We start from the raw sequence: 230,686 nt of genomic DNA, 5'->3' as shown, positions 1-230,686 counted from the left end.
AGCGTTCCAGCCAGTACCGCGCCCGCTCACCGGCCGCCCGCGCGGTCAGTCCGCGCACGGTGCCGAGGTGGGTCAGATAGCGCAGTACGGGAAAGGGCAGCCCGGGCGGGAAGCGCTCGGGCACGTAGGCCGTCGAGTCCTCGGGGCGCCCGTCGATCCGTCCGGCGGTGGGCAGGTCCACGCCCGCCACGATCCGCAGCAGCGTCGACTTCCCGCTGCCGTTGGCGCCCTCGACCCGTACCAGCGAGCCGTCCGGCACGTCGAGACCGACGTCCCGCAGCACCCACGCACCCCGGACGCCGTAGCGTCGTCCCACCCCGTCGAGCCGCAGCCCGCCGCCTGTGCCGACCTTCACCGTGTCCCCCACGGGCCCCATCCTCACCCACCCCGTCCGTGCCGCCAAGGGCGGGTGGCAGACTGGGCGGGTGAGCAGTCCTTTCCCGCGCGAGGCCGTCGACCGTGACGCGGCGCCGCAGTTCGTCCTGCCGCTGGTCGTACGGATCGAGCGCGACGCGCCCCCGGCCCGTACCGACGCCCTGGAGACGGCGGCCAGGGCCGTACTGACCCTGCTGTCCGACGAGCGGGCGACCGCCGAGGACGGCGAGTGGGCGCGGGCCGTGCGCGACTGGCAGGACGCCCGGATCAGGAAGGTCGTCCGCCGGGCGCGCGGCGCCGAGTGGCGGCGGACCGGGACGCTGCCGGGCATCACCGTGGCCGGGACGAGCGCCGAGGTGCGGGTCTTCCCGCCGGTCCCGCTCGACGGCTGGCCCAAGGACCTGGCCAAGCTCCAGGTGTCCGGCACCGAGCTGGACGACCCGGAGCCGCCGCCGCCCGCCGACCCCGCGGGCCCGGTGCTGTGGCTGAACCCGGAGATCGCCATGTCGGCCGGCAAGGCGATGGCCCAGGCGGGCCACGGCGCCCAGCTGGCCTGGTGGGAGCTGGACGAGGACCGGCGCGCGGCCTGGCGGAAGGACGGCTTCCGGCTGGCCGTCCGCACCCCGTCCCCGGCCGACTGGTCGCGGCTGACGGCGAGCGCCCTGCCGGTCGTGCGCGACGCGGGCTTCACCGAGATCGCCCCGGGTTCCTGCACGGTCGTGGCCGACCACCCGGCGCTGCGCTGAGCGTGCCGCCGCGGGTCCTTACGGCTGCGGCAGCAGGACCAGCCGTCCCCTGACCCCGCCGGCGGCCGGCCGTTCGTGCGCGGCGGCGGCCTGCTCCAGCGGGTAGGTGGCGGCGACCCGCAGGGTGAGCCGGCCCGCGTCGGCGAGCGCGGACAGTCCGGTCAGCCGGAGGCCGTCGGCCCGGACCCAGACGTTGGAGACCCGGGTGCCCCGGCGCCGCACCGGGTCGGCGCCGAGGCCGACGGCGACGAAGGAGCCGCCGCCGCGCAGGGCTTCGAGGGCCCCGGCCCTGAGCCCGGCCGCGTCCAGCACCCCGTCCACTCCGCCCGGTACCAGGGCGCGGACCGCCTCGGCGAGGTGCGGGGCGGTGCGCGGGACGAACGAGTCGGCGCCGAGGCCGCGGACCAGCGCCTCGTCGCCGGGGCCCGCGACCGCGACCACCCGCAGGCCGCGCAGGGCGGCGAGTTCCACGGCGAAGCCGCCCAGCTGGTGGTGCTCGGCGCGGTCAAGCAGTGGTCCGAGCGGTACATCGAGCGGGTCATGGACGCCCGGGAGGCGTACGACACGCGGGCCGGGGCCGAGGAGGGCGCCCGGGTGTGACGGCGGGTCCGGACGCGTGGGCGCGCGGCCGGACCCCGACGGGCGGCGGGCTCAGGCGAGCCCGGCGACCAGTTCGCTCATCGCGCGGCGGCGGCCGGTGAAGAACGGGATCTCGGTACGGACGTGCAGCCGCGCCTCGGACGCCCGCAGAAGGCGCATGAGGTCCACGATGCGGTGCAGCTCGTCCGCCTCGAAGGCGAGAATCCACTCGTAGTCGCCGAGCGAGAAGGACGCCACCGTGTTGGCCCGCACATCGGGGTAGCCGCGGGCCAGCTTGCCGTGGTCGGCGAGCATCCGGCGGCGGTCCTCGTCCGGCAGCAGGTACCAGTCGTACGAGCGGACGAACGGATAGACGCTGACGTAGTCGCGCGCGTGCTCGTCGGCGAGGAAGGCCGGAATGTGCGACTTGTTGAACTCGGCCGGGCGGTGCAGCGCCATGTTGGACCACACCGGCTCCAGCGCGCGGCCCAGCCGGGTGCGGCGGAAGAGGTTGTACGCCTCCTGGAGCGCGTCGGCGGTCTCCGCGTGCCACCAGATCATCAGATCGGCGTCGGCGCGCAGTCCGGACACGTCGTACGTACCGCGGACCGTGACGTCCTTCGCGGCCAGCTGCGCGAAGAGCTCGTCCACCTCGTCGGCGAAGCCCACGCGGTCGTCCGGCAGCACGTCCCGCAGCCGGAACACCGACCAGAGCGTGTAGCGGATGACCTCGTTGAGGTCCTTGGCCTTCTTGCCCGCGTTGGGGGCCTTGGCGGAGGTGGGCTCGGGTGCGGCGTTCGAGTCGGTCATGCGGCTATTCTCCCGCGCGGTCCGCGCCGCCCGGCACCAGGGTGGCCAGCACCTCGCGGGCGGCCCCGCGCCCGCTGCCGACGCAGGCCGGAATGCCGACCCCGTCGTACACCGCGCCGCACACCGCCAGGCCCGGCAGCTTGCCGACCTGCTCACGGATCCGCCGCACCCGGTCCACATGCCCGACCGCGTACTGCGGCAGCCCGCTCTCCCAGCGGGTGACCCGGGCGGCGACGGGCGCGGCCCGCAGGCCCACGGCCTCGCCCAGGTCCTCCCGGGACAGCCGGACCAGATCGGTGTCGTCCCAGGCGAGGTCCGCGGTGTCGCCGTGCCGGCCGACCGAGGTGCGCAGCACGAAGGTGTCGCGGTCGGCGTCGGCGAGCCAGCCCCACTTGTGACTGGAGAAGGTGGCGGCCTTGATCGTGCGGCCGTCGACCGGGGGCACCAGGAAGCCGCTGCTCAGCGGGAGCTGGAGCAGGTCGCGGCGGCGGAAGGCCATGGTGACCAGGGCCATGCCCGCGTAACTGACGCCGCTCAGCTCGGCCGCGGCGGCGGGCGACTCGGCGCCGAGCAGCGCCGAGGCGGCCGGCGCGGGCGCGGCCAGCACCACCGCGTCGGCCGTGAGCGCCCTGCCGGTCAGGCCGATCTCCCAGCCGTGCGGTCCGGTGCGGCGCAGCTCGCGTACGCGGGCGCCGGTCTCGATGGTGACGCCCGCGGCCCGGCACGCCTCGGCGACCGCGAGCGGCAGGCGTCCGACGCCGCCGCGGATGCCGTTGAAGACCGGGCCGCCGCCGCTGTCCTTCGCGGCGGCCCGCCGCTGGACGGCGCGGGCGGCCTCGATCAGCGAGCGCCCCTCGCGCGCGGCGGCGTAGAGCTGCGGGACGGCGGCGCGCAGCGAGATCTCGTAGGAGTTGCCCGCGTACACCCCGCCGAGCAGCGGTTCGACCAGCCGGTCGACGACCTCGCGGCCGAGCCGGGCCGCGACGAAGGCGCCGACGGCCGTGTCGTCGCCGATCTCGGTGCGCGGCAGCACATGGTCGAGCGGGAGGCGGGCCAGCCCGGCGGCGGAGAGCACACCGGAGGCGGCGAGCGGGCCGAGGTCGCCGGGGACGCCCATGACATGGCCCTTGGGCATCGGGCGCAGCCGGCCGCGGGTCCACAGCGTGGCGCCCATGACGGCGGGCGGCTCCAGCTCGGCGCCGAGGCCGACCTCGCGGGCCAGGGCGACGGCCTCGGGGCGGCGGGCGAGCAGCGACTCGGCGCCGAGGTCGACCGGGACCCCGGCGATCTCGTCCGCGTACAGCTTGCCGCCGAGCCGCCGGGAGGCTTCGAGCACGGTCACCCGGACACCGGCGCTCACCAGGTCGTACGCGGCGGCGAGGCCGGATATCCCGCCGCCGATGACCACCACATGCCTCGCGGCACCCGTCCCGCCGTGCGTCTGGCTCATGCCTCCACTGTCTCAGACTCCGAACCGAGTTCCGAACGTGACCCCATCGCTACCGCCCGCCCGCAACCCGCTCGGGGGCCAGTACGTCCAAAGGGCATCAGCGCTTCAACGACCCTAACTGTGGGGGGATTTGATGACGTACGCAGCTCTGTCCCGAAGAGCGGGAACCCGGAGGGACCAGGCCCGCCCGAGGTGGCGGCGGCGCGGGGTCGCGGGGGCCTTCGCGCTGCTGCTGGCCGCCTCGCTCGCCGTGGCGGGGTGCAGCGCGTCGGGCGGTGGCTCCGCGTCCTCCGACAAGGCGGCCGCCCCCGCGCCGGCCCAGCAGCGCGGCGACGGGCCGGCCACCGCCCCGACCGGCGGCGCCGCGGCCAGCGGCTCCGGCGGCGACAGCCGGAACAAACCCTCGCCGGTCAGCTATCTCGTGCGGACCGCGAATCTCACCGTCCGCACCCCGCACGTCGAGGAGCAGCTCGACCGGGCACGGGAGCTGGCGGCGCAAGCCGGCGGGTACGCGGGCGACGAGAACACCGAGGTGGACGCGCGCGGCCACGCCGAGTCCACCGTCCAGCTGCGCGTGCCCGCCGCCGGGTACGACCGGCTGCTGACCGATCTGGCCGAGCTGGGCACACTGCTCGAACGCAAGGTGAACGTCGAGGACGTCACCGGCCAGGTGGTCGACGTCCAGAGCCGTATCAAGTCGCAGCAGGCCAGCGTCGCCCGGGTGCGGGCGCTGATGGACCGGGCCACCAGCCTCACCGAAGTGGTGTCGCTGGAAAGCGAGTTGAGCACCCGCGAGGCCGACCTCGAAGCCCTGGAGGCGCAGCAGGCGTCGCTGAGGTCGCGGACCGATCTGGCCACGGTGACGCTGCGGCTCACCGAGCCGCCGGCCAAGCCCGTGCCGCCGAAGCCGGTCAAGCCGGAAAAGCACGACGGCTTCTGGACGACGATCGGCCACGCGCTGGGCGACGGCTGGCACGCGTTCTACATGACCGTGCGCGTGGTGCTGGTCGTGCTGTCGGTGACGCTGCCCTTCGTCGTGGTGGTGCTGCTCGGCTGGGCGCTCTACCGGCTGGTGCGCAAGCGGCTGCCCGCCAGGCCGCGGCGGGTCCTGAGCGGACCCGAGGCGCCGTGGCTGCGCCATCCCGCGCCGGCCCCGCCGACCCGGGCGCCGGTGCCCGCCCCCGCACCGGCCGGAACACCCGACAAGGGGCCGGGGGCGGCGCCCGGCACGGAGTCCGGAGCGGGATTCGTCGCGCGAGCACTCAGGCCGGAACCGCCGGACGACGCGGACGACACGGACGACGCGTAGCCGGGCGGCGCGGACCCCGGCGGGGTCAGACCTCGGTCGACCGGTGCACGAAGTCGACGAGGCGGGTGAGGGCGTCCGGGTCGGTGCTGGGCAGCACGCCGTGGCCGAGGTTGAAGACATGGCCGGTGCCGGCGGCGCGGGCGGCGTCCAGCACCTCCCGGGTCTTCGCCTCGACGGCCTCCGTCGGGGCGAAGAGCACCGACGGGTCGAGGTTGCCCTGGAGCGCCTTGCCGGGGCCGACCCGGCGGGCGGCCTCGTCCAGCGGTACCCGCCAGTCGACGCCGACCACGTCCGCGCCCGCCTCGCCCATCAGGCCGAGGAGTTCCCCGGTGCCGACGCCGAAGTGGATGCGCGGGACGCCGTACCCGGCGACGGCGTCGAAGACCTTGGCCGAGGACGGCATCACATACCGCCGGTAGTCGGCGGGGGCGAGCGCGCCCACCCAGGAGTCGAAGAGCTGTACGGCGCTCGCGCCCGCCTCGATCTGCACCTTGAGGAAGGCGGCGGTGATGTCGGCGAGCCGGTCGAGCAGGTCGGCCCACAGCTCGGGGTCGCCGTACATCAGGGCCTTGGTGCGCTCGTGGTTGCGCGAGGGCCCGCCCTCGACCAGATAGCTGGCCAGGGTGAAGGGCGCCCCGGCGAAGCCGATCAGCGGGGTCGTGCCGAGTTCGGCGGTGAGCAGGCCGACGGCCTCGGTGACGTAGGAGACGTCGTCGGGCTCCAGGTCGCGCAGCCGGGCCAGGTCCGCGCGGGTGCGGATCGGGTCGGCGACCACCGGGCCGACGCCGGGCTTGATGTCCAGGTCGAGGCCGATCGCCTTGAGCGGCACCACGATGTCGCTGTAGTAGATCGCCGCGTCGACGCCGTGCCTGCGCACCGGCTGGAGGGTGATTTCGGTGACGAGGTCGGGCCGCGTGCAGGAGTCCAGCATCGCGATGCCCTCGCGGACCTTCAGGTACTCGGGCAGCGACCGCCCGGCCTGCCGCATGAACCACACCGGGGTGTGCGGTACGGACTCGCGCCGACAGGCGCGGATGAACGGGGAAGCAGCGGTCTGCTGGTGCGCACTCACGCCCTGAATCTTCGCACGCCCGCGGACGCCCCCACGGCCGCGCGGCCCCCGCCGCCCGGCACCGCCCGCCGGCCGCCCGCCCCTCGGCACCCCCGGATCGGGGGGCCGGGGCGGATCGTGGGCAAGGCGGCGGCGACAAGCCGGTGTTGTTCCGGGCGCGGGGCGCCGCAGGCGCATACCCTTCCGGGCATGGCAGCGGTTCACGGGCACCTGGGCGACGATGCCCCCTTCTCCTTCCGGCAGGCGGTCGACGCGCTGCGCGCCGCCCGGGTGCGCCCCGAGGTCCGGATCGAGGAGACGGCGGCGCCGCGGCGACTCGCGACGTACGCGTACGCGCTGGAGGCGACCGTGCTCGCGGACGACGAGGAGCTGGCCGACGGCCGCCTCGTGCTGCTGCACGAACCGAACGGCCACGACGCCTGGCACGGCGACTTCCGGGTCGTCACGCTGGCCCGGGCCGAGCTGGAGCCGGAGATGGCGGGCGATCCGCTGCTGCCCGAGGTGAGCTGGTCGTGGCTGACGGGCGCCCTGGCGGCGCACGGAGCCGCGTACCACGACCCGAGCGGTACGGTCTCGCGCGCGTCGTCGCACTACTTCGGGGGCCTCACGGACCGTTCCGACGACACGCAGATCGAGATCCGCGCGTCGTGGACCCCTCGGGACCGGCCGCCCGGCGGGCCCGACGCGGCCGCGCACCTGGCGGCCTGGTGCGACCTGCTGTGCGCGTGCGGGGGGCTGCCGCCCTCCGACCCGGCCGAGCAGCCGGTGCGCGGGGTCAGCGGTGTGCTGCCGCTGCCCAAGCGACGCACCTGAGCCCGCCCGTGGCCCGCTGAGGCCGCATTCGAACGCCGGGTGGCCGACCGGACGGTCAACCGCCCGGTGCGGCGGCATGCCCCCGGCGAGTCGCCCGTTCGATCGGCCGTCCGATTTGCCGGAATTGATACTCAATAAATCGTGATCTTTCCCTAAAGCCCAGCGCTGTTGTTGCCGAAGGAGACTGTGACCGTTTCAGTCCCCTTTGCCACAGGAGGCCCGGTGTCCGTTCTTCTTGAGCAGCCCACGAGCCTGGTCGCCTACCGTCCCAGCAAGCCGACGGCCATGGTCGTCGTCGCCGACCCCCGGGTCCGCTCCACTGTCACCCGACACCTGTGGGCGCTCGGAGTTCGTGATGTGATCGAGGCCTCGTCCATCGCCGAGGCCCGACCCCGGGTCGGTAATCCCCGCGACATCTGCGTCGCCGACGTCCATCTGCCCGACGGTTCCGGGCTCACCCTGCTTGCCGAGACCCGCGCGGCCGGGTGGCCCAACGGCCTGGCCCTGTCCGCCGCCGACGACATCGGCGCGGTACGCAACGCGCTGGCCGGCGGCGTCAAGGGCTATGTCGTGACCGGCACCCGCAACACCGCGGGCGCGCTGGCCGGCCGGCCGGGGCTCGCCCCGCTGGGCGCCACCGCCGCCCGTATGCAACGCCGTCCACCGGGTGCGCCCGGACACCCGGGCGGTTACCGCGAACTGTCAGGACGTGAGGTCGAGGTGCTTCGGCTGGTCGCGGAGGGCCAGTCGAACAAGGCGATCGGCGTGTCCATGGGTCTGTCCGCGCTGACCGTCAAGAGCCACCTGGCCCGGATCGCCCGCAAACTGGGCACCGGTGACCGGGCCGGAATGGTGGCGGTGGCCCTGCGCACCGGCATCATCCACTGACCGTGCGACCGGTCGCGCCCGTCGGCGGAACGTTCCGCCGACGGGCGTCCGCCGTCCACCCGGGCCGGTGGATCTCCACAGCCTCACGACGGAGATCCACCGGACAGGCCCTACCCGGCTACCCTTGACAGGTGACCGACGCCAGAGAGACCGCAGACCCGGCAACCTCGGCGGCGGTCCCGCTGCTGGACCCGCGCGAGGGAATCCCGCCGGTGACCGCCAGCCCGGAGGCTCTCGCAGAAGTGGTCGCGGCTTTCGCCGCGGGCTCCGGTCCGGTCGCCGTCGATGCCGAGCGCGCCTCCGGCTACCGCTACGGACAGCGGGCCTATCTGGTCCAGCTGCGCCGCTCCGGTGCGGGGACCGCGCTGATCGACCCCGTCGGATGCCCCGACCTGTCCGCGCTCGACGCCGCGCTCGCCGACACCGAGTGGGTGCTGCACGCGGCCACCCAGGATCTGCCCTGCCTGCGTGAGCTGGGCATGCGCCCGGCCACGCTCTTCGACACCGAACTCGCCGGCCGACTGGCCGGCTTCGCCCGCGTCGGCCTCGGCGCGATGGTGGAGAACGTGCTCGGCTTCACGCTGGAGAAGGGCCACTCCGCGGTCGACTGGTCGACCCGCCCGCTGCCCGACCCCTGGCTGCGGTACGCGGCGCTCGACGTGGAGCTGCTGGTCGACCTGCGCGACGCGCTGGAGGAGGAGCTGCGGCAGCAGGGCAAGCTGGAGTGGGCGCTGCAGGAGTTCGCGGCCATCGCCGCCGCGCCGCCCGCCCCGCCACGGGTCGACCCGTGGCGGCGCACCTCGGGCATGCACAAGGTACGGCGGCGGCGGCAGATCGGCGTGGTGCGCGAACTGTGGCTGGCCCGGGACCTCACCGCCCGGGAGCGGGACGTCTCACCCGGCCGGGTGCTGACCGACGCCGCGATCGTGGCCGCCGCGCTGGAGAACCCGCCGAATGCGCACGCGCTCGCCGCGCTGCCCGGCTTCGGGCACCGGATGGGCCGCCGTCAGCTCGAACAGTGGCAGGCCGCGATCGACCGGGCCAGGGCGCTGCCCGAGCGCGAGCTGCCGCAGCCGGCCGCCGCGTACACCGGTCCCCCGCCGCCGCGTTCATGGGCGGACAAGGACCCGGCGGCCGCCGCCCGGCTGTCGGCGGCCCGGGCCGCGGTCTCGGCGCTCGCGGAGGAGCTGAATCTGCCGCAGGAGAATCTGATCACGCCGGACACGGTCCGCCGGCTGTGCTGGGCGCCGCCCTCCGAGATCACCCCGGAGATCGTCGCCTCCACGCTGGAGTCGCTGGGCGCCCGGCCGTGGCAGATCGCGCTGAACACCCCCTTGCTCACCAAGGCCCTCACGGTCGGCCCCGCCGAGGTATAACCGTCGGTAACTCCCGCCCGGATGTGAGCTGCGCCGCTTCCGGGGGTAGGAGTATGCACACGAGTTACCCGCGAGTAGCATCATTGGGGAGCCGCGATCCGCCCTCGACGGCGTACCGCCGCTCGGTCACCCCCGCCTCCCGGAGGCGAGAACACAAAAAAGGGAGAGCCAGCGTGCCTCGTACCGCGAGGGACGTCGTCTTCGTCGACGGCGTCCGAACCCCGTTCGGCAAGGCGGGCCCGAAGGGCATCTACCACGAGACCCGCGCCGACGATCTGGTGATCAAGTGCATCCGGGAGCTGCTGCGGCGCAACCCGGACCTCGCGCCCGGCCGTATCGACGAGGTGGCCGTCGCCGCCACCACCCAGATCGGGGACCAGGGCCTGACCCTGGGCCGCACCGCGGCGATCCTCGCCGGCCTGCCGACGACCGTCCCCGGCTTCTCCATTGACCGGATGTGCGCGGGCGCGATGACCGCCGTGACGACGACCGCCGGCGGCATCGCCTTCGGCGCGTACGACGTGGTGGTCGCGGGCGGTGTCGAGCACATGGGCCGGCACCCGATGGGCGAGGGCGTGGACCCCAACCCGCGGTTCGTCTCCGAGAAGCTGGTGGACGAGTCCGCCATGTTCATGGGCATGACCGCGGAGAATCTGCACGACCGCTTCCCCGCGCTGACCAAGCGGCGGGCCGACGAGTTCGCCGTCCGCAGCCAGGAGAAGGCCGCGAAGGCGTACGCGAACGGCAAGATCCAGCAGGACCTGGTGCCGATCGCGGTCCGCCGCACGAATGCCGAGGCCGGGGAGACCGGCTGGGGTCTGGCCACCGCCGACGAGCCGATGCGGCCGGGCACCACGCTGGAGCAGCTCGCGGGTCTCAAGACCCCGTTCCGCCCGCACGGCCGGGTCACCGCGGGCAACGCGGCGGGCCTCAACGACGGCGCCACCGCCTCGCTGCTCGCCGCCGAGGACGTCGCGGCCGAGCTGGGCCTGCCGGTGCGGATGCGCCTGGTCTCGTACGCCTTCGCGGGCGTCGAGCCCGAGGTGATGGGCATCGGCCCGATCCCGGCGACCGAGAAGGCACTGGCCAAGGCCGGGCTGACGATCGACGACATCGGCCTGCTGGAGGTCAACGAGGCGTTCGCCGTCCAGGTGCTCTCGCTGCTCGACCACTACGGCATCGCCGACGACGACCCGCGGGTCAACCAGTACGGCGGCGCCATCGCCTTCGGCCACCCGCTGGCCTCCTCCGGGGTGCGGCTGATGACCCAGCTGGCCCGGCAGTTCGAGGACCAGCCGCACGTCAGGTACGGCATCACCACCATGTGCGTCGGCTTCGGCATGGGCGGCACCGTCGTGTGGGAGAACCCGCACTGGAGCGGCTCGACCGTCACGCGCGGCGAGGGGGACACCAAGTGAGCACCACCGAACTCCTGAAGCACGCCGCCGAGTTGTTCCCCGGCGAGGTCGTCACCAGCGCCCAGGTACGTCATCTGGAGCTGCCGGGCGCGGGCCGCTTCGCGCTGATCACGCTGGACAACGGCTTCGACCACACCAAGCCCACCACCTTCGGCCCGCAGTCGCTGGCGAACCTGGACGCGGCGATCGACCAGGTCGAGCGGGAGGCCGCGGACGGCGAGATCACCGGCGTCGGCGTCACCGGCAAGCCGTTCGTCTTCGCGGTCGGCGCCGACCTCAAGGGCGTCGAACTCCTCGGGCGCCACGAGGACGCGCTGGCCATCGGCAGGGGCGGCCACGACGTCTTCAAGCGGCTGTCCTCGCTGGCCGTGCCGACCTTCACGTACTACAACGGCGCCGCGATGGGCGGCGGCGTCGAGATCGGCCTGCACTGCGCGTACCGTACGGTCTCGGCGTCCGTGCCCGCCTTCTCGCTGCCCGAGGTCTTCCTCGGCCTGGTCCCCGGCTGGGGCGGCTGCACGCTGCTGCCGAACCTGATCGGCGCCGACCGCGCGGTCACCGTGATCATCGAGAACTCGCTCAACCAGAACCGTCAGCTCAAGGGCCGGCAGGTATATGAACTCGGCATCGCCGACGCGCTGTTCGAGGCTGCGGACTTCCTGGAGCAGTCGCTGGCGTGGACCGCGGCCGTGCTGCGCGGCGAGATCGAGGTCGTACGGGCCGAGGTCGACCGCGGCGAGGCGTGGGACCGGGCGGTGGCCCGCGGCCGCGCCCTCGCGGACGGCAAGGTGCACGGCGCGGCCCCGGCCGCCTACCGCGCGCTCGACATCATCGCGGCCGCGAGGAACGGCGACCCGGGCCAGGGCTTCGAGGCCGAGGACGTGGCGCTCGCCGATCTCATCATGGGCGGCGAACTGCGCAGCGGCATCTACGCGTTCAACCTCGTGCAGAAGCGCGGCAAGCGCCCGGTCGGCGCGCCCGACAAGTCGCTGGCCCGTCCGGTGACCAAGGTCGGCGTGGTCGGCGCGGGCCTGATGGCCTCTCAGCTCGCGCTGCTGTTCGCCCGCCGCCTTGAGGTGCCGGTCGTGCTGACCGACATCGACCAGGAGCGGATCGACAAGGGCGTCGGCTATGTGCACGGCGAGATCGACAAGCTGCTCGCCAAGGGCCGGATCGCCCAGGACAAGGCGAACCGGCTCAAGGCGCTGGTGACCGGCCACTTCGACAAGGCCGCCGCGTTCGGCGACGCGGACTTCGTGATCGAGGCCGTCTTCGAGGAACTGGGCGTCAAGCAGCAGGTGTTCGCGGAGCTGGAGGCGGTGGTACGGCCGGACGCGATCCTGGCCACCAACACCTCCTCGCTCTCGGTCTCCGAGATGGCCGCGAAGCTGGAGCACCCCGAGCGGGTCGTCGGCTTCCACTTCTTCAACCCGGTCGCGATCCTGCCGCTGCTGGAGATCGTCCGCGGCGACGGCACGGACGACGCGTCGCTGGCCACGGCGTTCGCGGTCGCCAAACAGCTGAAGAAGACCGCGGTGCTGGTCAAGGACGCCCCGGCGTTCGTCGTCAACCGCATCCTGACCCGCTTCATGGGTGAGATCCAGAACGTCATCGACGAGGGCACACCGGTCGCGGTCGCCGAGCAGGCGATCGAACCGCTCGGGCTGCCGATGTCGCCGCTCGTCCTGCTCGAACTGGTCGGCCCGGCGATCGGGCTGCACGTCTCCGAGACACTGCACGGCGCCTTCCCCGACCGCTTCACCGTCTCGCCGAATCTGGCCGCGGTGGTCAAGGCGGGCAAGCGGGGCTTCTACGTCTACGACTCCGGGAAGCCGGAGCTGGACCCGGAGGTGGCCGCGCTTCTGACGCAAGGGGACTCCGTACTGACCGAGGAGCAGGTCAGGGCGCGGGTGCTGGACGCGGTGGCCGAGGAGATCGGCCTGATGCTGGCCGAGGGCGTCGTCGCCGAGGCCCAGGACATCGACCTGTGCCTGATCACGGGCGCCGGCTGGCCCTTCCACCTGGGCGGCATCACCCCGTACCTCGACCGTGAGGGCATCTCCACCCGCGTCAACGGCCACCCCTTCCTCCCCCCGGCCCTGGCCTCCGTCCCCTCCTGACCCCGAAAAGACGCCGGGCGGGCCAATCCAGCCCGCCCGGCGTCTGAGGGCAGCGCAGACCGCCCGGCAGTTTCTTTCCAGCCCGCCCGGCAGGTTTTCCCAGCCCGCCCGGCAGGTTTTCCCAGCCCGCCCGGCAGTTTCTTTCCCAGCCCGCCCGGCAGGTTTTCCCAGCCCGCCCGGCAGTTTCTTTCCCAGCCCGCCCGGCGGGTTTTTCCAGCCCGCCCGGCGTTTGAGGGCAAAGCAAGCCCGCGCGGCGTTTGAGCGCAGAAGCCCGCCCGGCGCCTGAGGGCAGCGGCCCCTTACTCAGCCCGGCCGGCATCTGAGGCCACAGGGCCGGGCGGGCGGGAAAGAAACGCCACGGTCAGATCGCGCACAAGCGCCTTCCGCTCGTACTCGTCGAGCCGCACGATCCCCCGATCGGAGATCCCCCGCACGACCTCCCCCACGGCGCAGAGCACATCGTCCAGCACGGCCCTCCTCCGCTTCGCCTCCAGCGCGGCCACCCGCGCCTTCCGCATCACCGCCGCCACTTCCGGCGCGTAGTCCACCCGTACCGGCGTGGCCGAGAAGACCTCGATCCCGACCGCCCGCAGCTCGGCCGCGAGCCATCGCCCGAGCCGGTCCGCGAGCGCCCCGCAGTCCCGCAGTGTCGGTGTCTCCGCCGAGAAGTCGTCCGCCGGGTGCCGGGCCGCGGCCAGGGCGACCGCCGCCTCGACCTGCTCCCGCAGAAAGCGGGCGTGGTCGTCCACGGCGAAGACCGCCCGCGCGGTGTCCCGCACCCGCCAGACCAGCAGCACGGTGACCCGCAGCGGCGTCCCGTACCCGTCGACCGCCTCGATCGGCCCGCTGCGCCAGTGCCGCAGGGCCACGTCGACCCGGCGGCGGCGCAGCAGCGGGCTGATCCACAGCAGTCCGGTCCGCCGTACGGTGCCGTGGTACGCCCCTCGGCGGGTCAGTACGAGCACCCGGCCGGGTCTCCCCCGGGCCAGCCCGCCGGACGCGAAGACGGCGACCGCCGCGAGCAGCAGTACCCCGCTCCACAGGCCGCCGCCGCTGCCCCGGCGCGGTGAGCGCGGCAGCCAGGCGTGCCCGGCGACGCGGCCGGGCAGGACCCCGGCCCGCCAGAGCAGCCAGCCGGCCGCGCCGGCGGCGGTCAGGGCGGTGATCCCGGCGACCCACCCGGGCAGGCAGGGTCCGGGCCGTTCGACGGGCAGGGTGTCGGACAGCGCGTCGGGCCGGTGGCTCTGCCCGGGCAGCACCGCCAGGACCGTGGTGTCGGCGAGGGTGTCCTCGACGGAAGCCCTCGGCGGCACGGCGGCAGCGGGTGCGGCCGACGGTGGTGTCACGGGCTGTGGCGTCGCCGAAGGTGGTGTCACGGGAGGTGGTGTCACGAGAACAGTCGCCTCCAGGTCTCGGGCCCGGGATAGCCGTCCGCGTCGCGGCCCGACCAGCCCTGGGCGCGCTGGAACGCCTCCACATTGCGCCGGTCCGCCTCGGACCAGCTACGGCCGGGCCCGAGGCGGTAGTTCTTGCCGAAGCCCTTGGCGACCAGCTGCCGGCCGAGGGCGAGCACGGCGTCGTCGGTCCGGCCGGGCCGGAAGACCGCGAGCCCCGGGTAGGGCGGTACGGCCGGGCCCGGGACGCGGGCGCCGCCGCCGATGTCCTTCCCGAGATGGCTGACCAGATAGCGCCAGGTGGCGGGCCCCGGCCGCCCGTCGGCGTCGCCGCCCGTCCAGCCCTGGGCGCGCTGGAAGGCGGCGGTGGCGTTGCCGTCGGCCTGGCTCCACCGGGGCCCGGCGCCGGTCTTGTAGTAGGTGGCGGCGCCTCGGCCGATCAGCATGGTGCCGAGCCGGGTGACGTTCGCGTTGTCCGCGCCGGGTCCGAAGGCGGCGGCGCCCGGGTAGCCGTCGGAGTTCCCCGTGGGGGCCGAACTGCCGCTGCCCGCCAGGTACTTGTAGCGGTAGGGGATGTACTTCGCGGAGTTCGACCAGTACGCGTACGGGGTGGCCCGTACCCGGGTGGCGGGCACGGTCTGTTCGTAGCCGGTGTACGCGGTGTGCGCGGTGTTGGTCCAGCCGCCGAAGACGACGACATGCGAACCGCTGGTCGGGGCGGCCGCGTTGTGGAAGAGCAGGATGTCCCCGGGTCGCAGTTCGTCGCGGGTGATCCGTACCCCGTAGTCGGCCAGATTGCCGGTCCAGGCGCTGACGCCCAGGCCCCAGGCCATCGAGACGAAGCCCGAGCAGTCCTGCCGGTAGCCGTCCTTCCAGTACGCGGTCATGCTGTACGGCACCTTGGCGGCCACCCATGTCCCGGCGCGGTCCAGGATCTGCGCGCGGGTGAGCCGGAGCGGAGCGGCGGTGGACGGTACGGCCCGGGAGCCGCCGGTGGTGAAGGCGGTGACCCCGGCGGGCGTGGGAGCGGCGGCGACCGCGACGGCGGCCCCGCCGCTCAGCGCGGTGCCGGTGACGGCGGCCAGCACGGCCGCGCGGGCCGCTCCGGTGACGGTGACACCACCGGATCGGCGGTCCAGCGAGTCGGTGAGACGGCGGCGCGCGCAGCCTTCACAACCGCAGGCGGGCAGCGGTTCGACGTCTTCGAACACCGGTATGGACATGCGCACCACTCCTCCGTGATCGGGGGTCACATGCCTTCATTACCCAATTTCATCAGAAAGTTGACGAAATCCGGCATACCTGTTGTTGAAGGTATGGACTCACCCGACCGCGGGGGGGCGGCGGGGCCGGGGCGGACCCGGCCGTGTACCGACGGAGTGTCAGTCGCCAAGCAGCGTGGGCGTGGGCGACGCGGTGGCCTGTGCGGCGACCACGCGCTTGGCTTCCTTGAGCACCATCGCGCGCAGCTTCTTGGGGGTCAGCGAGGTGTGCACGTTCTTCACCGCGACGTTGTTGATCTCCAGCGCGGGCACCTGGCCGAGACCGAGGGCGGCGTAGTCGGCCTGGGACTTCTTCACCCAGCCGTTGTGGTCGCCCTGCTCCATGCACGGCTCGAACTTGCCCATCATGATGCCGCCGGTCTCACGGGCCAGCTTCTTGAGCAGCGTCCTGCCGGCCAGCCCGTCGCCGTGCGGGTCCGGCTGGTGGTCCCAGATCTGCTGCACGTATTGGGTGAAGCGGCTCTGGTCCTGCGCGCAGGCGGCGGCGTTGGCGGCCATCAGGGAGCCCTTGCCGCCGTAGCCGCGGTCCGAGGCGGTGACCAGCTGGTAGTGCAGCTGTACCTGGCCGGTCGAGAGCAGCTGGTCGAAGGTCGCCTGGTACTCCTCGGCGAACGCCTTGGAGTCGGGGCTGCGCAGGTCCTCGTAGACCGTGAGCGTGACCGGCACGGTGGGGTGCACGGGGATCTGGAGCTTCTCGTCCTGGTCGGGCCGGGGGCTTTGGCCCGGGTCCGGGGTGACGCCCGGCTTGAGGGTGGCCGCGCCGACCACGTCCGACGGGTTCTTCACCTTGTCGTCCTTGGTGGCCCGGACATGCTCACCGATCAGCGCGGAGCCGCCGAAGACCACGACCATGGCCACGATGCCGACCGCGTAGGGCCGCAGGCGGTGCAGGGGGCTTTTGCGCTTCTTCTTCCCCGGTACCGCACGGTCCTGGTTGTCGGGTCCCTTGGACTCCGTCATGACTACGCCACCTCGATCGTCCCGCTCTGCTCTCGCGCATTTCTACCATCGCTCACGCCCGCTCCGTGACCGAGGGCCCCGGGGCCGGTTCCCGGGGGCGGTTCAGCCCGCTGTGCGAGCGGCCGTACCCGAAATAGATGGCCAAACCGACCACCATCCAGCCGCCGAACCTGATCCAGGTCTCGACGCTGAGGTTGATCATCAGCCACAGCGAGGCACACACCGACAGTACGGGAAGCAGCGGCACCCACGGCGCCCGGAAGGCCCGGTGCAGCTCCGGGCGGGTGTGCCGCAGCACGATCACCCCGGCGGCGACCACGACGAACGCGAAGAGGGTGCCGATGTTCACCATCTCCTCCAGCTGCCCGACGGTGAAGAACCCGGCGATCATCGCGACGACCACCCCGAGCAGGATCGTGGTGCGGTAGGGGGTGCCGTACTTGGGGTGGACCCGGGAGAAGGCGCGCGGCAGCAGACCGTCACGGCTCATCGCGAAGAACACCCGGGTCTGGCCGAGCAGCAGGATCATCACCACGGAGGTCAGGCCGACGGCGGCGCCGAAGCTGATCAGTCCGGACCAGAAGGGCGCGCCGACCGACTTGAAGGCGGTGGCCAGCGGCGCGGTGGTGTCCAGTTGGCTGTACTTCTGCATACCGGTGACGACCAGCGACACCGCGACGTAGAGGACCGTGCACACCACGAGCGAGCCGAGGATGCCGCGCGGCATGTCCCGCTGGGGGTTGCGGGTCTCCTCGGCGGCGGTGGCCACGATGTCGAAGCCGATGAAGGCGAAGAAGACCACGGCGGCGCCGGAGAAGATGCCCATGACGCCGAAGGAGGACGGGGTGAAGCCGAAGATGACCTGCACCAGCGGCGCGTGCAGAACGGAACTGCCCGCCGGGTTGGGCTTGGAGGGCGGCAGGAAGGGCTCGTAGTTGCCGCCGGTGACATAGAACAGCCCGGCGAAGATGACGATCAGCACGACGGTGACCTTCACCGCGACGATCACACCGGTGACCCGCGCGGAGAGCTTCATGCCCATCATCACGACGGCGGTGAGCACCAGCACCAGCGCCGCGGCGAGGATGTCGAAGCCGAAGTGGCCGCCTTTGTGGCTGAGCGCGTCCGGCACGTTGATCCCGACGTGCGACAGCAGATCGGCCACGTAGCCGGACCAGCCGCCGGCGACCACACCCGCGCCGAGGGCGAGTTCCAGGATCAGGTCCCAGCCGATGATCCAGGCGGGCAGTTCCCCGATCGAGGCGTAGCTGAAGGTGTACGCGGAACCGGCCACCGGCACGGTGGAGGCGAACTCGGCGTAGCACAGGCCGGCCAGCGCGCAGGCGATCGCGGAGGCGATGAAGGAGAGCGCGATGGCCGGGCCGGCGTACAGCTTGGCCACCGAGCCGGTGACCACGAAGATGCCGGTGCCGACGATGACACCGACGCCGTAGACGATCAGGTCCAGGGCCGAGAGTTCCTTGCGCAGGCCGTGCCCCGGCTCCTCGGTGTCCTGGATCGACTCCTCGATGTTCTTGGACCGGAACACCCCCTGCCGGGGCGCCTTCGTGATCTCACTCGTGCCGCTGCCCACGGGCGCACCTCCACAGTCGCTACCGCCGCCCCAGGGATCGGGACGGCAGTCGTCACTCCACTGTGGTGAATCGCCTCACCCGTAAAGGCGCGCCTATACGTACGCCTGTGGATGAGGGGGATCACCCGTTCGGGTGACCCCCCTCATGGCGCCGTCGTCGTGGCGGTGTTCAGTCCTGGGCGACCTCGCGGGCCCGGCCGAGGCCGTCCTCCGCGCTCCCGCCGGAGACGGCCACGTCGGTGGCCTCGTCCGCGAACCGGCCGTCGATGGTGGCGACCAGACCGGTCACCTGACGGGCGATGTCCGGGGCGGTCAGCCCGACGGCGGCCATCACGTCCTTGCGGGAGCCGTGCGCGAGGAATTCCTGCGGGATGCCGAAGTCCCGCAGCGGCACGTCGACCTCGGCGTCGCGCAGCGCCTGCGCGACGGCGGAACCGACGCCGCCCGCCCGGCCGTTGTCCTCGACGGTGATCACGACGCGGTGCTTGGCGGCGAGCCCGGGCAGGGCCTCGTCGACCGGCTTGACCCAGCGCGGGTCGACCACGGTGGTGGTGATCCCCTGCGCGTCGAGCAGGGTGGCGATCTCCAGGCACATCGGGGCGAGCGCGCCGACCGACACCAGCAGCACATCGGGCCGCCCGCCGTCGGCGGGGGCGCGCAGCACGTCCATGCCGCCGATCCGGCCGACCGCGGCGACCGCGGGGCCGACCGCGCCCTTGGAGTAACGGACCACGGTGGGCGCGTCCTCCACGGCGACGGCCTCGCGCAGCTGGGCGCGCACCTGGTCGGCGTCGCGGGGGGCGGCGATCCGCAGGCCGGGCACGACCTGGAGGATCGACATGTCCCACATGCCGTTGTGGGAGGGGCCGTCGCTGCCGGTGATCCCGGCCCGGTCCAGGACGAAGGTGACGCCGCACTTGTGCAGGGCCACGTCCATCAGCACCTGGTCGAAGGCCCGGTTGAGGAAGGTCGCGTAGACCGCGACCACCGGGTGCAGCCCGCCCGTGGCGAGACCGGCGGCGGAGACGGCCGCGTGCTGTTCGGCGATGCCGACGTCGTAGACCCGCTCGGGGAAGGCCTGGGCGAACTTGGTCAGGCCGACCGGGTGCAGCATGGCCGCGGTGATGGCGACGATGTCCTCGCGCTCCCGGCCGAGTTCGAGCATCTCGTCGCCGAAGACCGAGGTCCAGTCGGCGCCGGCGGCCGCGATGGGCAGGCCGGTGTCGGGGTGGATCGGGCCGATGCCGTGGAAGCGGTCGGTCTCGTCCTGCTCGGCGGGGGTGTAGCCGCGGCCCTTCTCGGTGATGCAGTGCACGATGACCGGGCCGCCGAAGCGCTTGGCGCGCTGGAGCGCGGACTCCACGGCCTCGATGTCGTGGCCGTCGATCGGGCCGACGTACTTCAGCCCCAGGTCCTCGAACATGCCCTGCGGGGTGATGAAGTCCTTGAGGCCCTTCTTCGCGCCGTGCAGCGTCTCGTAGAGCGGCCGGCCGATCAGCGGGGTGCGCTCCAGCAGTTCTCTGGTGCGGGCCAGGAACTGCTCGTAGCCGTCGGTGGTGCGCAGGGTGGCGAGGTGGTTGGCCAGGCCGCCGATGGTCGGCGAGTACGACCACTCGTTGTCGTTGACCACGATGACCAGCGGGCGGTCCTTGGCGGCGGCGATGTTGTTCAGCGCCTCCCAGGCCATGCCGCCGGTCAGGGCGCCGTCACCGATGACCGCGGCCACATGGTCGTCGCGGCCGAGCAGTTCATTGGCCTTGGCCAGGCCGTCGGCCCAGCCGAGCACCGTGGAGGCGTGGCTGTTCTCGATCACGTCGTGCTCGGACTCGGCCCGTGAGGGGTAGCCGGACAGCCCGCCCTTGCTCTTGAGCCGTCCGAAGTCCTGACGCCCGGTGAGCAGCTTGTGGACGTACGCCTGGTGGCCGGTGTCGAAGAGGACGCGGTCCTTCGGGGAGTGGAAGACCCGGTGCAGCGCGATGGTCAGCTCGACCACACCGAGGTTGGGGCCGAGGTGCCCGCCGGTCTTGGACACCGCGTCGACGAGGAAGGTGCGGATCTCCTCCGCCAGCTGAACGAGCTCCTGTCGGCCGAGCCGGTCGAGGTCGCGGGGTCCGTTGATACGGGTCAGCACTGCCACCCGTTCCTCCTCTGCCTGTCGCGCCGGCCGATCTGGCCTTCGCCTGAGTCTAATGTTCCGGTTGCGGGGGTGTCGGGCGCCCCGTGCGATGTGTGTCACGGCATGCCTGCCACGTCCCGCGCGCGCGAAACCGCCGGGCGGCCCTGAAGATCCAGGACCGCCCGGCGGCGGGGGTGCTGACGGGGTGCTGACCGGAGGTGCTACGCGCGACCGGAGGTGCGCTGGGTGCGGCGCGAGACCGAGTCGATGACCACGGCGGCGAGCAGCACCGCGCCGGTGATCATGTACTGGATCGCGCTGCTCATGTTGAGCAGGTCGAGGCCGGTCTGGATCGACTGGATGACCAGCATGCCCAGCAGCGCCGACCAGACGCTGCCGCGCCCGCCGAACAGGCTCGTGCCGCCGATGACGGCGGCCGCGATGGCCAGCATCAGCAGGTTGCCCTGGCCGGCCTGGAGCGTGGCGGTCTCGGTCTGGGCGGCCAGGAAGAGGCCGCCGAGGGCCGCGAAGCCGCCGGCGATGGAGAACACCGCGATCCGTACGGCCGCCACGTTGATACCGGCGCGGCGGGCGGCCTCGATGCCGCCGCCGACCGCGAAGACCTTGCGGCCGAAGGTGGTGCGGCGCAGCACGAAGTCGCAGACGACCAGCGTGACCAGGAAGATGACCAGCGCGTTGGGGACACCGGCGCTCTTGTTCAGGACGTACGCGGTCACGTAGGCGATCACCGCGAGGACGACGACCCGCATGACGATCTCGCTCGTCGGGCGGAACGGCACCCCGGCCTTGCGGCGGCGGGCCTGCTCGACCAGCGAGGCCAGCAGCACCGCGACGACGCCGACGGTGGCCAGGATGTAGGCCCCGGCGATGTCCTGGTCGAGGAAGAAGGAGCGCTGGCCCAGTGTGTGCAGCAGGCCCTTGTCGGAGATGTGGAGGCTGCCGGTGTCGCCCAGCACCCAGAGCATCAGACCGTTCCAGCCGAGGAAGCCGGCCAGGGTGACGACGAAGGCGGGGACGCCGATCTTGGCGAAGAAGAAGCCGTGGACCGCGCCGATGCCCAGCCCGATCAGGATGGTGAGGACGACGCCCAGCCACAGATTCATGCCGTGGGTGACGGTGAAGACCGCGAACAGCGCGGAGGCCAGACCGCTGACCGAGGCGACCGACAGGTCGATCTCACCGAGCAGCAGCACGAAGACCAGACCGACGGCGAGCATGCCCGTGCCGGACAGGAAGTAGCTGATGTTGACCATGTTGGTCGAACTCAGGAACAGGCTGTCCTTGAGCTGGAAGATCGTCCAGATGATGATCAGGGCGACCACGACGGGCAGCGAGCCCAGCTCGCCGCCCTTGAGCTTGCGCTGGAACTCGGTGAGGTAGCCCTTGAAGCCCTCTTCCCGGACGAGCAGCCGGGGGTCGACCGTCGGCACCGCCGACGGCGGCGTCTCGTCGCCGCGCTTGGAGGTGTCCAGGGTGCTCTTGTCGCTGCTCACTTGGCCGCCTCCGCGTTGCGCGCCTGCCGACGGGTCACGGCGTTGTCCGTGGCACCGGTGATCGCGGCGATGATCTGTTCGTTCGTGGTGCCCTTCACCGGGAAGGACCCGTTGTTCCGGCCCAGCCGCAGAACGTGGACGGTGTCCGCCACGGCGGTGACGTCGGCCATGTTGTGGCTGATCAGGATCACTCCGAGACCGCGCTCGCGCAGCCGCTCGACCAGGTCGAGCACCTGGGCGGTCTGCTCGACGCCGAGGGCGGCGGTGGGCTCGTCGAGTATGACGACCTTCGGCTCGCCGATCAGGGCGCGGGCGATGGCCACCACCTGGCGCTGACCGCCGGAGAGGCTGGCGATCGGGATACGGACGCTGGGGATTCTGATGGACAGCGTGTTGAGCAGTTCGCGGGCGCGCTGTTCCATCGTCACCTCGTCGAGGCTGCCGAAGCGGAGCAGCTCCCGTCCGAGGTAGAGGTTGCCGACCACGTCGAGGTTGTCGCACAGGGCGAGGTCCTGGTAGACGGTGGCCACGCCGAGGTGCTGGGCGTCCTGCGGCCGGTTGATGCTGACCGGCCTGCCCTCCCACTCGATGACGCCCTCGTCGATGGGATGGACCCCGGCGATGGTCTTCACCAGGGTCGACTTGCCTGCACCGTTGTCGCCCACCAGGGCGACCACTTCTCCGGAATGGACCTCCAACTCGACATCGGTGAGGGCCTGAACAGCACCGAATCGCTTGGAGACCCCGCGCAACGCCAGCACGGGCGTAGCGGACACGTGAACCATCTCCTTCGCCGCCTGACCGGCGGGGATGCCGCGTGCTGGGTTCAGCCGCGGAGGGAGTGCGCGAAAGCACAGAATGACAAAGAGAACGGGGTAGGGGTAAGACCCCTGCCCCGAAAGATCGTTCCCGTAAGCGTTTCCGTCCGGCGCCCCGCCCCGGCAGCGGGGTGATGAGGTGGGGCCGGGCGCCGGACAGGCTTCTACGGGAGGGCTGGGACCTCAGGGGGACCGTACAGTCCCGACGCGGTCGTCGGCCCGGACATTACGAGATACCGGCGTCCTTGCAGGCCTGGGCGAACTCACCGGTGCACAGCTGGGCGGTCGTGTACAGACCGTCCTGGATCACGGTGTCCTTGATGTTCGCCTTGGTCACCGAGGTGGCGGCCAGCAGCTTGGACGGGACGGTCTGGCCGGAGCCGCTGGTGGCGGTGCCGTCGGCGACCGACTTGACGTCCTTGCCGTTGAGCAGGGCGACCGCGAGCTCGGCGGCGGCGTCTGCCTCGGGCTTGTACGCCTTGTAGATCGTGCTGGTCTGGGTGCCCTGCAGGATGCGCTGCAGACCGGGCAGCTCCGCGTCCTGACCGGTCAGCGGCGGGTTGATGCCCGCGCCCTTCAGCGCGGTGGCGATACCACCGGCCATGCCGTCGTTGGCGGAGTAGACACCGGCGATGTTCTTCGCGCCGAGCTGGGTGATCGCCGCGGTCACCTTCTGGTTGGCGACGGTGTCCTTCCACAGACCCGACTGCTCGTAGGCGATGTCGACCTTGCCGTCGAGGATCTTGTGCGCGCCGGCCTTGAACATGGCGGCGTTCGGGTCGGCCGGGTCGCCGTCGATCATGACGATCTTGGACTGCGGGGTGGCCTTGTCGCCCATCGCGTCGAGCAGCGCCTGACCCTGGAGCTCGCCGACCTTCTCGTTGTCGTACGAGACGTAGGCGGAGACCGGACCCTCGGCGAGGCGGTCGTAGGCGATGACCTTGATGCCCTTGTCGACCGCGGCCTGGACGGAGGACTTGATGCCCACCGAGTCCTGCGCGTCGAGGATGAGCACCTTGACACCCTTGGTGATCATGGTGTTGACCTGCTGGGCCTGCTTGGCGGGGTCGGCGCCGGCGTTGTCGTACTCGATCTTGCAGTCCGAGCAGAGCTCGTTGATCTTCGCCTCGATCAGCGGCTTGTCGAACTTCTCGTATCGCGTGGTCGCGTTCTCGGGCAGGAGCAGGCCGATCGACTTGTCGTTCTTGCTCGAACTCTTGTCGTTGTCACCCGCCTTGCCACACGCGGCCATCGTGAGCGCGATCGAAACAGCTGCCGTCCCGACGACGATTCGACGCGTCATTGCGTTCATGTGAGGTGCCTCCCTGACAGGGCCGCAACACCGCGGCCGAGGTTGTCGTGAGTCAACTCCGGCTGACGCAGTGCCGTCAAGAAGTAAACACTTAACGAGATGGCAACGGCGCGGTTCGTTAGCTGTGTGAACACTCCGTTATGCCGAAAAGGCGGGTGTATCAACCGATGTATTTCCATCCAAAAGCGTTGAATCTCCCATTTCACTCAACACCAGGGCAAGAGCGCCCAGAACCTCCGCACGGGCACCGAGCGCGCCCGGCACCACCGACAGCCGCTGGGCGGCACTGGGGATCGCGTACCGCGACACCGACTCCCTTATGGGTCCGAGCACCAGCTCCCCCGCCTCGGCCAGATCGCCGCCGAGCACCACCCGGCTGGGGTTCAAGAGGTTGCACAGGCTCGCCACGCCCATGCCGATGTGCCGGCCCACGTCGCCGATCACCCGGCGGCAGCCGGGGTCGCCCTCGCGGCCCAGCTGGACCATCTTCGGCACGGTGAGACCGTCCCCGTGGCTGCCCCGCAGGAGTTCGAGTACATAACGCGCGGCGGTGAAGGTCTCCAGGCAGCCGCGGTTGCCGCAGCGGCAGACCGGACCCGACTCGTCGAGCGTGATGTGGCCGATTTCGCCCGCCGTGCCGCCGGGCCCGCGGTAGATCCGGCCGTCTATCACCAGGCCGGCGCCGACACCGCTGGAGACCTTGATGTAGGCCAGGTCCTTCACTCCCCGGCCGCCGCCCCACACCAGCTCGCCGAGCGCGCCGAGGTTGGCGTCGTTGTCCACCTGGACCGGCACGCCGAGCCGGTCGGTCAGCTCCTGGCGGGGGTTGATGCCGCTCCAGCCCGGCAGGATCGCGGTCGAGCCCAGCGTGCCCGTCTCCACGTCGATCGGCCCGGGCACACCGAGCCCGACGCCGAGCACCTTCTCGGGGCTGATCCCGGTGGACTCCACCAGCCGGGCCACCAGCTGCTCGGCGCGGTCGAAGCCCTGCGAGGCCGAGGCGTCCACGTCGATCGGCTCGGACTGCTCGGCCAGCACCTGGTGGGCCAGGTTGCCGACCGCGACCCGCAGATGGGAGTGGCCGAAGTCCACCCCGACGACGATCCCCGCGTCCCCGGACAGCGCCACGCTGCGGGCCCGCCGACCACCCGAGGAGGTCGGCGTGACCTGCACCGTTCCGTTGTCCCGCAGCTCACGCACGATATTGGACACCGTGGCGGCCGACAGACCGGTACTCCGCGCGATCTCCGCCTGGGTGAGCGAACCGGCGAGCCGTACGGCCCGTACGACACGCTCCAGATTGGCCCGGTGCAGCGACGACTGCGATCCCGGAGTCTCCACGACATCCACTCCTGCCCGGCAGCCGGACGCCTCCGGCGGCCCGCACGGGACGGGACCCGCGAGCCGCGCCGGATCAGGCACAGCGGTGAGACCCCGTCGTCTACAACATGTGAACTCTAAGTTGAGTGTTTGGGGTGATGTCCCGTCAAGGGGGAGAGCCACACCGTTATGCCCGGCACCGCTCGACGCCCGATGGCGGCTCCGCTCGTTCGCGAAGCCGCCCGGGACCGCACCTTGCCTGCTCAGGGGCTACTTCAGGGTGCCCGCCGTGAGTCCGGCCTGCACCTGACGCTGGAAGGAGAGATACACCACGAGTACCGGGAGCATCGCGACCACCATGCCGGCGAAGAGCGCCGGGTAGTCGCCGGAGTAACCCTGCGACAGCGCGAGGTTCACCAGCCCCTGGGCCAGCATCGAGTGGTCCGCGTCGCTGCTGGTCTGCGGCTGCATCAGGGTGACCGGCAGGATGTACTGGTTCCACTGGCCGAGCACATTGAAGATGCCGACGCTCAGCAGGCCCGGTTTGGCCATCGGCACCATCACCTGGAAGAAGGTCCTGGTGTGCGAGGCCCCGTCCAGCACCGCCGCCTCGTGCACGGCCGTCGGCAGTGTCTTGAAGAACGAGTGCATGAAGAACGTCGTGAACGGCAGCGAGTAGGCGATGTAGACCAGGATCAGCCCCTGGTACGTGTTCAGCATGTGCAGGTTCCGCACCATGAAGAACAGCGGGACCAGGGCGAGGAAGTACGGGAACATCGCGCCGGTGACGAACAGGTAGTAGAAGAACCTGTTGCCCGGGAACTCGTACCGCGCCAGCACATAGGCGACCATCGCGCCCAGCAGCATGGTCAGCGGCACCGAGAAGATCATCACGATCACGGTGTTCAGGAAGAAGTGGCCGATGCCCTTGTCCCAGGCCCGGCCGAAGGCGCCGAAGCTCCAGTGCGAGGGCCACGACCAGGCGCTGCCGCCGATCTCCGCGTTGTTCTTGAACGACGAGAGGATGATCCACAGCAGCGGAAAGACGATCATGACGGCCCACAGGGCGAGGAACCCGTGGGAGAAGACGTTCAGCACCCGGCCGCCGTTGCCGTTGTCGCGCGATCCGCCGCTGCGGTCCTTCGTGGCCCTGCCGGGACCACCGGGAGCGGGGACCTGGTTCGGCAGCCCGGTCTGCGACTCGGTGATGGGTGAGGTCATGATGCTTCCCCGCTCAGAACTCGATACGGTCACGGCGGGAGGCCCGCAGCGTGACGATGGAAACGATGAGGGTGACGAGCATGATGATCACACCCTGCGCGCAGGCGTAGCCGCTCTTGCCGAACGACAGGAAGTTGCGCATCAGGTAGGTCGCCATGACCTCGCTGTGGTGGTCGGGACCGCCGCCGAAGGTGCCCGCGGTCAGGCCGGAGACCAGCGCGAAGAAGTCCATGGCGAAGATCGAGATGTAGACCCAGGAGGTCTGCACGCTGTCCCACAGCAGCGGGAGGGTGACCTTGAAGAAGGTCTGCGACCGGCCGGCGCCGTCCAGCAGCGCGGCCTCGTAGATGTCCTTCGGGATGGACTGCATGGCCGCGGAGAACAGCACGAGGTAGAAGCCGACGCCCGCCCACACCTGGATGGCCAGCAGACACCACAGCACCAGGTTCGGGTCGTTCAGCCACTCGACCGGGTTGTTGGCGTCCTCCAGATGGAGCTTGACCAGCACACCGTTGAGCAGACCCGCCGAGTCGCTGCGGTAGACCGCGCCGAAGAGCACGATCAGGATCGCGACGGACAGCACCTGCGGGAAGAAGTAGACGACCTTGTAGAAGGCCGCTCCGCGCACACCCTGGACACCGCCGGCCGCTTCGCGGCCGCCCACGTTCACCATGAAGGCGAAGAACAGCGCCAGCAGGATCGTGATGACCGGCAGGAAGATCAGGAGCAGGATGTTGTGCCACAACGCGGTTCTGAAGACGCTGTCGTGGAACAGCGCCGTGTAGTTGTCGAAGCCCACGAAGTTGAACTTCTGGGACTCACCCGACCAGTCCGTCATCGAGTAGCCGAACGTCTGCAAGTACGGCCAGATCACGAAGGTGATGTAGAGGACGAGCGGGACGATGAGAAAACCCACGATGAAGGGGTATTTGCGATGCTGCATGGATCTGCTCCTGATCGAGGGGCTGTGCCGCCGCGGGGGCCGGACAGGCCCGGCCCCCACGACACGCACGAACGTCGCTGGGTCAGCCCTTCTTGGCCTTCTGCGCGGCCTGCTTGGCCTTCGCGATCCACTGGGCGGGGGTGAGCCGCTTGGCCATCAGCTCGGCGCTGAGGTTCTGCAGGTCGGTGTCGAACTGGCTGTTCGTGTTCGGGTAGTTGTAGTTGAACGTGTTGTTGCCGGCGGCGGTCAGCGCGGTCACGGTGGACGCGGTGCCGGGGCGCAGCTGCACGTCCGAGCCGACGCCGTCCTTGAGGACGGTCAGGGAGTTGGCGGCGGCGGCGAACTTGCCGGAGCCCTCCTTGGTCAGCATCATGCGCAGGAACTCCAGGCCGCCGGCCTGGTTCTTGGCCTTGGCCGGGACGATGAACGGCTCGCCCGCGCCGGCCCGGATGGCCTCGAAGGGCAGCTTGTCGCCGTCCAGCGAGGGCATCGGCATGAACTTCATGTCGAAGTCGCTCGGGGTGGCCTTCATCTGCTCGTTCTCCAGCCAGGAGCCGCACGGGATGAAGGCGGCCTTGTACTGGTTCCAGGCGGTCTGCGACTCGATGTGGGTCAGACCGTTGGTGCCGGGGAGCAGGTAACCCTTGTCGACGATCTCGTAGATCGCGTCGATGCTGTTCTTGACGGCGGGCTCGTCCCAGACGGTGTCGTCGAGGGCGTCGATGCGCTTCTGGAGGTCGGCGCCGCCGTTCTTGGCGATCAGGTCCATGATCGCGACGTTGATGTAGTACGGGTACTTGCCCTGGTGACAGAAGGGCGCGATGCCCTCCTTCTTGATCTCCGCGGAGAGGGACATGAAGTCCTTCCACGTCTTGGGCTCGGTCCAGCCCTTGTCCTTGAAGAGCTTGCCGGAGTACCACAGGCCGAAGACGGTGTAGATGTAGCTCAGCGAGTACATCTTGCCGTCCAGCAGGCCCTGCTCGACGGTGCCGGGCTGCAGCACGTCGCGGATCTTCTTGGTCGGGTCGTCGATGTACGGCGCGTCGAGCAGCTGGGTGAGGTCGGTCAGCTGACCGGACTTCTGCAGCACGTCGAGCTTGATGTTCTTGGCGCCCGAGTCGTCGACGACGTCCGGCGGGGTACCGCCGTTGAAGCGCGGCTGGAGCTTGCCGGTGATGTCCTGGGTGGGCAGCACACTGGCCTTCGAGCCCGCGTGCTTGCCCTCGTAGAGCTTGCCGAGCGCGGTGGCGTAGTCGTGACCGTAACCGCCGTCGAAGATGACGATGTCGAGGCCGGCTTTGTCGGTCACGCCGAACGGGTTGTTCTTGTCGGTCGTCGCACCCTTGGTGGGCTTGGTGGTGGAACTGTCGTCCCCACCGCTCGACGCGCAGGCACTCAGCAGACCGGCCGACGGAATGGCCACCAGGCCAAGCGCCGCGGAGCGCTTGACCAGATTCCGGCGGTTCATTTCGGATCCCATGCTCAAGTCCTCGCCTTCTCCAGGACTCATGCGGTGCAGCGGAATCCGCCGACGACCGCGAACAGTTGAAGCGTGAGTGGTACATCCATCGAGGTGGGGTACGTCACCGTAGCGCCGGGTTCTTCGGCCCGCCGTTCCCCCCGCCCCGGCCCCGCTGCTGGGCGGGTTCCTTGGACCTCGACAGGTATAGTCCACTTGGCTCCGGCAGGGCAAGATCCATTGCCGGTTTGGACGGCAAGCTTTCCCGAGTTGAGACCTGTCCGAAACGTGGGACGCCGCTCTGTCCGGCGATTGGCCGAAAGTTGTATTCACTTGTCAACGGCACTTCGGCAGCGGTGTGTTCAAGTAGTGAAGTGTTTGCGGAAGATGTGTGCGGGCGCACGCACGGACAAGGGCCGCACCCCCGCGGAAGGCGGGGATGCGGCCCTGTCGGAGCGGCGGTGACGGGCTCGGCGAACGCCCTTCACCGGTCGGTCACTTGCGCAGCAGCGACCTGAGCACGTACTGCATGATGCCGCCGTTGCGGTAGTAGTCCGCCTCGCCGGGGGTGTCGATGCGCACGACCGCGTCGAACTCCACACCGGTGTCGGTGGTGACCTTGACGGTCCGCGGGACGCCACCGTCGTTGAGCGCGGTGACCCCGGTGAAGGAGAAGGTCTCCTCGCCCGTCAGGCCCAGCGTCAGCGCGGAGTCGCCCTCGGGGAACTGCAGCGGCAGCACACCCATGCCGATCAGGTTGGAGCGGTGGATGCGCTCGTACGACTCGGCGATCACGGCCTTCACACCCAGCAGCGCGGTGCCCTTGGCGGCCCAGTCGCGGGACGATCCGGAGCCGTACTCCTTGCCCGCGAGGACGACCAGCGGGATGCCCTGCTCGATGTAGTTGCGCGAGGCGTCATAGATCGAGGTCACGGGAGCCGCGGCGGCGTCCGCGACCTGGGTGAAGTCGCGGGTGAAGCCGCCCTCGGTGCCCGGCGCGATCTGGTTGCGCAGCCGGATGTTGGCGAAGGTGCCGCGGATCATGACCTCGTGGTTGCCGCGGCGCGAACCGTAACTGTTGAAGTCACGGCGCTCGACCCCGTGCTCGGTGAGGTACTTTCCGGCCGGGGAGTCGGCCTTGATGGCGCCGGCCGGGGAGATGTGGTCCGTGGTCACCGAGTCGCCGAGCTTGGCCAGCACACGGGCACCGGAGATGTCGGTGACGGCCTCCGGCTCGGTGCCCATGCCGTCGAAGTACGGGGGCTTGCGGACGTAGGTGGACTGCGGGTCCCACTCGAAGGTGTTGCCGGTCGGGATCGACAGCGCCTGCCACTGGGCGTCGCCCGCGAAGACGTCGCTGTAGGACTCGGTGAACATGTCCTGGCCGATCGCGGAGGCCACCACGTCGTTCACCTCGGCCTCGGTCGGCCAGATGTCCTGGAGGTACACCGGCTTGCCCTCGGCGTCCGTGCCCAGCGCGTCCTTGGTGATGTCCACCTTCATCGAGCCGGCGATGGCGTAGGCGACGACCAGCGGCGGGGACGCCAGGTAGTTCATCTTGACGTCCGGGTTGATCCGGCCCTCGAAGTTGCGGTTGCCGGAGAGCACCGCGGCCACCGCGAGGTCGGCCTCGTTGACCGCCTTGGAGACCTCGTCGGGCAGCGGGCCCGAGTTGCCGATGCAGGTGGTGCAGCCGTAACCGACCAGGTTGAAGCCGAGCTTGTCCAGATACGGGGTCAGCTGCGCCTTGTCGAAGTAGTCGGTGACGACCTTCGAGCCCGGGGCGAGCGTGGTCTTCACCCACGGCTTGCTGGTCAGACCCTTCTCGACGGCCTTCTTGGCCACGAGCGCGGCCGCGATCATGACGTAGGGGTTCGAGGTGTTGGTGCAGGAGGTGATCGCGGCGACCGTGACGGCGCCGTGGTCGATCTCGTACGTCGAGCCGTCGGGGGCCAGCACCTGGGTCGGCTTGGTCGGCACGCCGTCGGCCGCGGCCGGGGAGTCGGAGGCCGGGAAGGACTCCTTGCCCGCCTCCTCGTCGTCGGTGACGTAGTTGCGCACGTCGCGGGCGAACTGCCGGGAGGAGTTGGCCAGGACGATACGGTCCTGCGGGCGCTTGGGGCCGGCGATGGAGGGCACGACCGTCGAGAGGTCGAGTTCCAGCTTCTCGGAGAAGTCCGGCTCGGCGGCCGGGTCCAGCCACAGGCCCTGCGTCTTGGCGTACGCCTCGACCAGCGCGACCTGCTGCGCGTCGCGGCCGGTCAGCCGCAGGTACTTCAGCGTCTCGGCGTCGATCGGGAAGATCGCGGCGGTGGAGCCGAACTCCGGCGACATGTTGCCGATGGTCGCGCGGTTGGCGAGCGAGGTGGCGCCGACGCCCTCGCCGTAGAACTCGACGAACTTGCCGACCACACCGTGCTTGCGCAGCATCTCGGTGATGGTCAGCACCAGGTCGGTGGCGGTGGTGCCGGTGGGCAGCTCGCCGGTCAGCTTGAAGCCGACGACCCGCGGGATCAGCATGGACACCGGCTGGCCGAGCATCGCGGCCTCGGCCTCGATGCCGCCGACGCCCCAGCCGAGCACACCGAGGCCGTTGACCATGGTGGTGTGCGAGTCGGTGCCGACCAGCGTGTCGGGGTACGCCTGGCCGCCGCGGACCATGACCGTACGGGCCAGGTGCTCGATGTTCACCTGGTGCACGATGCCGGTGCCGGGGGGTACGACCTTGAACTCGTCGAACGCGGTCTGGCCCCAGCGCAGGAACTGGTAGCGCTCCTTGTTGCGGCCGTACTCCAGCTCCACGTTCTGGGCGAAGGACTCGGACGTGCCGAAGCGGTCCGCGATCACGGAGTGGTCGATCACCAGCTCGGCCGGGGCCAGCGGGTTGATCTTCGCCGGGTCGCCGCCCAGCTCCTTGACGGCCTCGCGCATGGTCGCCAGGTCCACCACACAGGGCACGCCGGTGAAGTCCTGCATGATCACGCGGGCCGGGGTGAACTGGATTTCCTGGCTGGGCTGGGCCTGGGAGTCCCAGCCGCCCACCGCCCGGATGTGGTCGGCGGTGATGTTCGCGCCGTCCTCGGTGCGCAGCAGATTCTCCAGCAGCACCTTCAGGCTGTACGGCAGCCGGGCGGAGCCCTCCACCTTGTCCAGCCGGAAGATCTCGTACGACTCGTCGCCCACCTCGAGGGTGCTGCGGGCGTCGAAGCTGTTCGCCGACACGACAGTCTCCTTCATGCGTCTTCTTGCGTCATTGAGCGCGTACCACCGCGTTGCTGCCGACCTGGCGGCACGCCTCGGCAGATATCTCGATGTCGAGATAACTCTAGTACACGACCCCGCCCCGGTCATGCTCCGCCCCCACGGGTACCCGGTTCCCCGGCCGCGTAACGGCCGCCGGGCGGCCGACTGCGGGCGGAGAGGCCTGCGGGTACGGTGAGGGGGCCGGGACATGCCGTGCGCGATCCGGGGCGGCCGAGTGCCGTCGGCTGCGGGAGCGCCCTCGGGTGTGGGACGCGCCACGAATGGCCGTACTCCGCTGGCCGCATCTCATATGTGAGATAACCTCATCCGTATGACCGACGACTACCTCGCACGTATCGGCCGACTGATCAGGGACGCCCGCCAGCACCGGGGCTGGACGCAGGCGCAGCTCGCGGAGGCGCTCGGCACCAGCCAGAGCGCGGTGAACCGTATCGAGCGCGGCAATCAGAACATCAGCCTTGAGATGATCGCCCGGATCGGTGAGGCCCTGGACAGCGAGATCGTCTCCCTCGGATACGCGGGCCCGATGCATCTGCGGGTGGTCGGCGGGCGCCGGCTGTCCGGCGCCATAGACGTCAAGACCAGCAAGAACGCCTGTGTGGCCCTGCTCTGCGCCACCCTGCTGAACGCCGGGCGCACGACCCTGCGCCGGGTGGCCAGGATCGAGGAGGTCTACCGCATCCTGGAGGTGCTCGGCAGCATCGGCGTACGCACCCGGTGGATCAACGACGGCAACGACCTGGAGATCGTGCCGCCGGCCGAGCTGGAGCTCGACCGGATGGACACCGACGCGGCCCGCCGTACTCGCAGTGTGATCATGTTCCTGGGCCCGCTGCTGCACCGCACCGACCGCTTCCGCATCCCGTACGCCGGCGGCTGCGACCTGGGCACCCGTACGGTGCAGCCGCACATGAACGCGCTGCGGCACTTCGGCCTCGACGTGACGGCCACCGACGGCATGTACCACGCCGAGGTGGACCGCTCGGTCACCCCGAAGCGGCCGATCGTGCTGACCGAGCGCGGCGACACCGTGACCGAGAACGCGCTGCTGGCCGCCGCCCGTCACGAGGGCGTCACCGTCATCCGCAACGCCAGCTCCAACTACATGGTCCAGGACCTCTGCTTCTTCCTCGAAGAGCTGGGCGTCCGGGTCGAGGGCGTGGGGACGACCACGCTGACCGTGCACGGTGTCGCGCAGATCGACCGGGACGTGGACTACGCGCCCTCCGAGGACCCGGTCGAGGCGATGAGCCTGCTGGCGGCGGCCGTGGTCACCGAGTCCGAGCTGACGATCCGCCGGGTGCCGATCGAGTTCATGGAGATCGAGCTCGCGGTGCTGGAGGAGATGGGCCTCGACCACGAGCTGACCCCCGAGTACCGGGCGGACAACGGCCGTACCCGACTGGTGGACCTCACCGTGCGCCCCTCCAAGCTGCGCTCCCCCATCGACAAGATCCACCCGATGCCGTTCCCCGGCCTCAACATCGACAACGTGCCCTTCTTCGCGGCCATCGCGGCCACCGCGCAGGGCTCGACGCTCATCCACGACTGGGTCTACGACAACCGGGCGATCTACCTCACCGAGCTGACCCGGCTCGGCGCGGCCGTCAAGCTCCTCGACCCGCACCGCGTCCTGGTCGAGGGCCCCACGCGGTGGCGGGCCGCCGAGATGATGTGCCCGCCCGCGCTGCGGCCGGCCGTGGTCGTGCTGCTGGCGATGATGGCCGCGGAGGGCACGTCCGTGCTGCGCAACGTCTACGTCATCAACCGCGGCTACGAGGACCTGGCCGAACGTCTCAACACGATCGGCGCGCAGATCGAGACCTTCCGCGACATCTGATACGCGAGTGCCGCCGCACCCCGTCCGACCCGCGACGCAGCGGGCCGGGCGGGGTGCGGCGTCATTTCCGGGGTCATCGCCCGGATGCCCGGATGCCCGGGCACGGTGCCGGGCATCCGACCGCCGCGGCCGGCGCCGGCGGTGGTGCAGTTACCCGCTGGTGGCCATGAGGCGAAAGGGTCGTATACAGCGGACGAAGCCGCAGGTCACCACGGCAAGCAGGGCAGGGCACCCACCCCGGACCAAGGGTGAGGACCCTCGCGCTTCGCTTGTCCGCGGTCGAGGTCCTGGATCTCGCTCGGCGCCCCTTCGGCGGGTGTCCGGGCGGGATCGCTCTCCGGCCGGAGGCCGGCTCGACGCGTCGTCACAAGCCCCTGGCCGCAGGCTGACCCGATACCGGAGAGGGTGCACCGGTTATCGGACGGGCGATATGTCTTGACGTGTCGTCAGATCACCCGGGCCGCTGGGGCTTTATTGCGCCAAGATCAACAGGCTGAAACATCAAAGATTCCTCATTCAACTTTACTTGTTTATCTGTAAACCTTTCGCCGGGCTATTGATCAATAGCCGTCGTTGCGCCGACCGGCGCGCGCCGCAGGGCGGGCGCTGCCTGTGCGCTCGAGAGTGAGGTCGGCACTGGTGGAAATATCCAATCCCCTGCGGGCGCGGTTGTTGCGTCCGCTGGCCGGGGGTGTCGCGGGACTCATGGCGCTCGGTGCGCTGTCGGTCGCCGCGTCCCCGGCATCCGCTTCAGAAGGTTCCAGTAGGTCCGTGGTCGGTTCGGGCGACGGTTGGTCCGTCACCCAGGCCGCGGGCGGCTATGTCGTGTCGCTGACGCTGGACGCGGCACTGCCCGTCAAGAACGACGCCCCCGAACTGCTGGCCGACGGTGTCGACCTCGGTCCGGCCACGGAGTCCGCCGACGGGCGCACCCTCACGGTCACCACACCCGACACTTCGGTGGCCACTGCCAAGTCGATCACCTGGCAGTGGTCCAGCGGAGGTGACAGCACCGCCACCGGCCCGACCACGTTGCTGTCGGGGGCCGCACAGTCCCAGGCCCAGCGGCGACTCCAGTCCTCGGCCGCGAATGACATCGGCGGTTCAGGACCCACCTCCGGGGACCCGACGACCGACGGCACATCCCCCTACACGATCGCCGACTACAACTTCGGCGCGCAGTCGATCCCGTTGGAGGACATCGGCGGCATCCGCGGCGAGCTGGAAGGCCGTATCTACCTGCCCAGCGGCGCCGGCGCCCACCCGCTGGTGATCTTCGTGCACGGCCGCCACAGCTCCTGCTACAACCTCACCACCCTCAAGGGCGCCAGCGGCTGGCCCTGCCCTGCCGGCACCGCCCCGATCATCAGCTACGCCGGGTACGACGGCGCGGGCGAGGCACTCGCCGCGGATGGCTACACCGTCGTATCCATCTCGGCGAACGCCATCAACGCCAACGACAACCAGCTCTCCCCGGACGACGGCGCGATCACCCGCGGCCAACTCGCCCTGGACACGCTGACCATGCTCAAGAAGGCCAACCAGGGTGAGCCCGTCAGCTACCACGACGCGGCGACCGACCAGGACGTGACGCTGGACCAGGCACTCACCGCCGGCCGGACGACCTACTCGGCCGGCACACTGACCGCCTCGCGGCTCGTCGGCACCATGGACTTCGGCAGGATCGGTCTCATGGGCCACTCGCGCGGCGGCGAGGGCGTGGTGACCGCGGGCACCCTCAACGAGGGACTGGCGAACCCGTGGAACATCAAGTCGGTCTTCGCCCTGGCTCCCATCGACTTCACCCGCGCCACACTGCCGGACGTCGTCACCACGACGCTGCTGCCGTACTGCGACGGTGACGTGTCCGACCAGCAGGGTCAGCACTTCTACGCCGACTCGCGGGGCAACACGTTCTCCGACGATGTCCAGCGTTCCGACATCTGGGTCATGGGCGCCGACCACAACTTCTTCAACACGTCGTGGACTCCGCCGTTCCCGGGAGGCTCGGACGACTGGTCGAGCGCCAACGACGCCGTCTGCGGCACGAGCAGCACGGCGTTGGCCTCGGGCAAGAACATCCGGCTCACGGCCGAGCAGCAGAACCAGGTCGGCGCGGCGTACATCTCCGGCTTCTTCGAGCTGACCCTCGGCGGACAGACCCAGTACCAGGGGATGTTCGACGGTTCGCAGCAGGTGCCGCCGTCCGTGGCGGGCTTCGCCGACGTGCGCACCGTGGCCGAGCAGCCCTCATCCCTGCGCGAGGACATCGCCTCGTTCAAGACCACCAGCCCGCTGATCGGCACCACGACCGGGGCCACGGCCACGGTCTGCGCCAACAAGTACGGCCGCACCGTTCCCGAACCCCTGCCGTACTGCACCAACCCCGGGAGCACCCTCACCAACCAGCAGGTGCCCTACTGGACTCCCGCGTCGTTCGCACCGAACGTCCCGCTGAATCCAATGACGCACCTGACCTGGACGGCGGCCACCGGAGCACTCGGCGTGACCCTCCCGGCCGCCCAGCAGAACGTGTCCGGTTATGAGGAAATGACCGTGAACATGTCCCCGGACGAGAGCGTCACCGCCGGGACGGACATGACGCTGAGTGTGACCGACGCCTCCGGCCGCACCTGGAGCGACCTGGTGTCCGGCCTCAACAAGTGGGGCGTCACCAGGATGCCGTCCAGCACGTCGACGAACCTCAACAAGATCGTGCTCCAGCAGGTGCGCGTGCCCACCGCGACCCTGGCCGCTGCGGGTCTGGACCTCAAGCACGTCACGAAGGTCGCGTTCACCGCGGCCGTCGGCGTCGACACCGTGACCACCGGCGGTGTGTACCTGTCGGACCTGGGCTTCGACAGCAAGGGCGTGGGCACCCCGAACTCCCACACGCGGTCGACGGTCAACGTCGCGTCGACCGTCGCGGAAGAGGGCGACGGCCCCGGCACGGGCGACATCGCGGTCTACCTCTCGCAGCCGAGCACGGCGCCGGTCACCGCTTATCTGACCGTGGTCGGTTCGGCCACCGGCAAGGTGGGCCTGGCCATGCAGCCCGTCACCTTCCGGCCCGGCACGACCTGCCGGGCGGTGACGGTCCCGCTGACGGGTGACTCCGTGGCCGGGGCCGCCCCGACCACCGCGTACAAGATCGGGGTGTCGAACTCCAGCAACGCGGTCCTGGGCAGCCAGGACTTCGGCACTCTCACGGTGCGCGAGGACGACGGCGTCACGGGCACCGCGCCCGCCGCGCCCCCGGTCGGTGTCCAGGGCGACGTCTGCGCCGAACACCAGGCGCTCGCGCAGTCGGGGACGCTGACGGTCAGTGACAGCAAGCCCGCTCCGGGTGCCACGGTCACGGTCGGCGGCTCGGGCTACCGCAGTGGCGAGAGCGTGGCCTTCACGTTCGGTTCCGTGTCGCTCGGCAGCGCCATCGCCTCCGGCGACGGCACCGTCTCGTTCCAGGCCGTGCTGCCCGCCGACGCGGCGTACGGTGACCACACCATCACCGCTGTGGGTGCCGGCTCGGGCCGCACCGGGACGGCGGACGTCGACGTGCTCGCCACGACGACGACGGCCCTGACCCTGAACCCGGCCGCTCCCGGTATCAGCGAGGCGGTCGTGCTGAACGCGGCCGTCACTGGTGACGGGACCGACGGCGCAGTGGTGACCTTCCGCGACGGAACCACCGTCCTCGGACAGGGAACGGTCACCGGCGGGACGGCGGCGCTGTCCGTGCCGGCCGGATTCAAGGCAGGGACGTACAGCTTCACCGCGTCCTTCGAGGGGACCGCCACCGCGGACACCTCGGCCTCCGACGCCGTGCGGCTCGTCCTGGCCAAGGGCCAGAGCGCCATCGCCGCGTCGCTGCGGCAGACCTCCACCACCTACGGGCACGCGGTCTCCGGGATCTTCGCGGTGGCGGGGGCCAACAGCGGCACGGTGAAGGTCGGCTACGGAACCGGCTCACTGTCCGTCAAGGTCAGCGCCTCGGGCTCCGGCACGTTCACGCTGCCCGCGTCGCTGTCCGTCGGCACCCACCCGGTTTCGGTCCAGTACACCGGTACCGACTTCGTGGCCCCCAGCGGCGTCCTGACGCAGCAGCTGAAGGTCGCCAAGGCGAAGTCGAGCACGGCGCTCACCTTGTCCAAGACCAAGGTGACGTACGGCACGTCCGAAAGCGTCCGGCTGGTGGTCAACGGCCACAGCGGCGCGGACTACCCGACCGGCGCGGTCACCGTCACCGCCAAGGTCGGCAGCGCGACCGCGACCACCAAGTACACCCTGACAGCAGCCGCGAAGGGAGTCCACACGCTCACGATCAAGCTGCCGAACAAGACGGGAACGGCGGCGGTCACGGCCGTCTACGCCGGGAACGGGAACTATCTCGGCAGCACTTCCGCGCACAAGCAGGTGAAGCTGACCTGATCCGGGTCCGCTGACGCGGTGGGGGGGGAGGGGCCGACCGGCTCCTCCCCCCAACTGGTGCTTCCAGTCCCGCTACTTGAGGTAGACCAGGCCGTCGGTGGTGATGTCCGGGCGGCCGGACGTACCGACCACGACGACCTTGACCTTGTGCTTGGCGCTGCCGGTCCAGGACTTCGTCCAGATCGCCTGGCGGTACGACGTGGTGGCGGACTTCAGATCGACGGTGGCGGTCTTGACGCCGTCGACGTAGATGACCGCCTGGCCCGAGTTGCTCGCGCGGGAGACCAGCCAGGAGACCGACCTGCCCGTGAAGGTCCAGGTCAGGGCCGCGTTCTTGGTCTTGCTCGTGTACGACTTGCCGCCCAGGTACTGGGTCGAGGACTTGACCGCCCAGGTACCGGACTTCGCGGCCGCGGTCTCCTGGAGGACCACCGGGGTGGCCGCCACCGACGCGGCGGCGGTGTTGCCCGCGACATCCGCGGCCGTCAGGGCGAAGGTGGTCGCCGCGCCCGGCTTGGCCGTCAGGGAAGCGGAGGTGACGGTCGGCCCGTAGACCGCCTTGGCGGGGGCGGTCAGCGAGACGGACTTGAGCACCGCCGAGTCGGCCGCCTTCCAGCTCAGCGTCACCGGGACCGATGCCGTGCTCACCGTGCCCTTCCGCAGAGCGACCGAGGGCTTGGTGGTGAAGGTCGGCTTGGTGGTCTCGGCGACGACGGTCACGGCCGCGCTGGTCGCGGTCTTCCCCGACTGATGGGTGGCGCGGACCTGGACCGAGTGGGTGCCCACGGCCAGGTTCGCCTGGGCGGAGGTGCCGGTGCCGGGCGTCGTGGCCACGGCCTTGCCGTCCACCAGCAGCTCGTACTTCGAGATCAGCGCGGCCGGGGTGGTGGCCGCCCAGGTCACCGTGGCGGCGGCCTTGGTGTAGTACGCCGATCCGGACAACGTGGCGCCGCCGGCGACCGACTTGACGGCGAGGCCGGTCACCGGACCCGCCGCCCACGTACGGATGGTGGGCAGTTGCGCGTACAGACTGCTGCCGGGGCACTGGGTGTTGAAGCCGTCACGGTGACCGGAGACCTGCTGGAAGGTGTACTTCGTGCCGGCCACGTACTTGGTGCCGAAGTAGTTGGTCTGGGTGGCGCCCGAGACCAGCGGGACCGTGGCGGCCGGATTGCCGCCGTACTGCCCGAGTTTCCACGCGGCGATCCGCGCCACCGACGCCAGCACGGCGTTCGGGGCCGGGGTGGAGGTGTAGTCGCCCAGCACGGAGATCCCGGTGGACTCGGCGTTCCAGCCGTAGGTGTGGGCGCCCATCACCGGCCGGTCCACCCCGCCCTTGCGGCCTTCGAAGATCGTGCCGCACTTGTCGACCAGGAAGTTGTAGCCGATGTCCTTCCAGCCGTTGCTCTTCACGTGATACGCGTAGATGCCGCGCACGAGAGAGGCGGAGTCGGCGCAGGAGTAGGTGTTGGTCCCCGCCGAGTGGTGCACGAAGACCGCCTTGACGACCCCGCCCGCCAGATAGCCCGGCTCCTCAGGGCTGATCGACTCGTCCGCGCCCCACGCGGCACGGGAGACGATCGTCGGCTTGGGCATCGTGGACGGCGGAGCGGGCGGGACCGTCGTCGTCGCGGACGGTGTGGGCGTGGACGCGCTCGGGGTCGGCTTGGTCGTCGGGGTCGTGGGAGTCGGCTTGGTCGTCGGAGCGGTCGGGGTGGTGGCCGTGGGAGTCGGCGGCGTGGTCGTCACCGGCGGCTCGGCCGGCGGTGAGGTCGTCACCGGCGGGTCGGCGGGCGGGTCGGACGGGGTGGGGCTGTCGGTGGGATCACCGGCGTCACCGGGACCGTCGTCCACCGTGAAGGCCGCCGGAGCGGCGTCCGATCCGGCCGGCCCACCGGGGTCCACCATGTCCAGCCGCAGCCCCGCGGGCAGCTTCCCGGTCGTCCCGGTCGCCGCGACGACCCGCACCTCGACCCCGTTGGAGGGTCCGACCCACACCGGGTCCGTCGAACCGCGCACCCCGGTCCGGCCGGCCTCCGAACGGCTGTCGCCGTCGGCCGCCAGGCTCTGCCACCCGGTCCACCGACCGGACGTCACGGACCGGGTACGCGCCTCGATCCGGCCGTCCACCCGGACCGCGGGATCGGTCCAGGTCACGCCCAGCAGGCTGAACGGCGAGGTGTCCCGCCGGCTGACCGACGCGCCTCCGTCCGTCCGCGCCGTCAGTGCGACGTTCCGCACCTTGCTCTCGACCGGTCGTGCCGACGCCTTGTCCTCGTCGTGGCTCCCCGGTCCCCCGGCCAGGCCCTGGAAGACCATGACCCCTGACACTCCGACAGCCGCGACAGCTGCCGTGCCCCATATTCGACGCGATTTCACGTGTCCCTCATAGCCTCGGCGGGCAAGGCGGGCAGCCCGTGCGGGACTCCGCCTGCAAGGTGATCAAAACGGTGATTGCGTGTCGCGCGCGCGGGCCGGCCGGCCCCTTCGCGCAGCGCGGACCATGACCGGATCATACGGGGCGGCGGGCCGGGTTCCGCCCTTTCCCCGGAGGGCGGAGGCTTCCACCGGACGCGCCGCGACCCCCGGCCCTCCGTGGAAGGGGCGGCCGGGGGTGGGGCGGGGGTACGGCGGGGCTCAGGCGAGGGTGGCGAGGAGGACGGCCTTGATCGTGTGCATCCGGTTCTCCGCCTGGTCGAAGACGACGGACCGCTCCGACTCGAAGACCTCGTCGGAGACTTCGAGACAGTCCAGGCCGTGCCGGGCGTGCACCTCGCGGCCGACGGCGGTGCCGAGGTCGTGGAAGGCCGGCAGGCAGTGCAGGAAGGTGGCCTGCGGATTGCCGGTCGCGCGCATCACCGCGGCGGTGACGGCGTACGGCTGGAGCAGCTTGATCCGCTGGTCCCAGACCTCCTTGGGCTCGCCCATGGAGACCCACACATCGGTGTGGACATGGTCGGCGCCGCGCACGGCCTCGCCCACGTCCTCGGTGAGGGTGACCCGCGCGCCGGTACCGGCGGCCAGTCGGCGCGCCTCGGCGACCACGGCCGGGTCGGGCCACAGCTGCTCGGGCGCGGCGATCCGTACGTCCATGCCGAGCAGCGCGCCCGTGACAAGCAGCGAATTGCCCATGTTGTAGCGGGCGTCGCCGAGGTACGCGTAGGAGATCTCGGTCAGCGGCTTGGGGTTGTGCTCGGTCATGGTGAGCACATCGGCGAGCATCTGGGTGGGGTGCCACTCGTCGCTGAGGCCGTTCCACACCGGCACTCCGGCGTGCGCGGCCAGCTCCTCCACGACGGCCTGGCCGTGCCCCCGGTACTGAATGCCGTCGAACATCCGGCCGAGCACCCGGGCGGTGTCCTTGATCGACTCCTTGTGCCCGATCTGCGAGGCCGAGGGGTCGAGAAACGTCGTCGAGGCCCCCTGGTCGGCCGCCGCGACCTCGAAGGCGCAGCGGGTACGGGTCGAGGTCTTCTCGAAGATCAGCGCGATGTTCCGGCCGCGCAGCCGCTGCTGCTCGGTGCCCGCCTTCTTGGCCGCCTTCAGCTCCGCGGCCAGCTCCAGCAGGTGGCGGAACTCCTCCGGGGTGAAGTCCAGCTCCTTGAGGAAGTGCCGGCCTTTGAGGTCGACGGCCATGCGAAAACTCCTAGGTCGGGGGCGGTCCGAGAACAATGGAAGTGTATACGACGACCGGCATTCTTATACAGACTCTTGCAAAGGGCTCGCTCATACCGGGTCCCGCTCGATCGGACAGGTCATACAGCGCGGGCCGCCGCGACCCCGGCCCAGTTCGCTGCCGGGGATCTCGATCACCTCGACCCCGCGCTTGCGCAGAAACGTGTTCGTGGTCGCGTTCCGCTCGTACGCCACCACCACGCCCGGCTCCACGGCCAGTACGTTGCAGCCGTCGTCCCACTGCTCGCGCTCGGCGGCGTGCACATCCTGCGTCGCGGTGAGCACCGTGACCGTGTCCAGGCCGAGGGCCGCCGCGATGGCCCGGTGCATGTGCTCCGGCGGATGGTCGGTGACCTTGAGATCGCGCTCCCCCGCGCCCGGTTCGATGGTGTAGGAGCGCAGCATCCCCAGGCCCGCGTACTGCGTGAACGTGTCGCCGTCGACCATCGTCATCACCGTGTCCAGATGCATGAACGCCCGCCGCTTCGGCATGTCGAGGGCCACGATGGTCCGCGCGGAACCGGCCGCGAACAGCCCGCGGGCCAGCATCTCCACGGCCTGCGGGGTGGTCCGCTCGCTCATCCCGATCAGCACCGCGCCCTTGCCGATGACCAGCACGTCGCCGCCCTCGATGGTCGAGGGATAGGCGCTCTGGCCCTCGGACCAGACATGGAAGTCGCTGTGCGCGAAGAGCGGGTGGTGGCGGTAGATCGCCTCGAAGTGCACGGTCTCGCGCTGGCGGGCGGGCCAGCGCATCGCGTTGATGCTGACGCCGTCGTAGACCCAGGCTGAAGTGTCGCGGGTGAACAGATGGTTGGGCAGCGGGCTGAGCAGGAAGTCGTCGAGGTCCATGGCGTGGAAGAGGACGGAGACCGGCTCGGCGAAACGTTCCAGGAACTCACGCTTGGTCATACCGCCGACCAGTGCCTCGGCCAGTTCGTCGGCCGCCAACTCGTCGAAGGCCGCGCGCAGATGACCGGTGGCCAGCGGACCGTACTCCTTCTCGTCGAAGACCCGGTCCAGCACCAGCCCTCGCGCCTCGGGCAGTTCGAGGGATTCGCGCAGCAGGTCGCCGAAGAGGTGGACCCGCACGCCGCGGTCGCGGAGCACGTCGGCGAAACCGTCGTGCTCCGCGCGGGCCCTGCGGACCCACAGCAGGTCGTCGAAGAGCAGCGACTCCTTGTTGGTGGGGGTCAGGCGCTTCAGTTCGAGGTCGGGCCGGTGCAGGATGACGCTGCGCAGGCGGCCGGCCTCGGAGTCGACGTGAAATCCCATGGAAGAAGACCTTCCCATGCCGGGGGCCAGGCAGCACCGCGAACCGCTGTGTGTTTTCCGCCGGGGCCCTGGGCGGGGGCGGCAGGGGCCCGGCCGGGGGCGGCTTGGCGGCAGGCCCCGGTGCCGGGGGGACGGGCGGCGGGCCCTACGCCCGGCGGGTCGGCGGGGGCCGCCGGGGCCGGCCTGGCGGCGGGCGGGTCGGCGCGAGGGGGGCGGGCGGCGGGCCCGGCCGTCCCCGCCGCGAGATCACAGCCGGGGGTCGACCGGTTCCGACTCCAGGGCCAGGACCGCGAAGACCGCCTCGTGGACCCGCCACAGCGGCTCGCCCGAGGTGAGCCGGTCCAGCGCCTCCAGGCCGAGTGCGTACTCGCGCAGCGCGAGAGAACGCTTGTGGCCCAGTGAACGGCTGCGCAGCCGGGCCAAGTGTTCGGGCCGGGTGTACTCGGGACCGTAGATGATCCGCAGATACTCCCGGCCGCGGCACTTGATACCGGGCTGCACCAGCCGGCCGGCCTCGGTCCGTATCAGCGCGGCCAGCGGCTTGACGACCATGCCCTCGCCGCCCGCCTCGGTCAGCTCCAGCCACCAGCGCACCCCGGCCGCGACCGACTCCTCGTCGCCGGTGTCGACCGTCAGACGGCGGGTGGCCCGGAGCAGGCCGGTGGTGTCCGCCTCGACCAGCCGGTCGATCAGGGCGAGTTGAGCGTCGTGCGGCAGCCCGGCCAGGCCGCGGTCCCGGACGGCGAGCAGTTGGAAGGGCGCCAGCCGCACCCCGTCGAGACCGTCCGTGGTCCAGCAGTAGCGGCGGTAGGCGTCGGTGAACGCGCCCGCGTCCGCCGCCCGTTCGCGCTGCCCGGCGAGCAGCGCGGACACATCGGTGCCCCGGGCGGCCGCCGCTTCCAGGGCGGCCAGGGCGGACGGGAAGACCGCGCCCGCGGCCGCGCCCACCGCCGCGTACTGCTTGCGCAGCAGGCCGGACGCCTTGAGCGACCAGGGCAGCAGTTCGGCGTCGAGCAGCAGCCAGTCGGTGCCGAACTCGTCCCACAGCCCGGCCGCCGTGACCGCCGCCCGCAGCCGGGCCAGCACCTCTTCGGTGACGGCGGGGTCGTCGAAGAACGGCCGTCCGGTACGGGTGTGCAGCGTGCCCGTCACGCCCTCGACGCCGAAGCGCTCCCTCGCCGCCGCCTCGTCCCGGCAGACCAGGGCGACCGCGCGCGAGCCCATGTGCTTCTCCTCGCACACGACCTGCCGGACACCGTCCTCGCGGTAGGCGGCGAACGCCTCGGCGGGGTGTTCGAGGAAGCCCTCCTGCTGGGAGGTCGCGCAGGGCGACATGGTCGGCGGGAGGTACGCGAGCAGCCGCGGGTCGACGGCGAAGCGGCTCATCACCTCCAGCGCGGCCGCCGCGTTCTCCTCGCGGACCGCGAGCCGTCCCATCCGGCCGGTCTCGACGACGCGCCGGCCGGTCACGTCGGCGAGGTCGAGCGGCCGGCCCTCGCGCCCGCCGGGGGCCTCGGTGACCAGTGGCCTGGCCGGCTCGTACCAGACGCGCTCGGCCGGTACGTCCACGATCTCGCGCTCCGGCCAGCGCAGCGCGGTCATCCTCCCGCCGAACACCGCGCCGGTGTCGAGGCAGATCGTGTTGTTGATCCAGGAGGTGTTCGGTACCGGGGTGTGCCCGTAGACCACGGCGGCGCGGCCCCGGTAGTCCTCGGCCCACGGGTAGCGGACGGGCAGGCCGAACTCGTCGGTCTCGCCGGTGGTGTCGCCGTAGAGGGCGTGCGAACGGACCCGGCCGGAGGTACGGCCGTGGTACTTCTCGGGCAGGCCCGCGTGACAGACCACCAGCCGGCCGCCGTCCAGGACGTAGTGGCTGACGAGTCCTTCGATGAACTCCTTGACCCGGGCCCGGAACTCCGGGTCCCTGCTGTCCTCCCGCTCCAACTGCTCGATGGTCTCGGCGAGGCCGTGGGTGTGCTGGACCTGACGGCCCCTGAGATAGCGGCCGAGCTTGTTCTCGTGGTTGCCGGGCACGCACAGGGCGGTGCCTGCGGCGACCATGCCCATGACGCGGCGCAGCACTCCGGGGCTGTCCGGACCCCGGTCGACCAGGTCGCCGACGAAGACGGCGGTACGGCCCTCGGGGTGCGTGCCGTCCCGATAGCCGAGCGCGGTCAGCAGGGTCTCCAGCTCGGAGCTGCACCCATGGACGTCGCCGATGATGTCGAACGGGCCGGTGAGGTGGGTCAGGTCGTTGTAACGGCGCCCGGTGACGACCTCGGCGGCCTCGATCTCCTCGGTGCCGCGCAGGATGTGCACCTTGCGGAAGCCCTCGCGTTCCAGTCCGCGCAGCGAGCGGCGCAGTTCGCGCTGGTGGCGCTGGATGACGTGGCGGGGCAGCGTGGCCCGGTCGGGGCGGGAGGCGTTGCGGTCGGCGCACACCCGCTCGGGCACGTCGAGCACGATGGCGATGGGCAGTACGTCGTGCTCGCGGGCCAGCTTGATCAGGTGGCGCCGGGACTCGGGCTGCACGTTGGTGGCGTCGACGACCGTACGGCGGCCGGCCGCGAGCCGCTTGCCCGCGATGTAGTGCAGGACGTCGAAGGCGTCGGAGCTGGCGCTCTGGTCGTTCTCGTCGTCGCTGACCAGGCCGCGGCAGAAGTCGGAGGAGATGACCTCGGTGGGCTTGAAGTGGCTCGCGGCGAAGGTGGACTTGCCGGAGCCGGTGGCGCCGATCAGCACGACGAGGGAGAGGTCGGTGACGGCGAGGGGGCGGGGGGTGCGCGTCGTCGCGGCGGGGGCGGGGGTGGCCGTCGGCGCCTGGGCCGGCGGGGCCGGTGTCGTGACGGCCGGGACGTCGGGGGCCGGGGCCGGGATCGGTGGGGTGGCAGCCGGGGTCGGGGAGTGCTCGCTCATGCCGCCGCCTCCTTCTGGTCGTCGTCGGTGATGGTGCGGTGGGCCGGGTCGGGGGTGCCGCCGGGGGCGCTGTCGGGGTCGGTCTCCTGGCCGGTGCGGGTGAAGACCGCCATCTGGGTGGGCGGGCCCACCTCGGGGTCGTCGGGTCCCACGGGCACGAACCGCCATACGTAGCCGTGCCGTTGGGCGACCGCGCCGGCCCACTCGGCGAACTCCTCCCGGGTCCACTCGAAACGGTGGTCCGCGTGCCGTACGTGCCCGGCGGGCAGCGACTCCCAGCGCACGTTGTACTCGACGTTGGGCGTCGTCACGACCACCGTGCGCGGCCGGGCGGAGCCGAACACCGCGTACTCCAGCGCGGGCAGCCTCGGCAGGTCGAGGTGCTCGATCACCTCGCTGAGCACGGCCGCGTCGTACCCCTTGAGCCGCGCGTCGGTGTACGCGAGCGAGCCCTGGAGGAGGGTGACCCGGTCCGCCTGCCGCTCGCTCATCCGGTCCAGCCGCAGTCTGCGGGCCGCCATGTCGAGGGCGCGGACCGACACGTCCACGCCGACGATCTCGGTGAACCGCGCCTCCTTGAGCAGCGCGGCCGTCAACTGCCCCTGGCCGCAGCCCAGGTCCAGCACCCGGGCCGCGCCCGCGGCGCGCAGCTCGGCGAGGATCGCCTCGCGCCGCCGTACGGCCAGCGGCGCCGGCCGCTCCTCCGCCTCCTCGGGTGTCTCGGCCTCGACCGCGTTGTCGATCGCCTCGACCTCGATGTCGTCGGCGTCGGCCAGCCGGATCAGCTCCAGCCGCTCGGTGGCCTCTCGGGTGAGCGACCATCTGCGGGACAGATAACGGCTGGTGATCAGCTTCTGCTCCGGGTGCCCGGCCAGCCATCCCTCGCCGAAGCGCAGCAGCTTGTCCACCTCGTCGGCCGACACCCAGTAGTGCTTGGCGTCGTCCAGCACCGGCAGCAGCACATACAGATGCCGCAGCGCGTCGGCCAGCCGCAGGTCGCCTTCCAGCACCAGCCGTACGTACCGCGACTCACCCCACTCGGGGAAGTGCGGGTCGAGCACGATCGGCTCGGCCGTCACCCGCCAGCCCAGCGGCTCGAAGAGCCGTACCACCAGTGCGGCGCCGCCGCGGGCGGGCAGCACCGGCACCTCGATCCGCAGCGGCAGCGGGGCCGCGGCCCGCTCGGGCATGCCGCGGCACTCGCCGCGCAGCGCGCTGGAGAACACGGTGCGCAGCGCGACCGCCAGCAGCGAGGACGCGGCGTACGGCCGGTCGTTCACATACTGCGCGAGCGCGGCGTCGGGCGCGCCGCCGCGGCCCTTGGTCCGACCGCGCCGGACCAGCGCCGGCGGATCGACCTCGAGCAGCAGCGCCGCGGTCGTCCGCTCGGCGGACGCCTCGGGGTAGAAGACGTGCGCGTCGCCGTAGGAGGTCGAGAAGGACTGCGCCTTCTCCGGGTGCTTGTGCAGCAGGAAACCGAGGTCCGTGGCCGGACCGGCCGTGCCGCCTGTGGTGGATACGGTCAGGAACACCCGGCCGAGTATTCCCTGTCGGATTCACCGCGGACCACGCATTTGTTCCGCCCCCGGCCCCGCCCACGGCGGCCCGTTGGCCGGGCGCGGGCGGGCGTGGCGGCCGGTAGGGGCGCGAGCCGGGCAGTGCCGTCGCACGGAGCCCGACAGCCGGCTGACGGCGACCGGTGGGTGGCGGCCCGGGCGCCCGAGCCGGGCCGGGCCGACCGTGCGGAAGGGCTCGGGCCGGGCGCGGGGGCTCAGATCCACCGCCCGACGAGCCGGGCCCGGGGGCTCAGATCCACCGCCGGACGAGCCGGGTGCGGGGGTGCATGGGTTCAGGGCGCGGGGCTCAGAGTTGAGGTGATCGAGGCGATCGCGGATGGGCCGACGCGGCAGCAGCCGCCGACGAGGCGGGCGCCGGAACGCTGCCAGCGGGTGGTCCGGGCCGGGTCGAAGGCCGGACCGCCGTGCCAGCGGCGTCCCTCGGCGTCCCACTGCTCACCGCTGTTGGGGTAGACGACGACCGGCTTGCCGGTGGCCTCGGCCGCCACCTCCACCGCCCGGTCCGCGTCCGCGGGCTCGCAGCAGTTGACGCCCACCGCGATCACCTCGTCCCGGCCCGCGGCCAGGGCGAAGGCGTCGGCCAGCGGCTGCCCGGCCCGGGTGCGCTCCCCCGCGATCGTGTACGAGAGCCACACCGGCACCCCGACACCCTCGACGGCCCTCAGCATCGCCTCGGCCTCGTCGGTGTCCGGCACCGTCTCCAGCGCGAGGACGTCGGGCCCCGCCTCGGCCAACGTCTCGATCCTCGGCCGGTGAAATCGCTCCAGCTCCCGCACGCTCCTCCCGTATCGCCCCCGGTACTCACTGCCGTCCGCGAGCATCGCCCCGTACGGCCCGACGGACGCCGCCACCCACACGTCCGACCGGTACGACGCTGCGCTTCGGGCCAGCTCGACACTGCGCCGCAGCAGCGCCGACGCCTCCGCCCGGCCGACCCCGCGCCGGGCGAACCCCTCGTACGTCGCCTGGTAGCTCGCCGTGATGAGCACCTGCGCGCCCGCCCGCAGATAGGCGGTGTGGGCGGCCTCGATCTGCTCCGGGGCGTCGGCGAGCAGCCGGGCCGACCAGAGCGGGTCGGACAGGTCGCAGCCCTGGTCGGCGAGCTGGTTGGACAGCCCGCCGTCCAGCACCAGCGTCCGGCCGGCCGCGAGCAACTGCCCGAGGCCGGGCCTGCCGTCGGCGTCGGAGCCACGGCCCGCTCCAGGCCCGCGATCGGAGCCGGGCCCGGGCGGCACTCCGCCGACCGACCCCGCCGGGGGCACGGGTGGTGTCATCGGCGCTTCACCCCACCTGGGACTGGACCTGGGACGAGATCAGCTCCAGGTGGTCCAGATCCGAGAGGTCGAGGATCTGGAGGTAGAAGCGGGTGGCGCCCAGCTCGGCGTACCGCCCGATCTTGTCGACCACCTCGGCGGGCGACCCGGCCAGCCCGCTGGCCTTGAGCTCGTCGACCTCCCGGCCGATCGCCGCCGCCCGGCGGGCCACCTCGGCGTCGTCCTTGCCGACCGCCACTACCAGCGCGTTGGAGTACACCAGGTCGTCCGGGGCGCGCCCGGCCTCCTTCGCCGCCGCGCGCACCCGTTCGAACTGCCGGCCGCTGTCCTCCACCGACGCGAAGGGCACATTGAACTCGGCCGCGTACCGGGCCGCCAGCTCGGGAGTGCGCTTGGCGCCCATCCCGCCGATCAGCACGGGCACCTTGTCCTGAGCGGGCTTCGGCAGCGCGGGCGAGTCCTTGAGCTGGTAGAACTTCCCGTCGAAGTCGAAGGTCCCGCCGACCGGCGTCCCCCACAGACCGGTGACGACGGCCAGTTGCTCCTCCAGCCGGCCGATCTTCTCCTTGGGGAACGGAATCCCGTACGCGGTGTGCTCCGCCTCGTACCATCCGGCGCCGAGTCCGAACTCGATCCGGCCGCCCGACATCTGGTCGACCTGGGCCACCTGGATGGCCAGGACGCCGGGCAGGCGGAAGGTGCCCGCGGTCATCAGGGTGCCCAGCCTGATCCGGCTGGTCTCCCGGGCCAGGCCGGCCAGAGTGATCCACGCGTCCGTGGGTCCCGGCAGCCCGTCCCCGTCCCCCATCACGAGATAGTGGTCCGACCGGAAAAAGGCATCGAACCCGAGGTCCTCGGTCGCCTTGGCAACGGTCAGCAGCGTGTCGTAGGAGGCCCCCTGCTGGGGCTCGGTGAAGATTCGGAGATCCATTCCTCCATCCTGCATCAGCTTCCGGTCGCCCGGAGGTCGGGGTCGGGGCCCGGATCGGGGCCCGGATCGGGGTCGGCCAGCACGCGTACCCGGTCCTTGGCCTCGTCCAGGGCGTCAAGGGCCTCGATGCACTGCCAGTACGCCTCCTCGCCCGCGGCTGTGCAGACGTACTCGACCAAGGCGGCCCCGATCTCGCCCAGCAGGTCCCGCAGCGCGCGCACAGTGGCATCCGGGTCACGGACCCCGGTCAGCCGCAGCGCCCGCGGCGGCCCCGCCCCCGTGGCCGTGACCACGGACGCGGGCTCCACCCGCACCGTCGGCCCCACCCCCTCGGCACCGTCCACAGGCCCGCACGGCACCCCCGGCCCGCTGCCGGCCCCGGCCTCGGTCCCGTACCCCACCCCCTGATCACCCGAGCCGCCCCGCACCTCGGACCCGCCCGGCCCGCCCGTCTCCCCGGCCGGACCGCCGCTCCCCCGTCTCCCGCCCAGCAGCCGCCCGACCGCCTCCGTCAGCTCGTACGCCTGCCATGCCTCCGCGATGACGTCCTCCGGCCGCGAGCTCCCCCGCATCGCCCGCTCCGCCTCCGCCACCAGCCGTGCCGCGTCCATCTCCCGCTCCCGTCCGTCCACGGGCCGCGACTCCGTACCGCCGCCCTGTGTCACTCAGCGTGACAGAACTCGGGCATCACGGAAGGGGCGGACGGAACATCTGTGGACAGTCAGCGCATTGTGGATAACTCGCTCACCCGGAAGAGGGATTGAGACCGGAGGCGCGACAAGAAGCCAGGCGAGGAGCCAGGTGAGAAGCCCGACGGGAAGTCACCCGGAAAGCCACAGACAAGGAATCAGGCAGGAGCGTCCGGCTTCGGGAAGCGCACTTCGTTGCGGTCGATCTTCGCCGCGAGCGCCGCCAGCACATCGATGCCCAGCACCTCGCAGAACTGCAGCAGATACGCCATCACGTCCGCCACCTCGTCGCGCACCCGGTGGGCACTCTCCGCGTCGTCCATCACCGCCGCGGCCTGCTCGGGCGTCAACCACTGGAAGATCTCCAGGAGTTCGGACGCCTCGACGCTGAGCGCCACGGCGAGGTTCTTGGGAGTGTGGAAGGGCTCCCAGTGGCGGGAGGCCGCGAAGTCGGCGAGACGGCTCTGCAGGGCGGCGAGGTCGTGGTGTTGTTCGGTCACCCCGCCTGGTCTACCTCATCCTCGCCGTCCGCCGCCGGGCCTTCCACCGACGTGCTCTCGGCCGACGCGGCACCCGCGGCGGCGCCGCCCGCGATCGCGCTGCCCACCGTCGCCTCGACGCCCCCGGCCTGCTCCGCGCCGAGCACCGTCAGCGACACACCGTCCAGACCCTCGGCGCACGCCGCGTCCTGCACGGTCCCGAGCAGCCGGATGTGCCCGCGCGCGGCGGCCACCCCGGCCAGCCGCAGCAGTTCACGCGCCTGCCGCCGGTCGAGGCCGAGGTCGAGCCCGTCGCCCACCACTGTCAGCACCTGGCCGGCCGGCAGCAGTTCCGTACTGGTGTCGACGTCCAGCACGCCCGGCCCGGTGAGCAGCACCAACGCCAGGGCCAGGAAGCGCAGTTCGCCGTCGCCGAGCCGGTCGATCGGCACCATGCCGAGCCTTCCCCGGTCCACCGCCGCGATCACGCCGTCCAACTCGGGGCCGCGCCCGTCGCCCGGCACCCTCGCCGCCACCGCCCGCAGCCCCTCGACCGGGCCGCTACAGGCCGTCCGCACCGCGTTGACCAGGGCCGCGTGCCGGGTGACGCACTCGCCCTCGGTCCTGGCGAGCACCGCCGACAGGTTGTCGCAGACGGCCCGCAGCCGTCCGTCCCCGCGCGGCACGGGCGCGCGCATCAATTCCGGGCGCGGACCGACCGGGAACACCCCGCGCAGGGCCACCACGACCTGTTCGGCCGCGGCGAGCACCAGCCGCTGGCCTTCGGTGCGTCCCGCGACGCGCAGCGGCAGCAGCGCGGTGGCCAGCCGGTCGTCGGGCAGCGGGGCCCGGGTCACGGCGACGGCGCCCGCGGTGTGCCAGGCCGCCTGGACGGTGGGCCGGGCGGGGTCGCGCAGCGCGGTGGTCAGCAGGGTCTCGCCCGCGCCGGTCAGCCGCTCGCCCACGATCCGCAGCGAGGGCTCGGCCTGCACCGCGACGTCCAGCCGCACCGGGCCGAGCGGCCCGGTCACCGTGCAGCCGATCCGGAAGCCCCGGCGCCCCTGCGCGTCCGGCCGCGCGCCCTGGGGTACGCAGGCCGCGGCGCCCCCGCGTACGGCCGAGTCGGGGCCGAAGACCTCGTGCAGGTCCGCGCCGCCGGCCAGCCGGCCGAGCGCCGAAATGCCTTCGAGCACGCTCGACTTGCCGGTGCCGCTGCCTCCGGACAGCAGGGTCAGCGGCCCGAGTCCGAAGGTGGCGCCCCGGTGCGATTTGAAGGCGGAGAGCCGGAGTTCGGTGACGTGGGGTCGCTGGTGGCTGGTGCTCATGGCCGCGAAGGTAATCATGGTCCGCAGTGCCGAACCGTTCCAGCAGGCTCTTTTTCGCTCGAACGGGTGATATTCCGCATGATTCATTCGACTTCTGGAAACGAACCCTTCGGTCCTCTGCCCCGGTGTCCCGCCGCACGGCCAAGACCGCCACGGACCGTACAGTCCCGGCCACCGCGCACCGCGTTCCCCACCACCGCGCACCCGTCGCCCGGGCTGCCCCGCACCTGCCGCTCACCTGCCGCTCACCTGCCGCTCACCTGCCGCTCACCGCTCACTGTCAGTGCCCGCCGCTACCGTGGCGAGCGTGAAGACAAACACGGACGCACCCCACTACATCGCGCTCCTGCGCGGAATCAACGTCGGCGGCAAGAACCGGCTGCCGATGCAGACCCTGCGCGACCTGCTGGCCGCGATAGGCGGTTCCGACGTGCGCACGCATCTGCAAAGTGGCAACGCCGTGTTCGCGCACGAGCAGCGGGACCCGAAGGTCCTGGCCGCGGACCTGGAGCGGGCCATCGCCGCCGAGCTGGGTCTGACCGTCTCCTGTCTGGTACGGACGGCGGCGGATCTGCGGCGGGTGGTGGAGGCCAACCCCTTCCCGATGGAGGGCGTCGACGGGTCGCGTTTCGTCGTGGTCTTCCTGTCCGGGCCCGTGCCGAAGGACCGGCTGGCCGCGATCGACCGGGAGGCGTACGCGCCGGACGATTTCCGGCCCGGTGAGCGGGAGATCTACGCCCGCTTCCCCAACGGCATCCACAACTCGAAGCTGGCCGCCCTGCTCGGCGACCGCCGGCTCGGCCTGACCACCTCGTCCCGCAACTGGAACACGGTCACCAAGCTCCTCGAACTCGGCGGGGGCTGACCGATGCGCGCGGAGACGGTCAGGACGCGGGAAAGGCAGGGGTCCGCACTCGTGCGTGCCCCTGCCCGCCCCGCCGTACGGTTACTTCCTCGCGACCAGCAGCACGATCAGCACGACGGCCAGTGCCGCCACCACGGCGGCGACGATCTTGCCGACGCTGTACGGACGCTGGCCGGTCACCTCGCCCGTGCGCGCGTTCACCATCACCTGCCAGCTCTTGCCCGCGTGCAGGTAGCTGAGGAACCACACCGGCAGCAGGAGCAGCTTGAAGGTGAGGTCGAAGTAGCGGGTGGAGACCGACTCGACCCGCTGGTCGTCCCCGCCGATGTCCGTGCGGCAGTCGTCCTCGATGACGGGCGCCATCTTTGCCTTGGCGGTCTCCAGACCCTTCTCGGGCTCGATGTCGTAGCGCACGGTCTGGAAGCCGGCGAGGTATTCGGCCTGGTAGGGCTTGGCCTCCTCCTTCAGCGGCCAGGGCTCCAGCTTGTCGAGCTGCTCGGCGGCGACATGGGTGGTCCCGGCCACCAGCACGTCGTCGAAGGCCCGCTGGACCGTGCCCGCGACCGGGTGCCAGCGGGTGTGCCGCACCTGCCGGGTCTTGGTGACGGTCTCACCGTTCTCCACGGTGGTGTACGCCTCGGTCGTGTAGTAGTACTCGCCGCGTTCGCCCCGGTAGTCCGAGACGGTCGAGGCGTCGTACGTCCAGTGCGGCAGGTAGCTGCCCTTGAACGTCTCGGCCTCGGTCACCTTCTTGAGGCTCTTGGGCGCGAACCAGCGCGACGAGGTCCACTTGCGCAGCGCCTCGCGCGCGGAGCCGCGGTCGAGGCCGAACGGGACGACGGCCTCCGGCACGACCCGCTCGGTCAGTTCGGGGTCCGCGACGAGCGCGGTCGCGCAGAACTGGCAGCGGGCGGAGAGGTCGTCGCTCTCGGTGTGGGCGCCGCAGCTGGGGCAGACGAAGGCGTGCGCCTGGCCCGGGGCGGTCTCCCTGCGCACGGGCGGCAGGCTCGCCAGTTCCTCGATCGAGTGCTCGGTGACCTGTCGCGGCACGGCCGCGACCGCCTGCTCGGCCCCGCAGTACGGGCAGCGCAGCGCATCCGAACCCGGCGCGAACTCCACGGTGGCGCCGCACGACTGGCACGGGTACGTGTGCGGGGCGGCGGTGCCTGGCGCCGCGGCTTCGGCGGCGTTCTGCTCATCGGTGCTCATGGTGGTGGCTCTCCCCCGTACGGATCAGGACTGCGGCGGCAGCGGCGGCGGGACCGCGGCGAAGAGCGGTCCCACCTCGGGGACCTGTTCGGCCGGAAGCCAGCCGGGCATCCCTTCCTTCCAGACCAGCGAGGCGCGGGTCATGGTTCCCGCGCCGATGAGCCCGGACAGCGCGGCGGCGTCGTACGGGCCCTGCTGGGCTCCGCCGACACCGACGAACCACTGCGCCTGCTGCGGCAGCGGCGGGGGAACAGCGGCGGCCGGGGCGGCAGCGGGCGCCGGAGCCGGTACGGGGGCGGCGGGTGCCGGAGCGCCCGGTGTCTGCTGCGGGTTGAGCGCGGCGGCCATGCGCTGGCCCATCGCCACGCCGAAGCCGAGCCCGACGCCCTCGCCGGCACCGCCCTGGTTGCGCGCGGCGTCGCCGATCGCGTTGGCCGCCTGGAACTGGGTGTACTGGTCCAGATTGCCCGCGATGCCCATCCGGGAGCGGGTGTCGATGGCGGCCTCGACCTCGGGCGGCAGCGAGATGTTCTCGATGACGAACTTGGGGACGGCGATGCCGACCGAGGCCAGTTCCGCGGTGAGGACCCCGGCCAGCCGGTTGCCGATCGCGTCCTGCTGCGTGGCCAGGTCGAGCATGGGCACGCCCGCGGTGGCCAGCGCGTTGGAGAGCCGTCCGACGATCAGCTGCCGCAGGTATTCCTGCACTTCCTCGGTGCGGAACTGCGGGTCGGTGCCGGCCAGTTCGCGCAGCAGCGCGGCCGCGTCCACCACCTTCGCGGCAAAGGAGCCGAAGGCCCGCAGCCGGACCATGCCGAACTCGGCGTCCCGGACGATGACGGGGTTCTGGGTGCCCCACTTCATGTCGGTGAACTGACGGGTCGTGACGAAGTAGACCTCGGCCTTGAACGGCGAGTTGAAGCCGTACTTCCAGCCCTTGAGGGTCGACAGCAGCGGCAGGTTCTGCGTCTCCAGGGTGTACGTCCCCGGTGTGAAGACGTCGGCTATCTGCCCCTCGTTGACGAAGACGGCGACCTGCGACTCGCGCACGATGAGCTTGGCGCCCATCTTGATCTCGTTCTCGTAGCGTGGAAAGCGCCACACGATCGTGTCGCGGCTGTCGTCGGTCCACTCGACGATGTCGATGAACTCTCCACGAATCCTGTCCATCAGGCCCATGGCTTCACCCCCCGGCTTCCTGTGTTGTGCGTGTACGACAGGTGTGCGCCGGCCGGCGCGGTACGTGGCCCGTCCCCGCCCCGTCCGTGCGCGACGGCACGGGAAAACATAGCAACCGCGGGCCCGGTTCCGCCCGGAACGCCCCCGCCGGCCCGGACCGCGCCCGCCCCCGGGGGGAGGATGCGGTCCGGGCCGGCCGCCGGACCCGGCTCAGAACCAGCGCGGAACGACCGGGATCTCGCCGGTGCTGCTGCCCAGCCGGCGGGCGCCCCGGCCGGTGAGCCAGCGGACCAGGTCGCCTGCGGTGCCCGTGATCGTCGGGCCGCCGGCGCCCAGGACGATCGGTTCCCGGTCCTGGGCGGCGAGGGTGAGGTCCACCTGTTCCCCTCGCCGCTGCCAGGCCCTCGGCACGTCGGCGAGGAGTTCGTCGAGCAGGTCTGCCGGGAAGTCGCCCGCCCGCGCTCCGTCGTCCAGGTCGACGGCGTGCACCCAGACCTCGCGGGCACGCATCCAGGCCGTCTCCCGCGCGGGCACCAGACGTCCCTGCGCGGTACGGACCGTCATGTCCCAGCCGGGGCCGGGCAGATCGCGCCACTCGACGTCGAGGTGCGCGGCGCTGTGGGAGAACAGGCTCCGCAGGGCGCGGGCCGGGAGGGTGGCGCCGTGGCGGATCTCGGTGTCGCGCTGCTCCGTGGAGGCGTACATGGGCGTCTCGACCCCCGTGGCCGCCCACTCGACGAGCCGGCTCAGCGCCCGGGCGTTGTAGCCGACGTGGGCGACGAGGTGACGGCGGGTCCAGCCGGGCAGCAGGCTCGGGCCGTCGAGCCCGGCGTCGGTGAGCCCGTCGAGACAGCGGGCGAAGTACGCCGTGCCGAGCCGGGCCCAGGCCAGTTCCCGGGCGGGGGCGTCCGGGGAGTCGTACCGGGCGCCGGGGCCCTGGCGTTCCCGCAGCGCCGCACGGGCCTCGTACGGTGTGCCGCCGCTCATGTCCGTGCCGCTTCGGCCGGTTCGGCCGCTTCGATCGGTTGCGCCGATTCGGCCGGTTCGGCGACGGCGGGGTTCACCAGTTCGCCGATGCCGTCGATCGAGGTGGTCAGCGTCTGGCCGGCCCGGAGGTAGCGCGGCGGCTTGCGGGCGTGTCCGACCCCGCCGGGCGTGCCGGTGGCGATGACGTCGCCGGGTTGAAGGGTGACGATCGTGGAGATGTACCGCACCAGCTCGGCGGGGCCGAACACGAGGTCGTCGATCGTGGTGTTCTGGAGTTCCTCGCCGTCCAGCCGGGTCGTCAGCCGCGCTCCCGGGGTCATTTCGTCCGGGGTGACGAGGACCGGGCCGAAGGGGGTGGTGTGTTCCCAGGTCTTGCCCTGGAACCACTGCGTGGTGCGGTACTGGTAGTCGCGCATGGTGACGTCGTTGAGGACCGAGTATCCGGCGATCGCGGCCACCGCCTCCTCGGCGGACGCGCGGCGCACCCGCCGCCCGATGACGACGGCGAGTTCGCCCTCCCAGTCGACGCGGTCGGACTCGGCCGGGAGCAGGATCTCGTCGCCGGCCCCGATCAGGGCCTCGGGGTACTTGGCGAACAGCGTGGGGTACTCGGGCAGTTCACGGCCCATCTCCAGGATGTGGCCGCGGTAGTTGAGCCCGACGCAGACGATCTTGTCCGGCCGGGGTACCACCGGGGCCAGGTCCGCGGTGGTGAAGTCGTGCCGGGGGCCGTCGGCCCGGGCCGCCCGGTCGAGGCCGTCGGCCCGCAGCAGCGCGCCGACGTCCTCGAACCCGGTCTCGACGGCGGTCCCGCCCTCGACGCGGACGGCGGCGGTCGTCCCGCCCACCCGTATGGTCGCCAGCCTCATCGCTGCTCTCCCTCGATATGCGTACGGTCGTAGTGCAGACGCTCCATGACCGGGGCGTCCGAGAAACGGAACAGGTCGAACTGCTCTTCCGCCCGCAGGGACCAGGGCACCCACGACGGCACCACGAACAGGTCGCCCTTGGTGAGCCGGTGCTCCCGGCCGTTCAGGACCGCCAGGCCCCGGCCCTCGAACACCTGGAAGACGCTGGAGCCGACCTCCCGCCGGCTGGGCAGATCGGTGCCGGCCCGCAGCCGGTGGAACTCGGCCCGGATCGTGGGCATCACATCGCCGCCGGTTGTGGGATTGGTGTAGCGGACGGCCGCGTGGCCCTGCTCGACGGTGGCGGGGTGCCCTTCCTCCTCCAGCAGGAGCTGCTGGGTCAGCGCCGCGTCGGTGTGTTCCCACCGGTAGGCGCCGATCGGGGACGAGACGGTGTCGCGCAGACCGGAGAGCGGTCGCAGTCCCGGGTGGCACCACAGGCGCTCGGAGCGGGAGAAGTTCGGGGTGGCGAGGTCGGTGATCCGCTCGCTGCCGAACTCGAAGAACCCGGCGTCGGCGTAGTGGGCGAGCGGGATGTCCAGACCGTCGATCCACGCCATCGGCCGGTCGGTCTCGTTGTGGTGCCCGTGGAAGTGCCAGCCCGGGGTCAGCAGGAAGTCGCCCCGGGACATCCGGACCGGGTCACCGTCGACGACTGTCCACACGCCCTCCCCCTCGATGACGAAGCGGAAGGCGTTCTGCGCGTGGCGGTGCTCGGGCGCGGTCTCCTTGGGCCCCAGGTACTGGATCGCGGCCCACAGGGTCGGGCTGACGTACGGGCGGCCGGGAATACCGGGGTTGGCCAGCGCGATCGCCCGGCGCTCACCGCCGCGTCCGACCGGCACCAGGTCGCCGGCCCGTTGCGCCAGCGGGTACAGCGTGGACCAGCGCCACACATGGGGGACGGCCTTGGGCCGCGGGTGCGGCGGCATGAGGTCGTCGATCTGGGTCCACAGCGGGATCAGGTTCTCGGTCCCGAAGTCCTCGTAGAGGCGGGTGAGTTCGGGGCTGTCGCCCTGTGTCATCCGGTTGACGGCCGGGCCGGGGCCCGCGGCTCCGGGGCCGGCCGGTAGCGGATCGGCCGGCCCCGGCTCGGCCGGTACGCGGCCGACCGGAGCGTGGTCCTGGGTTGTCATCGTGGCCCTCTTCTCTCGGTGCGCCCGGTTGCCGCCGGTGCCGCCGGCGCTGCCGGCGCCGGCGGATCGCCCGGCGCGCTCGTACCGCGCCCCGCCCGGTCACGGCGGCAGACCGGCGGCGGGGGGCGGCCCTCACAGGGGAGACGATAGGCATACGTTTGCGCAGGACGCAAAGTATTCCTACACTTATTCTGTGGAGCAGAATACGAACGCATATCGCGTCGAAGCGGTGGACCGCGCGCTGGTCCTGCTGACGCTGCTCGCCGAGCGCGGGCGGCTGAGCGTGACCGAGGCGGCGGGGGAGCTCGGCGTGGTGCCGTCGACGGCGCACCGACTGCTGTCCACGCTCTGCCACCGGGACTTCGCCGTGCGGGGCGACGACAGGCTGTACCGACCGGGCGCGCACTCCCTTTCGACGGGGGCGCGTACCGTGCCCGCCCTGCCCGACCGGATGCGTCCGCATCTGGAGAGCCTCTACGGAGCCGTGAACGAGACGGTCCACCTCATGGTCCGCACCGGCACCGAGGTGCTGTTCCTCGACGGCATCGAGGGCGTACGGTCCCTGCGGGTGGGCCTGCGTATCGGCGTACGCATGCCCGCCTACCGCACTTCCGGCGGCAAGGCCATGCTCGCCGATCTGGAGCCGGGCGCCGTCGAGGCGCTGCACGCCGGCGGACTGCCCCCGTCGGCCAACGAGAAGATCGGCGATCTGCCCGCGCTGCGCCGCGAACTCGACACGGTCCGCCGCCAGGGCTTCGGATACAACCAGGACGAGAGCGAACCCGGGGTGACCGCCATCGGCGCCTCACTCGGGCTCGTCGACGGCCACCACGCCGCTCTCGCCGTCGCGCTTCCCTCGGTCCGCGCCGGGTCGGGCGGGGTGGAGGCGCTGGCCGCGCGGCTGCTGCGGACCTGCCGGGACGCCCGCCGCGACGTCGGCGGCACCGACCGACCGCAGCGGAACGACCCGTAACGGACGGGAAGGAACTCAATCATGCGATGAGCGCGTTATCCACCGTAATGGCCGGCCGCGAAACGGGCCGGCCTCGCCCACCGGAGTCACCGCCGCACCACGCGGCGGGCGACCGCGCGTACAGGAGCGGCCACACGAGTCGGCCCGCCGGATGATGACCGTCTGCCCGGGGAGTTTTTGATGGCCCTGTCCTTCTCACGATCCTCCGAACCACTCCGGCAGCACGGCCGGCTCCGCACGGACGACGTGCAGCTCGCCCAGCAGGTCGTGGCCGAGGTCTACGAGCCGCACACCCTGCGTACGGTGGACAGGAACGGCCTCGACGCGCGCCTCAACGCCGTCCAGCTCGGGGGTGTGACCCTCGGGTACCTCACGTACGGCACCGAGGCGCACATCACGCTTCCGGCCAGCGAGCACTGGTACCACGTCAACATCACGCTCGCGGGCAGCAGCCTCGTCACCCGGGAGAACGGTGACCGGGGCATGACGCGGGGCATGGCCCACGCGGCGATCCTGCTCCCCCACCGCGCCCAGACGATCGCCTGGGCCGAGGACGCCGCGCAGTTCGCCCTCAAGATCCCGCGGGCCGATCTGGAGGGGCACCTCGCGGCCCTGACCCGCTCGCAGGTCACCGGTCCCATCGACTTCGACCTGGTGGTGGATCTGGACTCCCGGGCCGGGAAGGGGCTGTTGCGCTGTATCGAATTCGTCCGGACCGAATGGGACGAGGACGGAATCCTCGCGCGGAACGGGGACTCCCGCCGCCAGCTCGAATCCATGCTCCTGACGAATCTCCTGGTGGCCTCCACGGGACCGCACCAGGCACTCCTCCAGCAGCCGGAGGAGACGCCCAGATCGAGCACGCTGAAGAGCGCCCTCGACTACATCCACGATCACGCCGGTGATCTCCCGACGCCGACCGACGTGGCCGAGGCGACCGGGGTGGGCGTCCGGACCCTGCAACTGCACTTCCTCAACAGCCTGGGCTGTACGCCGTCGCAGTATCTGCGCGACATCCGGCTGCGCCGGGTCCGTGACGAGCTGCTGTATCCGCGCTCGGGCGGGACGACGGTCACCGACATCGCCTCCGCGTACGGCTTCTACCACCTGGGGCGGTTCTCCTCGCTGTACCGGTCGGTGTACGCGGAGTCGCCGTCGGAGACGCTGCGCAGGACGAAGGGCTGCTGAGCGTCCGGGGCCCGGCCGCGGGGCCGGGCCACGTGCCTGGTGTGCCGCGCGGTCACACCACCTGGACGATGTGCTTGTACTCCTGGAACTCCGCCAGCGCCCGGTTGCCGTTGAGCCGGCCGAGACCGCTCTGCTTGCAGCCGCCCTCCTCGAACTGGTCGAGCACCACGGCCCAGCCGTTCGTCCACACGGTCCCCGCGTCCAGCGCGTCGGCGAGCCGCAGCCCGCGGGCCCCGTCGGCGGTCCACACCGACGCCGCCAGGCCGTACTGCGTGGCGTTGGCCTTGCGTACCGCCTCCTCCTCCGAGGCGAACGTCTCGAACGTGGCGACCGGACCGAAGAGTTCCCGCTGTACGAGGGGCGAATCGGTGTCCCGCACACCGAGCAGCGCCGGACGGTAGTAGGCGCCCCGGGACAGGCTCTCGTCGTCGGGCCGGCCACCGGGCACGATGACCTCGGCGTCCCCGAGCGACTCCGCGATCAGCGCCTCCAGCCGGTCCCGGGCGGCGATGTCGATCAGCGGGCCCATCTGCGAGTCCGCGGCGTCGCCCGGCCCGACCCTGACCCGGCCCAGCGCCTCGGCGAGCCTCGACCTGACCTCGTCGGCCACCGAGGACTGGACGAGCACCCGGCTTCCGGTCATGCAGAACTGGCCGCTGAAGGTGGTGATGCCGGCGACGATCGTCCCCACGGCCGCGTCGAGGTTCGCGTCCTCGAAGACGATCATGGGGGTCTTGCCGCCCAGTTCGAGGGAGAGCCGCTTCAGGGTCGGTCCGGCGTCCGCCATGATCCGCCGGCCCACATCGGTGCTGCCCGTATAGCTCAGCGCGGCCACGTCGGGTGAGGCGACCAGCAGCTTCGCGCCCGCGCTGCCGGACTCGTTGAACACATTGAGCACACCGGCGGGAAGCGAGGGGCAGTCGGCGAGGAGTTCGGCGAGCCGGGTGTTGACCAGCGCGGTCTGCGCGGCCATCTTCATCACGACCGTGCAGCCCGCGGCGAGTGCCGGGGCGAAGGACCGGACGGACAGCACCACGGGGGAGTTCCACGGAACGATGACGCCCGCCACCCCCACCGGCTCGGCCAGCAGGATGGAGTAGACGCCCGGCCGCACCCGGCCGCCGCTCCCGGCGTCGGTGAGCGCCTGCGCGGCGTAGTAGCGCAGCTTCGACGGCGTCAGGCTCAGTTCGAAGTGGGCCTCGGGGAGGATCTTGCCGTTCTCGCGGGCGAGCAGGTCGGCGAGTTCGCCGGTCGCGGCCTCGATACGGTCGGCCATCTCGTTGAGCACCCGGGCGCGCAACTGCCGGTCGGTCCGCCACTCGTGGGCCGCGAAGACGTCCTTCGCGATCCTGATGGCGTCCCGCACCTGGGACTCGTCCACCTCGTAGTAGGTACCGAGCGGCTGCCCGTCCGCGGGGGATACGGAGACGCCCGTCGTGTTCGAGGTGACCCACTCCCCGCCGATGTAGTGCCGGGCCGGTCCCGGATTCCGGCCGAGGGGCTTGCTTTCCGCGACGTCACTGGTCACGACGTTCCTTCCTGTTCATGTCTTCGTCTTCGTCTTCGTTGACCGAAAGGCGACTCCCGGGCGCCGCGGGGAACCGGTGCTTCTCCCCCGCCCGCCTCATGGGGCGGCCCTCTTGCGGCGGTCCGCCTCAGCCGGCGGCCTTCTTGGCGTGTCGGAGCGCCAGGGGGTCCGGGCCGAACCGCCGGCCGTTCAGGGTCTCCGCGAGCGTCACCACCTGGTCGGCGAACTCCCCGAGGTCGGCGAGGACTCCGGCGTCCACCTCGTCGTCACGGAAGGCGGCGTCCACGAAGAAGGCGCTGTTGGGCGCGGTGAGTGCGCCGAACCAGCCGAGGATGTCCCGGAGATGGCGCTCGGCCGACAGAAAGTGCTGCGGTGCCGCGGCGACGGTGAGTATCCCCACCGGCTTCGACCGCAGCGCCTCGGCGGGCAGCAGGTCGATCAGCAGTTTGAGGGTGCCGGTGATCGAGCCGCGATAGACCGGTGAGGCCAGGACGACGGCGTCCGCGCCGGCGATCGCCTCCACCGCGTTGTCGCCCCACGCGGCCGCCATGGGGCCGATCGGCTCCCGGGGTCCGATCCGCTCCGCACTCCAGGCGGGATGGCGGTCGCGGACACCGGTTTCGATCAGCCCGAGGGCACGGGCCATTTTCCCGGGCGGTGTGGGACTTCCGTAGACGGTCGCGAGTTTCATCCGATCACTGCTTCTCTCCTGTCGAATTCGAGATAACGGCCCCGGAAGAACAGCAGCGGATCGCGGGCCGTACCGGTTTCCAGTCCGGTGACCGCGGCCACCACGACGGTGTGGTCACCCGCGTCGACCTCGTCGACGACGGAACATTCGACCCATGCCAGAGCGCCGTTGATGAGCGGCATTCCGGCCGGTGACGGCCGCCACTCGACGCCGGCGAACCGGTCGACGCCCGACCGCGCGAAACGATCCCCGACCGACTGCTGATCGGCGGCCAGCACACTGACGGCGAACAGACCCGATTTCCTGATTCCGGGCCAGGTGGCCGACTCCTTCCGCACGCACACCAGCACTAGCGGCGGTTCCAGGGAGAGCGCGGAGAACGACTGGCAGGTGAATCCGGTGGGCTCTCCGTCGTCGATCGAGGCCACCACGGTGACACCGGTGCAGAAATGGCCGAGTACGGTCTTGTAGTCCCGCACGTTCACGCCGAGAGAATTCGTCATTCCCAACCTCCCTGGTCCCGTGCCGCTCTCAGTTCCGCAGACCCGCTTCCCGCATCAGCGGAAGGACCCGCTCGCCGAAGTACTGGAGTTCCTCCACGTAGTCGAGGAATCCGATCATCATGCCGTCGACGCCCGCCCGGGAAAGCTCGGCCAGCTGCTCGACGATCTGTTCCGGCGTGCCGATCAGCGGATAGCCGCCGTAACCGAGGATGAACCGCTCCTGGAGCGCCTTGATCTTGTCGAACGAGCCGCTTTCGGCCCCGAGGCCGCCCGAGACCATTTTGGCGACCTCCCAGTCGCCCTTTTCGAGGATGTGGTCGAGGAGGGCCTTCGTCTCCTTCTCGGTGTCCCGGCAGATGATGTTGCCGTAGCCGAGGATGCCCAGATCACGCTGGTGGGTACGGGCGATGGAGCGCACGCGGGCCGCGGTCTCGCCTGCCTCGGCCGGGTCGGAGAAGGCGATGAAGTTGAAGTCGCATTCGCGTGCGCAGAATTCCAGGCCCTCCGGCGAGTTGCCGGCGTTGACCAGTACCGGGTACGGCTGCTGGATCGGCTTGGGGTCGGAGAAGGCGTCCTTGATGTCGAAGAACTCGCCGTTGAAGGTGACTCCCTCACCCTCGGTCCACATGCGCTTGGCGATGGTGATCCACTCGGAACCGTAGCGGTAGCGGGCGTCGTGGTCGCGCTGTGTTCCGCCGAACATCTCCATTTCGGCCTTGTACCAGCCCATGGTCATATTGAGACCGAACCGACCTTGGGAGATGTGGTCGACGGTGACGGATTCCTTCGCCGCCACGATCGGGTTCTTGGTCGGTACGTGCGTGGTGGAGAACACCATGATGTTCTCGGTCGCCTGGGCGAGACCGGCCGCCCAGGTGTGGGTCTCGAAGTTCGAGCCGTTGAAATTGGTCTCGCCGCCCATACCGCGGTAACGGGCGACCGGAAGCATCGCCTCGAAACCGAGCCGGTCCGCGATCTGCGCGATCTTCTGGGTGTGCTGCCAGCTGAGTTCGTAGGACGACTCGGCGTGGGTGGCCATCAGCCCGTGACTGCAATTGGAACCGAAGATCCCCAGCTTCATCTTGTTGTCGTTGAACATGGGGACACCACTGGCCCGACGGGCCGCGACGAGTTCGTCATAGGTCAGCCCGGGGGCGGCTTTGGCGCTCATATCGTCTCCTGTTTGCGTAGCTACGACGCCGTATGGCGGTAGGGCTCGAAACACGTGACGACAAAGTAGGCAGGCACCCGCGGAAGCGGCTATCCCCGATGCGAACGGCCGACGGCCGACAAACGAAACCCCGCGAATCGACCCATGACGCCGGCGCGGTTCCGGCGCCGTTCCGCCCTGGGACGCAGCGTCAACTGGGCGTCAGGAGCGTCCTCTTGGACACGCACGACACCCAGGACGCCCAGAAGACCCGCCGGGAGACAGCGGGTCAGCGGGTCAGCGGGTCAGCGGGTCAGCGGGCCTATGCCACCGGGGCCAGGATCGCCACGCACTCCACATGGTGGGTGAACGGGAAGAGGTCGAACGCGCGCAGGGTCACCGGCCGGTAGCCCTCCTCCGCGAAGTAGGCGAGGTCGCGGGCGAGCGCGGCCGGGTCGCAGGCGACGTAGGCGATCCGGCGCGGACCCATGGCGGCCAGCCGCCGTACGGTCGCGCCGCCGGCGCCCGCGCGGGGCGGGTCCAGGACGATCAGGTCGGCCTCGGTGATGCCGGTGCGCGGCAGGATCTGCTCGACCTTGCCGTGCTCGATACGGACCCGGTCCAGGTCCTGGAGGTTGTGCCGGGCGTCCTCGGCCGCGCGCTTGCCGGACTCGATGCCCAGCACGGCGCCGCGCTCCCCGACGCGTTCGGCGAGCGCGCCGGCGAAGAGCCCGACCCCGCAGTAGAGGTCGAGGGCCATCTCGCCCTTGCGGGGCATCAGGCCCTGCATGACGGCCTCGACGAGGACATCGGCCGCCTTGGGGTGGACCTGCCAGAAGCCTCCGTCGCCGACCCGCCAGGTGCGCCCGGCGGCGCGCTCGCGGACGAAGGGGCGGCCGTGGACGCGGTGCACGGCGTGGTCGCGCTCGCCGATCCGCTGCACGGACACCGGCCGGTCGAGTTCGACGATGGGCAGCCGACCGCCGGGACGCGGGGTCAGGATCACCTGGCGGTCGTGCGACCCGGTGGCCGCGATGGCCTCGACGGAGGCGATCTGCGGCCAGCTGCGGGCCTCGACGCCCAGCTCGCTGACCTCGGGGGCCGCGATCAGGCAGTGGTCGATCACCTCGACCTCGTGCGAGCGGTGCTTGCGCAGGCCCGCGCGGCCCTCGGTGTCCACCGCGTACTGCACCCGGGTCCGCCACGCCGGGACCTCGCCCTTGGCGACCTTGTCGCCGGGGGCGGGCGCGACGGTGCCGTCCCAGCCGGCCTCCTGCGGGGTGAGCCCGGCCAGCCGGGCGAGCTGCTCGGTGATCACGGCGGCCTTCAGCCGCCGCTGGGCGCCGGGCGCCGCGTGCTGCCAGTCGCAGCCGCCGCACCGCCCGGGCCCGGAGAACGGGCAGGGGGCCTCGACCCGGTCCTTGGAGGCGACCAGCACCTGTACGGCGTCGGCCCGCAGGAAGCGCGCGCCCTCCTCGCCCTCGGTGACCTTGGCGATCACCCGCTCGCCGGGCAGCGCGTGCCGTACGAAGAGCACCTGCCCCGCTTCCGTACGCGCGACGCAGTGGCCGCCGTGCGCGACCTGGCCCACCTCGACCTCGTACTCCTGGCCGATGAGCGAGGGCGCGGATTCGGTCTGCATGGCGGGGCTGCTCCTGGGCTGAGAGGGGGGATGCGCGAGGACGTCTTGGGCCCGGCGGCAACAGCCCACCAGTCTACGTGCCCGCGCCCGCCCTCATTTCCGCCCGGAACCGGGCGCCGGGCCGCAGCCCCGCGCGCCCGGCCTCACTGGCCCCCGGAGCCCGTACCGGAGCCGGAACCCGACCCCGACCCCGTCTCCGTACCCGACCCGCGGCCGCTGGGCTCCTGCTCGCCGCGCGGCGGGCCGACCGGGCCGCGGCGGATCGAGCCGGGCGCGTTCCAGTTCGCCCGCCGCCGTGCGCGTGCCTTGGCCGCCTCAGAGGACTCCAGCTGCCACGGCACGGAGGTGACCATCACCCCGGGCGTGAACAGCAGCCGCCCCTTGAGGCGCAGGGCGCTCTGGTTGTGGAGCAGGTGCTCGTACCAGTGGCCGACGACGTACTCGGGGATGTAGACGCTCACCACGTCGCGCGGGCGGTCGCGGCGCAGCCCCTTGACGTAGTCGATGATCGGCCGGGTGATTTCGCGGTAGGGCGAGTCGAGGACCTTGAGCGGTACGTCCATGCCGTGCAGCTGCCACTCCGCCTGGAGGGCCTTGGTGTCGGCGGGGTCGACGTTGATGGTGAGCGCTTCCAGGGTGTCCGAGCGCATCAGCTTGGCGTACGTCAGGGCCCGCAGGGTGGGCTTGTGCACCTTGGAGACCAGCACGATGGAGTGCACACGCGAGGGGCGTACGGACTCCTCGCCCGGCTCCTCGTCGGCGGCGATCTCGTCGGCGACCCGGGTGTAGTGGCCGCGGATCGCGGTCATGGTGCCGAAGAAGATCACCATGCCGAGCACCGCGACCCAGGCGCCGTGGGTGAACTTCGTCAGCAGCACGATCACCAGCACCAGGCCGGTGAGGAAGGCGCCGAAGGTGTTGATCGCCCGGGAGCGGTGCATGTGGCGGCGCTTGGCCGGGTCGCGCTCGGTGCGCAGATGGCGGTTCCAGTGCCGGACCATGCCGATCTGGCTGAGTGTGAAGGAGACGAACACGCCGACGATGTAGAGCTGGATCAGCCGGGTGGAGTCGGCGCCGTAGATGTAGACCAGCACGCAGGCGAATCCGGCCAGCAGCACGATGCCGTTGGAGAAGGCCAGCCGGTCGCCGCGGGTGTGCAGCTGACGGGGCAGGAAGCGGTCCTGGGCGAGGATCGAGGCGAGCACGGGGAAGCCGTTGTAGGCGGTGTTCGCGGCCAGGAAGAGCACGAGCGCGGTGACGGCGGCCAGGAAGACGAACGGGATCGAGTTGTGTCCGAAGACCGCCTCGGCGACCTGGGCGATCACCGGGTCCTGGGTGAAGCCGGTGCCGACCGGCCTGCCGTGGTCGAGCAGGTCGGTCGCCGGGTTCGAGGCCATCCGCACATGGGTGTTTATGGCCAGCGCGATGATGCCGCAGAACATGGTGACGGCCAGCAGGCCCATCGCGGCCAGCGTGGTGGCGGCGTTCTTGGACTTGGGCTTGCGGAAGGCCGGGACGCCGTTGCTGATCGCCTCGACACCGGTCAGGGCGGCGCAGCCGGAGGAGAAGGCCCGCAGCAGCAGGAAGATCAGGGCGAAGCCGCCGATGCCTGAGGACTCGGCGCGGATGGTGTACCCGGCGGTAGGCGCGTGCATGTCATGCCCAGTGGCGATCCTGAGGATGCCCCAGCCGATCATGCAGAACACGCCGAAGACGAAGGCGTAGGTGGGGATCGCGAAGATCGTGCCGGACTCGCGCACCCCGCGCAGGTTCATCAGCATCAGTACGACGATCATGCCGACCGCGCCGAGCACCTTGTGGGTGACGAAGAAGGGGACGGCCGAGCCCAGGTTCTCGATGCCGGAGGCGACCGACACCGCGACGGTGAGCACGTAGTCGACCATCAGCGCGCTGGCGACGGTCAGTCCGGCCCTGGGCCCCAGATTGGTGGTGGCGACCTCGTAGTCACCGCCACCGGAGGGGTAGGCGTGCACGTTCTGCCGGTAGGAGGCGACGACGGTGAACATCAGCACCACGACGGCGACCGCGATCCACGGGCTGAAGCGGTAGGCCGACACGCCCGCGATCGACAGGACCAGCAGCACCTCGCCCGGTGCGTACGCCACTGACGACAGCGGGTCGGACGCGAAGACGGGTAGCGCGAGACGTTTGGGGAGCAGCGTCTCCCCGAGTTTGTCGCTGCGCAGCGCCCGGCCGATCAGAATCCGTTTCGGCAGGTCGGTCAGTTTGGACACCCCGCGATGTTAAGGGATCGGCCATACGTGCGTGTGCGCCACCGCTCCACGAAGTGCGGCGAAGTTGGACGCCCGGGCCGGTGCAACCTTCTGACCCGCGACGCGCGTGTGTAGCTTTGGCTGCGGTCTGAGACGCTAGGACCGATCCACAGGTCTCCATTGGACCGATCCGTACGACGACTCGCAGTCTCCGTCGGAAAAGTTGGCAGCCGGAAGGACGGTCGTGCACGTCGTGATTATGGGATGCGGGCGAGTGGGCTCCACTCTCGCGCACTCCCTCGAACAGCATGGTCATACGGTCGCGGTGATCGACCAGGACCCCAAGGCGTTCCGCCGGCTGGGTTCGGGGTTCGGCGGGCGCCGGGTGACCGGAGTCGGGTTCGACCAGGACACGCTGCGCGAGGCCGGCATCGAGGAGGCGGGTGCCTTCGCGGCCGTCAGCAGCGGCGACAACTCCAACATCATCGCGGCCCGGGTGGCCAGGGAGATGTTCGGCGTCGAGAACGTGGCGGCGCGGATCTACGACCCGCGCCGGGCCGAGGTCTACCAGCGGCTCGGCATTCCCACGGTGGCCACCGTGCGGTGGACCGCCGACCAGATGCTGCGCAGGCTGCTGCCGTCGGGCGCGGAGCCGCTGTGGCGCGATCCCAGCGGCGGGGTGCAGCTCGCCGAGGTGCACCCCTCGCCCGCCTGGATCGGCCACAAGATCAGCAGCCTCCAGGAGGAGACCGGGGTGCGTGTCGCGTTCGTCACCCGGCTCGGTGAGGCGACGCTGCCGACCGCGCAGACGGTGCTCCAGGAGGGCGATCTGGTGCATGTGATCATGCGCTCCGAGGCGGTCGCCGATGTCGAGAGGGCGTTCGCCAAGGGGCCAGAGGAGGCGCACTCATGAGGGTCGCCATCGCCGGGGCCGGCGCGGTCGGCAGATCGATCGCGGCGGAGCTGCTGGAGAACGGGCACGAGGTGCTGCTCGTCGACAAGAACCCCACCTCCATCTCGGTGGAGCGGGTGCCGCAGGCCGAGTGGCTGCTCGCGGACGCCTGCGAGATCACCTCGCTGGACGAGGCCGCGCTCCAGCGCTGCAACGTGGTGATCGCGGCGACGGGTGACGACAAGGTCAACCTGGTCGTGTCGCTGCTGGCCAAGACGGAGTACGGCGTCCCGCGGGTCGTCGCCCGGGTCAACAACCCGAAGAACGAGTGGCTGTTCAACGAGTCCTGGGGCGTGGACGTGGCCGTGTCCACCCCGCGGCTGATGTCGGCGCTGGTCGAGGAGGCCGTGAGCGTCGGCGACCTGGTACGGCTGCTGCGCTTCAGCCAGGGTGACGCCAACCTCGTGGAGTTGACACTGCCCGAGGAGGCCGCGCTGGTCGGCACCCGGGTCGGTGACGTGGAGTGGCCGCAGGACACCTCGCTGGTGACGATCATCCGGGGCAACCGGGTGCTCACGCCCTCCAAGGACGACGCCCTGGAGGCCGGTGACGAGCTGCTGTTCGTGGCGGCGCCGCACCGGGAGGAGCAGCTGGAGGACCTGCTGTCCGTCAAGGACGCCTCCGCCGGCCCCGCCGAGGGGTAGCGACGACATGAGCAGGGCCCCGGCAACCACGGGTTGCCGGGGCCCTGCTTCATGTCCGGGGGCGCTGTGGTCCGGTGGCCGCCACGGGTGGCTCGGCCGGCTCGGCTCAGGAGGAGGGGGACGCCTCGCGCTCCTTGGCGGCCTTCTCGGCCGCCTCCATCTCCGCGATCACGTCGATCGGCGGCGGCGCCTTCACCAGGAAGATCCAGGTGAGGTAGACCGACAGCAGGAAGGGCGGGATGCCGAGGGCGACCTTGACCCAGCCGAGCTGGGTGGCGTTCCCCCACCAGTACAGCGGGAAGAGGATCGCGGACTTGGCGAGCAGGATCAGGCCCCAGGCCCAGCTGGCCTTGGTGTACGCGCGCAGCCGCCCCGGGTTGCGTTTGCGCCAGGACAGGTTCTCCTTGAAGATCGGCCCGAGGATCAGGCCGAGCAGCGGCAGGCCCGCGGCGGCGGAGACGATGTACGCGATCGCCAGGCCCAGCGTGTAGAGCATGCCGGGCAGATAGAAGTTCTTGGCGTTGCCGGACATCATCGCGAAGACCGCGCCGAAGGCGACGCCGAACACTCCGCTGAAGGCGTGCTTGAGGGTGTCGCGCTGTGCCAGCCGCGCCACGCCGAGCAGCACCGAAAGGGTGAGCGCGGCGATCGCCGAGGTCTTGATGTCCCGGTCGACCGTGTAGATCGCGACGAAGACCAGTCCGGGAACGGTGGTCTCGATCATGCCGCGGACGCCGCCGAAGGCTTCGAAGAGCGCGGCCTCGGTGACCGCCCTGGCCTCCTCGGTGACCCGGCCGGTCTCCCCCGCCTTGTCCGCTGCCCTCGATTCCGCTGATCCCCCCGCTTCGCGGATCTCCGGCCCCGGCGGTGCCGGCTGACCGGTGTGAACCGTCTGATCCGTGTTGTCGATCGACGCCACCTGTTACTCCTGTCCGACCGGACGCAGCTCGTACTTGGGGTTGAACAGCACCGGACGGCCCCGGTTGAGGGAGATCCGGCCCGACGCGATGATCATGCGGCCGGGTTCTATGCCGCTGATGCTGCGGCGGCCCAGCCACACCAGGTCCAGTGCGGCCGATCCGTCGAACAACTCGGCTTCCAGCGCGGGCACACCCGCCCGGGGACGGAGCGTGACCGTACGCAGCGTACCGGTGACGGACACTATCTGGCGGTCGGAGCAGTCGCAGATCCGCGTGCAGCCCACCGCGAGCGCGTCCTGCTGCAGTTCCTCGGAGTGCAGTTCCTCCTGCGAGGAGGACAGGCGGTCGAGCATGCGGCGGAAGCGACCCGCGGGTCGGTCGGAACGGATGGCACCACTCATATGGTCAAGGGTACCGGCCGCCTCCGGCAGAACCAGAGGGCGAACGAGACCGGCCCGCGACCCCGTACGGAACGGCACGGAGACCCCCTGGTACGCCTCGGCCGGCGCCCGCCCTTCCGGGTCATATTCCCGCCGAATACCCCCGCCGAGGCTGAGCGCCCGCCGCCGTTCACGGAGCGCCGCTCGTATACCGCATCGAGTGATATCTGTGAGCAGTATTGGCTATTTCCGTTGCACAACAAGGTGGCAGTGGTATGGCACCGTGACACACCGTCGTGTCATGCTCACGAATAGGACAGGGTGGGCACCGGTCGGAGGGGCGGCATGGAGATTCATCTCCTGGGGGCGGTCGAACTGTTCGCGCGTGAATCCTCGGTACGGCTCCGTTCCGACCGGGAACGGTGTCTGCTGGCCTCGCTCGCCCTCGACCTCGGCCGGTCAATCGGCCAGGACGAACTGGTCGACCGATTATGGGGCGACGATCCGCCCGACGACCCCCTGGCGAATCTGTACACGCATGTCTCACGGCTGCGGCGCGTGCTGCGGGAGGCCGCGGAACGGGACGGCACACGGCCGGTCCCGGCCGTCCGGGTGCGGGCGCACGCCTACCGGCTGGAAGCCGACCCGGAGATCGTCGACTGGCACCGTTATATACGGCTCTCGGCCGAGGCCCGGGCGGCGGCCGGCACCGACCCCCGGACCCTCGCGCTCTTCGAGGAGGCGGACGGCCTGTGGACCGGAGAGGCCCTTGCGGGGCTGCCGGGGAACTGGGCGCAGTCCGCGCGTGTCGCGATGGCCGAGCGGCGGATGTCCACCCTGCACGCGGGGCTGGCGCTGCGCATGCGGCTCGGACAGTTCGAGGAGGTGGCCGCCGAGGCGGCGGAGCTGGCCGGGCGCCATCCCCTGAACGAAACGCTCGTCCGGCACCACGTGGTGGCGCTCTACGCCTCAGGACGGCACGCCGACGCCCTGGACGTCTTCCAGCAGGCACGGCGGCTGTTCAGGGAACGGCTCGGCAGCGAGCCGGGCGAGTCGCTGTCCCGGGCCCACACCCTGATCCTGCGCAGGGCTCCGCTCACCGACCTCGTCCCGGGCCTGCCGGCCCCGTCGCCCCCGCCGGCAGTGGCGGCGCCGGTCCCGCGCAATCTGCCGCGCCGTCACCAACTCGTGGGCCGCGAGGGCGAACTCGGCCGCCTGCTCTCCGCCGAACGCGCGACGGGATACTCGGGATCGGTCATCACGATCGAGGCGATCTCCGGAATGGCGGGCGTCGGCAAGAGCGAACTCGCACTGCACGCCGCCTATCGGCTCGGCGAACGCTTCCCCGACGGCCAGGTGCTCGTCGATCTGCGCGCCCACTCGGTCACCCTGCCGCCGCTGACGGCCGAGGCCGGACTCGGCGCGCTGCTGCGCGCATTCGGAATTCCGCCGTCCGCGATCCCGCAGGGCCTCCAGGAACGTACCGCGCTGTGGCGGGCGGTGCTGACGGGAAAGAGAGCGGTCATTGTTCTCGACGACGCGCAGAATTCTGAACAGGTGGCCCCGCTTCTTCCCGACGACAGCGCCTCGCTCGTACTGATCACCAGCAGAAACCGGCTCACCGAACTCCCCTCGGCCCGGCCGATGTTCGTCGACGTCCTCCCTCTGGACGACGCCATCGGTCTCTTCCGGCGCATCGTCGGCCCGGAACGCGCGACCGACACGGACAAGATCGCCGAAATCGTCAATCGCTGCGCGCTGCTGCCACTCGCGGTCGAGATCGTCGCGAGCCGCTTCAAAGCCCGGCCGTCGTGGGACCTCGGCCATCTCCTCGAACGGCTCTCGCGCCGCCCCGGCCGGCTGCTGGAGATACGCGACGGCCTCCGGGAGGTGGCTGCGGCCTTCGAGATGTCCTACAACGCGCTGACGGCCCCGCAGCGGGCCGCCTTCCGTCGGCTGAGTCTCCTGCCGGGTACGGACTTCGGCCCGTACGCGGCCGCCGCGATCGTCGGCGAACCGCTGGACCGCACCGAGCGGTTGATCGAGGACCTGCTCAACTGCCATCTGCTCCAGGAGCCCCGGCCGAACCGCTATCGCTTCCACGACCTGCTGGCCGAATACGCCGCGCACCTCGCCGTCCTGGAGGAATCGGCGGCCGAGCGCGGCGCGGCCGTGCTGCGGTTGACCGAGTACGCGCTGCGGGCCTCCGACCGCGCCGACCGACTGCTGCGTCCGCACCGCTCGCGGCCGGCCCTGCCCGTCCCCGCGCCCGCCTCGCACGTCGCCGTGCCCGGCTGGGCGGACGCCGCGGCGGCCCGTGACTGGCTCGCCGACGAGTTGGAGTGCCTGCTCGCGGTCGAGTGGCGCACCCGGCAGGAGGGCAACGCCCGCAAGGCCGCGTGGCTCGCCCATGTGCTGGCGGAGTTCGCCGACTCCGAGGGCTACTGGCCGGAAGGCGTCGAGATGCACCGGGCCGCGGCGGACCACTGGCACAGGGTGGGTGATCCGCGCGCGGAGTCACGCGCGCTGCTCGACCTGGCGGCCATCCACTCGCGGGCGTCCCGCTACACCGACGCCACCCAGGCCGCGGAACCCGCCCTGACCCTCGCCCGCGCCTCCGGCGACGACACGGTCGCCGCCGAGGCGCTGAACCAACTCGGTGTCCTCCGCTGGTATGTGGGCGAGTACGACGCCGCGCTGAAGATTCTGGGCGATTCCCTGCGACTACGCGGCGAGGACATGTGGGGCCGGTCGAGGACTCTGAACAATGTGGCGATCACCTGTCTCCATATGGGGGATCACCGCAACGCGCTGAAAACGTTCACAGAATCGCTCAGCGGTCTGCGGGAATTGGGCGACCGACGTCTGGAGGCCCGGCTTCTGAGCAATATCGGCGACCTCCGCAGAAGGGCCGGGAAAATAGCGTCCGCGCATTCCGCCTTTGTCGAAGCGCTCGCGCTGAGCGCGGGCGAGGGAAGCGATATCGACCGGGCGGTGATCCGGATGAATATCGGCACCACTCTGAGAATTCCCGAGGAATTCGATTCCGCCGTGGAACTCCACACCTCTTCGCTGGCCGTCTTCCGTCGGTACGGAGACCGCAAGTACGAGACCAGTGCCCTCAACGCCCTGGGCGCGGTCTACTCGGCGGCCGGTCACCATGCGGAAGCGACCATCCACCACGAGGGAGCGCTGCGCCAGGCCCGGGAACTGGGCATCGGCGACGACGAGGCGGCGGCACTGCGCGGACTCGGAATCGCCTCGGGTGCTCTCGGGCAGTACGCCCGGGCCCGGAGATGCCTGGAGGAGGCGGCCACGCTCGCGTTGAACATCCGCTCTCCCGAGGAGGAGGCACTCGCCTGCGACGCGCTCGCCCAACTTCTGCTCGGGCAGGGCAATCCCGATGAGGCGCGGGAGATATGGCAGCGGGCGCTGGCCTTGTTCGAGCCCTTCAACGACACGGCGGCTGAGCGTATTCGAAAGTCGATGATCGAAATTGACCGAACCGGTCCGAGCTGTCGAAAAAAGGAGGCATGAACACGACGGATCGACCCTCGATCAACCCCCCGGAAAATGGCATATGCCAAAACCACGGAAAAGCTTGAGTTGCGCACATCGCCAGATGATCATCTCTTTGTCTCGACCAAGATCGAACTATCTGAGGATCATCGAATATGTGCACTATCAAGGCCCTCACCGTTGCGGGCCTGCTCACCGTGACCTCCTTCGCCGCGTCTGCGGCGGAGCGCGGCGCGGAGCCCGCCCCGGCCCGGGCCGTACCCGCCGTGGCGGCTGCCCCGTCCACCGGAGCGGCCCCGGACCGAACCCCGGCCCGGACCCGGATCGAGGCCACTGCCCAGGTCCAGGTCGTCGTTCAGGCCGAGTTCACGGTCGGCCGCTCCCACAGCAACGTCTGCATGCCGATGGGCGGTGGAACGGTCACGCTGGCGGCGTGACCGCGGAGCGCGGCACAGCGGGCTCCGACTCCCGGCAGGGGGCGGAGCCCGCACGGCTACTCGTCGGCGACGACACGGCCGTCACGGGGTTCGAGTACGCCACTGCCAGGCGCGGGCCGACGGGTGGGGGTTCGGCCAGGGAGGAGGAAGGGCGTGGTCAGGAGGAAGACGCCCGCCGCCGCGATCGCCGTGCGGGGGCCCGTCAGGCCCGCCAGCAGGCCCCACAGCGCCGTCGCCGCCGCGATCGTCGCCTTACCGGTGACCGACCACGCGGACAGCGTGCGCGCGACCCGGTCCGCCGGCGTCCGGTCGAGCCGGTAGGTGGCGAACACCGGGTTGAACACCCCCATACAGGTGATCAGTCCGAGTTCGACGCCCATGACGAGCACGAGCCCGGCGACCCCCGGCCGGATGAACGCCAGCCCGAGCGGCCAGCAGGCACGCAGCGTCCCCGTGGTGAGCAGGACCTTGTGCTGCCCGTACCGGGCCACGAGCGGGCGGGCCAGCCGTGAGCCGATCAGGCCCCCGACGCAGGGCACCGCGAAGGCGAGGCCGTACTGCCAGGGCGCGAAACCGAGACGGCCGAGCATGAGCGTGACCAGCAGGGGCCCGGCCGCCATGATCAGCCCGTTGACCAGGACCGTGTTGAGGAACAGCGGGCGCAGCGCCGGGTCGGCCAGGATGTGCCGCCACCCGTCGGACAGATCGCGGGCCCGCAGCCGCGGCGGCGCGTCCTCGCGTACAGGGCGCGATTCGCCGCCGATCGCGCGGATTCCCGCGGCCGAGAGCAGATAGCTGACCGCGTCGGCCACCACGGTCGTCACCGGGCCGAACAGCCCTATCGCGGCCCCGCCGAGCGGGGGTCCGAGCACGGTGGCGGTCCAGGTCGTGGCCTCGAACCGCCCGTTGGCGACGAGCAGATCCTCCGGCGGCACAAGGGACTTGAGGCACGCGCCGGCCGCGGCGCCGAAGGTGATGTCGGCCGCCGCCACGACGACCGACACGACCAGGAGTTGGGAGAAGCCGAGCAGGCCGAGCGCGAAGGCGGCCGGGACGGTCAGCAGCGCCGCGCATCTGATCAGGTCCATCGCGACCATCACCGGCCGCTTGCGGCGGAATTCCACCCAGGGGCCGAGCGGCACCGCCACCGCCGCGCCCACGGCCGCCCCCGCGGCCGCCAGCACCGCCACCCGTGTCGGCCCGGCGTGCAGCACCAGGACGGCGATCAGCGGGAAGGCGTCGAACGCGAGCCGCGTGCCGAAGGCGCTGACCCCGTACGCCGCCCAGAGCCACCCGAACTCCCGCCCCAGCGAACGCCCTTCCCCCATGCCCGGCACACTCCTCGACATCGCACCCGGACAACCCCGCGTTGCCCGGCGACATCACATCCGGCTGGAGCCCGGCCGATCAAACAACTACCGGGACCGCCCGGCGACAACCGCACGTTGTACGCCTAGGGTGGCCGGCGTGAATCTCGACGCCGTACGCACCTTCGTCACCGTCGCGGACGCGGGCCGGTTCCGGGAGGCCGCCGCCGATCTGCCGATCACCCAGCAGGCCGTCTCCAAACGCATCGCTACCCTGGAGAACGACCTCGGCGTACGGCTGTTCACCCGCCCCGCGCGCGGGGCGCGGCTCACCCTCGACGGACAGGCGTTCCTGCCGCACGCCCGCGCTCTCCTCCAGGCCGAGGAACGGGCGGCCGCGTCGGTGCGGCCCGGTACCCGCGCCCTGCGCGTCGACGTGATCGGCCGCAGGCTCGCGCCCGCCGACCTGCTGCGCGGCTTCCACCGCGCCCGTCCCGGCACCGAACTCGACGTCGTGACCCTCTTCGACGCCGAAGCGGCCGTCACCGCCGTCCGTTCCGGCACCATTGACGCGACCTTCCGCGCCGTCACCGTGCCGCCGCGGCGCCTCCCCGACGGCGTCCGGGCCGCCCGGGTACTGGACGAGCCCCTTCAACTCCTGACGGGGCCGGCCCATCCGCTCGCCACCGCACGTACGGTCACGCCCGCCCAGCTCGCCGGGCACAGGATCTGGATGCCGGGCATCGTCTCCGGTACCGAATGGGCGGCCTACTACGACGACTTGGCCGCGGCTTTCGGGCTCACCATCGAGGCGACCGGCCCCGACTTCGGTACCGAACCGCTCCTCGACACCATCGCCGACTCCCCCGCGCTGGCCACCTTCGTGGGCGAGCAGACCCGCCTCGCCTGGCCCGCGGAGCACGACCTGCGACGTGTCGCCGTACGCGACCCGACGCCGGTCTACCCGCACTCACTGATCTGGCGCGCCGACAACCCGCACCCCACGCTCGCCGCACTACGCGTCCACCTGGACGCCGCACGGGCCGCCCACGACACCACCGGCACCTGGACACCGGCCTGGGCGCACTGACCCGCCGGCGGTACGACCGCCCGCCGCAATGGCTACTCGTCGGAGACGATGCGGCCGTCGCGCAGTTCGAGGACCCGGTCGGCCAGCGCCAGCAGTTGCGCGTCGTGCGTGGCGACCAGCGCCGTGACGCCCTCGCTGCGGACGACGGCCCGCAGCAGTTCCATCACCGCGAGCCCCGTGTCCGCGTCGAGCTGGCCGGTCGGCTCGTCGGCGATGATCAGTCCTGGGCGGTTCGCGAGCGCGCGGGCGATGGCGACACGCTGCTGCTGCCCGCCGGACAGCTCACCGGGCCGCTGGGCGGCGTGATCGGCCAGGCCGACCAGCGAGAGCAGCAGTTGGACCCGCTCCTCACGCTCGCGCGACGCGACCTTGCGCAGCCGCATCGGCACCCCCACGTTCTCCGCCGCGGTGAGGATGGGCAGCAGGCCGAAGGACTGGAAGACAAAGCCGATCCGGTCGCGCCGCAGCGCCAGCAGTTCGTCGTCGCCGAGCCCGGCGAGATCCGTGCCGTCGAGGGTGACGCGGCCGCCGTCGGGTGTGTCCAGGCCGCCGACGAGATTGAGCACCGTGGTCTTGCCGGAGCCGGACCGGCCCTTGAGCGCGACCAGTTCGCCGCGCGGCGCGGAGAAGGAGACCCCGCGCAGCGCGTGCACGGCGGTCCCACCGCTGCCGTAGGTGCGGCGCAGATCCTCCACGACGACCATGTCGCCGCCGCGCGCGCCCTCCGCGACGGCGGTGGCCGCGCTGCCCGTGGCCGCGGACTGCTCGCTCATGACTCTTCCTCCCCGTCCCGGCCCGTGTCCCAGTCGGGCCGGACCCCGATGCGACGGCCGCAGCACTTCGGCCGCAGCACTTCGGCCGCAGCACGGCCGTCGCGTATCCGTACCGTACGCCGCGCCCGGCCGGGGGCCATGGGGGCGTCCGTAACGATCAGGACGGTCACGCCGAGTTCTCATGTCCCGGGCAAAAGGATCACCCGGCCGCCGAACGTATCGGCGGCCGGGTGGCCTGTGCGGAAGTTTCAGCCGACAGCGGCGGCGGTCAGTGCAGCTCGGTGATCTCCGGACCGCGGCGCAGCGGGTCGATGCCGTCGCCGAACTTCGACGGCTCCTCGCCCTGCTCGGGCGCGGCACCGTCCGGCACCATCTGCGCGTCGTTCGGCAGCTTGAGCACGATCGGGTCACGAGGCGCCATGGGGGCGTCGCCGCGCACCACGACGGTGTCACGGAAGACGGACTCCAGGACCCCGGCCGCGGCCGGCTGCACCGCGCCCTGACCGGAGATCACCCCGCGCAGGAACCAGCGCGGGCCGTCGGCGCCGATGAAGCGCACGAGCTGGACACCATTGGTGCCGTCGGGCAGCTGCACGGGCACCTGGGCCCGCAGCTCCCAGCCGAGGGGGCCCTCGACCTCGTCGACGATGCCGCCCTGCTGGGTGATGCCGGAGGCGATCTCCTCGCGCACCTCGCCCCAGATGCCCTCGGACTTCGGGGCGGCGAACGCCTGGAGCTGCACGGCGCTGTCGCGCAGCACCACGGTCGCGGCGACGATCGACTCCCCCGCCACCTCCACCCGCAGCTCCATGCCTTCGACGCCGGGCACGAACAGACCGCCGAGGTCCACCCGGCCCTCGCCGGGCTCCTGGATCTCGCTCAGATCCCACGGGCCGTCGGGCCGGGGGGCGGGCGGAAGGTTGTACCGGGACGGCTCGCCGGAGTCGTCCGACTCCGGAGCGTCCTGTGCCGACTCGTCCGGGCTCTCGGCCTCGTCGAACTCCTCGACGGCGTCTTCGCGCTCCTTGCGACGACGGAACACGGTCACTTTCCTTCCCGGTCGCTGAGGACCGATGCGTATCCGTAGCTGGACGTGTCCGCCGGCGGTGTGTCCACCGCGGCGTGACCCCCCGTGGAGCCGAAGCCCCCCGCGGCCCTGGCAGAGCCTGGCAGCTCCGCCACTTCGTGAAAGCGGACCCGCTCGACCTGCTGGACGACCAGTTGGGCGATCCGGTCACCCCGTTCGAACCGGACGGTCTCGCGCGGGTCGAGATTGACCACGATCACCTTGATCTCTCCACGGTACCCGGCATCCACCGTTCCCGGGGCATTCACCATGGCCACACCGCAGCGGGCGGCGAGCCCGGAGCGCGGGTGCACGAAGGCGGCGTAGCCGTCGGGCAGGGCGAGGGAGATGCCGGTGGGCAGCACGGTCCGCTCGCCGGGCGCGAGGTCCGCGGCCTGGGTGGTGATCAGGTCGACGCCCGCGTCCCCGGGGTGCGCGTACGACGGCACGGGCACGGACGCGTCCAGCCGCCGCAGCAGCACGTCAACGGGCGGTCGTACGGCACTCATCGCGTCCTCCTGTGCGGCTGTCCGCCCACGCGGCGAACCCCGGGATCCTGCCGGCCGGCGGCCTCGCGTGCGGCGGCGCGCCCGGCGGCCTCGCGTGCGGCGCTCACGGGTTCACCTCGAAGGCGCGGGCGACCTTGACCTGGTCGGGGTCGGACATCGCGGCCTCGATCTCGTCGGAGCGGCCGTTGCTGGTGAAGTGGTCGAGCTTGACCTGGACGAACAGCGCGTCCGCGCGGACCGCGACCGGCCCGTCCGGGCCGCCGATCCGGCCCTCGGCGCTGCTGTAGATCTTGCGGCCGTCCACCGCCGTGCAGCGGGCGGACAGATGCAGGGTGGTGCCGACCGGCACCGGGCGGACGAAGTCCGACTCCAGCCGTCCGGTCACCGCGATCACCCGCAGCAGCCAGCCCAGCGCGCCCAGTGTCTCGTCCAGCGCGGAGACCAGCACCCCGCCGTGGGCCAGGCCCGGCGCGCCCTGGTGGGCGGGCCGTACGGTGAACTCCGCGGTGACGCTGACGCCCTCGCCCGCCCTGGCCGCCAGGTGCAGCCCGTGCGGCTGGGACTCCCCGCAGCCGAAGCACTGGTCGTAGTGCGCGCCGAGCAGTTCGCCCGGCGCGGGCGCGTCGGGATGTCGTACGGGCGCGGCGGCGCCGGGCGGCGGAACGAGGCCCGACCGCCGGGCGCTCGGGGGCGTCTTGGCTGCACTCACGCCCGAGACCCTACCCTCCTGCGCGAATCTTTCCCTTCCCGCGTGCGCCCCTCTTCCGCGCCCGGCGGACACGGCCTCCCGCGCACCCGGCCGTGGGGCGCGCGGCCGGGTCCGCCGCGGGGCCGATCGCGCTCGCGCCGACCGCGGCCGGGCGGCACGGCGGGGCATGGCAGGCTGGTGCCATGTCTGGTGTCACGCAGCCTTACGACGAGCGCCTCACGGTGCCGCGCTCCTGGTGGTTCCTGTCCTTCGGCGTGGGGGTCGCGATGGCGCTGATCCTCTTCCCGTTCGGACCGCTGCCGATCCTCGCGGGCCTGGTCGGCGGCACCGCGCTGTCGATGATGGCGGTCAGTTCCTACGGGTCCGCGCGGATCCGGGTGGTGGCCGGTTCGCTGGTGGCGGGCAAGGCGCGCATCCCGGTGGAGGCGCTGGGCGACGCCGAGGTGCTGGACCGGGCGGAGACGGTGGCCTGGCGGTCGTACAAGGCGGACCCGAGGGCGTTCATGCTGCTGCGGGCGTATGTGCCGACCGCGCTGAAGGTGGAAGTGACCGATCCGGCGGATCCGACGCCTTACGTCTATCTGTCGACGCGCTCGCCGCAGCGGCTCGCGGACGCGCTGGCGGCGGTCAGGACAGTGCGCTGAGCCGACGTCCGGGGGCGCTCAGGGCGCGCGGCGGCCTCAGGGCATGGCGGGGGGCAGCTCGGGCTTCCCGGGCGGCTCAGGGAGCGTGAGGGGGCTCGGTACGGCCGGCGGCGCGAACGGCTCCGGCAGTTCGGCCGCCGCTTCCGGCCAGGGGAACTGCTGGGCCCGCAGATCCACGCGTACGCGGGCGGCGAGCCTGCGGGTGTCGCGCCGGTTCATCACGGCGCCGACGGCGGCCCCGACCATGAACGGGGTCAGCGCGGGGGCGTGTCTGAGAGTGCGGCGCACCAGCCGCTGCCGCATCTCCTTCTTCATACCGCTGCCGAGCGCCACGCCGACGGTGGACAGCCTCAGCACATTGATCCCGCGCTGCTCGGTCCACGCCCACAGATAGGCGGTGGCGCGCTCCCTGGGGGTGCCGGGGACTCTCAGTCCGTAGACCTCGTGCAGCTCGGCGATCAGCTTGTACTCGACGGCGGCGACGCCGAGGGTCTCGGCGGCCAGCTCCATGGGCATGGCCGGTGGGGTGGGCAGCATGGCGGCCGCGCCCACACCTGCGCCGACCGTCATCGTGCCCTTCACCGCGGCGGCGGTCAGCCGGTCCGCGATCTCCTCGGGCCCGAGCCCGGGGAAGTGGGCGCGCAGGGTCGAGAGGTCGCGCACGGGGATGCGCGGCGCGATCTCGATCAGCCGCTCGGCGACCGAACCGACGCCGACCCGGGCCATCCGGCCGCCGCGCGCCCCGAAAGTGACGCCCCGGGTGACCCCGCGGGCGGTCGCGGCCGCGAGCGAGGCCGCACGGCCTCGCTCGACTTCCTCGTGGCCTTCCGACGAGTCGGTCACGGCGCCCCGGATCAGGCCGCGCAGTCGCGGCAGATCGGGTTCCCGTTCTTCTCCGAGGCCAGCTGGCTCCGGTGGTGAACGAGGAAGCAGCTCATGCACGTGAACTCATCGGCCTGCCTGGGCAGCACGCGGACCGACAGTTCCTCGTTGGAGAGGTCGGCGCCGGGCAGCTCGAGCGACTCGGCCTGGTCGAACTCGTCGACGTCGACCGCGGAGGTCGACTTCTCGTTCCTCCTGGCCTTCAGCTCCTCGATGCTGTCCTCATTGACGTCATCGTCGGTCTTGCGTGGGGTGTCGTAATCCGTAGCCATTTTCGCTCTCCCCCTATGGGTGTCTGTGGTGTCTCCAGCGCACGTAACGCGCGGGAGGCCGGACTTGTGCCCGACCCGAAGCGGAGATTTTGCCTCACATCAAGGCCCGTTACTCAATCGACACCCAGCGTCGCCCCCGAAGAGGTGATCGGATGGGTGGCCGATCATGGTCTGTGGTGGTCCGAAAGTCATACGTCACGAGTGCCTCCACGAGTACTTCCCGTGATCATGACCAGCGGAAACATGGATTTTCCGGTGTTTTTCCCTGACCTGTCGATCACCGAGCGTACACAGAGTGAAGAATCCGTGTGCGATGGATCACAACCGAACAGGGGTGCGGGCAGACTCGGAAATTACTCGCAAAGCGAACACGGCCCGGGTCCCGTCACATCGGTGGACGCGGCCCGGCGTGACGGGGTTCACATCGGTTCACAGGAAATTCACATGCCGGGGACCCTCTCACGTCGGCCGTTCACAGCGGGATCGCGACCCGCATGATCAGGCCGCCGCCTTCACGTGGTTCGGCGTTGATCACACCGCCGTGGGCACGGGCGACCGACCGCGCGATGGACAGACCCAGGCCCACCCCCTTGTCGCTCCCGGTCCGCTCGGTCCGCAGCCGCCGGAAGGGCTCGAAGAGGTTGTCGATCTCGTACGCCGGGACGACCGGCCCCGTGTTCGACACCACAAGCACCGCGTGCCCCTGTTCCAGGCCCGTACGCACCTCCACCCAGCCGTCCCTCGGGACGTTGTAGCGCACGGCGTTCTGCACCAGGTTGAGGGCGATCCGCTCCAGCAGCACCCCATTGCCCTGCGCCACGGCCGGGTCCAGGGTGTCGCGCAGCTCCACGCCCTTGGCCTGGGCCTCGGCACGGGTCTGCTCCAGCGCCTGGGAGGCCACCTCCGCCAGGTCCACCGGCTTGCGGTCGACGATGGCCTCCTCGCTGCGGGCGAGCAGCAGCAGGCCCTCCACCAACTGCTCGCTGCGCTCGTTGGTGGCCAGGAGGGTTCTGCCGAGCTGCTGGAGGTCCGGCGAGACCTCCGGATCGGAGAGCTGGACCTCCAGCAGGGTGCGATTGATCGCCAACGGGGTGCGCAGCTCGTGCGAGGCGTTGGCGACGAAGCGGCGCTGGGCGTCGAAGGACCGCTCCAGCCGGTCCAGCATGCCGTCGAAGGTGTCGGCCAGTTCCTTGAGTTCGTCGTCCGGGCCGTCCAGCTCGATCCGGCGCTGGAGATCGGAGCCGACCACGCCGCGCGCGGTCCTGGTGATCCGGCCCAGCGGGGCGAGCACCCGGCCGGCCATCAGGTAGCCGAAGGCGAAGGCGACCAGGGCCAGGCCGACCAGGGCCAGCAGCGAACGTTTGAGCAGGGTGTTGAGCGCCATGTCGCGCTGGTGCTGCATACAGTTGTTGATCGCCCGCTGGACCTCGTCCAGGGTGGTGTTCGGGCCCACCACGACGCAGTCGGTCGGCCGGACGTTGATCTGGATGATCTGGAAGGGCAGTTCGCTGCCTTTGTGCAGCGCCTGCGCGGCCAGCAGATAGATGATCCACAGCAGCAGCACACCGGCGATCAGGAACATGCCGCCGTACAGCACGGTCAGTCGTATCCGGATCGTCGGCCGCAGCCAGGGCGGCTGCGGGTTCCCGGCGGCCGGCGGGTCCCAGGAGGGGCGCGGCGGGGCCGGCGGTTTGGCCGGAGGCGGCCCCTGCGGCGGGCGGGGGCCTTGCGGGGTCTGGGGGAAGGGTGAGGCCATCGCGGATCAGATCCGGTAACCGGAGCCGGGCACGGTGACGATCACCGGGGGCTCGCCGAGCTTGCGCCGCAGGGTCATCACGGTGACCCGCACCACATTGGTGAACGGGTCGGTGTTCTCGTCCCACGCCTTCTCCAGCAGCTGCTCGGCGGAGACCACCGAGCCCTCGCTGCGCATCAGGACCTCGAGGACGGCGAACTCCTTGGGCGCCAGGTGCACCTCGGCGCCCTCCCGGAACACCTCGCGGCGGTTGGGGTCGAGCCGGATGCCGGAGCGCTGGAGTACCGGCGGCAGGGCGGCGGTCGTACGGCGGCCGAGCGCGCGCACCCGGGCGGTCAGTTCGGTGAACGCGAAGGGCTTGGGCAGGTAGTCGTCGGCGCCCAGCTCCAGGCCCTCCACGCGGTCGCTGACGTCGCCGGCCGCGGTCAGCATCAGCACCCGGGTGGGCAGGCCGAGCTCGACGACCCGGCGGCAGACCTCGTCGCCGTGCACGACCGGCAGGTCGCGGTCGAGGACGACCACGTCGTAGTCGTTGACCCCGATCCGCTCCAGGGCGGCACCGCCGTCGTAGACCACATCGACGGCCATGGCCTCGCGGCGCAGGCCGGTGGCAACCGCATCGGCGAGCAGTTGCTCGTCCTCGACGACCAGTACGCGCAAGGCGCTTTCCTTCCGTGAGCTGTGGAAATCCCCCTCCATCCTGCACCGGGGGGTGGTAAATCGGCGGTAAGTGAGTGGTACGTGAGCAGGCCGGGAGAAGCTCGCGGAATTTCCCTGGGGTCGGTGAGGTTTCCGCCGCGGGCACGGTGGGGAGGACGGCTTTACACCCACCCACCTGCCTTGCCACGCGTTTCCCATCGCGTGGCACCTGGCTTGACACATCCTGTGTCAACGATGACGACGAGGGGGCGCAACATGGACGCGTTCACGACCGGAATCCTGCAGCGCATACACACCACGGAGTCCGACCTGCGCCGGGCCCGCGAGACGGGCGACGATTTCCTCGCCGAGGTCGAACAGGGCGAACTCGAAGACCTCCGCCGCCTCGCGGCCGAACACGGCGTGGACGTACGGTCCAAGGTCGCCTGACCTTCACGGCGGACCCCAAAGCCGCACGCCCCGGTCACCAGGAAGGTGCCGGGGCGTTCGCATGTGCCGATCCTGGCGGGCGGCCGGTCGTGGGCGCCGCCGGGGCTCGCGGGCGTGCTCAGTCGTGCCAGGCGCCGGCCTTGTCCAGAAGCGTCTGAAGCGGCTCGAAGAGGCCGGGGGGCGCGGCCACCGTCAGCTCGCCGGAGGCGGGTTCGCCCGGCCGCCCTCCGGTGAGCGCGCCCGCCTCCCGGGCGAAGAGAGCGCCGGCGGCCAGGTCCCACGGGTTCAGCCCGCGCTCGTAGTAGGCGTCCAGCCGTCCGCAGCCCACGTCGGCCAGGTCGATGGCGGCCGAACCTCCCCTGCGGATGTCCCTGACCTGCGGCAGCAGGACCTTGATCACCTCGGCCATCGCCACCCGCCGCTCGCGCAGATAGCTGAAGCCGGTGGCGACCAGGGCATGCGAGAAGTCCGGGGCCGGCCGGCAGCGCGCCGCCACGCCGTTGACGTACGCGCCGCCGCCGAGCACCGCCTGATACGTCTCGCCGCGCATCGGCGCCTCGACCACGCCGACCACCGCCTCGCCGTCCCGCTCGGCGGCGATGCTGACCGCCCAGGACGGCAGCCCGTAGAGGTAGTTCACGGTCCCGTCCAGCGGGTCGATCACCCAGCGGATGCCGCTGGTGCCCGGACTGCTCGCGCCCTCCTCGCCGAGGAAGCCGTCGTCCGGACGGAGCCGTCCGATGTAGGAGGTGATCAGCTTCTCGGCGGCGATGTCCATCTCGGTGACGACGTCGATCGGGCTGGTCTTGGTCGCGGCCACGCCGAGGTCGGCGGGGCGCCCGTCGCGCAGCAGGGCGCCGGCCCGGCGGGCTGCCTCCAGGGCGATCTCCAGCAGTTCGGCGTCCTCGCCGGTCGCCTCGGGCTGTCCGGTCGCTGGTGTGCTCATGTCGTGGAGCTCCTCAGTCGGTTCCCGCGGCGGCCGGCAGGGGGTTCCTGGCCGGGCAGCACCCCGCGGGGCAGATGTCGTGGCTGGGGCCGAGGGCACCCAGGGCGCAGCGGGCCGGGTGCAGACCGCGTTCGGTCGCGGCCCGTTCCAGCACCAGGTCGCGCACGGCGGCGGCGAACCGGGGGTCGGCGCCGACGGTCGCGGCGCGGGAAACCGGCAGGCCGAGTTCCGCGGCCTTCGCGGTGGCCTCGGTGTCGAGGTCGTACTTGACCTCCATGTGGTCCGAGACGAAGCCGATCGGCACCATCACCACGGCCGTCGCGCCCGCCGCGTACACCTCTTCGAGGTGGTCGCAGATGTCCGGTTCCAGCCAGGGGATGTGCGGGGCGCCACTGCGCGACTGGTAGACGAGCTGCCAGGGGCGGTCGACGCCGGTGGCCTCGCGCACCGCGTCGACGATCACCTCCGCGGTGTCCAGGTGCTCGGCGACGTACTCGCCGCCGTGGCCGCGCCCGTGGCCCTGCACCGGTCCCGAGGTCTCGGCGGCGGCCGTCGGGATGGAGTGGGTGGTGAAGGCGAGCCGGGCGCCGTCCCGTACGTCCTCGGGCAGAGCGGCGAGCGCGGTCAGCACGGCCTCGGCCATCGGCTCGACGAAGCCGGGGTGGTTGAAGTAGTGCCGCAGCTTGTCCACCCGGGGCACCTCACGGCCCTCGGCGGCCAGTTCCGCGAGGGAGGCGGCCAGATTCTCCCGGTACTGGCGGCAGCCGGAGTACGAGGCGTAGGCGCTGGTGGCCAGCACCAGGATCCGGCGGTGCCCGGCGTCGGTCATCTCCCGCAGGGTGTCGGTCAGATACGGCGCCCAGTTGCGGTTGCCCCAGTACACCGGCAGGTCGAGTCCGTGGTCGGCGAAGTCCTTACGGATCGCGTCGAGCAGCGCGCGGTTCTGCGCGTTGATCGGGCTGACGCCGCCGAAGAGGAAGTAGTGCTTGCCGACCTCCTTGAGCCGTTCACGGGGGATGCCCCGGCCGCGGGTGACGTTCTCCAGGAACGGCACCACGTCGTCGGGTCCCTCGGGGCCGCCGAAGGAGAGCAGCAGCAGGGCGTCGTACGGACCGGCGTCGGGGGCGTTGCCGGGGCCGGCGGGGTCGGGCGGCAGTGGCGCGTGGGGCTGATCGGACATGACTCCGATCCTGCCACCCACCGGACGGCGGCCCGCCCTCCGGCCCTCCCCCCGCTCCTTGCGATCCGCGCCTCGGCCCGCGGACGGCCCGACCCCTGCGCGGTGAAAACCGCTTGCCCGGCTTCGTAAGCTGTATGAACCAGCAATGTTCCTTACCGGGGCCGTGACGGCCCCACCGATCGACGGCGACGCCGCCGGGGAGCGCCACTTGACCAGCCCGTACCGTGCGATATTCACCACCCCGGGCGCCAAGGCGTTCTCCGCCGCCGGACTGGTCGGGCGAATGCCGCTGTCGATGCTGGGAATCGGCGTCGTCACCATGATCTCGCAGGTGACCGGGCGTTACGGGCTCGCGGGCGCGCTCGCCGCGGCCCTCGCGCTGTCCGGCGCCGCCTGCGGTCCGCAGGTCTCCCGGCTGGTCGACCGGTACGGGCAGCGGCGGGTGCTGCGGCCGGTGTCCGTGGTGACGGTCGTCTCGGTCGGGGCGCTGCTGGTGGCGGTGAAAGCCGGGGCGCCGGACTGGGTGTACTTCGTCTGCGTGCCGGGCGCCGGGCTGACCCCGAGCATGGGCGCGATGGTCCGGGCCCGCTGGTCGGCGATCCACCGCGGCTCCCCCGAACTCCTGCACACCGCGTACTCGCTGGAGTCGGTGGTCGACGAGATCGTCTTCATCCTCGGCCCGATCCTGTCCATCGGCCTGTGCACGGTCTGGTTCGCCGAGGCCGGGCCGCTGCTGGCCGTGGTCTTCCTCGGCGTCGGAGTGCTGCTGCTGACCGCCCAGCGCGCCACCGAGCCGCCGCCGCACCCGCGCGACGACCTCAGCCGCGGCTCCGCGCTGCGCTCGCCGGGCATGCCCGTGCTGGTGGGGGTCTTCGTGGGCACCGGCGCGCTGTTCGGCGCGGTCGACGTGTCCACGGTCGCGTTCGCCGACGAGCAGGGCCACAAGGCGCTGGCCAGCCTGGTGCTGGCCTCGTACGCGCTCGGGTCGTGCCTGGCCGGGCTGGTGTTCGGGCTGCTCACCCCGCGCGGCACCCCGACCGGCCGGTTCCTGGTGGGCATAGCGGCGATGGCTGTGAGTATGATCCCGCCACTACTGGTCGGGAACTTGTGGTTTCTGGCCGGGGCGCTGTTCCTCTCGGGCCTGACCATCGCTCCGACGATGGTGACCGCGATGGGTCTGGTCGAACAGCTGGTACCGCGGGCGCGGCTGACCGAGGGCATCACGTGGACCTCCACGGGGCTCGCGGTGGGGGTCGCCGTCGGAGCGGCGGTCGCCGGCCGGGTGATCGACGCCCATGGGGCCACGGCGGCCTTCGCGGTGCCCGCCTGCGCGGCGCTCGTCGCCGTGGCGGTGGCGTTCCTCGGACATGGCCGGCTGCGGCCGGCCCCGGAGCGGGAGGAGAAACGCGCGAATGGGCGGAACAGCGATGAGGCCGACGACCGGTTCGACGGGCAGGGCAGCCGGGAGGGTGTGGCGTAACTGGGCGGGCAATGTCACGGCCCGGCCCCGCCGCAGTGTCGCGCCCGCGTCCGTGGACGAGCTGGCGGCGGTGCTCGGCGCGGCCGCCGCGGACGGGCTGACGGCTAAGGCAGTCGGCTCCGGGCACTCCTTCACCGCGGCCGCGGCCACCGACGGGGTGCTGATCCGCCCCGACGGGCTGACCGCGATCCGGGCCATCGACCACGCGGCGGGCACCGTCACGGTCGAGGCGGGCGTCCAGCTCGGTCAGCTCAACGCGGCGCTGGCCGCGGCGGGACTGTCGCTGACGAACATGGGCGACATCATGGTGCAGACCGTCGCGGGCGCCATCAGCACCGGCACGCACGGCACCGGCCGCGACTCGGCGTCCATAGCCGCGCAGATCACGGCACTTGAGCTGGTGACCGCGGACGGCTCGGTGCTCAACTGCTCGGCGGACGAGAACCCCGAGGTGTTCGCCGCGGCCCGGATCGGCCTGGGCGCGCTCGGCGTGGTCAGCGCGGTGACCTTCGCGGTGGAGCCGGTCTTCCTGCTGACCGCCCGCGAGGAACCGATGCCGTTCCGCCGGGTGATGGCCGAGTTCGACCGGCTGACCGCGGAGAACGAGCACTTCGAGTTCTACTGGTTCCCGCACACCGACAGCTGCAACACCAAGCGCAACAACCGCAGTCAGGGCCCGGCCGCCCCGGTTCCGGCGGTCCGCGGCTGGATCGACGACGAGTTGCTGTCCAACGGTGTCTTCCAGGCCGCCTGCGCGCTCGGCCGGGCGGCGCCCGCGACCATCCCGGGCCTGGCCAGGATCTCCAGCCGCGCGCTGTCCGCCCGTACGTACACCGACATTCCGTACAAGGTGTTCACCAGCCCGCGCCGGGTGCGCTTCGTGGAGATGGAGTACGCGGTGCCGCGCGAGGCCGCCGTGGAGGCGATCCGCGAGCTCAAGGCCATGCTGGAGCACTCGGACCTGCGGGTGAGCTTCCCGGTGGAGGTACGGGTCGCGCCGGCCGACGACATCACGCTGTCGACGGCTTCCGGGCGGGAGAGCGCCTATGTGGCGGTGCACATGTACCGGGGCAGCCGTTACCAGGAGTACTTCACCGCCGTCGAGCGGATCATGACGGCGGTGGGCGGACGGCCGCACTGGGGCAAGGTGCACACCCGGGACGCGGAGTATTTCCGTACGGTCTACCCGCGGTTCGAGGAGTTCACCGCGCTGCGGGACCGGTTGGACCCGGGGCGGCTGTTCGGCAACGACTACTTGCGCCGGGTGCTCGGTTCATAGGGGTTCATCCGTATTTGCCCGGGGCGCGCGGCGCACTCGAGTGAGCCGGGTCACCCAACTCCCGCCCTCCGCGCGACATTCGACAGCGCGGCAGCCGCCCCCTGCTGGCCCAAATGGAGTACCGTGGCGAATCGTGGCTCCCGGTGTCCGTACGGTCGTCCGGACACGCAGGAGGGGGGCCGGTGGCGCTCATCCCGGGGCGCCACGGTCGGTCACACTGAGTGGCCGATCGTCCACCGTCCCATGACGGCGTGTCACCATGTGATCCCGACACGCCGGGCAACTCTGCAAGGTTGTGGCACGCTGCACCCGGGCAGGCCACACTCGTCCATCGGGAGCAGCGACGCACGTGACGTCGGCAGGCACCATCCGGGAGGTAACCGTGCCCGAACTGCGCGTCGTGGCCGTCAGCAACGACGGCACACGACTGGTGCTCAAGGCTGCCGACAGTACGGAATACACGCTTCCCATCGACGAGCGGCTGCGGGCCGCGGTCCGCAACGACCGGGCCCGGCTCGGCCAGATCGAGATCGAAGTCGAGAGCCATCTTCGCCCCCGGGACATCCAGGCGCGGATACGTGCCGGTGCGTCGGCCGAGGAAGTCGCCCAGATGGGCGGTATTCCGGTCGAACGGGTACGGCGCTTCGAGGGTCCCGTGCTCGCCGAGCGCGCGTTCATGGCCGAGCGGGCCAGAAAGACCTCGGTACGGCGTCAGGGCGAGACCACCGGGCCCCAGTTGGGCGAGGCGGTCGCCGAACGCCTGCTGCTGCGCGGCGCGGAGAAGGACACCGTGCTGTGGGACTCCTGGCGCCGTGACGACGGCACGTGGGAGGTGCTGCTCGTCTACCGGGTGGCCGGTGAGCCGCACTCCGCGAGTTGGACGTACGACCCGCCGCGCCGGCTCGTCCAGGCGGTGGACGACGAGGCCAGGTCGCTGATCGGCGAGACGGCGCAGACGCAGGCGCAGGAGCCGAGCTTCCCGTTCGTGCCGCGGATCGCGCGGCTGCCCAGGGACCGTCCGCTGGACCGGTCCCTGGACCGCCAGATCGATCGGTCCGACCGCGAGGCGCGAGCCGAGGAGCGGGCGGAGCCGGAGGAGCGGGACTCGCTCACGAGCCTGCTCGAAGCGGTGCCGAGTTTCCGGGGCGACATGGTGGTGCCCGCGCCGCCGATGAACCCGCCGGACGCCGCGCCCGCGGCGGAGATTCCGGAGGAGAGCGTCGAGGAGGCGGCTCCGGCCGCCAGCGCGGGGGCGGGGTCGGCGTACGCGGACGTCCTGATGCCGAGGGCTGTCGCCGGGCACCGGGACCGGCTGGTCGGCACGACGGACCGGCAGGCCGAGGCGGACGGCGTCCGTCCGGGGCGCCGGGCGACGGTGCCCAGCTGGGACGAGATCGTCTTCGGCAGCCGCCGCAAAAAGGAGTAACCGCCTCGGGCGCCGTGGGAACCGACCTCACCCCCACGGCCCCGGCCCGCCCGGCGGCGCGGACCCCACGAACACCGCCGGACACCCCGGCAGAGGCTTGGCGCCGTCGCGGCGGCAAGAGGGCTGGCCCCCGGTTCACCATCCGCATGACGCCATGCGAAACTCCCCGCCGCAACGGCGGGACGGCCGACAGCGCGGGCCGGCGGTGCCGAACCCACCGGGCCGTACGAAACACCGCCGAACACCCCGGCAAGGGCCTGGCACCGCCGCGGCGGCAAGAGGGCGGCCCCCGGCCCCGGGTTCACCATCCGCATGACGTCGGCGAAACTCCCCGCCGCGACGGCGGGACGGCCGACGGCGCGGGCCGGCGGTGCCGAACCCACCGGGCCGTACGAAACACCGCCGAACACCCCGGCAGGGGCTTCCCGCCGCCGCGGCGGAAAAGAAGGTGGGCCCCCGGCCCCTGGGTCACCATCCGCATGACGCCATGCGAAACTCCCCGCCGCAACGGCGGGACGGCCCACAGCGCGGGCCGGCGGTGCCGAACCCACCGGACCGCACGAACACCGCCGAACACCCCGGCAGGGGCTTCCCGCCGCCGCGGCGGAAAAGAGGGCGGCCCCCGGCCCCAGGGGTCGTGTGGGCGTTAGGGCGTGGGGCCCGTGGCGAGGGGGCGGGCGGGGTCGCGGGACCATTCGCTCCAGGAGCCGACGTACAGCGCCGCGGGAACGCCCGCCGCCTCCAGGGCGAGAACCTCGTGCGCGGCGGACACCCCCGACCCGCAGTAGACCCCGACCTCGGCCCCCGGCTTCGCGCCCAAGGACGCGAACCGTTCCGCCAACGCGTCCGCCTCCAGGAAGCGCCCGTCCGCCCCGACGTTCTCCGTCGTCGGCGCGTTGACCGCGCCGGGAATGTGCCCGCCGACCCGGTCGATCGGCTCCGTGTCACCCCGGTACCGCTCGGCCGCCCGCGCGTCGAGCAGCACCCCGCGCCGCGCCAGCGCCGCCGCCCCGTCCGCGTCGAGCAGCGGCATCCCCCCGGGCCGCGGCACGAAGTCCCCCCGCCCCGCCGGAGGCTCCTCCGTACTGAGCGGCCGCCCCGCCGCCGTCCACGCGGCGAGCCCCCCGTCCAGCACCCGCACCCGCGTGTGCCCGGCCCACCGCAGCAGCCACCAGGCGCGCGCCGGACCCCACCCGTTCTCGTTGTCGTACACGACGACGTCCCGGTCCTCGCTCACCCCGGCGGCCCGCATCTCCGCGCCGAAGACATCGGCTTCGGGCAGCGGGTGCCGACCGCCCGGCCCCGCGGGCGCGGCCAGCGCGGTCTCCAGCGAGACATAGCGGGCCCCGGGGATATGGCCCTTGGCGTACTCGCCGTGTCCGGGCGGCCCGCCCAGCCGCCAGCGGACGTCGAGAACGGTGGTCGTGTCGAGCGCGTCGGCCAGTTCGGCCGCGGTGATGAGGGGTCGCATACTCATACGCCCATTGTGGTCGCCCGCGGGCGCCGCCCGGCCGCTTCGCCGCGAACCTCACCCCGCCGCGCCGGAGGCCGCGTACCGTTTCGGCCGCGCCTCGGCACCAGGGTGGTCAACACGGCCGGGTCGGCGCCCGCCCGCGGGCACCTCGGTGCAACGATCGGAGTGTCACCTTCCCCGAGACGCGCGGCCCGCCGCAGGGGCCGCCCACGAGGAGAGCCTTCGCCATGACCGACGCACCGAGCCGCCGCCCGCCCGGGACCCCCTGCTGGGCGAGCCTGATGGCGCACCGGGCGGACCGGGCGCGGGAGTTCTACGGCGCCCTGTTCGGCTGGAAGTTCAGGCCCGGCCCGCGCGAGCTGGGCCCGTACGTGCTCGCCGAGCTGAACGGGCAGCGGATCGCGGGCATCGGCGAGGGCGCGGCCTCGCCGTACCGGCCGGTGGCGTGGACCACGATGCTCGCGGCGGACGACGTGGACCAGGCCGCGGAGACGGTCAGGGAGTGCGGCGGCACGGTCGGCATCGGGCCGCTCAACGCGGGCGAGGAGGGCCGGATGGCGCTGGCCGTGGACCCCGTCGGCGCGGTCTTCGGCATCTGGCAGGGCGAGCGGATGGCGGGCGCGGACCTGACCGGTGTGCCGGGGACCGTCCTCTGGAGCAAGCTGGTCACGCAGGAGTGCGTACGGGTCGCCACGTTCTACCAGGACGTCTTCGGCTTCGGGATCGAGCCGTCGCCCGGCGGCGAACCGTACCGCAGGGTGCTCACGGTCCACGGCCGGCCGATGGCGGGTGTGCAGCACGTCGGCCACCAGGTGGTGCGCGACCGCGGCGCGCACTGGGTGACGTACTTCGCGGTCTCCGACACGGACGCGGCCGCCCGCCGGGTCACCGCGCTCGGCGGAAAGGTGCTGGAGGAGCCGCACGACTCGCGCCACGGCCGGCTGGCCAGGGTCGCGGACCCGGAGGGCGGCACGTTCTCCCTGCTGGCGCGCCCGGCCTGACGGCCGACCACCCTCTCGCGGCCCTCACTGCTTCCCCCGGCTACTCTCCCGGGAGCAATCGCGCCCGCGCACCCCCCGCGGAAGCACCCGCGATCTCACCCCCGCGCGCGACGATCCGCCCACCGGCCGCCGTGACGATGGAGACGATCCGTCCGCCGTGCCAGAGGGGAGCCCTTGATGAGGGCCGCAACGAACGAGACACCCGCCGACGCGGCAGGAACGGCCCCGCCGCCCGTACCGCCGCCCGCCCGCGGCCGCGGCGCCCGCGCGCTGCCGTGGCTGCTGCTGGCGCTGTGGATCGGTGTGCTCGCCGTGGCGGTGCCGATGGCCGGCCGGCTCGGTGACGTGCAGCGCGACGGCGTCGTCGACTACCTGCCCGCGAACGCCGACTCGACCCAGGTCGCCAAGGTCCAGCAGCGGCTGCCCGGCGGCGAGTCGACCGACCTGGTGATCGTCTACCACCGCGACGGCGGTCTGAGCCCGGCCGACCGCGGCACCGCGGGGAAGCAGATCGCCGAGATCGCGGACACCTTCCCGATCTCCGGCGACAAGGCGCCGCAAGGCACCGAGTCGGCGGACGGCGCCACGCTGATGTTCCCGGTCTCCAGCACCCGGCCGGGTCAGGACTCCGACGCCAGGACGCGCTTCGTGGACGGCGTGCGCGAGGTCGCGGCCGGCGGGCACGGGTTGAGCGTACGGGTGGGCGGCCCGGGGGCGCTCGACACGGACAGCGCCGAGGTCTACGGCACGCTCGGCGGCCCGCTGCTCTACACCACCGTGCTGGTCGTCGCCCTCCTGCTGATCCTCATCTACCGCAGCCCCACCCTCTGGCTCGTGCCGCTGCTCGCCGCGGGCGCGGCCGACGTGCTGTCGATGGCCGTCACCTACGGTCTGAACCGGACCTTCGGCGTCACGGTCAGCGGCCAGAGCTCCGGGGTGATGACGATCCTCGTCTTCGGCGTGGGCACGGACTACGCGCTGCTGCTGGTCGCGCGCTACCGGGAGGAGCTGCGCCGGACCGAGCACCCGTACGACGCGATGCGGACGGCCCTGCGCAGGTGCGGGCCCGCCGTGCTCGCCTCGGCGGGCACGGTGGCGGCCGGCATGATCTGCCTGCTGGCGGCCGACCTCAACAGCAGCCGCGGCATGGGCCCGGCCGCCGCGGTGGGGGTGCTGTGCGCGCTCGTCGCCATGACGACGCTGCTGCCCGCGGTGCTGGTGCTGCTGGGCCGGCGGGTGTTCTGGCCGCTGGTGCCCGTCCACGGCGGCGAACAGCGGCCGCGGCGCAGTGTTTTCGCGGCCATGGGCGCGACCGCGAGCCGCAAGCCGGTCGCGGTGCTCGTCTGCGGCCTGGTGGCGCTGGGCGCGCTGTCGCTGGGGGTCCTGCACCTGCCCGGCGGGCTGAAGCAGCAGGACGGTTTCACCAGCAGGCCGGAGTCGATCGCGGCGATGGAGACCCTGGCGAAGGCGTTCCCGGAGCGGAGCAGCCGGCCGATCACGGTGGTCGCCCCGACCGGCCGTGCGGCGGCGGCCGAGGCCGCGGCCCGCGCCATCGACGGTGTGGTCCGGGTCGACACCGGCCGCGGCGGGCACGGCTGGACCGAGTTCTCGGTCACGACCAGCAGCGTGCCGGAGACGGCCGCGGAGACCGCCACCATCAAGGCGCTGCGGGCCGAGCTGCGCGGCTCGTACGTGGGCGGCCCCAGCGCCCAGCAGATCGATCTGCGGAACGCCGACCGGCGGGACCGCGAGATCGTGATCCCGGTGGTCCTGGCGGCGGTCCTGCTGATCCTCGTCCTGCTGCTGCGCTCGCTGCTCGCCCCGCTGCTCCTGGCCGCCGCCGTGGCGGCGGTGTGGGGCGCGGCGCTCGGCATCGGCGGCCTGGTCTTCGGACCGCTCTTCGGCTTCGCGGGCACCGATCCGGGGCTGCCGCTGCTCTCCTTCGTGTTCCTGGTGGCGCTCGGCGTCGACTACGGCATCTTCCTGATGCACCGGATACGCGAGGAGGCGCTGGCGGGGGCGGACCCGACGGCCGCGACGCTGAGCGCCCTGCGCTCCACGGGCGGGGTGATCACCTCGGCCGGGGTCGTGCTGGCGGCGACCTTCTCGGTACTGATGAACATGCCGCTGGTGTCGCTGTCGGAGCTGGGCTTCGTGATCGCGGTCGGGGTGCTGCTCGACACCTTCCTGGTCCGTACGTATCTGGTCACGTCCGCGTCGGTGCTGCTCGGCCGCCGGGTGTGGTGGCCCGGCGGGCTGAGCCGTACGGCCGCGCCCTCCTGATCAGGTGCCGGCCGGCCCGTCGGCTCGCGGCCGAGCCGGTGCCGCGGCCTCGCCGCTACGCCGGTTCCGCCACCTCTCCCGGCGTCGCGGAGAGCAGTTGGGGCGCGTCGGCCAGCACCAGGCCGGCGGCTCCCCTGACTTCGGCGCCGTCGCCCAGACCCCCGGTGACGATCTTGAGGCCGTGGGACGCCGAGGGCAGGGTGTGCCGCCGTACGCCGGCCCGCATCGGCTCCAGGATGTCCTCGCCCGCCCCCGCGAGGTCCCCGCCGACCACGATCAGGCTCGGGTTGAGCAGCGTGACCAGGGTGGACAGCGCGCGGCCGACCGCGTCGCCCGCGTCCCTTATGGCCCGCAGGGCGCCGGTGTTGCGCTGCTCGATCAGCGCGGGCAGGTCGCGGGCCGCCACATGGTGGCCCCAACTGTCGGACAGCAGGCGGGCGATGGCGACCGGGCTGGCCACGGTCTCCAGGCAGCCGCGGTTGCCGCAGCGGCAGATGAGCCCGTCGGTGATCAGCGGGAGGTGGCCGATCTCGCCCGCGAGGCCGCGTGCCCCGAGCAGCAGCCGCCCGTTGCTGACGATGCCGGCGCCTATCCCGGCGGACAGCCGGACGTAGACCATGTCGCCGGACTGCCGTCCGGCGCCGTACATCCGCTCGGCGAGCGCCCCGGCGTTGGCGTCGTTGGTGACGCGGACCGGCAGTGAGGTGCGGCGGCGCAGTTCGTCGGGCAGCCGCATCCCCACCCAGCCGGGCATGATGCCCTCGGCGCCGAGCGCGCCGCTGCCCTTCTCGACGGGGGAGGCGATGCCCGCGCCGATGCCGAGCACCCGGGAGCGGGCCACGCCGGTCTCCTGGAGGGCGCGGGCGACCAGGACGGCGACCAGGTCGAGGGTCTCCTCGGGGGCCCGGTCCACCTCCTTGGCCACCCAGTGCTCCCACAGCACCGCGCCGAACAGGTCGCAGAGGATCACCCGGATGTGCTGGTGGCCGATGTCCGCGCCGATCGCGTACCCGGCGCTCGGCACCAGGGACAGCGACTGCGCGGGACGGCCGGTGCGCCGCGGCTCCGGTTCCTCGGGGCCCTCGTCCTCGGTGACCAGGCCGACCGCGATCAGATCGGCGATCAGCGAGGAGACGGTGGCCCTGGACAGGCCGGTGACCCGTACCAGTTCGGGACGGCTGCTGCGCGCGGTGCTGTGCAGGGCCTCGAGGACCCGCAGCCGTCCCACCTCGCGCAGGTTCACTGGCGTGTCGATCATGACCCCCGGGGTTATGTGAGTACGGTCCACCGCACCGTGCCTTCCTGCCGTTCCGCCCGTCAAGAGCCTTGGCTTATGACAAAGTTCAGGCAGAATCTCCCGAGCTGTTCGCTCCGGCGCGGCGATTTCCGGACGATGCCGGATGAACAGCGGTCCTCCGACCGCCCGGCACTCCCGTTCACCGCGATCCTCCTGCCCTGTCAGGAGGATCGCACGTGCCGCCGACAGTCCCGCCGCCCGCGCGGATCGGTACGGTCGGCCATGCTTTCACGCGCGCCGGGCGCTTCCGCGCGTGACGCACCGCGGAGGGCCGGCCGCGGATGCGCGGCCGGCCCCCGCTCACGCGGACCGGAGGGGATCAGCCGCCGATCGCGATGGAGAACAGGTGCATGGCCACCTGGTGGTCGACCTGGGTCTTGCTGACGTTCGGCAGGGTGATGGCCCGTACGGTCTTGCCCGGCAGCAGATCCACGGTGGAGGCGTAGATGTGCACGGTCTGGTTCTGCTGCCCGCCGCCGTTGTTGAGATACGGCGTGCTGCCCGCGATGTCGCTGCCCTGCGCGGCCGATCCGGACCACCAGTCGGCGAGCGCGAGCGCGTACGTCTGGGTGGTGCCGTCGGTGTAGACGACGGTGCCGGTGCCGGAGGTCGCGCCGAAGGCGCTGGTGCCGACGAAGCCCAGTTTGCCGCCGCTGCCGGTGATCTCGACGGCCTGGCCGCCGGCCACGACGTTGTCCGGCTTTCCGGTGCCCGCGGTGGCGGGCCAGGGGAAGGACACGCCGTCGTGGTCGGTGTTGTGGCCCGCCGTCCAGCCGGCCGCCGCGAGCGCCTGGAGCGAGAAGCTCGCGCCCTCTCCGTCGAGGCTGCCGGTGGTGGTGTGGTCGTCGTCGCTGATGCCGGAGTTGTTGTAGGCGGCGGTCAGCGAGTCGTACGGCACGGTCACCGGGGCCTGGGCGCCGATCTCGCCGCCGGGTGCGGTGACGGTGGCGTTCAGGGTGAAGGAGTCCGGATCGGTGCCGTCGGGCACGGCCACCTTCCAACTGGTGGTGACCTTCTGGCCCGCCGGGACCTGGGGGAAGCTCGCCGGGGTGGTGGCGGTGGCGGTCCAGCCCGCCGGGGTGTCCAGCGCGACCGTGACATTCGTCGCCGCGGAGGTGCCGCCGTTGGTGTAGGTGGTGGTCGCGGTCAGCGTGGAACCTGCCTCGGCGATCGGCAGGGCCTTGAGCGTCAGCGAGTTGCGGACCACGATCGCGGTGGAGCCGGTGACACCGCCGACGGTCGCCGAGATGGTGGCGACGCCGTCGGCCACCGCGTGCACGGTGCCGTCCTTGTCGACAGTGGCGACCGCCGGGGCGCTGCTGCGGTAGGTGACCTTCGTGTGTCCCAGGTCGACGAAGGTCTGGTCGGTGTTGACGGCCTCGACCACGTGGTCAGCGGTCAGGGACAGATCGCGCTGCTCGCGCGCCGGGTCGGTGTCGTCCTTGATCCACTTGTTCCTGGCGGTCAGGCTGAAGGTGTCACCGGCGTCGTGGACGACGCTCTCCGGCTGCACGGTGACGTACCGTACCTTCGGGGTGAGGGTGCCGCTGATCCGCACGGTCGCGGTGCCGGAGACATGCGCGGAGTCGGGGCCCGCCTGGAAGCGGTAGCTCCCGTTGAGGACCGTCTGCCGGGAGTGGGCGGCGTCCCAGGAGGAGAGGTCGGCGGCCTTGACCGTGAGGGTCACGTGCTGGCTCCGGCCCGGCGCCAGCACCTCGGTCTTGGCGAAGCCCGCAAGCCGCTTCTTGGGCAGTTCGACGCCCGGCACGGTGAACGGCGTGGCCGCGTAGAGCTGTACGACGGTGGCGCCGGCCGTCCTGCCGGTGTTCTTCACGTCCACGCCGATCCTGACCGAGCCGTCCGGTGTGATCTGTGTCCGGTCCGCCGTGACGTTCGAGTACGCGAACGTGCTGTAGCTCAGGCCGTAGCCGAAGGGGTAGGTCGGGGTGCCGGTGAAGTACTGGTACGTACGGCCGAGGCCGCCGGTCGCGCCGGGGGTCAGACCGTAGTTCTGCTTGTCGGGCAGCTGCGAGTCGTCCTTGTACCAGGTGAAGTTGAGGTGCCCCGAGGGGTTCTGCCGGCCGAAGAGCACGTCGGCGAGCGCGGTGCCCTGGGCCTGGCCGTTGTAGCCGCTGAAGACGATCGAGGCTGCCTTCCCCTGCTCGTCGTCGATCTTCACCGGGCCGTCGGACTGGATGACCAGGGCCAGCTTGTCGTTGCCGACGGCGGCGGCCTGGTCGATCAGCGAGTGGTAGTTGCCTGGCAGGTCGAGGTTGTCCCGGTCATTGCCCTCGTCGCCGTTGGCCTTGGTGGTGCCGACGACGACCACGACGAGGTCGGCGGCCTTGATCGCGGCCTGGGTCTTGTCGGAGAGCACCGCGGCGCCGGTGGCCGTGGAGGAGGTGCCGGCGGCGTCGTAGACCACGGAGGCGGTGGAGTCCGCGGCGTAGACGGCGTCCCTGATGCCCTGCGCGGGGCTGGTCTGGTGGGTGGGCTCGCCCGAGTACAGGCCCAGCGAGGTGGTGTTGGCGAGGTCGCCGAGGACCACGACCTTCTTGGTCCTGGCCGGGTCGGCGGGCAGCAGCGCGGTGCGCGCGGACCCGGGCCGGTCGTTCTTCAGCAGCACCAGCGAGTTGTCGGCGACCTTGGCGGCCAGCGCCTGGTGGGCCGGGCTCTCGATCTGGTCCTTGGTGATGTTGGTGTACGCCACCTGGTCCGGCGGGTCGAACTCGCCGGTCCGCATGCGGATGGTGAAGACATGGACCAGCGCGGTGTCGACGACTCCCTCGCTGAGCGCCCCGGACCTGATGGCCTCCTGGATGTTGGCGGTGGTGGCCTCGTCCCCGGTGCAGTTGAGGTCGGTGCCCGCCCGCAGCGCGTACGCCTGACCGCCGGCCTGGCCGGAGATCTTGGCGCCGGTCGCGGTCTCGGTCCAGGTGGGGTCGGCCTTGTGGTCGGTGGTCCAGCCGGGCGGCGCCCAGTCGTGACCGCCGGGGAACTGCCGCCAGTTGGTGCCCACCGCGCCGCAGTCGGAGGTGATGTACCCGTTGAATCCGTAGGTGCGCTGGGCGAGTTCGTTGGTGGTGTAGGTGTCGGAGACCGACGGGGTGCCGTTGATCGCGTTGTACGACGTCATCAGGCCCGCCACGTGCGCGTCCTCGATGAGGTCGCGGAACTGGGCGGTGTAGTAGTCGCGCAGATCGGTGTCGTCGACGTCCGAGCTGATGCCGGTGCGGTTGTCCTCGACGTTGTTCAGCGCGTAGTGCTTGGCGGTGGCGGCGACCTTCAGATAGCCCGTCTTCGAGGTGCCGTCCGGGTTGTTGCCCTGGTATCCGTCGATGAACTGCCCGGCCATCTGCCCGACGAAGTACGGGTCCTCGCCGAAGGCCTCGTCGGTGCGGCCCCAGCGCGGGTCGCGGTCGAGGTTGACGGTGGGCGCCCAGTAGGTGAGGGAACCGTAGTCGTCGGCGGAGGGGCCGAGGTTGTTCTGCCCGGTGCCGAAGAGCGACTTGTCGAGGAAGCCGCGGACCTCGTCGGAGATCGCGGTGCTCTCCTGGTACATCAGGTTCTTGTCCCAGGTCATGGACGAGGCGAAGTTGGTCGGGAAGCTGGTGGCGTGGACCCCGCCCTGCACCCCGCCGTTGTTCTGGTCGGCGCCGAGCTGGTTGACCCCGTGCTGGCCCTCGCTCCAGTACGTGTACTGCTGGACGCCCAGCCGGGGGATGGCCGGGCCGCTGTTCGTGCTGAGCTGCTGCACCTTCTCCTGGAGGGTCATCCGGGACACCAGGTCCGCGGCGCGCTCCTCGAAGGAGTAGTGGGTGTCCAGGTAGACCGGGGTGGCCGCCGCCTTGGCGCCGGGGACCTGGTTGCCCGACGTATGGCCGCCGGACGCTTGAGGGCGCGGTGTCTGGGCCGCCGCTGTACCGCCGTAAGTCGCGCTGAGTCCTGCCGCGCACGCCATCGCGCAGACCGCGGCGAGTCCCGCGCGCCGGCGCTGTCGCTTGTCCATCCTGCCTCCGTTGTCATGGAGCGTCATCGATCGTGATCGAGCAGGGGAGCTGTGAGCTGACTTCGAGATTTGGCGCAAGTCCGCAATAATTCCGGGGCTTGTGGTGTCAATGGGGCAGTTTGTTGCCAGCTTTGCGGCAACGTCAAGACCGGTGACGGGAGTTGGGCGCCCTGGTTTTGCCGCACGGAGACAAAACTCCCCGAAAGTCCCGGTGTCGGCGCCGGGCACGCCGAATCGCGGCCCGGCGGTCGGTGCGCACCGGCCCGGTCCATAGGGGCGGCGGTCGTCCGGCCCGCCCCGGCGCTACGGGTGCGTGACCGGCAGCACGTCCGGGGAGAGGGTGCCCGCGCCCGCCGTCGCGCTGGTCATCCGGCGCCGGTGATGGCGGCGGCACAGCACCTCGTAGCCGACCTCGCCCGACTCGCGGTCGACATCGCCGATCACCACTTGGGCGCCCTCGACCACCATCACCCCGTCGACCGTGCGGGCGTTGTGCGTGGCCCGCGCGCCGCACCAGCACAGCGCCTCGACCTGAAGCGCCTCGACCCGGTCGGCCAGCTCGACGAGCCGCCGCGAGCCGGGGAAGAGCCGGGTGCGGAAGTCGGTGGTGATACCGAAGGCGTAGACGTCCAGATCGAGGTCGTCCACCACCCGGGCCAGCTGGTCTATCTGCTCGGGCGTGAGGAACTGCGCCTCGTCCACCACGACGTAGTCCACCCGGCCGCCGCGGCTGAGCAGGCCCACCACATGGGCGTAGAGGTCCATCGCGTCCTCGACCTCGACCGCGTCGGTGACCAGGCCGAGACGCGAGGAGAGCTTGCCCTCGCCCGCCCGGTCGTCCCGGGTGAAGATCACCGACTGGAGGCCGCGGGCGGTGCGGTTGTGGACGATCTGCAGGGCGAGCGTGCTCTTGCCGCAGTCCATCGTTCCGGAGAAGAAGACCAGCTCGGGCATGGGAAGGGCGACGGCCTTTCGGTGGACGGCGGGGACGGGAGCCCCAAGGGGCTCAGGGGGCTCGACGAGGTTCAAGGGGGCTCGTAAGGACGAGTGTTCAGGGACCCGCCGGAGCCTCAGGTGCGCACTTCGAACAGCGGCACGAGCTGCTCGACCGCCGTCATCGAGCCGTGCAGACCGGTCATCTTCGACTCCCCCGGCTCGGTGCGGCAGGCCACGATCGCGATGTCGTCGCGTGCGGCGGCCACCACGTCACCGATCCGGCCCAGCACCCGCCGCTCGGGGTCGGGCCCGAACCAGCCCGCCGCGACGGCCTGTTCGCGGCCGGCCACCCACATCCGCTCCCCCAGCACCTCGCTCCACACCGCGAGCACGTCGGCGGCCGCGCCCGGCACCGCGTAGACATGCCGGGCCCGGCCCTCGCCGCCGAGCACCGCGACCCCGGCGCGCAGCTCCCAGTCGTCGTCGAAGTCGATCCGCGACTCCTCGTCGAAGGGGATGTCGATCATGCCGTGGTCGGCGGTGACGTAGAGGGCGCTGCGCGGCGGCAGTTGCTCGGCGAGCCGCTGGACCAGCCGGTCGACCATCATCAACTGTCCCCGCCAGGCGTCCGAGTCGACCCCGTGCCGGTGTCCCATCGCGTCCAGCTCGCTGTAGTACGTGTAGACCAGCGAGCGGTCGGCGGCGGCCAGCCGGTCCGCGGCCAGGTCCATCCGCTCCTCGCCGGTGAGCCGCCCGTGGAAGGTGCCGCCGGAGAGCGCGACCTTGGTCAGCGGGGTGTGCTGGAAGGTCGGCGAGGAGACCTGGCAGGTGGCGATCCCGGCGGCGTCGGCCAGCTGGAAGACGGTGGGGTGCGGCTGCCAGACGTGCGGCGAGGTCCAGGGCTGCCAGCGCAGCTGGTTCATCAGCTCGCCGGTGGCCGGGTTGAGCGCGGTGTAACCGGTCAGCCCGTGCTCGCCGGGCGGCCGTCCGGTGCCGATGGAGGCGAGCGAGGTCGCGGTCGTGGCGGGGAACCCGGCGGTCAGCGGCCGTCCGGTCCGCCCGAGCGAGGTGGGCAGCAGCGAGGTGAGGTACGGCGCCTCCTGCGGGTGGCGCAGGATCAGCTCCCAGCCCAGGCCGTCCACCAGGAAGACGCACACCCGGTCCGCGGGGTCGAGCGCCAGCCCGGTGGCGGGCATCCCGGGCACCGCGAACCCGGCGACGGCAGCCGGGATCACATCGCACAGCGCCCCGCTGCCGTAGGCCGGCGCGGGGGCGGTGTGCGGGTCGAGGGGCGCGGTGTCGTACGCGTCGTGCGGCGGGTGGACCATCAGTCCGTGGCCGCTGTCGCCTCGGAGAGCGCCTGGGCGAAGACCAGGGTCTGGCGTACGGTGTCGGGGCCGTCGCCCGCCTCGCTCACCCGCAGCGACAGGTCGTCGGCGGTGGAGGAGCCGGTGTAGCCGTGGTCGGCCTCGCAGTTGGGGTCGCCGCACGCGGCGGGCTCCAGGTCCAGCCGGGAGACGGCGCCCCAGCCGATGGTGAGCACCACCTCGCGGGGCAGCGTGCCCGGGGTGTACGACTCGGGGTTCGCGACGACCCGGCTGACCACGACCGACGAGATCCGGCCGATCTTCACCGATTCGGTGGAGGTGGTCGCGTAGGGCGTCGGCGAGGTGTCGTCCGCGGCCTGTTCGTCGGTGTGGCTGACGATGAAACGGCTGTCGGTGAGCACCAGGACGGTGACGTGGCGGCGGACCTCGTTGGCGTCGAAGGACGTCTCCTGGTGGACCAGGTACGAGGAGACCGGCTCACGGCCGACCGCTGCCTCCACGGCCTCGGCCACCAGGGCCGGGTAGTAGCCGCTGCGCTCGATGGCCGTGCGCAGGTTTTGCGTCGTCGTACCGGTCTTCGCCATGAGGTCCATCCTAATGGCGCGCGCGGACATGGTTCCTGATCCGGCGCGGGGGCCCCGGCGGGTCGGCGGCGCCCCCGGCCTCAGAAGGAGGACAGCGCGCGGGGCCCCAGATCGGTGCGGGCGGGTGGCCTGGCCAGGCGTACGGACGCCCCGAGCACCGTGAGGCCGCGGGCCGCCACCACGACCGGTTCCAGCGTGACGGCGACCACTTCGGGCAGGTCGTCGGCGAGCAGCGACACCCGCAGCAGCAGCTCTTCCAGGGCGGCGGTGTCCACCGGCTCCGCGCCGCGCCAGCCGAAGAGCAGGGGCGCGGCCCGCAGTGAGCGGACCAGCTCCGCCACGTCCCGGTCGGTGGCCGGAATCAGCCGGTGGGCGATGTCCCCGAGCAGTTCGGAGGGCGCGCCCGCGAGGCCGAAGGACAGCACGGCCCCGGCGGCCGGGTCCACGCCCGCCCGCACCACGGTGTCCACCCCGCGCGGCGCCATCGCCTGGACGACGGGCAGGAGTTCTGCGGGGTCGCCGAGCCGCGCGGTCAGCTCGTCGTAGGCCCGCCGCAGATCGGCCTCGTCGGCGAGGTCGAGGCGTACGCCGCCGAGGTCGGCGCGGTGCCGCAGACGGGGGGCGGTGGTCTTGAGGGCGACGGGGTAGCCGAGCCGGGCCGCCGCGGCGACCGCCGCCCCGGCGTCGGGCGCGGCCAGGGCGGACCGCACCCGGATCCCGTACCGGCCGAGCAGCGTGGCGGCGTCGGCGTCGCTGAGCGCGGTCTCGCGCCGCGTCGGGGCGTCGGCGGGCAGCAGCCGCAGTACGTCGTCGGCCGCTGCGGACTGCTGGATGTCGTCGAAGTCGGGGAACCCGCCGGGTGCGGCGGCGGCCGCCCGCCAGGCGGCGTAGGCGCTGGCCTCGGCGAGGGTGCGCACCGCCCGCTCGGGGGCGCGGTAGGCGGGGACACGGGTGCCGCCGCCGTCGCGGGCGCCGAGCCGGTCGGCCATGGTGTCGAGCGCGAGGTGGACCACCACGACCGGCTTGGCGCCGGTCGCGGCCCGCCGCAGGGCGTCGGCGAGCGCGGGGTCGTCGCCGGACTCGGGGTCGGGGGCGTCCTCGGAGCCGACGCGGGGGATCGCGGTGACGACGACGGCGTCGCTGTCGGGGTCGGCCTGCGCCCGGGTGAGCGCGGCGGCGAAGTCCTCGGGGCCGGCCGCGGTGGTGAGGTCGAGCGGCGTGGCCGGGCGCAGGCCCGCGGTGAGGGCGGCGTCGTAGGTGAGCAGCCCGATGGACTCGGAGTTGCCGAGGATGGCGACGCGGTCGCCCGCGGGCAGCGGCTGGAGGGCGAGGAAGAGCCCGGCGTCGAGGAGTTCGGTGACGGTGTCCACCCGCATGACGCCCGCCTGCCGGAAGAGGGCGGAGACCGTGGAGTCGGGGATGCGGGTGACGGGCACGGCGTGTCCGGCCGGGACCGCGCCGGAGTGCAGCGCGCCCTTGACGACCACGACGGGTTTGACGGCCGCGGTACGGCGGGCGAGGCGGGTGAACTTCCGCGCGTTGCCGAAGGATTCGAGGTACATCAGCACGGCGGCGGTCTCCGGGTCGTCCTGCCAGTACTGGAGCAGGTCGTTGCCGGAGACATCGGCGCGGTTGCCCGCGGAGACGAAGGAGGACGGGCCGATGCCGCGGCGGTGCAGCCCGGAGAGCAGGGCGATGCCGATGGCCCCGGACTGGGTGAAGAGCCCGAGCCGGCCCCGGTGCGGCAGCTCCGGGGACAGCGAGGCGTTGAGGCTGATGTCGGCGGCCGTGTCGATGACGCCGAAGGCGTTGGGGCCGATGACGCGCATGCCGTGGCCGCGGGCCAGCCGGACCAGTTCGCGCTGCCGCTCCCGGCCTTCGGCGCCGGTCTCGGAGTAGCCCGCCGCGATCACGACCAGGCCGCGCACGCCGGCCTCGCCGCAGTCGGCGACGGCTTCGGGGACGCGCTCGGCGGGCACGGCGACCACGGCCAGGTCGACCGGTTCACCGATCTCGCTCACCCGGCGGTGCCCCGGCACGCCGTCGAGGTCGGTGCCGCCCGCCGGGAAGGAGTGGTTGACGGCGTAGAGCCGGCCGGTGAAGCCGCCCGCCACGATGTTGCGCAGCAGCGTACGGCCGACGCCGCCGGGTCTGCGGCCGGTGCCGACGACGGCGACGGACGCCGGGCGCAGCAGCCGCTGGATGGAGCGGGCCTCGGCGCGGTGCTCGCGGGCCCGCATGACCTGGACGGACTCGTCGGTCGGCGACAGATCGAGGTCGAGGTGGACCACGCCGTCGGCGAAGCTGCGCTGCTGGGTGTAGCCGGCGTCGGTGAAGACCTTGACCATCTTGCGGTTGTCGGGCAGGACTTCGGCGGTGAAGTGCAGGATGCCGCGCTCGCGGGCGACGGCCGCGATGTGTTCGAGGAGCGCGGAGGCGACCCCGCGGCCCTGGTGGTCGTCCTGGACGAGGAAGGCGACCTCGGCGCGGGTGCCCGCGCTGCCGGACGCCGGGCGCCCTTCGGCGTCGGTGCGGTCGTAACGGACAGTGGCGATGAACTCGTCGCCCACGGTGGCGGCCAGGCCGACCCGGTCGTCGTAGTCGTGGTGGGTGAAGCGGTGCACGTCCCGGTCGGACAGCCGCGGGTAGGGGGCGAAGAAGCGGTAGTACTTCGACTCGTCGGAGACCTTCTCGTAGAAGTCGACGAGCCGCCCGGCGTCCTGCGGGCCGATCGGCCGGATGCGGGCGATCCCGCCGTCGCGCAGCACGACGTCCGCCTCCCAGTGCACGGGATACGGGTGGGCTTGCTCCGGGCTCATGCCCCCAGCGTATGCGGGTGCGGCGTACTCGCGTCGGCGCCGCGGAAAGGGCACGCTGGGGGCAGCGTACGGGGACGCGCGAGCGGTGTCCCGGGCGCGCGGCGACGGTCCGGACCACCGGAACGACCTGTTACGACCCGAAGGGGCAACGCCATGGTGGAGCGTCACGTCAACGTCGGCTGGAGCGAGGGGCTGCATGCCCGCCCCGCGTCCATCTTCGTCCGCGCGGCGACGGCCGCGGGGGTGCCGGTCATGGTCTCCCGGGCCGGCCGCGGACCGGTCAACGCGGCGTCCGTGCTGGCCGTGCTCGGCCTGGGCGCGCGCGGCGGCGAGGAGATCGTGCTCTCCTCCGACGCGGAGGGCGCGGAGATCGCGCTCGACCGCCTCGCGAAACTCGTCGCCGAGGGCCTGGAGGAACTTCCCGAGACCGTCTGAGCCGTAATTCGGCGAGCGGAACCGTAATTCGACGGACGGCATCGGAATTCGGCGGGCCCGGACCATTCCCCCATGGAAGGTCCGGGCCCGCCTTTCCGTTTACGCGCCTTCCGGAATTCTATGACCTTTTATACGGCGCCTTTGTTAAGCGCGGCGGCGCATCATGTGTACGGAAGGTTTCGGGGTCCTCACCGCCGTGGCGCGCTCCGCGTGGATCACCGCGAGCCGGCGGGCCCGCTCGGCGTCGCCGCGGGCCACCGCGTCCACGATCGCCGCGTGCTCCGCCCAGGACTCCGCGGCCCGGGCCGAACCGTCGTCGCCGTAGACCCACGCGATCTTGTGCCGCAGCTGGGTGAGCAGCGCGGCCAGGGTGGGACTGCCCGACGCCTGGGCCAGCGTCTCGTGGAACCAGCCGTTCAGCGAGGGCAGATCCGACAGCTGCCCCTGTCCGGCCCGCTCCTGGCCGAGCCGCACCAGGCCGCGCAGCACGCGCAGGTGCGCGTCGGTACGGCGCTGGGCCGCCCGGCCCGCGCCCAGCGGCTCCAGCAGCGCGCGGATCTCCAGCAGGTCGGCCGCCTCCTGCTCGGTCGGCTCGGCGACCGAGGCGCCGGCGTGTCTGCGGGTGCGGACGAAGCCCTCGGACTCCAGGGTGCGCAGCGCCTCGCGCACGGGCACCCGGGACACCCCGTACCGCCGGGCGAGCAGTTCCTCGGTCAGCCGGCCGCCCGGTGGGAAGAAACCGCCGACAATGTCGTCGCGGATCGCCGCGCACACCACTTGGGCGGAGATACGGCGGCCGGTGCCGTCCGTCCCGTTCACGTACGATTCCGCATCGCAGGACTCCGTTCTTTCCCCGTATTGTGCCGCGACTCTATTTCAGCACAAGAGGGAATGGAAAAGCAGCCCCCGAATTCGGTACTCTTTCCGGCCGGGGCTGACGGGGAGGGGAGGCGGGCGGAAGGTGTCCGGGCGGCCCGGTGGCCGCCGGCGCTTGCGATCACCACTGCCCGGCTCCGGACGCTCCCCTCGTGCTTCCGCGCGCTTCGGATGCCTCCGGACGCGCGCGAAGGCCCCGGCGGGAGGAACCGGGGCCTTCGGTCGGGGGTGCGCCGCCACCGGCGGCGCGACGCGGGAACGCGTCAGATGGTGACGCCGTGCGAGGCCAGGTAGGCCACGGGGTCGAGGTCGGAGCCGTAGTCCGGGGTGGTGCGGACCTCGAAGTGCAGATGCGGTCCGGTCACGTTGCCGGTCGCGCCCGAGACGCCGATCTCCTGACCCTCCGTGACCGTCTGGCCGGCCGAGACCAGCGGCTGGGTCAGATGCCCGTACAGCGTGTACATGCCGTCCGCGTGCTTGATGATCACGTCGTTGCCGTAGGCGCCGTCCGCGCCCGCCGACACCACCGTGCCCGCGGCGACCGCGTGTACCGGGGTGCCCGAGCCCACCAGGAAGTCGACACCGGTGTGCGAACCGCTCGACCACAGCGAACCCGACGCCTTGTAACCCGTACCGATCGCGGCGTCCCCGACCGGCTTCATGTAGCCGGAGTCCACGGGGAGCGCGGTACGCGCGGTGGAGCGGCTGGCGCCTGTCAGCGTGTCACGTGTGGCGGCCGTCGCCGCCTTGGCCGCGGCCGCGGCGCGGGCCTTGGTCTCGGCGGCGGCCTTCGCGGCGGCAGCGGCCTTCGCCTTGGCCGCCGCCTTCGCCCGCGCCCTGGCCTCGGCCCTGGCCTGCGCCTTGGCCTCCGCCTGAGCCTTCTGCGCGGCCTTGCGCGCCTGATCGGCCCTGGCCTGCGCGGCGTCGGCGGCCTCGCGCTGGGCGTCGGCCTGCGCGGCGAGGGTGTGCGCCAGCGAGTCGCTGACGTCCGGGGCCCGGGTGAAGGCGGTGTCGCGGACCGGAGCGGGGGCGGGGTCGGCCTGCCCGGGCGAGGCCATCGCGTTGGCGCCGAAGGCCCCGGCCCCGCTGAGTACGGCCACTCCGGCCAGGGCGGCGGCGCCGGCCCGGACCCGGCGCGGACGGCGGTGCTTCCCGCTGGGCGCGGGCAGTCGAGGGGTGAACGCCATGAGGAGGCGAGCTCCTTTCCTTCCTTCTCGCCTACCGGGTCAGCTGACGGGTTCGGAGCAGGAAGGTCTCCTACGGGACCGCCGCTGGGCGGAGGGTCCCGATTCACCCCAAGGACACGTGGGTCCCCGGCTCCCCTGGGTGCGGGGACTCGGCGATGCGCACCCGGGGCCGCAGGACACGGCTGGTGCTGACGGGTGACGGGCGTTGACGCTAACCGGGCACTCGTGCGTATGACAAACAGATCGGCTGATATGTAGTGGACGCCACACCAAGGCGCACCAATCACCCTTCGGCGCCCACACCACCCCGCACCGCCCGCACGGCACCAAAACGCCCGGAACCCCGGCGCCACGAGGGCGACCGGGGTTCCGGGCTGCGAACGTACGACGGTCGGATCAGCTGACGACGGTCACCTGTCCGATGCCCAGCTCACGTACCGGGTCCGCGATGGCCGAGGCGTCTCCGACGAGGATCACCACCAGGCGGTCCAGCGGGAAGGCGTTGACCACCGCGGCGGTGGCCTCCACCGTGCCGGTCGCCGCGAGCCGCGCGTAGAGCTCGGCCTGGTAGTCGTCCGGGAGCTGCTGCTCGACCTGGTCGGTGAGCGTGCCCGCCACCGCGGCGGCCGTCTCGTACCGCAGGGGCGCGACCCCGACGAGGTTCTGCACGGCGACATCGCGCTCGTCGTCGGTCAGCCCGTCCTCGGCGAGGGTGCGGATCACCTGGCGGAGGTCGGCGAGAGCGGGACCGGTGACCTCGGTGGCCACCGAACCGCTGATCGCCAGCAGCGCGGCGCCGGTACCGTCCGCGGACGACAGCAGCACCTGGGCGAAGGCCCGGACTCCGTAGGTGTAGCCCTTCTCCTCGCGCAGCACCCGGTCGAGACGCGAGGTGAGGGTGCCGCCGAGGCAGTAGGTGCCCAGGACCTGCGCGGCCCACGCCGGGTCGTGCCGGTCGGCGCCGGTCCGGCCGATCAGCAGCTGCGTCTGGACCGAGCCCGGGCGGTCGACGATCACCACGCGCGCGGAGTCGTCCGCGGTGATCGCCGGACGCGGACGGGCCTCGCCGGGGGTGCCCCGCCACCGGCCGAGGGTGCTGTCGAGCAGGGCCGGCAGGTCGATGCCGGTGAAGTCGCCGACCGCGACGGCGGTGGCGGTCGCGGGCCGGACATGGGCCTCGTAGAAGGCGCGGACCGCGGCCGAGTCGATCCTGCGGACGGTCTCCTCGGTGCCCTGGCGGGGCCGCGAACAGCGCAGCTCGGCCGGGAAGAGCTCCTTGGACAGCGCCATGGCGGCCCGGCGGGCGGGGTTGGCCAGCTCGTGCGGGATCTCGTCGAGCCGGTTGGCGACCAGGCGCTTGATCTCGTCGTCGGGGAAGGCGGGGGCCCGCAGCGCCTCGGCGAGCAGCCCGAGGGCCTTGTCCAGGCGGGAGGCGGGCACTTCGAGGGTGACCCGGACCCCGGGGTGGTCGGCGTGCGCGTCCAGGGTGGCGCCGCAGCGCTCCAGCTCGGCCGCGAACTCCTCGGCGGTGTGCTCGTCGGTGCCCTCGGACAGCGCCCTGGCCATGATGGTGCCGACCCCGTCGAGGCCCTCCGGCTCGGCGTCCAGCGGCGCGGCGAGCAGCACCTCGACGGCCACGACCCGCCGGCCGGGACGGTGACTGGTCAGCAGCGTCAGGCCGTTGGCCAGGGTGCCGCGCTCGGGCGCGGGAAACGCCCACGGCTTGGGCTCGCCGGCCTGCGGCTGCGGGTGGAACGTCATGACGGCGGCGGTGTCGCTCACGCTTCGCCCTCTTCCTGGTCCTGGTCGATCGCGGCCTGGTCTTCCTGCGGCTCGGTGGCGTCGTCGCCGGACTGCGCGCCGCCGGTGGGTTCGTAGACGAGCACGGCGCGGTTGTCGGGCCGCAGCCGCGCCGCGGCCACCGCCTGGACCTCCTCCGCGGTGACGGCCAGCACCCGCTGCACGGCGGTCAGGGCGAGCTGCGGGTCGCCGAAGAGCACGGCGAACCGGCACAGTTCGTCCGCCCGGCCGCCGACGGTCGACAGCCGGTCCAGCCACTCCCGCTCCAGCTGGGCCTGGGCCCGCTCCATCTCGGCGGGCGTCGGGCCGTGTTCGGCGAACCGGGCCAGCTCCTCGTCCACCGCCTCCTCGATGGCGGACAGTTCGACCCCGCTGGACGCCTTGACGTCGAGCCAGCCGAGCGAGGGCGCCCCGGCCAGCCGCAGCAGCCCGAACCCGGCGGCCACCGCCGTACGGTCCCGCCGTACCAGCCGGTTGTGCAGCCGGGACGACTCGCCGCCGCCCAGCACCGTCAGCGCCAGATCGGCGGCGTCGCCCGCGCGGGTGCCGTCCTCGGGCAGCCGGTAGGCGGCCATCAGGGCGCGCGAGGGCACGTCCTCCTCGATCACCTCGCGCAGCTGGCCGCCCATGATCTCGGGCAGCGAGCCGTCGCGCGGCGCCGGCTTGCCGTCGTGCGCGGGGATCGTGCCGAAGTACTTCTCGACCCAGGCCAGGGTCTGCTCCGGGTCGATGTCGCCGACCACGGCGAGCACCGCGTTGCCCGGCGCGTAGTACGTGCGGAAGAACGCCTGGGCGTCCTCCAGCGAGGCCGCGTCCAGATCGGCCATCGAGCCGATCGGCGTGTGGTGGTACGGGTGGCCCTCCGGGTAGGCGAGGGCGGTCAGCCGCTCGAAGGCCGTACCGTAGGGCACATTGTCGTACCGCTGGCGGCGCTCGTTCTTCACCACGTCGCGCTGGTTGTCCAGGCTCTCCAGGTCCAGGGCGGTCAGCAGGCTGCCCATCCGGTCCGCCTCGAGCCACAGGGCCAGCTCGACCTGGTGGGCGGGCATCGTCTCGAAGTAGTTGGTGCGCTCGAAGCTCGTGGTGCCGTTGAGCGAACCGCCCGCGCCCTGGACCAGTTCGAAGTGGCCGTTGCCCTTCACACTGGACGAGCCCTGGAACATCAGGTGCTCGAAGAGGTGGGCGAGACCGGTGCGGCCCGCCACCTCGTGGCGTGAACCGACGTCGTACCAGAGGCAGACGGCGGCCACCGGGGTGAGATGGTCCTCCGAGAGCACCACCCGCAGGCCGTTCGCCAGGCGGTGCTCGGTGGCTGTCAGGCCGCTGGAGTGTGCCTCCGGCGTGGCCGTGTGACCCATGGGCAAGCTGTCCTTCCGGTCGCGTGCTCGTGACTGCGTAGAGTGCTGCCACTCTAGGCAAGCGAGTCGGCGGTCGGCGAAGTTCCCGGTGAAGGCGCGCTCGTACGGGGGTGTGGTCGGCGTTGTCGGTGTCGCGGGCCACAATGGAGCGCGTCAAGTTCACCGGTCCAGACGAAGGCTCCGGACGGAGATCCGGACGAGGCAACCAGCAGAAGGAGCGCCGCCGAGATGGCCCGCCGCACGACGAAGACCCCGCCGCCGGACGACGCCTTCGAGGAGCGCATCCTCGACATCGACGTCGTGGACGAGATGCAGGGCTCCTATCTGGAGTACGCCTACTCGGTGATCTACTCGCGCGCGCTGCCCGACGCCCGCGACGGCATGAAGCCGGTGCACCGCCGGATCGTCTATCAGATGAACGAGATGGGCCTGCGCCCCGACCGCAGCTTCGTCAAGTGCGCCCGTGTCGTCGGCGAGGTGATGGGCAAGCTCCACCCGCACGGCGACGCCTCCATCTACGACGCCATGGTCCGCATGGCGCAGCCGTTCTCCCAGCGGCTGCCGCTGGTCGACGGGCACGGCAACTTCGGTTCGCTGGACGACCTCCCGGCCGCCATGCGTTACACCGAGGCCCGGATGTCCGGCCCGGCCCAGCTGATGGTCGAGTCGATCGACGAGGACACCGTCGACTTCGCGCCCAACTACGACGGCCAGGAGGAGGAGCCGGGCGTCCTGCCCGCCGCCTACCCCAACCTGCTGGTCAACGGCTCGTCCGGGATCGCGGTGGGCATGGCCACCAACATGCCGCCGCACAACCTCGGCGAGGTCATCGCCGCCGCCCGCCACCTCATCAAGCACCCGAACTCCGACCTCGACACCCTGATGCGGTTCGTGCCGGGCCCCGACCTGCCGACCGGCGGCCGGATCATCGGCCTGGGCGGCATCCGCGACGCGTACGAGTCCGGCCGCGGCGCCTTCAGGATCCGGGCCACGGTGAAGGTCACGGACGTGACACCGCGCCGCAAGGGCCTGATCGTCACCGAACTGCCGTTCAACGTCGGGCCCGAGAAGGTCATCGCCAAGATCAAGGACATGGTCGGCGCGAAGAAGCTCCAGGGCATCGCCGACGTCAAGGACCTCACCGACCGCCAGCACGGCCTGCAACTGGTCATCGAGATCAAGAACGGCTTCAACCCGGAGGCCGTACTCGAACAGCTCTACAAGCTCACGCCGATGGAGGACTCCTTCGGCATCAACAACGTGGCCCTGGTGGACGGCCAGCCGCTCACCCTCGGGCTGCGCGAGCTGCTCCAGGTCTATGTCGACCACCGCTTCGAAGTGGTCCGCAGGCGCAGCGAGTTCCGCCGCACCAAGCGCCGCGACCGGCTCCACCTGGTGGACGGTCTGTTGGTGGCCCTGGTCGACATCGACGAGGTCATCGCGATCATCCGGTCCAGCGAGAACTCGGCGCAGGCCAAGGAACGGCTGATGGAGCGCTTCAGCCTGTCCGACATCCAGACCCAGTACATCCTCGACACCCCGCTGCGCCGGCTGACCCGCTTCGACCGCATCGAGCTGGAGTCCGAGCGCGACCGGCTGAACGCGGAGATCGCCGAGCTGACCCGCATCCTGGAGTCGGACACGGAGCTGCGCAAGCTGGTGTCGTCCGAACTGGCCGCGGTCGCCAAGAAGTACGGCACCGAGCGCCGTACGGTGCTGCTGGAGTCGGCGGGCTCGCCGGTCACCGCGGTGCCGCTGGAAGTCGCGGACGACCCCTGCCGGGTGCTGCTGTCCTCGACCGGCCTGGTGGCGCGGACCGCCAACGGCGAGGGGATCGGCGACGGAGAGGGCAAGCGGGCCAGGCACGACGTGATCGTCTCGGCCGTGCCGACCACCGCCCGCGCGGACGTGGGCGTGGTGACCTCCGCCGGGCGGCTGCTGCGGCTGACCGTCATCGACCTGCCGATGCTGCCGGAGACCGCGGCGGCGCCGTCGCTGGCCGGGGGCGCGGCGCTGACGGAGTTCCTGTCCCTGGAGGACGGCGAACGGGCGCTGTGCCTGACCACGTTGGACGAGTCCTCCCCCGGACTCGCGCTCGGCACCGAGCAGGGCGTGGTCAAGCGTGTCGTGCCGGACTACCCGGCGAACAAGGACAATCTGGAGGTCATCGGCCTCAGGGACGGCGACTCGGTGGTGGGCGCGGTCGAGCTGCGCACCGGCGAGGAGGACCTGGTCTTCATCACCGACGACGCGCAACTGCTGCGCTACCCGGCCTCCCAGGTGCGCCCGCAGGGCCGCCCGGCCGGCGGCATGACGGGCGTCAAGCTCGCCGACGGCGCGAAGGTGATCTCGTTCACCGCGGTCGACCCGGCCGTGGACGCGGTGGTCTTCACCGTGGCCCGCGCCGAGGAGGCACTGGACGGCTCAGGCGAGGGCACAGCGAAGCTGACCCCGTTCGAGCAGTACCCGCGCAAGGGCCGGGCCACGGGCGGTGTGCGCTGCCAGCGCTTCCTGCGGGGCGAGGTCGGGCTGCTGCTGGCCTGGGCGGGCGCGGCCCCGGCCCGGGCCGCCACGGCCACCGGCACCCCCGCGGAACTGCCCCCGAAGGACCCGCGCCGCGACGGCTCGGGCGTCCCGCTGGCCAAGCCGGTCGCGGTGGTCGCGGGCCCGGTGTAAGGGGCCGAGCGGGCGCGGGGCCTGCCCCGGACCCGAGCAGGTTCAGGAGCCGCGGTCGGCCGCGAGCCCGGCCGGACCGGCGCAGGCCGGTGGCCCGGGGCAGGCCCCAGGATCCGGACACCCCACCGGCGGGGCCGCCGGGCCCGGTCAAGGAGCCGCGGTCGGCCGCGAGCCCGGCCGGACCGGCGCAGGCCGGTGGCCCCGGGCAGGCCCCAGGATCCGGACACCCCACCGGCGGGGCCGCCGGGCCTCTTCGGCTCGGTCCCGCCGCCGGGGGTCGGCGGCTGTGACCGTTGCCGTCCGGGCGCGGGGCCGGACGGCTAGGCTCGCCCGCGTGATGACCTGTACGCGAGCCTCGGCCGAGCTGGCCGAACCCGTGGCGGCCACCGCGGCCACCGCGCGGACCTGGCTGCTGATCGAGCAGCCGGGGCCGTGGGGCGCCAAGGCCCTCACGTCGAGCCGGCTGGACCCGGCGACCGGCCGCGCGCTCGACCGGCTCGCCGACGGCACGGGCGTGCGGGTCGCCCTGATCCGCCGCCCCGGCCGGCACGCCGACACGCACCGCCCGACCCGGCACCGCGTCCTGGTCGCGCACACCGCGCCGCACGACCCATGGGTGCGTACCGCCGAGGTCGCCGACCCCGCCGAGCTGACGGCGCTGGACTTCGCGGCCATGGGCGCGGGCGCGCACGGCGGCTTCGGGACGCCGTACGAGGGGCCGCCGCTCGCCCTGGTGTGCACCAACGGCAGACGCGACCGCTGCTGCGCGGTGTACGGCCGCCCGCTGGCCGCCGAACTAGCCGCCTCGGACAGCGGCGAGGTCTGGGAGGTCACCCACCTCGGCGGCCACCGTTTCGCGCCCACCGTCCTCGTACTGCCCCACGGCTACGCCTACGGGCGGACGGACGGCCGCCATGCCAAGGAGGTGCTGGAGGCGGCGCGGGCCGGGCGGGTCGTACTGGACGGCTGCCGCGGCCGGTCGGCGTGGGAACGGCCGGGCCAGGCCGCGGAGTTGGCGGTACGCGCGCTGACCGGCGAGGACCTGGCGGGCGCGCTCGCGGTGGAGCGTACGGAGGCGGCGCCGGACGGCTGGACCGTACGGGTCGCGCACACCGACGGGCGGGCCTGGCAGGTCGCGGTCGCCCGGCGGGCCGCGCGGCCGCCGCGCCCGGAGAGCTGCGACGCGGCCCTCGGCACCCCGGCCTGGATGGACGTCACCGGGGTCGAGGAAGTGGCCGAGAGCCGCGCGGGCGGCCGGCCGGACCGGGGAGGTGGTCGGGCCGGCCGCCAAGGACCCGCGGAAGGTCCGGCGTAGGGTCACGGACGGTCGGGGCCCGTGGGCGGGTCGAGGTCCGTGGGCGGGTCAGGCCGCCTTGTTGACGAACTCCGTGGTGTACGTCTTCTCCAGGTCCACCGCCGAGTGCTGGAGGTTCGGGTTGAACGCCTTGAGCACGGCCTCCACGGTCGCGGGTCCGTCGGGCGGCATCACCCCGTCGGCGGTGAACATCGGCAGCGTCGCCTTGATCGCCTCCACGTAGAGCTCCTTGCCGCCCTGCGCGTAGTCGGCCGGCATCTTGGCGGCGATGTCCTCGGGCGTGTGTCTCGCCATCCAGCCGAGGGTCTTCACGAACGCGTTGGCCAGCTTCTGGACGGTCTCCTTGTGGTCCTCCACCCAGTCCGTGTTCATGTAGAGGCTGGAGGACGGGTAGAGCCCGCCCAGCGCCTCGCGGGAGCCCTCGGGCGTCCGCATGTCGTAGAGCACCTTGCCCAGGCCCTTGTCCAGGATCTGCGCGACGGTCGGGTCGGTGGTCATCCCGCCCTGGATGGCACCCTGCTGGAGCGCGGCGATGAAGGTCTGGCCCGCGCCGGCCGCGACCGGGGTGAAGTCGCTGACCTGGAGGCCGTGGTGGACCGCCAGGTACTTGGTGAGGAAGTCCGTGGAGGAGCCGAGGCCGGTGACACCGAGCTTCTTGCCCTTGAAGTCCCTGGCGGACCTGATCTCGTCGGCGGCCTTGGTGGACACCACCTCGACCTCGCCGGGCGCCTGCGCCAGTTGGACCACGGACTCCACCCGCTTGCCCTTGACCTGGAGATCGAGCGTGTGGTCGTAGAAGCCGACGACGCCCTGCACATCCCTGGCGACGAGCGCGGTGGTGGCCTCCACCCCGGCCGGTTCCGTCATCAGCGTCACGTCCAGGCCCTCCTCCTTGAAGAAGCCGAGCCGCTGGGTGAGCATCGCGGGCATGTAGATGACCTTGTCGAGCCCGCCGACCATGATCTTGACCTTGGTGGTGTGCCCCTGGCCCGAGCCGGAGTCGGAGTCGCTGCCGCAGGCGGTGAGGGTGGTGAGGGTGAGCGCTCCGGCGAGCGCGAGGGCGAGCGCCGGAAGCTGGGCGTACTTGCGCATGGTCACGTCCTTGTGAACGGGTGTGAGGGTGAGGTGAGGTGCCGGCCGGTCAGTTCCCGGCGCCGGACTCCGCGGGCTTCCAGCGGAAGAGCCGCTTCTCCAGGAAGGTGAGCAGGCCCTCCGCGAGCAGGGCGACCACGGCGAGGATCACCATGGCCGCGTAGACGCCCGCGGCGTTGAAGGTGCCCTGCGAGGAGGCGACCAGCAGGCCGAGGCCCTTGGTGGCGCCGATGTACTCGCCGACGATCGCGCCGATCAGGGCGAAGCCGAAGCTGACGTGCAGGCTGGTGAAGATCCAGGAGGTGGCCGAGGGAATGACCACCTGGAGGGTGACGCGGCGGTTGCTCGCGCCCAGGATGCGAGCGTTGGCGACGAGGTCGCGGTCCACCTCGCGGGCGCCCTGGAAGGCGTTGAAGAACACCGGGAAGAAGACCAGCACGACCGCCGAGGCGACCTTGGAGGCCGGTCCGAGGCCGAACCAGATCAGGAAGATCGGGGCCAGCACGATCCGCGGCAGCGCGTTGAGGACCTTGACGTACGGTCCGAAGACGTCGGCGAGGAAACGTATCCTGCCGAGCGCGATGCCCAGCACCACGCCGGCCACGACCCCGATGCCCCAGCCGAGCAGGGCCTCGTAGAGCGTGTACCAGATCTGCTCCCACAGCGAGCCCTGAGCGGTGCCGTGCAGCGACCACTGCCTGATCTGGTCCCAGATCTTCGTGGGCATGGAGAAGTTGAACGGATCGATCACCCCGGAGCGGGCGAACCACTCCCACAGGCCGAGCACCGCGGCCAGTACGAGGATCCGGCCGGCCTGGACGAGCAGGGAGCGGTTGCGTACGGCGCGGGCCCTGGCCCGGCCGCGTTCGGTGGACTCGGCCGCGACGCGCGGCAGGACGACGGGCTCAGGAGGCAACATCGCCGGCGCCCCTTTCCCGGGTGATGCGGACCTCTTCGCCGAGCGAGGACCAGATCTCGCGGTAGATCTCCACGAACCGCGGTTCCAGCCGTACCTCCTCGACCTTGCGGGGCCGCGGCAGGCTGATCGTGAAGACCTCCTTCACGGTGGCCGGGCCGGCGGTCATCACGACGACCTTGTCGGCGAGGGCGATGGACTCCTCCAGGTCGTGCGTGACGAAGACGACCGAGGAGCCGGTGCCGGCCCACAGGTCGAGCAGCTGGTCGGACATCAGGGCGCGGGTCTGCACGTCGAGCGCGGAGAACGGCTCGTCCATGAGCAGGATCGCGGGGTCGTTGACGAGGGTGGCGGCGAGCGAGACGCGCTTGCGCATACCGCCGGAGAGCTGGTGGGGATAGCGGTCCTCGAAGGCGCTCAGGCCCACCCGGGCCAGCCAGTCGCGGGCCCGTTCCCGGGCCTCGGCCTTGGCCGCGCCGCGGAACCGGGGCCCGGCCATGACATTGGACAGCACGGTCCGCCAGGGGAAGACGGCGTCCTGCTGGAAGACGAAGCCGACGTCCCGGCCGATGCCGCGCACCGGCTCTCCGCCGACCAGAACCTCTCCCTCGGTGGCCTCCTCCAGTCCGCTGACCAGGGTCAGCGTGGTCGATTTGCCGCAGCCGGTGGGGCCGACGACGGCGACGAACTCACCGCGTTCCACGGTCAGGTCCAGGTCCCGTACGGCGGTGTGCAGCCCTCCGGACGGGGTACGGAAGGCCTTGCTCGCCCCCCGCAGCTCGATGGCGGGGCTTGTGTCGCTGGTGGTCATGGCCGTGGACGCTAGGGGCGCCGGGAGGGCCCGGACAGCCTTGTGAGCGCTGGGCGCCTTGTGCCCACAAGCGACCCTTCTGCTCGTTCTGCTCGCGCCCGCGCAACGAAAGCGAAACGGCCCCTGCCCATCGCGCGCGGCAGCGTTTACCTTGCGTGCACGGCACGGCCGCCGGAGCGGTCGTCCGGGCCTTCGGAGAGCCGCCGGAGGACCACGCGCCGGAACATGCCGGAGGAGCCCACCATGCGGATCGGATGGCCGCGCCGCGTCTCGGCGCAGGTACTGCTGAGGGAGCTGTCGATCACCGTCGGCGTCACCGCGCTGGCCACCGGGCTCTTCCTGGCGCCGCTCAGCCACCAGCTCGACGACGAGGAGATGAGCCGGGCCCTGGCCATCGCGCAGACCGTCGCCGCGCAGCCGCGGATCGCGGCCGAACTGGTCGCGTCCCGGCCCTCGCCCCACGGTCCGGTGCAGGCCGAGGCGGAACGGATCAGGAAGGCCACCAAGGCCAGCTACATCGTGGTGATGGACACCCACGGCACCCGCTGGTCGCACACCGAGCCCAAGCGGATCGGCGAGCATGTCTCGACCGATCCGAGCGTGGCGCTGGCCGGCCGCGAGATCATGCAGATCGACAGCGGCACGCTCGGACGCAGCGCGCGCGGCAAGGTGCCGCTGCGGGACCGCTCAGGGCGGATCGTCGGCGCGGTGTCCGTGGGCATCGCCTACACCGGCGTCCGGAACCGGCTGCTGGGCGCGGTGCCGGGGCTGCTCAAGTACGCGGGGGGCGCGCTCGCGGTGGGTGTGGCGGCGGCGCTGTGGGGGTCGCGGCGGTTGCAGCGGGCCACCCGCGGGCTGGGCTTCGCCGACATCGCGGCGCTGCTGGACGAGCGGGAGGCGATGCTGCACGGCATCCGCGAGGGCGTGGTGGCGCTCGACCGGCTGGGCCGGGTGCGGCTGGTCAACGACGAGGCGCAGCGGCTGCTCGGCCTGCACGGCGACACGGCGGGCGTACCACTCGACGAGCTGCTGCCGCCGGGCCGCACCACGGACGTCCTGGCCGGGCGGGCGGAGGGCGCGGACCTGCTCACCGTCAGCGGCGGCCGGGTGCTGATCGCCAACCGGATGCCGACCCAGGACGGCGGCGCGGTGGTGACGCTGCGGGACCGTACCGAACTGGAGCTGCTGGGCCGCGAACTGGACTCCACCCATGGGCTGCTGGACGCGCTGCGGGCCCAGGACCACGAGCACGCCAACCGGCTGCACACGCTGCTCGGGCTGCTGGAGCTGGGGCTGAACGAGGAGGCCGTGAACTACGTGGCCGAGGTCGCGGACACCCACCGGGCGTCGGCCGAGGAGGTCGCCGAGCGGGTGCACGACCCGCTGCTGTCGGCGCTGCTGGTGGGGAAGGCGGCCATCGCGGCCGAACGCGGGGTGGCGCTGCGGATCTCGGCCGCGACCTGGCTGCCCGACCGGGTGGTGGACGCGCGCGACCTGGTGACCGTCCTTGGCAATCTCATCGACAACGCGCTGGACGCGGCGACGAGCGGCGTCGAGGTGGAGCTGCGGGCGGAGCGGAGCACGGTGGTGGTGCGGGTCGGCGACGACGGGCCGGGTGTGGCCCCGGAGTTGCGGGACCTGATCTTCACCGAGGGGTGGACCACGAAGCAGTCGCCCGCGCACCGCGGGCGCGGCCTGGGCCTGGCGCTGGTACGGCGGCTGGCCGAGCGGTACGGGGGAACGGCCCGGGTCGGGGCGCGGGCGGGCGGCGGCGCGGTGTTCAGCGTTGTGCTCCCGGAAGCGGTCGCGGGTGGCGGCGAGGGCGGGGCCGGCGTGGCCGGGGCCGGCGTGGCGGGTGACGCGGCGATGGGTGAACTGGCGGTGAGCGGCCCGGCGATGGGTGGTCCTGCGGGGAGTGGTCCGGGCGGCGGGGCCAGGGGCCGTGGGCCCGGCCGCGGTGATCCCGTCCTCGGTGGCCCGCTCCTCTGCGACCCCGTGCTCGGCGAACTGGCCGGCGCCGCACGGCCGGGAGGTGCGCGATGATCGATGTCCTGGTGGTGGACGACGACTTCCGGGTCGCGGAGATCAACTCCGCCTACGTCGGCAAGTGTCCCGGCTTCCGGGTGGCCGCCCGCGCCCACACCGCCGCCCAGGCACTGGCCACCCTGGAACGCACCCGGATCGACCTGGTGCTCCTCGACCACTATCTGCCGGACGAGACCGGGCTGACGCTGGTGCGGCGGATGCGGCAACTCGGCCACCACGCCGATGTGATCATGGTGACGGCGGCCCGCGACGTGGCGACCGTACAGGCGGCGATGCGGCTCGGGGCCCTGCAATACCTGGTCAAGCCCTTCGGCTTCGCGGGGCTGCGGGCCAAGCTGGACGGTTACGCGGCGCTGCGGCGGACCCTGGACGGGGTGAGCGGGGGCGGCGAGGCCGGGCAGGAGCAGGTCGACCGGATCTTCGGCGCGCTGCGTACGGCGTCCGCCTCCCCGGCCTCGCTGCCCAAGGGCCACTCGGCGCCGACCGCCGACCTCATCCGCCGAGTGCTGCGGGAGGCCGGCGCGCCGCTGTCCGCGCAGGAGGTGGCCGAACGGGCCGGGTTGAGCCGCTCCACCGCGCAGCGCTACCTCAAACACCTGGAACAGGCCGGTCGGCTGCGGCTCACCCTCAAGTACGGCGACACCGGCCGTCCCGAGCATCTGTACGCGTGGGCGCCCTCGGGGTGACGCCCACGCACGGCACAGGACTGCGTCGACCGGACCGCACGGCTCGGAGCTGCACGGTATGAGGCTGTGCGATATGTCGCTGTGCGATATGAGACCGCACGAGACCTGGCTCACGCGGCACCGGCCCCGGTGAGCGAACGCACCTCCGTCTCCGCGAACATGCCCTCGTCCGCACCCTCCGGCGACAGCACCGTCCCGAGCCAACCGGCGAGGAAGCCCAGCGGAATGGAGACCAGACCGGGGTTCTCCAGCGGGAAGAGGTGGAAGTCGACGCCGGGGAAGAGCGCGTCCGGCCGCCCGGAGACGACCGGGGAGAGCACCACCAGCAGCATGGCCGGTACGAGACCGCCGTAGATCGACCAGACCGCGCCACGGGTGGTGAAGCGGTGCCAGAAGAGCGAGTAGAGCAACGCGGGCAGATTCGCCGACGCGGCCACGGCGAACGCGAGACCGACCAGGAACGCGATGTTCTGGTCCTGGGCGAAGAGGCTGAGCGCGATGGCCACCGCGCCGATACCGACCGCGGCGAACCTGGCGACCTTCACCTCGTCCTCCTCCATGTGGCCTTCCGCCGCCGAGCTTTCGACGGTCGCCGGCTCCTCGTGCCGCGGGATGCCGTACGTCGAGTCCCCGAAGCCGAGGCTCCCGTGGTGCGTGAACTCACCGCGCGGAGCGTCGTCGTACGCCGTCTCCCGGGTCATCTGCCGCCCGACGCGTCGGCGCTCGGCCTTGGCGCTCGGCTCGGCGGGCTTGCGGCGCCAACTGGCGTAGAGGTCATGGGCGACCGACGCGGAGGACGCGAGGGTGATGCCCGCGACGACGGCGAGGATCGTGGCGAAGGCCACCGCCCCGACCACCGCGAAGAGCACGGTCCCCCCGGTCGTGCCTGCCCCGCCGCCGAGGATCTCGGCGAGCAGCGGCACGGCGGTGTTGCCCGCCGCGTTGGAGGTCCGCACGGTGTCCGAGCCGACGACGGCGGCCGCGCCGAAGCCCAGCACGATCGTCATCAGATAGAACAGCCCGATCAGCGCGATCGCCCACACCACCGAGCGCCGCGCCGAGCGGGCGGTCGGCACCGTGTAGAAGCGCGACAGAATGTGCGGCAGGCCCGCGGTGCCCAGCACCAGGGCGAGGCCGAGGCTGATGAAGTCCAGCCGCGAGGTCCAGCCGCCGCCGTACTTCAGACCGGGCGCCAGGAAGGCGTTGCCCTGACCGCTGCCGCTCACGGCCGAGCTGAGCAGGTTGTCGAGGTTGCCGTGGAAGCGGATCAGCACCATCACGGTGAGCGTGATCGCGCCGCCGGTCAGCAGCACGGTCTTGACGATCTGAATCCACGTGGTGGCCCGCATCCCGCCGAAGGACACGTAGAACACCATCAGCGCGCCGACCCCGATCACCGTCCAGGTCCGTGCCGCGGTCCCCTCACCGCCGAGCAGCAGCCCCACCAGGCTTCCGGCGCCGACCATCTGGGCGACCAGGTAGAGGATGGAGACCGTGACGGACGCGGTCCCGGCGGCGATGCGCACCGGCCGCTGGCGCATCCGCGCGGAGAGCACGTCGGCCAGCGTGTACCGGCCGCAGTTGCGCACCAGCTCCGCGACCAGCATGAGCACGACCAGCCACGCGACGAAGAACCCCACCGAGTACAGCAGACCGTCGTAGCCGAAAAGTGCGATCAGCCCGGAGATGCCGAGGAAGGAGGCCGCCGACATGTAGTCGCCGGCGAGCGCGAACCCGTTCTGCATCGGGGTGAACAGCCGTCCGCCCGCGAAGAACTCCACCGAGGAGCTGCGCCGTCGCCCCGCCCACGCGGTGATCGCCAGCGTCACCGACACGAAGGCGGTGAACAGGACGATCGCCAGCCCTTGGTGCTCCCCCGCCGGGTCCGCGAGGTATCCGACCATCGACTGATGAACCGTCGTCATGCCCATAGTCATCGCACCCGCTCCTGACCGGTCCTGGTGGCCAGCGTCCACCGCAGGTCGAGCGCCGCCCGGTCCCGGCGCAGCCGGGCGTGCCGGGCATAGGCCCAGGTCAGTAGGAAGGTCGTGGCGAACTGCGCCAGCCCCGCGACCATCGCCACATTGAGCTCACCGGCCACCCGGTGGGCCATCAGCCGCGGCGCGGTGGTCGCCGCCACCACGTACAGCAGGTACCAGCACACAAAGACCGCCACCGTCGGAAACGCGAATCTCCGGTACCGCTCCCGCACTTCGCGGAAGTCCGCGCTGCGCTGCACCTCCAGATAGAGCGCCGCCCTGTGGGCCGCCGCCGTGGGCCGCGGCACCTCCGGCGCTGGTGTGGGGGCGGGCTGGTCCTGGAACCATAAGCCGGCCGCCGCCGAGTTCTGCCACGGATCGTCGACCCGCATCGCCACCGGGTCACCCCCGTCGTGCTTGTCCACCCAACTCTCCTCGTTCCACCGGCCGAACGGCCGTATGCCCAATCATGGACAGAGCGGGAAGATCCAGGTCCAACAAGCCGAAAACCTCACCCCATCAGGTGATCCGTGTCGGTACGCGTATCCGATATCACTACCGCCAAGAGCCCCAATCCCCGCCCCAGGGGCTCACTCTGTGCCAAATTCCTCGTCCTCGCCCTCTTTTGTCATCGTCATCCTTCGTCATCCTTCGTCATCCGTCATCGTGGTCCGCACATCGCCGTACGCGCGGACGCGATCCCCGACCGTGCCCGTCGAATCGCGCGACGCCGTACCGCTGGTGCCGGTGGTGGCCCCGGTGGGCGGTGGCGACGGCCGCCGGGACTGTGGTGCTGTGGTGCTGCGGTGAGTGGGTACACATGGTGTTTTCCCCCGAAAAGTTCGGTCAAACACACGCATTCGGTGCCGAATTCGGCTTCCTCCGACGCGCTGCCCTCCCTCCGGGAGCCACCCGACAGGGGGCCTACGCTTCCGCCATGAACGACACCACCCATGGCATACGGATCAGATCAGGCAGCCTCGACGACGCACCGGCCATTCTGGCGATGCTCGACGCCGCGGTGATCTGGATGAACGCTCGCGGCAACACCGAGCAGTGGGGCACGAAGCCGTACTCGCAGAGGCCCGGCGGCGCGGCGCGGATCGAGCGCTACACGGCCGAGGGCGCCCCCTACATGGCCGAGTTGGACGGAACCCCCGTCGGAGCCCTGGTGCTGGACTCCTGTCCCAGCCCGGAGATGCCGATCGCGCCGGCCGGGGAACCCGAGCGGTACGTCCGGCTGTTGGTCTCCGACCGACAGCACGCGGGCAAGGGCATCGGGGCGGCGCTGCTGGCCCATGCCGTGGAAGAGACACGGCGGGCGGGCGTGGAACTGCTGCGGGTCGACTGCTGGGCGGGCGGTGGGGGCGAGCTGATCGCCTTCTACGAGCGCAACGGCTTCACCCGCACCGACCCCTTCCACTACGGAACCTGGCCGGGACAACTCCTGACGCAACGCGTCCACTGACACCCCGGCCCCGGCACAACGCGGCCGCCGCCCGCCGGCGCACCCGGCAGGGGCCCGCACCGGTCCATCGGCCGGAACAGGGGTCTGACGTGGGCGTCGAAGCTGATGGGCGGCCGTCGGCAGGCATCCGGATCGCAGGCCGACGGCGGCCCGGTCAGTTCAGTTCATCGAGCAGTTCATCGAGCAGTTCGGCGAGCGCGTCCAGATCGCGGGCGACCCAGGACGACACCGACATCACGGCGAGGTTGTCGACCAGCGAGGTCACCGCCACGATCGGCACGCCGGCCGAGAACGCCGCCTGCATCTCCATGGCGGTGCCCATGCTGAGCGTGCGGCCGGGAAGGAAGGCGATACAGAGGTCACACTTCGCCGCCTCCCGGGTCATCTCGTTGAACGTCTCGCGCAATGCGGCCAGTTCAGCAGGCAGCGATCCGAGGCCGAGCACGCGGGGAGCGTCGCCGATCAGCTTGCCGATCACCGACAGGGTCGTCGGGTCGGCAAGCTGACGCGTGACCTCAACGCTCGGGTCGAAGCACTCCGCCTCGGGGAAACGCGACCGCACCAGAGCCGTGATCTGCTCGCGATATCCCTGGTCGTCGATCCGCAGGTCCGCATTGGCCCCCTGAATAGTGCCGGCGATGAAAACGCGCCGAAGGTCCATACGCACTCGATTCGTCATACGTCCTGCAGGGAGTAGTCCAAGAGGCTCGTTCGGTGATCTGCGATCTTCTGATAAATCTGGGCAGCTGACACAAGGTGCTCCTCGATATCCGCGCACTCCAGGCCCGTGGCCCGCTCGAGGTCTGCCCAGACCGCGGCCGCGTCGGCGTCGTTGCGGGACGCGACGCCCTGGCCCGACCGGAGCCAGATGTCTGCGGCCGAGAACTCACGTTCGGCGAAGTTCTTTAAGGGAATGATCGCCTCGGCGGTCACCGCTGTGTCGGCCACCAGGGCTCGGATCGAAACGCTGTTCTGCTCCGGATGGGTGAGCAGCGCCGACATGTCGGCCGAGAAGTCGGCGTACTCGAACTGGTTCTCGGAGCGAAGCGTGAAGTGACGGCTCAGGAAGTATGAACCCTTCTTCACGCTGTACTTCGAGTATCTCAGCCGAATCCGATAGCCGTGATCGGAAGACCGGTACACCGCCGCGAGGCGGGCGGGGTGTTCCCCGCCCTGCCCGTCCAGCCGGACCGGCGCCGCGTCGACCTCGACCGACGAGTGCCCGCGCCGGACCTCGTCCGCCGGGAATCTGATCGGCGTCAGGTGCAGGAGATACGGATCCAGAACCACGACGTCGCCGTCGGTCTCGAAGACCGCCGCGATATGCCGGAGGTCTTGCAGGATCCTGGCTTCCGGGGCACCCAGCGCCGTCGCGCGCTCTGCCACGTAGAGCGTCTGATAGATGCACGCCACTCCGTGCCGTGGATCGGGCTCGCTCTTGTTGTACCAGTTCAGATATTGCGTCGCACTGTTGTAGGGGACACTCCACAGCACCGACTCCAGTGCGGCGCCGTACGGATCGCGGGCCTGTGTCACGTGAATCGCTCCTCCAGTTCGGTGGTGTCGGGGCTTTCGGCGAACACCATCGTCCGCAGCTCCTTCCGGCGTACCTTCCATGTGGATGTCCGAGGGAGGCGGTCCCAGGGGATGAACACCGGCGCCTCCAGCGGCGGCAACCCGCGCGTCGCCTCGGCCCACTCCTCGGCGCTGAGATCCGGCCCGTCGAGGCTGATGACGGGGACAGGGCTGCGGTCGCCTCGGGTCAGGACGATCGCCTCGACCGCATTCTCGATCCGGTCGAGCAGCTCGCTCTCCAGCTCCGTGGCGCTCCCACCCGGAATGGCGTCCACCGCGCGGTCGACGAAGTGGATCCGGCCGAGGGCGTCCTTGTAGCCGACGTCGCCGGTGTTCCACCAGGAATCCTTCAACTTCTCCGCGTGGCGGTCCGATTCGCCGACATAGTCGACGCAGATCGACTTGGACTTCGCGAACAGGACGCCGACCTGGCCGTGCTTGACCGGCGCCCCCGTCTCCGGATCGGCGGCCTTGACACTCACCAGCCCAGGCCAGGAGTTGCCCATCATGTTCATGTTTCCGCCTGAGGCCGCACGGCGGTTGATCTGACCGCGGGTGTAGCCGAAGCCGGCCATCGGCCCGACCTCGCTCTGCCCCCAGCTGTGCCCCCACAGCACGAGTCGGCGCTTGGACGCGTTCACGAAGGGCCGGGCGATCGAGGGGTGCATCAGGTCGAAGGTGTTCATGTAGTAGCGGACCCGGGCGAACAGCTCCGGCCGGCGCCGCACCAGCGGCACCCAGCGCTGGAAGACGTTCGGTGTGGCTTCGATCGTGGTCGGCCGGACCCGATCCAGCACCCGCTCCAGGTCCTCGACCTCGTGGCTGCTGGCGATGACGAGGGCCTTCGGGGCCCACCGCAGCTGTGCCATGGCCCAGGCGTAGGCCCGGGAGTGCGCGAACGATATCGAGCTGAGGCTGACGTCCTTCGGCCCGTTGACAGCGAGGGGCATCGGCAGGAGCTCCAGCCGGGTGCCCGCCCGGCACGAGTCCGCGGTGTGCGCGACGAGCTTCGGCGTGTTCGTGGTTCCCGAGGTGTGCGTGATCATCATCAACTCGCCGTCCGCCCGCAGGTCGAGAGTCGGCGTGGCACTGCCCCGCAGCCCGTCGATCGTCAGCAGGCCGGCTCCCGGGTCCGCGGCCGCACCGTCGATCAGCACGGTCCTGCCGAACGACGTCAGGTCCACCCCGACGCGATCGGCCTCCTCCAGCACCTGCGACGTGATCAGGGTGACCGAGGGGTCGAGCCGCTTGAGCATCACCGCCAGGTGCTCCGGATAGTTCGCTCCCGAAATCGTCGCCGCGGTGGCACCGATCCGCGCGGCGGCGGCGGCCAGCAGGATCATGTCGAAGTGGTTGCGCTTGACGACGGCGATCCGGTCGCCCTTGCGCGCGCCGGCCGCGTACAGCCAGCCCGACGCCTCCCGCACCAGACCGGCCAGCGCGGCGGCGTCGTAGTCGGCGCCGGCCTCTGGGGCGATGTCGAACGGTCGGTCCAGAATCAGCTTCGTGGTTCGTGACTGCTCAGCGTGCCAGTCGAACAACAGGCCGAGATTCTTGGGTGGTTTCTTCACAGGACACTTCCTCAGGCCACGAAGGAGATGATGAACGCCGCGATGGCAAGGGCCAGAAACCCGAGACAGTTGATCCAGAACTCCTGCTTCAGGAAGCGGGCCCGGATGTGCGCGTACGACGCGCACAGGAAGTAGACGATCACCCCGACGTTCGCGCTGAACCCGATGCCGGCGTGCTTGATCCCCACCAGAAGACCCACGATGGCGAGGGTCTTCACGACGAGGAGCACCCACCACCAGTCCCGCGGCAGTTTGACGCCGTCGAGACAGCCCTGAATGAACGTGAGCGGGCGGATGGACATCAGGACATCCGAGGCCAGCAGCACTGCGATCACAATCTGCGGCCACGACGTACTGGGGAGGAGGTGCATTCTCGTATCCTTTGTAGTCGGTTGACATCTGCTGCCGCGGGGGACCCTCCCCGACGGAGTCCGGCGGCCGGAAGGCGGCGGCTCAGGCCGACGGCGGCGGGTTTCCCATCACGCTGCCTGCGACTGCGACCCGAGCTCGTCGAGCAGGTACGCGACCAGTGCCTCGACGGTCGGGTGGTCCCAGGCGACCGTGGGCTCGACGACCAGGTCGAATTCGTCCTCGATGTCACCGCAGAGGCTGAGCGCCGCCACGGAGTCGAGGCCGTAGTCGGTCAGCGGCGCCGTCCGGTCGATCTCCTCGGTGGAGAGCCGGGTGTAGGCGGCGACGTGGCCGACCAGCCATCCGGCCAGCGACTCGGCCGTGCGCGGCTGCGATGTGCTGTCAGGGCGGGGCTGCACCGAACTGCCCGCGGGTATGTCGATCACAGGTTCCTCCAGATCCGAGTGGGTGTTCTTGGCGTGGGACGGCGGGCGCCGTCAACCGGCCAGGGCGGTGTCGTAGAGATCGAAGCTGCGGCGCTCCGCATGGCGGCGCAGCAACTCCTCCTGAACCCGCCCGGCGCAATCGGCGGGCAGGGCGGCCGGCCGACGGCCGAGCCGCCGGACGAGCCGGTCCAAAGCCGCGGCGGTCCAGGCCGGGTCGGCGAGGAAGGGATCCCCGCCCCGGGCATGGGCCCGGTGCCAGACCCCGAGCACCGCGGCACCCGCCAGTACCACGGCATAGCGGTCCGACAGCGCGAAACTCGCCGGGGAGGCCAGCGCGGTACGGTCCAGCGGCGGAAGCGCGAGGCTCTCCTCCTGGATCCGGCGCAGCTCGTCGATGAGCTGCAGCACCAGCGCGCGCACGGCCGCCTCGTGCGGGGAGCCGTCCGGCACCGCATCCGCGGCGGCGACCAGCGAGGCGCTCAGGGCGTCCCGGTCGCCGGTCAGGGCGAGCCGACGGAACGGAATCTCCGGCAGGTCGGCGCGCGGCTCGAACAGCGCGTCGGGTGCCGGCTCGGCCTGGAACCAGGAGCGCCGGGCCAGCCGCGGCAGCTGCGGGATGATCGTTGCCTGGCAGGCCGCGGCGCCGGCGTGGCCCAGGCTGAGCACCGGAAGGTCCCTCAGGTGCTTCTGGAAGATGCCGAACTCCCCCTCGCGCACGTAGAAACGGGCGCCCAGCACGATGGAGAGGTCGTGCATGGCCTCCTGCAGCAGCATGGGCACCAGGTATTTCACCGCTGAGGCATAGACGCTCGCCTCCTCCGGCAACAGGTGCACGCTGCGGGTGCCGACCAGGCAGAGGCAGTCGCTGATGAGCAGATCCAGGAAGACGCCACCGAGCGTGGCCCGAGCTTGCGGGATCTCAGCCACGGTCCGCTTGTAGAGATGCCGTCCTCTCGCGAAGGACACCACCGTGCGCAGTGCCGTGTCCGCGGCGCCCAGCGCCATTCCCGGAAGCGCGCTGCGGGTGAGTTGGAAGGAGCGCAGGGCCAGGTCGGCGCCGTGGCCCAACTGCCCGACGAGCGCCTGCTCCGGGACCCGGGCCCGGTCGAAGTCCAGGCCGGACAGGAAGCAGCCACCCACGCCTACGGTGCCGTACCGGGGCAGCACGGTCAGTCGCTCCGGCGCGACCTGGTCGCGCTCGACCATCAGCACCGAGTGGCTGCGCGGCCCCGGCGCGGGGTCGGTGCGGCTGAACAGCAGCCAGGCTTGCGCCCGCGCGGCGTTGTTGATGACTTGTTTGGCGCCGTGCAGCAGGAACGAGCCGTCCGGCTGCACCCGGGCCTCGAACTCGTTGCGCAGGAAGTCATTGCCGTGCGCGAGTTCGTGGTACGCCACGGAGGCCCGACCGCCGCCCAGCAGGATCTCGGCCAGCCGGGTCCGCTGCCGTTCATCGCCCTCGGTCCACACGTTGACCGCGGCCATGAACGAGGTGACGCCGTAGCCGAGCCCGAGCGCCACGTCCCGCCGGAACACTTCTCGCAGTACCCGCGCCAGAGAGTCGATCCGCTCCAACCGGCCGCCGAGTGCCGTCGGCACGAACTCGGCGTTGAGGCCGAACCCGTCCAGCAGCTTCTCGCCGGCCTCGGACAGCTCGCCGGCCTCGTCGGCCTCCAGTATCCGGGCATGGCCGACCGGGTTGGCCGGGTCGGCGGGATCGCCGAACGCGGCGTTCAGTTCGGCGACCCGGGCCGCCACGCACGTTTCCTGACCGGTCGTCATGATGTGCTCCCCCGTGCCGGCGCGTGAGCGTGAACGGCGGCGGCCGGCCGGTCCGTTCCGTCCCCCGCCGAACCGGCGGGACGCAGCGACAACGGCAGCAGCGAGACCAGCCGGCCTTCGGCGTGCAAGGCGCCGGCGGCGTCGAGCACTTCGTCCAACGCCTCCGGGTCCGCCGCGTCGGGCAGGCCCAACGCGGTCAGCAGCCGGGCAAGCGCGGCCCGCAGCCACAGGGCATCCCGCCACAGGCGCGCCGTCGCGCCCGCCTCCGCGTCGACGCGGCTGTGCGTCCACAGGCCGACGCAGGCCGCTGCGGCGAAGCACAGCGTGAATCGGCGGGCGGTCTCGAAGGCGGCCGGCGGCACCTCGGTCTGCGACTCCTGAAGCTCGGCCATCTCCGCATGCACCTGGTCCACCACGGCCAACAGCCGTTCGGCGGCGCGCAGGGCGGGCTCGACCGCCGGATTCCGCGCGGCGACGCGGCGCAACTGCTCGACGCAGCCGGGCAGTGCGGCCAGGACACCACTGCCGTGGCGGGAGATCAGTGAGAGCCGGTCGAGGGCGACGGGCGGCAACGGCGCGGTGAGGCGGAACGCGGCGACTGCTCCCCGCACATCCCCGGTGCCGCGCTCATGGGCCCGCACCAGCACGCGGAACTGGCTGATCAGTGAATTGAGGTTGACCAGGGTGTTGCCGTCGAAGAGGCCGACGATCCGGTGGTCTCGGTCCACCTTCTGGAAACGTCCGCCGGCGTAGACGACCTTGAGGAAGGCACGGGCGCCGAGCAGCCGGGTCATCGCAGTGACGACCGCCTCGGTACGGGTCGGCACCAGGTACTTGGTGACCGCGGCGATGACCGAGAGCTCCGCCGGTACGGTCTGCACCGCGCGGGCCACGACCAGCGCCAGCGCCTCGTCGGCCAGCACGTCTGCGGTGCTCTCGGCCAGGGTCCGGCGCGCCTGCGGCAGATCGATCAGCGACCGGCCGTACAGGCCGCGCTCGGCGGCGAAGTCGTAGCCGAGCGCGAGCGCGTGGTCGGCGGCGCCCAGGGAGAGCGCGACGCACATGGTGCGAGTCAGCTGAAGCGCCTTGAGCACGGTCTCCAGGCCACCCCCCACCTCGCCGACCACGGCGTCGGTGGGAACCGGGGCCCGGTCGAAGGCGATCCCGGAGATGTCCGCGCCGCGGATGCCATGCGTGCGCACTTTGTCCAGGTGTCGATACGTGTCGGCCGGCAGTGTGCGCTTGTCCACCAGCAGCACGGAGTAGCCCCGCGGGCCGCCCGCCGGATCGGTGCGGGAGAGCACGGACAGCAGGCTGCCACGCGTGGCGTTGTTGATCAGCCACTTCTCCCCGCTGACCAGATAGCCCGCGGCCGCGTCCGGCTCCGCGACGACGTCGCCGGCCAACAGGTCGCTGCCGTGGGCACGCTCGGTCAGCGCGAGACAGACCGGCAGTCGGGAGGCGATGGCCTCACCGAGCCGCCGGCACTGCTCCGCCGAGCCGTCCACCCAGACGCAGACCGCGCCCAGATAAGTCTTGCCATGGGCGATCGCCACCGTCAGATCGCGGCGGGCCACCGTGCGCATCAGCTGCACCAGCTGCTCGTAGTCCGTCAGCCGGCCACCGTGGGCGACAGGGACGTAGAACTCGTGCAGGCCGAGTTCGTCCAGCAGGGCGCAGAGCGCGGCCGGGAACTCCTCCTGCTCGTCCAGCGCCAGGCTGTGGGCGTGGCTGAACAGCGTCCCCGGCTCCTTCGGGTCGCCGAGATCCCACTCCAACTGCTCGGCGAGGCGGTAAGGCGTGTGGTCCACGGCTCAACCCACCGAGGTGACTGTCGGGCTGGACGCGAGGTTGGCCACTCGCTTGTCCAGATCCTGATGCACCGCGGCCAGTCGGTCCTCCAGCAGCAACGAGCGCATCAGGGAGCGCTGGATCTTGCCGCTGGTGGTCTTGCGCACCGTGGCCGGGCGTACCAGTAGCACGCTGCAGCTGGCCTGGAACTCCCGGCGGACGTGGGCGCGCACTTCGGCGCACAGCACCTCCGGGTCCTGCACCGCGGCGCGGCGGATCTCCTGCACCAGGACCAGATGCTCCTCGCCGTCGTCCACCGAGAAGGCCGCGCCGGCGCCCCCGCGGAAGGCCGGGTGCAGGGACTGCACCTCGCGCTCGACGTCGTGCGGGTAGATGTTCCGCCCGTTGATCAGGATCATCTCCTTGAGGCGGCCGGTCACGTAGAGCTGCCCGGCGTCCAGTACGCCGAGGTCGCCGGTGCGCAGCCAGCCCGGATCCGTGCCCGCCGCTGACACGATCCGGGCGTTGAAGACCTCCGCGTTGGTCTCGGGGCGCTTCCAGTAGCCCGAGGCGACGCTGGCGCCCTTGATCCAGATCTCGCCGACCCGCCCCTCGGGCTGCTCGGCGAAGCCGTCCGGATCGACGATCTTCACGCTGAAGTCGGCCGGGTCGACCACACCGCTGCTGACCAGCGTCCGGGTGCCGCCACCCGGCAGGGCGTCGCACAGCTGTCCTTGCTCCAGCTCCACCGCGTCCACGGTGCGATAGACGGGGCCCTGGCCCGTCGGCACACCGGAGATCAGCAGAGTGGTCTCGGCCATGCCGTAGCAGGGGGAGAATGCCTCTGCGCGAAAGCCGGCGGGGGCGAACCGCTCGGTGAACGCGCGCACCGTCTCCGCCCGGATCGGCTCCGCCCCGTTGCAGGCATGCTCCCAGCCGCTCAGGTCCAGGGTGGCCAACTGCTCGTCGGTGACCCGGCGCAGGCACAGGTCGTAGCCGAAGTTGGGGCCGCCGCCCACGGTGACCCGGTACTCGGTGATCATCTGCAGCCAGCGCACCGGCCGCATGAGGAAGGAGACCGGGGACATCAGCGCGACCGAGCCGCCGACGAACAGCGGGTGGAGTATGTGCCCGATCAGGCCCATGTCGTGGTAAGCGGGCAGCCAGCAGCCCATGCGGGTACCCTCGTGCGTGCCGAGTGCGTGCGAGATGGCGAGCTCATTGGCCATCAGGTTCCGGTGCGAGACCATGACGCCCTTGGGCTCGCTGGTGGAACCGGAGGTGTACTGAAGAAATGCCAGCGAATCGACGGTGAGCCGCGGCTGCGCCCACGCCCCCACCTCGCCCTTCGCGAGGTCGTCGCTGGCCATGACACTGACGCCGGTGACGCCCGATTCGCGCAGCCAGGCGCTGACGCCCGGCTCGTTGGCCGAGTCGGTGAGCACCGCGCGCACCTCGGCGTCGCGCAGAATTCCTGTGAGCCGTGCGGACTGGTTGTTCTGGTCACCCGGCAGCGGCGCCGGGACCGCGACCGAACCCGCGTAGAGGCAGCCGATGAACGCCTTGACGAAGTCCAGGCCCGAGGGATAAAGCAGCAGCACCTGCCCGCCGACCGCGCCGTGCTGCTGTAGCCACGAGGCGATCCGCTTGGCCTCGGCGTCCAAATCCGCATAGGTCAGCCGCTGCGCGACAACACCCGGTGTGTTGCCGGGCAGGAATAGATACGCGTCCTTGTCCGACAGCTCGGCGGCGCGGCGCAGTACAAGCTCAGTGAAATTCTCTTGCCTTTGCAAGACCATCCCCCGATCTACGTCTCGCCTACGGCCGAACGTCCAGCCGGCAGCGACCAATAGACGTTGCCCTGACCAGACGAATCACCCCCGATTTCGGGGCGCGACCGATCACGACAGCGTCACTCCAATTGATTATGAATTCACGTCGTCCGACCCATGGATTCCCCGGGGAGCACTGCGTCGAGCGCTGATTCCTACCCCGTTGCCATCAGTCGGATCCACCGTTTCCAGACCGCCCCCGCCGACTGGCAATGGTTACGTTACTAGGCATCCCGAGAGGAGCACACCAGAATTGCTAAAATCCGACTTAATTCGACCATCAATGGGGTTTGATTTGTTCTCTATGACCCGTTATTGGGGGTTTGATTTGTTCTTTATGACCCCAGTAAGCGTCTCACCACATCAAGGTGACTTCGTCCGCTATACGCCCGCCGACGTCGTCTCGCATCGCAGGACGCATCACGGCTTTGGGCCGAACGGGAGGGTTTCGTAGTCTCTGGTATGCCTGTGACGGAACATCAGCTACTGAGCTGTATGCGTGATTTCGTCTCGGATCAGGACGGGCGGACGATCAGGCCGGTCTCGGTCGGACAGCCGTCGACGAACTCGGGCCTGTGGGTGCCGAAAGGTACTGCGAGCTGCAAGTTCAGGTCGTCGAAGGTTGCGAGGCTCAGTCGCGATCTGCGAAGACGTCGGGCTCGTCGGGCTCGTCGGGCTCTCGTGCCTGACGACCGGCAACGGCGCCGACTCGGCGCACACACAGGGCCCCGTCTCACTACTGATCCCGGGCACGGCACCTGGACCTTCGCTTGGACCTTCGCTGTCGGCCTCCCCTCCTCCGCTTCCGGACGGCCCCGACGAGGGCGACGCCGAGGCCCAGGGGTGGCGTCCAGGGGTGGCGTGATCACTCCCCCGCGCCGGCCTGGCGTCAGTGGGGCTGCGGCCTGATCGCGGACCGGCGCAGCACGCGGGGCGGCCGGCTCCTCGCCTTCGGGAGCCCCTCCGCCCAGTGGCCGGGGCTCCAGGTGATAGGACTCCTCCGTGCACACCGCACGAGCGGAAGACACCAGGGGGATCTTGTGACGGGGCAAGGCAGCGGTACGCAGAGGCACTTCGGACGTCGGTCGAGGACTGCCGTCCTGGCCACCCTGGCCGTGGTGAGCGCCTCGGTGATCACCGGCTGCGCAGCACAGGGAAAGTCGCAGAGTGCGCCAACCGTCAAGGCTCGCACTGCGACCCCTACGGTCACCGCCTCGCCGACTGCGCCCCCAACGACCACGCCTCCGCCGGTGACCGGCCATGTGACGAACGGCGTGCACACCGGCGACCTGCGCTACTTCTTCCTTCCGATACCCGAGTCCGCCGTGCCTCTCGGCGATCCGGACGGCGAGCTCCTCACCCCGGTGAACATCGTGGACAACCCGGACGCCACCGCGGCGGCGACGGTGCTCCGGAAGTACGGCTTCAAGACCGGCTACTCCCGTGCTTACAGTGCGCCCGGCAGCCATGTCCAAGTCGACATCAAACTCGCACGATTCGGCAGTCCCTCCCTGGCTGCGGCGTACTACCGGCAACATCATTACAGCGGGCCCGAGATCCGTCCGCTGAAGCTGAACGAGCCGTTCCCCGTCGGCGCCGAGCAGACCATCCCTGGCTCGAAGTACCACCAGCTCCTCGCGTTCACCTATCAAGGCGATGTCCAGATCACCATCAGACTCGACGCCACGGACGGCTCATCCCCTTCCCGCGCCCAGCTGACATCCCTGCTCGAAGCCCAGTACCAGCGCCTCAAGACCGGCCACTGACCCCGCTGCCCGATCACAGCGACAGTCAGCCCGGCGCATGGACTGCCGCCACACGTTGAGGCGGAACAGGACATCGTGGAGCCGGAGCAGCAGCCGAGCAGATCAGCGATACGTTCCCGGGTGTGCCCTGGGTCCAGCACGGCGAAGCGGGCTGCCTGCTCAAGGCGGTGCGAGGCCGTCCACGTCTCGGGCCGAGTGGAACGGACCCGGGCCACCGTCGACAGCGCCTGTGCGGACAGCCCCGACGAGGGCGGCACCGGGCCCCAGGAGGCGCCGTAACCACTCCCCCGCGCTGACGTGACGTCAACGCGGTTCGCGGAACGTGTGCGGACCGGAGGAGGAGCACCGAGCCACCCGCCCGCTCCCCCGCAGGTCAGACGTCGATCCGCGCGCGATCCAGCGTGGAGGCGGAGTTGGTGATGAACCAATCCGGCAACGTCCTGACCTGCGGCGGAGCCGCCGTTTACGCGCTGACCTGGCGTGCTGCGGCCTTCAGCGGGCGGGCGGCCAGTTCCGTAAAAGCCGGCAGGCCCGGGCCAGGTGCCGGGCGGCTGGTGTCGCGTACCAGCGGGTGCAGCCGCGCGACCGGCACCACGTCCAGCCCGGCCTCGGAGTGTCAAGTCAACTTGACACTTCCTCCCGTCGCCGGTCATCGCCGGCTGTGGCGGGGATGGCGTTGTCGATGAGGACGGCGGCGATGGCGGCGGCGGCGGGGAAGGCGTCGGCGTTGAGGACCCGGGTGCGGGCCGCGGCGCCGTCGATGAGCAGCGCGAGCTGCTCGCCGAGCTGTTCAGGGTCGGCGGCGCCGGCTTCGCGGGCGGTGTCGGCGAGCCGCGCGGCGACGGCTTTCTTGTAGTCGCGTGCGTACTGGGATGCGGGGTGCTGGGGGTCGTGGAGTTCGACGGCGGCGGCGATGTAGGGGCACAGGGGGGTGGTGGGGGGGATGTCGAAGGCGGCGAGGAGCCGTTCGCGGGGCGTGAGGTCGGTGCGGTCGAACACGCCGGACAGAACGGAGGGGTCGAACCGGCGCAGGTACTCGGCGACGAGTTCGTCCTTGCCGGTGAAGTGCTGGTAGGCCGTGCGCTTGGACACCTGGGCCGCCGCGCAAAGTTGGTCCATTCCGGTTCGGTTGATGCCCTGCTCACGGAACAGTTGCTGGGACGCGCTGAGGATGCGCTCGCGGGCGCCCCGGCCGCGGCGGCTGCCCTTGGGGCCCTTCTCCAACTCCGTCATGGATCCATGGTACCCCAGCTGGGTAACGACCGGTGTACATAGTTTGCGTCCCGGCCGCCCGCCCGATACCGTAAGCACACAGAGCGGTGTACATAACACCGTCACCCCCAGGTGTACACGGCACCACCGACCCAAGGGAGCGACTATGGGAAAGCTCGACGGCAAGGTAGCGGTCATCACCGGCGGCACCACCGGCATGGCGCTGGCCGGCGCGAAGCTGTTCGTCGACGAGGGAGCGCACGTCTTCATCACCGGCCGCCGCCAGGACGCCCTGGACGAGGCCGTGAAGCAGATCGGCCGCAACGTCACCGGCGTCCAGGGCGACGCCGCCGACCTGAACGACCTGGACCGCCTGTACGACACCGTCAAGCGGGAGAAGGGAAGCCTCGACGTGCTGTGGGCCAGCGCCGGGGTGGGCGAGCCCGCCCCTCTCGGCGAGATCACCGAGGCCCACTTCCACGCCGCGTTCTGGCTCAACGCCCGCGGCACCCTGTTCACCGTCCAGAAGGCCCTCCCGCTCTTCAACGACGGCGGCTCCATCCTCATGACCGGCTCCAACGCCTCCCTCGGCGCCTTCCCCGGCTGGAGCGTCTACGCCGGCAGCAAGGCCGTCCAGCAGGCATGGGCCCGCGTCTGGCTCAACGAGCTCAAGGACCGCCGCATCCGCGTCAACGTCCTGACCCCCGGTCAGGTCGCCACCGCCAAGCAGGAAGAACTCTTCGACGAGGCCACCAAGCGCCAGTTCGAGTCCCTCATCCCCCGCGGCCAGATGGGCCGCCCCGACGAAATCGCCACCGCCGCCCTCTTCCTCGCCTCTGACGACTCCAGCTACGTCAACGGCATGGAACTCGTCGCCGACGGCGGCACCACCGCCATCTGAACCGAACAACACACAACCAGGGCAGGACACCTCATGAGCAACATCAGCATCATCGACACCGGGAACATGGCCCGCACCATCGGCGCGCGGGCGGTAGCGGGCGGCAACACCGTCGAGGTCATGGGCCGCGATCAGTCCAAGGCCGCTGACCTGGCCAAGGCTCTCGGTGGCGGCGCCACGACAGGAGAATGGGGCACCGCCCCGGCCGGGGACATCGTCATCGTGGCCCTCTTGTACGACGGTGTCGTGCCGGTCGTCGCCCAGTACGGAGACGCTCTCGCGGGCAAGGTCATCGTCGACATCAGCAATCCCTTCAATTCCGCGTTCGACGGGCTGGCCCACCGCCAGGAGACCTCGATAGCGCAGGAAGTCGCCAAGGCGGCCCCGGCCGGCGCCAGCGTGGTGAAGGCGTTCAACACCATCTTCCGTCACGTCCTGGAGAAGGGCCGGCCCGACGTCTTCATCGCTGGCGATAATGCGCAGGCCAAGGCAAGTGTGGAGGCGTTCATCGAGAGCCTCGGGCTGCGCCCGTTGGACGTCGGCGGCCTGAGAATGGCGCACTGGCTGGAAGGAGCGGGCGTGGTCACGGTGGGCCTCGCCAACCACGGGGTGGGGAACTTGGACTTCGCCCTCGGCATCACCGAACTTCCCGTCTGAGCAAACGGTTGACGGATCACCGGCACGGTCACGAGATGTGCGACAGGCCGTCCGGTAGGTCGCCCGGCCCGCTATCGGCGCAGTCACCCGTGCCCAGGGAGTTGGCGACGTTGTAGGCCGTCTTGAGGTCCGCGTTCAGGTGATCGATGGCCTTGTTGGTCGTGGCGATCGCAGTGGCGTTGTTCGTCTGTGCGGTCGATATGGCCGCGTCTGCTCCGGCCGGTGCGGGAAGACTGACCGCCGTCAGAGCTGTCAGTGCCTGTTGCAGCGTGGTGATCTGTGCTCGTATCCCGGTAACCCCCTGCTGCTCCTGATCGACGTCGTAGCCGGCACTGGAGGTTACGTCATAGCCCACGACGTTCTCCGCGTCGTAGCCGACCACGTTCTCCACGTTGTAGCAGCCGTCGCCGTTGCCGCCCTTGGCGTCCTGACGCTCCTTGGCCAAGTCCGCGTCGGCCGTCGTGACATCGCCTCGCACCGATTTGGCGTTCGTGAAACGGCGGTTGATGTCTTGCAGTGCGGCGAGCGCGTTCTCGGCTGCGCTCTGGGCCGATGCCTGTGCACTGGCTTGGGCGCTGGCCTGCGCGGTGGCCTGGTCCTGCTGCCGCGCTGCCTCCTCGGCCGCCGCGTCCTCAGTCCAGCTCCCTTGCAGCAGGGCGCTGCACACGCTCTGCCCGAATATCTGGCTGTTGTTGTCGCGGACCACGATCACGACACCGTCCTTTTGGACACCGCACACCACGGGGACAACGCCCTGTACGTCGCTGACCTGCGTGGTCCAGAAGTCTCCGCCGCTGGAGAGCGACTTGGCGAGACTGCTGCACAGGCTGCTCGGATTGGACACCCCTCTGCTGCTCACCTCGGCACGCGCGGCATGGCCGTACAAGGAGACTGTGCAAACGCCCCCGGCGCGGCCGATGAGGGCGCGCTACTTGAGCCCGAGGTCGGCGAGGAGACGATGTGGGCGGCTGGCTCAGCTGTCGGTGTCCCGGCCGGCGTCGGTGAGGACGAACAGGCGGTGAGCAGCACGCCGGAACCAAGCAGGACCACAGCGGCAACGCCGGTTCTCATCGTGTGTTCTCCTCGTGGATTCCCTGTGAAGCAGGTGCGTTGGGAGCTGTACTGTCCCAGACCCTCGCCGGCGCCGTGACCAAGTGCCGAATTCGTTGCCGCGCACCCTGGTCGGCGCGGGCGCGGAGGCTGACCTGCTCCTGGGCGCCGGACGACGACATGCGACGCCTGGCCGCCTACAACTGCTCGCGTCCTACGACTCCAACCAGGCCGGGCAGCTCGCCGCGGTCACAGGCGACGCCAAAGGCGTGGAGCGCCGCCAACTGGGCGACGCCTCGAAGCTGATCGACACGGCTCTGGGAGACCTGCACGGGCCGGAGCAGTCCATCGTGGTGCCCGGCTCGGAGCACGCGGACGACGATGACCCGCCGCCGGGGGCCGCCGAAGCCGCGGACCTACAGGAACGCCGGCGTGGGTGGGCGGAGAAGGAGCGGGTGCTGCTGCGCACCTACGAACCTGGTTGGTACTTCCCGGAGTGGGACGAAGGGAAGCAGGACGCGCAGGAGTACCCCGACCGTATCCACTTCGCGTGGGAGCTGCCCGCCGACCCGCGCAACGGCGTGAAGGCCCGCGTCCGGCGCGTCACCTACGAACTCGGACCGGTCGGCCCGGCCACCGCGCCCGGCCGGACCTCCCGTCACTTCGACCGCAAGGTCGACGCCCAGCGGTGGCTGGACGAAGTCACCGCAAGCGTCCTCACCGGCCAGTACGTCGATTCCCAGTTGGCGAAGAAGCCCTTCAAGGAGTACGCGGAGGGGTGGCGCCGCAGCCGGCCGCATCGCTCCTCGACGGCCAGGGCGGTCGAACAGGCCGAAGAACGGACCCGGGCCGCCGTCGACAAGGCCTACACGGACGGCCCCGACGAGGGCGACACCGGGCCCCAGGAGGCGCCGTAACCACTCCCCCGCACTGACGTGACGTCAACGCGGTCGCGGAACATGTGCGGACCGGAGGGCGATCACCGCGCCCACCCGCCCGCTCCGCCACAGGTCAGACGTCGATCCGCGCGCGATCCAGCGTGGACGCGGAGTTGGTGATGAACTCCTTGCGCGGCGCGACCTCATTGCCCATCAGCAGGTCGAACGCGCGCTCCGCCGCCTCCAGATCGCTGATGTTGATCCGGCGCAGGGTGCGGTGGCGCGGGTCCATCGTCGTCTCGGCCAGCTGGTTCGCGTCCATCTCGCCGAGGCCCTTGTAGCGCTGGATGCCGTCCTTGAAGCGGACATTGCGCCGCCGCAGGTCGAGCAGGGTCTGCCGCAGCTCGTTGTCCGAGTACGTGTAGAGGTACTTGTCCTGGCCCTTCTTGGGCTGGACCAGCTCGATCCGGTGCAGCGGCGGCACCGCGGAGAACACCCGGCCCTCCTCGACCATGGCCCGCATGTACCGCTGGAAGAGCGTCAGCAGCAGGCAGCGGATGTGCGCGCCGTCGACATCGGCGTCGGCGAGGAAGATCACCTTGCCGTAGCGCGCCTGGTCGATGTCGAAGGTGCGGCCGGAACCGGCTCCTATGACCTGGATGATCGCGCCGCACTCGGCGTTCTTGAGCATGTCCGAGACCGAGGACTTCTGGACGTTGAGGATCTTGCCGCGGATCGGCAGCAGCGCCTGGAACTCGGAGTTGCGGGCCAGCTTCGCCGTACCCAGCGCCGAGTCGCCCTCGACGATGAACAGTTCGCTGCGGTCCACGTCGTCACTGCGGCAGTCCGCGAGCTTGGCGGGCAGCGAGGAGGTCTCCAGGGCGGTCTTCCTGCGCTGGGCCTCCTTGTGCTGCCGGGCGGCGATCCGCGTCCTGGCGGCGGCCACGGCCTTCTCCAGCACGGCCCGCGCCTGGGCCTTGCTGTCGCGCTTGGTGGAGGTCAGGAAGTCCTTGAGCTCCTTGGCGACGACCGTGGCCACGATCCGGTTCGCGGCAGAGGTGCCCAGCACCTCCTTGGTCTGGCCCTCGAACTGCGGCTCGGCCAGCCGTACGGTGACGACCGAGGTGAGGCCCTCCATGGCGTCGTCCTTGACGATGTCGTCCTCGGCGACGCGCAGCAGCTTGGCGGCGCGCAGTGCCTCGTTGACCGTCTTGGCGATCGACCGCTCGAAGCCCGTCACATGGGTGCCGCCCTTGGGGGTGGCGATGATGTTGACGAAGGACCGGGTGGTGGTCTCGTAGCCGGTGCCCCAGCGCAGCGCGATGTCCACGCCCAGTTCGCGGGTGACCTCGGTGGGGGTCATGTGGCCGCGTTCGTCCAGTACGGGCACGGTCTCCTTGAAGACGCCGCTGCCGGTCAGCCGCAGCACGTCGCAGATGGGCCGGTCGGGTGCCAGGAACTCGCAGAACTCGCTGATGCCGCCGTCGAAGTGGAAGACCTCCTCGACGGGCCTGTCCGACTCGATGCCGCGCTCGTCGCGCACCACGATGGTGAGCCCGGGGACCAGGAAGGCGGTCTGCCGGGCGCGCTGGTGCAGATGGTCCAGGGAGAGCTTCGCGTCCTTGAGGAAGATCTGACGGTCGGCCCAGTAGCGCACGCGGGTGCCCGTACGGGTCCGCGGGACCTTCTTGGTGCGGGTCAGGCCGCTCGCGGGGTCGAAGGGCGCCTCGGGGCCGGACTCGGTGAAGATGCCGGGGACGCCGCGCCGGAAGCTGATGGCGTGGGTGTGTCCGCCGCGGTCCACTTCGACGTCCAGCCGGGCGGACAGGGCGTTGACCACCGAGGCGCCGACGCCGTGCAGACCGCCGGAGGCCGCGTACGAGCCCCCGCCGAACTTGCCGCCGGCGTGCAGCTTGGTCATGACGACCTCGACGCCGGACAGGCCGGTCTTGGGCTCCACGTCGACCGGGATGCCGCGGCCGTTGTCGCGGACCTCCACCGAGGCGTCCTCGTGGAGGATCACCTCGATCCGACTGCCGTGGCCGGCCAGCGCCTCGTCGACGGAGTTGTCGATGATCTCCCAGACACAGTGCATCAGACCGCGGCTGTCGGTCGATCCGATGTACATACCGGGGCGCTTGCGTACCGCTTCAAGGCCCTCGAGCACGAGGAGGTGCCGCGCTGTGTAGTTGGAGCCGTCGCGATCTGCGCCCGCCAGCAGCGCGGAGGACGGCACGGATGTTTCGGCGGTCACGCGGGCAGCTCCTCGATCCAGATGTTCTGAACGTTCTTGGCCGTGATTTTTTCGTCGTGCTCAGGTGCTTCGGCCATGTCTACAGCAAGGTCGACATCGGCCGTGTCGGTGAGAGGGTACCGAGGCCGAACAGGTGGACGGCGCCGACCCGGCCTCCGGAACGCCCATAATAGCTGTTATCGAGCAGTCGTTCGATAACTCTTACGAGTGATACACATGTCACGTTCCCAAAGACGCATGAACCATTTAGGCTCCGGGCACGTCCTCAGCAACGACCCGACAGCCAGCCGGGAGCAAGTCAGGACAACAGCTCCATACGCGACATCCGACTCATCTGACTCCTATTCGCCGCCAATCGGTAACACCCAGTCATTCCGAAGGTCGTCTTCGAGAAAAAGCCGACAGCGGGAACGTTTTCGGGCTGGTTGGATGTTGACCCTGGTACGACAGCTCGTCGAGCTAGAGAAGAGGCGACGTGACTACTGTTCTGACCCCCGCGAGTCCGCTGACAGCGGCAGACCGCTGCGACCGTTGCGGCGCTCAGGCCTACCTGCGCGTTGTCCTCATCAGTGGCGGTGAGCTGCTCTTCTGCGCGCACCACGGCCGCAAGTTCGAGCCGGAACTCAAGAAGATCGCAGCGGAAATACAGGACGAGACCGGCAGGCTCACCGAGACACAGGCGTCGACGGGAGACGACGAGCGCTGACCGTTTCGTATCAGCGACGAGTTCGGGCCGACGGGCGGACAGACCCCTCCAGGGGGTGTCCGCCCGCGGCTTTCTCGGGCTCTTCCTGCCACCCAGGGCGCCGGTGGGCTCACATGTGCTGAGCCACCAGCGCCGCCAGCGCGGAGACCCGCGTGTAGACCCCTGGATAGGCCGCGAGGGCGCAGCCCTTGCCCCAGGACACCAGACCCACCACCCGGTCCCCCACGACCAGCGGACCGCCGCTGTCGCCCTGACAGGCGTCACGGCCGCCGCTCTGCGCTCCCGCGCACACCATGGAGGCCGGCAGGTATGTGCCGTCGGCACTGCCCGGATACGCCTTCTCGCACACCGTGTCGGCGAAGACGGTGACCGACGCCGTACGCAGCGAGGTCGCGTAGTCGGCCCTGCCGCTTGTGTCACCCCATCCGTAGACCCGCGCCTCGGTGCCCGCCTGATAGGACGCGCTGTCCGACGGCTCCGCCATCGGAAGGGTGGCGCCGTTCGGCACGGGCTGCTCCAGGGTGATCACCGCGATGTCCCCGGCATTGGTCGCCGGGTCGAAGTCCGGGTTGACCCACACCTGTGAGAGCCGCAGCTCCTCCCCGCCGTCACCGGTCAGATTGGTGCGGCCCTGGATCACCCGCAGATCGGGCAGCTGCCGCCAGTCGGCGACGCCCAGCGCCTCCGTACCGAGGCAGTGCGCGGCGGTGAGCACCGTACGCGGCGCGACGGCCACGCCACCGCAGAACTGCCCCGAGCGGGCCGTACCGAAGCGCGAGCGGCTGGCCAGGGCGACCACCCACGGCTGCTGGTCCGTACTGGTCGGGCTGCCGCCGATGACGACCTCGTTCGCGGCGGCGGGGGTGGCGGGGACGGCCAGTGGGACGGCCACTGCGGGAAGCAGTGCCACGGCCACCGCCGCGACCACGGCACGGAAAGAGAAACGCATACGGCCTCCTGACCCTGTGGATCGCTCTGGATACCCAGAGTCATCGACAGGGCCGGAGGCCGCATCCGCAAAGACGTCGGTCCCGGCGGCCGGGAGCGTCAGTCGAGGTAGTCCCGCAGCACCTGCGAGCGCGACGGGTGGCGCAGCTTGGACATGGTCTTGGACTCGATCTGCCGGATGCGCTCGCGCGTCACCCCGTAGACCTTGCCGATCTCGTCCAGCGTCTTGGGCTGTCCGTCGGTGAGGCCGAAGCGCATGGAGACCACGCCCGCTTCCCGCTCGGAGAGGGTGTCAAGAACCGAGTGCAGCTGCTCCTGCAGAAGTGTGAAGCTGACCGCGTCGGCCGGCACGACCGCCTCGGAGTCCTCGATGAGGTCACCGAACTCGCTGTCGCCGTCCTCGCCGAGCGGCGTGTGCAGCGAGATCGGCTCGCGGCCGTACTTCTGGACCTCGATGACCTTCTCGGGGGTCATGTCGAGTTCCTTGGCCAGCTCCTCCGGGGTGGGCTCGCGGCCCAGGTCCTGGAGCATCTGGCGCTGGACGCGGGCCAGCTTGTTGATGACCTCGACCATGTGCACCGGGATACGGATGGTGCGGGCCTGGTCGGCCATCGCGCGGGTGATCGCCTGCCGGATCCACCAGGTGGCGTACGTGGAGAACTTGAAGCCCTTGGTGTAGTCGAACTTCTCGACCGCGCGGATCAGGCCCAGGTTGCCCTCCTGGATCAGGTCCAGGAAGAGCATGCCGCGGCCGGTGTAGCGCTTGGCCAGCGAGACCACCAGGCGGAGGTTGGCCTCCAGCAGGTGGTTCTTGGCCCAGCGGCCGTCCTCGGCGATGATCTCCAGCTCGCGCTTGAGCTTGGGCGCGAGCTTGTCGGCCGCAGCCAGCTTGTCCTCGGCGAACAGGCCGGCCTCGATGCGCTTGGCGAGCTCGACCTCCTGCTCCGCGTTGAGCAGCGGGACCTTGCCGATCTGCTTCAGGTAGTCCTTGACCGGGTCGGCGGTGGCACCGGCGACGGCGACCTGCTGGGCCGGCGCGTCGTCCTCGTCGTCGTCGGAGAGCACAAAGCTCTCGGACTCCGCCTTCTCCGTGTCCTCGTCTCCGCCCTTGCCGGGCGCGGCGTCCTCGGGCAGGTCCTCCGCCTCGACTGCCTCGTCCTCGCCCGAGGTGGCGGTCTTCTTCGCCGCCACCTTCTTCGCGGGGGCCTTCTTGGCAGCCGTCTTCTTCGCGGCGGTCTTCTTCGCGGGCGCCTTCTTGGCTGGGGTTTCCGCCTCCACCGATGGCTCCACCGTGGTCTCGGCCTCGGCCTCCACCTCCGTGGCGGGTGCCTTGGGCGCAACGGTCTTCTTGACAGGGGTCGCCCTGGTGGCGACCGTCTTGGTGGCAGTACGCTTCGCCGGGCTCTTGGCTGCGACGCTCTTGCGGGTGCGCTTGGGCGCCTCAGCGGCAGTCACCATCAGCGTCACACCCTCCTCGTCGAGGACCTGGTTGAGGCTGCGCAGAACGTTCTTCCACTGGGTTGCCGGAATCTGGTCCGCTTCGAACGCCCGACGCACGTCGTCGCCGGCGATCTGGCCCTGGGCCTTACCCTGCTCGATGAGCGCCATCAGAGACTCGGATTCGGCGATCTCGGACGGGAGCGTACGGGATGTGCTGGCCGACACGAACAACCTCTCGGAACGATGGGAACGACTCGGTGGAACCGCACAGCGACCCAGCGTCGAACTGACGCTGAAATATTCCTTGTGCGACGGCCACCTCTTAAGTCATCGCGCTGCCTCGTCAAGCGTTACGCCCCAGCCTACGTGGCCCGAGTCACACCTCACATCATGACGAACACTGGCAAAGCGGGGCATCCGGCCCACGCACGGGGCCGCCGCAGGTCCCGGCGGTCCGGGGCCTGCGGCGGCCGGAGGCGCGCTCAGTGCTCGCGGGGGGCGGGGACGACGTGGTTGTCGGGGGCGGCCTGCTGCTCGGGCGCCACGGTCAGCAGCTGGCGCATCGCGGCCTCGGCGGTGGCGCCGTCGCTCGCGGCGAGGGCGTCGACGATGCGGCGGTGGAGTCCGACGGAGGTGTCGCCGGGGCGCTCGCAGCCGGTGGCCGTGCTGCCGGAGACGTGCAGGGCGGAGGAGACGATGCCGGACAGGTGCTCCAGCATCCGGTTGCCCGCGATCTGCAGGACCAGGGTGTGGAACTCGATGTCGGCGCGGGAGAAGGTGAGCGCGTCGCCCTGGGCGGCGGCGTGGGCCATAATCTCGGCCATGTCGGCGAGGCGCTGCTGCACTTCCTCGCGGCCGTGGCCGGCGGCGAGCCGGGCCGCGAGCGGCTCGATCGTCCAGCGCAGTTCCGTCAGTTCGCGGCGCTGCTCGTCACGCTGCGGTCCGAACGCGCGCCACTCGATGATGTCGGGGTCCAGCAGGTTCCAGTCGCTGACCGGGCGGACCCGGGTGCCGACGTTGGGCCGGGCACTGACCAGGCCCTTGGCCTCCAGCACGCGCAGGGACTCGCGCACCACGGTGCGGGAGACCTCGAAGCGCTGGCCGATCTCCTCGGGGACCAGCGGACGGTCGGCGCCGAGGTCTCCGGCGACGATCATCTGGCCGAGCTGCTGAACGAGTTGGCCGTGCAGTCCTCGGCCGCGGCTGCCGCCCGCGCGGCGGCCGACCCGGCTCATGTCCGGCTCCACGCCCTCCCAGGACGTCAGTCCGGGTCGGTCGGAGCCGGGGGCTTCGGCGTACGGATAGCGGTCCAGCTCGCCCGGACCGGCGGTGCCGGAGTCGGCGGAACGAGCCGCGGTCATCATGGAATGCGCAAGGGTACTCACGCATCCTTTGTCGGCGATGCCGCAGCGGGCCTTGAGGGCTTTGCTGAAAAGCACACGAAAGGGTGAGCGCTCATCACCTGATAATTGACGTTTTTGCGGATGAATCACCCTTTCTTCCCGCTCAGCTGGGCAGTTGGGCCGGTTTGTACGGCAGTTGACCGGCGTCCGCGCCACCGCCCGAGCAACGCGCCTGCCGCACAGGCCCCGGCCAGGGCGGCCAGGGACAACGCGAGTGCGACGAAGAACGGTTGGCCCGCGAGCCGCAGCATCCGCGCGACCGTCCCGCCGCCACCCTGCGAGGCGCCGCTCACCACTGACCACAACGCGCCGCCCGCGTCGCCGAGTTCCCGGGTCGCGTGGCCACCGATCAGCGTCCGTACGGCCGGTGCGACCAGCAGCGGTACGGCGAGGACCGCCGACAGGCCGAGCGCGGTGGTCCGGAAGGTGGCCGCCGCCAGCACTCCGGCCCAGGCGCAGCCGACGGCGAGCGCGGCCCCGGCGGCGAGGGCGGCTGGATGGGCCAGCGGGTCGGGGGTACGGGCGGGACCGGCGGTCAGGCGCAGCACCTCGACGTCGACCGCGGCCGCCAGACCCGCCAGCAGGAGCGCGGCGACCGCGCCGACCACGAGTTTGGCGGCGAGCAGGCGCGGGCTGCGCGGTTCGGGGCCGTAGCCGGGGGCCAGCGCGGGATAGCGGAACTCCTGGCCGTAGCTGAGCGCCCCCAGTCCGCCGGCCCCGATCGCGGCTGCGGGCAAAGGCAGTTCGGCGGCCCAGCCGGAGATCAGCCGCATCGGGGAGGCGGCCGTGGCGCCGGTACGGGCCAGCAGCAGGGCGCCGAGCACCGAGCCGACGAGCGCGACGGCGACGGTGGGCCAGGGGGTGCGGACCCCGAAGGCGCGGCGCACCTCGTAACCGACCGGCCGCACGGGGCCGGGCCGGTGTCCGGCGCGGCGGGGCGCCCTGCCGATGAACACCCGCCGCGGCTCGGCACCCGCCGGGTCGTCACCGGATGCCTCGGCTCCGCCACCGGCCGGAGCGGTGTCGGCCAGCTCGTGCAGCAGGATGCCGTGCCGGTACGCGGTCTCCCCCACGGCCGCCGAACTCGATCCGTAGACCGCGATCCGGCTGCCGCTCTCGGCGACCACTTCCGCGCCCCCGTCGCTCAGCAACTCCGCCAGCCGCTGGGCGTACGGGGACCGCACCGCCACATACGGGCGCAGCCGGCCGCGGGCGAAGTCCGAGGCGGCCTGGTCGGCGACGAGCCGTCCCTTGTCCAGGGCGATCACATGATCGGCGGTACGTGCCAGCGCGCGGGCGTCCCGGCCGGCGAGCAGGACGGCGCCGCCTTCTGCCGCATGTCGGCGCACCAGGTCGTGCACCCACGCCGCCTCGCGCGGCGGCAGCCCGCGGGCCGGGTCGTCGAGGATCAGCGCCCGGGGGCGGGCCAGCAGTGCGACGGCGAACCCGAGCCGGCGGTCCATGCCCAGCGAGTACGACCCGAGCCGCTGGTCGGCGACCTCGTCGAGCCCCACGAGGGCGAGCACCTCGTCCGCGCGGGACACCGGGACGCCGAAGGCGGCGCAGAGCATTCGGAGATGGCCGCGGGCACTGCGGCGGGGGTGTCCGGGCACGTCGCCGACGAGGGCGCCGATCTCCCTGACGGGATCGGGCAATTCATGCAGGGGGCGGCCGTCGACAAGGGTCGCGCCGCGGCCGGACTCGACGCCGAGCAGCAGGCGCAGGGCGGTGGTCTTGCCCGACCCGGCCGGTCCGAGCAGCCCGGTCACTTCGCCCTCGCGGATGTCGAAGCTGAGGTCGCGGACGGTGGGCCGGGCGTTGCGCCGGGGTGTGCTGGTCAGTCCGATGGCCTGGATCACCCTTGCACCATAACGCCCAAAGTGGACAATTATGACGAAATTCAGACCTCCGGTCGCAGCATCGGCGGATTGAGCAGGGTGGCACCTCCGGCCCTGAACAGCTGTGCGGGGCGCCCGCCCTGACGGGTCGTCGTACCCCCGGTGGGCACGAGGAAGCCGACCGTGCCCGTCACCTTCCGGTGGAAGTTGCGCGGGTCGAGCGCCACTCCCCACACCGCCTCGTAGACCCGGCGCAGCTCGCCGACGGTGAACTCGGGCGGGCAGAACGCGGTGGCCAGCGAGGAGTACTCGATCTTGGACCGGGCCCGCTCCACACCGTCCGCCAGGATCCGGCCGTGGTCGAAGGCGAGCGCGGCCGTCTCGCCCGCGTGCTCCTGCCCTCCCTCGGCCAGCAGCGTGCCGACCGGGGCCCACCGGGCGCTGCTGGCGTCACCGCCGGCCCGGGGAGCCGGCAGGTCGGGCGCGAGCACCAGGTGCGCCACGCTGACGACCCTCATTCGCGGATCGCGCTGCGGGTCCCCGTAGGTGGCGAGCTGCTCCAGATGGGCACCGTTCTGCGCCCGCAGTCCGGTCTCCTCGGCCAGCTCGCGGGCGGCGGCCTGGGTGAGGTCCTCGTCATCGCGGACGAACCCGCCCGGCAGCGCCCACCTCCCCTGGAAGGGCGGCTCACCTCGGCGCACGGACAGCGCGCACAGCGCGTGGTGCCGCACTGTGAGCACGACCAGGTCGACGGTGACGGCGAAGGGCGGGAAAGCCGACGGGTCGTAGGGCGACATGCCGCGATCTTAGTCGTCTGCCTGACGATAATCAGCCGGATCGACAGCTCCCCGCGATCAAGTCGCGGCGAATTTCCCCCGGCCCGCCCGCCGAACACCCGGCCGAGCGCCCCACCCTCGGCCCGGCTACCGTTCCTGGACGGGAGCCACCGCTCCCGGCGCCATCTCGTACTTCCGGAGACAGACCCATGGCCGTCCACCGCCAGCCAGGAACCGTCATCACCGACCACACCTTCGCCGTGCCCCTCGATCATTCGGCCCCCGACGGGGAGCGGATCGAGATCTACGCGCGGGAAGTCGTGGCCGCGGGCCGGGAGAACGACGAGCTGCCCTGGCTGCTCTATCTGCAGGGCGGTCCCGGCGGCCGCTCCCCCCGCCCGCTGGGCCGCGACAGCTGGCTGACCCGGGCGCTGGACGACTACCGGGTGCTGCTCCTCGACCAGCGCGGCACCGGGCGCTCCACCCCGGCCAACCGCCAGACGCTTCCGACCCGCGGCGACGCGGCGGCGCAGGCGCGGTATCTGACCCACTTCCGGGCCGACTCGATCGTCCGGGACTGCGAAGCCGTCCGGCGCCAACTCCTCGGCGAGGACACCGCCTGGAGCGTCCTCGGCCAGAGCTTCGGCGGCTTCTGCGCGGTCACCTACCTTTCCTTCGCTCCCCAGGGCCTGCGGGAGGTACTGATCACCGGTGGACTGCCCGGACTGACCGCCACCGCCGACGATGTCTACCGCGCCGCCTTTCCGCGCATCGAGCGCAAGAACCTCGCCCACTACGCGCGCTACCCCGAGGATGTGGAGGCGGTCCGCGGCATCGTCCGCCACCTGCGCGACAACGAGGTGCCGCTGCCCGGCGGCGACCGGCTCACCCCCGAGGCCTTCCAGTCGCTCGGCCTGATGCTGGGCACGGGCAACGGCTCGCACACGCTGCACTACCTGATCGAGGACGCCTTCGTGACGGGGCCGTCCGGGCCGGTGCTGTCCGACTCCTTCCTCTCCGAGGTGCGCGGGCACCTGTCCTTCACGGCCAATCCGCTCTACGCGGTGCTGCACGAGGCGATCTACGGACAGCGTTCGGTCGCACCGGGCGGGACCGGCTGGGCCGCCGAGCGGGTGCGCCGTGACTTCCCGCGGTTCGACGCCGACGCCGCGCCGGCCGCCGGCCTGCCGGTGCTCTTCACAGGCGAGACCATCCACCCGTGGATGTTCACCACCGACCCGGCGCTGGCACCACTGCGCGAGACGGCCGAACTGCTGGCGCACCACGAGCAGTGGCCGGACCTCTACGACGCGGACCAACTGGCGCGCAACGAAGTGCCGGTGGCGGCGGCGATTTACCATGACGACATGTACGTCGACACGGCCGACTCGCTCGCCACGGCCGCCGCCATCCGCGGTCTGCGCACCTGGGTCACCGACGAGTACGAGCACGACGGTCTCCGGGCGAGCGGTGGCCGGGTCCTCGACCGGCTGCTCCGACTGGTCCACGGCGAGCTGTAGTCCTGGCGATCACCCGTTTGCGCCTCTCCTGCCGCAGGCAGTGCCGCAGCAGCTCGGGGTCCAGGCCCTCGTTGACGGAGTGGTGGAGCAACCGGGCGAACGTGTAGTGGGGTTCGAGGTCGAGCGCCAGGCCGAGGGCCACCCGCGCCTCGGCCTCGTCCCCCGAGGACCACGCCACCCATCCGGCCAGGGCCAGCGGGGCCGCGGCGTGGTCCCCGTACGGCCCGGCGCAGCGTCGGGCCAGGGCGCGCCACAGCCGCAGCGCCGCGTCGGCGTGGACCGGCTCCATCCATTCGGCCGCCCGGTCGCGGGTCTCCTTGTCCTGGAGTCCGAGGATGATGGTCGCCGCCTCGTCGTTGCGCAGCAGCTTGTCGTCCCTGCGGTCGGCGCGCCGGGGGTCGTCGATCCGCGGCGCGGCGCGGAACTTCTCCAGCGCGGCGCGGGCCAGGCCCAAGGTGCGCTGCCGTACGGCCTCGGCGTCGCCGCCGGCCAGCATCTGCGGCACCAGCTCCGCGCAGACCATGTCCAGGGCGATCTGGTGTTCCCGGTCACGCGGCTCCGTCGGCTTGAGCCGGACCTCCAGGTCACGCAGTAAGCCGGGCAGGGGCATCCCCACGTAGGCGGCGGTGGCGGCGATGGCCGAGCTGCCCGGCAGGGGCAGCGCGGCGCCCTCCGGCGGCATCGGCGCCGCCTGCGGCCGGCAGTACGACCACCAGCGGCCCGCCGACACGCAGAGGGCCTCCACGACCGGCACCTCCAACTCGCCGCAGGCCACCCGCAGGAGCTGGGCCAGTGGCCGCAGCCGCGTCATGACGGCCGAGGCCCGTTCACCCTCACGTGGGTCCTGGCAGAGGAAGAGCACGATGGCGTCCGGCTTGCCCTTGCGCCGGATGCTGTTCCTCACGAGGCAGCCGGCGAGCTGCTCGGCCATGTCCGGCCATTCGGCCGGATCCTCGGGCAGGCCGAGCCGCACCCGGCCGCCGAACTGCCCGTGCTCTCCGTGCAGCGCGACGAGAACGGCACTGTCGGTCGGATGGAAGCCCAGCAAATAGGGGAGCGCGTCCGCGAGTTCGGCGGACCCGCGCAAGGTCACCTTGACCTCTCCCGACGACGACGATGACTTTCCGTGATGATTCTGCTTGCTCTGTGTCATGACTCGACGATGCCGCACATCGGGCATTTCGCGCCAGTCCCACCAAATGGCTGTGGATAACTCGGGCCGGAGTTATCCACAGATCGCGGAGCGCGGTTGGCGGAATGTCGGTGCAGTCGGGTTGCATAGGGCCATGACCGAAACGACCTCCGCACTGCGCGGCGCCGCCGACACCGTACTGAGCCGACTCGTCGGCGCCGCGCCCGGCGCCGCGCGGCTGCGCGAGGACCAGTGGCGTGCCGTCGAGGCGCTGGTCGCCCACGGCCGCAGAACGCTGGTGGTGCAGCGCACCGGCTGGGGGAAGTCGGCGGTCTACTTCGTGGCGACCGCGCTGCTGCGCGAGCGCGGCAGCGGGCCGACCGTGATCGTCTCGCCGCTGCTCGCGCTGATGCGCAATCAGGTGGAGGCCGCGGCGCGCGCGGGCATCCGGGCCCGCACGATCAACTCGTCCAACCCCGAGGAGTGGGACGGGATCGACGCGGAGGTGGCGGCGGGCGACGTGGATGTCCTGCTGGTCAGCCCGGAGCGGCTCAACAACCCGGACTTCCGCGATCAGGTGCTGCCCAAGCTCGCCGCGACGACCGGCCTGCTCGTCGTGGACGAGGCGCACTGCATCTCGGACTGGGGCCACGACTTCCGTCCCGACTACCGGCGGCTGCGCACGATGCTCGCCGATCTGCCGCCCGGCGTGCCCGTGCTGGCGACCACAGCGACCGCGAACGCCCGGGTCACGGCGGATGTCGCCGAGCAGCTGGGCACAGGGGCGACAGGGACCGACAAGGACGGCGCGCTCGTGCTGCGCGGGCCGCTGGAGCGCGAGAGCCTTTCGCTGGGCGTGCTCCGGCTGCCGGACGCCGCCCACCGGCTGGCCTGGCTCGCCGACCACCTCGACACCCTCCCGGGCTCCGGCATCATCTACACCCTCACGGTCGCCGCCGCGGAAGAGATCACCGCGTTCCTGCGCGGGCGCGGGTATGCCGTGGCCTCCTACTCAGGGAGGACGGAGAACTCCGACCGCCAGGCCGCCGAGGCGGACCTGCTCGCCAACCGGGTCAAGGCACTCGTGGCCACCTCCGCCCTGGGCATGGGATTCGACAAACCGGATCTCGGATTCGTGGTCCACGTCGGTTCCCCGTCCTCGCCGATCGCCTACTACCAGCAGGTCGGGCGCGCGGGCCGAGGCGTCGACCACGCCGAGGTGCTGCTGCTCCCCGGCCCCGAGGACGCCTCGATCTGGCGGTATTTCGCCTCTCTCGCCTTCCCGCCGGAGGAGCAGGTCCGCCGCACACTGGAGGTCCTGGCGGCAGCCGACCGGCCGCTGTCCGTGCCCGCCCTGGAGGCACGGGTCGATCTGCGCCGCTCCCGGCTGGAGATCATGCTCAAGGTGCTGGACGTGGACGGCGCCGTGCACCGGGTCCGCGGCGGCTGGACGGCCACCGGACAGCCGTGGGTGTACGACACGGAGCGGTACGCGTGGGTCGCGCGCCAGCGCGAGGCCGAGCAGCAGGCGATGCGTGAGTACGCGAGCACCACCGACTGCCGGATGGAGTTCCTGCGCCGGCAGCTGGACGACGAGCTGGCCGCGCCCTGCGGCCGGTGCGACAACTGCGCGGGCGCGCGCTTCCCCGTCGAGGTGTCGGCCGCCTCGCTGGAGGCCGCGCGCGCCGCGCTGGGGCGCCCGGGCGTCGAGTTGGAGCCGCGCAAGATGTGGCCCACGGGGCTGGAGGCGGCCGGGGTCGCGCTCAAGGGACGCATTCCGGCGGGCGAACAGGCCGCGACGGGAAGGGCGCTGGGCCGGCTCTCCGACATCGGCTGGGGCAACCGGCTGCGCCCGCTCTTCGCGGAAGGCGCCGCCGACCAGCCCGTACCGCCCGACGCGGTGGACGCCGTGGTCCAGGTGCTGGGCGACTGGGCCCGGGGGGCGGGCGGCTGGGGAAGCGGTGCTCCGGACGCGGCAGCGCGCCCGGTCGGCGTGGTCAGCGTCGCCTCCCGCCACCACGGACAGCTTGTGGAGTCGCTCAGCGCCCGTATCGCCGGGATCGGCCGGATTCCGCTGCTCGGCAGGGTGGACTACGCAGGGGGCGGCGACCCGGGCGGGGTGCCGCGCAGCAACAGCGCACAACGCGTGCGCGCCCTCCACGGCGCCTTCGAGGTGTCCGAGGAACTGGCCGCGGCCCTGAAGGCGACGCCCGGACCGGTGTTCCTGGTGGACGACTTCGCGGACACGGGCTGGACTCTGGCGGTCACCGCCCGGCTGCTGCTGCGCGCGGGCGCGACAGCGGTGTTCCCACTGGTCCTGGCAGTTCAGGGATGAGCGGGCGGCACGGGCCCACGGACAGCGGGGAATCTATGCGAACGGACGTGTCCATACCGGTCGGCGACCCCGATTGACCGTTGCCGCCGGGCAGTGCGGGGGGAAGAATTGGAGGTGCATCCCCGATCGGCTCTCCGAGCCCTCCAACCGGCGTGCGCCCGCGCCCGGTCCATGGGTGCGTCCGAAGGGAGGAGCGTGACCATCGGCTTCGTTCCGGAAGCGTCATCCGCCACTTCCTCCCGTCTCTCCCGCAATCTGGAACCGGCCGAATGGGCAAGCATCGGTGTGCCGTTGCTCGCCAACCCACGCGACGTGATCAAGGATCTGCACGCCCGGCACCTGCCGTCCCCCTCCACCGCCGTGGTCGCGGTGTACGACCCCGACGGAAGGATCAGGGCGAGCGCGTCCTTCGTCGGCCGCGAAGGCGCGGTGGACGGCTGGGAGCGCCGCAACGTCCTGCTCTCCCATCTGCGCCGGGTCATCCCGCACGACCTGCGGCTGCGTGCCCCGGTAAGGGTCGCGGTGCTCCTCGTCTGCCGGGAGGGCGGTCCCGGGTGGACGGAGGTGGACGGCGCCTGGATGTGGGGCCTGCGGGACGCCTGCACCCTGCACGGCCTGCGCTGCGGGTCGTATGTGACCCTCACCGCCGACGGTTGGAACGTCATCGGTGAGAACCGCACGGGCCGCACGCCGAACGCCGCTTCGTGGTCCCGGGCACCGCGCGCCCCGGCGCCCGTCCTTTCCGACGGGACGCCGGCGCCACAGGCCGCCCGTCGGGCCGCCGCGCGGTGACGGTCAGGCGCTGGCGCCCAGCAGTCCGTCGATCCGCGCCGGGTCGCCGCACACGATCAGCAGCAAGGTCGCACGCGCCAGCGCACCGGCCAGTGCGCGGGGCATGCCGTCGTCGCCGACGCCGTTGAGGGCCACGACGACAACCGGGCGGGCTGCGGCGCGCTCGGCGGAGATGTCGGCGTAGAAGACATCGTCAGCCGCGTCGTGCTGAGCCCAGTAGGAGGCTTCGCCGAAGGACAGCTCGTGTGCGGCCCAGGGGTGCTGGTCACCGGTGGTGAGGACCAGGATCTCGCCGGGCGAACGGCCGCTGTCGAGCAGCAGGTCGACCGCCTCGTCGGCGGCGTCGACCGCGCCGTCGGCGGGCGCGGGGATGAGCTGGATCTGGGCGGCCCCGCCGCCGGCGGGACGCTGCTTCGGCACGCCGGGCGACGTCGCCGTGTCGGCCGGGGTCGCCGGTCCGGAAGAGGCGGCACCACTGGGCGCGACGGGTCGGGCGGGACCGGGACGGCCGGGAACGGCACCGGCGGCGGCTACCGCCCTCGGCGGTGCGGGTCGCGGTGCGGCGGGCCTCGGTGGACCGGGGACAGGACGGGGGGTCGACGCACTCCGGCCGGTGGCGGGAGCAGTGCGGGGACCCGGGACGCTCTCGTGAATCTGAGGCTCCTCGGGGGTGAGAGGCATGGGTTGATGTTTATCAAACGCGCTGCGAATGCGCAGCGGTGGGTGGGTGCTGGATCAGAAATCGAAACCGAGTTGTTCCCCTGTGTCGATGCTCTCCCGCACCTTCTTGAGGTGTTGCCACCGCGGCATCGTGTCCAGGTACGACCAGGACACGCGGTGCTGCGCGGTCGGCCCCAGTTCCTCAAGGGCCGCACGGTGAACAGGGGACGGATATCCGGCGTTGTCCGCGAAGGCGAACGGGGCGTATTCCGCGCCGAGTTCGGCCATCGTGGTGTCCCGGCGCACCTTGGCGATCACTGAGGCCGCGGCGACCGAGACACACGACTGGTCGCCCTTGATCACGGTCCGCACCTTCCAGGACCCACCCAGGTAGTTGTGCTTGCCGTCCAGGATGACCGCGTCCGGCCGTTCCGGCAGGGCCTCCAGCGCGCGTACCGCCGCCAGCCGCAGCGCGGCCGTCATCCCCAGCTTGTCGATCTCCTCGGGCGAGGCATGGCCGAGCGCGTACGAGGACACCCAGCCGGTGAGGATCGCGGCGAGCCGAGCGCGGGGTTTGGGAGCGATGAGTTTGGAATCGGTCAGACCCTCCGGCGGCCTGCGCAGACCGGTGACGGCGGCGCACACCGTAACGGGCCCGGCCCAGGCGCCTCGTCCCACTTCGTCCACCCCTGCGACGGTTCGTACGCCGAGGGTGGCGCGCATCGAGCGTTCGACGCTGTGGGTAGGTGGTTCGTACGGCATGGCATGTCCAGCCTACCCCCCGGCAATCCGCCTTCTCCGCAGGGGTGATCAGGCCGGTACGGCCCAATCGGGCAGCGCTTCGGTCCGCCGCGTCCAAGCGCTCGGCGGCTCACCGTCCGGGCGGGACGCGACGATCCCGCCGACGATGGCGCACGTGGTGTCCACATCGCCGCCGGCCCGCGCGGTGGTCCAGAACGCCCGCTCGTAGTCACCGAGGTGACGCGCGGCGGCCCACAGCGTGAAGGGGACGGTGTCCTGGGCGCTGGTGCGGCGTCCGCAGCCCAGTACCGCCGCCACCGTCGACACGTCCGCGTAGTCGAGCAGGTCGCGGGCGCGTCCGATCCCGGTGCGCACGGCGCCGCGGGGCACATGGCCGAGCACCGCCCCGAGCAGTGCTTCGGGGTCACGGGGCCCGGCCGGGTCGGCGGCCAGCGAAGCGGCGGCGGCGACCGCCATCGCCCCGGCCACCGCCTCCGCGTGCTGATGGGTGGTGTACGCCGAGAGCTCCGCCTGGTGGGCGGCCTGCTCCGGGTCGCCGGCGTACCAGGCGCCCAGCGGAGCCACCCGCATCGCGGCGCCGTTGCCCCAGGACCCCTGGCCGTTGAAGAGACCGGCCGCCAGCTCACGCCAGTCGCCGCCCTCCTGCCGGATCAGCCGCAGCATCCGGTTGACGGCCGGTCCGTAACCGCGGTCGAAGTCGTGGTGCTCGGCGAAGGAGTGCGCGAGGGCGTCCTGGTCGATCCGGCCGTGCCGGAACAGCACGGCCAGCATCGAGCACGCCATCTCCGTGTCATCGGTCCAGCTCCAAGGGCCGGGCGGAAGTTCGCCGCTCTGCAGCGCGGGGTAATTGGCGGGAACGAAGAACTGCGATCCCAGGGCGTCGCCGACGGCCAGCCCCCGCAGGCCGGCCATAGCTCTGGACATGCGTTCGGCTTGGGTGAGGTCAGCGGTCATGGCGTCGAAACTCTGGCATCGCGCCTCATCCGGGTCAATCTCTATGTGCCGAAGCTCACCGCGCCGGGCTCACTGGAAACCGCCGCCGGGCGGGCCCGGAGTGCCCCAGCGCTCGAACGGCCGGTCAAGGGCATAACGCCCCGTGCTGTCGAGCAGCAGCATCCGGGTCTCCCCGTTGGACGGGTTGGACAGCGTCTCGAACTCCTCGACCGTCCAGTGGAACCAGCGCATGCAGAACAGCCGCATGGTGAGCCCATGGGTGACCAGCAGGACGTTCGGCGGGAAGTCCGGCTTGTCGAAGGCCCGGTAGAGCGTCTCCAGGAACGAGCCGACCCGGTCGTAGACATCCGCCCCGCTCTCCCCCATCGCGAAACGGTAGAAGAAGTGCCCGTACGCGTCGCGGGCCTTGCGCTGCCGCTGGATGTCCTCCTGGTCCTGCCAGTTGCCCCAGTCCTGCTCCCGCAGCCTCGGTTCCTCGCGCGCGTGGACCAGCGCGGGATTCAGGCCCAGCGACCGGTAGGTGCTCCAGGTTCTGCGGTAGGGGGAGACATACGCCTGCACCGGCTCCTCGGCGAACACCTCGCGCAGCCCGGCGCCGGCGCTCGCGGCCTGCCGGCGTCCGTCGGCGGTGAGCTCCAGGGCGTGGTCCGGCACCCGTTCGTAAATGGCGCCGTCCTCGTTGCCCTGGGACTCTCCGTGCCGGATGAGCACGATACGGCGAGGGCGTCCCATATCGGCCAGCCTATTGCTCATACGGGCTTCCGGTGCTCAGGTCGGCCGGCCGATTCCCGCCGGCCACCGCCTTGGCGGGCATCCGCGCGGGCCGGAGCGGCCCGACCGCACTCACCCGCCGGACCGGGCGCGCCGGAGGCCCGTACCGCACATGCGGGGCCGGGCACGCCCGGCGCCCTCAGACCGTCCACGCCTGCACCACGTCCACCACATCGCCCGCCACAGACAGCACATCGGTGTCCAGGTCGGCCCGCTCGGAGAGCCGCGAGACGGATCCCTCACGGTATTTGCCGTGTTCGGTCGCCGTGTCCCACATCGACAGCACCACGAAGTCGTCCCCCGAGCCCTGGGCGAAGACCCCGCGCAGCATGCCGGGCGACCCGGCCATGGCCGGGTTCCACACCCGTTCCTGCATCAGCGTGAAGTGCTCGACCCGCTCAGGATGGACCTTGCACAGTGCCACCCGCAGCAGGTCCGCGTCGGCGAAGCGCGGCTCGAAGCCGACCTTCACCTCAAGCCGCTGCTCGAACAGGCGCACGGCGAGCATCTCGAAGGTGCCCTGCTGACCGGCCGCGATACCGTCGTGCGGCCCGGCCATGAAGGCGTCGTAGGACCGCCGGCTCTCCCAGAAGGCAAAGAGATGCGCCACTCCGGGCTGCGACCGGCTCCAGCCGCCGCCCTGCCCCAGAAACCCGGGTTGTTCCCTGAGCGCCGCCCATCTGCGCTGCCCCCGGTCGAACCCTGGCCGATCGACGACGCCGCAGCGTATCCACTTCACCAACACCGCGCCATCGTAGTGGCGTCGGGCCCCCGGAATCGTCCCCCTCCGGCAGATCAGAGCCTGATGGACTCCCCGGGCTTCAGTCGGAACAGCCGCTTCGAGAGCCCCGCGGCGGCGAAAGCGGCCTCCAGCCTGTCGCCGTCCTCGGTGAAATGTCCCCAGTGCTCGAAGTGCAGGGGTACGACCGCGCGGGCGCCCAGTATCACCGCCGCCCGCGCCGCCTGCTCACTCGTCAGGGTGAGGGGCGCCTCGGGCACCAGGTCGGTCCGCGCCGCACCGGCGAAGAGCAGCGCGATGTCGAACGGTCCGAAACGGTCGGCGACGGACCGGACGACATCGAGCGAGGCGTTGTCCCCGCTGATGTACACGGTGGGCAGGTCCGTGCCGGACAGTACGAACCCGGTGACCTCGCCGACCACCGCCTCGCTCCCGTCGGGCCCGTGCTGCGCGGGCACCCCGGTGACCCTGAGCACGCCGCCGCCCGGGCGCGGTAGCTCGGTGTGCTCCCAGTTCGGCAGGACACGCACCTGCCCCGCCAGCCGCTCACGGGCGGACCGCGTGGACAGCACGAGGGCGGCTTCCTCCACCAGCAGCCGGCCGGCGGCGTCCAGGTTGTCGGGGTGCTGGTCGTGCGAGAGCAGTACGGCGTCCACCGGCCCGATCGCGTCCTGCCGGATCGCGGGACCCACGGTCTTGGTGAGCGCCCGCGTCCCGATCGGATACGCCCCCGGTTCGTCGAACGTCGGATCGGTGAGCAGCCGCACCCCGCCGATCTCGATGACCGACGTCGGCCCGCCCACGTAGCTGATGCCCAGGTCCGTCATGACTTCCCCCTGTTGTTGATCTTCGAGCCGTACAGTCGGCCTTCTCCGAGAGGTCTTCCCCACCGCCCCCAGGAGACGTAAACACCGATGGGGAGCCGTTCACTCGAACGACTCCCCATCGGCTCATACGACCGTCGGCTCACCTACCCGCGAGCAACGGACACGCGGCGGATCAGCTGCATCCGCTGGTCGACCCGCATCCCTCGCAGAGGTAGCAGCTGCCGGCCCTGCGCATCTTCGTGCCGCAGGAGAAGCACAGGGGGGCGTCGGCGTTCAGCCCCAGCTGGATCTCCAGCAGCTCCGTGGAGTTGTGGGCCTCCTTGGGCGCCGGGGCGACCGCCGCCGCTTCCACGGGCTTGGCCACGGAGAGCGGCTTGCGCGCCTCCACCTCGCGCGGCGCGGACTGGGCCAGGCTCTCGACGTCCATCTCGTCGTCACCGGCCTCGTAGGAGCCCGTGTCCAGGTGACGCTGGCGTTCGTCGGCGGAGTGAATGCCCAGCGCGGAACGCGTCTCGAAGGGCAGGAAGTCCAGTGCCAGCCGCCGGAAGATGTAGTCGACGATGGACTGCGCCATGCGCACGTCCGGGTCGTCGGTCAGACCGGCCGGCTCGAAGCGCATGTTGGTGAACTTCGAGACGTAGGTCTCCAGCGGCACGCCGTACTGCATGCCGACCGACACGGCGATGGAGAAGGCGTCCATCATGCCCGCGAGGGTGGAACCCTGCTTGGACATCTTGAGGAAGACCTCGCCCAGGCCGTCGTCCGGGTAGGAGTTGGCCGTCATGTAGCCCTCGGCGCCGCCGACGGTGAAGGACGTGGTGATCCCGGGACGGCCCTTGGGGAGACGCTTGCGGACCGGGCGGTACTCGACGACCTTCTCGACCGACGCGGGAACCTCCGTGACGGCCTCGGTCTTCGCCTCTTCCTTCTTCTTGGCGGAGAGGGGCTGGCCGACCTTGCAGTTGTCGCGGTAGATCGCGAGTGCCTTGAGGCCGAGCCTCCAGCCCTCGAAGTAGACCTCCTCGACCTCTTCGACGGTGGCCGACTCGGGCAGGTTCACCGTCTTGGAGATCGCGCCGGACAGGAAGGGCTGCGCGGCGGCCATCATCCGGACGTGACCCATGGCGGAGATCGCCCGCTCGCCCATGGCGCAGTCGAAGACCGAGTAGTGCTCCTGCTTGAGGTCGGGGGCGTCGATCACATTGCCGTGCTCGGCGATGTGGGCGACGATCGCCTCGATCTGCTCCTCCGCGTACCCGAGCCGCCTGAGCGCCTTGGGGACCGTGTTGTTCACGATCTGCATGGAGCCGCCGCCGACCAGCTTCTTGAACTTGACCAGGGCCAGGTCGGGTTCGACGCCTGTGGTGTCGCAGTCCATCATCAGGCCGATGGTGCCGGTCGGCGCGAGGACCGACGCCTGCGCGTTGCGGAATCCGTTCTTCTCACCGAGCCGGATGACGTCCTGCCATGACTCGGTGGCCGCGGCCCAGACCGGTGAGTCCAGGTCGTCCACACGGGTGGCCGCCGCGTTGGCGTCCGAGTGCTGCCGCATGACGCGCTTGTGGGCGTCCGCGTTGCGGGCGTAGCCGTCGTACGGGCCGACGACCGCGGCCAGTTCCGCGGACCGCTTGTAGGACGTGCCGGTCATCAGGGAGGTGATGGCACCGGCGAGTCCGCGGCCGCCGTCGGAGTCGTAGGCGTGGCCGGTGGCCATGAGCAGCGCGCCCAGGTTGGCGTAGCCGATGCCGAGCTGGCGGAAGGCGCGGGTGGTCTCACCGATCTTCTGGGTCGGGAAGTCCGCGAAGCAGATGGAGATGTCCATCGCGGTGATGACCAGCTCGACGACCTTGGCGAAGCGCACGGCGTCGAAGGACTGGTTGCCCTCGTTGTCGTCGCGCAGGAACTTCAGCAGGTTCAGCGAGGCCAGGTTGCAGCTGGAGTTGTCCAGGTGCATGTACTCGCTGCACGGGTTGGAGGCGGTGATCCGGCCGGACTCCGGCGAGGTGTGCCAGTGGTTGATCGTGTCGTCGTACTGGATCCCCGGGTCGGCGCAGGCCCACGCGGCCTCGGCCAGCTTGCGGAAGAGCGCCTTGGCGTCGACCTCCTCGATGACCTCGCCGGTCATCCTGGCGCGCAGGCCGAACTTGGAGCCCGTCTCGTACGCCTTCATGAACTCGTCGTTGACGCGCACCGAGTTGTTGGCGTTCTGGTACTGGACGGAGGTGATGTCGTCACCGCCGAGGTCCATGTCGAAGCCCGCGTCACGAAGGGCGCGGATCTTCTCCTCTTCCTTGACCTTGGTCTCGATGAACGCCTCGACGTCCGGGTGGTCCACGTCCAGGACGACCATCTTGGCGGCGCGGCGGGTGGCACCGCCCGACTTGATGGTGCCCGCGGAGGCGTCGGCGCCGCGCATGAAGGAGACCGGCCCGGACGCGTTGCCGCCTGAGGAGAGCAGTTCCTTGGACGAGCGGATCCTGGAGAGGTTCAGGCCGGCGCCCGAGCCGCCCTTGAAGATCATGCCCTCTTCCTTGTACCAGTCGAGGATCGACTCCATGGAGTCGTCGACGGACAGGATGAAGCAGGCCGACACCTGCTGGGGCTGCGCGGTGCCCACGTTGAACCACACCGGCGAGTTGAAGCTGAACACCTGGTGCAGCAGCGCGTACGCAAGCTCGTGCTCGAAGATCTCGGCGTCCGCGGGGGACACGAAGTAGCCGTGCTCCTCACCGGCCCTGCGGTAGGTGTGCACCACGCGGTCGATGAGCTGCTTGAGGCTCTTCTCCCGCTGGGGGCTGCCGACCGCGCCGCGGAAGTACTTGCTGGTGACGATGTTGACCGCGTTCACCGACCAGAAGTCGGGGAACTCGACGCCACGCTGCTCGAAGTTGATCGAGCCGTCGCGCCAGTTGGTCATGACGACGTCCCGGTGCTCCCAGACCACCTCGTCGTACGGATGCACGCCGGGGGTGGTGTGGATGCGCTCGATGCGCAGACCCTTGCTCGCCTTGGAACCCTTGGTACGAGAACCGCGTGCCGGGCCGCTCGTCGTCTCTGTCATGCCGCCTCCCTATACGGGCGAAAACGCCCAGATGTGCCCGGTTCTTCCCCGCGGCACAGTGATGTCTGCCGCCGGAGCGCCCGTGGCGCACCGGCAAATCCTGGTCCTGGCGCCGCTCAGCCGTCGGCGGAAGCGGGCGCGGCCACGGGGACTCCGAGGTCCTCGTCGAGCCCGCCAGGAGTGGTGGGCGGAAGCTGCTCGCGCAGTTCCGTGATGGCCCTCTCGAAGTCCTCAAGCGAGTCGAAGGCCCGATACACACTGGCGAAGCGCAGATAGGCGACGAGATCGAGGTCCTGGAGCGGGCCGAGTATGGCCAGTCCGACGTCGTGGGTGGACAGCTCGGCACTGCCGGTGGCCCTGACCGCCTCCTCGACGCGCTGCCCCAGCTGGGCGAGGGCGTCCTCGGTGACGGGCCGTCCCTGGCAAGCCTTGCGCACGCCCGCGATCACCTTGTTACGGCTGAACGGTTCGGTGACGCCGCTGCGTTTGATCACCATGAGCGACGCGGTCTCGACGGTGGTGAACCGCCGACCGCAGTCCGGGCACTGACGCCGCCGGCGGATCGAGGCTCCGTCGTCGGTGGTGCGGCTGTCGACGACACGGCTGTCGGGGTGTCGGCAGAAGGGACAGTGCACGGTTCCACTCCCTCCCTCACCCGTGGTGAGCGCACGACAAAGACGTTTTCGACAGGCCCGTACGGGCCTTCGAAGCCGCCACAAGCATAGGCGATCCGGCTGGCGATGGAGCCACCGAATCCACTTCGCAACCACAACTTGTGGTGGCTGGGCTCTATCCAACCACTAGATCTGGTGGCGGTGGCGCAGCACCCCTGTCCCGCGTGTCGTAGTCGGGACGCCCCAGAGCGTAGGGGAAGAAGCGGCGCGGCACGTCATCGGGGCGGGGGTGACACACTGGCTCGCAGGGCTCGGCGGAGAGTCATCGAATGTGCCGCAATCGAACTTCCATTCGATCGATACACCCGGTACCTTGATCACGTCAGCGGATTTATGCAAATTCACTCGAACGTGTGTTTGGCGCAACCTTTCGAAACCCACTACCGTTGTACTAACTGCCCGCGCACGAAGGCGGGCCGACCGCAGTCCATGCGGTGGAGAACATCTCGAAAGGGGCCGCCGTGACCACCACCGCAGAGAGCGCCGCAGCCGCATTGGCCGCACATGACCGCTCCCCGGATCGAATCGGCCCGTTGGACGTGATGAACGAAGACAGCGCCCCGAAGCCCGCCCGCTCGCTTCCCGGCCGCCCGCCGGGCATTCGTGCCGACAGCTCGGGACTCACGGAAAGGCAGCGGCGCGTTATCGAGGTCATCAGGGACTCGGTGCAGCGTCGCGGATATCCGCCCTCCATGCGCGAGATCGGCCAGGCCGTGGGGCTGTCCAGCACCTCCTCGGTGGCCCATCAGTTGATGGCCCTGGAGCGCAAGGGCTTCCTGCGCCGCGACCCGCACCGGCCGCGCGCGTACGAGGTCCGCGCCTCGGACGCCGGCCACTCGCAGCCCACCGACACCACCGGCAAGCCCTCCGCGTCGTACGTCCCGCTGGTCGGCCGGATCGCCGCGGGCGGCCCGATCCTCGCCGAGGAGTCAGTCGAGGACATCTTCCCGCTCCCCCGTCAGCTGGTCGGCGACGGCGAGCTGTTCGTGCTCAAGGTGGTCGGTGACTCGATGATCGAGGCCGCCATCTGCGACGGCGACTGGGTGACCGTACGCCGTCAGCCCGTGGCGGAGAACGGCGACATCGTCGCGGCCATGCTGGACGGCGAGGCGACCGTCAAACGCTTCAAGCGGGACAACGGCCATGTGTGGCTGCTGCCGCACAACGCGGCCTACCAGCCCATCCCCGGTGACGAGGCGACCATCCTCGGCAAGGTGGTGGCCGTACTGCGCCGGGTGTGAGCCGGCCACTCCCCTCGGGCCCCGGAATCCCAGCACGGGTTCCGGGGCCTCGCCGTGCCCATCACTGACCGCCTCAAACGGTTTCGCCCACCGGGACCTTCGCCGTCGCGTCGATCGCCGCCAGCGACCTCCGCACCTGGTTGCGGTCCGTGGTGTACCAGAACTCGGGCATCGAGGCGCGCAGAAAGCTCCCGTAGCGGGCGTTCGCCAGCCTGGGGTCAAGGACGGCCACCACTCCCCGGTCGCCCGTCGCCCGGATCAGCCGGCCGGCCCCCTGCGCCATCAGCAGCGCCGCGTGGGTGGCCGCGACCGCCATGAAGCCATTGCCGCCGTTCTCCTCGACGGACTTCTGCCGGGCGCTCATCAGCGGATCGTCGGGCCGCGGGAACGGAATCCGGTCCATCACGACCAACTGGCAGTTCGTCCCCGGCACGTCCACGCCCTGCCACAGTGACAGCGTCCCGAACAGACACGTCCTGGCGTCCTCCGCGAAGGCGCGGATCAGCTCCCCCAGCGTCTCCTCGCCCTGCAGGAGCACCGGATGGTCCAGCCGCCCCCGCATCGCTTCCGCGGCCGCCTGGGCACCGCGCATGGACGAGAAGAGCCCGAGCGTACGGCCACCGGCGGCCTCGATCAGCTCGGCGAGTTCGTCGAGCATGTCCTCCCGGTTGCTGTCCCGCCCCGGCTGCGCGAGATGCCTGGCCACGTAGAGGATGCCCTGCCTGGGGTAGTCGAAGGGCGAACCGACGTCGAGGCCCTTCCACTGCGGTACGTCCTCGCCCACGGTGCCCTCGGGTGCCAGGCCGAGCGAGGCACCCACCCCGTTGAAGTCACCGCCCAGTTTCAGGGTGGCCGAGGTGAGCACCACCGAACGCTCAGTGAACAGCTTCTCGCGCAGCAGCCCGGACACGCTCAGCGGCGCGACCCGCAGCGACGCCCCGTACCGGTCGTGCCGCTCGCACCACACCACGTCGTACTCCGAGCCCTGTACAAGGCGTTCGCTGACGTCGTGGACGTGCTCGACCGCGGCGAGGGCCTGTTTGCGCACCGCGTCCTCGTCCTGCACGGACTTGTCGCGGGTGTCGCCCAGCGCGACGATCACCTGCCGGCAGGCGTCCCGCAGCGCGGCCAGGGCGTAACCGAGATCCTCCGGGATCTCCTCCAGCCGCCCGGGCAGGGCGAGTTCCATCAGGCGCTCGAACCCCTCGCCCGCGCTCAGCAGCGCGTCGGCCGCCTTCTCGTTGACCAGCCTGGCGGCGCGCTTGACCGCCCGGCTGACACCGAGGGGGGTGAGCTCGCCGGTGGCGACCCCGGTGACGCGCGAGACCAGTTCGTGCGCCTCGTCGATGATCAGCACCTCATGGCTGGGCAGCACGGGCGCGCCCTCGATGGCGTCGATCGCCAGCAGCGCGTGATTGGTGACCACCACATCGGCGAGCTTGGCCCGCTCCCTGGCGGCCTCGGCGAAGCATTCGGCGCCATAGGCGCACTTGGTGGCGCCCAGGCACTCCCTGGAGGTGACGGTGACCTGGCTCCAGGCCCGGTCCGAGACGCCCGGGGTGAGCCCGTCCCGGTCGCCGGTCTCGGTCTCGTCGGCCCAGTCACGCAGCCGCAGCAGGTCCTGTCCGAGCTTGCTGGTCGGCGCGGCGGCCTCGAAGGGGTCGAAGAGGCCGTCCCCCTCGTCCTGCGGTACGCCCTCGTGCAGGCGGTGCAGACACAGATAGTTGGAACGGCCCTTGAGCATCGCGTACTGCGGCTCGCGGCGCAGCAGGGGCTTGAGCGCCTCGACCGTGCGCGGCAGGTCGCGCTCGACGAGCTGCCGCTGGAGGGCGAGGGTGGCGGTGGCCACCACGACGCGCTCGCCGTGGGCGAGCGCGGGCACCAGATAGCCGAGGGACTTTCCGGTGCCGGTGCCCGCCTGGACGAGCAGGTGGGACTGGTCGTCCACGGCGGCCGCGACGGCCTGGGCCATGGTGACCTGACCGGCCCGCTCCAGGCCGCCGACGGCGGTGACGGCGGCGTGCAGCAGGTCGGTGAGCGCGGGTGGGGTCTTGGCAGTCATAGGGAGGCCAGCCTACGGCGAGCCACTGACAGCGCGGTCCCGGTCCGACGATGCCGATCATTCCCCGGACCCGTCCGCTCGGGCGGTGCTAGCTTCTGGTCGCATGCAGTGCGAGAGCCGATTGACGCTGGACGCCTCCGCCGCCGAGTACGTCATCGATGTCGCGAACGTCGTGCGCGAACCGGCGCTGGGCGGGGAGAGAGCGGCGGATCTGGCCCGGCTCGAAGGCCTGCTCGACGCCTTGGCGGAGTTCGCCCGCGACCCTTCCGTACAGGTGTACGCGATCACCGACCGTTCCCTGCTCACCGACGGCCGGCTCACGGCGCGGGAGCGGAAGCGTCTGGAGCAGTGGTACCGGGACGGGCTGCTCGAGGTGCTTCCCCGGGCGGACGACCGCATCCTGGAGCTGGCCGACGCCCTGGAGCTGCGGGTGGTCAGCGCCGACAACTTCCTGGACTTCCACCGCGCCTATCCATGGATACCGGGCGACCGCGAGAGATTTCTGCGCCCATGGCTGCGACCGGACGGTGCCATCGGGGTGCGGCCGAGGATCATGCCGGTGCCGCCGGAGTGGCAGGTCTCCCGCAAGGAGGAGGAGGGTCTGCTGCTGGAGGCCGGGGTGCTGCGTCGCTGGGCGCCGTCCGCGCACCGGGCCGTGCTCAGCCGGGACTGGCGCTGCCCGGAGGCGGACTGCCCGCTCTTCGGCGCGGCCGGCCGCCCCAGCACCTCGCTCCCCCGCCGCCGCGGGGACCGGGTGCTGTGCCCGACGCACGGCCTGCCGCTCACCGATGTCGGTCCCAGGCCGAGCCGCGCCCAGGTGAAGATCCTCATGGACGGCACGGTCAGGGGCCGCTTCATGGTGACGGTGGGCGAGCCGCTGGCGGTCGGGCGCGCCCCGGCCGACGGCGGAGTGGCCCTCGGCGCCTGGATCGACGACACGGCGGTCGACTCGGTGAGCCGCACCCATGTGGTGCTGCGGTACGACGGCAGCGGTCTGACCGTCGTGGATGAGCGCAGCGCGAACGGCACCCGGGTGCGCCGCAGCCGCCCCACAGGCGACGAACTCCTGCCGCTGCACCACGGCACACAGTGGAAACTGCGCCGCGGCGACTCCGTCGTCCTGCACGACCGGCTGGAACTGCTGCCCAGCGGCCGCCGGTTCGTCTTCGAGGAGGACGCCACGGACGGTACCGTCGGACCACAGCAGGGCGGCGCGGCCGCGGACCCGACAATGGTGAGTCTGCCGCGTGACCTGTTGCGGGAGTACGAGCGCAGGTACGGCCCCGCGTCCGGCCAGGAGCACGAGCAGGGGCACGAGCAGGGGCACGGGCAGGACCGGCAGCGGGGCCAGGGGCAGGATCGTCAGTGAGCGGGGACGGTGTGTCGGGGAGATCAGCGAGGGTACGGTCCTCAGCGACCGCTACCGCCTGGACGAGTTGCTGGGCGGCGGCGGGTTCGGGCGGGTGTACGCGGCCCACGACCAGCAGCTCGGCCGCGGGGTCGCGGTCAAGGTGCTGACGCTGCGCGCCGAGTGGGCGGACCGGGTGCGCCATGAGCGGCTGGGCCGGTTCCGCCGCGAGGCGGTCGCGGCCGCGGCCCTGAGCCACCCCAATGTGGCCACGGTCCACGACACCGGCGAGCACGAGGGCCGGCCGTTCATCGTCATGGAGCTGCTGGGAGGCACGGACTTCGGCCGGGTGCTGCTGGACCGCGGCGGGCTGCCGGTCGGGGACGTGCTCACTTACGGTATGCAGATCTCCGCCGGGCTCCAGCACGCCCACGAACGGGGGCTCGTCCACCGGGACGTCAAGCCGGAGAATCTGATGCTGCTGCCGGACGGCACCGTCAAGATCTGCGACTTCGGCCTCGTGGCGCACCAGGACCCGACCTTCACCCGCTACACGAGTCCCCAGGCGGTGATGGGCTCGCCGCCGTACTTCTCCCCCGAGCAGGCGCTGGGCGGGGAGGTCACCGCGCGCTCCGACCTGTACTCGCTGGGGTGCGTGCTGTACGCGCTGCTGGCCGAGGGGCCGCCGTTCTCGGCGGGCAGCCCCGTGGGCTACGCGTATCTGCATGTGCACGAGGACCCCGAGCCGATCGGGGAGCGGCGCCCCGAGGTGCCGGCCGAACTCGCCCGGCTGGTGCACCGGATGCTGGCCAAGGACCCCATGGACCGGCCGGCGACCGCGGGCGAGGTCGCGGACCTGCTGCGCGCGATGCTGCGGCCCGTTCCGGTGCCGCGCACCCCGACGGCCCTGGACCAGAGTGCGCGGCATTTGGTGTGGACGCTGTTGGAGGAGGGCGAGGGGCTGCTGGCGGGCGGCAGGTTCGTGGACGCGGACCGGCGCTACTGGCAGGCGCTTCAGCAGATTTCGCGTCTGGGCGCCGAGGAGGAATCCGCGTCCTTTGCGGCGCGCTTCGGCCGGGCCCGCGCTCTGGAGGGCCTGCACGGCTCCGAGGCCGTGGTCCGCCGGTTGGAGGAGCTGGCGCGGGAAACTTCCGCCGCACTGGGCAGCGAGCACCCGCTGACGCGCTGTGTGGCCTCCTACACGGCGGTCAGGTCAATACCTGGACAGTGACGTCGGCTGCGAGCCGGATCGTGTCTCCGGGGCGCAGAGGGGCCTCCGTCCCGGCGGTCAGCCGGTAGCCGTGCGCGAACGTGCCGTTGGTGGAGCCCTCGTCGACGATCCAGGCGGAGCCGTCGCTCTCCACACGGACAGTGGCGTGGATACGCGACAGGTTGTCGTGCACGGCGAGGAAGTTCACCGCGGGGCACATCTGCGGGTCACGGCCGAGCCGCAGCCGATATCCCGGCTCCACGGGGACGATCTCGCCGCCGGGGAAACGCAGCCGCAGCGCGCGGGCAGGTGTGTCCCTGCGGGTCTTGGCGGTGCCGGAGAGGACAGCGATGACGCGGGTGTGCTCAACCTCCGGGCCGACCTGTGGCAAGGCTTCGGTGGGGTCGGGGTCCGAGATGTCGTCACGGGCCGGCTTCATCAGGGAGAACGGCACGAAACAGCCCTGACAGATCAGCTGCCCGGGCTGCGCGCCGGGCGTACCGCACTCCGGGCAGTTGCCGGCGCCCGTTTCCTCGCGCATCCCCGCCCCCATCCGTCACACCGCATCCACTACGGAAATCGTATCGACTCAGGGGCTGTTCGGTCGGAGCACGGTCGGGTCAGGGCCCGTACAGCGGGTTGGGCACGGTGCCGTGGACGGCGGCGTGCGGGCGGTCGGCGCGGTCGCGGTAGCCGTCGAGGTGGAGCCGGTTGCGATTGAGGCACAGTCGCTCGATGCGCGGGGTGAGCAGATCGAACATGGCGAAACGTTCCTTGTGGTTGGGGAAACGTTCCTGGTGACGCAGGATCTCTTCCCGCACCAGCGCCCAGAATTCCGCTTCCGGCACGTCGAGTTGTGTCTCGCACAGCGGCGCGAGATAGCGCAGCACTCCGACGAACAGACCCGAATGGATGAACTGGGTGAGGAATTCGGGTTCCTCCGTGAGGAGTACGTCGCGGACGTCGGCCGGCATCGTGGCGTGCTCCGGCAGCGGCTGAGCGGAAACGTTCACGTCGTCCACGAAATCCTTGACGGCCAGCCGTACCGGGACGTCGTGTTCGTCGAAGACCACGATGGCGTTCTCGCCGTGGGGGGAGAAGACCGTGCCGTAGCGGTAGAGGAAGTGCAGCAACGGGGGCAGAACGGCCGCGAAGAGGTGCCGGAGCCAGACGCGGGGTGCGAGCCCTGAGCGCTCGACGAGTTCGGTGGTGAACGCCCTGCCCCGCGGGTCGGTGTGCAGCAGCGCCGCCAGCGTACGGGCGCGCTCCCCGGGTTCGAGATACGCCCCCAGGGGTTCGCGCCAGATACAGCCGAGCAGTTCCCGGTACTGATACGGCACGGTGGGCAGCTTGTCGTACTGCGGGTGCTTGACGGTGACGGAGGCGACCTCGCCGAGGAGGATCACTCTGGTCTCGTCGCGCAGGAAGGGGTCGTGGTCGCGCAGTTCGTGCACCCAGGCGGTGACGGCGGGGGCGGCGAGGGTGCGTTCGGTGGGCAGGCCGCGGTAGACGAGGGTGTTGAGGACGGACAGCGGCAGCTTGACGGTACGGCGGTGCGGACGGCTGGTGTTGAGGAAGGTGCGGATCGACTGCTGGGGCAGCCGGAGGTCGTTGTCAGTGGTGAGGTGGATGATGGATTCGTCGGCGATCGCGGGCGCGAAGAGCGGCGCGACGATCTGCTCCCACTGCCAGGGGTGGACGGGCAGCAGCAGGTAGTCGTCGGGGTCGCGGTCCCGGTCGGCGAGGATGCGCCGGAAGGTGTCGAGGGTGTCGGGGGTGAGTTCCTCGGCGTAGAGGAGATCGGGGGTGGCCAGGGTGGAGGTGCCGCGGTATTCGGCGAGGTCGCGGTGGACGGCGATCCAGGGCAGCCGGTGCTGCTTGCGTGACTCGGGGGCCCAGCGGGCCGCGTCCTCGTCCGAGAATCCGATACGTCCCTTGTTGGCGACGAGCCAGGGGTGGCCGGTCTGGTGCCCTTCGAGGTCGGCGTAGTCCAGCTCGGCGAGTTCCGCGGCCGGAAGGGCGGTCGTGTCGGTCCGTACGTCGGCGCGCAGTGTGGCGAGGAGTTCCCGGATGAGGTGCCCTGTGGTGTCGCCGCTCATGCCGAGCACGCCGTCGTGGCCGCTCGCCAGGAAGTGCAGCGGGTCACCGTCCGGAGTGATGCTGTCCGCGTCCACGTACCAACTGCCGTACGCGCCCCTGCGCGCGCGGAAGCGGTAGGTGACCTCGTGGCTGAGCGTGATCCGGTACGCGGTGGGGCCTGCGGCGGGGTCGGGCTCGGGGACGATCACCTCTTCGTAGGAGAACTCGGCGAGCATCTTGGCCAGCAGGCGCCGGCTCGCGTTCTGCCAGGCGGCGGAGTCGGACGGGGTTGCGGTGGTCACAAGTGGGCTCCTGCGGGAGACGGAAGGAGACAGCGTCGGACGGTGCCGTGCGAGGGCGTGTCAGAGCAGGTCGCGCAGGGCGCGGTCGCGGATCATCAGGGCCGCGCGCTTGCCGGGCAGTTCGACCTCGGCGGAGAAGCGGAAGCCGGCGGTGAGGAAGGCGGCGACGGAGGGGGTGTTGCGCAGGTCGGGCTCCGCGACGACCCGGCCGCAGGCCGGCCGGTGGTCGAGGACCAGTTCAGAGACGGTACGCAGCAAGGTGCTGCCCAGGCCGTGGGCGCGGTCGGCGACGCCGCCGATGAGCAGGTGCAGGCCGGTGTCGTGCGGCCGGGCCGGGTAGAAGCGGGCGACCGGGTCGAGGTCGGCGCGGTAGATCTCCCAGTAGCTCATGGGTGCGCCGTCGAGGACGCCGAGGCAGGGCAGGCTGCGGCCGTCGCCGTTCAGTTGCGCGCGCAGATGGGCCTCCGTGACATCGGGGCCACCGGCGAGCTCCCAGAATTCGGCGACTGCCGGATCGTTCATCCACCGCGCGATCAGGGCGAGGTCCCGGGCCACGTCGACCGGTACCAGCCGGAAGGACCCGGCGGGCGTGGCCGTGGCGGCCCAGCCCGCGACACTGTCGAGCAGGTCGGCCCGGGCCGCCGGACCGACCCGCTCGACAGTGTCCGTCGGCCCCGGAGGGGTGGCGGCGAAGAGGGCGAGGACCTCGGGGGGCAGTTTCAGATCGAGAGTGTCCTCGGTGCTGGAGTCGGCTGATGGCAACGGAACTCCTTCCTCTCCTGGTCCCGGGCCGCCGCTCAGCGGGCCAGCGGGTTGGGCAGGGTGACGTAGACGGACTGCGTGTCGACGGGGCCGACAAGCTCGTCCATGCCGTGCAAGCGCGTCAGCAGATTGGCCTTGCAGCGCAGTTGACGGCCGTTCAGCAGCCGCTCGGGCAGCCCGCTGCGGCCGCCGACACCCTCCAGGAAGCGGCGGAAGGCGGCGAGCAGCACCTGCTCGTCGGCGAGTCGCTGGGAGCCGAAGGCCCCGATGAGACCGAGGACGTTGTTGATGCCGAGGTAGTAGGCGAAGCGCTCGTCAGCGACCTCGTCGGCGACAAAGGTGTCGCTGGCCGAGCCGATGCCGGGCAGCGCCTTCTCCAGGTCGGCGCGGTGCGACTCACGGAAGTAGTAGCCCTGGTTGTCGCGGTAGCGACCGCCGCACGGCCAGCCCTCGGCGTCCAGGAGGACAAGGGTGTTCTGCTGATGGGCCTCCAGGGCGATCCCCGCCTCGCCGTCCAGCCACAGCACGGGCCGGATCACCGCGTCCAGATAGCGCAGGAACCACTCGGTGGCGACCGCCGTGGCGGGGCGTCCCGTACGGGCCGAAAGGTGCTCGACCAGTACGGCGAGCCGGGATTGCAGCGCGGGCGCCTCCAGACCCGGCCAGGGGCGCGGCGAGGTGAGCCCGGCCACGCAGTGCGCCTGGTCGCCGGGGCCGAACGGGCTGTGCCGCAGCACCACGTCGAGGCCCGGGACCGGTTCGTCGTCCAGGGTGTTGACACCGAGCCAGGCGGGGTCGCGCACGATGTCGAAGCCGGGGTGGACAGCGTGCCACCTGGCGGCGAGGCCACTGCGCAGCAACCGGTGGACCTCGGTGCCGCGCAGGAGTTCCTTGCGGAGGTTCTCCCGGCGGGAGTTGGTGATGCGCAGCCCGAGCGACAGCTTGAGCATGGCGGGCGAGTCCGGCCGGTAGACCGTGCGCACCGAGGACGTGGGATGCCAGGGGTCCCCGAGCGGGCCCAGGTCGCGCAGCAGCCCCGAGTCGAACAGGGGCTGCACATTCGGCCGGTGACGGACGTCGCGGGCCTGCCACGGGTGCAGCGGCAGCGCGGCGGCACCGTCCGGCAGTCGCAGACCGGGCCCGGCGAACGCCGCCAGCAGATCCGGAGCGGCCACCGTACGGCCGCGCTCGGTCCAGGCGGAGTCGGTGGCGAGCAGGCGGGCGTCCACGGAAAGCCAGTGCAGCGGGAAGGAGCCGCGCGACTCGGGCGAGTACGCGGCGCTCTCCTCGTCGCCGAGCCCTTCGCGTCCTTTGGGTGTCGGGTGCAGCGGATGGCCGAAGATCAGGGCCTGTTCGGAGTCGAGGAAGGGCAGGCCGGGGTCGGCGTCACCGGGCTGTTCGCGGCGGTCGGTGACGAAGACGGCGGTGCGGCGTACGGAGTCGGCCACCCGCGCCACCAGGTCAGCGCCCTCCGCCGGGTCCCCGCCGCCCTCACGGGCCAGCAGGGCGGCCAGCGCCACGGCGGTCAGCGGCCGGTGGTCGGCGGTGGCGAGGTGGATGGTGCCGAAGCGGTGGTGCCCGGTCGCCGACCAGTGGTGGACCGCCGTCCTGATCTCGGTGCCGCTGGCCGGGAGCGGGACGACCAGCACCCCGTCGGCGGGCTGCGTGAGCCCTGTCTCGCGTGCCCAGCAGCGCATCAGGTTCTCCGTGCCGGCCGCGTCGGCGACGGCGTACGGATCGGGGTGGGTCAGCGGGTCGGCACCGGTGGCGCCGAGGGTGACGCGCGCGCGCTGGGGCGGCACGGTCGTGGTGCTGTCGGAGGAGGCGGGTTCCACGCGTGCGGTCATGCCAGGGGCCTCACTTGTCGGTACCGCGTGGCGGCGGGTGGTGTCGGCGGCCGGATTCATACCGTGCCTCCGCGGGTCAGGGCCGGAGCCGGGTTGACGGCGGCGGTCGCCGCCTCGACGGCTGCCGCGAGCCGGTCGAGCACGGCTTCCGCCTGTTCGTCGGTGATGGTCAGCGGCGGCAGCAGGCGGACGACGCTGCCGTGTCTGCCGCCGAGTTCCACGATCAGGCCGCGCCGCAGCGCCTCCTGCTGGACGCGGACGGCGAGCCCCGGTGCGGCGGGCTGTGCTCCGTAGTCGTCCGGTTCGGCTTCGGTGTCGACGAGCTCCACGCCGATCATCAGACCACGCCCGCGTACATCACCGATACAGGCGTGGTGCGCGGCAAGTCCGCGCAGCCGGGACAGCATCCGGGTGCCGATCACCCCGGCGCGTTCGTGCAGTGCGTTCAGCCGTACGAAGTTGAGCGTGGCGGTGCCCGCGGCCATGGCGAGCTGATTGCCGCGGAAGGTGCCCGCGTGGGCACCCGGGTGCCAGCCGTCCAGTTCCTCGCGGTAGACGATCACCGCGAGCGGGAGGCTGCCCCCGATCGCCTTGGACAGCACCATGATGTCGGGCACGACGCCACTGCGCTCGACGGCCCAGAAAGTGCCGGTGCGTCCGACGCCGGTCTGCACCTCGTCCACGATCAGCGGAATGCCGCGGTCCTCCGTGATCTGCCGCATCCGGCGCATCCACGCGTCGGGGGCCGGGATCACACCGCCCTCGCCCTGCACCGCTTCGAGCAGCATCGCGGCCGGCGGCTGCACCCCGCCCTTGGGATCGTCGAGGAGATGCGCCGTCCAGCGCGCGGACAGCTCCGCGCCCCGGTCACCGCCGATCCCGAACGGGCAGCGATAGTCATACGGATACGGTAGCCGGGTGACCCGGGCGTCCGCCTCGCCAACGGCGGCACGCGCCACGGTGTCCCCCGTGGCGGCGAGGGCCCCGGTGGTCATCCCGTGGTAGGCCCCCGAGAACGCCAGAAGTCCGGTGCGCCCCATGGCGATCCGGGTCAGCTTGATCGCCGCCTCGACCGCGTCCGTACCCGCCGGCCCGCAGAACTGGATCCGGCCGTGCGCGGCCAGCGCCGGCGGCAGCGTCTCGAACAGGGCGGTGGTGAAGGCGTCCTTGACCGGGGTGGCGAGATCGAGCACCTGGAGCGGGGCGCCGGAGTCCAGGACGCCTCTGACGGCCTCCAGGACGACCGGGTGGTTGTGGCCGAGGGCCAGCGTGCCCGCGCCCGAGAGACAGTCGAGGTAACGGCGGCCGTCGGCGCCCTCCACCGTCATCCCGCGGGCCCGGACCGGCACCACGGGCAGCGACCGCGCGTAGGTGCGGGCCGCCGACTCACGCAGCGCCTGACGGCGCAGGATCCCCTCCGCCGAGGTCAAGTCGTCGGCCGACGCCGCCCGTTGTCCCGGCGCGCTCCGCATGGCCGCCATGTGCTCACTCCTCCCGGTCGGCCTCCGCACAAGTCTTTCCCCCCTTCCGTACTAACGACGCGGTGACAAAGCGATCACGGGCGACCGTCAGAACTTTCCGTGCGGAACCGGCCACCGTCGCACCGCCGTCCCTGAATCCGGCAGCACAGAAGCACGGATCCCAGGGGGCGCACGTCCATGCCATCCATACGCAGGCCGTTCGTGGCCGCCGCGGCCGCCGCCGTACTGCTCGCGGGCACCGCCACCGCGTGCGGACCGTCGGGAAGCGCGGCGGACGCCAAACACACCGCGGTCGCCAAGGCGCACATTCCGAGGGTGCCCGCGCTTCCCACCTCCTTCCCCACCAGCCTCAACGACCTCAAGAAGTGGGAGCAGGCATACCGGAAGGGCGGCTGGCGGAACTGGGACAAGGCGACCTGGCTGCGCAAGGCGGCGGACTTCGTCAACCCGGTGATCGACGGCCTGTGGAGCGACGCCCGTATGAAGGGGGCCGACCAGAACGACAAGCAGGTGCCCTCGGACGTGCCCGCCGACCGGGGCAAAACCGATCCGGCGCCCGCGTCTGTGGCGGCGCGTCAGGTCTCGACGCCTTACCACGACAACGCCCCGGGGGCCGGCAAGCTGTTCTTCGACAGCCCCAAGGGCTCGATGGTGTGCTCCGGCACCGTGGTGCAGGACCCGGCGCACCCGGGCAAGTCCAACCTCGTGTGGACGGCGGGCCACTGCGTGCACGCGGGCACGGACGGCGGCTGGTACCGCAACCTCGTCTTCGTGCCCTCCTACAACGACGGCGGCAAGGACGCGGCCGCGCTCAAGAACGCCGGGCGGGACGTGCTGGCACCGTACGGCGTCTACTGGGCGGACTGGGCGAGCACATCGGACCAGTGGATCAGCGGCGGTTCGGACACGGGCGGCAAGGGGTCGCCGTACGACTTCGCGGTGCTGCATGTGAAGCCGGAGAGCGGGGCCGGCGGCAAGTCGCTGCAGGAGACGGTCGGAGCGGCGGCGCCGGTGTGGTTCGACGCGCCCCCGGCGACGCGGATCGGCACCGTGGACGCGTGGGGGTACCCGGCCGCGCCGCCGTACGACGGCCAGCGCATGTACACCTGTGCGGGCAGGCCCGGGCGGCTGTCGCTGGACGCGCAGGCGCCGACGGAGTACCGGATCGGCTGCACGATGACGGGCGGCGCGTCGGGCGGTGGCTGGTTCGCGACCCGGCCGGACGGAAAGCGTGCGCTGGTCAGCAATACGTCCATCGGGCCGGTGACGACGACCTGGCTGGCGGGGCCGCGGCTGGGCGCGGAGGCGAAGAAGGTGTTCGACGATGTGAGCGCGAAGTTCCGCTGAGGGCCGGCTGACATGAGTAAGGACCCGCCTCCTGGAGACGGGTCCTTACCTGTGTGCCGCTGCGCTTACGCACCTGTGCACCGAGCGGGCCGGGCGCCGAAGGCGCTCAGATGCCGCTCATGTACCGGTCACACGCCGCTCAGTGCCGGGCGGCGAGGGTGAACGGCGCCAGTTCCGCCGCCAGTTCCGCGTGCACCCGCACCTTGAGCAGGGTGCCGTCACCGGTGTGCTCCTCGGACAGCACCTCGCCGCCCGCGTGCACACGGGAGACCAGACCGCCGTGGGTGTACGGCACCAGGGCCTCCAGCTCCACGTCGGGCCGCGGGAGTTCCTCGTCGAGAAGCTCCAGCAGCTCGTCGATGCCCTGCCCGCTGCGCGCGGAGACGGCGATCGCGTGCTTCTCGTTGCGGAGCAGCCGCTGAAGCACCAGCGGGTCCGCCGCGTCCGCCTTGTTGATCACGACGATCTCGGGCACGTCGAGCGCGCCGACCTCGCGGAACACCTCACGGACCGCCGCCAGCTGCTCCTCGGGCACCGGGTGCGAGCCGTCCACCACGTGCAGGATCAGGTCGGCGTCGGCGACCTCCTCCATGGTGGAGCGGAACGCCTCGACCAGGTGGTGCGGCAGGTGCCGGACGAACCCCACGGTGTCGACCAGCGTGCAGAGCCGCCCCGAAGGGGTCTCCGCCCGGCGCACGGTCGGGTCCAGGGTGGCGAACAGCGCGTTCTCCACCAGGACGCCGGCCCCGGTGAGCCGGTTGAGCAGCGAGGACTTGCCCGCGTTGGTGTAGCCCGCGATGGCCACCGACGGCACCTTGTGCCGCTTGCGCTCCTGGCGCTTGAGATCGCGGCTGGTCTTCATCTGCGCGATCTCACGGCGCATCTTGGCCATCTTCTCGCGGATGCGGCGCCGGTCGGTCTCGATCTTGGTCTCACCGGGGCCACGCGTGGCCATGCCGCCGCCGGAGGAACCAGCACCACCGCCACCCATCTGCCGGGACAGCGACTGACCCCAGCCGCGCAGCCTCGGCAGCATGTACTGCATCTGCGCGAGCGCCACCTGCGCCTTGCCCTCACGGGACTTGGCGTGCTGGGCGAAGATGTCGAGGATCAGCGCGGTGCGGTCGACCACCTTGACCTTGACGACGTCCTCCAGGTGGATGAGCTGGCCGGGGCTCAGCTCACCGTCGCAGACCACGGTGTCGGCGCCGGTCTCCACGACGATGTCGCGCAGCTCCTGCGCCTTGCCCGAGCCGATGTACGTGGCCGGGTCCGGCTTGTCGCGGCGCTGGATGACACCGTCCAGGACGAGAGCGCCCGCCGTCTCGGCGAGGGCGGCCAGCTCGGCCAGCGAGTTCTCGGCGTCGTCCACGGTGCCGGAGGTCCAGACACCGACGAGCACCACGCGCTCCAGGCGCAGCTGCCGGTACTCGACCTCGGTGACGTCCTCCAGCTCGGTGGAGAGTCCGGCGACCCGGCGCAGTGAGGCGCGGTCGGAGCGTTCCAGCTGGTCGCCGTCCCGCTCCCCGTCGATCTCATGACTCCAGGCGACGTCCTCTTCCATCATCAGGGCGTCGGCCCGAAGGCTCTCGGGGAGGCGCTGGCGGTTGTTCGAAGAGGAAGAAGAGGAGGAGGTCATTGCGTCCTTTGGTCGTACGGTCAACGGTGGCGGCCGTGCGTGCGCCGTCACTGTCGATGGTCGCACGCCGGGGCGGCGCGGTCACGTGGGTTTCACCGCGGGCCGCGAAAGGGGACGTCACGGCCCGCCCGAACAGAATCACTCGTGTGGGTGACAGTCGCGCGGAACAGCGGAGTGTCCGCGACCGTTCACTCAGTGTGATCAGTTCCTGGCGCCGGTGACGGCGAGCTGGGCGCGGTAGACGTCATAGACGCCGGGCACTGACCGCATCGCCCGCATCAGGGGACCGAGAGCCTGGGGGTCGGGCAGCTCGACCGTGTACGTGTGGCGGACCCGGTGCTCCTGCGGGGGTTCCACCGCGGCGGACACGATGCCGACGCCCTGGCCGGCGATCACCTCGGTGAGGTCGGCCAGCAGCCGGGGGCGGCTGAGGGCTTCGGCGAGCACGGTGGCGCGGTAGCCGCCAGCGGCGGTGCCGTCGCGCCACCGGACGGGTACGGCGATACGGCCGGCGGCGGCCATGCGCAGGGAGGTCGGACACTCGGCGCGGTGGACGGCCACCGTGCCGCCGCGGATCACGAAGCCGGTCACGTGGTCGGGCGGTACGGGCGTACAGCAGCGCGCCAGGCGTACGGTCGCGCCCGGCAGGTCGGTCACGGCCACCGCGTCGTCGTCGGGGACGGCGCCGGCGGCGCGGGCCGGGCGTACGGCGGGCGTGTCGTCGGGCTGGTCCTCGCCGGACACGGCGGGGTGCTGGGCCAGCCAGCGGGTGATGGCGATGCGGGCCGCCGGGGTGGTGGCGTGCTCGAGCCAGTCCGGGTCGGGTCCGGAGGTGGCCGAGTCGTCCATCAGCAGCTGGAGGGTGTCGCCGTCGCGCAGCCGGGTGCCGAGCGGGGCCAGCCGGCCGTTGACCCGTACGCCGACGCACGCGTGGCCGGCCTCGCCGTGCACCGCGTAGGCGGCGTCCACGCAGCTGGCGCCCGCGGGGAGGCGGCAGGTGCTGGACGCGTCGCCGCCCTGGGTGGTGAAGACGGTGATCTCGCGGTCCTGGGCGAGGTCGTCGCGCAATGCGGTCCAGAAGGTGTCGGGATCGGGAGCGGCGCGCTGCCACTCCAGCAGCCGGGCGAGCCAGCCCGGTTGGGTGGGGTCGACCCTCCCCCAGCCCTCGGCCGGGGCGGCACCCGCGTCGCCTCCGGCGGGTGCGGATCCTGCGCCGTCGGCGGCCTGCGGGAGTTCGGCGACGGCGTGCGGGTCGCCGAGGGCGATCACTCCGGCCTCCGCGACGCGGTGCATCCGGCGGGTGCGGACCAGGACTTCGGCGATCCGGCCCTGCCGGTCGGCGATCGCGGTGTGGAGCGATTGGTACAGGTTGAACTTGGGAGAGGCGATGAAGTCCTTGAACTCGGCGATGACGGGAGTGAAACAGGTATGGAGTTCACCGAGTACGGCGTAGCAGTCGGCGTCGTCGGCGACCAGCACCAGGAGACGGCCGAAGTCGCAGCCGCCGAGTTCGGCGCCGCCGCGTTTGAGCAGCAGGCGGTGGACGGACACCGCGTGCCGGGGCCGGATGGCCACCTCTGCGGCGATGCCCGCCTCGCGCAGCACCGACCGCAGCTCCTCGGCGATGGCGCCGAGCAGGTCCGGGCCGGAGGCGTTGGCCTCGATCATGGCCCGGGTCCTGGCGTGCTCCTCGGGGTGGAGGATCGCGAAGACCAGGTCCTCCAGTTCGCTCTTGAGCGCCTGGACGCCGAGGCGTTCGGCGAGCGGGATGAGAACGTCGCGGGTGACCTTGGCGATCCGGGCCTGCTTGTCGGGCCTCATCACGCCCAGGGTGCGCATGTTGTGCAGCCGGTCGGCGAGTTTGATCGACATCACCCGGACATCGCTGCCGGTGGCGACGAGCATCTTGCGGAAGGTCTCGGGTTCCGCAGCGGCGCCGTAGTCGACCTTCTCCAGCTTGGTGACACCGTCGACCAGATAGCTGACCTCCTCGCCGAAGCCGAGACGTACCTGATCGAGCGTCACCTCGGTGTCCTCGACGGTGTCGTGGAGGAGAGAGGCGGTCAACGTGGTGGTCTCGGCGCCCAGTTCGGCGAGGATGAGGGTCACGGCCAGCGGATGGGTGATGTACGGTTCGCCGCTCTTGCGGGTCTGGCCGCGGTGCGAGGACTCGGCGAGCACATACGCCCGGCGCAGGGTCTCGATCGCCGCGGGACCGGATTCGGGATGTCGCGCGCGGTGCACTTTGATCAGATGCTCGATCGCGCCGGGCAGTCGGTCCCGGCCGCCCGGGCCGAGCAACGCCGCCCGGCCCAGCCTGCGCAGATCGATCCGGCGAAGGTCGATACGGCGCAGACCGCGCCGGCCCACCTCCGCGGTGCGTTCCGCGTCCACCGCGTTGTCTGCGCTCATCGGGCCCTCCGGCAGCGTGGACCGGCTGCGGAAGCCTCCACGACCCGTGGGGCCGCGCCGGTGATTGATGCTACCGAGCCCACCACGTGCGGCTGTGACGCTCTCGCCGAGAGTGATCCCCATCACCCGTTCGAGGGAACCCGTACGGGAATAGTGACCGCATACGTCCGGTTCGGCCCTGCGCTTCGGCGGTCAGGACGCCGGGGCGTTGAGCCAGTCGCGGTCGAGAACGCCCTCCGCGAGGACGACCGCGGGACCGGTCATCTCGATCTGCCCGTCGGTGTCTTCGGTGATGACCAGGCGTCCGCCGGGCACATCGACGGTGTAGGTGACGGGGTTTCCGGTGACGGCGGGGTCCAGACCGTCCCTGCGGGCGGCCGCGACCATCACCGCGCAGGCGCCGGTGCCGCAGGACCGGGTCTCGCCCGAACCCCGCTCGTGCACGCGCAGCGCCACATGGCGGGGCCCGCGGTCGACCACGAACTCGACGTTGACACCGGTGGGATACGCCTCGGCGGGGGTGACGGCCGGGGGCCGGAGCAGGTCCCCCGCGTCGTCGAGGTCGTCTACGAAGGCGACCGCGTGGGGATTGCCCATCCCGACGTGCGTCGCGGGCCAGTCGCGCTCCCCCACCGTGACGGTGACATCGCCTCCGGGCAGCACGGCCCGGCCCATCCCCACGGTGATGTCGCCGGGCGTCCCGTCGGCGGCGTCCTTGGCGATGTGCACCCGGCGCACTCCGGCGCGGGTGGCGATCGCCAGGTCACCGGCGTCCGCGAGCCCGGCCCGCTGGAGGTGGCGGGCGAAGACGCGTACGCCGTTGCCGCACATCTCGGCGATGCTGCCGTCGCTGTTGCGGTAGTCCATGAACCACTCGGCCTCGGCCGCGAGCGCGGCGGCCTCGGGGTGGGCGGCCGAACGGACGACGCGCAGCAGCCCGTCACCGCCGATACCGGCCCGCCGGTCGCACAGCCGGGCGACATCGGCGGCGGACAGGTCGATACGGGCGTCCGGGTCGGGGACGATCACGAAGTCGTTCTCGGTGCCGTGCCCCTTGAGGAAGGCCAGAGGGGTGGTGTCGTGGCGCGCGTCAGTCACATGTCGATCGTACGCGGAGCGCTCGATAGGGGTGACATGGGCGGTACGCGGCAGCGCGGCGGAGAACCGCCGTGCGCGGGCCGGTGGGCGGCGGCTCAGCGCAGCCGGGCCACGCGCCAGACGGCGAGCACGGCCAGGATCACGATCAGCAGGCTGTAGCCCGCCACGAACCGCCAGTCAGGGCGGGCGCCGGAGCCGCGGGCGGGCAGCCCGGGCCAGGTCTGGCCGATCCGCCGGGCGGCCATCAGACCCCAGCCCGCCGCGCAGCAGCACAGCAGCAGTCCGAGCATGGCCACGACGGGCCCGGCGTCCCCGGACTCGAAGGCGAGCGGGAAGGCGAACATCAGGGACCCGCCGACCGCCAGGGCGATGATGGGCGCCAGCTGCCAGACGCGCAGCCGCCGCTGGGGCCGCAGTTCGCGGAAGGACTGGCCCTCCTCCATGGAGGGCAGCACGTCGACGGACTCCAGGGTGACGAGACCGTCCAGGGACTCCAGCGGTTCCAGTCGCTCAAGCGGCTCTCCGGCCGACGGGGCTCCCAGCGGTTCCTGCGAGTGCCGGGACTCCGGGATCGCGGTGGGCTCCCGCAGCCTGCGGGACAGGTCCGGGTCGGCCGTCGTGTCGCGCCCCGGTGGGGTGTCGCGTGGGCCGGCTGCCATCGCCACGCGCCCTCCCAAGTCTCCGACACCGTAGCTCGATGCTCGATGATGGCACGGGCGGGGGGCTTGTCCGGGACGCCGGAGCGTCCCGATGCCATCACGTGATCAGGCTGTGACCGCTTCTTCGAGCAACGCCAGCGCCTGGTCCGTGAGTTCCCTCCCACGGGCGGTCAGCCAGTGCACCCGCGCGTCGCGCCGGAACCACGAGTCCTGGCGGCGGGCGAAGCGCTTCGTGGCCCGTACCGTCTCGGCACGCGCCGCGTCCTCGGTGCACTCCCCGGCCAGCGCGGCGAGCACCTGCTGATAGCCGAGCGCCCGGGACGCCGTACGGCCCTTGCGCAGCCCTTCCGCTTCCAGGGCGCGAACCTCGGCGACCAGCCCCGCCTCCCACATCCGGTCGACCCGCAGGGTGATGCGCTCGTCGAGCTCGGGGCGGGGGACGTCGACGCCGAGCTGCACGGTGTCGTAGTGGGGCTCATGGCTGGGGAGGTTCGCGGTGAACGGCTGCCCGGTGATCTCCACGACCTCCAGGGCGCGAACGATACGGCGGCCGTTGCTCGGCAGGATGGCACGCGCGGCCTCGGGGTCGACGGCGGCCAGCCGGGCGTGCAGGGCGCCGGAGCCGCGCATGTCGAGTTCGGCTTCGAGCCGGGCGCGCACTGTCGCGTCCGTGCCCGGGAACTCCAGCACGTCGATGACGGCCCGCACGTACAGCCCCGAGCCGCCGACCAGCACGGGGACGCGGCCGGCCGCATGCAGGCGGTCGATCTCGGCGCGCGCCAGCCGCTGGTAGTCGGCGACATTGGCGGCCTCGGTCACGTCCCAGATGTCCAGGAGGTGGTGCGGGATCCCCTGCCGCTCCTCCAGGGGGAGCTTGGCGGTGCCGATGTCCATGCCGCGGTAGAGCTGCATCGAGTCGGCGTTGATCACCTCGCCGCCCAGGGCACGGGCCAAAGCGACGCCCAGGTCGGACTTCCCTGCCGCGGTGGGGCCGACGACGGTGATCACACGGTTCTTCACCCTGCCAGTCTCCCGCACTTCGACGACCGGTCGCGATCGAATGATCATCGGCATTTCCGGATCCACTCGGTGCTGGCGCGAAATGTCCCCGGCGCGAGTATGGTCGAGAGCAGAGAAGGGCGTTTTTGTGATGATTTGGCCAAATCTTGGCCGGGTACATCACCGGATGCGAGAGGGCGTCGCGCCCGCCCCTTGGCCGTCATCTCCGAGGGAAATCGAGGGAAGGTGCCAGATGAGCTTTATGGACACGCTCAAGGAGAAGTTCGGCCTGTCGAAGGACAAGGCCGGCGACCTCGCGCGTCAGCACCGGGACAAGGTCGACCAGGGCATGGACAAGGCCGCCAGGACCGCCGACTCCAAGACCGGCGGAAAATACAGCGGCAAGATCGACTCCGGCGTGGAAAAGGCGAAGGGCGCCCTGGGTGACTCCCGGGACAAGGGCGGCGGCTCCTCCTGACGACGTCCCGCCCGACACAGACACGACCCAAGGCGGGCTGACACGGTTTATCCGTGATCCGTACCGGACAGCCGCGGATTTCCACCGTCCGCGGCTTGTCCACGCCCGGGACCGCTCTCGGCCGCCTCCACGCCCGGACCGGTGGCCCGTACGCCTTACGTCCAGGTCGCGACGTAGTACGCGACGCCATAGGGCGACGACTCGTGCAGAAGCTGGCCGCCGAGACCGGCGTCCTGTGCGGCCCCCGCGAGCACCTGCCAGGGCGCGCGGCCCGCGACCTTGAGTGTCCGGGCGAGTTCCGGGTCGAGCCCGGCAAGCGCCTCGGTGTCGGCGTCCGCGAGGGCGGCCGCGACCTTGGCGTCGAAGGGCTCCGCGCGCTCGTCCAGGTAGCCGGGGGCCTTGACCGTACGGCAGGCGCTGCCGTCCCCCATGACCAGCAGGGCGACCCGCCCGGCCGACCCGGCGACGGCCCGTCCGGCCACCGCGCACCGCTCCTGTTCCAGTTGCTCGCCGACCCCCAGCCCCTCCACGGGCGCGGCGCTCCACCCGCGCAGCAGCCACGCGGCGACGGCCAGCGACGGCGGCAGCGGCGGTACGTCGTCGGCCTCCGCCCCCGGCGAGGGCGCGCCCAGGGTCACGTCGAGCGCGACACCGAAGGGACGGAAGGAGCCGGCGGCTCCCGGCGGGAAGACCCCTCGGCCCGGCCGCTCCGCGGGACCGACGACGACCAGTCGCTCCGGCCGCGAGGCGGCCAGTACGCCCACGGCGTCCGCGCACGCCGCCCGCAGTGGGTCGAGTTCGGGCGCGGCGCCTGCCGCCACCTCGGGGACCAGCAGGGGCGGACACGGGCACACGGCAGCGGCGACCAGCATGATCGGAACCTTACCGGCGGAGCTCCGCGCTCCCGGCGCTCATTCGAAACTCACTCGAAGGAGCAGCCGCCCACCGCGGACGGGCTCGGCGCCGAAGGAGCCGGTGCGCCGATTGTCGGCAGCCCCAGCATCACTCCGGCCGGCTGCGGCGCGGGCGCCGCGGTGCGCCGCTCCCAGGCGTCACCGGCCCGGGTACGGCGTACGGCCAGGGGTGCCTTCTCGGCGAGCAGGTGGTGCGGTGCGGCGTAGGTGATCCCGACGGTCACCATGTCGCCCGGCCGGACCGGCTCGGCGGGACGCTCGAAGTGCACCAGCCGGTTGTCGGGCGCGCGCCCGGACAGCCGCCGCGTGGCGTCGTCCTTGCGCCCCTCGCCCTCGGCGACCAGCACCTCCAGGGTGCGGCCGACCTGCTTCTTGTTCTCCTCCCAGGAGATCTCCTCCTGGAGGGCGACCAGCCGCTCGTACCGCTCCTGCACGACCGCCTTGGGGATCTGGCCGTCCATGTCGGCCGCGGGGGTGCCGGGGCGCTTGCTGTACTGGAAGGTGAACGCCTGCGCGAAGCGTGCCTCGCGCACCACGTGCAGCGTCTGCTCGAAGTCCTCCTCGGTCTCGCCGGGGAATCCCACGATGATGTCGGTGGTGATGGCGGCGTCCGGCATCGCGGCGCGCACCTTGTCGATGATGCCGAGGTAACGATCCTGCCGGTACGAGCGGCGCATCTCCTTGAGCACCCGGTCGGATCCGGACTGGAGCGGCATGTGCAGCTGGTGCATCACGTTCGGCGTCTCGGCCATCGCGGCGATCACGTCGTCGGTGAAGTCGCGCGGGTGCGGCGAGGTGAAGCGGATCCGCTCCAGGCCCTCGACACCGCCGGTCGCCCGCAGCAGCTTGCCGAACGCCTCCCGGTCCCCGATGTCGGAGCCGTAGGCGTTGACATTCTGGCCGAGCAGGGTGACCTCGATGACGCCCTCGGCGACCAGTGCCTCGACCTCGGCGAGCACATCGCCGGGCCTGCGGTCCTTCTCCTTGCCGCGCAGTGCGGGCACGATGCAGAAGGTGCAGGTGTTGTTGCAGCCCACGGAGATCGCCACCCAGGCGGCGTACGCGGACTCGCGGCGCGACGGCAGCGTCGAGGGGAAGGTCTCCAGCGACTCGACGATCTCGACCTGGGCCTCCTCGGCGATCCTGGCCCGCTCCAGCAGCACCGGCAGCTGACCGATGTTGTGGGTGCCGAAGACCACGTCGACCCAGGGGGCGCGCTTGACGATGGTGTCGCGGTCCTTCTGCGCCAGGCAGCCGCCGACCGCGATCTGCATCCCGGGCCTGGCGGCCTTCTTGGGCACGAGCTGGCCGAGGTTGCCGTAGAGGCGGTTGTCGGCGTTCTCGCGCACCGCGCAGGTGTTGAAGACCACGACGTCCGCGCCCTCGGCGCCCTCCGGAGCCCGGACGTATCCCGCCGCCTCCAGCAGGCCGGACAGCCGCTCGGAGTCGTGGACATTCATCTGGCACCCATAGGTGCGGATCTCGTAGCTGCGAGTGGGAGCGTCCTGCGCGGTCATGCGACAAGGGTAGGCGCTGCCCGGGGAAGCTCGGGACCCCCCGCGCTCCTCCGCCCCGCCGCCCGGGTGGCGCAGTCGGCGAGCCGCCGGGCCCGGACGTTCCTACGCTGGTCGTACAAGCCGACGGTCGGCGTACTTTCCCGCGGAGGACCGATGGCGGTACGGCACCAACTCATCGACCGGCCCCCCGAGCAGGTGTGGGCGGTCCTCGCCGACCCCACCCGATACAACGACTGGGTCGTCGGGGTCCACGACTCCAAGCCCGGACCTCCCGGCTGGCCGGGCCTGGACGCCTATCTGGAGTACAGCATCCGGCTGGGTCCGTGGACCGGTCACGGCCGGACCGTGGTCCGCCGGGTGGAGCCGCCGCGGCTGCTGGAGCTGGAGGCGGACAGCGGGCCGCTGGGGACGGCCAGGATCGCCATCGAGGTCCGTCCCTGGGGTGAGGAGAGCCTGGTCGTCGTCGACGAACACCCCCTGCGGGGAGCGGCGGGGCTGCTGCACAACGCGGCCGTCGACGCGCTCGTCCAGCTGCGGCACCGCAGCATGCTGACCCGGCTGGCGAAGGTGGTCAGGCAGGACGCCGACGAGCACGTACCGCGGCCGGTCCCGTCCTGACCCCTGGGCGCACTCATGGCCTGTACGGCCCGGCCCGGCACTGGGCGGCCCTCATTGGCGCCTCGCGCCCCTGGAGCCGCCCGAAGCCCCCCCGAGCCGCCCGAAGCCCCTTGGCGCACCCGCACCGCAGTGAACAGGAGCACCGCATGCCGGACGCAGTGGTCATCGGGGCCGGTCCCAACGGGCTGGTCGCCGCGAACATCCTGGCCGACGCCGGCTGGAGCGTGGAGGTGCTGGAGGAACAGCACGAACCGGGCGGCGCGGTGCGCAGCGACCGGGGCGTCGACCCGGACTTCGTCAGCGACGTGTTCAGCGCCTTCTACCCCCTGGCCGCTGCCTCTCCGGTGCTCGACGCCCTCCGGCTGGACCGCGAGGGGCTGCGCTGGACGCACGCGCCGAGCGTCCTGGCCCATCCGCTGTCCGACGGCCGCTGCGCCGTACTCGGCCGGGACGTCGCGGACACCGCGGCGAGTCTGGAGGAGTTCGCGCCGGGCGACGGGACGGCCTGGCGTGAGCTGTGCGCGATCTGGGACCGGCTCGGCGACGACCTGATCGGCTGCCTGTTCACACCCTTTCCGCCGGTGCTCCCCACGCTCCGGCTCGCCGCCCGGGTGCGCGGAGCCGGCGGGCTGCGGCTGGCCCGCACCATGCTGCTGCCGGCCCGCCGCATGGGCGAGGAGCACTTCCGGGGCGAGGGCGGCAGGCTGCTGCTGGCGGGGAACGCCCTGCACGCGGACCTGTCCCCGGAGTCGGCGATCGGCGCGGGCTACGGCTGGGCGATGTCCATGCTCGGCCAGACCCACGGCTTCCCGGTCCCGGTCGGCGGCTCGTCCGCGCTCACCGCGGCACTGGTCAAGCGCCTGGAGCGCCGAGGGGGCTCCGTGCGCTGCGGCGAGCGCGTCTCCGAGGTCGTGGTGCGCGGGGGCAGGGCGGTGGGGGTACGCACCTCCGCCGGGGAGGCGGTGCCGGCCCGCCGGGCGGTGCTCGCCGACGTCTCCGCGCCCGCCCTCTACACCGAACTGGTGGGCGCCGCCCATCTGCCCACCCGGATCCTCGACGACCTGCGCCGCTTCCAATGGGACTTCTCCACCTTCAAGGTCGACTGGGCGCTGGACGGCCCGGTCCCGTGGACCGCCGAGCAGGCCGCCACGGCCGGCACGGTGCACCTGGCCGACAGCGTCGACGACCTCACGCGCTTCGCGGCGCAGATCGCCGTCAAGCACGTCCCCGACCTGCCCTTCGCGCTGTTCGGGCAGATGACCACGGCCGACGCGACACGCTCCCCGGCCGGCACCGAGTCCGCCTGGGCCTATACGCATGTGCCGCAGGAGATCCGGGGGGACGCCGGCGACGATGGCATCACCGGCACCTGGGACCGGCGCGAGCAGGACGCGATGGCCGACCGGCTGGAGGCCAGGGTGGAGCACTTCGCCCCCGGCTTCCGCGCGCGCATCCGGGCCCGCCGCGTACTGGCCCCGCCCACTTTGCAATCCATGGACGCGAATCTGCGCGGCGGGGCGATCAACGGGGGCACCACCGCCCTCCACCAGCAGCTCGTCTTCCGTCCCGTCCCCGGGGTCGGCCGACCGGAGACCCCGGTCAGGGGCCTGTTCCTGGCCTCGTCAGGGGCGCATCCGGGCGGCGGGGTGCACGGCGCCCCGGGCGCGAACGCGGCGCGGGCGGCGCTGCGGGGGCCGGTCAGCCGTCGGGTCCTCAGCTCGGCACACCGGGCGGTGATCCGTAAAACCGTCTAGCGGGCCCGCGGAAGACCCGTGGCTCCGCGCCCGCCCGCTGCACGGGCGGCCCGCCGCAGCGCCCGTCCGTGCCTTCCCCGGATCGCCCCCGGCTGGCAGGATCGCGGGGCATGGACCTCCCCCACCTCGGCGGACGCCTCCGCGGAGCGCTCGGCAGGCCCCTGGAACGGCTCCGCGGCGGCTCCGGCGGGCTCGGGCCCGCCCGTCGTGACCGGCGGCGGCGCGTCCTCCAGAGCGCGCTCGCCGTCGCCTCGGCGCTCGCGCTGCTGCTGTGGTGGCTGCTGCCGTCGGACGGCCCCTCGTATCCGCGCCAACCGATCTCGTTCGCGACGGGCGTGGCCGACGGCGTCTACGAAAAGTACGGAAATCTGCTCAAGGCCGATCTGCGGACCGCGCTGCCCGGGGTGCGGGTCGATCTCGTGCACACCGAGGGGTCGGTCGACAACATCAAGCGGGTGGTCTCCGGCCGCGCCGACTTCACGATCGCCGCCGCCGACGCGGTGGCGAACTACGAGGGCCCCGGCGAGAAGGATCTACGGGCCTGCGCGCGGCTCTACGACGACTACATGCAGCTTGTCGTACCGCGGGACTCCTCGGTGCGGTCCGCGCGTGATCTGCGCGGGCTGCGGGTGGGCGTCGGGCAGGCGGACTCCGGCGTCAATCTGATCACTCGGCGGCTGCTCACCGCGGCCGGGCTGGACATCAACAAGGACATACAGGCGAAGCCGGTGGGCATCGACGCGGCGCCCGCGATGCTGCTCAGCGGAAAGCTCGACGCCTTCTTCTGGTCGGGCGGGCTGCCGACGGCGGCCGTGACCGCGATGGCCACCCCGGTGGCGAGGATACGGCTGGTGCAACTGGGCGACCTGGTGGCGACGCTGCACGCCATGGGGCCGCAGATGCGCTACTACCGGCAGGCGATGATGCCCGCGGACGCGTATCCCAAGGCGCAGGACGGGCAGCCCGTCGCGACCATCGCCGTGGCGAATCTGCTGGTCACCACGGATCACGCCGACCCCGGACTGGTGGAACGGCTGACCCGCGCGGTGATCGACAGCCGGGACTCGATCGGCAAGAAGGTGCACGCGGCGCAACTGGTGGATCTGCGGACGGCCGTCTTCACCGATCCGCTGCCCCTGCACATCGGCGCGGAGCGCTACTACCGGTCGGTCAAACCCTAGGCTGCGAAAAGCGCCGAACAATCACCGGGCGGTCCCAGGCGCCGAGCGCGGCACGGTGAGCCTGACCTCCAGGCCGTGCGGCTCGCGGCGGCCGTAGCCGATGGTGCCGCCGCCCCGGCTGAGCAGGGCGCGCGCGATGGACAGGCCGAGTCCCGAGCCCTGGACGTTCTGGTGCCGGGTGCTGCGCCAGAAACGGTCCCCGATCCGGGTGAGTTCGTCGTCGGTCAGGCCGGGTCCGCTGTCGGCGACGGCGATCGTGACGTGTTCGCCGTCCGCCGCGACCCGTATCGACACCGTCTCGCCGTCGGGGGTGAACTTGATCGCGTTGTCGATCACCGCGTCGAGAGCGCTGGACAGCGCGACCGTGTCGGCCCATCCGGTCACCGCCGTGTCCTCGACCCCGGCCTCGGCCTCGCCGAACTCGACGGCGACTCCGTCGCGGTCGGCGACCGGCTGCCAGGCGTCGGCGCGAATACGGGTCAGTTCGGTGATGTCGGTGACGGCCAGATGGCTGCCGGACCGCTCGGCGACCGCGAGGCCGAGCAGGTCGTCGAGCACCTTGGCGAGCCGATGACCTTCCTCCTTCACCGATTCGGCCTCGGTGTGGCCGTCGGGCAGCGCCAGCCCCAGCAGCTCGATTCGCAGCAATAGGGCGGCGAGCGGGTTGCGCAATTGGTGCGAGGCGTCGGCGATGAAGGCACGCTGCTGTTCGAGTACGGCTTCGACGTTGTCGGCCATCTCGTTGAACGAGCGGACCAGATGCCGCAGTTCCGGCGGTCCGCCCGCCGCCTCGACCCTGGAGGTCATACGGCCGGTGGCGATGTCGTGCGTCGCGCGGTCCAGAGTCGCGACGGGCAGCAGCACCCAGGCGGTCAGCCGTACCGCGAACAGTACGGCGAGGGCCATCGCCGCCAGTTCCCCGGCGATCAGCAGCAGCCAGCCGTGCAGGATGCGTGAACGCAGCGCCCCGGTCGGGGAGTCGGTGACCACCACGGCCACCACGTCACCGTCCCGCACGATGGGCGAGGCGATGGCGAGCATCCGGTCCTGCCACGGCCACACCTGCTGCGGATTGTGGGCGCGCCGGCCGAGCAGCGCGGACTCGTACGCGTCGTAGAGCTCGCCCTCCGGCGGGACCCGCCAGTGGACGGGGGCGGCGGCCATCGCGGTGCGGTCCCGGTAGAAGACACCGGCCCTGATGCCGTAGAGCTGCTCGTAGCGGGCGAGTTCGGTGCGCAGGGTGTGCAGGCGCTCGTCGTCCACCGGGTCGGCGACGGTCTGCTCGTCGCGGGCAGTGACGAACTGCGCGAGCGCGGCGAAGCGGGTGGTGTCGTCGATCCTGTCCACCACCACGCGCTGCTGCTGTGCCGCGGCCTGGCTGGCTGCCAGGGGAAAGCCCAGGGCCAGCAGGACACCGGCCATCAGCGCGATGAGGAGGGGGAGCAGACGTGAGCGCACGGCGGTCTTCCTCGGCGCGCGTCCGTCAGCCGGCCGGGACGACGAGGCGGTAGCCGACTCCGCGCACTGTCTCGATCATGGCCGGGGTGCCCAGTTTGGAACGCAGGGAGGCCACATGCACCTCCAGGGTGCGGCCCGTGCCCTCCCAGGCGGTGCGCCACACCTCGCTGATGATCTGCTCTCGGCGGAAGACGACACCGGGGCGCTGGGCGAGCAGCGCCAGCAGGTCGAACTCCTTGCGGGTGAGCGCGATCGCATCGCCGTCCACGGTGACGCGGCGGGTGGGCAGTTCGACCGCGACCCGGCCGAGCAGCAGTTGGGCGCTCTCGGCCGGGCCGCCGGCCTCGGGACCGGAGGGGGCGGCGGCCGGCACTGCCGCGTCGCCTCCCTGGGCGGCGAGTGGGCGCAGCGGAGGGCGGCGGCCGACCGCGTGGATACGGGCGAGCAGTTCGCCGGTGTCGTACGGCTTCACGACGTAGTCGTCCGCGCCGAGGTTGAGGCCGTGGATACGGGACCGGACGTCGGCGCGCGCGGTCACCATGATCACGGGGGTGGTGGTGAGGCGCCGGATGCGGCTGCACACCTCGAAACCGTCCTGGTCGGGCAGGCCCAGGTCGAGCAGCACGCAGTCGAAGCCCGGCCCCTCGTCGGGCAGCACGGCCTGGATGGCCTCTTCCCCATTGCGGGCGTGCCGGACGTCGAAACCGTGCTTGCCGAGGACCGCGGAGAGGGCGGCGGCGACCCGGTCGTCGTCCTCCACGAGCAGCAGTCGCATGCGTCACCTCCTCCTGTTCGGAACCTTCTCCGGCGGCGTCCTGTCGCGTGTTCGTCAGAACATCCGCCGGATCGTCCGGCAGAATGCCCGTCGGAACTTCTATCGGATCTTCCGCCGGACCGGTTATCGGTCTCTCTGTCGACCGAATCCACGCCGATCGGGACGGGGTGCGTCAAGGGGGTACTGGCTCACGCGCCCGACCGTTACCGACCCGGTACGCATCGCGGGCGCCGTCGAGTGCGCTCGCAGTGCGCCGGGTGTGCTCACTCCGCACCGCGCCGACGGGCGACCGTCGCTTGACGTGGGAAGGCGCAGTGGGTTGCATACGCTTTGTGATCGCACTTCTTCCGGGGGCTGCTGCGTGGACCCGGTGATCGTCGCGGGGGCGGGCCCTGTGGGCCTGGCTCTCGCTCTCGCGCTGGCCCGCCGTGATGTCCCCGTCATCGTCCTCGACGAGGCGGAGGTGCTGGTCGACGCCGACGGACTGCGGCGACCACGCACCGCCGTGCTCGCCCCGGCCACGGCCGAGTTCGTCGGGCGCCTCGGCTACGGCGGTGTCCGGCGCGACGGTGCGACCTGGGCGGGCTGGCGTACGCTGCGCCGCCGCGCGGAGGTGCTGCGCGTCGATTTCGGGCCGGACCCCGCGCAGGCCCCGGTCCACATCGCCCAGCACCTGCTGGAACGCGGGCTGCGGGACGCGCTGCTGGCCTGCGGTTCGGTCCGGATCGTGGCCGGCTGCCGGGTGGACGCCCTCGAACAGGACGGCAACGGGGTCAGCGTGCACACCCATGGCGCCCAGGAGACCTGGTGGCGGGGCAGCTACCTGGTCGGGTGCGACGGTCCGCGCTCGACAGTGCGCAAGCTGCTGGGCGTACGGTTCCCCGGGCGCACCGGGGTCGACCGGCACGCGGTGGCGGTACTGCGCACGGAACTGCCCGAACCCGGGGTGGCGCTGCTGCACCGCGACCCACCGGGCGCCCCCTCCGGGCAGGAGGTCACTGCCCGGCCACTGCCGGACGGGCTGTGGCGGCTGGACTGGCTGCTGCCCCTGCAGGGCAGGCAGCTCACCTCCGATGCCCTGGTGGAACGGCTCCGCTCCACGCTGACCGCCTGGTGCGGCCAGGTGGTGCCCTACGACCTGGTCGGCTCCGCGGACCACCCGGTGCACCAGCGGCTGGCCAGGCGGTGGCGCGTGGGACGGGCCTTCCTCGCCGGGGACGCGGCACATCTGATGGGCGCGCTGGGGGCACAGAGCGTCGAGGAGGGGCTGCGCGACGCGGAGAACCTCTCCTGGAAGCTGGCCCTGGCCTGGCACGACGGTGCATCCGCGCTCCTGCTGGACAGCTACGAGGCGGAGCGGCGGGGGGCGGTCGGCACCCGGCTGCGCGCCGCCGATCAGGCGCTGCCACTGCTGCGGGCCGGCGGTGCCTGGCAGACCGTACGGCAGACGCTGCTGTCCGGTTCGGTGCGCGGGCAGGTGGAGTTGCTGACGGACAGTCATCTGGGGCGGGGGGCCGCTGCCGCTTCCTCGGTGTACCGGCGTTCGCCGCTGTCCCTGCCCGCGCCGCGCTCCGGCGGGGGCAAGTCCGGTCCGTCGCCGCTGGTGGCGGGCTGCGACACGCCGCCGGGCGGGGTGGTCGGCGATGTGCCGGTGACCGCGCTGGACGGCACGGTCGGGCGACTGCGGGACCGGCTCGGGCGTGGGCTGGTCGTGGTGCTGATCGCGCCCGGGACCGGTGTCTGGGAGTCACGGCACTGGCTGACGGCCGGGCTGATGCCCCGGCTGGCCTCGGCCGTGGCCGCGCTGCCGACCCGCGCCGAACTGCTGGTCGCCGAGACCTATCCGGGGGCGACCGCGCACACCGTGCTGCTCATCCGGCCCGACGGGCACCTGGTGACGGCCATGGTGGGCTGCCGGCCCGCCGAGCTGTACTCCTATGCCGATCTGGCGCGGGGTGGCCCCCCGGCGCCGGGCGGGGACGACGATCCGGACGAGCGGGCGGGCGGGGGCGAGGACGGGCACGGCACCCGGGACGGTGATCCCGGCGGCGCGGCCGGACGGCCGGTCAGCGGGCGTACGCGCTAGCCGGCCGCCGGACCCGGCGGGCTATTCGCTCGGTCAGGGCCACGGGTCCTCCTCCCCTTCGTCGGCGGCGCTTTCCTCGGCGAGGGCGTCGCGTACCACTTTGAGGGCGAGGCCCTCGGAATACCCCTTGCGGGCGAGCATGCCCGCGACACGCCGGATGCGCTTGTCGCGGTCCAGCCCGCGGGTGCCCGGAAGCCGGCGGCGTACCAGCTCACGGGCGGTTGCTTCCTCCTGCTCGGAGTCGAGCAGACCGACGGCCTCGGTCACCAGCTCCGCGTCCACGCCCCGGTGGCGCAGCTCCTGGGCGAGGGCCCGGCGGGCCAGGCCGCGGCCGCGGTGCCGGGACTCCACCCAGGCGTTGGCGAAGGCCTGGTCGTCGATGAGGCCCACGTCCTGGAAGCGCTCCAGGACGTGCTCGGCCACGTCGTCGGGGATCTCCCGCTTGCGCAGGGCCTCGGCGAGCTGGCTGCGGGTGCGGGGGGTTCCGGTGAGCAGGCGCAGGCACAGCTCCCGCGCCCGCTCCTCGGGGTCAAGCGGCGGCTCTCGCGAGGCCCTCGACTCGGAAGAGCCGCCGCGCTTGGGGAATCCGCGTGCCACGGCGTCAGGCCTTGGCGACGGTGGCCTTGGTCGCCTTCTTCGGGGCGGGGACCTCGGCCTTGGCTGTGGCCTCCTTGGCGGCCTCGGCCGTCACGGCCGCGTCGGCGCCCGGCTGCGCTCCCGGTGCCTCGACCTTGGGGACGCCGACGCCGAGCTTCTCCTTGATCCGCTTCTCGATCTCGTCGGCCAGATCCGGGTTGTCCTTGAGGAAGTTGCGGACGTTCTCCTTGCCCTGACCGAGCTGGTCGCCCTCGTACGTGTACCAGGCGCCGGACTTGCGGACGAAGCCGTGCTCGACGCCCATGTCGATCAGACCGCCCTCGCGGCTGATGCCGTGGCCGTAGAGGATGTCGAACTCGGCCTGCTTGAAGGGCGGTGCGACCTTGTTCTTGACAACCTTGACGCGGGTGCGGTTGCCGACCGCGTCCGTGCCGTCCTTGAGCGTCTCGATCCGGCGGATGTCGAGCCGGACGGAGGCGTAGAACTTCAGCGCGCGGCCACCGGTGGTGGTCTCCGGCGAGCCGAACATCACACCGATCTTCTCGCGGAGCTGGTTGATGAAGATGGCGGTGGTCTTGGACTGGTTGAGCGCGCTGGTGATCTTGCGGAGGGCCTGGCTCATCAGCCGGGCCTGCAGGCCCACGTGCGAGTCGCCCATCTCGCCCTCGATCTCGGCCCGCGGCACGAGGGCTGCCACGGAGTCGATCACGATGAGGTCGATCGCGCCGGAGCGGACCAGCATGTCCACGATCTCCAGCGCCTGCTCACCGGTGTCCGGCTGGGAGAGCAGGAGGTTGTCGGTGTCGACGCCGAGGGCCTTGGCGTACTCCGGGTCCAGGGCGTGCTCGGCGTCCACGAAGGCCACCGTGCCGCCCGCCTTCTGGGCGTTGGCCACCGCGTGCAGGGTCAGGGTGGTCTTGCCGGAGGACTCCGGGCCGTACACCTCCACGACCCGGCCGCGCGGCAGCCCGCCGACGCCGAGTGCCACGTCCAGGGCGGTCGATCCGGTGGGGATGACCTCGATGGGCTCATTCGGGCGGTCGCCGAGACGCATGACAGCGCCCTTGCCGAACTGCCGTTCAATCTGCGCGAGCGCGGCGTCGAGCGCCTTCTCGCGGTCGTTTCCTGCCATGGGTTCCACCCGGGATGTCTGATTCGATCGCTTCACGTCCACGACGCTAGCGTGTGCCACTGACAATGCGCCCGGACGTCGCCCCGGCCTGTGGATAACTCCGACAACCGCGGTGAAATCCCCCGCCGTCACCGCGGAGAATCCGCCGGGCACCTCTCCATAAGAACGTCTGTTCGAATTCCATGTCAAGCGACCCGCCGGGCGTCACACGGCTCTCGGGTCGGTGACCTCGTAGCGCCGCACATAGGCCGTGAAGAACCCCTGAAGTGTGGCGGTCACCGGGATCGCGATGAGCGCGCCGACCGCGCCGAGCAGAGCTGTTCCCGCCACGACCGAGCCGAAGGCGACCGCCGGGTGGATGTCCACGGTCCGCGCGGTGATCCGCGGCTGCAGCAGGTAGTTCTCGAACTGCTGGTAGACCACGACGAAGCAGAACACCCACAGCGCGTCCCACGGGTCCTTGGTGAAGGCGATGAGGATCGGCAGCGCGCCGGCCAGATAGGTCCCGACGGTCGGCACGAACTGCGAGACCACGCCCACCCAGACCGCGAGGGCGGGCGCGTAGGGCACGCCGAGCACTTGGAGCAGGATGTAGTGCGCGATGCCGGAGATCAGGGCCATCAGGGCGCGCGAGTAGAGATAGCCGCCGGTCTTGGCGACCGCGATCTCCCAGGCGCGCAGCACCTCGGCCTGGCGGGCGGGCGGCAGCATCGAGCACAGGGTGCGCCGCAGCCGCGGTCCGTCGGCGGCGAGGTAGTAGGTGAAGAGCATCACGGTGAAGAACTGGAACACCGTGCCGATGACGGTGGTGGAGATGCCCCACACACTGCTCGCGCCGTGCGTCAGGTAGGAGCGCACCCAGTCCGAGTGCAGGACCTTGTCGCGGAGGTTTCCGGTGTCGAGGTGGGTGTGGAAGGTCCGGTTGATCCAGCGGACCACGTCGTCCAGGTAGTGCGGCAGATTGCTCACGATGGTGCTGATCTGGTTCACCAGGAGGGAGCCGAGGGCCAGGACGAATCCCGCCGCGGCGACCAGCACCCCCAGCATGACCACGGCCGTCGCGAGTCCGCGCCGGAATCGGTGCCTGGCCATCCAGTCCACGGCGGGCTCGATGGCGACGGCGCAGAAGAACGAGATGAGGATGTTGACGAGCAGACCGACGAGCCGGTCGAAGACCCAGTGCGCGAACTGGAAGCAGGCGACGAGGGCGAGGGTGAGGACGAGCGCGCGGGGCAGCCAGCGGGGCATCCGGGCACGCGGCGGGGGCGGCTCGCGGTCCGGCCCGCCGGAGGCCGGGTCGGAGGGCTCCTCGGTTCCTGCCACGGCCCAAGTCTGGACCGCGATGGCCTCTTATGCCCCGATATCAACTCATTCGTACTACTTGGAGTGCGGACCGGGCGCCGTCTCAGCGCCGCGAGGCGGGTACGTCCATCGCGACACACACCGCGCGCCAGACGGTCTTGGCCTCCCAGCCGTCCTCCAGGGCCTGGACGACGGTCCGTCCGCCCAGTTCGGACATCACATGGTCACGCGCGAAGGAATCGGCGTACGTCTCACCGAAGTGCGCACGCATCCGCTCCCAGAAAATCGTCAACCGCATGGGTGCCAGTATCGCGCGCCCGGCGGGGTACGAAGGACGTGTCCTCCCCGGTAGGGACCGCTCTTCCCGGTGTGCGGTCCTTACCCGTCCTCATGCGCCGGAGATCGCCCGTACGGCCGCCGTCACCAGCACCGCTGCCGCGACGACCACGAGGAAGGGCGCTCGCAGCAGCAGTGCCACCGCCGCCGCGGCCAGTCCTGCGGGCCGCGCGTCGACGGTGAGCCGCAGCCCGGTGGTGCCGAAGGTCTGAAGCGCGGTCAGCGCGGCGAGCAGGGCGATCGGTACCAGGGCTGCGAGGCGTTTCACGACCGGTCGTTCCAGCAGCCCGGCCGGTACGGACAGGCCGAGCAGCTTGACGCCGTAGCAGCCCAGTGCCGTCACACCGACGGCGATCCAGGTGTCCGCGGAGGTGCTCATGTCGCTTCCTTTCCGTGTGCGTCGTCGTTCTGGCTCACGCCGCTCACGCTCGCCACATGTACGTTCCCGTCGGCTCCCACGGCGGCCGGGCCGTCCGGTCCGGCACTACCGGCCCGGCCGCCGTACCGGGCGGCGGCCAGGACGAGGGGCGCGGCCAGGGCGGCGACCAGCACCGGGACCCCGGCGGGCAGCAGTGGCAGGCACCCCAGGGCGAGCAGGACGGCGAGACCGGCCGCCGCGCGCTCGGTGCGGCCCTTGACCATGGGGGCCAGCAGGGCGAGGAAGACGGCGGGCCCCGCCGCGTCGAGCCCCCAGGCGGCGGGGTCCCCGAGCGCGGAGGCGCCGGCGGCGCCGATCAGCGTGGTGAGGTTCCACAGCACGTAGAGGCTCGCGCCGGTGACGGTGAAGCCGAGCCTGGCCGCGGTCCTGCCGCGCTGGGCCAGGGCGACGGCGGAGGTCTCGTCGATGACCCACTGCGCGGCCAGCGGACGTACCGCCCGGGGCAGCCGGAGGAGTTGGGAGAGGCGGAGGCCGTAGAAGGCGTTGCGCGCGCCGAGGAAGAGCGCGCCGGCCGCGGCGGCGAAGGGGCTGCCGCCCGCGCCGAGCGCGCCGACCAGGGCGAACTGCGAGGCGCCGGTGAAGACCAGCAGGGACAGGGCGCAGGTCTGCACGAGGGAGAGCCCGGCACCCGCCGAGGTCACGCCGAAGGCGAACCCGGAGAGCCCGACGGCGACCCCCACCCCGAGGGCGTCGCGGACTACGGCACCGCGGGTCGCGGGCGGCTCCGGCTCGGCGTCCCGGCCAGGTATCGGTGGTGGAGTCACACGGTCAGGCTAGGCAGCGCCCGGCGGCCGGTCTTGTACGTTCTTGCGCTCGCGCTGGTACGCGCCCGGCGGGACGCCGACGATACGGGTGAAGTGCCGGTTGAGATGCGGCTGGTCGGTGAAGCCGACGGCGGCCGCGGTCTCGGCCGGGCCGGCCCCCGCTTCGAGGAAGCGACGGGCGGCTCTGACCCGCTCTCCGGTCAGCCAGGCGTGGGGCGGCAGTCCGTAGGCGTTCTTGAAGGCCCGCAGCAGGGCGAAGGGGCTGATGCCGGCCTCGGCGGCGAGCTGTCCGAGGCTGGGCGGCTCGGTGAGCCGGGCCGCCAGCAGGTCACGGGCGCGGGCTGCGACGCCGGGGCCGCCGTCGGACACCGGGCCCCGCGCCGGGGGCGAGGCGCCGTGCCGGGCCAGGAGCCGTGCCACGACCAGGCGCAGAAACGTATCGGCGGCGAGGGCGTTGTCGCTTTCCGCGGCGCGGTGGACGTCGGCGATCATGCGGGCGGTCCCGGGGTCGTCCAGCACGGACACCGTGAAGGCGGGGGTGCCGCGCAGTGTGGAGGTCTCCGCCGCGACGGCCGCCACGACCGACGGCGCCGGGTACAGCACCCGGTAGCTCCAGCCCTCCGCCACGCCCGCGTAGGCCGAGTGCGGGGTCTCGGGGTTGATCAGTACGACACCGCCCGCTCCGGCGCGCTCGCCGCCCCCGGGCAGCCCGATGCCCTCGACCCCGCCGGTGACCGCAGCGATCACATAGCCGTCGTGGGAGTGCCGGGGGAAGGTGTGGCGAATGTAGCGGGCGCGCAGCAGGTCGACGCCGGGCAGACCGGGGTGCTCCCAGTGCCGTGCCTGCTCACGCGCGCTCGTCGCGGACGTCGCGGTCATCGGGCCATTGTGGCGTGACCGTGCCAGGAGTTATCCACAGGCCGCCGGGCCGCGCTCAGCGCGGTGTCGGTGGCGCGAGGCAGGATGGAGCCATGTCCAGTCGTCACAGCCTCGATGCCTTCTCCCCCGCTACCCGCGCGTGGTTCACGGGGGCGTTCAGCGAGCCCACCGCAGCCCAGGCCGGGGCGTGGTCGGCCATCGCGGAGGGCTCCGACGTGCTGGTCGTCGCGCCGACCGGCTCGGGCAAGACGCTGGCGGCGTTCCTGGCCGCGCTGGACCGACTGGCGGCCTCCCCGCCCCCGGCCGAGGCCCGCCGCCGCTGCCGGGTGCTGTATGTCTCACCGCTCAAAGCGCTGGCGGTGGACGTGGAGCGCAATCTGCGCAGCCCGCTCGCGGGCCTGCGGCAGGAGTCCGTACGGCTGGGCCTGCCCGAGCCGGAAGTGCGGGTGGGCATCCGGTCAGGGGACACCCCTCCCGCGGAGCGGCGTGCCCTGGTCACCAGGCCGCCCGACATTCTCATCACCACGCCCGAGTCGCTGTTCCTCATGCTCACCTCGGCCGCCAGGGAGGCGCTGAGCGGGGTGGAGACGGTGATTCTGGACGAGGTGCACGCCGTGGCGGGCACCAAGCGCGGCGCGCACCTGGCCGTGTCGCTGGAGCGGCTCGACCGGTTGCTCGACCGGCCGGCCCGCCGGATCGGGCTGTCCGCCACCGTCCGCCCGGTGGACGAGATCGCCCGGTATCTGTCACCGCAGCGCCGGGTGACGATCGTGCAGCCGCCGTCCCAGAAGCGGTTCGACCTGTCGGTGGTCGTGCCCGTGGAGGACCTGGCCGAGCTGGGCGGGTCGCCGGTGGCCGAGCACAGCGGCCCGGCGGCCGGGCCGGCCGAGCGGCCGTCGATCTGGCCGCATGTCGAGGAGCGGATCGCCGATCTCGTGCAGGCGCACCGGTCCACCATCGTCTTCGCCAACTCCCGTCGGCTCGCCGAGCGGCTCTGCAACCGGCTCAACGAGATCGCCTACGAGCGGGCCGAGGGCGAACCGCTGCCCGAGGCGCACTCCCCCGCCGAGATCATGGCCGAGTCGGGCGCGGCCCGGGGCGCCCCACCGGTGCTGGCCAGGGCGCACCACGGCTCGGTCTCCAAGGAGCAGCGGGCACTGGTCGAGGAGGACCTCAAGGCGGGACGGCTGCCCGCGGTCGTCGCCACCTCCAGCCTGGAGCTCGGCATCGACATGGGTGCGGTCGACCTCGTCGTCCAGGTCGAGTCGCCGCCCTCGGTGGCCTCCGGGCTGCAGCGGGTCGGCCGGGCGGGGCACCAGGTGGGCGCGGTGTCCACCGGAGTGGTCTTCCCCAAGTACCGCGGCGATCTGGTCCAGTCCGCGGTGGTCACCGAGCGGATGCGCGAGGGCGCCATCGAGGCACTGCGGGTCCCGGCGAATCCGCTGGACGTGCTGGCGCAGCAGATCGTGGCCATGACCGCGCTCGACGCCTGGGACGTGGACGAGTTGCTGACCGTGGTGCGGCAGGCGGCGCCCTTCGCCTCGCTGCCGCACTCCGCCTACACCGCGGTGCTCGACATGCTGGCCGGGCGCTATCCCTCGGATGCCTTCGCCGAGTTGCGCCCGCGCCTGGTGTGGGACCGGGTGGCCAACACCGTGACCGCCCGACCGGGCGCGCAGCGTCTCGCGGTGACCTCCGGCGGCACGATCCCGGACCGCGGGCTGTTCGGGGTCTTCCTCGCCGGGGCGGACCCGAAGAAGGGCGGCGGCCGGGTCGGCGAGCTGGACGAGGAGATGGTCTACGAGTCCCGGGTCGGCGATGTCTTCACCCTGGGCACCACCTCGTGGCGGATCGAGGACATCACCCGGGACCGGGTGCTGGTCTCCCCGGCGCCGGGGGTGCCGGGACGGCTGCCGTTCTGGAAGGGCGACCAGCTCGGCCGCCCGCTGGAGCTGGGGCGGGCGGTGGGCGCCTGGCTGCGCGAGGTGGGCGCGCTGGCACCGGAGGCGGCCAGAAAGCGGCTGACCTCGGCGGGCCTCGACACCTGGGCGGTGGACAATGTGCTGGCCTATCTGGCCGAGCAGCGCCAGGCGTGCGGCCATGTGCCGGACGACCGCACGATCGTCGTCGAGCGTTTCCGCGACGAGCTGGGCGACTGGCGGGTGATCATCCACTCCCCCTTCGGCGCGCAGGTGCACGCCCCCTGGGCACTCGCGCTCGGCGCCCGGCTCCAGGAGCGGTACGGCCTGGACGCGCAGGCCATGCACGCCGACGACGGGATCGTGCTGCGGCTGCCCGACGCCGACCTGATGGGCCTCGACCTGCTGGACTCCGATCCGGCCCTGCGGGGAGCCGAGTTCGACAGTGATCAGTCGCCGGTGGGTGCGGCCGATGTCGCCTTCGACAAGGGCGAGATCGAGCAGTTGGTGACGGATCAGGTGGGCGGCTCGGCGCTGTTCGCCTCGCGGTTCCGCGAATGCGCCGCCCGGGCGCTGCTGTTGCCGCGCCGCAGCCCGGGCAAGCGCACCCCGCTGTGGCAGCAGCGCCGTCGGGCCTCCCAACTGCTCCAGGTGGCCTCGGAGTTCGGGTCCTTCCCGATTGTGCTCGAAGCGGTGCGCGAGTGCCTTCAGGACGTGTTCGACGTGCCGGGCCTGGTGGAGCTGATGGGTGACATCGAGTCACGCCGGGTCCGGCTCGTTGAGGTCACCACCCCGGAGCCGTCGCCCTTCGCGCGGTCGCTGCTCTTCGGCTATGTGGCGCAGTTCCTCTACGAGGGGGACTCGCCGCTGGCCGAGCGCAGGGCGGCCGCGCTCTCGCTTGACTCGCGGCTGCTCGCGGAGCTGCTCGGCCAGGCGGAGTTGCGGGAGCTGCTGGACGAGGACGTGCTGGTCGAGCTGGACCGCGAGTTGCAGTGGCTCACCGAGGACCGCAGGGCCAAGGACGCCGAGGCGGTCGCGGACCTGCTGCGGCTGCTCGGCCCGCTCACCACGGCGGAGTTGGTCGAGCGCGGCGCGGATCCGGCGTGGGCGGTCGGTCTGGAGTCCGCGCGCCGGGCGATCAGGGTGCGGATCGCCGGAGCGGAGCACTGGGCCGGGGTGGAGGACGCGGGACGGCTGCGGGACGCGCTGGGCACGGCGCTGCCGGTAGGGGTGCCGGTGGCGTTCACCGAGCCGGTCAAGGACCCGCTGGGCGACCTGCTGGCCCGGTACGCGCGCACGCACGGGCCGTTCACGACCGGGGAGGCGGCCGGGAGGTTCGGCCTGGGGGCCGCCGTGGCCGACGGCACCCTGCACCGGCTGGCGGCGGCGGGCCGGGTGGTGCAGGGCGAGTTCCGGCCGGGCGGGGCCGGTCAGGAGTGGTGCGACGCGGAGGTGCTGCGGAGGCTGCGGCGCCGTTCGCTGGCGGCTCTGCGCCAGGAGCTGGAGCCGGTGCCGCCCGCGACACTCGGGGTCTTCCTCCCCCAGTGGCAGCACGTGGGCACGCACAGCCTGCGCGGGACGGACGGGCTGGCGCGGGCCGTGGAGCAGTTGCAGGGCGCGGCGGTGCCCGCGTCGGCCCTGGAGAAGCTGGTGCTGCCGTCCCGGGTGACCGGCTACACCCCGGCGATGCTGGACGAGCTGACTGCCTCGGGCGAGATCCTGTGGGCGGGCGCCGGGGCGCTGCCCGGCAAGGACGGCTGGGTCGCGCTCTATCCGGCGGACAGCGCCCCCCTGTTGCTGCCCGCGCCGCAGCCGCTGGAGCTGTCGCCGCTCCACGAGGCGGTGCTGACGGCGCTCTCCGGTGGCTACGGGCTGTTCTTCCGCCAGATCGCCGACCAGGCGCGGGCGGCCGGCGTGGATGCCTCCGACCCCCAACTTGCCGACGCGGTCTGGGACTTGGCCTGGTCGGGACGGCTCACCAACGACACGCTGGCACCACTGCGGGCGCTGCTCGGTTCGGGCCGCACGGCGGGGGCCACCGCGCACCGGGCCCCGAGGTCCGTCCCCCGCGGCCGGTACAGCTCCCTGGCCACCGCCCGGCCGCCGCGCGCCACCGCCTCGCGCACGGGACCGCCCACCACCGCGGGGCGCTGGTCGCTGGTGCCCCCGGCCGAGCCCGATCCGACGCTGCGGGCGCACGCGCTGACGCACACTCTTCTTGACCGGCACGGTGTGGTCACCCGCGGCGCGGTGGCGGCCGAAGGTGTGGCGGGCGGCTTCTCCGCGGCCTATCGGGTGCTGGCCGCCTTCGAGGAGACCGGCCAGGCCAGACGCGGCTACGTGGTGGAAGGGCTCGGAGCCGCGCAGTTCGCGATGGACGGCGCCGTGGACCGGCTGCGGGCCCTGAGCACGGCCCGGGAGCGGGAGGAGGACCACCGGGGAAAGGTCCGCACGGTGGTGCTCGCCGCGGCCGATCCCGCCAACCCGTACGGAGCCGCGCTGCCCTGGCCCCAGCAGCCCGCGGGCGTCACCCACAAGCCGGGACGCAAGGCCGGCGCCCTGGTGGTCCTGACCGACGGGGAGCTGACGCTCTATGTCGAGCGGGGCGGAAAGACACTGCTGGCGTGGTCCGCGGAGGAGATACGGGTGCAGGCCGCCGCTGATGCCTTGGCGCTGGCGGTCCGCGAGGGCGCACTGGGCCGACTCACCGTGGAGCGGACCAACGGCGAGTCCGCGCTGACCTCCCCGGTGGGCCGGGCACTGGAGGCGGCCGGTTTCCACGCCACACCACGCGGGCTGCGGCTGCGCGACGGCGGATAGCCGGGACACGACCGGGGGCGGCACGGCACGCAGCCCGCCCGGACGCGCGCGGCCCGAAGCAACGTCAGGGGTCTGCCCACCGACATCGGACGCGGCCAGGAGCCCGACAAAGCCGGACGCCCCGGACAACCGGACAACCGGCCAGCGCGATGAGGTGTGCCGCCCGACCCAGACGCGCGCCGGGTCGAAGCAACGTCGAGGTACGTGGCCCGGCGTCGGCCCCGGACACAGCCCTGCGCCCCGAACAGCCGGCCAGCACCACGAGGTGCCACCCGGCCAAAGACGCGCGCGGCCCGAAGCAGCACCGGGTGCGTCACACGGCCCAGCTCGGACGCGGCCGGGAGAATGGCGCCCCGGACAAGCGGCCCGCGGCGCGGGGCCCGGCGCCGTTCGTGCGGTGGGCGCGCCATCATGGACGGGTGCCTGAAGGAGACACGGTCTGGCTGACCGCTCACCGACTGCACGCGGCGCTGGCCGACCGGACGCTGCTGCGGGCGGATCTGCGCGTGCCACGGCTGGCCACCGTGGACCTGGTGGGACGACGGCTGCTGGAGGTGGTGCCGCGCGGCAAGCACCTGATGTTCCGGCTGGACGGAGCTCTGACGCTCCACTGTCATCTGCGAATGGACGGTGCCTGGCACCTCTACGGGCCGGGCGAGCGTTGGCGTGGTGGCCCCGACCACCAGGTCCGAGCGGTTCTGGAGGCCGGGACGAGGACGGCCGTCGGTTACCGGCTGCCGGTGCTGGAGCTGCTGCCGACGGCGGAGGAAAGCGGGACGGTAGGCCATCTGGGTCCCGATCTGCTCGGTCCGGACTGGAATCCGGCCCGGGCACTCGCCTCGCTGGCCTCGGACCCGGCCCGCCAGCTCGGCGAAGCACTGCTCGACCAGCGCAATCTCGCCGGGATCGGCAATGTCTATGTGGCGGAGCTGTGTTTTCTGCGCGGGGTGACGCCGTGGACGCCGGTCGGGGAGGTCACGGCCCCGGAGAAGCTGGTCGCGCTGGCGAAGCGGCTGCTGGAGGCGAACAAGGCCCGCCCGGGCCATGTGACGACCGGGGACACCCGGCGCGGCCGGACGCACTGGGTCTACGGCCGAGAGCACCAGCCGTGCCTGCGCTGCGGCAGCTCCGTCAGGGCCGCACGCCATGGTCTGCCGGACGAGAGCCGGGTCGCGTACTGGTGTCCGCGCTGCCAGCGCGGCCCGGGCCCGCACCCCAACGGCGGCAATCCACCCGGCCCCGGCTGACCGGACCGCACCTCACCCGCCCCCGGCGGCGCCCGTACCACCGCCCGTGCGCTCGCCCTCGCTCTCACCCACGCCCGCACCCGCCCCCGCCCCCGCGCTCACGCCCGCGAAGCCCACCCGCTCGCCGACCGACGACGCCCCCGGCCGATCGGCGGCGCGCCGCCGCCGCAGCGGTACGGCGTGCAGCGGTATCAGCCCGAGACCCCAGCCGCCCGCGGCCAAGACGCCCTCCCACGCCTCGGCGGCGTCCGGCCGTACGGCGAACCGCAGCGCGGCCCACCACCACAGCGCCCCGCCGACCGCGCCGGCCGCCATCGCCGCACGCCGCCGGACCGCCAGGCGGAACCGAGCGCCGGACCGCGTACGGCCGGGCATCCGCCCGCGGCCGCACCGACCGCCCGGCGCCGGACCGCCCCTGCCGACCCCACGCTCCAGCCCGGACAACGACCTCGGCGCCCCCGGTCCCGCCTCAGGCCGGGACGGCAGCCCCGCCCCGGCCGGCGACCCCGGCCCGTCCCCCGCCCCAAGCCCGGCTCGAAGCCCGCCTCCATGCCCGGCCCCCGCCGCGGCCGACACCGCCGCCCCGCCCCCGGCCCTCCGAAGCCGCACACCGAAGGCGCGCACAGCCCCTCAGACGTTCTCCGCCTGGAACATCCAGTGGTATTTCTCCAGATCTGCGGTGATTCCAATGAGAATGTCCTGTGTGACCGGGTCGGGCACATCAGTGGCCGCGATCCGTTCCCTCATTCGAGTGATGGTCACGTCCAGGGCGGCGACGAGGATGTCCACCACCTCGCCGTCCTTGACCCAGCCGTCCGTCACCGTGTCGATGCCGCTGGTCTTGGCCACCGTGCCCGCGCGCCCGTCGGCGGAGACGCCGATCGCGGAGGCCCGTTCGGCGACCGTGTCGGAGGCCAGCCGGGCGGTCTCCACGACCTCGTCCAGTTGGAGGTGGATGGAGCGGAAGCGGGGGCCGATGACGTTCCAGTGCACCTGCTTGGCGAGCAGGGAGAGGTCGATCAGATCGACCAGTGAGCCCTGGAGGGCTTCTCCCACGCTCTTGCGGGCCGACTCGGGCAGGGGGCTCTTCACGACAGTCATGCGTTTGTCTCCTCGCGGATCGACGCCATCAGGTCCGTTTGGTCCCGTGCTGACCCCCCTGCGCCTACCCTGCCTCGCCGCCCCACACATGGCAAAAGCGCGGCGGCCCCGCCGGGATCACTCCCGGACGGGGCCGCCGCGCTTTGACGGGCAGACCGCTCGCGTACCTCAGGCGGCGACGACGTCGACAGCCTCGGCGGACTTCTTGGGTGCCTTGATCGTGATCCGTTCGTCCGAGGTGGACGCCACGGATGTGACGGAAGTGACGGACGTGACCGCGCCCAGCAGGGGCCGCATCGGCGCGGCGGTGGTCTCGGCGGCAGCCGACTCTGCCAGCTCGGCGAGCGACAGATCGTCGCTGACCTCGCGCATCACCTCGGACATCGGCACGTCCAAAGCGTCGCAGATCGCCGAGAGCAGTTCGGAGGACGCCTCCTTCTGCCCCCGTTCGACCTCGGACAGATACCCGAGTGAGACCCGGGCGGATGAGGAGACCTCACGCAGGGTACGGCCCTGGCGCTGGCGCTGCCGACGCAGCACGTCACCCAGCAGGCGACGGAGCAGGATCATCGGTGGCTCCCTCCTCGGACCGTGTTACCGCATCCTTCTCGCCCCACCGTACCGCCTCGGGCACCGGCCGTGCGGGGAGCAAAGACGTGTTCACTCAGGGCTGCAAACATCCCTGCTCCCTGTCTTCTTCCCTGTCCCGCGCCCCCGGACGCGTCCTGGGAGCGTTATTCCGTCGCCTGTCCCGGCTACGGACCCGCAACCGTACTCCTTCGCAACTCCCGTGCGAGCAGTTCCAGTAGAGCTGTCACGGAGGAGGTGCGGATCGCGGTACGGTCGCCGGTCAGGCGCAAGGAGGAGACCACCGTGCCGTCCGGGCCCGCGACGGCCACATACACGGTGCCCACCGGCTGCCCGTCCTGCGGGTCGGGCCCCGCGACGCCCGTGGTCGAGGCGCCCCAGTCCGCTCCGAGCCGGTCCCGTACGCCCTCGGCCATCTCGCGCGCCACCTGGGCGTCCACCGCGCCGCGCGCGGCCAGCAGTGAGGCGTCCACTCCGAGGAGCTCGTGCTTGAGCGCGGTCGCGTAGGCCGTCACCGAGCCCCGGAAGGTACGCGACGCGCCGGGCACCGAGGCCAGCTCGGCGGCCACCAGACCGCCGGTGAGGGACTCGGCGACGGCCACGGTCGCCCCGCGCTCGTCCAGCAGCCGCAGGACGTCGGCGGCCGCGCTCACGCGCCGCGCTGCCGCTCGTGGTCACCGGCCGGCTCGACAAGCCCGGGACCGGCCACCGTCGCCCCGCCGACCGCGGGCTCCGCCACGGCCGACTCCGCGGCAACCTGCTCCGCCGCGATCTGCTCCACGACGGCCCCCTCGGCCCCCAGCGGCTCGGCCGCGGCCGCGGCGCCCCCGGGAAGCCCCGGCTCCGCCGTGCGCGCCGCCGCCTCCGCCGCCAGCCCGGCCCGGCGCAGGACGACCGCCTGCCGCACGTAGTCCAGGCCGGTCCCGACGGTCAGCAGCACCGCGAGCCCCATCAGCCAGGCCCTGGTCGTCGCCAGCGGCCCGGTCAGCGCGAGGATGTACATGCCCACCGCGACGCCCTGTGTGAGCGTCTTGAGCTTCCCGCCCCGGCTGGCCGGAATCACCCCGTGCCGGATCACCCAGAACCGCATCAGCGTGATCCCGAGCTCCCGTACGAGGATGACGATCGTCACCCACCAGGGCAGATCGCCCAGCGCCGACAGTCCGACCAGCGCCGCGCCCATGATCGCCTTGTCGGCGATCGGGTCGGCGATCTTGCCGAAGTCCGTGACGAGGCCGTAGCGGCGGGCCAGCTCCCCGTCGAAGAGGTCGGTGATCATGGCGACGGCGAACGCCGCCCAGGCGAAGGAGCGCCAGGCCGGGTCGTGGCCGTCGCCGTGCACGAGCAGCAGGACGAAGCCCGGTACCAGCACCAGGCGGGCCATCGTCAGCAGATTCGCGACATTCCACAGGCCGGCCGTGTGCACGGCCGGGTCGCCGAGATGGTCGGGGGCGGGTGAGGGGGAGGCTCCCGTCATCTGCCCACCCCCTCGGCACAGTCCGCCCCCTGCACGCCCAGCGGCTCGGCGATCAGGTCGACGCCCTCCGTCCCGGTCACCTTCGCCGTGACGAAGGTCCCGGGCACCGGCTGCCAGTCGCCGATCGGTTCCAGTACGACCTGGCCGTCGGTCTCGGGCGCCTGGTGGTCGGCCCGGCCGGTGACCTCGCCGGTCTCCTCGTCCACGGCCTCGACCAGGACGGTCACCGTGGCGCCGAGGCGCTCCTCGGCGCGCTGGGCGGTCAGCTCCTCGGCCAGCCGCGAGACCCGGGCGAGCCGAGCGGCGACCACATCCTCGTCGAGCTTGTCCGCGTACGTCGCCGCCTCGGTGCCGTCCTCGTCGGAGTAGCCGAACACCCCGATGGCGTCCAGCCGCGCCGCGCCGAGGAAGCGCTCCAGCTCCGCGAGGTCGGCCTCCGTCTCGCCGGGGAAGCCGACGATGAAGTTGGACCGCACACCGGCTTCGGGGGCCTTGGCGCGGATCGAGTCCAGCAGTTCCAGGAAGCGGTCGGTGTCGCCGAAGCGCCGCATCGCGCGCAGCACGGCGGGCGCCGAGTGCTGGAAGGACAGGTCGAAGTACGGCACGACGCCCGGCGTCGAGGTGAGCACGTCGATCAGGCCGGGCCGCATCTCGGCGGGCTGCAGATAGCTGACCCGGATCCGCTCGATGCCCTCGACGGCGGCCAGTTCGGGCAGCAGCGTCTCCAGCAGGCGGATGTCGCCGAGATCCTTGCCGTAGGAGGTGTTGTTCTCGCTGACGAGCATGACCTCCTTGACGCCCTGTCCGGCCAGCCAGCGGGTCTCGCCGAGGACGTCGGAGGGGCGGCGGGAGATGAAGGAGCCGCGGAAGGACGGGATCGCGCAGAAGGAGCAGCGCCGGTCGCACCCGGAGGCGAGCTTCACGGAGGCGACAGGCCCGGAGTCCAGCCGGCGGCGCAGCGGGGCCCGCGGCCCCGACGCGGGGGCGACGCCCTCGGGCAGGTCGGCCAGGTCCGCGACCGGCCCGACCGGTTCGGTCACGTCGGCGGTCTGCGCGTGCCCGGGCAGTGCCACCGTCGCCTGCTGCCGCTCAGCGGGGCTGATCGGCAGCAGCTTGCGCCGGTCGCGGGGGGTGTGGGCGGCGTGCACCCCGCCGGCCAGGATCGTCCGCAGCCGGTCGGAGATGTCCGCGTAGTCGTCGAAGCCCAGGACCCCGTCGGCCTCCGGCAGCGCGTCGGCCAGCTCCTTGCCGTACCGCTCGGCCATGCAGCCCACGGCGACGACGGCCTTGGTGCGGCCGTGCGCCTTGAGGTCGTTGGCCTCCAGCAGGGCGTCCACCGAGTCCTTCTTGGCGGCGTCGACGAAGCCGCAGGTGTTCACCACCGCCACCTCGGCGTCGGAGGCGTCGTCGACCAGTCGCCAGCCGTCCGCCGCGAGCCGGCCGGCGAGTTCCTCCGAGTCCACCTCATTGCGGGCGCAGCCGAGCGTGACAAGAGCGACGGTACGGGGTTCGGGCATGAGCCCAGAGTACCCGTCCCGCCCTCGCCGCCCGCTCGCCTACGGCCGCTCGCACACCCCGCCCGTGGTGTGTCCCGCGCTCATCCCTGGGTCGGGTCGCCCGGGGTGTAGGTCAGCCGTACGACCTGGCCCTTGGTACCGGCCGGGCCGAGGTCCTTGCCGTTGACGAAGAGCTGCACGGCTCCGGCGTTGCCGACGACGAGCCTGATCTGCTTGTCGGCGGTCCAGGTCTTGGACTCGCCCTTCTTCAGGGAGTCCTGGAAGAGCTGCTTTCCATTGCCGTCGGTGGCCTGGATCCAGCTGGTGCCGCTCTCCGCGCTGGCCTTGACGGTGACCTTCCCGGGCGGCGCGGCGGCGATCGCGCTGCCGGACGGCTGGGGTTTCGACACCCCGCTGCCCTGCGCCGGGGTGGTGGCCGACGCCGTGGCGGTCTTGGAGGCCGAGGTGGTCGGGGCCGCGGTGGTCTTGTCCCCGCTGCCGCCGCTGTGGACCAGGGTGAAGCCGACGAAGCCCACGACGGCGACGATCGCGGCGACCATGGCGGCGGTCCAGTTGGGCCGGCGCGGCTCGGAGCGGATGCGCTCGGCCTCGTACAGCGGCGCCACGGGCACCGGCTCGATCGTGCTGCCGTGCTCGGCGACGTACTGCTCGACCAGCGGTTCCGGATCGAGTCCGACGGCCCGGGCGATGGTGCGGATATGGCCGCGCGCGTAGACGTCGCCGCCGCAGCGGGAGAAGTCGTCCTGCTCGATGGACTGGAGGATCGGGACCCGCACCCGGGTGCTGGTGCCGACGTGGTCGATGGACAGACCGGCGGCGATACGGGCCTGGGCGAGGGCGCGGCCGACGGAAGGACGGTCGGCGGAGGGCGAGTTGCCGATGGACACGAGGGCGCCTTTCGAGCGTGCAGCCACCTGCTGGAAGTTCAGTCTAGGGGCGGTACAAAACGCGGGGGCAAGCGGACGGCCTGCTTTTGTGGGCCACTCGGGCAGTCGTCCCGCTGTATCAACTTGACGTACGAACAGGAGAAACGGTTGCCCCGTAACGTGCCCGACTTCCGGGACGTCATTCGTGCGGCGGGGCCATTCGTGCGGGGCGGCCGATTCACCCGTACGGGGGCGGCCGCCCGTGCGCACTAGGTCGGGCCGCCGCCGCGGATCTCGGTCAGCACCCCGTCCAGCTCGTCGGCCTTGACCATGACATCACGCGCCTTGGAACCCTCGCTCGGGCCGACGATGCCGCGCGACTCCATCAGGTCCATCAGCCGGCCGGCCTTGGCGAATCCGACCCGCAGCTTGCGCTGGAGCATCGAGGTCGAGCCGAACTGCGTGGAGACCACCAGCTCCGCGGCCTGGCACAGCAGGTCGAGGTCGTCGCCGATCTCCTCGTCGATCTCCTTCTTGGGCCCGCTGCCGACGGTGACGTCCGTGCGGTAGCGGGGGGTGAGCTGGGCCTTGCAGTGGTCGACGACCTTGGCGACCTCCTCCTCGGTGACGAAGGCGCCCTGCATACGGATCGGCTTGTTCGCGCCCATGGGCAGGAACAGACCGTCACCTTTTCCGATCAGCTTCTCGGCGCCCGGCTGGTCGAGGATGACCCGGCTGTCGGCGAGCGAGGAGGTGGCGAAGGCGAGCCGCGAGGGCACATTGGCCTTGATCAGTCCGGTGACCACGTCGACGCTGGGCCGCTGGGTGGCCAGCACCAGGTGGATGCCGGCCGCGCGGGCGAGCTGGGTGATCCGGACGATGGAGTCCTCCACGTCGCGCGGCGCGACCATCATCAGGTCGGCCAGCTCGTCCACGATGACCAGCAGATAGGGGTACGGCGTCAGCTCGCGTTCGCTGCCCTCGGGCGTCCTGGCCTTCCCCGAGCGCACGGCGGCGTTGAAGTCGTCGATGTGCCGGAAGCCGTAGGCGGCGAGGTCGTCGTAGCGCAGGTCCATCTCGCGCACGACCCACTGCAGGGCCTCGGCGGCCCGCTTGGGGTTGGTGATGATGGGCGTGATCAGGTGCGGGATGCCCTCGTAGGCGGTCAGCTCGACGCGCTTGGGGTCGACCAGCACCATCCGGACCTCGTCGGGCGTGGCGCGGGCCATGATCGAGGTGATCAGGCAGTTGATGCACGAGGACTTGCCGGAGCCGGTGGCGCCTGCCACCAGGACGTGCGGCATCCGGGCCAGATTGGCCATGACGTAGCCGCCCTCGACGTCCTTGCCGAGCGCGACGGTCATGGGGTGGACCTCGCCGGCGGCCTCGGCCGAGCGCAGTACGTCGCCGAGGTTGACCATCTCGCGGTCGCTGTTGGGGATCTCGATGCCGACCGCGGACTTGCCGGGGATCGGGCTGATGATCCGGACGTCCGGGCTGGCCACCGAGTAGGCGATGTTCTTGGCCAGCGCGGTGATCCGCTCGACCTTCACGGCGGCGCCGAGTTCGACCTCGTAGCGGGTCACCGTCGGGCCGCGGGTGAAGCCGGTGACCACCGCGTCGACCTTGAACTCCTTGAAGACCTGGGACAGCGAGGCGACCACCGCGTCGTTGGCCGCGCTGCGGGTACGGCCGGGGCCGCCGCGCTCCAGCAGGTCGAGGGAGGGCAGGGCGTAGGTGATGTCGCCGGAGAGCTGGAGCTGCTCGGCGCGCGGCGGCAGCGGCGCCGAGGGGTCGGGCGCGGGCTTGGTGAGGTCGGGGACGGCCGCCCCGCCGTTGTCGGTGTCCTGCGCGCGGGCGGCGGGCACCTGCTTTCTGACCCGGCTGGTGAGGTCGGCGACCAGCGGGGAGGGCTGCACACCGTGCAGCACGGCCCCGTCGAGCGCGGCGGCCGCGGCGGCGGCCACGTCCACGGCGTCGGGCCCGTCCGTCGCACCGGCCGGCGACTCCGCGCGGCGGCGGGGCCTGCGGCGCGGCCGGGGCTCCTCGGCGCTGTCGAGGGCCGGGTCCCGGTCCACGTCGTACGGCTGCGCGCCGGGGTCGGCCGGGGGCTTGGTGAAGCGCGCCGGCAGCCGCCGCACCGGCGACCCGTCCTCCTCGTCGGCGGAGTCGTCCCGCTCGTCGTCGAAGAACTCGTCCAGCGGTACGGCCTCGGGGTCCGGCGGGGCCGCGTACAGGCCCAACCTGGTGCCGGCCTGCCGCAGCCGGTGCGGGATGTGGTTGACCGGGGTGGCGGTGACGACCAGCAGCCCGAAGACGGTGAAGAGCAGCAGCAGCGGCACGGCGAGGGCCGCGCCGACGGTGTAGAGCAGCGGGGACGCGGCCGCCCAGCCGATCAGGCCGCCCGCCTCGCGCATCGCCTCGGCGCCCTGGTCGCGGCTGGGGGAGCCGCACGCCATGTGGACCAGCCCGAGCGCGCCGATGATCAGCGCGGACAGGCCGATCACGATCCGGCCGTTGGCCTCGGGCTGCTCGGGGTGACGCATCAGCCGCACCGCGACGGCGCCGAGCAGGAAGGGCACCAGCAGGTCGAGGCGGCCGAAGGCACCGGTGACCAGCATCTCCACCAGGTCGCCGACCGGCCCGCGCAGATTGGACCAGGTGCCCGCGGCGACCACCAGGGTCAGCCCGAGCAGCAGCAGGGCCAGGCCGTCCTTGCGGTGTGCCGGGTCCAGGCCGCGCGCCCCGCGCCCTATGCCGCGGAAGAGCGCGCCGATGCCGTGGGCGATCCCGAGCCACAGGGCGCGCACCAGGCGGTAGAGGCCGTTGGTCGGTGAAGGGGCGGGCTTCGGCGCGGGATTGGGCACGGGTTTGGCCGCTGCCGCCTTCTTGGCAGGCGGTTTCGCGGCAGCGCCTTTCGCCGCGGGCTTCTTCGCCGCGGTTTTCTTGGCCGGAGGCTTCGCCGGGGATTTCTTGGCGGTGCCGGACGTACGGGAGGCCATGGTGCCGAGGTTACCGCCCTTGTGATCGGGGGACACGCCCGCACATGGATACGCCCGTTCGTGTCGGTCCGCCGCGACTGCCTGATTGACGTCGCGTCAACCAGGGCCCGACGCTCACTCTTTCGTCTGAACCGGCCCCGGCCGCAGCGGACCGGGGTGGCTCACTTCCCGCCGGAGACGTCCACTGGAGGCCGGCGCGGCCGCCCGTCAGTCGGGAGGCGGCCTCACTCGGAGCCGGGCTGCCTGACGACGCCGCCGTTACCGTTGCCCGGGTCCAGCGCGTCCAGGGCGCGCCGCAGCCCGGTGAGTTTGCGCTCCAGATGCGCGGCGGTGGCCACCGCGGCTCCGTCCGCCGACTCGTTGAGCTGCTTGCTCAGCGCCTCGGCCTGCTCCTCCACCGCGGCGAGCCGCGCGGACAGTTCGGCCAGCAGCCCCACCGGCTCCCTGCCGCCGTTGGACCCGGCGGTGGCCGGCACGCCCTGCTCCAACTGGAGCCGCAGCAGCGCCGCCTGCTCCCGCAGCTGGCAGTTCTTCATGTAGAGGTCGACGAACACCGACACCTTGGCGCGCAGCACCCAGGGGTCGAACGGCTTGGAGATGTAGTCGACCGCACCGGCCGCGTAGCCCCGGAAGGTGTGGTGCGGGCCGTGGTTGATGGCGGTGAGGAAGATGATCGGGATGTCCCGGGTCCGCTCCCGCCGTTTGATGTGCGCCGCGGTCTCGAACCCGTCCATGCCCGGCATCTGGACATCGAGCAGGATCACCGCGAAATCGTCGGTGAGCAGCGCTTTGAGCGCTTCCTCCCCGGACGATGCCCGTACCAGTGTCTGATCGAGCGCCGAGAGGATCGCCTCCAGCGCCAGCAGATTCTCCGGCCGGTCATCGACCAGGAGGATCTTGGCCTTCTGCACCACGCCACGCCCTCCTCGCCCCGGCATGGGGCCTCCCCGGCGCGAAACGCCGGCGGAAGCGCCGGTCGCCGCCCCCGGGGACAGCTCCGTCGTGCCGCCCGTCCTTGTGCCGGTCATGGTAGCCGCACCCCGCCGTTCGCCACACCCTGTTACCGCCAGGTCACTCACTACACACCGGAAACGCCGGCGGAGACCAGAAGGTTCCCAGATTCCGCCGTGCTCACACCTCATCAGACACACGAGTCGGCAAAAGATCAGGGCCCCGGCCGGCCAGCAGGCGTTCGGCGGCCGGGACACCGTCACTCATGACGTCCGCGGGTCGGATCAGCGTGCGTGCATCCACTGTTCCATGAGTGTCAGCAGGTGGTCGGTATCCACCGGCTTCGTCACATAATCCGACGCACCCGAGTCGATGCTCTTCTCCCGGTCTCCCTTCATCGCCTTGGCGGTCAGGGCGATGATCGGCAGCCCGGCGAACTGCGGCATCTTCCTGATCGCCGTCGTCGTCGCGTATCCGTCCATCTCGGGCATCATGATGTCCATCAGCACCACGGCGATGTCGTCGTACTGCTCCAGGACTTCGATGCCCTCACGGCCGTTCTCCGCGTACAGCACGGTCAGTCCGTGCTGTTCCAGAACACTGGTGAGCGCGAAGACATTGCGGATGTCGTCGTCGACGATCAGCACCTTCTCACCGTGGAAGCCGCCGGTGAAGCCGGGGTAGGCGTCCGACTGCGGTTCGTCCACCCACGGTTCGTGCACCTGCCCGTGACCGATCTGCCGGCCGTGCGCCTGCCCGTTCGCCGCCGCGGGCTGCGGGGCGGGCTGGGCGGAGCGGCGGCGCAGCCGGGCCAGGCTGCTGCCCGGGCTGCGGGTACGGCCGGGCAGCGCGTGTTCGTCGCCCTGTCCGCCGGAGCCCAGTTGCGGCATCGCGGGCGGCACCTCGCCCAGGCTGAGCGGCAGATACAGGGTGAACGTCGAGCCGCGGCCGGGCTGGCTGTCGGCGTGGATCTCCCCGCCGAGCAGCCGGGCGATCTCGCGGCTGATCGACAGACCCAGGCCCGTACCGCCGTACTTGCGGCTGGTGGTGCCGTCGGCCTGCTTGAACGCCTCGAAGATCACCCGCATCTTGCCCGCCGCGATACCGATGCCCGTGTCGGTCACCGAGAACGCGATCAGCGGCTGATCGGGGTCGCGCAGGGTGCCCGCCTCCAGCAGCTGTTCGCGGATCGACTGCGGCACCTCGGCGCCTGCCGGTCTGATGACCAGCTCGACCGAGCCGCTGTCGGTGAACTTCACCGCGTTCGACAGCAGGTTGCGCAGCACCTGGAGCAGCCGCTGCTCGTCGGTGTGCAGGGTCACCGGAAGCTCCGGCGAGACCCGCACCGAGAAGTCCAGGCCCTTCTCCGCGGTGAGCGGCCGGAAGGTCGCCTCCACGTAGTCGACCAGCTGGACCAGGGCGATACGGGTCGGCGAGACATCCATCTTGCCGGCCTCGACCTTGGACAGGTCCAGGATGTCGTTGATCAGCTGGAGCAGGTCGGAGCCCGCGCCGTGGATGGTCTGGGCGAACTCGACCTGCTTGGGCGACAGATTGCCGTCGGCGTTGTCGGCCAGCAGCTTGGCCAGGATGAGCAGCGAGTTGAGCGGGGTGCGCAGCTCGTGCGACATATTGGCCAGGAACTCGGACTTGTAGCGCATCGAGACCGCGAGCTGCTCGGCGCGCTCCTCCAGGACCTGCCGGGCCTCCTCGATCTCGGTGTTCTTCACCTCGATGTCGCGGTTCTGCCGGGCCAGCAGCTCGGCCTTCTCCTCCAGCTCGCCGTTGGACAGCTCAAGGGCGCGCTGCCGGCTCTCCAACTCCGCCGAGCGCTCCTGGAGTTGCTCGGTCAGCTCCTGGGACTGCTTGAGCAGGCCCTCGGTCTTGGTGTTCACACTGATGGTGTTGACGCTGATCGCGATGATGTCGGTGATCTGGTTGAGGAAGTCCTTCTGGATCTGCGTGAACGGCTGGAACGCGGCCAGCTCGATCACCCCGAGCACCCGGCCCTCGAAGAGCACCGGCAGCACGATCACATGCGAGGGCGGCGCCTCCCCGAGCCCCGAGACGATCTTCAGATAACCCGGTGGGACATGCTCGATCAGGATCGACCGCTTCTCCACCGCGGCCTGCCCGATCAGCCCCTCGCCGGGCAGGAACACCGTCGACATCGTGCGCTTGGAGAAGCCGTAGCTGCCGATCAGCCGCAGTTCGTACTCCTCCCCCACCTCGGTGGTGTCCTCGGCGAGGAAGAAGGCGCCGTGCTGGGCCGAGACCACCGGGGTCAGCTCGCTCATGATCAGCGTGGCGACGTCCAGCAGATCGCGGCGGCCCTGCATCAGACCGGAGATCCGGGCCAGGTTGCCCTTGAGCCAGTCCTGCTCCTTGTTGGCGAGCGTGGTCTCGCGCAGCCTGGCGATCATCGTGTTGATGTAGTCCTGGAGTTCCAGGATCTCGCCCGCCGCGTCCACGTCGATCCGCAGATTCAGATCGCCGCGGGTCACGGCGGTCGCGACCTGCGCGATGTTGCGGACCTGGCTGGTCAGGTTGTTGGCCATCAGGTTCACCGACTCGGTGAGGTCCTTCCAGATGCCGGAGACGTCCGGCACCCGCGCCTGACCGCCGAGACGGCCCTCGGTGCCCACCTCTCGGGCCACCCGGGTCACCTCGTCACCGAAGGCGGACAGCTGCCCGACCATGGTGTTGATGGTGGTCTTGAGCTCCAGGATCTCGCCGCGCGCGTCGACGTCGATCTTCTTGGACAGGTCGCCGCGGGCCACCGCCGTCGTCACCTGGGCGATCTGCCGCACCTGACCGGTGAGGTTGGACGCCATGCCGTTGACGGACTCCGTCAGGTCCTTCCAGGTCCCCGCCACGCCCGGCACGCGGGCCTGACCGCCGAGGATGCCCTCCGTGCCGACCTCGCGGGCGACACGGGTGACCTCGTCACCGAAGGCGGAGAGGGTGTCCACCATCGTGTTGATGGTGTTCTTCAGTTCCAGGATCTCGCCCCGGGCGTCCACGTCGATCTTCTTGGTGAGGTCGCCGTTGGCGACGGCCGTGGCCACCGAGGAGATCGACCGCACCTGACTGGTCAGGTTCGACGCCATGCCGTTGACCGACTCCGTCAGGTCCTTCCAGATGCCCGACACGTCGCGCACCCGCGCCTGACCGCCCAGCTGGCCTTCCGTACCCACCTCACGGGCGACGCGCGTGACCTCGTCACCGAAGGCCGACAGCGTGTCCACCATGGTGTTCACGGTGGTGACCAGCGCGAGGATCTCACCCTTGGCGTCGACGGTGATCTTCCGCGACAGGTCGCCGTTGGCCACCGCGTTGGTGACGTCGGCGATGTTGCGGACCTGACTGGTCAGGTTGTTCGCCATGAAGTTGACGGACTGGGTGAGGTCCTTCCACGTACCGCTGACGCCCTTGACCTCGGCCTGGCCGCCCAGGATGCCCTCGGTGCCCACCTCACGGGCCACCCTGGTGACCTCCTCGGCGAAGGACGAGAGCTGGTCGACCATGGTGTTCAGGGTGTTCTTCAGCTCAAGGATCTCGCCCTTGGCGTCCACGTCGATCTTCTGCGACAGATCACCTCGCGCGACCGCCGTGGCGACCTGGGCGATGTTGCGGACCTGGCCGGTCAGGTTCCCGGCCATGAAGTTCACCGAGTCCGTCAGGTCGCGCCACACGCCGGCCACACCGGGCACCTGCGCCTGACCGCCGAGGCGGCCGTCCGTACCCACCTCACGCGCGACCCTGGTCACCTGGTCCGCGAAGGACGAGAGCTGGTCGACCATCGTGTTGATCGTGTTCTTCAGCTCAAGGATCTCGCCCCGGGCGTCCACGTCGATCTTCTGCGACAGATCACCCCGCGCGACCGCCGTCGTGACCTGCGCGATCTGCCGCACCTGGGAGGTCAGATTGCCGGCCATGAAGTTGACGGAGTCGGTCAGGTCCTTCCAGGTGCCGCTGACGCCGTCCACCCGGGCCTGCCCGCCCAGCCGTCCCTCGGTGCCCACGTCACGGGCCATCCGCGTCACCTGCGCGGAGAAGGAGCCGAGCTGGTCCACCATCCGGTTCACGGTGTTCTTGAGCTCCAGCATCTCGCCGGAGACATCGACCGTGACCTTCTGCGTCAGATCGCCGTTGGCGACCGCCGTCGTCACCTGGGCGATGTTGCGGACCTGGCCGGTCAGGTTGCGGAAGGCGGTGTTCACCGAGTCGGTGAGGTCCTTCCACGTACCCGCCGCCCCCGGCACCTGAGCCTGACCGCCCAGCTGGCCCTCGACACCGACCTCACGCGCTACCCGCGTCACCTCCGCGCCGAAGGCGGACAGCTGGTCGACCATCGTATTGACGGTGTTCTTGAGCTCCAGCATCTCGCCGGAGACATCGACCGTGACCTTCTGCGACAGGTCACCGTTGGCCACGGCCGTGGTGACCTGCGCGATGTCCCGCACCTGCGCGGTGAGGTTGCGGAAGGCGGTGTTCACCGAGTCGGTGAGGTCCTTCCACGTCCCCGCGGCGCCCGGCACCTGAGCCTGGCCACCGAGCTGCCCCTCGGCGCCGACCTCGCCCGCCACCCGAGTCACCTCGTCGGCGAACGTACGCAGCGTCTCGGTCATCGCGTTGATCGTCTCGGCGAGCTGCGCGACCTCGCCGCGCGCCCCGATGGTGATCTTCTGCGACAGGTCACCGTTCGCCACGGCCGTCGTCACCTGGGCGATGTCCCGCACCTGGGCCGTGAGATTCCCGGCCATCAGGTTGACGGAGTCCGTCAGGTCCTTCCACACACCTGCCACGCCGGGCACCTGCGCCTGGCCGCCCAGCTCGCCCTCGGTGCCGACCTCACGCGCGACGCGGGTCACCTCGGAGGAGAAGGAGGACAGCTGGTCCACCATCGTGTTGACGGTGTTCTTCAGTTCCAGCATCTCGCCGGCCACGTGCACGGTGACCTTGCGGGACAGATCGCCCTTGGCCACCGCCGTCGTCACCAGCGCGATGTCGCGCACCTGGGCGGTCAGCCGGTACGCCATGGTGTTGACCGAGTCCGTCAGGTCCTTCCAGGACCCCGACATGCCCCGGACCTTCGCCTGCCCGCCCAGCTTGCCCTCGGTGCCCACCTCGCTGGCCACCCGTGTGACCTCGTCGGTGAACGCCGACAGCTGGTCGACCAGGCCGTTGACCGTGCGGCCGACCTTCAGGAACTCCCCGCGCAGCGGATGCGCGGAGCCGTCCGCGTTCTGCGCGCGCAGGTCCATCCGCTGTTCCAGGTCTCCCTCGGCGACCGCGGACAGCACCCGGCCGACTTCGGACACCGGCCGGACCAGATCGTCCACCAGGGCGTTCGACGCCTCGATGGCGGCTGCCCAGGCCCCCTCGGAGGAACCGGACTCCAGCCGCTCGGTGAGCTTGCCGTCCCGGCCCACGACCCGCCGGACCCGGGCCAGCTCTCCGGTGAGGTGCTGGTTGCGGTCAGCGACCTCGTTGAAGACGGCGGCGATCTCCGCCATCACTCCGTCGCCGGAGACCGTCAGCCGCTTGCGGAAGTTTCCGTCCCGCATCGCGGACAGCGCCGCGAGCAGCTTGGTGAGCGCGGCCGAATCGACCTCTATGGTCCCGCTCCCACGGGATCGCCCGTTCTTGGAACGCGTGACCGCGCCCCGCGCCGATGCGCCAGACTCCACCGTGTCCCTCCTGGAGGGTCGATCGACCCGCAGATGTGCAAGATTGCCCTTGAGAGCATCCCCAGTGTTTCACCCCGACCGCGCCGGGCCATAACAGTTCGGCAGCATCGGACAAGTCTGCGGGCATGTTCGGGGTGGAAACACCAGCAACCGGCGCACACACGATCCGGAAGGGTAAGTAACCTGGCATCGGGTTGCCCGCCCCTCGCCGGGCGTAGGAGTCTGGGGAGCCGCCGGTGACAGTCCAGCAGCGCGGCGGCAGGTCGACGACCGCCGTCGGCGCGCCCACCGACACACGAGCAACGAGGAGACCGGTGATCACGGCGCGTGCAGCGGCCACCTTCGAACCGGTGGGGCGGTCGGTCGCCGTCGCCCGCGCCTTCGTCCGGGACACCCTCCACGGCTGGGGCTTCGCCGACGTGGTGGACGACGCCGTGGTCCTCACCAGCGAGCTGGTCACCAACGCCGTGGTCCACGCGGGCACCGCCGCCGACGTGCAGTGTCTGCGCTACGACACCGCGGTACGGGTCGAGGTCGCCGACCACTACCCCGAGCGCGAAGTGCCCATGCAGACCCGCGGCCGCCAGTTCCGCGACACCGACAACGAGGGCGGGCGCGGCCTGCTGCTGTGCGCCGCCCTGGCCAGCCGCTGGGGCGTGGAGTACACCGGCGCCGGAAAGCAGGTCTGGTTCCAGCTCGACCTGCCCGAGCGCCCCGCGGGCACCCGCTCCACCAGCCCCGTCCTGCCGACCTCGGAACTGCCGCTGGCCGACGAGAGGGTCCGGGTCGCCGTCATCCAGGTCGACCGCCAGGGCCGGGTCACCCGCTGGAACGACGACGCCGCCCACCTCTTCGGCCACTCCTCCGACGCCGTGCTCGGCAAGTCCCTGGCCGACCTCACCGCCTGGCCGCAGACCCCCGGCACCGGCATCGGCCTGGCCGAAGCCCTCCAGCTCTCCCGCTGGGAGGGCACCTACGGCCTGCGCGGCGGCGACGGCCGTGTCCTGTCCGTCTACGGCTCCCACCTGCGGGTCCGCGACAGCGCCGGCGAGCCGTCCACCGTCCTGCTGCTGGTACGGGCCGAGGAGCGCGCGGTGCTCCAGACCCCCTCGCGCGGCCCGGCGCCCTCCGACAGCGGCATGTCGCAGCGCGGCAAGTCCGCGGACGCCTTCGAGGTCTTCATCGGCTCCCCCGCCCCCGACGACCTCGACAGCCTCCTTCAGCGCACGGTCGAGCGCGCCCGCGACATGCTCGACGGCGACGCCGCCTATCTGCTGCTCGCCACCGACGACGAGACCGAACTGGAGGTGAGGGCCTCCACCGGCCTCCCCTCCGCCCGCCAGCGCTTCGCCCGCGTCCCCGTCGAGGCCGGCACCGGGCGCTACGGCAGCGCGCGGATGCCCGCCGTGCACGAGGACCTGACGTCCGTCCCCGGCGCCGTACCGCTGCTCTCCGGCACCGGCATGCGCTCGGTCGTCACCGTGCCGCTCAAGGTCGAGGGCCGGCTCACCGGCTCGATCGGCGTCGCCGCCGAGGCACCCGGCCGCTACTCCAACCAGGAGGCGCTGCGGCTCCAGTTCGCCGCCGACCGGATCGCGCTGGCCGTCGAGAGCGCCCGCCTCACCGAGCTGGAACGGCTCAGGCGCGGCTCGCTCTCCTTCCTCGTCGAGGCGTCCGACCTGCTCGCGGGCACCCTGGAGCGGGACCAGACGCTGGCACTGATGGCCCAGATGACCGTGCCCACCCTGGCCAGCTGGTGCGCCGTCTACACGATCGCCGAGCAGTCGGAACCGGAACTGGCCTTCGTCCTCCATGAGGACGAGGACCGCATCGACGGCATCAAGGCGCTGCTCTCCCAGGTCAGGCCGCCCGACCCGGACCCGACCCCGGGCGCCCGCATGTGGACCGCGCCCTCCGACGCGGCCCACTCCAGCGCACTGCGGGCCTCGCTTCGCAGCCTAGGCGTCGGTTCGGGCGCGAACGCCCGCCCGCCGAGCACACCCGGGGTCGCACTGGCCACCGCCGCCGCGGTCGGCGGCGAGACGGTCGTCCTGCCGCTGGTGGCGCGCAACCGTGTCATCGGCATGCTCACCCTCGGCAAGTCCGCCGACGAGCGCTTCCGGCAGGAGATCCTCGAACTCGCCGAGGACCTGTCCCGGCGGGCCGCCCTCGCCCTGGACAACGCCCGCCTCTACAGCGAGCGCACCGCCATCAGCCAGGCCCTCCAGCGCAGCCTGCTGCCCCCGGAGCTGCCGTGTGTGCCCGGAGTCGAGGTCGAGGTCGTCTACCGCGCGGCCGGGGAGGGCAACGAGGTCGGCGGCGACTTCTACGACCTCTTCCCGATCCGCGACGGCTGCTGGGGCTTCGCCATCGGCGACGTCTGCGGTACGGGCCCGGAGGCCGCCGCCGTCACCGGACTGGCCCGCCACGCCCTGCGCCTGCTCGCCCGCGAGGGCTTCGGCGGCGCCGCGGTCCTGGAACGCCTCAACGCGGCCATCCTCGACGAGGGCGCCCGCAGCCGCTTCCTGACCCTCCTCTACGGCGAGCTGTGGCCCCAGAGCGACGGCAGCGCGATGCTCCGCATGGTCTGCGCCGGACACCCGCTGCCGCTGCGACTGCGCCCGGACGGCTCGGTCGAGCCCGCCACCGAACCGCAGCCGCTGCTCGGGGTGATGGACGACCTGGAGCTGTTCGAGCAGACCGTCACCCTCGACCCGGGCGATGTCCTGCTGTGCGTCACGGACGGCGTGACCGAGCGCCGTGAGGGCAGCCGGATGCTCGGCGACGACGGCCTGGCGGACGTGCTGGCCACCTGTACGGGGCTGACGGCCGGCGCCGTCGCGGCCCGTATCCAGCGGGCGGTGGAGCGCTTCGCCTCGGACGCGCCCTCGGACGACATGGCCATCCTGGCGATGCGGGTGCCGGCACTGCCCACGACATAGGCCGCGGGCGGACGTCCGGACGCGGGATTCCGACATGCGTTCCGGGTGTGAGATCCGGGCATGAAAGAGGCCCCCACCAACCGGTGGGGGCCTCTTCCGTATCCGAGCCCCAATACGGAATCGAACCGTAGACCTTCTCCTTACCATGGAGACGCTCTACCGACTGAGCTATTGGGGCGCGTCGACACGACGATCTTAGCCCATGAACAGGCGTGCGGAGAAACCCTCTCCGCGGACGAGTTCGCGCCCGCTCACACCCGCTCCGACCTCCGCGAGTCGGTGCGCACCAGTCCGCCCAGCGCGTTGCAGACGGCGGCGATACGCGTCAACTCCCGCTGGGTGAGCCCCGGGTGCACCGGCAGCGACAGGCTGTCCGCCGCCACGGCCTCGGTCTGCGGCAGCACGACCCCCGACCGGTGCGCGGGCATCCGGTGCACCGGTACGGGCACGGCCACCGTCGCGCGCACTCCACGGGCGGCCAGCGCGGCGGCGAAGGCGTCGCGGTCGGGACGTCCGTTGCCCGGCACCCGCACGGTGTACTGGTGGTAGACGTGACGAGCGCCGGGCTTGGTGTACGGCACGACGACGCCGGTCAACGCCGAGTCCAGGAACCGCGCTTGGGCCCGGCGACGGGCGACGACCCCCATGTCCTCGTCCGAAGGGGTCTCCTCGACCAGGGCGAGCCCGTACCGCTCGGCCAGCTCACCGAGCAGGGCCATGGGCGCCGGGTGGCCGAAGACATTGACGGGCACGATCGCGGCCGTACGGGACGTGATGCCGGCGGCGACGGCCTGCGGGTCGAGACAGAAGGTCCGCGGGTCTATGTCGGCGAACACCGGTGTCGCGCCGGCCAGTCGTACGGCGTCGGCGGGCGCTCCCGGCCCGAAGGACGGCACGATCACCTCGGCGCCTCTGCCGATCCGCAACTCCGCCAGGGTGTCCCGGAGGGCGGTGGCCGTCATGTCCGAAGCGATCCCGTGCCGTCGGCCGGCAGTCGTCATCTGCTGCACGTTCCACACCTCCGCTTGTCCGTCCGGCCAGGTTCCCTGAACGACGTGAACAAGAGGAGAACGGGCAACAAAAATGCCTCAACCCCCGGGCATCAGCTCGGGGGTTGAGGCAATCAATAATTGTTCGGCGGTGTCCTACTCTCCCACAGGGTCCCCCCTGCAGTACCATCGGCGCTGAAAGGCTTAGCTTCCGGGTTCGGAATGTAACCGGGCGTTTCCCTAACGCTATGACCACCGAAACACCATGAAACACACACCACACACCCCAGATGAACCAGGAATGTGTGTGGTGGCTGGTTGTTTCAGAACCACACAGTGGACGCGAGCAACTGAGGACAAGCCCTCGGCCTATTAGTACCGGTCAGCTCCACCCCTTACAGGGCTTCCACATCCGGCCTATCAACCCAGTCGTCTACTGGGAGCCTTACCCCATCAAGTGGGTGGGAGCCCTCATCTCGAAGCAGGCTTCCCGCTTAGATGCTTTCAGCGGTTATCCCTCCCGAACGTAGCCAACCAGCCATGCCCTTGGCAGGACAACTGGCACACCAGAGGTTCGTCCGTCCCGGTCCTCTCGTACTAGGGACAGCCCTTCTCAAGACTCCAACGCGCACAGCGGATAGGGACCGAACTGTCTCACGACGTTCTAAACCCAGCTCGCGTACCGCTTTAATGGGCGAACAGCCCAACCCTTGGGACCGACTCCAGCCCCAGGATGCGACGAGCCGACATCGAGGTGCCAAACCATCCCGTCGATATGGACTCTTGGGGAAGATCAGCCTGTTATCCCCGGGGTACCTTTTATCCGTTGAGCGACGGCGCTTCCACAAGCCACCGCCGGATCACTAGTCCCTACTTTCGTACCTGCTCGACCCGTCAGTCTCACAGTCAAGCTCCCTTGTGCACTTACACTCAACACCTGATTGCCAACCAGGCTGAGGGAACCTTTGGGCGCCTCCGTTACCCTTTAGGAGGCAACCGCCCCAGTTAAACTACCCACCAGACACTGTCCCTGATCCGGATCACGGACCGAGGTTAGACATCCAGCACGACCAGAGTGGTATTTCAACGACGACTCCACCACGGCTGGCGCCGCGATATCAAAGTCTCCCACCTATCCTACACAAGCCGAACCGAACACCAATATCAAGCTATAGTAAAGGTCCCGGGGTCTTTCCGTCCTGCTGCGCGAAACGAGCATCTTTACTCGTAATGCAATTTCACCGGGCCTATGGTTGAGACAGTCGAGAAGTCGTTACGCCATTCGTGCAGGTCGGAACTTACCCGACAAGGAATTTCGCTACCTTAGGATGGTTATAGTTACCACCGCCGTTTACTGGCGCTTAAGTTCTCAGCTTCGCCACACCGAAATGTGACTAACCGGTCCCCTTAACGTTCCAGCACCGGGCAGGCGTCAGTCCGTATACATCGCCTTACGGCTTCGCACGGACCTGTGTTTTTAGTAAACAGTCGCTTCTCGCTGGTCTCTGCGGCCACACCCAGCTCACACAGCAAGTGTGCTCACCAGACGTGGCCCCCCTTCTCCCGAAGTTACGGGGGCATTTTGCCGAGTTCCTTAACCATAGTTCACCCGAACGCCTCGGTATTCTCTACCTGACCACCTGAGTCGGTTTAGGGTACGGGCCGCCATGAAACTCGCTAGAGGCTTTTCTCGACAGCATAGGATCATCCACTTCACCACAATCGGCTCGGCATCAGGTCTCACCCTCATAAGAGACGGATTTGCCTATCTCTCGGGCTACACCCTTACCCCGGGACAACCACCGCCCGGGCTGGACTACCTTCCTGCGTCACCCCATCGCTTACCTACTACCACCTCGGTTCAGCGGCTCCACCACTCCCCATCACTCCGAAGAGATCAAAGGCGGCTTCACGGCCTTAGCATTAATGGGCTCGATACTGGGCGTTTCAAAGCGGGTACCGGAATATCAACCGGTTGTCCATCGACTACGCCTGTCGGCCTCGCCTTAGGTCCCGACTTACCCTGGGCAGATCAGCTTGACCCAGGAACCCTTAGTCAATCGGCGCAAGAGTTTCCCACTCTTGTATCGCTACTCATGCCTGCATTCTCACTCGTGAACCGTCCACCACTGCCTTCCGGCGCAGCTTCACCCGGCACACGACGCTCCCCTACCCATCACAGCCTCCGTTGGGAGTACATGCTGCAATGACACGACTTCGGCGGTACGCTTGAGCCCCGCTACATTGTCGGCGCGGAATCACTTGACCAGTGAGCTATTACGCACTCTTTCAAGGATGGCTGCTTCTAAGCCAACCTCCTGGTTGTCTCTGCGACTCCACATCCTTTCCCACTTAGCGTACGCTTAGGGGCCTTAGTCGATGCTCTGGGCTGTTTCCCTCTCGACCATGGAGCTTATCCCCCACAGTCTCACTGCCGCGCTCTCACTTACCGGCATTCGGAGTTTGGCTAAGGTCAGTAACCCGGCAGGGCCCATCGCCTATCCAGTGCTCTACCTCCGGCAAGAAACACACGACGCTGCACCTAAATGCATTTCGGGGAGAACCAGCTATCACGGAGTTTGATTGGCCTTTCACCCCTAACCACAGGTCATCCCCCAGGTTTTCAACCCTGGTGGGTTCGGTCCTCCACGACCTCTTACAGCCGCTTCAACCTGCCCATGGCTAGATCACTCCGCTTCGGGTCTTGAGCGTGCTACTGAACCGCCCTATTCGGACTCGCTTTCGCTACGGCTACCCCACACGGGTTAACCTCGCAACACACCGCAAACTCGCAGGCTCATTCTTCAAAAGGCACGCAGTCACGAGACAATCGAGCAAAGCCCGACGTCCGACGCTCCCACGGCTTGTAGGCACACGGTTTCAGGTACTATTTCACTCCGCTCCCGCGGTACTTTTCACCATTCCCTCACGGTACTATCCGCTATCGGTCACCAGGGAATATTTAGGCTTAACGGGTGGTCCCGCCAGATTCACACAGGATTTCTCGGGCCCTGTGCTACTTGGGTGATCTCCAAGAGAGCCGTACAGATTTCAGCTACGGGGGT

At 71.3% G+C, this 230,686-nt stretch carries 176 protein-coding genes, 1 tRNA gene, 2 rRNA genes and 1 riboswitch (2 of these 180 cut by a window edge); of the genes, 50 read left to right on the top strand and 129 right to left on the bottom strand.

Going from position 1 to position 230,686, the window contains the following annotated elements:
- Nucleotides 1–367, bottom strand: the 5' end (the start) of a protein-coding gene (locus OHA30_RS28230; RefSeq protein WP_328916694.1) for an ATP-binding cassette domain-containing protein. It extends 1,235 nt beyond the left edge of the window; the window shows 367 of its 1,602 coding nt (coding positions 1–367); it begins with the start codon at nucleotides 365–367; the stop codon falls past the left edge of the window.
- Between the two features lie 58 nt (nucleotides 368–425).
- Here OHA30_RS28230 and OHA30_RS28225 point away from each other — a divergent pair, with 58 nt between their 5' ends.
- Entirely contained in the window at nucleotides 426–1,121 is a 696-nt protein-coding gene (locus OHA30_RS28225) for an aminoacyl-tRNA hydrolase (RefSeq protein WP_328916693.1), read from the top strand.
- 18 nt (nucleotides 1,122–1,139) lie between these two features.
- Here OHA30_RS28225 and OHA30_RS28220 read toward each other — a convergent pair whose 3' ends face one another.
- From OHA30_RS28220 to hemG, 3 genes are all read right to left on the bottom strand, one after another.
- Nucleotides 1,140–1,607: a zinc-binding dehydrogenase gene (locus tag OHA30_RS28220; RefSeq protein ID WP_328918027.1), complete on the bottom strand. Its 468-nt coding sequence runs from the start codon at nucleotides 1,605–1,607 to the stop codon at nucleotides 1,140–1,142.
- Between the two features lie 165 nt (nucleotides 1,608–1,772).
- Entirely contained in the window at nucleotides 1,773–2,510 is a 738-nt protein-coding gene (gene hemQ, locus OHA30_RS28215) for a hydrogen peroxide-dependent heme synthase (RefSeq protein ID WP_328916692.1), read from the bottom strand.
- 4 nt (nucleotides 2,511–2,514) lie between these two features.
- On the bottom strand, nucleotides 2,515–3,960 hold the full coding sequence (gene hemG, locus OHA30_RS28210; RefSeq protein WP_328916691.1) for a protoporphyrinogen oxidase: 1,446 nt from the start codon (nucleotides 3,958–3,960) through the stop codon (nucleotides 2,515–2,517).
- A 133-nt stretch (nucleotides 3,961–4,093) separates the two neighbouring features.
- On the opposite strand from hemG, the gene OHA30_RS28205 reads away from it, so the two are divergent.
- Nucleotides 4,094–5,269: a DUF4349 domain-containing protein gene (locus OHA30_RS28205; protein WP_328916690.1), complete on the top strand. Its 1,176-nt coding sequence runs from the start codon at nucleotides 4,094–4,096 to the stop codon at nucleotides 5,267–5,269.
- A 25-nt stretch (nucleotides 5,270–5,294) separates the two neighbouring features.
- Here OHA30_RS28205 and hemE read toward each other — a convergent pair whose 3' ends face one another.
- Entirely contained in the window at nucleotides 5,295–6,350 is a 1,056-nt protein-coding gene (gene hemE / locus OHA30_RS28200; RefSeq protein ID WP_328918026.1) for a uroporphyrinogen decarboxylase, read from the bottom strand.
- Between the two features lie 180 nt (nucleotides 6,351–6,530).
- Between hemE and OHA30_RS28195 the strand changes: the two genes are divergently transcribed.
- The 5 genes from OHA30_RS28195 (at nucleotide 6,531) to OHA30_RS28175 (ending at nucleotide 12,956) form a co-directional block, all read left to right on the top strand.
- A complete protein-coding gene (locus OHA30_RS28195) occupies nucleotides 6,531–7,154 on the top strand; it encodes a DUF3000 domain-containing protein (protein ID WP_328916689.1) in 624 nt (207 codons plus the stop codon).
- A gap of 222 nt (nucleotides 7,155–7,376) precedes the next feature.
- Nucleotides 7,377–8,042 carry a response regulator transcription factor gene (locus OHA30_RS28190; RefSeq protein WP_328916688.1) on the top strand — a complete coding sequence of 222 codons (666 nt, stop codon included), beginning with the start codon at nucleotides 7,377–7,379 and terminating at the stop codon, nucleotides 8,040–8,042.
- A gap of 131 nt (nucleotides 8,043–8,173) precedes the next feature.
- Nucleotides 8,174–9,418 carry a ribonuclease D gene (locus OHA30_RS28185; protein ID WP_328916687.1) on the top strand — a complete coding sequence of 415 codons (1,245 nt, stop codon included), beginning with the start codon at nucleotides 8,174–8,176 and terminating at the stop codon, nucleotides 9,416–9,418.
- A 173-nt stretch (nucleotides 9,419–9,591) separates the two neighbouring features.
- Nucleotides 9,592–10,836, top strand: coding sequence for a thiolase family protein (locus tag OHA30_RS28180; RefSeq protein WP_328916686.1), 1,245 nt, complete (start codon nucleotides 9,592–9,594; stop codon nucleotides 10,834–10,836).
- Nucleotides 10,833–12,956 carry a 3-hydroxyacyl-CoA dehydrogenase NAD-binding domain-containing protein gene (locus OHA30_RS28175; RefSeq protein WP_328916685.1) on the top strand — a complete coding sequence of 708 codons (2,124 nt, stop codon included), beginning with the start codon at nucleotides 10,833–10,835 and terminating at the stop codon, nucleotides 12,954–12,956. Before OHA30_RS28180 ends, OHA30_RS28175 begins: the two co-directional genes overlap by 4 nt.
- 299 nt (nucleotides 12,957–13,255) lie before the next feature.
- Here OHA30_RS28175 and OHA30_RS28170 read toward each other — a convergent pair whose 3' ends face one another.
- The 13 genes from OHA30_RS28170 to acnA all read right to left on the bottom strand — a co-directional run bounded on the left by OHA30_RS28170 (nucleotide 13,256) and on the right by acnA (nucleotide 32,112).
- Complete coding sequence (locus tag OHA30_RS28170) at nucleotides 13,256–14,302, bottom strand: SPFH domain-containing protein (protein WP_328916684.1); 1,047 nt, start codon at nucleotides 14,300–14,302, stop codon at nucleotides 13,256–13,258.
- A gap of 41 nt (nucleotides 14,303–14,343) precedes the next feature.
- Complete coding sequence (locus OHA30_RS28165; RefSeq protein WP_328916683.1) at nucleotides 14,344–15,573, bottom strand: peptidoglycan-binding protein; 1,230 nt, start codon at nucleotides 15,571–15,573, stop codon at nucleotides 14,344–14,346.
- A gap of 159 nt (nucleotides 15,574–15,732) precedes the next feature.
- On the bottom strand, nucleotides 15,733–16,593 hold the full coding sequence (locus OHA30_RS28160; RefSeq protein WP_328916682.1) for a DsbA family protein: 861 nt from the start codon (nucleotides 16,591–16,593) through the stop codon (nucleotides 15,733–15,735).
- Between the two features lie 52 nt (nucleotides 16,594–16,645).
- Nucleotides 16,646–18,187, bottom strand: coding sequence for an amino acid permease (locus OHA30_RS28155; protein ID WP_328916681.1), 1,542 nt, complete (start codon nucleotides 18,185–18,187; stop codon nucleotides 16,646–16,648).
- 169 nt (nucleotides 18,188–18,356) lie between these two features.
- Nucleotides 18,357–20,324, bottom strand: a complete 1,968-nt coding sequence (gene dxs, locus OHA30_RS28150; RefSeq protein WP_328916680.1) for a 1-deoxy-D-xylulose-5-phosphate synthase — start codon at nucleotides 20,322–20,324, stop codon at nucleotides 18,357–18,359.
- A 200-nt stretch (nucleotides 20,325–20,524) separates the two neighbouring features.
- Nucleotides 20,525–21,796, bottom strand: coding sequence for a sugar ABC transporter permease (locus tag OHA30_RS28145; RefSeq protein WP_328918025.1), 1,272 nt, complete (start codon nucleotides 21,794–21,796; stop codon nucleotides 20,525–20,527).
- Between the two features lie 17 nt (nucleotides 21,797–21,813).
- Nucleotides 21,814–22,602 carry an ATP-binding cassette domain-containing protein gene (locus OHA30_RS28140; RefSeq protein ID WP_328916679.1) on the bottom strand — a complete coding sequence of 263 codons (789 nt, stop codon included), beginning with the start codon at nucleotides 22,600–22,602 and terminating at the stop codon, nucleotides 21,814–21,816.
- Nucleotides 22,603–22,861: 259 nt separating this feature from the next.
- Nucleotides 22,862–23,947: a sugar ABC transporter substrate-binding protein gene (locus OHA30_RS28135; RefSeq protein WP_328916678.1), complete on the bottom strand. Its 1,086-nt coding sequence runs from the start codon at nucleotides 23,945–23,947 to the stop codon at nucleotides 22,862–22,864.
- Between the two features lie 138 nt (nucleotides 23,948–24,085).
- Nucleotides 24,086–25,288: an ROK family transcriptional regulator gene (locus OHA30_RS28130; RefSeq protein ID WP_328916677.1), complete on the bottom strand. Its 1,203-nt coding sequence runs from the start codon at nucleotides 25,286–25,288 to the stop codon at nucleotides 24,086–24,088.
- 249 nt (nucleotides 25,289–25,537) lie between these two features.
- The gene (locus tag OHA30_RS28125) at nucleotides 25,538–26,488 is read right to left on the bottom strand and encodes a carbohydrate ABC transporter permease (protein ID WP_328916676.1); all 951 of its coding nucleotides are present in this window, start codon (nucleotides 26,486–26,488) and stop codon (nucleotides 25,538–25,540) included.
- A gap of 13 nt (nucleotides 26,489–26,501) precedes the next feature.
- The gene (locus OHA30_RS28120) at nucleotides 26,502–27,431 is read right to left on the bottom strand and encodes a carbohydrate ABC transporter permease (RefSeq protein WP_328916675.1); all 930 of its coding nucleotides are present in this window, start codon (nucleotides 27,429–27,431) and stop codon (nucleotides 26,502–26,504) included.
- A gap of 82 nt (nucleotides 27,432–27,513) precedes the next feature.
- Nucleotides 27,514–28,911 carry an N-acetylglucosamine/diacetylchitobiose ABC transporter substrate-binding protein gene (gene ngcE / locus OHA30_RS28115; protein WP_328916674.1) on the bottom strand — a complete coding sequence of 466 codons (1,398 nt, stop codon included), beginning with the start codon at nucleotides 28,909–28,911 and terminating at the stop codon, nucleotides 27,514–27,516.
- Nucleotides 28,912–29,385: 474 nt separating this feature from the next.
- On the bottom strand, nucleotides 29,386–32,112 hold the full coding sequence (acnA, locus tag OHA30_RS28110; RefSeq protein ID WP_328918024.1) for an aconitate hydratase AcnA: 2,727 nt from the start codon (nucleotides 32,110–32,112) through the stop codon (nucleotides 29,386–29,388).
- Between the two features lie 352 nt (nucleotides 32,113–32,464).
- Between acnA and OHA30_RS28105 the strand changes: the two genes are divergently transcribed.
- Both OHA30_RS28105 and OHA30_RS28100 read left to right on the top strand, forming a co-directional pair.
- Nucleotides 32,465–33,994 (top strand): UDP-N-acetylglucosamine 1-carboxyvinyltransferase, encoded by a 1,530-nt coding sequence (locus OHA30_RS28105; RefSeq protein ID WP_328916673.1) that lies wholly within the window; start codon nucleotides 32,465–32,467, stop codon nucleotides 33,992–33,994.
- Nucleotides 33,995–34,765: 771 nt separating this feature from the next.
- The gene (locus tag OHA30_RS28100) at nucleotides 34,766–38,422 is read left to right on the top strand and encodes an Ig-like domain repeat protein (RefSeq protein WP_328916672.1); all 3,657 of its coding nucleotides are present in this window, start codon (nucleotides 34,766–34,768) and stop codon (nucleotides 38,420–38,422) included.
- 72 nt (nucleotides 38,423–38,494) lie between these two features.
- On the opposite strand, the gene OHA30_RS28095 is transcribed toward OHA30_RS28100, so the two are convergent.
- The 10 genes from OHA30_RS28095 to OHA30_RS28050 all read right to left on the bottom strand — a co-directional run bounded on the left by OHA30_RS28095 (nucleotide 38,495) and on the right by OHA30_RS28050 (nucleotide 52,563).
- On the bottom strand, nucleotides 38,495–40,741 hold the full coding sequence (locus tag OHA30_RS28095; RefSeq protein ID WP_328916671.1) for a peptidoglycan recognition protein family protein: 2,247 nt from the start codon (nucleotides 40,739–40,741) through the stop codon (nucleotides 38,495–38,497).
- A gap of 318 nt (nucleotides 40,742–41,059) precedes the next feature.
- On the bottom strand, nucleotides 41,060–42,058 hold the full coding sequence (gene argF, locus OHA30_RS28090; protein ID WP_328916670.1) for an ornithine carbamoyltransferase: 999 nt from the start codon (nucleotides 42,056–42,058) through the stop codon (nucleotides 41,060–41,062).
- Between the two features lie 90 nt (nucleotides 42,059–42,148).
- Nucleotides 42,149–43,372 (bottom strand): arginine deiminase, encoded by a 1,224-nt coding sequence (locus OHA30_RS28085; protein WP_328916669.1) that lies wholly within the window; start codon nucleotides 43,370–43,372, stop codon nucleotides 42,149–42,151.
- Nucleotides 43,373–43,618: 246 nt separating this feature from the next.
- Nucleotides 43,619–46,288: a polynucleotide kinase-phosphatase gene (locus OHA30_RS28080; RefSeq protein WP_328916668.1), complete on the bottom strand. Its 2,670-nt coding sequence runs from the start codon at nucleotides 46,286–46,288 to the stop codon at nucleotides 43,619–43,621.
- Nucleotides 46,285–47,820, bottom strand: a complete 1,536-nt coding sequence (locus OHA30_RS28075) for a 3' terminal RNA ribose 2'-O-methyltransferase Hen1 (RefSeq protein WP_328916667.1) — start codon at nucleotides 47,818–47,820, stop codon at nucleotides 46,285–46,287. Before OHA30_RS28075 ends, OHA30_RS28080 begins: the two co-directional genes overlap by 4 nt.
- Nucleotides 47,821–48,137: 317 nt before the next feature.
- Nucleotides 48,138–49,139, bottom strand: a complete 1,002-nt coding sequence (mmuM, locus tag OHA30_RS28070) for a homocysteine S-methyltransferase (protein ID WP_328916666.1) — start codon at nucleotides 49,137–49,139, stop codon at nucleotides 48,138–48,140.
- A 7-nt stretch (nucleotides 49,140–49,146) separates the two neighbouring features.
- Complete coding sequence (locus OHA30_RS28065; protein WP_328916665.1) at nucleotides 49,147–50,070, bottom strand: LLM class F420-dependent oxidoreductase; 924 nt, start codon at nucleotides 50,068–50,070, stop codon at nucleotides 49,147–49,149.
- A 14-nt stretch (nucleotides 50,071–50,084) separates the two neighbouring features.
- Entirely contained in the window at nucleotides 50,085–50,702 is a 618-nt protein-coding gene (locus OHA30_RS28060) for a DUF6099 family protein (RefSeq protein WP_328916664.1), read from the bottom strand.
- 215 nt (nucleotides 50,703–50,917) lie between these two features.
- Entirely contained in the window at nucleotides 50,918–51,259 is a 342-nt protein-coding gene (locus tag OHA30_RS28055) for a nucleotide pyrophosphohydrolase (RefSeq protein WP_328916663.1), read from the bottom strand.
- Nucleotides 51,256–52,563, bottom strand: coding sequence for an ATP-binding protein (locus tag OHA30_RS28050; RefSeq protein WP_328916662.1), 1,308 nt, complete (start codon nucleotides 52,561–52,563; stop codon nucleotides 51,256–51,258). Before OHA30_RS28050 ends, OHA30_RS28055 begins: the two co-directional genes overlap by 4 nt.
- A gap of 307 nt (nucleotides 52,564–52,870) precedes the next feature.
- On the opposite strand from OHA30_RS28050, the gene OHA30_RS28045 reads away from it, so the two are divergent.
- Nucleotides 52,871–53,428, top strand: coding sequence for a DUF1697 domain-containing protein (locus tag OHA30_RS28045; protein ID WP_328916661.1), 558 nt, complete (start codon nucleotides 52,871–52,873; stop codon nucleotides 53,426–53,428).
- 81 nt (nucleotides 53,429–53,509) lie between these two features.
- Here OHA30_RS28045 and OHA30_RS28040 read toward each other — a convergent pair whose 3' ends face one another.
- From OHA30_RS28040 to OHA30_RS28020, 5 genes are all read right to left on the bottom strand, one after another.
- The gene (locus OHA30_RS28040; RefSeq protein WP_328916660.1) at nucleotides 53,510–54,637 is read right to left on the bottom strand and encodes a hypothetical protein; all 1,128 of its coding nucleotides are present in this window, start codon (nucleotides 54,635–54,637) and stop codon (nucleotides 53,510–53,512) included.
- Nucleotides 54,638–54,661: 24 nt separating this feature from the next.
- The gene (locus tag OHA30_RS28035; protein WP_328916659.1) at nucleotides 54,662–55,807 is read right to left on the bottom strand and encodes an SPFH domain-containing protein; all 1,146 of its coding nucleotides are present in this window, start codon (nucleotides 55,805–55,807) and stop codon (nucleotides 54,662–54,664) included.
- A 219-nt stretch (nucleotides 55,808–56,026) separates the two neighbouring features.
- A complete protein-coding gene (locus OHA30_RS28030) occupies nucleotides 56,027–56,803 on the bottom strand; it encodes a maleylpyruvate isomerase family mycothiol-dependent enzyme (RefSeq protein WP_328916658.1) in 777 nt (258 codons plus the stop codon).
- Nucleotides 56,800–57,672 carry a fumarylacetoacetate hydrolase family protein gene (locus OHA30_RS28025; RefSeq protein ID WP_328916657.1) on the bottom strand — a complete coding sequence of 291 codons (873 nt, stop codon included), beginning with the start codon at nucleotides 57,670–57,672 and terminating at the stop codon, nucleotides 56,800–56,802. The genes OHA30_RS28030 and OHA30_RS28025 overlap by 4 nt, the downstream gene beginning before the upstream one ends.
- Entirely contained in the window at nucleotides 57,669–58,736 is a 1,068-nt protein-coding gene (locus OHA30_RS28020; RefSeq protein ID WP_328918023.1) for a cupin domain-containing protein, read from the bottom strand. The genes OHA30_RS28025 and OHA30_RS28020 overlap by 4 nt, the downstream gene beginning before the upstream one ends.
- A 304-nt stretch (nucleotides 58,737–59,040) precedes the next feature.
- Between OHA30_RS28020 and OHA30_RS28015 the strand changes: the two genes are divergently transcribed.
- Nucleotides 59,041–59,820, top strand: a complete 780-nt coding sequence (locus OHA30_RS28015; RefSeq protein WP_328916656.1) for an IclR family transcriptional regulator — start codon at nucleotides 59,041–59,043, stop codon at nucleotides 59,818–59,820.
- 180 nt (nucleotides 59,821–60,000) lie between these two features.
- Nucleotides 60,001–61,008: an AraC family transcriptional regulator gene (locus OHA30_RS28010; RefSeq protein WP_328916655.1), complete on the top strand. Its 1,008-nt coding sequence runs from the start codon at nucleotides 60,001–60,003 to the stop codon at nucleotides 61,006–61,008.
- Between the two features lie 52 nt (nucleotides 61,009–61,060).
- On the opposite strand, the gene OHA30_RS28005 is transcribed toward OHA30_RS28010, so the two are convergent.
- From OHA30_RS28005 to OHA30_RS27980, 6 genes are all read right to left on the bottom strand, one after another.
- The gene (locus OHA30_RS28005; RefSeq protein ID WP_328916654.1) at nucleotides 61,061–62,536 is read right to left on the bottom strand and encodes an aldehyde dehydrogenase family protein; all 1,476 of its coding nucleotides are present in this window, start codon (nucleotides 62,534–62,536) and stop codon (nucleotides 61,061–61,063) included.
- Nucleotides 62,537–62,663: 127 nt separating this feature from the next.
- On the bottom strand, nucleotides 62,664–63,227 hold the full coding sequence (locus OHA30_RS28000) for an NADPH-dependent FMN reductase (protein WP_328916653.1): 564 nt from the start codon (nucleotides 63,225–63,227) through the stop codon (nucleotides 62,664–62,666).
- Nucleotides 63,224–63,730: a flavin reductase family protein gene (locus OHA30_RS27995; RefSeq protein WP_328916652.1), complete on the bottom strand. Its 507-nt coding sequence runs from the start codon at nucleotides 63,728–63,730 to the stop codon at nucleotides 63,224–63,226. The genes OHA30_RS28000 and OHA30_RS27995 overlap by 4 nt, the downstream gene beginning before the upstream one ends.
- A 28-nt stretch (nucleotides 63,731–63,758) precedes the next feature.
- Nucleotides 63,759–64,901, bottom strand: a complete 1,143-nt coding sequence (locus OHA30_RS27990) for an LLM class flavin-dependent oxidoreductase (protein WP_328916651.1) — start codon at nucleotides 64,899–64,901, stop codon at nucleotides 63,759–63,761.
- A gap of 301 nt (nucleotides 64,902–65,202) precedes the next feature.
- A complete protein-coding gene (locus OHA30_RS27985) occupies nucleotides 65,203–66,522 on the bottom strand; it encodes a class I SAM-dependent RNA methyltransferase (protein WP_328916650.1) in 1,320 nt (439 codons plus the stop codon).
- Nucleotides 66,523–66,665: 143 nt separating this feature from the next.
- On the bottom strand, nucleotides 66,666–68,777 hold the full coding sequence (locus OHA30_RS27980) for an APC family permease (RefSeq protein ID WP_328916649.1): 2,112 nt from the start codon (nucleotides 68,775–68,777) through the stop codon (nucleotides 66,666–66,668).
- A gap of 223 nt (nucleotides 68,778–69,000) precedes the next feature.
- On the opposite strand from OHA30_RS27980, the gene OHA30_RS27975 reads away from it, so the two are divergent.
- Together OHA30_RS27975 and OHA30_RS27970 are read left to right on the top strand one after the other, a co-directional pair.
- Complete coding sequence (locus OHA30_RS27975; RefSeq protein WP_328916648.1) at nucleotides 69,001–69,669, top strand: potassium channel family protein; 669 nt, start codon at nucleotides 69,001–69,003, stop codon at nucleotides 69,667–69,669.
- Nucleotides 69,666–70,352: a potassium channel family protein gene (locus OHA30_RS27970; RefSeq protein WP_328916647.1), complete on the top strand. Its 687-nt coding sequence runs from the start codon at nucleotides 69,666–69,668 to the stop codon at nucleotides 70,350–70,352. The genes OHA30_RS27975 and OHA30_RS27970 overlap by 4 nt, the downstream gene beginning before the upstream one ends.
- Before the next feature lie 106 nt (nucleotides 70,353–70,458).
- On the opposite strand, the gene OHA30_RS27965 is transcribed toward OHA30_RS27970, so the two are convergent.
- On the bottom strand, nucleotides 70,459–71,271 hold the full coding sequence (locus OHA30_RS27965; protein WP_328916646.1) for a DUF3159 domain-containing protein: 813 nt from the start codon (nucleotides 71,269–71,271) through the stop codon (nucleotides 70,459–70,461).
- Between the two features lie 3 nt (nucleotides 71,272–71,274).
- Nucleotides 71,275–71,673 carry an OB-fold nucleic acid binding domain-containing protein gene (locus OHA30_RS27960; protein WP_328916645.1) on the bottom strand — a complete coding sequence of 133 codons (399 nt, stop codon included), beginning with the start codon at nucleotides 71,671–71,673 and terminating at the stop codon, nucleotides 71,275–71,277.
- 324 nt (nucleotides 71,674–71,997) lie between these two features.
- On the opposite strand from OHA30_RS27960, the gene OHA30_RS27955 reads away from it, so the two are divergent.
- Together OHA30_RS27955 and OHA30_RS27950 are read left to right on the top strand one after the other, a co-directional pair.
- Nucleotides 71,998–75,189 carry an AfsR/SARP family transcriptional regulator gene (locus OHA30_RS27955; RefSeq protein ID WP_328916644.1) on the top strand — a complete coding sequence of 1,064 codons (3,192 nt, stop codon included), beginning with the start codon at nucleotides 71,998–72,000 and terminating at the stop codon, nucleotides 75,187–75,189.
- A gap of 137 nt (nucleotides 75,190–75,326) precedes the next feature.
- The gene (locus OHA30_RS27950) at nucleotides 75,327–75,608 is read left to right on the top strand and encodes a hypothetical protein (RefSeq protein WP_328916643.1); all 282 of its coding nucleotides are present in this window, start codon (nucleotides 75,327–75,329) and stop codon (nucleotides 75,606–75,608) included.
- A gap of 56 nt (nucleotides 75,609–75,664) precedes the next feature.
- Here OHA30_RS27950 and OHA30_RS27945 read toward each other — a convergent pair whose 3' ends face one another.
- A complete protein-coding gene (locus OHA30_RS27945; protein WP_328916642.1) occupies nucleotides 75,665–76,936 on the bottom strand; it encodes an MFS transporter in 1,272 nt (423 codons plus the stop codon).
- A gap of 139 nt (nucleotides 76,937–77,075) precedes the next feature.
- On the opposite strand from OHA30_RS27945, the gene OHA30_RS27940 reads away from it, so the two are divergent.
- A complete protein-coding gene (locus OHA30_RS27940) occupies nucleotides 77,076–78,005 on the top strand; it encodes a LysR family transcriptional regulator (RefSeq protein ID WP_328916641.1) in 930 nt (309 codons plus the stop codon).
- Between the two features lie 32 nt (nucleotides 78,006–78,037).
- On the opposite strand, the gene OHA30_RS27935 is transcribed toward OHA30_RS27940, so the two are convergent.
- From OHA30_RS27935 to OHA30_RS27920, 4 genes are all read right to left on the bottom strand, one after another.
- Nucleotides 78,038–78,778, bottom strand: coding sequence for an ABC transporter ATP-binding protein (locus OHA30_RS27935; protein WP_328916640.1), 741 nt, complete (start codon nucleotides 78,776–78,778; stop codon nucleotides 78,038–78,040).
- A 268-nt stretch (nucleotides 78,779–79,046) separates the two neighbouring features.
- Nucleotides 79,047–79,820 carry a DUF3710 domain-containing protein gene (locus OHA30_RS27930; RefSeq protein ID WP_328916639.1) on the bottom strand — a complete coding sequence of 258 codons (774 nt, stop codon included), beginning with the start codon at nucleotides 79,818–79,820 and terminating at the stop codon, nucleotides 79,047–79,049.
- A gap of 2 nt (nucleotides 79,821–79,822) precedes the next feature.
- Nucleotides 79,823–80,353 (bottom strand): dUTP diphosphatase, encoded by a 531-nt coding sequence (gene dut / locus OHA30_RS27925; protein WP_328916638.1) that lies wholly within the window; start codon nucleotides 80,351–80,353, stop codon nucleotides 79,823–79,825.
- A 103-nt stretch (nucleotides 80,354–80,456) separates the two neighbouring features.
- On the bottom strand, nucleotides 80,457–81,062 hold the full coding sequence (locus OHA30_RS27920) for a PaaI family thioesterase (protein WP_328916637.1): 606 nt from the start codon (nucleotides 81,060–81,062) through the stop codon (nucleotides 80,457–80,459).
- A 182-nt stretch (nucleotides 81,063–81,244) separates the two neighbouring features.
- Here OHA30_RS27920 and OHA30_RS27915 point away from each other — a divergent pair, with 182 nt between their 5' ends.
- Entirely contained in the window at nucleotides 81,245–81,706 is a 462-nt protein-coding gene (locus OHA30_RS27915) for a DUF3093 domain-containing protein (RefSeq protein ID WP_328916636.1), read from the top strand.
- Nucleotides 81,707–81,742: 36 nt separating this feature from the next.
- On the opposite strand, the gene OHA30_RS27910 is transcribed toward OHA30_RS27915, so the two are convergent.
- From OHA30_RS27910 to OHA30_RS27895, 4 genes are all read right to left on the bottom strand, one after another.
- Nucleotides 81,743–82,549 carry a hypothetical protein gene (locus tag OHA30_RS27910; protein ID WP_328916635.1) on the bottom strand — a complete coding sequence of 269 codons (807 nt, stop codon included), beginning with the start codon at nucleotides 82,547–82,549 and terminating at the stop codon, nucleotides 81,743–81,745.
- Between the two features lie 11 nt (nucleotides 82,550–82,560).
- Nucleotides 82,561–82,860: a DUF4193 domain-containing protein gene (locus tag OHA30_RS27905; protein ID WP_033173914.1), complete on the bottom strand. Its 300-nt coding sequence runs from the start codon at nucleotides 82,858–82,860 to the stop codon at nucleotides 82,561–82,563.
- A gap of 472 nt (nucleotides 82,861–83,332) precedes the next feature.
- Nucleotides 83,333–84,616: a sensor histidine kinase gene (locus OHA30_RS27900; RefSeq protein WP_328916634.1), complete on the bottom strand. Its 1,284-nt coding sequence runs from the start codon at nucleotides 84,614–84,616 to the stop codon at nucleotides 83,333–83,335.
- Between the two features lie 6 nt (nucleotides 84,617–84,622).
- Complete coding sequence (locus tag OHA30_RS27895; protein WP_328916633.1) at nucleotides 84,623–85,276, bottom strand: response regulator transcription factor; 654 nt, start codon at nucleotides 85,274–85,276, stop codon at nucleotides 84,623–84,625.
- 255 nt (nucleotides 85,277–85,531) lie between these two features.
- On the opposite strand from OHA30_RS27895, the gene OHA30_RS27890 reads away from it, so the two are divergent.
- The gene (locus tag OHA30_RS27890; protein ID WP_328916632.1) at nucleotides 85,532–85,705 is read left to right on the top strand and encodes a hypothetical protein; all 174 of its coding nucleotides are present in this window, start codon (nucleotides 85,532–85,534) and stop codon (nucleotides 85,703–85,705) included.
- Nucleotides 85,706–85,823: 118 nt separating this feature from the next.
- On the opposite strand, the gene OHA30_RS27885 is transcribed toward OHA30_RS27890, so the two are convergent.
- Together OHA30_RS27885 and OHA30_RS27880 are read right to left on the bottom strand one after the other, a co-directional pair.
- Entirely contained in the window at nucleotides 85,824–86,651 is an 828-nt protein-coding gene (locus OHA30_RS27885; RefSeq protein ID WP_328916631.1) for an inositol monophosphatase family protein, read from the bottom strand.
- A 13-nt stretch (nucleotides 86,652–86,664) separates the two neighbouring features.
- Entirely contained in the window at nucleotides 86,665–87,831 is a 1,167-nt protein-coding gene (locus tag OHA30_RS27880) for a ferrochelatase (RefSeq protein WP_328916630.1), read from the bottom strand.
- Between the two features lie 208 nt (nucleotides 87,832–88,039).
- On the opposite strand from OHA30_RS27880, the gene OHA30_RS27875 reads away from it, so the two are divergent.
- The 3 genes from OHA30_RS27875 to sepH all read left to right on the top strand — a co-directional run bounded on the left by OHA30_RS27875 (nucleotide 88,040) and on the right by sepH (nucleotide 92,016).
- Complete coding sequence (locus tag OHA30_RS27875) at nucleotides 88,040–89,311, top strand: MFS transporter (RefSeq protein ID WP_328918022.1); 1,272 nt, start codon at nucleotides 88,040–88,042, stop codon at nucleotides 89,309–89,311.
- The gene (locus OHA30_RS27870) at nucleotides 89,244–90,590 is read left to right on the top strand and encodes a D-arabinono-1,4-lactone oxidase (protein WP_328916629.1); all 1,347 of its coding nucleotides are present in this window, start codon (nucleotides 89,244–89,246) and stop codon (nucleotides 90,588–90,590) included. The genes OHA30_RS27875 and OHA30_RS27870 overlap by 68 nt, the downstream gene beginning before the upstream one ends.
- A 349-nt stretch (nucleotides 90,591–90,939) precedes the next feature.
- A complete protein-coding gene (sepH, locus tag OHA30_RS27865) occupies nucleotides 90,940–92,016 on the top strand; it encodes a septation protein SepH (protein ID WP_328916628.1) in 1,077 nt (358 codons plus the stop codon).
- A gap of 646 nt (nucleotides 92,017–92,662) precedes the next feature.
- Here the strand turns inward: sepH and OHA30_RS27860 are convergent.
- Nucleotides 92,663–93,487, bottom strand: coding sequence for a sulfurtransferase (locus OHA30_RS27860; protein WP_328918021.1), 825 nt, complete (start codon nucleotides 93,485–93,487; stop codon nucleotides 92,663–92,665).
- Between the two features lie 230 nt (nucleotides 93,488–93,717).
- Between OHA30_RS27860 and OHA30_RS27855 the strand changes: the two genes are divergently transcribed.
- Both OHA30_RS27855 and OHA30_RS27850 read left to right on the top strand, forming a co-directional pair.
- The gene (locus OHA30_RS27855; RefSeq protein ID WP_328916627.1) at nucleotides 93,718–94,491 is read left to right on the top strand and encodes a VOC family protein; all 774 of its coding nucleotides are present in this window, start codon (nucleotides 93,718–93,720) and stop codon (nucleotides 94,489–94,491) included.
- A 324-nt stretch (nucleotides 94,492–94,815) separates the two neighbouring features.
- Nucleotides 94,816–96,774 carry an MMPL family transporter gene (locus tag OHA30_RS27850; RefSeq protein ID WP_328918020.1) on the top strand — a complete coding sequence of 653 codons (1,959 nt, stop codon included), beginning with the start codon at nucleotides 94,816–94,818 and terminating at the stop codon, nucleotides 96,772–96,774.
- Nucleotides 96,775–96,829: 55 nt separating this feature from the next.
- Here the strand turns inward: OHA30_RS27850 and OHA30_RS27845 are convergent, their stop codons facing one another.
- The 6 genes from OHA30_RS27845 to OHA30_RS27820 all read right to left on the bottom strand — a co-directional run bounded on the left by OHA30_RS27845 (nucleotide 96,830) and on the right by OHA30_RS27820 (nucleotide 107,747).
- Nucleotides 96,830–98,032 (bottom strand): ROK family protein, encoded by a 1,203-nt coding sequence (locus OHA30_RS27845; RefSeq protein ID WP_328916626.1) that lies wholly within the window; start codon nucleotides 98,030–98,032, stop codon nucleotides 96,830–96,832.
- Between the two features lie 358 nt (nucleotides 98,033–98,390).
- The gene (locus OHA30_RS27840; RefSeq protein WP_328916625.1) at nucleotides 98,391–102,080 is read right to left on the bottom strand and encodes a glycoside hydrolase family 3 C-terminal domain-containing protein; all 3,690 of its coding nucleotides are present in this window, start codon (nucleotides 102,078–102,080) and stop codon (nucleotides 98,391–98,393) included.
- 303 nt (nucleotides 102,081–102,383) lie between these two features.
- Nucleotides 102,384–103,034 carry a thymidine kinase gene (locus OHA30_RS27835; protein WP_328916624.1) on the bottom strand — a complete coding sequence of 217 codons (651 nt, stop codon included), beginning with the start codon at nucleotides 103,032–103,034 and terminating at the stop codon, nucleotides 102,384–102,386.
- 116 nt (nucleotides 103,035–103,150) lie between these two features.
- Nucleotides 103,151–104,344 carry an alkaline phosphatase family protein gene (locus tag OHA30_RS27830; RefSeq protein ID WP_328916623.1) on the bottom strand — a complete coding sequence of 398 codons (1,194 nt, stop codon included), beginning with the start codon at nucleotides 104,342–104,344 and terminating at the stop codon, nucleotides 103,151–103,153.
- Nucleotides 104,344–104,928, bottom strand: coding sequence for a DUF5998 family protein (locus tag OHA30_RS27825; protein WP_328916622.1), 585 nt, complete (start codon nucleotides 104,926–104,928; stop codon nucleotides 104,344–104,346). Before OHA30_RS27825 ends, OHA30_RS27830 begins: the two co-directional genes overlap by 1 nt.
- Nucleotides 104,929–105,008: 80 nt before the next feature.
- Entirely contained in the window at nucleotides 105,009–107,747 is a 2,739-nt protein-coding gene (locus OHA30_RS27820; RefSeq protein ID WP_328916621.1) for a bifunctional acetate--CoA ligase family protein/GNAT family N-acetyltransferase, read from the bottom strand.
- Nucleotides 107,748–107,900: 153 nt separating this feature from the next.
- Here OHA30_RS27820 and OHA30_RS27815 point away from each other — a divergent pair, with 153 nt between their 5' ends.
- The gene (locus OHA30_RS27815) at nucleotides 107,901–108,182 is read left to right on the top strand and encodes an HPr family phosphocarrier protein (protein WP_328916620.1); all 282 of its coding nucleotides are present in this window, start codon (nucleotides 107,901–107,903) and stop codon (nucleotides 108,180–108,182) included.
- 144 nt (nucleotides 108,183–108,326) lie between these two features.
- Here the strand turns inward: OHA30_RS27815 and OHA30_RS27810 are convergent, their stop codons facing one another.
- The 4 genes from OHA30_RS27810 to OHA30_RS27795 all read right to left on the bottom strand — a co-directional run bounded on the left by OHA30_RS27810 (nucleotide 108,327) and on the right by OHA30_RS27795 (nucleotide 113,403).
- A complete protein-coding gene (locus OHA30_RS27810; RefSeq protein ID WP_328916619.1) occupies nucleotides 108,327–109,001 on the bottom strand; it encodes a GntR family transcriptional regulator in 675 nt (224 codons plus the stop codon).
- Nucleotides 109,002–109,321: 320 nt separating this feature from the next.
- A complete protein-coding gene (locus tag OHA30_RS27805; protein WP_328916618.1) occupies nucleotides 109,322–110,245 on the bottom strand; it encodes a M23 family metallopeptidase in 924 nt (307 codons plus the stop codon).
- A 14-nt stretch (nucleotides 110,246–110,259) separates the two neighbouring features.
- A riboswitch (cyclic di-AMP (ydaO/yuaA leader) is annotated at nucleotides 110,260–110,410 on the bottom strand.
- Nucleotides 110,411–110,641: 231 nt separating this feature from the next.
- Entirely contained in the window at nucleotides 110,642–112,006 is a 1,365-nt protein-coding gene (locus tag OHA30_RS27800; RefSeq protein WP_328918019.1) for a M16 family metallopeptidase, read from the bottom strand.
- Nucleotides 112,007–112,023: 17 nt separating this feature from the next.
- The gene (locus OHA30_RS27795) at nucleotides 112,024–113,403 is read right to left on the bottom strand and encodes a M16 family metallopeptidase (RefSeq protein WP_328916617.1); all 1,380 of its coding nucleotides are present in this window, start codon (nucleotides 113,401–113,403) and stop codon (nucleotides 112,024–112,026) included.
- Nucleotides 113,404–113,631: 228 nt separating this feature from the next.
- Between OHA30_RS27795 and OHA30_RS27790 the strand changes: the two genes are divergently transcribed.
- Together OHA30_RS27790 and OHA30_RS27785 are read left to right on the top strand one after the other, a co-directional pair.
- A complete protein-coding gene (locus tag OHA30_RS27790) occupies nucleotides 113,632–116,079 on the top strand; it encodes a DNA gyrase/topoisomerase IV subunit A (RefSeq protein WP_328916616.1) in 2,448 nt (815 codons plus the stop codon).
- A 334-nt stretch (nucleotides 116,080–116,413) separates the two neighbouring features.
- Nucleotides 116,414–117,394 carry a sucrase ferredoxin gene (locus tag OHA30_RS27785; protein WP_328916615.1) on the top strand — a complete coding sequence of 327 codons (981 nt, stop codon included), beginning with the start codon at nucleotides 116,414–116,416 and terminating at the stop codon, nucleotides 117,392–117,394.
- Between the two features lie 48 nt (nucleotides 117,395–117,442).
- Here the strand turns inward: OHA30_RS27785 and OHA30_RS27780 are convergent, their stop codons facing one another.
- Genes OHA30_RS27780 through OHA30_RS27770 form a run of 3 tightly spaced genes read right to left on the bottom strand, consistent with a single transcriptional unit; the run spans nucleotide 117,443 to nucleotide 120,213 of the window.
- Nucleotides 117,443–118,486, bottom strand: coding sequence for an ABC transporter substrate-binding protein (locus tag OHA30_RS27780; protein WP_328916614.1), 1,044 nt, complete (start codon nucleotides 118,484–118,486; stop codon nucleotides 117,443–117,445).
- Between the two features lie 49 nt (nucleotides 118,487–118,535).
- A complete protein-coding gene (locus tag OHA30_RS27775) occupies nucleotides 118,536–119,405 on the bottom strand; it encodes an ABC transporter permease (protein WP_328916613.1) in 870 nt (289 codons plus the stop codon).
- Nucleotides 119,392–120,213 (bottom strand): ABC transporter ATP-binding protein, encoded by an 822-nt coding sequence (locus tag OHA30_RS27770; protein ID WP_328916612.1) that lies wholly within the window; start codon nucleotides 120,211–120,213, stop codon nucleotides 119,392–119,394. The genes OHA30_RS27775 and OHA30_RS27770 overlap by 14 nt, the downstream gene beginning before the upstream one ends.
- Nucleotides 120,214–120,456: 243 nt before the next feature.
- Between OHA30_RS27770 and OHA30_RS27765 the strand changes: the two genes are divergently transcribed.
- Together OHA30_RS27765 and OHA30_RS27760 are read left to right on the top strand one after the other, a co-directional pair.
- Entirely contained in the window at nucleotides 120,457–122,256 is a 1,800-nt protein-coding gene (locus OHA30_RS27765) for a sensor histidine kinase (RefSeq protein WP_328916611.1), read from the top strand.
- The gene (locus OHA30_RS27760) at nucleotides 122,253–122,945 is read left to right on the top strand and encodes a response regulator (RefSeq protein WP_328916610.1); all 693 of its coding nucleotides are present in this window, start codon (nucleotides 122,253–122,255) and stop codon (nucleotides 122,943–122,945) included. The genes OHA30_RS27765 and OHA30_RS27760 overlap by 4 nt, the downstream gene beginning before the upstream one ends.
- 110 nt (nucleotides 122,946–123,055) lie before the next feature.
- Here OHA30_RS27760 and OHA30_RS27755 read toward each other — a convergent pair whose 3' ends face one another.
- Complete coding sequence (locus OHA30_RS27755; RefSeq protein ID WP_328918018.1) at nucleotides 123,056–124,876, bottom strand: solute symporter family protein; 1,821 nt, start codon at nucleotides 124,874–124,876, stop codon at nucleotides 123,056–123,058.
- 2 nt (nucleotides 124,877–124,878) lie between these two features.
- On the bottom strand, nucleotides 124,879–125,349 hold the full coding sequence (locus tag OHA30_RS27750) for a DUF485 domain-containing protein (protein WP_328916609.1): 471 nt from the start codon (nucleotides 125,347–125,349) through the stop codon (nucleotides 124,879–124,881).
- A gap of 512 nt (nucleotides 125,350–125,861) precedes the next feature.
- Between OHA30_RS27750 and OHA30_RS27745 the strand changes: the two genes are divergently transcribed.
- On the top strand, nucleotides 125,862–126,392 hold the full coding sequence (locus tag OHA30_RS27745) for a GNAT family N-acetyltransferase (protein WP_328916608.1): 531 nt from the start codon (nucleotides 125,862–125,864) through the stop codon (nucleotides 126,390–126,392).
- A gap of 154 nt (nucleotides 126,393–126,546) precedes the next feature.
- Here the strand turns inward: OHA30_RS27745 and OHA30_RS27740 are convergent, their stop codons facing one another.
- The 8 genes from OHA30_RS27740 to OHA30_RS27705 all read right to left on the bottom strand — a co-directional run bounded on the left by OHA30_RS27740 (nucleotide 126,547) and on the right by OHA30_RS27705 (nucleotide 135,704).
- Entirely contained in the window at nucleotides 126,547–127,059 is a 513-nt protein-coding gene (locus tag OHA30_RS27740) for a hypothetical protein (protein WP_328916607.1), read from the bottom strand.
- Between the two features lie 8 nt (nucleotides 127,060–127,067).
- Nucleotides 127,068–127,928, bottom strand: coding sequence for a hypothetical protein (locus OHA30_RS27735; RefSeq protein WP_328916606.1), 861 nt, complete (start codon nucleotides 127,926–127,928; stop codon nucleotides 127,068–127,070).
- Nucleotides 127,925–129,538 (bottom strand): class I adenylate-forming enzyme family protein, encoded by a 1,614-nt coding sequence (locus tag OHA30_RS27730; RefSeq protein WP_328916605.1) that lies wholly within the window; start codon nucleotides 129,536–129,538, stop codon nucleotides 127,925–127,927. The genes OHA30_RS27735 and OHA30_RS27730 overlap by 4 nt, the downstream gene beginning before the upstream one ends.
- An 11-nt stretch (nucleotides 129,539–129,549) precedes the next feature.
- Nucleotides 129,550–129,909, bottom strand: a complete 360-nt coding sequence (locus OHA30_RS27725; RefSeq protein ID WP_328916604.1) for a DoxX family protein — start codon at nucleotides 129,907–129,909, stop codon at nucleotides 129,550–129,552.
- A 108-nt stretch (nucleotides 129,910–130,017) separates the two neighbouring features.
- The gene (locus OHA30_RS27720; RefSeq protein WP_405785148.1) at nucleotides 130,018–130,335 is read right to left on the bottom strand and encodes an acyl carrier protein; all 318 of its coding nucleotides are present in this window, start codon (nucleotides 130,333–130,335) and stop codon (nucleotides 130,018–130,020) included.
- 51 nt (nucleotides 130,336–130,386) lie between these two features.
- On the bottom strand, nucleotides 130,387–132,114 hold the full coding sequence (locus tag OHA30_RS27715; RefSeq protein ID WP_328916603.1) for an acyl-CoA dehydrogenase: 1,728 nt from the start codon (nucleotides 132,112–132,114) through the stop codon (nucleotides 130,387–130,389).
- Nucleotides 132,111–133,925, bottom strand: a complete 1,815-nt coding sequence (locus OHA30_RS27710) for an acyl-CoA dehydrogenase family protein (RefSeq protein WP_328916602.1) — start codon at nucleotides 133,923–133,925, stop codon at nucleotides 132,111–132,113. Before OHA30_RS27710 ends, OHA30_RS27715 begins: the two co-directional genes overlap by 4 nt.
- 3 nt (nucleotides 133,926–133,928) lie before the next feature.
- Nucleotides 133,929–135,704: a fatty acyl-AMP ligase gene (locus tag OHA30_RS27705; RefSeq protein ID WP_443045117.1), complete on the bottom strand. Its 1,776-nt coding sequence runs from the start codon at nucleotides 135,702–135,704 to the stop codon at nucleotides 133,929–133,931.
- Nucleotides 135,705–136,987: 1,283 nt separating this feature from the next.
- Between OHA30_RS27705 and OHA30_RS27700 the strand changes: the two genes are divergently transcribed.
- Nucleotides 136,988–137,503 carry a hypothetical protein gene (locus tag OHA30_RS27700; protein ID WP_328916600.1) on the top strand — a complete coding sequence of 172 codons (516 nt, stop codon included), beginning with the start codon at nucleotides 136,988–136,990 and terminating at the stop codon, nucleotides 137,501–137,503.
- 621 nt (nucleotides 137,504–138,124) lie between these two features.
- Here the strand turns inward: OHA30_RS27700 and OHA30_RS27695 are convergent.
- Complete coding sequence (locus OHA30_RS27695) at nucleotides 138,125–138,736, bottom strand: TetR/AcrR family transcriptional regulator (RefSeq protein WP_328916599.1); 612 nt, start codon at nucleotides 138,734–138,736, stop codon at nucleotides 138,125–138,127.
- 145 nt (nucleotides 138,737–138,881) lie between these two features.
- On the opposite strand from OHA30_RS27695, the gene OHA30_RS27690 reads away from it, so the two are divergent.
- Nucleotides 138,882–139,616, top strand: coding sequence for an SDR family NAD(P)-dependent oxidoreductase (locus OHA30_RS27690; protein ID WP_328916598.1), 735 nt, complete (start codon nucleotides 138,882–138,884; stop codon nucleotides 139,614–139,616).
- Nucleotides 139,617–139,649: 33 nt separating this feature from the next.
- Nucleotides 139,650–140,273, top strand: coding sequence for an NADPH-dependent F420 reductase (locus OHA30_RS27685; RefSeq protein ID WP_328916597.1), 624 nt, complete (start codon nucleotides 139,650–139,652; stop codon nucleotides 140,271–140,273).
- 28 nt (nucleotides 140,274–140,301) lie between these two features.
- Here the strand turns inward: OHA30_RS27685 and OHA30_RS27680 are convergent, their stop codons facing one another.
- Nucleotides 140,302–141,117, bottom strand: a complete 816-nt coding sequence (locus tag OHA30_RS27680) for a hypothetical protein (protein ID WP_328916596.1) — start codon at nucleotides 141,115–141,117, stop codon at nucleotides 140,302–140,304.
- Between the two features lie 310 nt (nucleotides 141,118–141,427).
- Between OHA30_RS27680 and OHA30_RS34090 the strand changes: the two genes are divergently transcribed.
- Nucleotides 141,428–142,240, top strand: a complete 813-nt coding sequence (locus tag OHA30_RS34090; RefSeq protein WP_405785151.1) for a hypothetical protein — start codon at nucleotides 141,428–141,430, stop codon at nucleotides 142,238–142,240.
- 94 nt (nucleotides 142,241–142,334) lie between these two features.
- Here the strand turns inward: OHA30_RS34090 and OHA30_RS27670 are convergent, their stop codons facing one another.
- Nucleotides 142,335–144,455, bottom strand: coding sequence for a DNA gyrase/topoisomerase IV subunit B (locus tag OHA30_RS27670; RefSeq protein WP_328916595.1), 2,121 nt, complete (start codon nucleotides 144,453–144,455; stop codon nucleotides 142,335–142,337).
- 475 nt (nucleotides 144,456–144,930) lie between these two features.
- On the opposite strand from OHA30_RS27670, the gene OHA30_RS27665 reads away from it, so the two are divergent.
- Nucleotides 144,931–145,161: a DUF7455 domain-containing protein gene (locus OHA30_RS27665; RefSeq protein ID WP_328916594.1), complete on the top strand. Its 231-nt coding sequence runs from the start codon at nucleotides 144,931–144,933 to the stop codon at nucleotides 145,159–145,161.
- A gap of 109 nt (nucleotides 145,162–145,270) precedes the next feature.
- Here the strand turns inward: OHA30_RS27665 and OHA30_RS27660 are convergent, their stop codons facing one another.
- From OHA30_RS27660 to OHA30_RS27640, 5 genes are all read right to left on the bottom strand, one after another.
- Entirely contained in the window at nucleotides 145,271–146,110 is an 840-nt protein-coding gene (locus tag OHA30_RS27660; RefSeq protein WP_328916593.1) for a S1 family peptidase, read from the bottom strand.
- Between the two features lie 98 nt (nucleotides 146,111–146,208).
- Nucleotides 146,209–147,774, bottom strand: a complete 1,566-nt coding sequence (locus OHA30_RS27655; RefSeq protein WP_328916592.1) for an RNA polymerase sigma factor — start codon at nucleotides 147,772–147,774, stop codon at nucleotides 146,209–146,211.
- Between the two features lie 257 nt (nucleotides 147,775–148,031).
- Nucleotides 148,032–148,934 (bottom strand): FadR/GntR family transcriptional regulator, encoded by a 903-nt coding sequence (locus OHA30_RS27650; RefSeq protein WP_328916591.1) that lies wholly within the window; start codon nucleotides 148,932–148,934, stop codon nucleotides 148,032–148,034.
- 104 nt (nucleotides 148,935–149,038) lie between these two features.
- Nucleotides 149,039–150,811 carry an ABC transporter ATP-binding protein gene (locus OHA30_RS27645; RefSeq protein ID WP_328916590.1) on the bottom strand — a complete coding sequence of 591 codons (1,773 nt, stop codon included), beginning with the start codon at nucleotides 150,809–150,811 and terminating at the stop codon, nucleotides 149,039–149,041.
- Between the two features lie 41 nt (nucleotides 150,812–150,852).
- Nucleotides 150,853–151,587 (bottom strand): NUDIX hydrolase, encoded by a 735-nt coding sequence (locus OHA30_RS27640; RefSeq protein WP_328916589.1) that lies wholly within the window; start codon nucleotides 151,585–151,587, stop codon nucleotides 150,853–150,855.
- A 188-nt stretch (nucleotides 151,588–151,775) separates the two neighbouring features.
- Here OHA30_RS27640 and OHA30_RS27635 point away from each other — a divergent pair, with 188 nt between their 5' ends.
- Complete coding sequence (locus tag OHA30_RS27635; protein ID WP_328916588.1) at nucleotides 151,776–153,086, top strand: alpha/beta fold hydrolase; 1,311 nt, start codon at nucleotides 151,776–151,778, stop codon at nucleotides 153,084–153,086.
- Here the strand turns inward: OHA30_RS27635 and OHA30_RS27630 are convergent.
- Nucleotides 152,998–154,239: a DUF4192 domain-containing protein gene (locus tag OHA30_RS27630; protein WP_328916587.1), complete on the bottom strand. Its 1,242-nt coding sequence runs from the start codon at nucleotides 154,237–154,239 to the stop codon at nucleotides 152,998–153,000. The two genes, OHA30_RS27635 and OHA30_RS27630, sit on opposite strands and share 89 nt — an antisense overlap.
- Before the next feature lie 133 nt (nucleotides 154,240–154,372).
- Between OHA30_RS27630 and OHA30_RS27625 the strand changes: the two genes are divergently transcribed.
- Nucleotides 154,373–156,553: a RecQ family ATP-dependent DNA helicase gene (locus OHA30_RS27625; protein ID WP_328916586.1), complete on the top strand. Its 2,181-nt coding sequence runs from the start codon at nucleotides 154,373–154,375 to the stop codon at nucleotides 156,551–156,553.
- Between the two features lie 195 nt (nucleotides 156,554–156,748).
- Nucleotides 156,749–157,345 (top strand): hypothetical protein, encoded by a 597-nt coding sequence (locus OHA30_RS27620; protein WP_328916585.1) that lies wholly within the window; start codon nucleotides 156,749–156,751, stop codon nucleotides 157,343–157,345.
- Between the two features lie 3 nt (nucleotides 157,346–157,348).
- Here the strand turns inward: OHA30_RS27620 and OHA30_RS27615 are convergent, their stop codons facing one another.
- The 8 genes from OHA30_RS27615 to nrdR all read right to left on the bottom strand — a co-directional run bounded on the left by OHA30_RS27615 (nucleotide 157,349) and on the right by nrdR (nucleotide 165,754).
- Nucleotides 157,349–158,026: a hypothetical protein gene (locus OHA30_RS27615; RefSeq protein WP_328916584.1), complete on the bottom strand. Its 678-nt coding sequence runs from the start codon at nucleotides 158,024–158,026 to the stop codon at nucleotides 157,349–157,351.
- Between the two features lie 54 nt (nucleotides 158,027–158,080).
- Nucleotides 158,081–158,767, bottom strand: a complete 687-nt coding sequence (locus OHA30_RS27610; protein WP_328916583.1) for a ribonuclease HII — start codon at nucleotides 158,765–158,767, stop codon at nucleotides 158,081–158,083.
- 48 nt (nucleotides 158,768–158,815) lie between these two features.
- A complete protein-coding gene (locus OHA30_RS27605) occupies nucleotides 158,816–159,721 on the bottom strand; it encodes an ADP-ribosylglycohydrolase family protein (RefSeq protein WP_328916582.1) in 906 nt (301 codons plus the stop codon).
- A 69-nt stretch (nucleotides 159,722–159,790) separates the two neighbouring features.
- Nucleotides 159,791–160,453 (bottom strand): histidine phosphatase family protein, encoded by a 663-nt coding sequence (locus OHA30_RS27600; protein WP_328916581.1) that lies wholly within the window; start codon nucleotides 160,451–160,453, stop codon nucleotides 159,791–159,793.
- Between the two features lie 178 nt (nucleotides 160,454–160,631).
- Nucleotides 160,632–161,237, bottom strand: a complete 606-nt coding sequence (locus OHA30_RS27595) for a YdbC family protein (RefSeq protein ID WP_328916580.1) — start codon at nucleotides 161,235–161,237, stop codon at nucleotides 160,632–160,634.
- A gap of 50 nt (nucleotides 161,238–161,287) precedes the next feature.
- Nucleotides 161,288–162,058, bottom strand: coding sequence for an MBL fold metallo-hydrolase (locus tag OHA30_RS27590; RefSeq protein WP_328916579.1), 771 nt, complete (start codon nucleotides 162,056–162,058; stop codon nucleotides 161,288–161,290).
- A 172-nt stretch (nucleotides 162,059–162,230) separates the two neighbouring features.
- A complete protein-coding gene (locus tag OHA30_RS27585) occupies nucleotides 162,231–165,119 on the bottom strand; it encodes a vitamin B12-dependent ribonucleotide reductase (RefSeq protein ID WP_328916578.1) in 2,889 nt (962 codons plus the stop codon).
- A 116-nt stretch (nucleotides 165,120–165,235) separates the two neighbouring features.
- On the bottom strand, nucleotides 165,236–165,754 hold the full coding sequence (gene nrdR, locus OHA30_RS27580; RefSeq protein ID WP_328916577.1) for a transcriptional regulator NrdR: 519 nt from the start codon (nucleotides 165,752–165,754) through the stop codon (nucleotides 165,236–165,238).
- A gap of 500 nt (nucleotides 165,755–166,254) precedes the next feature.
- Between nrdR and lexA the strand changes: the two genes are divergently transcribed.
- Entirely contained in the window at nucleotides 166,255–167,034 is a 780-nt protein-coding gene (gene lexA / locus OHA30_RS27575; RefSeq protein WP_328916576.1) for a transcriptional repressor LexA, read from the top strand.
- A 73-nt stretch (nucleotides 167,035–167,107) separates the two neighbouring features.
- On the opposite strand, the gene OHA30_RS27570 is transcribed toward lexA, so the two are convergent.
- Nucleotides 167,108–169,096 (bottom strand): ATP-dependent DNA helicase, encoded by a 1,989-nt coding sequence (locus OHA30_RS27570; protein WP_328916575.1) that lies wholly within the window; start codon nucleotides 169,094–169,096, stop codon nucleotides 167,108–167,110.
- Nucleotides 169,097–169,199: 103 nt separating this feature from the next.
- On the opposite strand from OHA30_RS27570, the gene OHA30_RS27565 reads away from it, so the two are divergent.
- The gene (locus tag OHA30_RS27565) at nucleotides 169,200–170,465 is read left to right on the top strand and encodes an FHA domain-containing protein (protein WP_328916574.1); all 1,266 of its coding nucleotides are present in this window, start codon (nucleotides 169,200–169,202) and stop codon (nucleotides 170,463–170,465) included.
- Nucleotides 170,455–171,675: a serine/threonine-protein kinase gene (locus OHA30_RS27560; RefSeq protein ID WP_328918016.1), complete on the top strand. Its 1,221-nt coding sequence runs from the start codon at nucleotides 170,455–170,457 to the stop codon at nucleotides 171,673–171,675. Before OHA30_RS27565 ends, OHA30_RS27560 begins: the two co-directional genes overlap by 11 nt.
- On the opposite strand, the gene OHA30_RS27555 is transcribed toward OHA30_RS27560, so the two are convergent.
- The 5 genes from OHA30_RS27555 to OHA30_RS27535 form a co-directional block, all read right to left on the bottom strand.
- Entirely contained in the window at nucleotides 171,653–172,195 is a 543-nt protein-coding gene (locus OHA30_RS27555) for an FHA domain-containing protein (RefSeq protein WP_328916573.1), read from the bottom strand. The two genes, OHA30_RS27560 and OHA30_RS27555, sit on opposite strands and share 23 nt — an antisense overlap.
- A 79-nt stretch (nucleotides 172,196–172,274) precedes the next feature.
- The gene (locus tag OHA30_RS27550; RefSeq protein ID WP_328916572.1) at nucleotides 172,275–174,035 is read right to left on the bottom strand and encodes an IucA/IucC family protein; all 1,761 of its coding nucleotides are present in this window, start codon (nucleotides 174,033–174,035) and stop codon (nucleotides 172,275–172,277) included.
- Nucleotides 174,036–174,095: 60 nt separating this feature from the next.
- Nucleotides 174,096–174,836, bottom strand: a complete 741-nt coding sequence (locus OHA30_RS27545; protein ID WP_405786045.1) for a GNAT family N-acetyltransferase — start codon at nucleotides 174,834–174,836, stop codon at nucleotides 174,096–174,098.
- The gene (locus tag OHA30_RS27540; protein ID WP_405785159.1) at nucleotides 174,833–176,704 is read right to left on the bottom strand and encodes an IucA/IucC family protein; all 1,872 of its coding nucleotides are present in this window, start codon (nucleotides 176,702–176,704) and stop codon (nucleotides 174,833–174,835) included. Before OHA30_RS27540 ends, OHA30_RS27545 begins: the two co-directional genes overlap by 4 nt.
- Nucleotides 176,701–178,116: a diaminobutyrate--2-oxoglutarate transaminase family protein gene (locus OHA30_RS27535; RefSeq protein WP_328918015.1), complete on the bottom strand. Its 1,416-nt coding sequence runs from the start codon at nucleotides 178,114–178,116 to the stop codon at nucleotides 176,701–176,703. Before OHA30_RS27535 ends, OHA30_RS27540 begins: the two co-directional genes overlap by 4 nt.
- A 186-nt stretch (nucleotides 178,117–178,302) precedes the next feature.
- On the opposite strand from OHA30_RS27535, the gene OHA30_RS27530 reads away from it, so the two are divergent.
- Entirely contained in the window at nucleotides 178,303–179,472 is a 1,170-nt protein-coding gene (locus OHA30_RS27530) for a trypsin-like serine peptidase (RefSeq protein ID WP_328916569.1), read from the top strand.
- A 139-nt stretch (nucleotides 179,473–179,611) separates the two neighbouring features.
- Here OHA30_RS27530 and hflX read toward each other — a convergent pair whose 3' ends face one another.
- From hflX to miaA, 5 genes are all read right to left on the bottom strand, one after another.
- Complete coding sequence (hflX, locus tag OHA30_RS27525; protein WP_328916568.1) at nucleotides 179,612–181,111, bottom strand: GTPase HflX; 1,500 nt, start codon at nucleotides 181,109–181,111, stop codon at nucleotides 179,612–179,614.
- A gap of 201 nt (nucleotides 181,112–181,312) precedes the next feature.
- Nucleotides 181,313–183,523 carry a RelA/SpoT family protein gene (locus OHA30_RS27520; protein WP_328916567.1) on the bottom strand — a complete coding sequence of 737 codons (2,211 nt, stop codon included), beginning with the start codon at nucleotides 183,521–183,523 and terminating at the stop codon, nucleotides 181,313–181,315.
- Nucleotides 183,524–183,715: 192 nt separating this feature from the next.
- Nucleotides 183,716–184,621 carry a diaminopimelate epimerase gene (gene dapF, locus OHA30_RS27515; protein ID WP_328916566.1) on the bottom strand — a complete coding sequence of 302 codons (906 nt, stop codon included), beginning with the start codon at nucleotides 184,619–184,621 and terminating at the stop codon, nucleotides 183,716–183,718.
- Between the two features lie 95 nt (nucleotides 184,622–184,716).
- Nucleotides 184,717–185,280 (bottom strand): hypothetical protein, encoded by a 564-nt coding sequence (locus OHA30_RS27510; RefSeq protein ID WP_328916565.1) that lies wholly within the window; start codon nucleotides 185,278–185,280, stop codon nucleotides 184,717–184,719.
- A 105-nt stretch (nucleotides 185,281–185,385) separates the two neighbouring features.
- Entirely contained in the window at nucleotides 185,386–186,300 is a 915-nt protein-coding gene (gene miaA, locus OHA30_RS27505; RefSeq protein WP_328916564.1) for a tRNA (adenosine(37)-N6)-dimethylallyltransferase MiaA, read from the bottom strand.
- Nucleotides 186,301–186,532: 232 nt separating this feature from the next.
- Between miaA and OHA30_RS27500 the strand changes: the two genes are divergently transcribed.
- Nucleotides 186,533–186,757 carry an antitoxin gene (locus OHA30_RS27500; RefSeq protein WP_328916563.1) on the top strand — a complete coding sequence of 75 codons (225 nt, stop codon included), beginning with the start codon at nucleotides 186,533–186,535 and terminating at the stop codon, nucleotides 186,755–186,757.
- 155 nt (nucleotides 186,758–186,912) lie between these two features.
- Here OHA30_RS27500 and OHA30_RS27495 read toward each other — a convergent pair whose 3' ends face one another.
- Complete coding sequence (locus OHA30_RS27495) at nucleotides 186,913–187,629, bottom strand: class III extradiol dioxygenase subunit B-like domain-containing protein (RefSeq protein ID WP_328916562.1); 717 nt, start codon at nucleotides 187,627–187,629, stop codon at nucleotides 186,913–186,915.
- A 50-nt stretch (nucleotides 187,630–187,679) separates the two neighbouring features.
- Entirely contained in the window at nucleotides 187,680–189,188 is a 1,509-nt protein-coding gene (miaB, locus tag OHA30_RS27490; RefSeq protein ID WP_328916561.1) for a tRNA (N6-isopentenyl adenosine(37)-C2)-methylthiotransferase MiaB, read from the bottom strand.
- Between the two features lie 153 nt (nucleotides 189,189–189,341).
- On the opposite strand from miaB, the gene OHA30_RS27485 reads away from it, so the two are divergent.
- From OHA30_RS27485 to OHA30_RS27475, 3 genes are all read left to right on the top strand, one after another.
- Nucleotides 189,342–189,806, top strand: coding sequence for an SRPBCC family protein (locus OHA30_RS27485; RefSeq protein ID WP_328916560.1), 465 nt, complete (start codon nucleotides 189,342–189,344; stop codon nucleotides 189,804–189,806).
- Nucleotides 189,807–189,952: 146 nt separating this feature from the next.
- Nucleotides 189,953–191,560 (top strand): phytoene desaturase family protein, encoded by a 1,608-nt coding sequence (locus tag OHA30_RS27480; RefSeq protein ID WP_328916559.1) that lies wholly within the window; start codon nucleotides 189,953–189,955, stop codon nucleotides 191,558–191,560.
- Between the two features lie 110 nt (nucleotides 191,561–191,670).
- A complete protein-coding gene (locus OHA30_RS27475; RefSeq protein ID WP_328916558.1) occupies nucleotides 191,671–192,741 on the top strand; it encodes a TAXI family TRAP transporter solute-binding subunit in 1,071 nt (356 codons plus the stop codon).
- A gap of 21 nt (nucleotides 192,742–192,762) precedes the next feature.
- Here OHA30_RS27475 and OHA30_RS27470 read toward each other — a convergent pair whose 3' ends face one another.
- Nucleotides 192,763–194,199 carry a sensor histidine kinase gene (locus OHA30_RS27470; RefSeq protein ID WP_328916557.1) on the bottom strand — a complete coding sequence of 479 codons (1,437 nt, stop codon included), beginning with the start codon at nucleotides 194,197–194,199 and terminating at the stop codon, nucleotides 192,763–192,765.
- A 25-nt stretch (nucleotides 194,200–194,224) separates the two neighbouring features.
- A complete protein-coding gene (locus OHA30_RS27465) occupies nucleotides 194,225–194,974 on the bottom strand; it encodes a response regulator transcription factor (protein ID WP_328916556.1) in 750 nt (249 codons plus the stop codon).
- Nucleotides 194,975–195,335: 361 nt separating this feature from the next.
- Here OHA30_RS27465 and OHA30_RS27460 point away from each other — a divergent pair, with 361 nt between their 5' ends.
- Entirely contained in the window at nucleotides 195,336–197,060 is a 1,725-nt protein-coding gene (locus tag OHA30_RS27460) for an FAD-dependent monooxygenase (protein WP_328916555.1), read from the top strand.
- 33 nt (nucleotides 197,061–197,093) lie between these two features.
- Here the strand turns inward: OHA30_RS27460 and recX are convergent, their stop codons facing one another.
- The 7 genes from recX to OHA30_RS27425 all read right to left on the bottom strand — a co-directional run bounded on the left by recX (nucleotide 197,094) and on the right by OHA30_RS27425 (nucleotide 202,509).
- A complete protein-coding gene (gene recX, locus OHA30_RS27455) occupies nucleotides 197,094–197,657 on the bottom strand; it encodes a recombination regulator RecX (protein WP_328916554.1) in 564 nt (187 codons plus the stop codon).
- 4 nt (nucleotides 197,658–197,661) lie between these two features.
- Nucleotides 197,662–198,789: a recombinase RecA gene (recA, locus tag OHA30_RS27450; protein ID WP_328916553.1), complete on the bottom strand. Its 1,128-nt coding sequence runs from the start codon at nucleotides 198,787–198,789 to the stop codon at nucleotides 197,662–197,664.
- A 204-nt stretch (nucleotides 198,790–198,993) separates the two neighbouring features.
- Nucleotides 198,994–200,112, bottom strand: a complete 1,119-nt coding sequence (locus OHA30_RS27445) for an AI-2E family transporter (protein WP_328916552.1) — start codon at nucleotides 200,110–200,112, stop codon at nucleotides 198,994–198,996.
- 82 nt (nucleotides 200,113–200,194) lie between these two features.
- On the bottom strand, nucleotides 200,195–200,389 hold the full coding sequence (locus OHA30_RS27440; RefSeq protein WP_328916551.1) for a DUF3046 domain-containing protein: 195 nt from the start codon (nucleotides 200,387–200,389) through the stop codon (nucleotides 200,195–200,197).
- Nucleotides 200,390–200,479: 90 nt separating this feature from the next.
- Nucleotides 200,480–200,806, bottom strand: a complete 327-nt coding sequence (locus OHA30_RS27435; RefSeq protein ID WP_328916550.1) for an AzlD domain-containing protein — start codon at nucleotides 200,804–200,806, stop codon at nucleotides 200,480–200,482.
- Nucleotides 200,803–201,630 carry an AzlC family ABC transporter permease gene (locus tag OHA30_RS27430; RefSeq protein ID WP_328916549.1) on the bottom strand — a complete coding sequence of 276 codons (828 nt, stop codon included), beginning with the start codon at nucleotides 201,628–201,630 and terminating at the stop codon, nucleotides 200,803–200,805. The genes OHA30_RS27435 and OHA30_RS27430 overlap by 4 nt, the downstream gene beginning before the upstream one ends.
- A gap of 9 nt (nucleotides 201,631–201,639) precedes the next feature.
- Nucleotides 201,640–202,509 carry an AraC family transcriptional regulator gene (locus OHA30_RS27425; RefSeq protein WP_328916548.1) on the bottom strand — a complete coding sequence of 290 codons (870 nt, stop codon included), beginning with the start codon at nucleotides 202,507–202,509 and terminating at the stop codon, nucleotides 201,640–201,642.
- Nucleotides 202,510–202,601: 92 nt separating this feature from the next.
- On the opposite strand from OHA30_RS27425, the gene OHA30_RS27420 reads away from it, so the two are divergent.
- The gene (locus tag OHA30_RS27420; protein ID WP_328916547.1) at nucleotides 202,602–207,248 is read left to right on the top strand and encodes an ATP-dependent helicase; all 4,647 of its coding nucleotides are present in this window, start codon (nucleotides 202,602–202,604) and stop codon (nucleotides 207,246–207,248) included.
- A gap of 419 nt (nucleotides 207,249–207,667) precedes the next feature.
- Entirely contained in the window at nucleotides 207,668–208,495 is an 828-nt protein-coding gene (locus OHA30_RS27415) for a DNA-formamidopyrimidine glycosylase family protein (protein WP_328916546.1), read from the top strand.
- Nucleotides 208,496–208,507: 12 nt separating this feature from the next.
- Here the strand turns inward: OHA30_RS27415 and OHA30_RS27410 are convergent, their stop codons facing one another.
- The 10 genes from OHA30_RS27410 to OHA30_RS27365 form a co-directional block, all read right to left on the bottom strand.
- Nucleotides 208,508–208,810, bottom strand: a complete 303-nt coding sequence (locus tag OHA30_RS27410) for a hypothetical protein (RefSeq protein WP_328916545.1) — start codon at nucleotides 208,808–208,810, stop codon at nucleotides 208,508–208,510.
- Between the two features lie 315 nt (nucleotides 208,811–209,125).
- The gene (locus OHA30_RS27405; RefSeq protein WP_328916544.1) at nucleotides 209,126–209,596 is read right to left on the bottom strand and encodes a Dps family protein; all 471 of its coding nucleotides are present in this window, start codon (nucleotides 209,594–209,596) and stop codon (nucleotides 209,126–209,128) included.
- Between the two features lie 168 nt (nucleotides 209,597–209,764).
- On the bottom strand, nucleotides 209,765–210,166 hold the full coding sequence (locus OHA30_RS27400) for a helix-turn-helix domain-containing protein (protein ID WP_328916543.1): 402 nt from the start codon (nucleotides 210,164–210,166) through the stop codon (nucleotides 209,765–209,767).
- Nucleotides 210,167–210,351: 185 nt separating this feature from the next.
- Complete coding sequence (locus tag OHA30_RS27395; protein WP_328916542.1) at nucleotides 210,352–210,837, bottom strand: CinA family protein; 486 nt, start codon at nucleotides 210,835–210,837, stop codon at nucleotides 210,352–210,354.
- Nucleotides 210,834–211,661: a CDP-diacylglycerol--glycerol-3-phosphate 3-phosphatidyltransferase gene (gene pgsA, locus OHA30_RS27390; protein ID WP_328916541.1), complete on the bottom strand. Its 828-nt coding sequence runs from the start codon at nucleotides 211,659–211,661 to the stop codon at nucleotides 210,834–210,836. The genes OHA30_RS27395 and pgsA overlap by 4 nt, the downstream gene beginning before the upstream one ends.
- A complete protein-coding gene (gene rimO, locus OHA30_RS27385; protein WP_328916540.1) occupies nucleotides 211,658–213,178 on the bottom strand; it encodes a 30S ribosomal protein S12 methylthiotransferase RimO in 1,521 nt (506 codons plus the stop codon). Before rimO ends, pgsA begins: the two co-directional genes overlap by 4 nt.
- An 80-nt stretch (nucleotides 213,179–213,258) precedes the next feature.
- On the bottom strand, nucleotides 213,259–214,065 hold the full coding sequence (locus tag OHA30_RS27380) for a helix-turn-helix domain-containing protein (RefSeq protein ID WP_328916539.1): 807 nt from the start codon (nucleotides 214,063–214,065) through the stop codon (nucleotides 213,259–213,261).
- A gap of 248 nt (nucleotides 214,066–214,313) precedes the next feature.
- Nucleotides 214,314–217,046 (bottom strand): DNA translocase FtsK, encoded by a 2,733-nt coding sequence (locus tag OHA30_RS27375; RefSeq protein WP_328916538.1) that lies wholly within the window; start codon nucleotides 217,044–217,046, stop codon nucleotides 214,314–214,316.
- A gap of 224 nt (nucleotides 217,047–217,270) precedes the next feature.
- The gene (locus OHA30_RS27370; protein ID WP_328916537.1) at nucleotides 217,271–217,960 is read right to left on the bottom strand and encodes a response regulator; all 690 of its coding nucleotides are present in this window, start codon (nucleotides 217,958–217,960) and stop codon (nucleotides 217,271–217,273) included.
- A gap of 321 nt (nucleotides 217,961–218,281) precedes the next feature.
- Complete coding sequence (locus tag OHA30_RS27365; protein WP_328916536.1) at nucleotides 218,282–223,690, bottom strand: HAMP domain-containing protein; 5,409 nt, start codon at nucleotides 223,688–223,690, stop codon at nucleotides 218,282–218,284.
- 314 nt (nucleotides 223,691–224,004) lie between these two features.
- Here OHA30_RS27365 and OHA30_RS27360 point away from each other — a divergent pair, with 314 nt between their 5' ends.
- Nucleotides 224,005–226,632, top strand: a complete 2,628-nt coding sequence (locus OHA30_RS27360; RefSeq protein ID WP_328916535.1) for a SpoIIE family protein phosphatase — start codon at nucleotides 224,005–224,007, stop codon at nucleotides 226,630–226,632.
- A gap of 105 nt (nucleotides 226,633–226,737) precedes the next feature.
- On the opposite strand, the gene OHA30_RS27355 is transcribed toward OHA30_RS27360, so the two are convergent.
- The 4 genes from OHA30_RS27355 to OHA30_RS27340 form a co-directional block, all read right to left on the bottom strand.
- Nucleotides 226,738–226,810: transfer RNA gene (locus OHA30_RS27355), tRNA-Thr, on the bottom strand.
- 73 nt (nucleotides 226,811–226,883) lie between these two features.
- Nucleotides 226,884–227,633 (bottom strand): DegT/DnrJ/EryC1/StrS family aminotransferase, encoded by a 750-nt coding sequence (locus OHA30_RS27350; RefSeq protein ID WP_328916534.1) that lies wholly within the window; start codon nucleotides 227,631–227,633, stop codon nucleotides 226,884–226,886.
- Between the two features lie 131 nt (nucleotides 227,634–227,764).
- Nucleotides 227,765–227,881 (bottom strand): 5S ribosomal RNA (rrf, locus tag OHA30_RS27345).
- A gap of 92 nt (nucleotides 227,882–227,973) precedes the next feature.
- A 23S ribosomal RNA gene (locus tag OHA30_RS27340) occupies nucleotides 227,974–230,686 on the bottom strand (it continues 414 nt past the right edge of the window).

This window comes from Streptomyces sp. NBC_00223, assembly GCF_036199905.1.
Lineage (GTDB): Bacteria > Actinomycetota > Actinomycetes > Streptomycetales > Streptomycetaceae > Actinacidiphila.
Note: the sequence above shows the minus strand (reverse complement) of the source record. Positions and strands in the feature narration are given on the sequence as shown.

What these genes read in the sequence shown, in the direction of transcription:
- OHA30_RS27850 (WP_328918020.1), top strand. Translation starts at nt 94,816, where the DNA reads ATGGCCGGCCGGCTCGGTGACGTGCAGCGCGACGGCGTCGTCGACTAC.
- OHA30_RS27890 (WP_328916632.1), top strand. Translation starts at nt 85,532, where the DNA reads ATGGACGCGTTCACGACCGGAATCCTGCAGCGCATACACACCACGGAG.
- OHA30_RS27570 (WP_328916575.1), bottom strand. Translation starts at nt 169,096, where the DNA reads ATGACTGCCAAGACCCCACCCGCGCTCACCGACCTGCTGCACGCCGCC.
- mmuM (WP_328916666.1), bottom strand. Translation starts at nt 49,139, where the DNA reads ATGACACCACCCGTGCCCCCGGCGGGGTCGGTCGGCGGAGTGCCGCCC.
- OHA30_RS27400 (WP_328916543.1), bottom strand. Translation starts at nt 210,166, where the DNA reads ATGATCCTGCTCCGTCGCCTGCTGGGTGACGTGCTGCGTCGGCAGCGC.
- OHA30_RS27410 (WP_328916545.1), bottom strand. Translation starts at nt 208,810, where the DNA reads ATGGCGGCCGGCGCGGTCGGCGGGGCGCTGTGGTGGTGGGCCGCGCTG.
- OHA30_RS27535 (WP_328918015.1), bottom strand. Translation starts at nt 178,116, where the DNA reads ATGCGGAGCGCGCCGGGACAACGGGCGGCGTCGGCCGACGACTTGACC.
- argF (WP_328916670.1), bottom strand. Translation starts at nt 42,058, where the DNA reads ATGGCCGTCGACCTCAAAGGCCGGCACTTCCTCAAGGAGCTGGACTTC.
- OHA30_RS27935 (WP_328916640.1), bottom strand. Translation starts at nt 78,778, where the DNA reads ATGAGCGAGCAGTCCGCGGCCACGGGCAGCGCGGCCACCGCCGTCGCG.
- OHA30_RS27745 (WP_328916608.1), top strand. Translation starts at nt 125,862, where the DNA reads ATGAACGACACCACCCATGGCATACGGATCAGATCAGGCAGCCTCGAC.
- OHA30_RS27420 (WP_328916547.1), top strand. Translation starts at nt 202,602, where the DNA reads ATGTCCAGTCGTCACAGCCTCGATGCCTTCTCCCCCGCTACCCGCGCG.
- OHA30_RS27725 (WP_328916604.1), bottom strand. Translation starts at nt 129,909, where the DNA reads ATGCACCTCCTCCCCAGTACGTCGTGGCCGCAGATTGTGATCGCAGTG.
- hemQ (WP_328916692.1), bottom strand. Translation starts at nt 2,510, where the DNA reads ATGACCGACTCGAACGCCGCACCCGAGCCCACCTCCGCCAAGGCCCCC.
- OHA30_RS27615 (WP_328916584.1), bottom strand. Translation starts at nt 158,026, where the DNA reads ATGCCTCTCACCCCCGAGGAGCCTCAGATTCACGAGAGCGTCCCGGGT.
- OHA30_RS27660 (WP_328916593.1), bottom strand. Translation starts at nt 146,110, where the DNA reads ATGCGTTTCTCTTTCCGTGCCGTGGTCGCGGCGGTGGCCGTGGCACTG.
- OHA30_RS27780 (WP_328916614.1), bottom strand. Translation starts at nt 118,486, where the DNA reads ATGCGCAAGTACGCCCAGCTTCCGGCGCTCGCCCTCGCGCTCGCCGGA.
- OHA30_RS27520 (WP_328916567.1), bottom strand. Translation starts at nt 183,523, where the DNA reads ATGAGCGCAGACAACGCGGTGGACGCGGAACGCACCGCGGAGGTGGGC.
- hemG (WP_328916691.1), bottom strand. Translation starts at nt 3,960, where the DNA reads ATGAGCCAGACGCACGGCGGGACGGGTGCCGCGAGGCATGTGGTGGTC.
- OHA30_RS27955 (WP_328916644.1), top strand. Translation starts at nt 71,998, where the DNA reads ATGGAGATTCATCTCCTGGGGGCGGTCGAACTGTTCGCGCGTGAATCC.
- dut (WP_328916638.1), bottom strand. Translation starts at nt 80,353, where the DNA reads ATGAGTGCCGTACGACCGCCCGTTGACGTGCTGCTGCGGCGGCTGGAC.
- OHA30_RS28040 (WP_328916660.1), bottom strand. Translation starts at nt 54,637, where the DNA reads ATGAGCACCGATGAGCAGAACGCCGCCGAAGCCGCGGCGCCAGGCACC.
- OHA30_RS27770 (WP_328916612.1), bottom strand. Translation starts at nt 120,213, where the DNA reads ATGACCACCAGCGACACAAGCCCCGCCATCGAGCTGCGGGGGGCGAGC.
- pgsA (WP_328916541.1), bottom strand. Translation starts at nt 211,661, where the DNA reads ATGACGGGAGCCTCCCCCTCACCCGCCCCCGACCATCTCGGCGACCCG.
- OHA30_RS27775 (WP_328916613.1), bottom strand. Translation starts at nt 119,405, where the DNA reads ATGTTGCCTCCTGAGCCCGTCGTCCTGCCGCGCGTCGCGGCCGAGTCC.
- OHA30_RS27840 (WP_328916625.1), bottom strand. Translation starts at nt 102,080, where the DNA reads ATGGACAAGCGACAGCGCCGGCGCGCGGGACTCGCCGCGGTCTGCGCG.
- OHA30_RS27500 (WP_328916563.1), top strand. Translation starts at nt 186,533, where the DNA reads ATGAGCTTTATGGACACGCTCAAGGAGAAGTTCGGCCTGTCGAAGGAC.
- recA (WP_328916553.1), bottom strand. Translation starts at nt 198,789, where the DNA reads ATGGCAGGAAACGACCGCGAGAAGGCGCTCGACGCCGCGCTCGCGCAG.
- OHA30_RS27630 (WP_328916587.1), bottom strand. Translation starts at nt 154,239, where the DNA reads ATGACACAGAGCAAGCAGAATCATCACGGAAAGTCATCGTCGTCGTCG.
- OHA30_RS27485 (WP_328916560.1), top strand. Translation starts at nt 189,342, where the DNA reads ATGGCGGTACGGCACCAACTCATCGACCGGCCCCCCGAGCAGGTGTGG.
- OHA30_RS27625 (WP_328916586.1), top strand. Translation starts at nt 154,373, where the DNA reads ATGACCGAAACGACCTCCGCACTGCGCGGCGCCGCCGACACCGTACTG.
- OHA30_RS27870 (WP_328916629.1), top strand. Translation starts at nt 89,244, where the DNA reads ATGGGCGGAACAGCGATGAGGCCGACGACCGGTTCGACGGGCAGGGCA.
- OHA30_RS28165 (WP_328916683.1), bottom strand. Translation starts at nt 15,573, where the DNA reads ATGTCCATACCGGTGTTCGAAGACGTCGAACCGCTGCCCGCCTGCGGT.
- OHA30_RS27425 (WP_328916548.1), bottom strand. Translation starts at nt 202,509, where the DNA reads ATGACCGCGACGTCCGCGACGAGCGCGCGTGAGCAGGCACGGCACTGG.
- OHA30_RS28020 (WP_328918023.1), bottom strand. Translation starts at nt 58,736, where the DNA reads ATGACACAGGGCGACAGCCCCGAACTCACCCGCCTCTACGAGGACTTC.
- OHA30_RS27705 (WP_443045117.1), bottom strand. Translation starts at nt 135,704, where the DNA reads ATGGTCTTGCAAAGGCAAGAGAATTTCACTGAGCTTGTACTGCGCCGC.
- OHA30_RS27690 (WP_328916598.1), top strand. Translation starts at nt 138,882, where the DNA reads ATGGGAAAGCTCGACGGCAAGGTAGCGGTCATCACCGGCGGCACCACC.
- OHA30_RS28135 (WP_328916678.1), bottom strand. Translation starts at nt 23,947, where the DNA reads ATGAACGCAATGACGCGTCGAATCGTCGTCGGGACGGCAGCTGTTTCG.
- OHA30_RS28140 (WP_328916679.1), bottom strand. Translation starts at nt 22,602, where the DNA reads ATGGTTCACGTGTCCGCTACGCCCGTGCTGGCGTTGCGCGGGGTCTCC.
- OHA30_RS27970 (WP_328916647.1), top strand. Translation starts at nt 69,666, where the DNA reads ATGAGGGTCGCCATCGCCGGGGCCGGCGCGGTCGGCAGATCGATCGCG.
- OHA30_RS27565 (WP_328916574.1), top strand. Translation starts at nt 169,200, where the DNA reads ATGCAGTGCGAGAGCCGATTGACGCTGGACGCCTCCGCCGCCGAGTAC.
- ngcE (WP_328916674.1), bottom strand. Translation starts at nt 28,911, where the DNA reads ATGGGATCCGAAATGAACCGCCGGAATCTGGTCAAGCGCTCCGCGGCG.
- OHA30_RS27405 (WP_328916544.1), bottom strand. Translation starts at nt 209,596, where the DNA reads ATGACTGTCGTGAAGAGCCCCCTGCCCGAGTCGGCCCGCAAGAGCGTG.
- OHA30_RS28085 (WP_328916669.1), bottom strand. Translation starts at nt 43,372, where the DNA reads ATGGGATTTCACGTCGACTCCGAGGCCGGCCGCCTGCGCAGCGTCATC.
- OHA30_RS28205 (WP_328916690.1), top strand. Translation starts at nt 4,094, where the DNA reads ATGACGTACGCAGCTCTGTCCCGAAGAGCGGGAACCCGGAGGGACCAG.
- OHA30_RS27465 (WP_328916556.1), bottom strand. Translation starts at nt 194,974, where the DNA reads ATGCGACTGCTGCTCGTGGAGGACGACGACCGGGTCGCCGCCGCCCTC.
- OHA30_RS27805 (WP_328916618.1), bottom strand. Translation starts at nt 110,245, where the DNA reads ATGGCGTTCACCCCTCGACTGCCCGCGCCCAGCGGGAAGCACCGCCGT.
- OHA30_RS27845 (WP_328916626.1), bottom strand. Translation starts at nt 98,032, where the DNA reads ATGATCGACACGCCAGTGAACCTGCGCGAGGTGGGACGGCTGCGGGTC.
- OHA30_RS27540 (WP_405785159.1), bottom strand. Translation starts at nt 176,704, where the DNA reads ATGAATCCGGCCGCCGACACCACCCGCCGCCACGCGGTACCGACAAGT.
- OHA30_RS28050 (WP_328916662.1), bottom strand. Translation starts at nt 52,563, where the DNA reads ATGAGCACCAGCCACCAGCGACCCCACGTCACCGAACTCCGGCTCTCC.
- rimO (WP_328916540.1), bottom strand. Translation starts at nt 213,178, where the DNA reads ATGCCCGAACCCCGTACCGTCGCTCTTGTCACGCTCGGCTGCGCCCGC.
- OHA30_RS27990 (WP_328916651.1), bottom strand. Translation starts at nt 64,901, where the DNA reads ATGAGCGCCAAAGCCGCCCCCGGGCTGACCTATGACGAACTCGTCGCG.
- miaB (WP_328916561.1), bottom strand. Translation starts at nt 189,188, where the DNA reads ATGACCGCGCAGGACGCTCCCACTCGCAGCTACGAGATCCGCACCTAT.
- OHA30_RS27585 (WP_328916578.1), bottom strand. Translation starts at nt 165,119, where the DNA reads ATGACAGAGACGACGAGCGGCCCGGCACGCGGTTCTCGTACCAAGGGT.
- OHA30_RS27635 (WP_328916588.1), top strand. Translation starts at nt 151,776, where the DNA reads ATGGCCGTCCACCGCCAGCCAGGAACCGTCATCACCGACCACACCTTC.
- OHA30_RS28010 (WP_328916655.1), top strand. Translation starts at nt 60,001, where the DNA reads ATGGCCCTGTCCTTCTCACGATCCTCCGAACCACTCCGGCAGCACGGC.
- OHA30_RS28035 (WP_328916659.1), bottom strand. Translation starts at nt 55,807, where the DNA reads ATGGACAGGATTCGTGGAGAGTTCATCGACATCGTCGAGTGGACCGAC.
- OHA30_RS28105 (WP_328916673.1), top strand. Translation starts at nt 32,465, where the DNA reads ATGACCGACGACTACCTCGCACGTATCGGCCGACTGATCAGGGACGCC.
- OHA30_RS27530 (WP_328916569.1), top strand. Translation starts at nt 178,303, where the DNA reads ATGCCATCCATACGCAGGCCGTTCGTGGCCGCCGCGGCCGCCGCCGTA.
- OHA30_RS27555 (WP_328916573.1), bottom strand. Translation starts at nt 172,195, where the DNA reads ATGCGCGAGGAAACGGGCGCCGGCAACTGCCCGGAGTGCGGTACGCCC.
- OHA30_RS27900 (WP_328916634.1), bottom strand. Translation starts at nt 84,616, where the DNA reads ATGGCCTCACCCTTCCCCCAGACCCCGCAAGGCCCCCGCCCGCCGCAG.
- OHA30_RS28095 (WP_328916671.1), bottom strand. Translation starts at nt 40,741, where the DNA reads ATGGTCTTCCAGGGCCTGGCCGGGGGACCGGGGAGCCACGACGAGGAC.
- OHA30_RS28030 (WP_328916658.1), bottom strand. Translation starts at nt 56,803, where the DNA reads ATGAGCGGCGGCACACCGTACGAGGCCCGTGCGGCGCTGCGGGAACGC.
- OHA30_RS27350 (WP_328916534.1), bottom strand. Translation starts at nt 227,633, where the DNA reads ATGACGACTGCCGGCCGACGGCACGGGATCGCTTCGGACATGACGGCC.
- OHA30_RS27685 (WP_328916597.1), top strand. Translation starts at nt 139,650, where the DNA reads ATGAGCAACATCAGCATCATCGACACCGGGAACATGGCCCGCACCATC.
- OHA30_RS27610 (WP_328916583.1), bottom strand. Translation starts at nt 158,767, where the DNA reads ATGCCGTACGAACCACCTACCCACAGCGTCGAACGCTCGATGCGCGCC.
- OHA30_RS27945 (WP_328916642.1), bottom strand. Translation starts at nt 76,936, where the DNA reads ATGGGGGAAGGGCGTTCGCTGGGGCGGGAGTTCGGGTGGCTCTGGGCG.
- OHA30_RS27375 (WP_328916538.1), bottom strand. Translation starts at nt 217,046, where the DNA reads ATGGCCTCCCGTACGTCCGGCACCGCCAAGAAATCCCCGGCGAAGCCT.
- OHA30_RS27475 (WP_328916558.1), top strand. Translation starts at nt 191,671, where the DNA reads ATGGACCTCCCCCACCTCGGCGGACGCCTCCGCGGAGCGCTCGGCAGG.
- OHA30_RS27795 (WP_328916617.1), bottom strand. Translation starts at nt 113,403, where the DNA reads ATGGGTCACACGGCCACGCCGGAGGCACACTCCAGCGGCCTGACAGCC.
- OHA30_RS27825 (WP_328916622.1), bottom strand. Translation starts at nt 104,928, where the DNA reads ATGGCGAAGACCGGTACGACGACGCAAAACCTGCGCACGGCCATCGAG.
- OHA30_RS27600 (WP_328916581.1), bottom strand. Translation starts at nt 160,453, where the DNA reads ATGGGACGCCCTCGCCGTATCGTGCTCATCCGGCACGGAGAGTCCCAG.
- OHA30_RS27995 (WP_328916652.1), bottom strand. Translation starts at nt 63,730, where the DNA reads ATGACGAATTCTCTCGGCGTGAACGTGCGGGACTACAAGACCGTACTC.
- OHA30_RS27800 (WP_328918019.1), bottom strand. Translation starts at nt 112,006, where the DNA reads ATGACGTTCCACCCGCAGCCGCAGGCCGGCGAGCCCAAGCCGTGGGCG.
- OHA30_RS27905 (WP_033173914.1), bottom strand. Translation starts at nt 82,860, where the DNA reads ATGGCTACGGATTACGACACCCCACGCAAGACCGACGATGACGTCAAT.
- OHA30_RS27495 (WP_328916562.1), bottom strand. Translation starts at nt 187,629, where the DNA reads ATGCTGGTCGCCGCTGCCGTGTGCCCGTGTCCGCCCCTGCTGGTCCCC.
- OHA30_RS27915 (WP_328916636.1), top strand. Translation starts at nt 81,245, where the DNA reads ATGTCTGGTGTCACGCAGCCTTACGACGAGCGCCTCACGGTGCCGCGC.
- OHA30_RS27760 (WP_328916610.1), top strand. Translation starts at nt 122,253, where the DNA reads ATGATCGATGTCCTGGTGGTGGACGACGACTTCCGGGTCGCGGAGATC.
- OHA30_RS27835 (WP_328916624.1), bottom strand. Translation starts at nt 103,034, where the DNA reads ATGCCCGAGCTGGTCTTCTTCTCCGGAACGATGGACTGCGGCAAGAGC.
- OHA30_RS27960 (WP_328916645.1), bottom strand. Translation starts at nt 71,673, where the DNA reads ATGAGTGGTGCCATCCGTTCCGACCGACCCGCGGGTCGCTTCCGCCGC.
- OHA30_RS27715 (WP_328916603.1), bottom strand. Translation starts at nt 132,114, where the DNA reads ATGACGACCGGTCAGGAAACGTGCGTGGCGGCCCGGGTCGCCGAACTG.
- OHA30_RS27820 (WP_328916621.1), bottom strand. Translation starts at nt 107,747, where the DNA reads ATGAGCCCGGAGCAAGCCCACCCGTATCCCGTGCACTGGGAGGCGGAC.
- OHA30_RS28080 (WP_328916668.1), bottom strand. Translation starts at nt 46,288, where the DNA reads ATGAGCGAGCACTCCCCGACCCCGGCTGCCACCCCACCGATCCCGGCC.
- OHA30_RS27640 (WP_328916589.1), bottom strand. Translation starts at nt 151,587, where the DNA reads ATGTCGCCCTACGACCCGTCGGCTTTCCCGCCCTTCGCCGTCACCGTC.
- OHA30_RS28065 (WP_328916665.1), bottom strand. Translation starts at nt 50,070, where the DNA reads ATGGATCTCCGAATCTTCACCGAGCCCCAGCAGGGGGCCTCCTACGAC.
- OHA30_RS27885 (WP_328916631.1), bottom strand. Translation starts at nt 86,651, where the DNA reads ATGAGCACACCAGCGACCGGACAGCCCGAGGCGACCGGCGAGGACGCC.
- OHA30_RS28125 (WP_328916676.1), bottom strand. Translation starts at nt 26,488, where the DNA reads ATGACCTCACCCATCACCGAGTCGCAGACCGGGCTGCCGAACCAGGTC.
- OHA30_RS27880 (WP_328916630.1), bottom strand. Translation starts at nt 87,831, where the DNA reads ATGTCCGATCAGCCCCACGCGCCACTGCCGCCCGACCCCGCCGGCCCC.
- OHA30_RS28160 (WP_328916682.1), bottom strand. Translation starts at nt 16,593, where the DNA reads ATGACGGAGTCCAAGGGACCCGACAACCAGGACCGTGCGGTACCGGGG.
- OHA30_RS27510 (WP_328916565.1), bottom strand. Translation starts at nt 185,280, where the DNA reads ATGGCAGCCGGCCCACGCGACACCCCACCGGGGCGCGACACGACGGCC.
- OHA30_RS28120 (WP_328916675.1), bottom strand. Translation starts at nt 27,431, where the DNA reads ATGCAGCATCGCAAATACCCCTTCATCGTGGGTTTTCTCATCGTCCCG.
- OHA30_RS27590 (WP_328916579.1), bottom strand. Translation starts at nt 162,058, where the DNA reads ATGACGGACCTGGGCATCAGCTACGTGGGCGGGCCGACGTCGGTCATC.
- OHA30_RS27950 (WP_328916643.1), top strand. Translation starts at nt 75,327, where the DNA reads ATGTGCACTATCAAGGCCCTCACCGTTGCGGGCCTGCTCACCGTGACC.
- OHA30_RS28195 (WP_328916689.1), top strand. Translation starts at nt 6,531, where the DNA reads ATGGCAGCGGTTCACGGGCACCTGGGCGACGATGCCCCCTTCTCCTTC.
- OHA30_RS27830 (WP_328916623.1), bottom strand. Translation starts at nt 104,344, where the DNA reads ATGGTCCACCCGCCGCACGACGCGTACGACACCGCGCCCCTCGACCCG.
- OHA30_RS27695 (WP_328916599.1), bottom strand. Translation starts at nt 138,736, where the DNA reads ATGACGGAGTTGGAGAAGGGCCCCAAGGGCAGCCGCCGCGGCCGGGGC.
- OHA30_RS28025 (WP_328916657.1), bottom strand. Translation starts at nt 57,672, where the DNA reads ATGAGGCTGGCGACCATACGGGTGGGCGGGACGACCGCCGCCGTCCGC.
- OHA30_RS27815 (WP_328916620.1), top strand. Translation starts at nt 107,901, where the DNA reads ATGGTGGAGCGTCACGTCAACGTCGGCTGGAGCGAGGGGCTGCATGCC.
- OHA30_RS27860 (WP_328918021.1), bottom strand. Translation starts at nt 93,487, where the DNA reads ATGCGACCCCTCATCACCGCGGCCGAACTGGCCGACGCGCTCGACACG.
- OHA30_RS27440 (WP_328916551.1), bottom strand. Translation starts at nt 200,389, where the DNA reads ATGCGGTTGACGATTTTCTGGGAGCGGATGCGTGCGCACTTCGGTGAG.
- OHA30_RS27605 (WP_328916582.1), bottom strand. Translation starts at nt 159,721, where the DNA reads ATGACCGCTGACCTCACCCAAGCCGAACGCATGTCCAGAGCTATGGCC.
- OHA30_RS27480 (WP_328916559.1), top strand. Translation starts at nt 189,953, where the DNA reads ATGCCGGACGCAGTGGTCATCGGGGCCGGTCCCAACGGGCTGGTCGCC.
- OHA30_RS27765 (WP_328916611.1), top strand. Translation starts at nt 120,457, where the DNA reads ATGCGGATCGGATGGCCGCGCCGCGTCTCGGCGCAGGTACTGCTGAGG.
- OHA30_RS27755 (WP_328918018.1), bottom strand. Translation starts at nt 124,876, where the DNA reads ATGGGCATGACGACGGTTCATCAGTCGATGGTCGGATACCTCGCGGAC.
- OHA30_RS27435 (WP_328916550.1), bottom strand. Translation starts at nt 200,806, where the DNA reads ATGAGCACCTCCGCGGACACCTGGATCGCCGTCGGTGTGACGGCACTG.
- hflX (WP_328916568.1), bottom strand. Translation starts at nt 181,111, where the DNA reads ATGACCTCCTCCTCTTCTTCCTCTTCGAACAACCGCCAGCGCCTCCCC.
- OHA30_RS27985 (WP_328916650.1), bottom strand. Translation starts at nt 66,522, where the DNA reads ATGCAGACCGAATCCGCGCCCTCGCTCATCGGCCAGGAGTACGAGGTC.
- OHA30_RS28000 (WP_328916653.1), bottom strand. Translation starts at nt 63,227, where the DNA reads ATGAAACTCGCGACCGTCTACGGAAGTCCCACACCGCCCGGGAAAATG.
- OHA30_RS27790 (WP_328916616.1), top strand. Translation starts at nt 113,632, where the DNA reads ATGGCCCGCCGCACGACGAAGACCCCGCCGCCGGACGACGCCTTCGAG.
- OHA30_RS27855 (WP_328916627.1), top strand. Translation starts at nt 93,718, where the DNA reads ATGACCGACGCACCGAGCCGCCGCCCGCCCGGGACCCCCTGCTGGGCG.